The sequence below is a fragment of the Vreelandella salicampi genome, from assembly GCF_013415105.1.
Classification (GTDB): Bacteria; Pseudomonadota; Gammaproteobacteria; order Pseudomonadales; family Halomonadaceae; genus Vreelandella; species Vreelandella salicampi.
Genome location: NZ_JACCDF010000007.1, coordinates 1 through 188,099, shown reverse-complemented (window position 1 = coordinate 188,099; position 188,099 = coordinate 1). Strand labels below are relative to the sequence as shown.

The window sequence follows — 188,099 nt, the reverse complement described above, 5'->3', positions numbered from 1 at the left end:
CAGATCACGTGCACGCGGCTACCGGAACGAGGCCAACTTCATCGCCATGATCTACCTGATCGGTAGCCCAGTCGGGCGCATGCTTGATCAGGCCAAATCCACATGAAACGACGAAGAGCCTGTTATCTACGAGGGTGCCGCGTGAATCTGAGCAGGTGATGGGCTTGGCGCCAAGTTCAAAGAGTTTTTCGATAGTGTAAAGAGCAACATTGCCTGCACCGGAAACCAAGCAGGTTTTGCCTTCAATGCTCTCATTGCGTGCCTCTAGCATGTTTTGGGCAAAGTAAACTGCGCCATAGCCAGTAGCTTCCTTGCGACCAACAGAGCCGCCCCAATCCAAGCCTTTGCCGGTTAGCACGCCTTCGTAGCGTCCTGTTAGTCGCTTGTACTGACCATATAGGTAACCAATTTCTCGTGCGCCAACGCCAATATCTCCTGCGGGCACGTCGCTTGTCGGGCCGATGTGCCGATAAAGCTCTGACATATACGCCTGACAGAAGCGCATGATCTCGTTGTCTGATTTTCCTTTGGGATCGAAGTCGGAGCCGCCTTTGCCGCCGCCAATAGGAAGGCCAGTCAAAGCATTCTTAAAAATTTGTTCAAAGCCCAAAAATTTAATCGTGCCGGAGGTAACGCTCGGGTGAAAGCGCAGTCCGCCTTTGTATGGGCCGAGCGCCGAATTAAACTGTACCCGATACCCTTTGTTGACGCGCACCTTGCCATCATCATCGGTCCAACAGACGCGAAACATGATTTGTCGCTCAGGTTCAACAATGCGCTCAATGATGTTGTGGTCGTGATAGTAGGGGCTGTGCTCGAATAGTGGACGTAAGCACTCCATCACTTCTTCAGCGGCTTGATAGAATTCTGTTTGCGCTGGGCTGCTTTTGCGTAGACGCTCAAGCGTGTCATGGACATAAGGCATAGCTTTACCGTTCTATTATCGTCAAAGGAATTGGCTAACTGAAGCGAGGAGATAGTGGCATTTATTAAACGCGGGTATGCCCATACTGCATACCCCATTCCTTGTATGATGATGAAGAATCAAGACGATAATACGACCAAAGGCTAAGGTTTCATGCGCCAATAAATAACATTCTCAAATGTTAATAATCACTTTTTAAACGGTAGTGTGGATTCCCCCCGGCGTAGGGATACCTGCTGGACGTACGACCAATAAGCTGCGCGGTAAGAGGCCGACGCACTACAGGCGTTGATCGTCAACCGTGATCAAGACATCCGAGCGCTGGGCAGTGCCGTCGCAGGCCGTTTTACTTCAAGGAGATATCCATGTCGCAAGACACGACCGACAACCGCTCGGCACCGAGTGAGAGCATCAAGCAAGAGCGCATCAATAAGGCCGTCTGGAATGCCTGCGACACCTTCCGCGGTACGGTGGACCCGAGCATCTATAAGGATTACGTGCTCACCATGCTGTTCGTGAAGTACCTGTCAGACGTCTGGCAGGATCACTACGACGAATACGCCCGTGAGCATGGCGATGCGCCAGAGCTAATCGAAGCACTGATGCAGAACGAACGCTTCGTGCTCCCCCCGGCGGCTAACTTCTACGCGCTGTATGAGGCACGCCATGAACCCGGCAACGGCGAGCGTACCGACAAGGCACTGCATGCAATCGAAGAGGCCAACACCGGCAAACTGGCCGACGTGTTCCAAGACATCAGCTTCAATTCGACCAAGCTAGGCGACGAGAAGCAGAAAAACGAAATTCTGAAAGCGCTGTTGGAAGACTTCGCTGCGGACGACCTCAATTTGCGGCCGAGTCGCGTGGGCAAGCTGGATATTATCGGCAACGCCTACGAATACCTGATTAAGCAGTTTGCGGCGTCATCAGGCAAGAAAGCCGGCGAGTTCTACACTCCGCCGGAAGTCTCCGAACTGATCGCCGAGCTGGTGGCACCTCAAGAGAATGACGAAATCTGCGACCCAGCCTGTGGCTCGGCATCGCTGCTGTTAAAGTGCGCGAACCAGATTCGTCACGCTTTCGAGGGTTCCAAGCGTTTTGCGTTGTACGGTCAGGAGGCCATCGGCAGCACCTGGGCGCTGGCCAAGATGAACATGTTTCTGCATGGCATCGACAACCACAAGATCGAGTGGGGCGACACGCTGCGCAACCCCAAGCTCCTTGATGGCGAGGGCAAGCTCAAGCACTTTGATGTAGTGGTGGCCAATCCGCCGTTTTCGCTGGAGAAGTGGGGCCATGAAGCGGCGAGCAGCGACCCCTACAGCCGTTTTCGCCGTGGCGTACCGCCCAAGACCAAGGGCGATTACGCCTTTATCCTGCATATGATCGAAACCCTTAAGCCCTCTGGTGCTGGCAAGCAAGGGGGCCGCATGGGCGTGGTGGTGCCCCACGGAGTACTGTTTCGCGGTTCCAGCGAAGGCAAAATCCGCAAAGAGTTGATTGATGAAGGCCTGCTGGATGCCGTAATCGGCTTGCCGGAGAAACTCTTCTACGGCACCGGCATCCCGGCGGCGATCCTGGTGTTCCGCAAGGACCGGCGTGACGACAAGGTACTGTTCATCGATGCCAGCCGAGAGTTCGTGGCGGGCAAAAACCAAAACCAGCTCAGCGATGCGAATGTCGCCAAGGTCGTGCGTACTTACAGCGACCGCGAGACGGTCGACAAGTACAGCTACCTGGCAACGTTGGAGGAGATTCAGGAGAACGACTACAACCTCAACATCCCGCGCTACGTGGATACCTTCGAGGAAGAAGAAGAGATCGACCTGATGGCCGTGCAAGCGGAGCGCAAAGAGATCGAAGCCGAGATGGCCAAGCTGAACCAGCAGATGGACGGCTACCTGAAGGAGTTGGGTTATGGTGTCTGATACCGACAAGACGCCGCAGGCCCGAGACCCCAGCCCCCGGCTGGTGTCGGAGATTCGGGAGCTGATTGCCACTGCTCGCCAGCAAGTCGTACAGACAGTCAACAGCACCATGGTGCAGACCTACTGGCATATCGGTCGTCTGATTGTGGAAGAGGAACAACAAGGCGAATCCCGCGCGACCTACGGCAAGCAGCAGCTGCAACGGCTCTCCGGCGAGCTGACCCGCGAGTTCGGCAAGGGCTTTGATGTCACTAATCTGCGCAATATGCGGCGGTTCTATGAGGTGTTCCCAAAACGAGACGCACTGCGTCCCGAATTGAGCTGGACCCACTACCGCATCTTGCTTCGGATTGAAAACCCTCAGGCACGAGAATGGTACATGGCCGAAGCGGCGAGCCAGCACTGGAGCAGCCGGGCACTGGAGCGGCAGATCAGCACGCTCTATTACGAGCGGTTGCTGAGCAGCCAGGATCGAGCCGCTGTGCAGCAGGAGGCCGAGCACCAGACGCGCCCGTTAGCCGAACACAACGCCCGGCACTACCTGCGTGACCCCTATATTCTGGACTTTCTCGACCTGCCCGCCGCGCGCTATCTGGAAGCCGACCTGGAGCGGGGGCTAATCGATAACCTGCAGGCCTTTCTGCTGGAACTGGGCAAGGGCTTTGCCTTTGTCGCTCGGCAACAGCGCATCAGCACCGACGACCAGGATTTCTATATCGACCTGGTGTTCTACAACTTCAAACTCAAATGCTTTCTGCTGGTGGACCTCAAGCTGGGCAAGCTCACCCATCAGGATGTGGGGCAGATGGACAGCTATATCCGCATCTACGATCAGCACTATAAGGGCGACGACGACAACCCCACCATTGGCCTGATCCTGTGCAGCCAGAAGAGTGAAGCGGTGGTGAAATACTCGGTACTCACCGACAGCGAGCAGATGTTTGCCGCCAAGTACCACCCTTACTTGCCGACAGAAGAAGAGCTGCGCCGAGAGCTGGAACGCGAGCGGAGCCTGGTACAGCAGCAGATTGAACAGGCCAAAACGCTGGGAGAAACAAATGACTGACGCGGTTTCACGTTGGCATGCAACGTCGCGCCCGGCAACAGGGTTCGGGATTGCAAAGCAGAACGAGCAAATGGACGGCGATCTGAAGGAGTTGGGTTATGGTGCCTGAGGGGTGGAAGCGCGCTTCTGGCGAAGATATCGCGGAAAAAATCACAAAAGGCCAATCGCCTAAGTGGCAAGGCTTTGACTATCAGGATCACGGAACTCTTTTCGTTACGAGTGAAAATGTGAGAGAGGGGTATCTCGACATCAGTAAGCCGAAATACCTTCCCATCGCATTTAATAAGAAGCTGAAAGGAAGTCAGCTGCGAAAAGGGGACTTACTGATCAACATTGTTGGTGCCTCTATTGGCAGGAGTTGTATGTTCGATCTCGATGTAGAACATGCCAACATCAATCAGGCCGTCTGCTTGTTTAGAACAAATCCTCAAGTACGTTCTGAGTATATTATTCAGTATCTTCAGCTCCCTACGACTATCGATAAGCTACTAGGTACTCAAACTGAATCAGCCCGGCCGAATCTTTCTTTGGGAGATATGCGGGATTTTTTGTTTTTAGTCCCCCCTCTTTCCGAACAAAAGAAAATCGCTAAGATCCTCTCCACCTGGGATCAGACCATCACCGCCACCGAGCACCTGCTTGAGAACAGCCAGCAGCGCAAGAAAGCCTTGATGCAGCAGTTGCTGACTGGGAAGAAGCGTCTGCCGGGGTTTGAGGGGGAGTGGGAGAACTCAACACTTACACAACACTGCTCCGTCGTTACTGGCAATAAAGATCTACAGAACAAGGTAGAAGACGGCGAATACCCGTTTTTCGTTCGGTCTAGCAATATTGAGAGGATTGATAGTTATTCCTTCGATGGAGAAGCAATTCTAATCCCTGGAGATGGTCGAGTTGGGGAGATTTTTCACTACATTAATGGGAGGTTCGGTTTCCACCAACGTGTTTACAAGCTTAGTGATTTTAAAGGAGCGCTGGGTCTCTTCATCTACTACTACCTCAAGCGATTCTTTAAAGCCGAAGTCATAAAGAACTCAGTGAAAGCAACCGTAGATTCTTTACGCATGCCGGTGTTTACAGGCATGCGTATCAAACTACCGTCTCTGGAAGAACAGCAGTTGATCATTGATGTTTTATCTTGTTCAGACAAAGAGATTCAAGCGATATCCCGACGCCTTAATCTTCTCAGACAGGAAAAGAAGGCCCTGATGCAGCAGCTCCTGACCGGCAAACAACGGGTTAAGGGTGACGCTGTCTCCTCCACCGAGGAAGCCGTATGTTGACACGAATATTGATTGATCACTTCAAAAGCTATCGACGCCAGTCGCTGCCGCTGGCACCGCTCACCCTGCTGATCGGTGCCAACGCCTCGGGTAAAAGTAATGCCATTGAAGCCTTCCGATTCCTATGCTGGCTAGGCCAGGGCCAAAAGCTCTCGGTGCTCAAGCACCGTGTCGATGACTCTGAAGAGATTCTGCGAGGGCAGGTACGCGATCTGGGCTACCTCGGCGCTGAGGCTTTCCGATTAGGATGCCTACGCGACAGTGACACTTGGCAACAGCTGGATATTGAAATTACCCAGCGCGACAGCGAGCTACACATCACTCAGGAAGCCATCTCTGCACCCCATGAAACGTTTCCGCTGTATCAGATTGAGCAGGTATCGCAGGGGCTGGGAACCGATATCCGCGTGGCCTACAACAATTTCGCGCGTGGCGGTCGTAAGCCGCAGGTGACGTGCACTGATCAGATCGCTGTGATGTGCCAGTTGGCCAGCTCGGCGATGTTTCAGGAGGGGCATGACAAGGCGCGCCACGTTATCCCCCCCACAACCCAGGCATTTCAGGATCAGCTGGTCACCACGCTATTTCTCGATCCCGTGCCTTCACTGATGCGCGATGACAGCCATCCTGAACGCACGCTGCGCGGGGATGGGGCCAATCTCTCAGGGGTGCTTTACCAGTTGTGGCAGTCTGAATCGAATCGGCCACGTATCCTGGATTTCATCAAAAGCCTGCCAGAACAAAACGTGACCGATGTGCGCTTTTTCGAAGATCGCAAAGGACGTGTTGCGTTGTCTCTGGTGGAAAGCTTTGGTCATCAAGAGCGGGAATGGTCAGTCGAGGTGTTGTCTGATGGCACCCTGCGGGTGCTGGCCATTGCGGCGGCCATGTTGTCGGCACCAGAGGGGGCTGTTGTCGTGATAGAGGAGGTCGATAACGGCATTCATCCCTCTCGGGCTTACCAGTTGATGGAGACCCTACGCCAGCTGGCCGAACAGCGCCGCTTGCGTTTGCTGCTTTCGACCCATAATCCGGCATTGATGGATGCCTTGCCTGACGCCTCGTTGGGCGATGTGGTGTTCTGCTACCGCGACCCGGAAGAGGGGGATAGTCGCCTGGTGCGCTTGGCCGATCTGGATGACTACCCGGGCCTGGTGGCTCAGGGGCCGCTGGGGGAGCTAGTGACACGCGGCGTTGTGGACCGGTTTGTGAAATCGCCCGTGTCGCCTGAACAGAAGAAGGCCAAAGCGCTGGACTGGCTGGCGCGCATGCAGGGAGGCGAGCCATGAGCTGCGTTTGCCTGATCGATACTGGTGTGCTGCTTAATCTCCTCAATGTCCCCGGTCGCAATCAGCAAGTGCAGGAAGTGACCGCCGACTACTGCCATTACACTGAGCTGGGGGCTACGTTCATTTTGCCCATGGCGACCATTCTTGAAACGGGTAACCATATCGCTCAGAACGGTAATGGTGCCCTCCGACGGGAGACGGCTGTACGTTTCTGCGACATGGTTCGCGCCTCATTCACCGAGAACAATCCGCCTTGGCGACCGAGTGAATTCCCTAGCATCCAGGAGGTGACCCAGTGGCTGGAGCGTTTTCCGGTGTTGGCGGGACAGAACAAGTCGCCGACCCGAATCGGCGAGGGCACCAGTTTCGGTGATCTGAGCATCATCGCTGAATACGAAAAGTGCCAACGGCGCTTTGCCATGTCAGAAGTGTTTATCTGGTCGCTGGATAGCGATCTTGCTAGTTACCACCACCGGCCATAGGGATTGCCATGTCGCCTCACTACTTGCCCAACACCACCGAACTTTATGCCTCGCACATTCCGGCGTTGGCGACGTTGATCAACGCGGGGTGGACCTATCTCTCGCCGACGGCGGTGGCCACGCGGCGGCGCTCCAACCGCGAGGTGGTGCTCAAGCCCTTGCTGGAAGGCTTTCTGCGTGATTACCGTTTTTCGTACCGGGGCGAGCGGTATCCGCTCTCGGCAGACGGGGTTCAGCAGGTGATGCAGGCGGTGACTTCGCTCGGCTTGGGGGAAGGGTTGATGGCGGCCAATCAGCGCCTGCACGAGCGGCTGACGCTGGGGGTGACGGTGACTGAGTTCATGCCTAACGGCCAGAAGTATGCCGTGACGGTGCCGCTGTTGGACTGGGATCACGTCGAGAATAACCATTTTCACGTCGCGGAAGAGTTCGAGGTGCTATCGGCGCATGGCACCCATACCCGTCGCCCTGATGTTGTGGGCTTTCTCAACGGTATTCCGGTGGTGGTCATCGAGGCCAAGCAAGCGGCGTCGGGCAACCCCAACAAGTCGATGATCGACGAGGGCGTCAGCCAAACGCTGCGCAACCAGAAGGTCGATGAGATCCCGCTGCTGTTTGCTTACAGCCAGCTGGTAATGGCGATCAGCCTGACCGAAGGGCGTTACGCCACCACTGGCACGCCGGCCAAGTTTTGGATGCGCTGGGTAGAAGAGCAGCTGCCTGAAGCGACCTTCGACGCCATCAAGAATCAGCCGCTTGCCGATGACGACAAAATCGCCCTGTTCGCCGACAAAGACGCTAGCGTTCGCGAGCACTTTGAGGCGCTGTGGTCACAGCCGGTGCTGCCCACCGAGCAGGACCGCATGCTGATCAGCCTGTTGCGCCCCGACCGGCTACTGAAACTGATCCGTTTCTACGTGCTGTTCAGCAAAGGCACCAAAATCGTGGCGCGGTACCCGCAGTTTTTCGCCATCGAGGCGTTGATTGAGCAGATTACCCAATTTGAGCGGGACGGCAGCCGCCAGGGCGGGGTGGTGTGGCATACCACCGGCTCGGGGAAGTCGTTCACCATGGTGTTCCTGAGCCAGGCATTGATCCTGCATCCGGCGCTCAAAGCATGCCGCGTACTGGTAGTCACCGACCGGGTGGACCTGGAAAAGCAGCTTTCCAATACGTTTGCCGAAGGCGGCGCGCTGGGCCTACAGAGCATTGGTGGCGGCCAGATCGCCAACCGCGCACGCGCCAGTAGCGGCCGCGAGCTGGCCCATGAAATCGGCCAGGGCAATCAGCGGGTGCTGTTCACTCTGATCGACAAGTTCCGCTCCGCGGTGAAGCACCCCGAGTGCTACAACCCCAGCGAGAATTTTCTGGTCTTGGTAGACGAAGGCCACCGTGGCCATGGCGGCGAGAACCATATCCGCATGCGCAACGCTCTCCCCAAGGCGGCGTTTATCGCCTTCACCGGCACGCCGCTGATCAAGGACGACAAGGCGACCACCGAGGAGCGTTTCGGGCCGATTGTGCATGCTTATACCATGCGCATGGCGGTTGAGGATGGCACCGTCACGCCGTTGCTCTATGAGGAGCGCCGCCCCGAGCTTGATGTCAACGAGACCTCTATCGATGCCTGGTTTGAAAAGATCACCCAGGGCCTGAGCGATGAGCAAAAAGCCGACCTCAAAAAGCAATATGCCAAGCGTGGGGCCGTTTACGGCGCGGCCCGGCGTATCAAGCTGATCGCCTGGGATATCTCGCTACACGTCGAGCAGCACATCAAGAAAGACGACAGTGGCCTCAAGGCGCAGCTGGCCTGCGACAGCAAGCTCTCCGCCATTCGCTATAAGCGTGAGCTGGATGAAATCGGCAAGGTGACCTCTCGCGTGGTGATCTCCTCACCGGATACGCGGGAAGGGCACGAGAACATCGACGAAGCCACCTCGCCGGAAGTGCAGCAATGGTGGAAAGCCAACGTCACCGGCGACCCCCAGGCGTACGAACGGCAGGCAATCGAAGACTTCGGCACCGACGGCGCCCCAGACCTTTTGATTGTTGTCGATAAGCTGCTCACAGGGTTCGATGAGCCGCGCAATGCGGTGCTCTATATCGATAAACCGCTCAAGGGCCATAACCTGATTCAGGCTATTGCGCGGGTCAACCGTCTGCACGAACAAAAACCGTTTGGCCTGCTGGTGGATTATCGCGGCATCCTCAAGGCGCTGGATACCGCCATTCAGGACTACCAAGACCTGGAAGACGAAACCCAGGCGGGTTACGACATTGAGGACATCGACGGCCTCTACCACAACATCGACACGGAATATAAACGCCTCCCGGCGCTGCATGAGCGGCTATGGGGATTTTTCCGTGACGTTAAGAATACCGCCGACCAGGAAGCCTTCCGCCGCGTGCTGATGCCGCGCTACCAGCAAGATGATGACGGCCACGATTATGATGCCAACCAGTCTCTGCGCGAGGATTTCTATGCCGCGCTGACGGACTTCGGCATGTGCCTCAAGCTGGCTTTGTCATCGCGAAGCTTCTTTGAAGATGCCTCGTTCTCTGAGGCGACCATCGAGACCTATAAACGCGACCTGCGCTGGTTCGTGAAGCTACGCCAGATCGCCAAGCAGGATGCCCAGGAAACCATTGACTACTCCGCCTATGAAAAACAGATCCGCAAGCTGGTAGATGACGATGTCACGGCGACTCACATCCGTGAAAGCGGCGGCATGTACGTCGTTGATCGGCTGGGCCAGGCCCCGGAAGACGAATGGAGTGACGAGAAAACCCGCAACGAAGCCGACCGCATTCGCACCCGCACCAAGAAAACCATTGAAGAAGAGCTCGGGGATGACCCCTACGCGCAGAAGGTGTTCTCCGAACTGCTCAAAGACGCCATCGCCGCCGCAGACGCCGCCTTTGATTACCCCGGCAAGCAGTACGCCCTGCTCAAGGAAGTCGAAGAGCAGGTACGCGAGCGCAGCGTGCCCGGCATCCCGGCTAAGTTGAAGGATAACCCCCACGCGCGGGCCTACTACGGCGTGTTCCGCCTGCAGCTGGGCGACGCCACCGTGGAGGCGATGCCGGAAGACGCGCATCAAGCGCTGATCAACGACGCCCTGGCCATCGATGCGCTGGTGGATCAGCAGGTGGCCGAGAACACACTGAACCCCCAAGGCGTTGAAGCCGGGATTCGTCAGGCGCTGCTGCCAACGCTCTATAAGCGCTTCGGTATGGAGCAGGCCAATGCCATCATCGATGAAGTCATTCATATTGTGCGGGTAGGACGGAAGCGCCCATGAGCGATATCCAGCCGGAAAGGCCTGCCGCGCAGTACGCCGTGCGCTATGGCGAGCGCACGCTGGCATTCACCTGGACACAAGGCGCCAAGCCCGCCCGTGCCAAGCGTAAAGCGGTTATCCACGTTCACCCCAACGGGGAAGTGGAAGTGCAGACCCCGGAAGGCACGTCGCTGAAAGACGCCAAGCAGGCGCTGCTGAGACGCGCTCGCTGGGTGGCGGGTCACTTACAAGGCATCGAAGAAAGACAGCGACACGTTTTGCCGCGTGACTATGTTAGCGGCGAGACGCTGTTCTACCTTGGGCGCCGCTATGTGCTCAAACGCCTTCACAGCGACAGTGAGCGCCACGTGAAAATGATAAGAGGACAGGTTCAGGTCACGGGGAAGGACCTCGACCGCGAGCGGGTAAAAGCCGACCTGCGCGCCTGGTACCGCACCCGAGCCAAGGAGGTCTTTCAGCGCCGTTTGATTCATGTAGAACAAACACTGCCATGGCTGAAAACCCGCCCAAACTGGCGGCTACTGGAGATGAAAACCCAGTGGGGAAGCTGCTCGCCCAAGGGCGATATTCTGCTCAACCCGCACTTGATCAAAGCGCCCACCGAGTGCATCGACTACGTCATTCTGCATGAACTCTGTCATCTGGAAGAGCACAACCACAGCCCGCGCTTCTATGACCTATTACGCCATGCCATGCCGCATTGGGAAGCCGTAAAGCACCGGCTGGATGGCATGTCGGAGATGCTGCTGAATGAGTGAAGGCAGGGAACGGAACAATGGAGGTTACGGTGATGGCTAGCTACGTGAAAGGCAGATCATACCGCCTAGCGGCGGCTAAAATTGAGAAAGGTATTCCTGACAGCACCGAGGCGTTTCAGCGAGAGACGGCACAAAGTGGTCTAACGTCGCAGGTGACCGGGTTGTAAGGTCGTAGGGAAATGATGAATACTGCTTAAATATCATGAAGCGGGATATGTGGCCGATGAGTGCTAATCAGCTTGCAATCATTGCACTCGATTTTTAGGTCAGCTATCGAGCTAAAGCGGTCATCCGCAGAATAGGAGCCCCTGGCTCACAATGCGTTTTTTCTAGTCAGTTCTGTAACGTGAATGCTTGTATTGCCGGAGGATAATCTTGCAAGTACATATAAAACAATTGCTTATGATCAGGTGTTTTATGCTTATGCGCAATTTTATGAGACTGGTGATAATGTTACCGCGCATGCGCATTTTTCTAACGAGCCTTACGAGGAGAAAATAGTCTTTATCCCTTTTCTATCAGTAGATTAGGAGCCTTTCGGCAAGGTGGGGCTTCCCAGAAAAACGCGCATGCGCATGAATAAAGCTGTTACGTTTCGTCGCTGACAATACATTGAGTATTTGAATGAGTGTAGAAATCATCGGTGATCGTGAATTTATCACCTCTGTTCAGGGGCAGGACGGTGTTTGGGTGCTAATGGCAGGCCAATCACTTTATGCGTTACCAGCAGAGGGTGGCAGGGCTCTTCCTGTTTGGTCGTCAGCAGAAAAAGCAGAAGTGTTCGCCGAGAACTTGAACCAAAGAGGGTTGTCCCCGGTGTTCGTACCGATGAGCAACTTCCTGGGCGCTGACTGGTTGGGTTCGTCGAGCCTGCAAATCGTCGATGTCTTGGCTTCGCCCCGCTACGGGCAAGAGTCTCTCACCTACACAGCTGACGAACTCCGTGCCAAGCTCAAAACGTAACAAGGCGGTCAACCGGACGCCAAAAGCGTGCCGCTTCTGGTTCCCTCCGCTGGCGCTCCGGCGTCGGTTACCTTCGCGTTATGTGAATGCAATGAGGCAATGGACATGATGACATTCGATGGCTATAAGCTACGTATTGCGGACTACGATGCTATTCACGCGGATTGGCCAAATATTTGGCGCCTTGGGGTCGTGGTTTTTACGCGACCGGAGGATGCGATATGTAAAGAAATAATAACGCCAAGCCTAAATTATCTGCACGAGCTAACAGGGGAGAAGGTTCACTTTTATTTCGTCGGCTTCCTGGATAAGGAGGCAATGGATTACAGAAAAGAAGTTGCTTCTGATTTATTCGGCGATGGGAAGCGTTGGTACTTTTCACCTTCTGACTTCGCTAGGGTACAAACCGAGTTTGAAAACTTCTCAAATGGTAGGTGGAATTATTCGGGGGGGACCGATTTGTTGGTGGTTCCCTACAGAATAAGGAAGGGAGTTTTCTACATCGATGCAGATAAAGCATTAGATATAAAGCTTTCAAAAATAGCGAAAAACAGCAAGGACTACCTTCCCGAAGAAATAGTCCAAATAATTGTCCGTGAGTTGAAGTCCGGAAAAGACGTAGACGGCGTCAGTAATTCAAGAATTATGGACGGAATCAAAGAAGGCCTGAAGAGCTCGTTTCTTTCGATATTACCTGGTGGTTTGGGAAAATGTTTTGGAGTCCTAGAGCCCTTTGCGGTAAAGAATCTCACATAACAATGGGCTCCACGGGACGCTCCGCTTCGCTGCGCGCCCGTGAGCCCAGGCGTTATATCAGCACTACCTAAAATAGCGATCCTGGCCGTAAGCAGCCCGTATTTGCCACAGACACAACCGCCAGTGCTTGATGATATCCGACGGGTGCCGTTAGCGGGTTGCAGATGAAGTCGGTGGTATACGAAGTGGTATGTTGTGTTTTTAGTTTCTACGTAAAATATTTTAAAATCATGAGATTACTTTTTTTTGATCCTGCCAGGGACGCCTGTTACATCCGTTAAACCTTACCGCCATTTGTTGGCACATCTATGACCAGACTCGGCTCGAAGCAGGGTGTGTCGAATTCGTCTGGGTATCCGCCAGGGTTGGCAATCACTCGCGTTCCTTTTTCCTCAAGGTCAACCGTTTCATGCACGTGGCCGTGAATCCAGAGGTCGGCGCTTCCCATGAGGTGTGGGAGGTGGGAAGCGAACGCCGGGGAGAGCGTATCGCCTTGATAGCGCGGGGGAATGCAGGCGGCAAGCGGTGCGTGGTGGGTGATGACGACCTTGGGTCCGCTAAAGGGGGCGGCGAGTTCTTGCGCTAACCACGTAGCCGCATCGCTGTGCAGCCGCTGGCTCTCTTCCGGGGAGAAAATGACGCCTTCGGGTTGTTCGACGATGCGAAAATCCGGCATGTGCGAGAGCGCTTTCTTGTAGGTTTGCTCGGTAGTATCAATCGGTTCGTTGGCGTAGAGCGCGAAATCCGTCCAGAGCGTACTGCCAATAAACTTAACGCCGCCTATGACTACGCTGTCGTTATCCAGCAGGTGAATACCAAGACGCTGAGCCTCTGCGCGTAATTGCTTGAGTAGCACGGGCATGCAGTGGTCGTAATATTCGTGATTACCGGGCACATAGATAATCGGCAGGTCGGGGAAGTGTTCAGCCGCCCAGGTGAGACCTTGTGTCCCTTCGTGGATGTCGCCGGCCAAAATCACGGCATCGGCTGGCACATCCGGCAGTTCGCGCCCTTGATCAAAATGCTCGAGATGCAGGTCGGATAAAACTCTCAGTTTCACGGCTCATGTCCTTTTATATTCATCGTCTCTTAGCATGCCACGTGAACGCCGTCTCGCCAAAACGGAAGTACCCGGTGAGGGTCATGGTTGTATTTTCCTTTCACGTCTCCATCTACGTGTATAGGGCACAATGCGAAACAACCTGACATGCCTATACCGAACAGGAGTTCTCAATGAGCAAACGTATTCTCGTGGTACTGACCTCGCACGATCAACTCGGTGACACCGGCAATAAAACGGGCTTCTGGTTGGAAGAGCTCGCGGCGCCTTACTATGTGTTTAAAGACGCCGGGGCGGAACTTACCCTGGCTTCGCCTCAAGGTGGGCAGCCACCGCTAGACCCAACCAGCGATGCAGAAGAGAGCCAAACCGACGATACGCGTCGTTTCAAGAAAGACTCAGAGGCGCAAGCGGCGCTGGCGGCGACCCACCGGTTGGGCGATATGAAGGCCGATGATTTTGACGGGGTTTTTTATCCTGGCGGCCATGGTCCGTTATGGGACTTGGTCGATGACTCGGATTCCATTCGTCTCATTGAAACCTTCATCGCCCAGGGCAAACCCGTAGCAAGCGTTTGCCATGCGCCGATTGTGCTGATTAACGCCAAAGACGCTGCGGGTGAGCCACTCGTCAAAGGGCGTGCCGTGACCGGCTTTACCAACGGCGAAGAAGAGGCGGTAGGTCTCACACAGGTCGTGCCGCATCTGGTAGAAGATGCGCTGCAAAAGTGTGGCGGCAAATACACTAAGGCAGATGATTTTGTCCCTTACGTGCGTGAAGATGGTCAGCTGATTACCGGCCAGAATCCGCCGTCTTCAGCGCCGACGGCGGAAGCACTGATTGCGTGGCTCGAACGCGCTTAGTACGGGTTAACGTTGTCATAACCGCAAAAAGCCCCGTTTTGAACGGGGCTTTTTTGTAGCGGGGGTTTTTGTAGATAGAAGATAAGCAAGTCGCTAATGACTAGCTGTCTTTATCGTCGTCTTTTTCGCTTTCGGGTTTCTCGCTGCCTTGGTGGCTAAGCGGGCTGGCTTGATCGAGGCGTGGGTGGTTATCGAGAAACTCGCGCTTAATATCCGGCAGTTTATCTAGCGATTGGATGGTGTGGGTGAGCGCGTGAATGGCGGCGAGAACGTCTTGTGTGTTGCCGGTTTCCGAGATGGTGTGCATGTTGCGGATCGGGAAGCCGATAGACGTCGCGGCGCTATCCACCGAGGCTAATACGCCCGCCATGCCATCGGTGCCGGTATCCACGCCGACGATATCGCGCTGCATGGGGATGTCGTGTTCTTTTGCGGCTTGGGCGATAACCCGGTTTAACTGTTCGCTGGCGATAGAACCGACGGCCATCGTGAAGCCTTTGCCCATTTCCAGCGGCTGCATACGCTTATCACCGATGCCTGGGGCCGCTACGTAATCGTGGTTCACATCGACGCCAATCAGCGCGTCCGGCTTGAGTTCGCCGGCGAAAACGCGGCTACCAAAGCGGCCAATCTCCTCGTAACTGGCAATCGCAAACATCACGCGTACTTGCTCGGTGCCGCCTGCTTCGGCAATGAGCCGGGCAATCTCGCTGGTAACAAAGCAGCCTAAGCCGTTATCCAGGTAGGCGCCAAAAAAGGTGTTGGGGCTAAAACCGTGGCGAATCGGGCGGTCGAAGATAATCGAATCGCCGGGCTTCACGCCTAGATTCAGCACCTGCTGCTTTTTGTTCTCACCGTGAATTTGTAAATCCAGGTAGATCTGCTCTTTCTTGAGGCCTTTGCTGCCATCGCGCATCGCCGGGTCGGAGAAGTGAATGGCGCCGAGCGCTTCAACGGTGCCGCCTTCAATGCTGCGGTAGCTGCCTGGGGCCTCCGGGTCTTCGCTGAACAGTTTAACCTCGTGGCCGATCAGCACGGTCGGCAAGAAAGAATCGGTGTTGATCCAGATTTTGCCGTCTTCGCCAATCGAGCGTACTTGCATGCGGATCTTGTCCGCGTGGCCGATGATCATCAGCTTGAACATATCGTCGCGGCCGGGGTGGGTGTCGAGCACCACACCGGCGTTGCCGCGGAACTGGTGCAGGTGCCAGCTCTTGGGGGCAAAGCTGTCGAAATGCGGCTTGAGCACGCCATAGGTCATCGCGGCTTCCAAGCCCACGGGGCTGGGGGCGGCCAGAATATCGCGCATCAGTTTGAACTGTGCGTCGGGCATTGGCTGGCTCCAGGGGGTGCTATCGCTCATTAAAGGTGCTCCTTGATGGTGCTGTGATAAAAGTCTGTGTTAACCACTCGCTATAAAAAACCCATGTTAACAGCGAGTGGTTAACAACTTGTACGTTCTTGTACACAGTTTGCCAGAAGCGGAAGGCTTGTGCGTAGGTCGTGTAGTCGCAAGGGGCCAAAACCTCGTAGGATAAAGCGAGACACCATAACGACATAACGAAATACGGTGATGCATAAGGAGCCAAGGGTGACGGGAACAGAGCTGCGCGCAAAGCGCTTTAAGGTCTTGCTCGCTGGCGTGTTCAGCCAACTGCTGTGTATCGGCGTGGCGCGCTTTGCTTATACGCCGCTGTTGCCGGTAATGCAGCAACAAACGGGGCTGGGTGATGCGGACGGTGGATGGCTAGCGGCCCTTAACTACGCAGGCTATATGCTCGGCGCAGTGCTGGCCGCGTCAATTCGCAGTATTTATCTAAAGGATTGGCTCTATCGCATCGGGCTTGTGCTTGCCGTGGTCACCACGGCGGGCATGGCGCTGACCGAGCACTTCTGGCTATGGGCGGGGCTGCGCTTTTTTGCCGGGCTGGCCAGTAGCGCTTCCATGCTGCTGGCGTCGGGGCTGATTTTGCACTGGTTGATTCAGCACCGCCAGCGCGGCGAGCTGGGCATCCATTTTGCCGGTGTCGGCGTCGGTATTCTGCTGGCGGCCGTGGCGGTGGAAGTCATGCTGCGCCTTTCCATGAGTTGGCAGCTTCAGTGGTGGGGCTTCAGTGCGTTGGCGGTGTTGCTGTTGATCCCCGCATGGCGTTGGTTGCCGCGCCCAGTTAAGCCGGTGGCAGGCGGGGCGTCTGCCTCTGCTGAGCAGAATAAGCCGCCGAGTCGTACCTTTATGCGCCTGATGATGGCGGCGTACTTCTGCGCCGGTTACGGCTATGTCATCAGCGCCACCTTTATCGTCACAATTGTCGAACGCGAGCCGCTTTTGGCGGGGGCGGGTAATTGGGCGTTTGCGCTGGTTGGGTTAGCGGCGGCGCCAGCGGTGATGTGGTGGGATTTAATCGCACGGCGTATTGGCTATTTGGGCGCGCTGATTGCCGCGATGCTGCTGCAGGTAGTGGGCATCGTGCTGCCTGCGGTGACCTCTAGCCTGCCTGCGGTGCTCTTTAGCGCGGTGCTTTACGGCGGTACCTTCCTGGGCTGTGTGAGCTTGGTGTTGACCATGGCAGGTCGGCTTTACCCGGCAAGCCCGGCGCGGTTGATGGGGCGGATGACGTTGGCCTACGGGGTAGCGCAGATTATTGCGCCGGCGCTGACGGGAATGCTCGCCGAAATGACCGGCCACTATGGCATTGGGTTGTGGCTCGCGGGCGGTTTTGTCGCACTAGGGGCGGCGCTATTAGCGTGGTTACGCGTAGTGGATCAAACCGCGCAGCGTTTAGACGCCGAAGCGAAAGCAACAACCTACGGCTGAACGACAATTTTTCCCGCTGGGCTTAGGCATTTGCGCCAAAATCGACTAGCATGACGCGTTTTTCCCACAGGAAGAACGAACCATGAACTCTGCCACTCAACCAAGAACTCAGTGGCTTGGCCGCTGGGGCTTTTTGCTGGCCGCCACGGGCTCCGCCGTGGGGCTGGGCAATATCTGGAAATTCCCGTACATCACCGGCGAATTCGGCGGCGGTGCCTTCGTGCTGGTCTATCTGGCCTGTATCTTGGCCGTGGGTGTACCGGTGATGATGACGGAAATCGCCTTTGGTCGCCGCGGGCGCGGTAGCCCCATTGATGCGATTCGTCGTGTGGTTAATGAATCCGGCGGCAGCTCGGCGTGGTCGCTGATCGGCTGGATGGCCATGCTGTGCGGCTTTTTGATTCTGTCGTTTTATGTCGTGGTAGCGGGCTGGTCATTCTCCTATCTGTGGAAGATGCTTAGCGGTGGCTTAAGCGGCGAGAACGTGGATGACATGGTGGCGGTGTTTGTTGCCAATAACGAAAACCCGCTGAATCTGGGTTTTTGGAGCACGCTTGTGACGCTGCTTACCATGTCGATCGTGGGCAGAGGCGTGCAAGAAGGGATCGAAAAAAACGTCAGCTGGATGATGCCGGGGCTGGTGGTTATGCTGCTGGTGCTGATCGTTTACGGCATGTTTTCCGGTGGCTTTGGTGAGGCGGTGACTTTTCTTTTCTCCTTTAACGCGGGGAGTCTCTCAAGCGAGGGGATGCTGGCCGCGTTAGGCCATGCGTTTTTCACCTTGTCGCTGGCGTCTGGGGCCATTCTGACGTACGGCAGCTACCTACCCAAAAAAGCCTCCATTGCCCGTACCACATTGGGGGTGGCGGCGGCTGACACCGTGGTCGCGTTGATGGCAGGGTTGGCGATTTTTCCAGTCATCTTTGCCAACGGGATGGACCCGAGCCAAGGGCCGGGGCTGATTTTTATGAGCCTGCCGCTGGCGTTTGACGCCATGCCGCTAGGCACGCTGTTTGGTATTCTGTTTTTTGCCATGCTCTCCATGGCGGCGCTGACCTCGTCGATCTCGATGGTCGAGGCGACGGTTTCCTGGCTGTGCGATAACAAAGGGCTTTCCCGCCGGGCGGCAGCGTGGGGTACCGGTATCGTGCTGTGGCTGGTTAGCACATTGGCCATGCTGTCGTTCAACCTGGGGGCTGACTGGACGCTAGCGGGGAAAAACGTGTTCGACTGGCTCGATTACCTCACCGCGCGCTGGATGATGCCGCTGGGCGGATTGGGTACAGTGGTGCTGGCCGGTTTTGTGCTCAAATCTGACGCCTTTCGAGAGGAACTGGGGCTGTCGCCGCTACCTTACACGCTGTGGCTGACCATGGTGCGTTATGTAAGCCCGCTGGGCATCCTGGTGGTGTTCACCGATGCCCTCGGGATTTATTCGGTAACCTTCGCGGCCCACTGGCCGTGGTTGCTGGCGATTCTGGTGGTGATGGTTGCCGTGGGTGAGGGGCTGAGCCCGCGCTTGCGCCAGGCACTGGCTACCCCTGCCCGGTCATGACACGCGCTTAAGACATCGGCTCCGGCTTTTACTGGATAGTCGATGCCAGTCTCGCTAGCGGGCAAGCCACATGCCTACCACAACGGCGCTCACAACAGTGATAAAAAAGATCCAGTTACGGGTGCGGGTATCGCGGTGGGGTTTCATGTCGGCCTCTTGTAATCTCAGCGGGAGTAGGAGCCAATATCGCTAGCGATATGACGGATGAAGCGTTGTGATGGTAGCGACTTACGCCTATCGGGTGAAGGAATTGAGATGACAACAGCGTCAAAAACACAAACAGCAGACACTATGCTGCCCGCCGAGCCGCTACGTTTGGCTAACGGGCGCTTGGCGGCGTTGAGCTGGGGGCGACGCGATGCGCCCGTGTGGCTTGCGTTGCACGGTTGGCTGGATAACGCCGCGAGTTTTTCCCGGCTGGCGCCGCGTTTGGTGCAAGCACTGGATATTCGCATTGTGGCGATCGATTTCCGTGGACACGGTGAGTCGCCAGGCGAAGCAGCCACTCAGCACGATTATGCCCTCTGGGATTACTGCCACGATGTGCTCGACGCCATGGATGAATTGGCGCTGTCGCAAACCACCTTGCTGGCGCATTCCATGGGCGCAGCCGTCAGTTGCCTGCTCGCTGCTTCTGTGCCTGAACGGGTAACACAGCTCTTGCTTATCGATGGTCTTGGGGCGATCACCACGGCGCCGGAAGAGACGGCCGCGCAACTGCGCAAGGGGTTGATGGCCCACCGGCGCCCGCGCTCAAACCCACCGCGCTATGTGGATATCGAAAGTGCCGTGGCCGCGCGCGTGGCCGGGGGCGTTACGCCGATTGATGCGGATACGGCGCGGCCGCTGGTGGCACGCAACAGCCGCCCTGATGGCGACGGCCATGTGTTACTGCGCACCGATGGTCGGCTACTCAAACCGTCGCTGGTGCGTTTTACCCCAGAGCAGGTGCTGTCGATGCTGGGCGATATGCGTTGCCCGGTGCTGTTGGTCGAAGGCGAAGGCGGCATTTTAGGCGAGCGTGCGTGGGCAAAAAAAGCCCGCCAGGCAGTGCCGACGCTCACTCGGCAGGTACTGGCTGGAGGGCATCATTTGCATCTGGAACCGGCAGCGGTGGCGTCCGTCGCGGACACCATCATTCAGTACACTTCCATTCAGCAAACAACGGCACGCCATGAACATCAGGGGGTGAGGCATGGATGAACTGACCCAATCAGTGTCGGCGCGTTCGGGCAATAAAGTCGCGTTGGTGCTAGGCAGCGGTGGTGCGCGGGGTTACGCCCATATCGGGGTGATTGACGCGTTAGAGGCACGCGGTTTTGAGATTATCTCCGTTTCCGGCTGCTCAATGGGCGCCGTGGTTGGCGGCGTTTATGCGGCGGGAAAGCTGCCTGAGTACCGCGATTGGGTAAGTCAGCTGGATTATCTTGACGTGGTCAAATTGGTGGATGTGACCTGGAGCCCGATGGGCGCCATGCGCGCCAACAAGGTGATGGAGAAGCTCAAAAGCCTGGTGGGTGACATGCAGATCGAAGACCTGTCGATTCCGGTGACCACCGTGGCGACTGATTTGGTGCGCCAGCGTGAGGTTTGGTTCCAAAAGGGCTCGCTGTTGCGTGCCATCCGCGCGTCCATCGCCGTGCCGGGGGTGATTACCCCGGTACACCAGGGCGATCAAGTGTTGGTCGACGGCGGCCTGCTTAATCCATTGCCGATTTTGCCTGCGGTGGCCGCTCACGAGGCGGATTTGGTTGTGGCGGTCAACGTGACCGCGCACAGCCCGCAGCCGGTGTCGCTGGAGGATATGCTGCCGGCAGCGGAAAACGCCGATAGCATCAGCGATGCCAAACGCGAGCAAGAAGAAAGTATCGGCGGGTGGGTTGTCGACGTACGAAACGCCACCCGCCGGTTATGGGAAGGGTTAGGCAACTTTGCCGGCGACAATGGCAACAACGAAAGCGCCGAGGAGCGCGGTAAGCGCGAATGGAGCAAGCTGGATATGGTGCTGGAGTCGTTCGATATTACCCAAGCGGCGCTTGCCAAATATAAGATCGCTGGCTACCCACCGGACGTGCTGATCGAAGTGCCTAAAACCGTGTGCAGCGCTTACGAATTCCACCGCGCCAACGAGCTGATTCGCTTAGGGCACCACTTAACTAATAAGGCGCTGGATGCATCGCTACCGCCCGCTCTTGCGCAGCAAAACATAGACCGCGCCCGTGCCGCCGTCGATCTCGATGGCGGAGCAAAAAGCTAGCACGCCGGGCCATTCGCGAAGCCACGCGTTGGTGTGGCTTTTTAGCACCGGGTAGTCTGCCGTGGTGCCCCATGCCTTGCCGTGGACGATCAGCACGCAGCGCATGTATTGGGCGGCCGCGTCGCGCAAAAAACTTTCTAGCTGGGCGCGGGCTTCTTCCAAGGTGTAGCCGTGAAGATCCAGCCCCGCTTGCCAAGCGGTTTGGCCGCGCTTGAGTTGGCTGAGCGTGCGCCACGGCAGGTCAGGCACGGAAAATTCCAAATACTCCGACGGACGTACCGCTTCAACACGCCCATCAGAGGTGCGCCCGGTGGTTTGTAGGCTTTGGCTTTCCACGGCGGCTTGACGGCGCACTGCCTGATTGGCGGTATTGCGCTTGGGTTTGCCCGGATCAGCCTGGTTCCTGTCGATACGGCGCACGCCTGCCGCTTCCAATGCTTGGCGAAAGGCGCTGATATCGTCATCGTCGGGCTGATGGGGGCGGCGTGTCATGGCAAACTCGAATGGGCAGACGGTAAACGTGAGTGGAATGATCGCGAAAGCGCACAGTATAGCGGCCTTGCCGCCGCTGTGAACCGGACAATGTGAAAGGTACAATCCTTTCTATACCGTATCGACGGATTTGATGACCGCCTGCTAACCAGGAGCCACCGTGGCCACCACGCTTTCTTCTCAGTCTCAAGCCGCTTCCCAAGCGGTGTCAACGCTCACGTTAAGTGACGCAGACGTCTCTCAGGAGCTTTACACCCTGCGCGACTATCTGCGTTGGGTCGCTAGCGAGTTCCACCTTGCAGGCCTGCATTATGCTCATGGCACCGCTTCGGCGTGGGATGAAGCCGTGGCGCTTTGTTTGGGTGCACTGCATCTACCGTGGGATATCGATCCGGCGGTATTGGAGGCACGTCTTTTGCCCATGGAGCGCGCCCGTATAGTGGCGCTTGTCCGCGCGCGCATCGAAACCCGTCGCCCGCTGCCGTACTTGCTGGGTGAGGCTTTTTTTGCCGGCTTCCCGTTTAACGTCGACGAGCGGGTATTAATTCCACGCTCGCCGATTGCCGAACTCATCGAAGACGGCTTTGCGGCGTGGTTCCCGGATGAGCCGCCCACACGGGTGTTGGATCTTTGCACCGGCTCGGGCTGTATCGGCATTGCCACCGCGCTTTATCTGCCCACCAGCGACGTCATCTTGGCCGATATCAGCCAGGAGGCACTTTCCGTAGCACGAGAGAACATTACCCGCCATGACGTGGGCGAACGCGTGCGCGCGGTTGAGTCCGATGTGTTTGATGGCCTGGCGGGGCAGCGCTTCGATCTGATCGTTTCCAACCCGCCGTATGTCGATACCCGTGATTTAGCCACCATGCCTGCGGAATTTCGTCACGAGCCGTCGCTTGCGCTAGGCGCGGGTAGCGATGGCCTGGACATCGTTCGGCGCATTCTGCGTGAGGCGCGCGGACATTTAAACGATGACGGCTGGCTGGTGGTGGAAGTGGGTAACTCGGATAGCCACGTCGAAGCGGCTTTCCCCGAGGTGCCTTTTATTTGGCTAGAATTCGAGCGTGGTGGCCAGGGCGTGTTTGCCCTTTCCGCCGCTGAACTCGACGCCCATGCGGCGTCTTTTGCGTGAGGAAATAACGCCCATGTCTGGCAATACGTTTGGCAAGCTATTTACCGTTACCACTTTTGGCGAGAGCCACGGCGCTGCTTTGGGCGCCATTGTCGACGGCTGCCCGCCAGGGTTGCCCCTCTCGGAAGAAGACCTGCAGCGCGACTTGGACCGCCGCCGTCCCGGCAGCTCACGCCACACCACGCAGCGCCAAGAGTCTGACCAAGTGCGCATACTTTCTGGCGTGTTTGAAGGCAAAACGACGGGCTGCTCAATCGGCCTTTTGATCGAGAATACCGATCAGCGCTCCAAAGACTACTCCAAAATCAAAGACCAGTTTCGCCCAGCGCATGCCGATTACACCTACCATCACAAATACGGTCATCGCGATTACCGTGGTGGCGGTCGCTCCAGCGCCCGGGAAACCGCCATGCGCGTGGCGGCGGGGGCCATCGCCAAGCAGTTTCTCGCTGCTCAAGGCGTGGTGATTCGCGGTTATATGAGCCAGCTTGGGCCGATCAAAATTGACTTCAAAACCTGGGATTCCGTTGATCAGAACGCATTTTTTAGCCCTGACCCGGATAAAGTGCCCGAGCTTGAGGCGTATATGGACCAACTGCGCCGCGATCAGGACTCCGTGGGCGCAGAAATCACCGTGGTAGCGGAAGGCGTGCCCGTGGGGCTTGGGGAGCCGGTGTTTGACCGTTTGGACGCGGAGCTTGCCCATGGCTTGATGAGCATTAACGCCGTCAAAGGCGTTGAGATCGGCGCCGGGTTTGCCAGTGTGGCCCAACGTGGCAGCGAACACCGCGACGAAATGACGCCAGACGGCTTTCTCTCCAACCACGCGGGGGGCGTACTTGGCGGTATTTCCAGCGGGCAGCCGATTATTGCTCGCTTAGCCCTCAAGCCCACCTCCAGTATCACGACGCCGGGGCGCTCCATTGATGTGCACGGCGAGCCGGTTGAAATAGTAACCAAAGGGCGTCACGACCCATGTGTGGGCATTCGCGCCACCCCTATTGCTGAGGCGATGATGGCGATCACATTGGTAGATCATTGGTTGCGCCATCGGGGCCAAAATGCGGATGTTAGCGTTTCCACCCCGAGGCTGGGTCAGTGCTGAAGGGGGAGCACTAAAGGCTAAAGGCAGTACTAAAGGTGGTGTTAAAAAAATGCGGGAGATAATGCTAAAAAGAGCACTGAAGAGCGTGCGTTAAATGGTGTTAACCGTTCACGGTGAAGGTGCGAAATGACTGCTACACTCAGGGTAGCGCGATGAGGAGAGAGCAATGAAAATAAACGTAGAATTTGACCTTACGCCAGATGAGTTTCGCCGCGCGCTGGGCTTACCGGATGTCGAAGCGTTTCAGCAAAGCCTTTTGGATAACATTCAGCGTCAGATGGAATCTGGGGTCGATGGCTATGACCCTATGAGCCTGATGAAGCCGTATTTGCAGCAGCCCATGATGCAGCAGGGGTTGTCTCAAGGGTTGGCAAACTTTGGCACTTATCAGCAAATGATGATGGATATGCTAAAGCAAGCAGGTAATGCCAGTTATTCGACCGGAAGCCCGGAGGACAGTGATAGCAGCACCTCATCGCAAACGACGAGTGATGCGACCTCGGGCAGGGGAGCATCCAATAGCAGCGCCAGCAAAAGCAGTTCCAGCAGCAGTGGTTCCAGCAACAGTGATAGCCATGCTAGCAGCAGCGGTAGCAAAGCGAAGGCGGCATCTGCCCGTTCACGTACCAAACGCGAGAACAGCTAGCAAGCCAACCGTACTGGCAGTTGTAAACGCACAGTTGCAAAGGCATAGGGGTTTGACTATTCTTTTTGCACTGCAGCAAAGCTGACAGCACGCAACATCGCAAGCACGTAACAATTTAAGCATGTAACGACTCAACCAAGGAGTAGATACCATGCAAGATAAAATGATGGACGCTTTCAACACGCAGACACGCCAACTGTTTGAGCCAATGCGCAAGGTAAATTCGCTGATGCTCAACAACATGGAAAAAATGACCCAGTACCAGCTGGAAGCCATGAAGCGCTACAGCCATATGGGTACTGAGCGCATGCGTAGCGCGAGCGAGATTGAGGATGCGGAAAGCTTGAAAGAATTTGGTGCCAAGCAAGCCGAAATGCTCAACGAGCTCTCGCAGCAAATGCAAGAAGATGCTCGCGCCATGAGCGAGATGAGTGTTGAGTTCAAGTCAGAAATGGAAAAGCTATTCAGCGAAGCTGGCAAGCAGATGAGCGAGCAAGCCAGTGCTGCAGCAAAAGGCCAATCCCAATCAACGGCTAAGGCATCAAGCCAGTCGTCGCGCAGCGGTGGCGCTAACAGCACCAAAAGCTAAGCAGTAGATAAATGAATGCGGCGCCAAAAGGGCGCCGTACTTTTGTTTTATCATTAAGTGAACGTTGTGGGCTTGTTACCAAGCTAAGCCTGAAGCGTGAGGCGCTAAGTGCGCTCGCGCGGGTATTAAGGGAGAGTAAGTATGCAATCAGGGTGGGAAATGCCATCTCAGGTAGATACGGATGCCTGGAACGCTCAGCTGAAAGAGATCGGTGAGCAGTACCAAGCCTTGATGCAGGATCTGCTCGCCCGCATAGCGCCAAGCGAGGCAGCAGACTCCGTTTATAGCGATATGCGCGAAAGTTTCGAAGCCGGGGCCAAGGCACTGGCGGAAAATCCTACGCTGCTGTGGCAGACCCAAGCGCGCTTAGCGCAAGATCAATGGCTGTTATGGCAGCAAGGTGTGCGCTCCATGGCGGGAGAAAACGTCGAACCGTTGATCCAGCCTGCGAAAGGGGATCGTCGTTTTAAAGACGAGGCTTGGACGCAAGAACCTTACTATCTGGCTATCATGCAGCAATACCTGCTGTTCTCTCAGCTAGTGGAAGAGTTGATTGAGAACCTTGATGGCTTGGATGAGACTCGTAAGCAACACTTACAGTTTTATGCGCGTCAAATGGTTAACGCCATGGCGCCGACCAACTTCGTTGCCACCAACCCGGAAGTGATGCGCCAGACGCTGGAAACACGCGGCCAAAACCTCGTCGATGGATTGGCTCGTTTGCGTGAAGATCTGGAAAACTCGGCAGAAGGCATTAACGTGCGTATGACGGATCGCAGCGCTTTTGGCGTGGGCGACAATATTGCCGTTACGCCGGGCTCGGTGGTGTACGAAAACGAGCTGATTCAGCTGATTCAGTACACGCCGACGACGGAGAAGACGTTCAAAACGCCTCTGCTGGTCGTACCACCCTGGATCAATAAGTATTACATTCTGGATCTTCGCCAGGACAACTCGCTTATGAAGTGGCTGGTGGATCAAGGGCATACCGTGTTTTTGATCTCCTGGCGCAACCCTGGTCCTGCACAACGTGATCTCACTTGGGCGGACTACATGCAAATGGGTCCCATCAGTGCGATAGAAGCCATTGAGCAAGCGTGTGGTGAAAAATCCGTCAATCTGATGAGTTACTGCATCGGTGGGACGCTGACCGCCTCGGTGATGGCGTATCTTACGAGCACACGACGCGGCCGCAAGGTGAAGTCTGTCACCTATATGGCCACACTGCAGGACTTCCGTGACCCAGGCGATGTGGGGGTATTCCTCAACGAACAGGTGGTGCAAGGGATTGAGCGAACCGTAGAGGATAAAGGTTATTTAGATGGCCGCTCGATGGCGTATACCTTTAATTTGTTGAAAGAAAATGACCTGTTTTGGTCGTTCTATATTAACAATTACCTGAAAGGTGAAAATCCGCCCGCCTTCGACCTGCTATATTGGAACACCGACGGTACCAATCTGCCGGCGGGGACGCATGTGTGGTACTTGCGCCACATGTACCTGGAAAATCGCCTGGTCGAGCCAAACGGCATTGAGCTGGATGGCGTGAAGATTGATCTACGCAAGGTGTCGACGCCAAGCTATTTCATCTCCACGAAAGAAGACCATATTGCCAAGTGGAACAGCACCTACTATGGCGCACTGCTACCCAAGGGGCCGGTAACGTTTGTGCTAGGCGGTTCGGGCCATATTGCGGGGATTGTCAATCCGCCGCATAAGAACAAGTATGGCTATTGGACTAACAGTGAACTGCCAGACACGCATGAAGCGTGGTTTGAAGGCGCCACCTTTAATGAGGGCTCTTGGTGGCCGCATTGGCAGGCGTGGATGACCGATAACGGCTATGTCGATAAAGAGAAAATGGTACCGGTGCGCCAGCCGGGCGAGGGCGAACTCTCCATTATCGAGCCCGCGCCGGGTCGCTATGTGCGACAGACCATTCCTGAGGTGCTAGGCCAGGCAGCGGCAGATACAATAGAAAGTGTCGCAGCAGCCAACAGCAGTCGCTCCAAAAAACAAGTGTGATGTGCTTGAAGGTCGGGTAGCTTCGACGAGCTTCCAGACAGCAGAAGGGCGCCATTAAGGCGCCCTTCTGCTGTCTGGCTCTTGTGAGCCCTCTATGATTTGTTGCGTACACGCAAGCCCGGCAGGACTAGGAGCCCGGCAAGCAGCCACGTAGGCCAGCTTCCCAAGCGGGTAAACGGCGTTATGCCCTCCATGGCATACACGTCACCGGTAAGCGTTGCAGTGTCAAACTGCGGCGCGCGCGATACCACGTGGCCTTGCGCGTCGATGATGGCGGTTATCCCATTGCTGGTGGCGCGGGCCACATAGCGGCCGTTTTCTAACGCGCGCAGCCGGGCCATTTGCAGGTGTTGATGCGGGCCGATAGAGGCGCCAAACCACGTATCGTTGGAGACCGTCATCAGTACGTCACTCTCTCTCGCACGCTCGGCCACCAGCTGTGGGTAGATGATTTCATAACAAATAGCGTTGCCCAGCGTAACGCCAGCTGCCTGAATGGGCGCTTGATCGCTCTCGCCGGGGGTAAACGTCGACATGGGGAGGTTAAAAAAATTGATTGCTCCGCGCAGCACGCTTTCAAGCGGCAGGTATTCGCCGAAAGGGACGAGGTGTTCTTTGTGGTAGCTCCCTTCAACGTTACCGACGCCAATCACACTATTAAAAAAACGCCCGCTTTCATCGCGTTGAACGATGCCGGTGAGTAGGGCAGTGTCCGTCGCGAGGTTGGCTTGGACACGCTCCAGCACCGGCCGTGCTTGTGTCTCGACCATGGGGAGTGCTGTTTCGGGCCATAAAATCAGGTCAATGTCGTCATCGAGCGCGCGGGTCAGCTCCATATAGGTGTTAGCCGCCTTGCGCTGGCCTTCGGGTGTCCACTTGATGAGCTGGGGCAGGTTGCCCTGTAAAAGTGCCACGCGAGTGGGGGTGTCGCTGGGGGTTGTCCACTGTGTTGGCAAGATGAAAGGTGTCAGCCAGATCGCGGCAAGAGGGGCTAGTGTCCAGATGCGGCGGCTAAAGAGCAGTTCCGCGCCAAGCGCGCCGCTAAAGGCGACAAACAGCGAGAGCAGATAAACGCCGCCAATCGGTGCCCAGGGAGCAAGCGGTGAGTCGACATGACTGGAACCGAGTAACAGCCAAGGAAAGCCGGTAAAGAGGTAAGTGCGCAACACTTCACCCAGCACCCAAGCCCCAGCAAACGTTAATAACGCAAAGCGGGGGGTAGTAAAGCGCCGATAGAGCCAAAAAGTACCGGCAAAAAAGAGAGCGAGGATAACCACAAACAGCACGGTTAAAAACACCGCCAGCGGAACGCCGGTGTAGCCGTAATCGTGAATCGACACGTAAACCCACGAGGTGCCGCTGGCGAAAAGCCCAACGCCGTAACACCACCCTTTTAAGGCCGCTTGCGCGGGCGTTAACGCATGAATACCGAGGTACATCAGGCCCGCTGCCACAGGGCCAAGCCACCAGAGTTCAAAGGGCGAAGCGGTTAGTGTGGTGAAGCCACCGGCCACAAGGGCGGCTATAAGCTGTACGCCAAGCGTGAAAGAGAGTCCCGTCTTCATATCAGCGGATATCCTATCGAAATGAGCTCTAGGCTGGTGGCGTTAGTCGTCGGTCTCTGCGTCGCTATCGTCGTAGTAGACTTCTAACAGACGAATGCGGCGATTGTCGGCATTCATCACGCTAAAGTGCCAGCCGCCCAGCGATGTTTCCTCGCCGCGGCGGGGGAGGTGGCCAAATTGCTGCATCACCAAGCCACCCAGTGTATCGAACTCGTCATCGGAGAAGCGGGTGCCAAAGCGTTCGTTGAAGTCTTCGATAGGCGTAAGGGCACGCACCGCGTAGCGGTCATCGTCCAAGGCGCGGATATCGTCTTCTTCATCGGTGTCATGTTCGTCTTCGATATCGCCGACGATTTGCTCAAGGATGTCTTCAATGGTGATGATGCCGGCGGTGCCGCCGTATTCGTCTACGACAACTGCCATGTGGTTATGGGTGTCGCGAAACTCTTTGAGTAGGCTATTCAAGCGTTTTGATTCAGGGATGAACATCGCAGGACGCAGAATATCGTCCAGTTTGAAGGCGTCGCGCTGGGCTTGGGTTTGCGACAAAAGCGGCAGCAAATCCTTAACCAGTAAAATCCCCTTCACTTCGTCAAGGTTCTCGCCAATCACCGGGTAACGCGAATGCCCGGTTTCTTGGATGAGCGGTAGATAATCGTCGCTAGATTGGTCAAGGGGAATGGCGGCGACTTGAGAACGCGGGATGAGGATTTCTCGTACTTGCTGATCACTGATTTGCAGCGCGCCCTCAATGATCATCATGGCGTCTTGGTCAAGCTTCAAGCGCCCTGCGGTGTGGCGCAAAAACTCCATTAACTCATCGCGGGAGCTAGGCTCGTCGCTATCGCCAGAGAGGGCACCTAAGAGTTTTTCGATCCAGGTTTTTTGATTGGGCGTACTCGATCGGTCTTCGCTCATGCATTTGATCTCTTATTTGCGGACATTAGCCGTCGAATGACGAAGGCAATGCTCAAGATTCGAGGTACGGGTCGGGAATCTCAAGACCGGCTAGGATATCGCGCTCCATCTTCTCCATTACCTCGGCTTCGTCATCTTCTATATGATCGTAGCCCAGCAAATGCAAGGTGCCATGAATCACCATGTGGGCATAATGCTGGGCGAGCGGCTTGTGCTGTTGTTGTGCTTCTTGCGCGACAACCGCGTGGCAGATCACGAGATCCCCCAGTAACGGAATCGGCACCTCGGGCGGTGCCTCAAAGGGAAACGATAGCACATTGGTTGGTGTGTCTTTACCGCGATAATCGCGATTAAGCGCTTGGCTTTCTGACACATCCACCAGCCGCACTGTCACTTCATGGCGCGTTTCCGCAGGATGGTGCGCCAATACACGGTCTATCCAGTCGGCGAGTTCGGCTTCGCTGGGCAGGGTGTTGGCATCGACGGCGACCTGGCGGTCGACCACCGCCAGGTCTCGATTTGCCTGATGCGTCGTTGGCGTACTCACCGGGCATTATCCTCGCGCGCTTGCAAGCGGGCTTCGCGCTCCTGCTGGCGCTTTTCACGCTGCTCGCGTTCTTCGGCTTCCTGCTGCGACTCAAAAGCGTCATACGCCTCAATAATGCGCTGCACCAGTGGGTGTCGGACCACGTCTTTGGCGGCAAAGTGGGTTACGCCAATACCGGGCGTCCCCTTGAGTACTTCCAGTACCTGAATCAGCCCCGAGCGTTGACCGCGCGGCAGGTCTACCTGGGTCACGTCACCGGTGATAACGGCGGTAGAACCGAAACCGATACGGGTAAGGAACATTTTCATCTGCTCTGGCGTGGTGTTTTGGCTCTCATCCAAAATGATGTAGGCGTTATTGAGCGTACGGCCGCGCATGTACGCCAGCGGTGCAATTTCGATCACTTGGCGCTCAATCAATTTGGCGACTTGTTCAAAACCGATCATTTCGTAGAGGGCGTCATACAGCGGACGTAGGTAAGGGTCAATCTTCTGGGCCAAATCGCCGGGCAGAAAGCCCAACTTCTCGCCCGCTTCTACCGCCGGGCGGACCAGCAGAATACGGCGGACTTCTTGTTGATTAAGCGCCTCGACTGCGGCGGCAACGGCTAGGTAGGTTTTGCCGGTACCCGCCGGGCCGATACCAAAGTTGATATCGTGTTCGCGAATGCTGGAGACGTATCGCTGCTGGTTCAAGCCGCGCGGTTTAATCATGGTCCGCGGGGTGCGCATGACGACATCGCCGTTTTCGCTTTCGTCGTTCTCGTCGAGGGCCTCTAGCCCCGATTCTTGCAGAAACAGGTGCACCGTATCGGGCTCAAGTTCACTTGCCGCGGTTTCGCGGTAGAGGTGTTCTAGCACGTTGGCCGCCGCTTTGATGCGGTTGGCTGCGCCTGCGAGCTGAAAAATGTTGCCTCGGTTACGCAGCGTGACATCCAAACGGCTTTCGATCAGTTTTAGATGCTCATCTTGCTGGCCACAAAGGCTCGCAAGCCGCTGAGGATCATTCGGTTCAAGGCTTAACGTAATAATGCGGTTGGCCTGAGAGGATGGCTGGCTCAAGAGAGAAAAACTCGTCGGTTAGTGGATGTATTGCCAAGCTTACTGCCCCGACCGGTGTCGGGGCAATCGTCAGAAACGCTCAGGAGAGGCAAGTTCGCCGCGTAGCGAATTGGGCAGGGCTTCGGTGATGTCGACATCGACAAAGTAACCAATCAGCTCCGTGGGGTTGGCGGCACGAAAGTTCACCACACGGTTGTTCTCCGTACGGCCGGAGAGCTGGCCGGGGTCTTTCGGCGAAAAGCCAGTTACCAGGATGCGCTGCGTCGTGTCCACCATACGGCGGCTGATTTGCATGGTGTGCTGGACAATGCGCTCTTGCAGAATCGCTAGGCGCTGTTTTTTGACGCTCTCTGGTGTTTCGTCCGGCAGTGAGGCCGCGGGCGTACCAGGGCGTGCTGAGAAAACGAAACTGAAGGAGTGATCAAAGCCGATGCGGTGAATCAAATCCATCGTCGCTTCAAAATCTTCCTCGGTCTCGCCGGGAAAGCCAATGATGAAATCCGACGAGAAGCTGATATCCGGGCGATTCGCGCGGATGCGCTCCATCTTTTCGATGTACTCGTCAGCCGTATGGCCGCGTTTCATGGCGCTGAGAATACGGTCTGAACCGGACTGCACGGGGAGGTGGAGATGGCTAACAAGCTCCGGAATATCGGCGTAGGCGTCGACCAGGCTATCGGTGAACTCCACCGGGTGCGAGGTGGTAAAGCGAATCCGGTCGATGCCTTCCACCGCCGCTACGCAGGCAATCAGCTCGGCAAGGTCAATTTCATCGCCGAGCTGGTTTTCGCCCCGGTAAGCATTGACGTTCTGGCCGAGCAAGTTGATCTCGCGCACACCTTGGTCGGCCAAATGAATGACTTCATCCATCACCGCTTCAAACGGACGTGATACCTCTTCGCCGCGGGTGTAGGGGACAACGCAAAAGGTGCAGTATTTAGAGCAGCCTTCCATGATCGAGACAAACGCCGTCGCACCGTCGGAGGTAGGCTTGGGCAGGTGGTCGAATTTCTCAATCTCGGGGAAGGTGACATCCACTGCCGCGATTTGATTATCCTGCCGCGCGTTGAGCATGGACGGCACACGGTGCAGGGTTTGCGGGCCAAACACCATATCCACATGGGACGCACGCTTGCGAATGGCTTCGCCTTCCTGGCTGGCGACACAGCCACCGACACCAATCACCAGATCAGGGTTGGCATCTTTGAGTTTTTTCCAGCGTCCCAGCTGATGAAAAACCTTCTCCTGCGCTTTCTCACGAATGGAGCAGGTGTTTAACAAAATGACATCGGCTTCCTGCTCGTTATCGGTGAGCTCCATCTGGTGCGATTCGCCGAGCAGATCTGCCATGCGCGAGGAGTCGTACTCGTTCATTTGGCAGCCGTGCGTTTTGATGAAGAGTTTCTTCGCCATCGGTACCTGTCATCTATGGGTCGTCGGGGGACGAGGATGAATGGTGGCGCGGCTTGGCTTCGTAGAAAAGAAGGTGCCGCGTGGGTGAATGAACGTATTATACGGACACAAGAAACCCCCGGCTAGCATTGGTCGAAATCGATACTTGACCAGGGCGTTTGTATCCGTATACTACGCTCCGTGTTTCGGTAGTTCCCCGATAGCTCAGTTGGTAGAGCAAATGACTGTTAATCATTGGGTCGCAGGTTCGAGTCCTGCTCGGGGAGCCAAAACACAGCCTAAATATGCAGCTTACAATGTTCCTCGATAGCTCAGTTGGTAGAGCAAATGACTGTTAATCATTGGGTCGCAGGTTCGAGTCCTGCTCGAGGAGCCAAAGCGTAACGGTACCCTTTTTACCTCCGTACTGTTTTTCGTTATATTGTCGGTAGCTGTATCAGTTTCGGTAATTCCCCGATAGCTCAGTTGGTAGAGCAAATGACTGTTAATCATTGGGTCGCAGGTTCGAGTCCTGCTCGGGGAGCCAACCGCAACCGCCTTCTTGTTTGATTTCTCTCCTTGCTTTCGTCAGGTATACTCACGTTCCCCGCTATTTTGCGATTTTTTTTGTGCGTGACTGGGAAAAAACCTGTGAGTACTTCTATACCGCTAACTCCCTTGCAAACGTTTAAATGCCTTAGCGATGAAACGCGTCTTCATTTGGTGCTTTTAATCGCGGAAGAAGGCGAGCTTTGCGTATGTGAAATGACTCATGCGCTGCAGGAGTCGCAGCCGAAAGTGTCGCGTCATCTTGCGCAACTACGCCAGTGTGGTTTGCTCCATGACCAGCGCGAAGGGCAGTGGGTCTATTATCGTATCGCACGTGACTTGCCTGCTTGGGCGCATGCGGCCATTGCCGCCGGCCGAGAAGGGAGTTTCCAGAAAGTGAAGGCGCTCACGCAGCGTTTAGCGGATATGGGCGACCGGCCATATCGACGCGCGATGTTGTGCTGAGAAGCGCAAGCGGGTGAAATAAAAAACCGAGGTCCAAAAGGCCTCGGTTTTTGTTTTTGGTTAAACGCTTAACGCTTAACCATACGCTGTGAATTTTTTAACTGCGCATAGTCGAGTAAAATCTCCGCAGCTTCCAGTACGTGGGCGCGCTCTGGGGCCATGACCTCGTTATCCTCTTCGTCCTGTTCGCCTTGCTCGCTCTCTTCGCGGGCGTCGCTCCACTCTTCCAGTGCCTCCCTTCCGAGTGCTAAGCGGCGCTGGTTCTCCAGCGCTAGCTGTTCGGCTTCCTGTGCCTGCATTTCGCGTTCGCGCTGTTCGCGGTTCAAACTGACACTTACGTGCTGTTCGCGTAGTTGGCGCGCCAGTGTCGACTGCTGCTCTAGGTAGCGAAAGTTAGGGTTGTCATCGGCACGGGACTCATGGCGCGCAGTGAGCGTTTCTAGGTAGTTTTCCGGCTCACCGTAACGGCGATATTGCACATTCTGAACGGTATCCCATTTCAGCGCGTTATCCAGACTGCTTTCGCCAATCCGTTCGGGGTCAATCAGGCTAGGAAAGTGGATGTCGGGCTCGACGCCACGGTTTTGCGTACTATCGCCGGTAATGCGGTAAAACTTGGCGCGCGTGAGCTTGATTTCGCCGTGACTCAAGTCGTTAAGGGTTTGCACGGTGCCTTTACCAAAGGTGGGGGCACCCACAACCAAGCCGCGACCGTAATCCTGAATGGCGCCGGCGAAAATTTCTGATGCTGATGCCGAAAGGCGATTTACTAATACTGTGAGAGGACCGTCGTACAGCGTGCCTGCTTCGCTGTCGCCATAAAGTTGAATGCGGCCTTCAGCATCGCGCACCTGTACCGTGGGGCCGCGGTCGATGAATAGTCCCAGCAACGAATTGGCTTCTTGCAGCGCACCGCCGCCGTTATTGCGTAGGTCTAAGACAATACCTTCAACGCCTGAGTTTTTGAGCTTTTCTACTTCCTTAGCCACATCGCGGGTGGTGCTGCGGTAGTCCTCTTCACCGGCTTGCCAGGCGTCGAAATCCACATAAAACGTGGGTACCGTAATGACGCCGATTTGGCGGGTTTTGCCGTCACGTTCCACCTCAATGATTTCACTCTGCGCGGCTTGATCTTCCAGGTTCACCGTGTCGCGGGTGATCTCAACGGTATGCGAGCGTGTCATGTCCACCGCCTGCGCTGGAATGACGTCCAGGCGTACAACGGAGCCTTTAGGGCCGCGGATAAGATCGACCACATTATCCAGGCGCATGCCGATGACGTTGACCATATCGTCTTCGTCTTCCTGACCGACGCCGATGATCCGGTCGGCAGGCTCCAATACTCCCGCACGGTCCGCAGGGCCGCCGGGGACAAGGCTTGCGACTTTGACGTACTCGCCATCTGCCTGCAGCATGGCGCCGATTCCCTCAAGCGAAAGGCTCATTTGGATATCAAAGGATTCGCCCTGGCGAGGAGAGAGGTAGCCGGTATGAGGGTCGATGGTGCCAGTGGCGGCGGCCATCACCAGACCAAACACATCTTCTGGCTCAGTTTGCTCTATACGCGAAAGCTGGCCTTCGTAGCGCTGGCGCAAATTGGTTTCGATTTGTTCGCTATCTTGATCGCTTAACGCCAAGGTAAGCGCATCGTTTTTAAGTCGCTTCTCCCAAAGTGCATCTAGCTCGCTTTCGTTCCGCGCCCAGGGCGCATCGTCACGCTCGACTTCTAAGCGCTCATTACCATCGAAGTCGAGGTTGAGGCCTTCATCAAGGCGTGCGAGTAACCATTCTAAGCGGGCTTTGCGGCGCTCTTCGGCTTTTTCATGAAGCGCAAAAACAACGGCGAGTTCGCCATCAAATAGCGCGTCAGAAAAGCTATTTTCCAGATGCCGGTAGGGCTCGATATCGCGGTGTAACAGATACGCGCGCTGACCATCGAGGAGGTCTAAATAACGATTAAACGCATTTTCAGACCAGGCGGCATCAAATTCAACGTTAGCGTAATGTCCATAGCGCAGCGAGTCCGCGATTTCTATGGCGGCCTGACGTTGTTCATCAGTCGGCTCAAGGGCGATGACAGATGGGCTAGTGATAACTAGCATCATGGTCAAGGCGATTGCGCGCGAAAGGGTAGCAAACAAGCTCATCAATCAAGCTCTCCCGGATTTGTGTACACTCACATGCATACGGCTCATGCGTACTAGACCTGTTATCAGCGATGGAGTTGCATAAACAGCATTGTGAAAAACAGTGACGTTGACCGAAAGCGCATTGTAGCAGGTCGCTTGCTTGGCTGAGACTACTTCATCGTGATTTCGCGATCTGTCTGTATTTTCATCGCCGTGCTGGTTAGTCACCGTGTCAATTCATGATCACTATATTTCTGATCGCTATACATAGAGGAACGCTATGCCCAACGCTTTTGATACTCACCTATTGGCACGCTTGTGTGATTTTTTACGCGTCTCGCCTACGCCTTGGCACGCGTCGCACAATATGGCGGTGCGCCTGGAGCAGGCAGGCTTTGAACGCTTGGAAGAAACCGCAACGTGGCAGCTGGCGCCGGGGCGGCGTTACTATGTCACCCGCAATGACTCCTCGATTATCGCGTTTAAGCTGCCAAAAGGTCGTGTGGAGACGATGCGCATGATTGGGGCGCATACCGACAGCCCCGGTCTGCGGTTAAAGCCGAATGCCACTCAGCACAGCGCTGGCTGGTTGCAGCTGGGTGTGGAGGTGTATGGCGGTGCGCTATTGGCGCCGTGGTTTGACCGTGATTTGGGCATTGCCGGGCGCGTGCATGTGCGCCACGCCGATGGGCGCTTAGAAGGCGTGCTACTTAACGTCGACCAGCCTGTGGCGATGGTGCCAAGCCTTGCGATTCATCTCGACCGTGAGGCCAATAACGGCCGTGCTATTAACCCGCAAACGCAAATGGCGCCTGTGTTGATGCAAAGTGATAACGTCGAGCTAGCACCATTATTGTCCACATGGCTGCGAGAGCAGCATGGCTTCAGGGATGCCGAAGTCGTGGATTTCGAGCTGAGTTTCTATGATTTGCAAGCGCCGTCGCTCGTTGGAGTCAGTCAAGAATTGTTGGCCAGTGCTCGGTTGGATAACCTGCTTTCGTGCTTTATGGGGTTGGAGGCGTTATTGGCAAGCGATGGTGAGCAGGGAACACTTTTTATCGCCAACGATCATGAAGAAGTCGGTAGTGCCAGTGCTTGCGGTGCTCAAGGGCCGTTTCTGGGCGATGTGCTCAAGCGCATAAATGCGCAGGTGGGCGGCGGCAGCGAAGAGTCGTTGATCCAGCTGATTCAGTCATCGTGCATGATTTCCTGTGATAACGCCCATGCGTTGCACCCTAACTTTTGCGATAAGCACGATGAGCGTCACGGCCCAATGATCAACGCAGGCCCGGTGATCAAGATCAATGCCAATCAGCGTTACGCCACCAACAGTGCAACGAGTGCATTGTTTCGCGATGTGTGCCGTGAGGCTGAGGTGCCCGTGCAAGCGTTCGTGACCCGGGCCGATATGGGCTGCGGCAGCACTATTGGACCCATTACCGCCACGGAGATAGGTGTGCCGACCATTGATGTGGGAGTGCCGCAATGGGCCATGCACTCGATCCGCGAAACAGCGGGCACCCGTGACGTGGGCTATTTGACCGATGCCCTGACGGTGTTTCTTAACCGCAAGGTGCTTTGAACGAAAAAAGCGTTGAACGAAAAAAGCCCGCTGAAAAATCAGCGGGCTTTCTGTATTCGGTGGTGGCTACGCCCTGATTTGAACAGGGGACCCCATCATTATGAGTGATGTGCTCTAACCAGCTGAGCTACGTAGCCATTCAACGGGGGCGAATATTACTCAGCAACACGCCGCCCGTCAAGCGTTTGTTGTGCAAAGACGCGGGCCATCAGCCCTCTTCCAGCGGTAAGAACACCATCGCAGCACTAATCACGTCTTGGTAGTTGCGGATTCGCTGTACGTAGTGCACCGGCTCGTAGCCTCGCGCGTAGCCGTATCGGGTCTGCGGGTAGTAGCGTTTGTCAGCCTTGAGCGGTAGCACCTCTTTCATGTCCTCCCAGGAGTGCGGATCCTTACCCAGCTCGCGGGCCAATTTTTGCGCGTCTAGCACGTGTCCACGGCCAATGTTGTAGCTTGCCAGAGCCAAATAGGTGCGGTCGGGTTCGGGAAGGGTATCGGGCAGGCGCTGATGGCGGTCGGCGAGGTAACGCGCACCGCCGTCGATAGCCGCGGCCGGATTCAGGCGATTATCGACACCGAGGGACTTAGCGGTGTTCTGGGTGAGCATCATGATGCCGCGCACGCCGGTGGGCGAAACGGCCTGGGGGTCCCAGTGCGATTCCTGGTAGGCCAGGGCGGCGAGCAGGTCGGCAGGCATGCCGGTTTCTTCCTCGGCTTCTAGGAACAAGTCGATGAAGTTTGGCAGGCGCTCGTCGATGCGCCGATTGAGTGCGCGCAGGTCGACAAAGTCGAACTCACCGATATAGGCGTAGTAGCGGTCTTGCACCGTCGCGACGTGCTGCTGGCCTTCGGCGCTTGCCATCCACTGCTTGGCCATATCGGCCAGCGTCTGGTGGCCGGCGGGCAGATACCAGCCCAACTTATCGCCACTGGTGAGATTCATGGCGACCTCAAGGTGTGGGAAGTGGCGGCGTATCATCTGCACGATATTGGAGTCGGCTACGGTGCAGTCGATACGTTTTTCGGCCACCTCGGCTAGCAGTATCTCGGTAGTGCGAGGGTCCTCCTCGAAGGTAATGCCGGTTTGCTGATTGACTAAGCTTTGGAGCTTTTCCGCGTAGCTGGAATCCGCCGTGACGCGGATATCGACTCCGGCCATGTCCTCTACTTGGTGTGGCAGGGGCCGCATGTCGCGATGACAGACCAGCTGCTCGACGATATCGGTGTGGGTGGGCCCTTGGGTAAAGTGCTCATCGCGCGAGGGAAGGTGGGTCAGGCCAGCGGCGGCCAAATGAAACTCATCGTCTTTCAGGGCTTGAAGCACCTCGGAAGTGGAATCGAGCAGCGTCCATTCGACTTGCCAGTCGTGGGCATTGGCGAATGACTCGACCAGGTCGTGCTCCGGTCCCGTCGGTGTTTCGTCGCGATCAAGGTAGTAGGTGGTGGCACTATTTCGGGTGGCTACCTTGAGTGTTCCGCCCGGCTGGGGCGGGTCGAGCTGCGTGGTAGGTTCGCTCGGCGGATCGCTCTGTTCGCAGCCCGCAAGCATGAAAAGCGCCAGCAGCAAGGTGGCAATCAGTAAGCGGGATCGGGACTTAGGGTAAACATCCTGATCATGGAGGGGGCTAGAGATAGGCATGACGTCAACCCTAGCAGGCTTTTGCGCTGCCCGGAAGGCAGCGCTTTAAACGGTGCTAGGCATGCCTATAGATATGCTAAAGCATATTCAGAAGATGCCCCGCAGGTTACACATTGAAGCGGAAGTGAATCACATCGCCGTCTTTCACAATGTACTCTTTGCCTTCTAAGCGCCATTTACCTGCGTCTTTGGCGCCTTGCTCGCCGCCGAGTGCCACAAAATCTTCGTAAGCCACCACTTCCGCGCGGATAAAGCCTTTTTGGAAGTCGGTATGAATCACGCCAGCGGCTTCCGGCGCCGTAGCACCTTCTTTCACCGTCCAGGCGCGGACCTCTTTCACGCCTGCGGTGAAGTAGGTTTGCAGGCCAAGTAGCGCATAGCCGGCACGAATCACGCGGTCTAATCCTGGCTCCTCCATGCCCATCTCATCGAGGAACATGGCGCGCTCTTCATCCTCGAGCTCGGCGATTTCCGCTTCGATCTGGTTGCACACTGGCACGACAACGGCCCCTTCTTCTGCGGCGATTTCGTTGACCACATCGAGGTAGGGGTTATTTTCGAACCCGTCTTCGTTGACGTTGGCGATGTACATCGTGGGCTTCAGGGTCAAAAAGCCAAAGCTTTTTACCTGCTGCTTTTCGTCGTCGCTTAGCCCGAAACTGCGCAGTGGTTGCCCCTCGGCTAAGTGCGGCTGAACCTTATCCAGTACGGCCTTGGTGGCGATGGCGTCTTTGTCGCCGCCTTTTACCACGCGCAACAGGCGTTGGCTGGCTTTTTCAACAGTATCGAGATCCGCTAGCGCCAGCTCAAGGTTGATGGTTTCGATATCCGCACGTGGGTCAATCTCATTGGCGACGTGGATGACGTTATCGTTATCGAAGCAGCGCACCACATGCGCAATCGCTTGCGTTTCCCGAATGTTAGCCAGGAACTTATTGCCCAAGCCTTCCCCTTTAGACGCACCGGCCACGAGGCCGGCGATATCGACGAACTCCATGGTGGTCGGCAGGACTTTTTGCGGCTTGACGATCTCTGCAAGCTTATCAAGGCGCGGGTCCGGCATCGGCACGATGCCGACATTGGGCTCGATGGTGCAAAAGGGGAAGTTTTCCGCGTCGATACCCGATTTGGTTAACGCGTTGAACAGAGTGGATTTACCGACGTTGGGAAGGCCGACGATGCCGCAGTTAAAACCCATAAGATCATTCCTAGCCGCTTGGGGTGCAGTGGCGTATGTAGAGCGCCAGCGTTACCCATGGAAAAGTTAATAAAAAGAAGTTTGTAAAGAAAAGTCGTTAAAGAAGAAGCAAGTATACGGTGTAACTATTTTACGCTATGTAGACGGTTCATGGCCTTCGCCCAATCGCCGTCGAGCACCTGTGGCAACGTAGCGAGACACTCATCAAGGGCGTGCTCAATGGCGCTCTGCTCTACTTTGCCAGGGCGAGTTAGCACGTAATGAACCACTTGCTTGGCATTGCCGGGGTGGCCGATACCGATTCGCAAACGATGGAACTGGTTTTGGTTGCCCAGGGCGCTAATGGTATCGCGAAGGCCATTATGCCCGCCGTGACCACCACCGGCTTTATAGCGTGCCTGGCCGGGGGGTAAATCAAGCTCGTCGTGGGCCACCAAAAGCTGCTCTGGCGTGAGCTTAAAAAACTGGCATAGCGCCGCGATAGAGGCACCGCTGCGGTTCATAAAGGTCGTGGGGTTGAGTAAGTGCACCGTATAGCCGGAAACGTTAACTTTGGCGTAAAGGCCAAGAAACTTTTTTTCTGGCCGCAGTTCCACATGGGCGTCTCGGGCAACCGCTTCAACTAACCATGCGCCGGCATTGTGGCGCGTGGTGGCGTATTCAGCGCCGGGATTGCCTAGGCCGATGATCGCTAGCACCTGACTCATTTTATTCCCTCTTTACATGCAGCACGGCAAAAAAAATCAAGCGCCGAGGCGCTTGATCATAGCATTACGAGGGCCATGCGAGCATGGCCCAAGGTGCGCGGCAGTGCTTACTCGGCGCTGGTGTCTTCTTCACCTTCACTGTCGCCTTCGCTTTCACCTTCGCCTTCTTCATCTTCGTCAGTAGCACGAACTTTCATCTTGGTGATGCTGAGGATAGCGTTGTCGTGATCTTCACCGTGAGACAGGTCAACAGACGTGACGCCAGCCGGCAAGTTCAGGTCAGACAGGTGCAGCGTTGTGCCCAGCTCAAGTGCAGAAATGTCGACTTCCAAGAAGTCAGGCAGGTCTTTCGGCAAGCAGCTGATGGCCACTTCGTTGGCCAATACGTGCAGTTCACCGTCTTGGTCTTTAATGCCGACACACTTGTCTTCGCCTACCACGTGCAGCGGCACGTTCATGTTGATTTCGTGCGTGGCATCAACACGCAAAAAGTCAGCGTGCGTCAAAAGTGGCTTGAAAGGGTGGCGTTGCAGGTCACGAACAACGACCTGCTCTTCGCTGCCTTCGATGACGAGCTTTATGACAGAAGAGAAGAACGACTCGTCTTCGATCGCCTTGTAGAAAGCGGTCTTTTCTACGGCGATAGACTGCGGCGCTTTCTCACCACCGTAAATCACGGCGGGGACTTGCTGGTTCGCACGACGCAGGCGGCGGCTCGCACCTTTCCCCAGGTCGTTACGAACGGTGGCGTTAAGGATAAAATCAGACATTAAGGTTGCCTCTTAGTTAAAGTAAGGAAACGCCACCGCCCGCGACCAGGCGACGACGTTCCCAGGAGCTCTTTGCGAGCCGTGTTTGCCAAGCGATTAGTGGAACATCGCGCTGACAGATTCTTCGTTACTCACCCGACGAATGGCTTCTGCTATCAAACCGGCAACGCTTAGCTGGCGAATACGCCCGCTGCGGCGTGCAGCGTCTGAAAGCGGGATGGTGTCGGTCACCACCACTTCATCGAGCACGGAGTTGACGATGTTATCAACCGCCGGGCCAGACAAAATTGGGTGAGTCGCGTAGGCGACCACGCGCTTCGCACCGTGGTCTTTAAGGGCTTCACCTGCTTTACACAAGGTGCCAGCGGTGTCGATCATATCGTCCACCACCACGCAGGTGCGGCCTTCAATTTCGCCAATGATGTGCATAACTTGCGCTTGGTTCGCCTGAGGGCGGCGCTTGTCGATAATCGCCAAATCCGCATTGAGCTGCTTGGCAATGGCGCGGGCGCGAACGACGCCGCCCACATCCGGAGAGACAACGACGAGATCGCTATAGTTCTGGCGCTCGATATCATCGAGCAAGATCGGCGAGCCATAGACGTTGTCGACCGGCACATCAAAGAAGCCTTGGATCTGATCGGCGTGCAAATCCATGGTCATTACGCGGTCAACGCCGCCTTTGACCATCATATCGGCGACAACTTTGGCGGAGATCGGTACCCGGGCTGAGCGCACGCGACGATCTTGTCGCGCATAGCCAAAATAGGGGAGCACCGCCGTAATGCGCGTCGCTGAGGCTCGACGCAGCGCGTCGACCATCAGGATAAGCTCCATCAAGTTGTCGTTGGTCGGTGCACAGGTGGACTGCAGGATAAACACATCCTTGCCGCGCACGTTTTCATTGATTTCGACCGCGATTTCGCCGTCGCTGAATTGACCTACCGTGGCATTACCCATTCGGCTGTCCAAGCTCTCGGCAATCTTATGAGCAAGCTCGGGATTGGCGTTCCCGGCGAAAACCATCAATTTTGACACGCGCAGCCACCTTTGCAGTGTTGGGGATCATGGGAGAAAACGCGGTTTGCCGTTAGTTTGGCTGGGGTACCAGGATTCGAACCTGGGAATGCCGATACCAAAAACCGGTGCCTTACCACTTGGCTATACCCCAGTAACATCCAAAAAATCTAACAGTTGGGGGCGTTTAACCACCCAGAGCATCATGAAGAGGAGAGCGATTAAGGCCTTTCGCTACCCATGTTGGCCAGTGTTGAGAAGCGTCGCGTGCGATTTGCTTTGCCGCTTCATGCGTTTCAAACGCAGCAAAAACACAGGCGCCGGTCCCCGTCAGTTGGCTGGGCGCAAAACAGTTTAGCCAATCAAGCGCAGCCGCAATCGGCGAATAGCGCTTTTTGACCACTGCTTCGCAGTCATTGCGCCATGTCGACGCTCCCCCCTGCAGTGCGCGCGCCATGGTAATGGGCGGGGTGTTGCGTGTCAATTCTGGATCTTGGAAGACCGCCGCTGTGGAGACGCTCACACCGGGGTGGATAATCACAAACCAAGGGGCGTCAAGCGTCACGGAGGTAAGCTTTTCGCCCACGCCTTCCGCCCAAGCGCTGTGGCCTTTGACAAACACCGGGACATCCGCCCCGAGTTGCAAGCCGAGCGCGGCGAGCTGGTCAATGCTTAGGTTCATCTGCCACAAATGATTGAGCCCGAGTAGCACCGTGGCCGCGTTAGAGCTGCCGCCGCCGAGCCCGCCGCCCATGGGAAGCCGCTTCTCTATCGAGAGGCTAACACCGTGGGAATTTTCCGTTGCGGTCTGAAGTAGGCGAGCCGCACGCACCACGAGGTTGTCCTCGTGGGCGACGTCATCAATGCCTTCATTGAGCACGATACGGTTATCATCACGCGGGATGAAGCTGATGGTGTCGCCTATATCCACGAGCTGAAATAGCGTTTGCAGCTCGTGATAGCCGTCATCGCGTCGACGGGTAATATGCAGCAAGCGGTTAAGCTTGGCTGGCGCCGGGAGGTGAAGCGTTTTTGCCATGGTGGCGCCTTACTCCGAACCAGGTTGCCAGCGGTTAACTACTAAGGTGATGCGCATCTTGTCGTATTGCATCACCAGGCGGCGCGGTAACCAAAGCGAGTCGACTTGCTCCCAATCGCGGTAGTCGATTTCCCAGCCATCTTGCTTTAGATGTAGAGGAAAACCGAATTCGTCTGTTTCGAGCTGATAAGAACTTTCGTCATTGGGTAGGCCGCGAACCCAGTCGGGCAGCGCACGAATGGGCAGCGACCAACCCAACTGCTCCTGCATAAGCGCCTCTGGCGTTTCTGCTTCAAAACGACCTTCGCTATTGCTAAGTGAGAAGCGTCCTTCACGGCCTTCAAGCACGGTACGACCACCGCCAAAGGGGCCACTGATCAGCATGCGGAAATAGTGTGGGTATTGGCTCCAGTCAAGGTTGGCGCTGGTAGACTCTTCCGGGGTGCGCAAGCCCGCTTTGCCAGCAAGTGACCAGGTTTGTAGCGCTTCGACATCGTTTTGCTGGGCTTCCCACTGACCTAGCTGGCGACCGCTCTCATCCGTGGGTGTTTGTGTCGCACAGCCGGCGAGCAGCATGAGGGTGAAGGCTGCGACACTTAGGCGTGCCGTAACGCCGCGCTTCAGTGAAAGTCGTGCTATGGAAAGTCGTATGGGTGAAAACATAATGACTCCTTCAATAGGGTCTAAGTGCGCATGTTGCCTAAGAGCATAGTGTCTAAAAACATCGCGACTAAAAACATCGCGACTAAAAACAGAGTGGCTAAGGCTGATAGTCTTGTGGAGCAAGCTCTGGATGACGTTTTAACAGTGCGTCAATAACAGGGTGCTCGCGGTTATAGGTCATTGCTTCCATCAGAATCGCCCGGGCTTGCTCCACGCGCCCCAGTCCGTGCAATACCTCGGCTAAGTGCGCGGCAATTTCTTGATCGGGAATTTGGGCGTAGGCGCGCTCGAGCCACGGTAAAGCGCGTTCAAGTTCGCCTTGGCGATAATACACCCAGCCGAGGCTATCCATGACCGCCGGATTATCGGGATCGAGTTCATGCGCGCGCTCTATCATCTCCTGTGCTTCGTCAAGGCGTCCGGGGACGTTTTCATCGGCAAGCGTATAGCCCAGGGCGTTGAGGGCCATGGCATCGTCGGGGTCATTTTGTAAGATCTGCTTAATGTCGGCTTCCATTTGCGTGAGGTCGCCGTCTCCCCAGGCGCGCATCGCCCGCTGGTATAAAAGGGTATTATCGTCCGGTGTGCGCTCAATCTCGCGATTAAGTAGGGCATCGGCTTCATCCGTTTGGCCCAACTCATCGAGCATTTGGACTTCTAGCATGAGCAGCGCATTGAACTGCTGATCAAAGCGCATTCGCTCAATACGCAAAAAGGCGCGGGCATCCAACAGGCGGTCTTCTGCAACGAGCATGCGGGCGGCGTTAGCGCGGGCGGGGATGAACTCTTCCCCCTCACTTACCTGGCGATAGTAAAGAAGGGCGTTATCCACCTCGCCTTCAGCCTCGGCGATGGCGCCGAGCAGGTAGTAGGCCAAATTGGGGATGTCACCCTGGCCGATCAACGGCTGAAGCAAACGTCTTGCCGGGGCGCTGTGCCCTTCTTCTAAATAGAGTTGAGCGAGCGCGAGACGCAAATCATGGCTGCCGCCATGGCTTGCAAGCAGCGCATCGGTTTGTGCTTCTGCGGCGCTGATATTGTTAAGGCGAATTTCAGCTTGGGCGAGAAGCAAAATAAAGCGTACATCGCCGGGGTTAAGTTCAAGTCCACGTTTGGCCGCTTGACGGGCCTCGGCGTACTCTTCGGTCTCTAATGCCAAGCGCGCCTTGGCGAGCCAAAGGGGTAGGGCATCCGGGCTTAATGCTTGCGCCTTTTCTAAGCGCTGCCGGGCGGCTTGTGTTTCCCCTACGCTTGCCTCGATAAGCGCGGTGGCCATTAGGGCATCGCTGTGATGGGGCAGGGCTTCAGCATTTGGGGTGGCAAGGTGCTCGCGCAGGCGAATGAGCAGCGGCTCAAGTGGAGCACCATCGGCCACGGCAAGCTCAGCAAGGGCAGTCAATTCGCCGTTGTCACCGGCGTGGGTCACCGCTAAACGCTGTTCAAGGCTTTCTGCCCAACGCCCTTGCTGTAGCATGATTGCGGCCAAAAGGCGGCTAGGCGCGGTATCGCTGGGGGCGAGTTCGCGCCAGCGCTCGGCGGCCGCTTGCAGTAGCTCGGGCGATTCGCTAAAGCGGGCGGCAAACGTGGCACGCTCGCCAAGGGCTGAGCTGGGGTAGCGCTGAGAAGCGTCCATGTAGCCTTGCGCGGCGACTTGGTAGTTGCCGCGCTGGCCGGCGAGTTCCGCCGTGAGTAGCGTGCTTAATCCCTTTGCATCTAGCCCACGGGTGATAGGTGGAGCCGACAGCATGGGATCGCTTACGAGCGCGTTGTCAGCGCCACTGCCGCCAAAAGGAGGCGCCAGCTGACAGCCGCTGAGTAAAATTGTCGCGGCCCCAAGCGGTAGTAGGGCGATATTCAAGGCTCTCAAGCGAAGTGGCATGCGTGTCTCGATTCGGTGGCCGGATGCTCAGCATAGCGGCTTGCTCGGTGATGGCAAAGTGGTACGCGTCAGATCAAGGTGGGCTGTGATAGAATATTGGCCCGATTAGCTTGCTGAGCAAGCCGATACCCACACGTTTAAGACTGACACACGAGCGAAGACGCATAACGCATGACGCTTCTTGCCCTGGGAATTAATCATCGTACCGCCACGGTCGCCGTACGTGAGCAGGTGGCTTTTACACCGGCGCAATTAGATTGCGCGCTGGAAGAACTGTGTAGCCTGCCACAAATTAGCGAAGCCGCGGTGCTGTCGACCTGTAACCGCACGGAGCTCTACTGCGTTACCGACGCAGCTGGCGAGCAAATCGTGCTTAACTGGTTGGGGCGTTTTCACAACTTGCGTGTGGACGACTTAGCCCGCTGCGCCTATCACTACCTCGATAACGATGCGGCACGCCACTTGATGCGCGTGGCGGTGGGGCTGGATTCGATGGTGTTGGGTGAGCCGCAAATACTCGGGCAGCTTAAAGACGCCTACCAGCAGGCCCGCCAAGCGCGCGGTTTGGGCGGCGAGCTTGAGCGGCTTTTTCAGCATACTTTCGCTATCGCTAAACAGGTGCGAACCGAAACCGGTATTGGCAAAAATCCGGTGTCTGTGGCGTATGCGGCAGTGAGCATGGCCAGCCGAATCTTCGATGACTTTAGTCGCTCCCGTGCGCTGCTAATTGGCGCTGGCGAAACGATTGAGCTGGTGGCGCGGCATTTACACGAGGCCGGCGTGCGTAAGCTGACGGTTGCCAACCGGACTCGCGCGCGCGCCGAAAATATCTCCGTCGCCCTCGGTGGCGAGGCTATTACCCTGACGGAAATTCCCGAGGCGCTGGCTGAGGCGGATATCGTGATTTCATCAACCGCCTCACCGCTGCCGATCGTAGGGAAAGGGATGATGGAGCGCGCACTGAAAAAGCGCCGCCACCGGCCGGTGTTCATGGTGGATATTGCCGTCCCCCGGGATATCGAACCCGAAGTGGGCGAGCTTGCCGATGTCTTCCTGTATACCGTTGACGATCTGCAAGAAGTTATCGAAGAAAATCGTCGCCATCGCCAGGTCGCCGCCGACCAAGCCGAATCGTTGATCGAACACGGCGTTAGCCATTGGCAGCACGAGCGGCGCATCCGTAACGGTGGCGAGCTGATTCGCGAGTACCGCCGTCACGGCGAAGCGCTGCGGGATCTGTCACGCGAGCAGGCGCTCGAGCGCTTAGCCCGCGGTGAAGACCCCGCCGCCGTGGTGGAGCGCCTGGCTCACCAGCTTGCCAACCGGCTGATGCACCAGCCGACCCAAGCCATTCGCGATGCGTCCTCAAAAGAGGAGCACGCGCTGCTTGAAGCGGTACCGCGCTTACTGATGCCCCCAAAGCCTGCCTTTGAAACCCATTTACCCGCGACCCCACGCCGCCATAAGGATAATACGCCCGCATGAAAGAGACGCTGCGCCAACGCCTAGACAGTTTCGTCGAACGTTTTGAGGAGCTTGCGCTACTGCTAGCGGAGCCTGAAGTGATCACGGATCAGAAGCGTTTTCGCGACTACTCGCGCGAATACGCCGAATTAGACGAACTTGTGGCCGCTTGGCAGCGCTATCGTGGCATCGAAAAAGACATGCAGGGGGCCGAACAGCTGGTGCGCGACAGTGACGCCGAAATGCGCGAGCTGGCGGAAATGGAGCTTGACGACGGACGCGAAAAACTCGAAGCGCTAGAGATCGAACTCAAACGGTTGTTGGTGCCGAAAGACCCTGATGATGGTCGCAGCGTGTTCCTAGAAGTGCGCGCTGGCACCGGTGGCGACGAGGCGGCGCTGTTTGCCGGCGATCTTTTCCGCATGTATTCACGCTATGCCGAAAATCACGGCTGGCGCGTGGAAGTGATCAGCGCCAATCACGGTGAAATGGGCGGCTATAAAGAAATCATCTCGCGGGTGAAAGGTGACAGCGTTTACGCGCGGCTAAAGTTTGAATCCGGCGCGCACCGCGTGCAGCGCGTACCGGCGACGGAATCCCAAGGCCGCATTCACACCTCGGCGTGCACTGTGGCCGTCATGCCCGAAGTCGACGATGTGGGCGATATCGATATCAACCCCTCGGATCTGCGCGTGGATACCTTCCGTTCCAGCGGGGCGGGCGGGCAGCACGTCAACACCACCGATTCTGCCATCCGCATCACCCACTTGCCCAGCGGCGTGGTGGTTGAGTGCCAAGAAGAGCGTAGCCAACACAAAAATCGCGCCAAAGCGATGTCGCTACTGGCCGCGAAGCTCAAACAGAGCGCCGAAGATGCCCAGCGCCAGACGCAAGCAGATGCGCGGCGCTCGCTAGTGGGCTCAGGTGATCGCAGTGAACGGATTCGCACCTATAACTACCCCCAAGGGCGGATTACCGATCACCGCATCAATTTAACCCTTTATAAGCTTAACGAAGTCGTCAGCGGCGAGCAGCTCGATGATGTGATTGACCCGCTGATCCACGAATACCAAGCGGAGCAACTTTCGGCGTTACAGGGCGGCGAATGACGCTGGATGTGCTGCTTGCAGAGGCAACGGCCCGACTAACCCAAACGGGTTCCGCGACGCCTCGCCTCGATGCTGAGGTTCTGCTTTGCCACGTGATTGGCCGCGACCGCACCTGGCTTTATACCTGGGGGGATCGCGATGTCGAGCGTTGGCAACGCGCGCGGTTTGCCGCCCTCGTCGCCGCTCGCGCGCAAGGCGAGCCGGTGGCCTACCTGATTGGCGTGCGCGAGTTCTGGGGGTTGGCGTTGATGACCTCACCGGACACGCTGATTCCCCGCCCCGATACCGAAACTCTCGTCGAAGCTGCGCTCGCGCATGCCAGCACCCCAAGTGGCACATTGCTCGATCTCGGCACCGGCACCGGCGCTATTGCGCTCGCCTTTGCTTCTGAACGGCCCAATTGGCACGTGGTTGGCGTGGATGTTCGGCCTGAGGCGGTAACACTTGCAAAACGCAATGCTCAAGCCCTCCGCATTAGCAACGTGTGCTTTGAGCGGAGTGATTGGTTTAGTGCGTTTGTCTCACAGGTAAACACGCCCACCTTTGATATTATCGTCAGTAACCCTCCCTATATCGCCGCCGATGACCCGCATTTAAAGCTGGGCGACGTGCGCTTTGAGCCACGCTCAGCGCTTGTGGCCGGAAGCGAGGGCATGGCCGATTTGCTCCACTTAGTCGCATCCGCGCGCCAGTTTTTAGCCGTATCGGGCTGGTTGATGTTGGAGCATGGCCACACGCAAGCCAGTGGCGTTCGTGCTGCGCTCAGTCAAGCCGGTTATAACAACGTTGAAAGCCTGCGTGACTTGGCCGGGCACGAACGCGTTACGCTTGGGTGTTCCAATAAGCCGATTTAATGACCGTAATGGATCCCGCCATGAAAGCCAAAAACAGAACGCTGGACCGCATTGATCTTAAAATCCTGCGCTGCTTGCAGGAGAACGCGCGTATTTCTTACGTTGATTTGGCCGCTGAAGTGGGGCTTTCCACTACGCCGTGTTTAGAGCGCGTGAAGCGGCTAGAGCGCACTGGCATTATCCGCGGCTATCAAGCCATTCTTGACCCGCGGGCGCTTAAGGCCAATTTATTAGTGTTCGTTGAAATCAGCCTGGAGACCCAATCACCGGCGGTGTTTGACGAGTTTCGCCGTGCTGTCGAGACACTGCCGCAGATTCAGGAATGCCATTTAGTCTCCGGCCAGTTTGATTACATTTTAAAGTGCCGGATTCCAGAGATGTCCGCCTATCGGCAGTTGCTCGGCGATGTTGTGTTGACCCTGCCCGGGGTGAAAGAGTCAAAAAGTTACGTAGTGATGGAAGAAGTTAAAGAAAGCTTTACCCTGCACGTGCCCGATATTGAAGAACTCGACGACAAGGTATGAAAAACCAAGCTTGAGGATAGCTAAGCGATGATGGACGACCAGGCGCTGCTGCGCTATAGCCGCCAAATTATGCTGCCCGAGGTCGAAATCGACGGGCAAGAGCGTTTACTCAGCGCCCATGCGCTCGTGGTAGGTGCTGGCGGGCTCGGGTCGCCGGTAGCGCTTTATCTTGCCGCTGCCGGTGTCGGTCGTCTTACGATTGCCGATGCCGATGAGGTCGAAATATCCAACCTGCAGCGTCAAATTGCGCATCAGCAGGCAGACTTAGGGCGCAACAAAGCCGACTCGGCTTGTAAAAGTGCCAAGGCGTTAAACCCTGAGTGCGAAGCAGTTGCTATCAGTGAGCACGTGGGTGGCGATGCGCTCACGGCACTGGTGGAAAAGGTGGATGTGGTGCTCGATTGTACGGATCGTTTCTCAAGCCGCTATGCGATTAACGCGGCCTGCCAGGCGGCAGGTGTGCCGTTGGTTTCCGGCGCGGCGATTCGTTTTTCCGGCCAGCTCGCGGTGTTTGACCCACGCGATCCGGCATGCCCTTGTTATGCCTGCCTGTATCCGCCTGATGAGAGCGGCGATGAAGCGCTCTCCTGTGCCGAAAGCGGGGTAATGGCGCCGCTGGTCGGTTTGATAGGCAGCTTTCAAGCGGTTGAAGCCTTCAAGTTGTTAAGTGGCGCCGGATACGCTCACACGGGGTTTTCCACCTTTGACGGTATAAGCGGTCGATGGCGCCACTTCCAAGTGCCCCGTGATCCTGCCTGCCCAGTATGTGCTCACTAACCCAGCTTGCTCCCACTCGCGTCGGTTGGGTTGCTTTCAGCACCGTCAGCGCGAGTGGTGTCTTCTTTTGGGTCTGCTGCATCTGAGCGCTTATGATCACGTGACGGCTTCGTGGTTGTGTTTTTTTGCTGCTGTGATGTGAAAACGCTGGTGAAGATTTCGTTATTGGGATTCATATCAATACTGCCTTGGAAAATGCTGCCATCTTCCAGTACTAGGTTAGGAGTGGTAATGGTGCCAGAGACATCCGCACCTTCATGAATGATAGCTTTATGCAGCGCGACCAAATTGCCTTCGACTTTTCCCGACACGCGCAAGGTATTCGCGTAAACATCTCCGTTTAGGCTGCTATCGCTGCCGAGTGTGACGGTATGCTGCTTACAGGTGACGATACCGATGACTTGGCCTTCGATGGTGAGGTCTTCATCGCTGTTGATATCGCCATGAACCTGGGTGTGGCTGCCAATCACGGATGTGCTTTGACGCGAAATGCTAGGCAGACTTTTCGTCGGCTCGCGTGAGGAAGCTTCCGTGTCGTTGTAGGCCGTGTTTGGCTTGGTGTTAAGAGACTTGGTTTCAGGGGATTTGGTTTTACTGAACATGGGAGATCCTGTTGGTTTGGAGACAGCGCGCCGACGAAGTGGAGTCCTTGGTCGTTGCGCAAGTTTTACTTTACGCTGCGTACCGCTTGATCAAAGTGTCAAGAATACACGACTACTCGCCGCGTATTCTTGACGCTAATCTATCGGCTTGCAGGCTATAACAGACATTGGGCATTCAAAGGCTGGGAGTGTTGCATCTCATGGCGATAGAAACATGGCTTATCGTTATAGGCGTTGCGGTAATGACGATGATTATATTTGACGGTAAACGCAAAAAGAAAAAAAATCAGATGGCGAGAGCTGACACATCCATGCCTCTTGATGCCGTGAATGATGAATTGGCGTCTAACATGACTTCGCCGCCTGATGATGCCTATAACCGTCTTGCCCCTGATGCCAGTTCGGTACTTGGGAGCCAGCAGGATGGCAGTCATTTAGGCGTTGCCACGCAAATCCAAGGCAAGATCATCGCCAATGAGGGCGTGTCGATCAAGGGGCGAGTGGTAGGCGCCGTCATTGCGAGAAATCAGTTTATTCAGCTTGCTTCAAGCAGCGTGGTCAATGCCAGCTTGGAGAGCGCTCATGTCTTCATCGATGGCTATTTAGAAGGCGATATCAACGCCAGCCAGCGAGTCACGTTGATGTCGGACGCTAGGGTGCGAGGGACTATTTCAACTAACAGCTTTGCATGCCATGAAGGTGCAAGCGTCAACGGTAGTATTCTGCCGAGCCAAGGAAAAACTATCGTATTTCCCAAAAAAAGCCCGCTCGATGAGCGGGCTGACGTCAAGGACAACGTCTAGGGGAAAACCTTCAGCGCCAAATGGCTAGTGACGGATGAGATAATCGAAAGCGCCAAGAGAGGCTTTCGCGCCTTCGCCCATGGCGATGACGATCTGCTTGTAGGGCACCGTGGTGACGTCGCCCGCAGCAAATACCCCGGGCACTGATGTCATGCCGTGGGCGTCGACAATAATCTCGCCGCGTGGGGTCATTTCTATCAACGAGCCTTTGAGCCACTCGGTATTGGGTACGAGGCCGATCTGCACAAAAATACCGTCCAGCTCGACGTGTTTGATTTCATCATTGGTGCGGTCTTTGTAGCTTAGGCCGTTAACGCGACTACCGTCGCCAGTGACCTCGGTCGTCTGGGCGTCGAGGATGATGTCGACGTTCGACAGGGTCTTAAGCTTTTTCTGCAGCACGGCGTCAGCGCGCATTTCACCCATGAACTCAATCAGCGTGACGTGGCCGACAATACCCGCTAGATCAATGGCTGCTTCCACGCCGGAATTACCGCCGCCGATAACGGCCACGTGCTTACCTTTGAACAGCGGGCCGTCGCAGTGAGGGCAGTACGCCACGCCTTTGTTGCGATATTCCTGCTCACCGGGGACGTTCATTTCCCGCCAGCGGGCGCCGGTGGCCAGTACCAACGTTTTGCTCTTGAGCGTGGCGCCCGACTCAAAAGTAATCTGATGCAGGCCGCCTTCTTGCTCCGCCGGGGTGAACGTCACTGCGCGTTGCAGGTTCATGACATCGACGTCGTAGTCTTTGACGTGCTCTTCCATGGCAGAAACCAGCTTCGGGCCTTCGGTTTTCGATACCGAAATGAAGTTCTCGATGCCCATGGTATCCGCGACTTGGCCGCCAAAGCGCTCAGCGGCCACACCGGTGTTGATGCCTTTACGCGACGAGTAAATTGCCGCTGCAGCGCCAGCTGGGCCGCCGCCGACAATAAGCGTATCAAACGCGGCTTTTTCGCTCATCGCTTTGGCGTCGCGCTCGGCCGCACCGGTATCAACCTTGGCAAGAATCTGCTCTAAAGTCATGCGACCCTGGTCAAACGGCTTACCGTTCAAGAAGATGCTCGGCACCGACATGACCTCGCGGCTTTCCACTTCGTCTTGGAATAGCGCGCCATCAATGGCGGTGTGACGAATCTTCGGGTTGAAAATCGCCAGCAAGTTAAGCGCTTGCACCACGTCAGGGCAGTTCTGGCACGATAACGAGTAATAGGTTTCAAACTGCATCTCGCTATCGAGGGCTTTAATCTGCTCAAGCGCTTCGTCGGAGACCTTTGGCGGGTGGCCGCCTACCTGCAGCAGGGCCAATACCAGCGAAGTGAATTCGTGCCCCATGGGAATGCCAGCAAACACCACGCCGGTCTCTTCACCCGGGCGGTTAATGGCAAACGATGGCGTGCGCTCGTTTTCACCGTCGGTTGAAAGGGAAATCTTATCGGAAAGGCCGTTGATGTCTTCCAAAAGGCCAAGTAACTCACGCGATTTTTCACCGTCATCGAGGGACGCAACGATCTCGAACGGTTGAGTCACTTTTTCCAGATACGCTTTCAACTGATTTTTTAGTTTAGCGTCCAGCATGACAGTGCTTTCCTCGCAGGTGGCAAAGATAAAAAGGGTGACGTGGGGGTAAAAATCAAATGCTAAGGGAGACACCCGGGAAGCCCCGGGTGTCTAGCAAAGCCGAATAAAAGTGGCTTGCTATCGTGCGGTGAGGCTAGCTGAGGTTTGTGTCACCTTAGATTTTGCCAACCAAATCGAGAGACGGTTCGAGTGTCTCTGCGCCTTCTTCCCACTTAGCTGGGCATACTTCGTTCGGATTGGCGCGAACATACTGTGCGGCTTTCACTTTGCGCAACAGCTCTTCGGCGTTACGGCCGATGTTGCCGGCATTGATTTCGACGATCTGAACTTTGCCATCCGGGTCGACAACGAAAGTGCCGCGCTCGGCCAGGCCGTCGTCTTCGATCAGCACTTCAAAGTTGCGCGAAATCTTAAGCGTAGGGTCCGCAATCATCGGGAACTGAAGCTTACCGATGGTTTCGGAGCTGTCGTGCCATGCTTTATGGGTGAAATGGGTGTCAGTAGACACACTGTAAATTTCAACGCCCATCTTCTTGAACTCTTCGTAATAGTCGGCTAAATCGCCGAGTTCAGTTGGGCAAACAAAGGTAAAATCGGCCGGATAGAAGAAGAAGATTGACCACTGGTCTTTTAGGCTGTCGCTAGTGACATCAACAAATTCGCCATTGTGGTAGGCAGTGGCTTTAAACGGTTTAACTTCAGTATTGATAAGGGACATTCGGTTTATCTCCTAATGATTGAAATACGTTGTGACTTAAAATGTACTTATATCTTAGTCGTAGATGCTGCGCTGCGAAAATTAATAATAGCCATGTAATCGATAGGATATAGCTATGCTAAGCAACGCAAGCAGCATCTTATGCGTTGTGGAGTACTGTAGGTGGGGATAAGCCGAGCGAAATACAACATTTTGTCCGCTTTAACTTGCGATAGTCGACCCCGCGCCGCAAAATTTAACCGACATGGCGAGATGCAAAAACAGTCAACCAGGAGGTGTTTTGATGGGGAATATGCACAAACTTTCCGTGGCCGTTGTGGCCGTCTCATTGGCCACAACGGCGGCGACTGCTCACGCAGAAGAAGTCCGGGTGTATAACTGGTCAGACTATATTGCCCCCGAGACGCTAGATACGTTCACCGAGCGTACCGGCATTGATGTGGTTTACGATGTGTTTGATAGCAACGAAGTGCTCGATGCTGCCCTGCTTTCCGGTCGCTCCGGCTATGATGTCGTGGTGCCCTCCACCTATTACCTGACGCGTCAAATCAAAGCCGGCGTTTATCAGGAGCTGGATCACGACTTACTGCCCAATTTGGACAATTTGGATGATGTCCTGTTGGAAAACCTGGATGTCGTTGACGAGGGTAACCGTTACTCGGTGCCGTATATGTGGGGTACCAACGGGATAGGCTATAACGCCGACCGTGTGAAGGAAATTTTAGGCGATGACGCGCCGGTGGATAGCTGGGCACTTCTGTTTGACCCGGAAATCACCGGAAAGCTAAACGAAGCCGGCTGTGGTCTTTCGATGTTGGATTCCGCGGCTGAGATGATGACGCCTGCTTTGGCTTATCTCGGCTTAGATCCGCACAGTAACGACACCGAAGACCTCCAAGCGGCGGGGGATCTGCTCGCCTCAGTACGCGATGACATGACCTACTTCCACTCATCGCGCTATGTGTCTGACTTGGCCAACGGTGATATGTGTGTAGCGGCCGGTTACTCGGGCGATGTGTTTCAGGCGGCTGACCGTGCTGAAGATGCGGGGCGCGATTTCACCGTGGCGTATACCATTCCCAAAGAAGGCGCTGAGCTTTGGTTTGATATGATGGCGGTGCCAGCAGATGCGCCCAACCCAGAAAACGCTCACGCCTTTATCAATTTTATTCTTGACCCTGAAATTGCCGCTGATATCACCGAATACGTGAACTATGCCAACCCTAACGCAGCGGCGGATAAGTACTTGCCTGATGAAATCTTAAATGATCGTGCTATCTACCCAACCGATGCGGTAATGGAGAATCTGTACGTTGTGGATGAGAAGCCGCAAAACGTACAGCGTATTCGGACACGCATTTGGAACCGGGTAAAATCTGGGCGTTAAGCTTTTTTGCAGCTAATGGCAGCGGGCCTTTAATGTAATGGCCCGCTGTTTGTCTTTTATTTTTCGCATTAGCGAGCCTACCGATGGGAATGCGAATGGCTTCATCTCCTCCTGAGTCTTCAACACCTGGGTCTTCAGAATCTGGGCCATCAAAACCGTTACCGCCCGAATCCTCCTCAGCTTCTCGCGCTTCTGCTGCGATGTCGTCTGCTGCTGCCGATAGGGCGCCAGGGAAGACGCCGCGGTTTGGTGAAGATATTGTGCTGGAAGTGAAGCGTCTGACTAAGCGTTTTGATGATGCCGTTGCGGTAGATGACGTCAACCTTCAGGTCAAACGCGGTGAGATATTTGCTTTGCTAGGCGGATCGGGGTCGGGAAAATCGACACTCCTGCGTATGCTGGCCGGCTTTGAGACGCCCAGCGAAGGGCGCATCGTGCTTGACGGTAGCAATATCACCCAGATGCCGCCGCATAAACGTCCCATCAACATGATGTTTCAATCCTACGCGCTGTTCCCCCACTTGAGCGTGGCGCAAAATATCGCCTTTGGGCTTAAGCAGGATCGTTTGTCAAAGGACGAGATTGAGGCGCGCGTGGCGCACATGCTCAAGCTAGTACATATGCAGCGCTTTGCTAACCGTAAGCCGCATCACCTCTCTGGCGGCCAGCGCCAACGGGTGGCGCTGGCACGTTCGCTGGCTAAACGCCCCAAACTTTTGCTCCTCGATGAGCCCATGGGCGCCCTGGATAAAAAGCTGCGCACCGAGATGCAGCTGGAGGTCGTGGAGATCATCGAGCAGGTAGGCGTGACCTGCATCATGGTGACTCATGATCAGGAAGAGGCCATGACCATGGCGGATCGCGTGGCGATTATGGCCGATGGCTGGATCGAGCAAGTCGGCTCGCCGGTGGATGTCTACGAAAGCCCGGTAAGCCGTATGGTGGCGGAGTTCGTCGGCACAGTGAACTTGTTTGAGGGCGAGGTTACCGAAGATGCCGCGAGTCATTGCCGGATTGAGTCGCCTATGTTGGAGCGACCGATTTATATCGATCATGGTGTTACCACCCAAGCCGATGAGCGCAGGGTGTGGGCGGCAATCCGCCCTGAGAAGGTTTGGCTGACCCGTGAGCAGCCCCAAGGCGAGTTCAATTGGGAGCAGGGTGAGGTCGAGGACATCGCGTATTTAGGTGGCTTTTCGCTTTACTACATTCGTACCTCTCGTGGACAGTTGATCAAAGTCCGCATGGCCAACACTGAGCGCCGAGGCGACCGGCCGACATGGGAGGATGCGGTCTATGTGTACTGGGAAGATCATAGCGCCATCGTGCTCAATCGCTAGGCAAGGGGAGTGGGTATGATGCGACGTCAAGTGACGGCATGGGCCAAGCGCTTGCGGTTAGGCCGTCGAGCGATCATCGCGTTACCGCTGGTGTGGCTTTCGCTGTTCTTTCTGATGCCGTTTGCGTTGGTGCTCAAAATCAGCTTGTCCGAGGCGGCGATTAACGTACCGCCCTACGGCCCGCTAGTGGAGTACGCCAACCAAACACTGCATGTCTTTCTCAACGTGGGCAATTATCTCTTTTTGCTCAGTGATTCGTACTACGTCGCGGCGTATTGGGGCTCCATCAAAATTGCTTTTACGGCCACGCTTGCGTGTCTATTGCTTGGTTACCCAATGGCGTATGCCATGGCACGCGCGCCCAGACGCTGGCAGCTGGTACTGATGTTGTTGGTGATGCTGCCGTCTTGGACCTCGTTTTTGATCCGCATTTACGCCTGGATGGGCATTCTGGGTAATAGCGGTTTGATCAATAATTTGCTGCTGTGGTTGGGGCTGATCGACACACCGCTGCGCATGATGAACACCCCGTTTGCGGTGATCATCGGCATCGTGTATGCCTACCTGCCGTTTATGGTGTTGCCGCTTTACGCGCATTTGTCGCGGCTGGATGACTCGCTGTTAGAAGCGGCGTCAGATCTTGGTTCGCGACGTTTTAATACGTTTATGAAAGTCACGTTGCCGCTGTCGACGGGCGGGATTATCGCCGGTTCAATGCTGGTGTTTATTCCCGCAGTGGGTGAGTTTGTGATCCCCGAGCTCTTGGGCGGGCCAGATACGCTGATGATTGGGAAAGTGTTATGGGACGAGTTTTTCCAAAACCGCGATTGGCCCGTGGCATCGGCGCTGGCAATGGTCATGCTGCTACTGTTGCTGATCCCGATTGTGTGGTTTCACCGCTATCAGTCGAAGGAGATGAAGTCATGATCGCCGGCAGCCGCGTTAATTTTTCCACCGTGATGCTGGTACTAGGGCTGTTGTTTCTCTATCTGCCCATGGCGGTGTTGGTGGTGTATTCGTTTAACGTCTCCGAGCTTGTGACCGTGTGGGCAGGGTTTTCGCCTAAGTGGTACGGCGCGTTGTTTGAAGACGAACAAATTCTAGCCGCGGTGTGGACGAGCGTTCGCGTTGCGTTTTTCTCCGCCAGTATGGCGGTGTGCCTGGGCACGGTCGCGGCCTTTGTGATGACACGCTTTGGTCACTTTCGTGGCAAGACGGCGCTCTCAAGCATGGTGACTGCGCCTCTGGTAATGCCGGAGGTGATAACCGGGTTGTCGCTTTTGCTGCTTTTCGTGCAGATGGCACAGTTAATCGGCTGGCCGACAGACCGAGGCATGACGACGATCTGGATCGCCCACACGACCTTTTGTAGCGCTTATGTTGCGGTGGTGGTTGCCGCGCGGCTGCGCGAGGTGGACCGCTCGATTGAAGAGGCGGCGATGGATTTGGGCTCGCCACCGATAAAAACGTTTTTTTCTGTCACGCTTCCGGTAATTTCCCCGGCGCTGGCGGCGGGTTGGCTTTTGGCCTTTACGTTATCGCTGGACGATCTTGTGATCGCCAGCTTTGTTTCTGGGCCAGGGGCCAACACCTTGCCGATGGTGGTGTTTTCATCGGTGCGCATGGGCGTTTCGCCGAAGATCAATGCGTTAGCCACGCTTATCATTCTCGCCGTCTCGCTGGCTACCTTTATCGCGTGGTATCTGATGCGTCGCAATGAGAACAAGCGCCGCGTAACGCTAGAGGCGGATGCGCAAGATGCTACCTAATGAGGAGCGACAAGAGCTAACCGGGCATCTGAGTAGTGAATCGGTTAGCATAATGCCATTCACCCATAGCCAATAGAGAGAATAACCATGATTGTACGCCCGTTAGCCATTGCGGCTTTTTTCGTTCTGCCGCTGGCCGCCCAGGCTGAAACACCCAACTTAACGCCGGGTGATTGGGAGTTTGTCAGTGTAACGAGCATTGATGCCGATATGGACATTCCCGATCAGACGGACACGGATCGCCAGTGCATTACCCAAGAAGAGCTGGATAGCGCTGATTTCGGCTTCATCGAAGAGGAAGAAGGCTGCGAGCTTCTCAACCAGGATATTAGTGCCGACGGCCTCTCTTACAGCATGGTATGCCGAGCCGACGGCGGCGAGGCGAATATCGAAGGCGAAATGCGCTTTATGGGTGACCGTGTCGAAGGCGACGTGGAAATTTTCACCCAATCGCCGATGGGCGAAATGACCATGAATACGACGATTGAAGGCGAGCGCGTAGACGACTGCTAAGCGCCCGCAACGAGTGAGTCAGCGCGGTTAATGACCTTCCGGGGCGTGTTCTAATTCGCGCTCAAGGCGGGCTTTGACCGCGCCAGGGGAGCCGGTACGGCGGGCGAGCAAATCATACGCCACCGGTACCACAAAGAGTGTGAAAAGCGTCGCCGCCCCAACGCCCGCCATAATTACCGTGCCGATCACCAAGCGTGATTCGGCACCGGGTCCGCTTGAGACCACCAAAGGAATCGCTCCGGCCATGGTGGTCACCGCCGTCATCAAAATCGGGCGTAAGCGCGTGACAGCCGCTTCCACCAGCGCATCGTGAAACGCAAAACCTTGATCGCGCAGCTGATTGGCAAACTCCACGATTAAGATTCCGTTTTTGGCCGCGAGCCCTACCAGCATCACCAGCCCCACTTGGCTGTAGATATTCAGCGATTGCCCGGTGACATAAAGCGCAAGCAGCGCACCGCTTATCGCCAGTGGCACCGTCAGCATGATCACGAACGGATGCACAAAGCTCTCAAACTGAGCAGCAAGTACCAGAAATACCACCAAAATCCCTAATCCTAATAAAAAGGTCGTCGCACCACTGGCTTCTTGATAATCACGAGAGGCGCCTTTTACGTCTGTTTGCGCTTCGGCAGGCAGTATTTGATTCACCGTCGCGTTTAAGTAGGACAGTGCCTCACCCAGCGGGTAGCCGTCGACCAAGTCAGCTTCAATGGTCACCGCGCGCAGGCGGTTAAAGCGGTTGAGGGTGCTGGGGCCGGCAAAGTCGGTCATGGTGACCAAGCTTGCTAACGGAATCAGCTCGTTTGAGCGTGCCGAGCGCACGTGAATGTTCTCCAACGCACGCGGGCTTGGGTGGGCTCCTGATTCCCCTTCTAAAATCACGTCGTACTCTTGGCCATCGTCAACGTAGCGGGTAACGCTGCGTCCCCCGAGTAGGGTTTCCAAGGTACGGCCAATTTCGCTGATGGTGACGCCTAGCGCAGCGGCACGGGTATAGTCGATATCTACCCGTAGCTGGGGCTGGTTCTCTTCAAAGTCACTCTCTAGCCCGGTCAAGCGCGGGTTGTCGTTTTCAATGTGCTCGATGAGCGTATCGCGCCACTCGGCAAGTTGCTCGTAGGTGCCGCCGCCGATCACAAACTGCACGGGCTTTTCAGCGCTGGAGCCAAAGCCTTGGCGCATCACCGGGAAAGAGCGCACCCCGGGGAGATCACTCAAGGTTTGGCGAATGTCATCCATAATCGGCCAGGCACTGCGTCGGCTGTCCCAGTCCGCCAAGTTAATGATGACAAAGCCGCCGTTGAAGTTTTCGATGTTGCCCCAGCCGCGGGGTGCGCGTACCACAACGCGTTCGATTTCACCTTCTTCCACCATTGGCAACAGGCGCGCTTCAATTTCATCCATGTAGTCGAGCATGTAGCTGTAGGTCGCGCCGGGCGGGCCGTTGACGATGATAAAAAAGTTACCGCGATCTTCCTGCGGGGTGTACTCGTTGGGCAGCTCGGCGTTGAGCCATACCATGGCCCCGATCAACGCGAAAAAAAGCACCACCACCAGCAAACGCAGCGCTAAGACGCGCTTTAGTAGCCAACGGTAAGCGTTTTGCGTGGTGGTCAGCACGGCTTTTACCCCGTGGGCGATACGGCCATCGTGCATGTCCACTTTTAGAATTTTCGACGCCATCATCGGGGTGAGCGTCAACGCCAGTAGACTTGATAGCGCCACGGCGGCCGCAAGCGTCAGAGCAAATTCGGAAAACAGGCGGCCAATATCGCCTTGTAGAAAACTCAAGGGGATAAATACGGCAATCAGTACCAGCGTGGTCGCAATGACCGCAAAGGCAATTTGGCGCGAACCGCGAAAGGCGGCGACCAGGGGAGGTTCGCCGTACTCCTGCATGCGTCGATGAATGTTTTCCAACACCACAATGGCGTCATCCACGATCAATCCAATAGCGAGCACCAGCGCGAGTAGGGTCAGTAAATTGATGGTGAACCCCATGGCGGCAAGGGCGGCGAACGCACCAATGAGCGCAATGGGGACCGTAACAGCAGGAATTAGCGTGGTGCGGATATTGCCTAAAAAGAGAAAGATCACCACCACGACCAGGCCCATCGAGACAAATAGCGTGATGAGCACTTCTTTGATCGCGCCGGAAACGAACACCGAAGAATCGAAGTTCATGCTAAGCGTCATGCCATCCGGCAGGGTGTCCTGCAAACGCTGCATTTCGGCCTGCGCGCCTTGTGAGATTTCCAGCACGTTGGCGGTGGACTGCTTCATCAACCCCAGGCCCACCATCGGCACGCCGTTACCGCGGAAAATGGTGCGCTCCTCGACCGCGCCGATTTCCACACGGGCGACGTCATCCAGCCGCATCAGGTAGCCGTTGTCGCTTTGCGACAACACCAAAGAACGAAAGTCCGTAGGCGTGCTGAAGTTGCGCGGCAGGCGCACGATAAACTGGCGCTCGCGGGATTCGATGGCACCACCGGGCAACTCCACGTTTTCTTCGCGCAGTACTTGTTCCACGTCGCCGACGGTGAGATCGCGGGCGGCCAATGCATTCGCATCGAGCCACACACGCATGGCGTATTCACGCCCGCCGCCCACGCGGACTTGGGCAACGCCAGGCAGTACCGAAAGGCTATCCACTAAGTAGCGGTCGGCGTAGTCGGTGAGCTCCGCCATGCTGTAGTTGTCGCCGGAGAGACTTAGCCACAGCACCACATCGGAGCTTGAGTCGGCTTTTTGTACTTCAGGTGGGTCGGCTTCTTCGGGCAGGTTGTCGAGGGAGCCAGAAATACGATCGCGAATATCATTTGCCGCCGCGTCGATGTCCATATCCAAGCTGAATTCGACGTTGATGCTGGAACGGCCATCTTCGCTGCTCGATGAGATCACCTCGATTCCTTCGACGCCGGAAATGCGGTCTTCCAATAACTGCGTAATGCGGGTTTCCACAATGCTTGCCGAGGCGCCAGGGTAGCGCGTATCGATTCCAACGATGGGGGGATCGATCGAGGGATACTCTTGCAGCGGCAAACGCTCCAGGGCGAGTAGGCCAAAGGCGACAATCAACGCGGCCAATACGGTTGCGAGCACTGGGCGCTGAACGGAAATATCCGATAAACGCATCAGCGGCGCTCCTGACGTATTAGCTCAGAGACGCTGGTATCATCGTTTAACACGCCAAGTAGCTCGGGCGTTTGGCCTTCACGCACGCGCTCGGTGCCGTGGGCGACGACCAAATCACCGCGCTCAAGTCCGGCGACAATTTCCACTTCGCCTTCGCGCCGCGAGCCGAGTTTTACTTCGCGCCATGCCACGCGGTTGTTATCCCCGGCGTCCAAGTACCACACATAGTGGTGTTGCCCTTCGGGCACGATGGCGGATTCTGGCAAGACGAGTGTCTCGCGTGGTGTCGGCGCAAGCGTGACCTGCATGAACATGCCAGGACGTAAACGGAGCGATGGATTATCAACTTCAGCACGCACGGTAACACTGCGCGATACAGGATCGACGCGGGTGCCGACGGTAGCGACGTCGCCGTTAAAGGCGTCATCCGGATAGGCAGCGCTGGTGGCGGTAAGCGCAAGCCCTGATGAAAGCTCGCCGAGATAGACTTCCGGTACGCTGAAGTCGAGCTGCATCACATCCAGCTTATCCAGGGTGACTAGCTCCATGCCGGGAGTGACCAGGGTGCCTAGGCTAATATCGCGAAACCCGACTCGGCCGCTAAACGGCGCTTCCAAGCGGTAGTTAGCCAAGCGCGCTTCTAATGCTTCGGCCTCGGCAGTGGCTTGGCGCAGCTGCGCCTGATTGTCCTCAACGTCAGCGCGTGCCGAGAGGTTACGCGCCTGGAGTTGGGTGACGCGGTTAAGCGCATTGCGCCGTTCATCCTCCAGCGCGCGAGCGGCTCGAAGCTGGGCGCGCTCCTCAGTATCATTAAGCTGGATCAGACGCTGCCCAGCGTCAACGAGCTCACCGTCATGAAAATTAATCTCCGCCACCGTGTCGGTGACCGTGGCCGAAAGCGTAACACTCTCATCGGCTCGCAATGTGCCGAGCGCCTCAATGGGGTCTGACCAGCGTTTCAGCTCCGCGCTTGCTGCGATAACCGGCGGCGGTGATTGTGCCCACGCGGTGCTAGCGTTCAATACAGCACCAATGGTTAACGACAGGGTGAGCGCAAGCGTTAATCGCCGAATATAAAGAGAGGGTGTGCGTTCCATGAGCTTCTCAGCGGGTAGCGGTAAAGTCTTAACGTCTGTTTGGTCGATAATTAATTATACAAAAGCTATATGATTTTTTGACACAAGTACACAGGAAGCAAGATAGCCCGTTACGCTGGCGATTCACTCGGCAGCTGGTACCCTAGGCGCTTTATTACAGGGATACCCAACATGACGTTTGATGTGGTAGTAATCGGCGCGGGTGCCGCCGGCCTTATGTGCGCGGCGCAAGCTGGCTATGCCGGGCGCCGCGTGCTATTGCTCGACCATGCGAATAAAGCGGGTAAAAAAATTCTGATGTCCGGCGGTGGTCGCTGTAACTTTACCAATCTCGCTACCACTCCACAGCACTTTTACTCAGAAAATCCTTATTTCAGCATCTCCGCGCTTAAGCGTTATCGCCCTGAGCACTTTGTCGAACTTGTCGAGCGCCACGGCGTTGATTACGTTGAAAAAGCACCCGGGCAGCTGTTTTGTGCTACCTCAGCAAAAGATATCTTGCATGTATTGCTCACCGAATGTGAGTGGGCGGGCGTTGAAGTGCAGCTGAAAACACGGATTGATAGCGTCGAGCGTAATGGCGAGGGTATGCGCCTCACCACCTCCAAAGGGCGCATCGATGCCGGCGTCGTGGTGGTCGCCAGTGGTGGGCTTTCGATCCCGACCATGGGGGCGACGGGGTTTGGCTATGATATCGCCCGCCAATTTGGGCTTGAGGTGCTGCCTACACGCCCGGCGCTGGTGCCGTTTACCCTGAGCGAGCCGTGGAAGTCGCGCTTTGCCGAGCTTGCCGGCGTTAGTGTGGAAGTATCTGTGAGTTGCCGAGAAAAAACGTTTCTCGAACCCATGCTCTTTACCCATCGCGGCATTTCGGGCCCGGCGATGCTGCAGATTTCTAGCGTCTGGCAGCCAGGCGATGCCTTGAGCCTCAATATGTTGCCGCATGAAAACGCTGGTGAGGCATTACGACACGCACGCGAAATAACGCCTAAACGCCAGCTTTCGACGTGGTTGGGGGAGCGTTTTCCTAAGCGGTTGGTTCAAGCGTTAATGAGCTGGTACGTCGATGAGCAGCAGAGCCGACCATTAGCGCAGTACAGCAATGCTGAGCTTGACGCGTGGGCGGCGCGGCTTAATGCCTGGGAGCTCAAGCCTTCAGGCACAGAAGGGTGGCGCACCGCGGAAGTCACGCTTGGAGGCGTGGATACCGCGGTGATTTCCTCAAAAGACTTCAGCGTGAAGGGGTTACCTCAGCTGCGTTTTATCGGCGAAGTGCTCGACGTCACCGGCGAGCTTGGCGGGTTTAACTTTCAATGGGCGTGGGCAAGCGGCGTGGCCTGCGGGCAGGCGTGTTAATGCGTTAGCCGTCTGAGTTTTTTCAACGCCACGTAGCCTGTGAGGGCGCGTTTCCCGATATAAACAAGACGCCCTGGCTGGCGCAAAACTTTCCACACGACAATGCCGCCGAGCAAGGTAAGTGGCGTTTTGAAGCGGGTGACTTGTTGCCAGCTGGCATCCAACGGAGCGCCTGCACGTTGCAGGCGCAAACTCTCCACCATCATGTCAATACGCTGCTGCTCCAAGCGGTTTAACAGCTCACGTTTGCGCTCGGCGCGCGACAAAACCTTGGTGTCAGTGTCTTTCATGGGGCTCGGCATCGTCGTCTAGCTCCATTAGCGCTCGATCCGTGGAGAATTGGTTCAGCGTCTCTTTTAGCAGCGTATGCCGTTTCGCTTGGCGAATAGCGATAATACCTAGCAGTAAGCTGGTAAAAATCAAAACACCGGCACTGACGCTAATAGCTACAATTCGGTAGCTGTCCCAAAAAAGAATAATCACCAGAGCCGTTAATGTTGCTACTCCTAAGAGCAGCAACAAAAGGCTAGCGCCAGCAAGCAGAATCAACGTAAGTAAGCGGGCGCGCTCTTCCTCTAATTCCAGCACTGCTAAACGCAGCCGCGTTTCGCCATTAGCGAGCAGTGTATGGAGCAAGCGTTTAGCAGCGGAAAAGACGCGTTGGCTTGGCCCTAGCGCCATTACTTACGCCCGAGCAGTAATCCTACGACAACGCCAGCCGCCGCACCGATGCCGATACTGGACCACGGATTGTCATGCACATAGCGGTCACAGCAGTCGACTTGTTGGGAGAGTGAATCGCGGGTATCGGTATAGATTTTTTCACCCCGGGCCTCTAGACGCGAGCGGGTGTCTTTTAGACGACGCTCAGCACGCGAGCGCAGATCGCTCATTTCAGTGCTTGCGTCTTTAGCCGTGGCGTTAACCAGCTCCTCGACGGTTTCGCTGAGTTGACGCAGGTCTTCTTTGAGTTGTTCAGACTGTTCGGAATAATGTGAAGGACGTTTAGCCATGAGGTCTTCCTTTGACGGTAAAATTGATATAAATGCCACTATCAGCATAGCAGTCACAGTGAATGAGACAAGAAGGGTTAGGCCACTAGCGGTTTAATCCGCTGGGGGTAAACAGCGGATTAAGGCTAAAACCCATGCTTAACCGGTGCACACGATGGTCATAATCAATCAGGCTCTCACCGTAGCCGTAATAGTACTGCACATGGGCACGCAGGTTATTAAACACAGGCCAGCTGTAGTCAATTTGGGTACCGTAATTGCCATGCTTGGGGTTACCGCGCCACTGCGCGATGACTTCGTGATCGCGATTAAGCCGTTTAGCCAGGCGAATGTCGCCATAGCCCATGTAGTGGTGAATATCGGGGTTATCATCATCGCTTTCCGCTTCGGGAATGCGCCAATGGGGGGAGAGCATAAGCGCCCAATCACCGCGCTGAAAAATGCTTTCGGCATATACTCGATTCCAGCTGCGCGATAGGGGGTCAGAGCGTCCGTTAGACTGATGGTTCAGCGCAATACGGTTACGGGCATTGATCCAACCAAAAATATCCCAGGCGTTATCAAAATCGATAAATAGCTCAGGCTCATAATTAGTTTCACGAAACGGTGAAGAGGCGTCCGTATTGTAGGCTTGCCACCAGCTACGCTGGGTGTATCCAAAGTAAAGATCACCTTGGCCGAGAAGCACCCCGCTTGCGATGCCTACTTTGGTACTGAACTGGAACTTTAACTCCGTCGGGCTAGGCGCCGTGCCGGGTTCGATAGAGCGAAAACTCTCACGGTTTGGGTTGGCGTTGTAGCTAAGGGGCAGCAAATAATTGGTGCGGTGCGTGGTAATTGAAAAAGGGTTGCGGTTAGAAGCCTGTTCGAGTTCGCGCCGCTCGTTGATATCTTCAATGGTGGTAGCCTGACCCTTATTCGCAGTCTGTATATCGGCGTGCTTAAAGAATGCGTGGCGAGCGCCATCTTCTTTACGCTTTTCTATGTCGTCAAGCTCAGCTTGAAGCGCGCTTAACTCACTGTTGAGCGTTTGAATACGCGCTTCAATAGCATCGGCGTCGCGTTTGGGCGATTGCGCGTTGGCGTCGACCGCAACCATTAGCGTTAAGGAAAGAAGCGTCGCTAACCATCGGTACCGGATAACCATGTTATTGACTCGTTTTTTAATGAAAGGGTAAATGCCAATGTTGTTTTATCACGCTCTTGGGGGAAGTCAACGTGTCTTGATTGCTCCGGGCGTAACAAGCGCTGACAATACGCCCAAGCGCTAATTATGAGCGCCTTCATAAGGGGAGTCGAGGGTGACGGAAATGTTTGGTTGGCGGGGTTCAGCCTTTTGGCGCGTGTTCTTGGTCAGTATCTGCTTGTGGGCAAGTGCGGTGTGGGCAGTTAGTGTCGACGATGTACCTCCCCCAGACACGCTGCGTGAGCGCTTAGCGCAGTTAACACAAAGCGAGAGTGAGCTGTCGGCAGAGCAGTCGCGCCATAAGGCTGCCCTTGAGGCATCGCTGCAAGCCTATGAACATTTAGCCTTACTTCAAGAGCGCCATGAGACGCTGGAGCAGCGCGTTGAGCGTGCTCCCAATGAGCTTCGGCGTTTGGAGCGTGAGATAGCTCAGGCGTCGCAAGACGTTGAGCAAGTATCAATGGCACAGCTAAGCGAACAGCCGCTTGACGTCTTGGAGACAGATCAGGCGCAAGCGACGCTGGCGCTACAGCAGCAACAAAATCGGCTCGCAGAAATCAATGCCCAACTGTTGGCGGCGCAAACGCTACCGGAGCGGGCGCAGCAAGCGATTACTTCAGCGATGCAACGCGCGGAACGCTTGCGCCGCGAGTACGACGCCTACGCGTCGCGGTTGGTGGATCGCCAGCTTTCTGAACCAGATGATCCAGAACTGATGCGGTTACGCTTAGCGCGAACGCTGGCAGAACGTGAAATTAGTTTTCATCAGGATGAGTTAAGCACTAATAGCCGCCTGCGTGAGTTAGCACAAGAGCAGCATGAACTCGTTACTCTCAAAATCCGTCAGCAAGAGCAACGCCTTGATCGGCTGCGAAGCGTGATTGAGCGTAAGCGCCGGTTGCTTTCTGAGCAGGCCATTACCGATGCCACTCGGGATGATCCGCTCATTGCGGCGGGACACCCGGTTGTTGCCCGTGCGCAAGAGATCAACCAAACACTGAGTTCAGAGCTGCTGCGGGCGACAGACCGGGCCAACGGCGTGGTACGGGAGAACATTGAGACGCAGCGCCAGCTCGACAATATTCGCCAGCTGCAGCGCACGCTGAATGAGCAAATTGACGCAATCCGGGGGAGTCAGCTGTTATCGCGGATTCTGCGTGAGCAGCGCCAATCTCTACCGAACGTTACATTGCGGCGTGACCTGCAAGAGGAGATTGCCGATTTACGCTTAAAACAGTTCGATTTAATTCGCCAGCGCGATCAGTTGCGCCAAAGCGAGCGCCTCGCCTCGCAGCGCCTGGAAGAGGCTGGCGTTGAGGTGACGACGGGGCTGGTGGACTCGCTGATACGGCTATATCAATCGCGCCGGGAGTTGGTGGAGCAGCTCGAGCAAGTCTATGGTTCGCTGCTGAGCGCGGCCATTGAACTACAGCTCAATCATCAGCAGCTGGTTGCGACCACGCGAGAGTTGCGCGAAACCATTGATGAGCAGCTGTTTTGGGTCGCCAATAGCCGTCCGCTGGATGTGAATTGGTTACGCAATCTCCCCAGGTACCTGCAAAGTGAATGGTCGGAAGGGGAGTGGCGTTCGGTGCTGGCATCGCGCTTCTCGCCTGATGCTTGGGCGGCGCTAAGTGGCGGGCCATTGCTGCTTCTTGCAGCCATATTGGTGACGCTGCGGCGGCGGATTAAAGCACGGTTGGCGGCGTTGCATGCGCAAATAGGCCGTTTGAAAAGCGATACCCAACGGCACACGCCCAAAGCCGTGTCCTTGAATGCGCTTTTAGCGCTGCCGGGAGGTTGCGTGCTGGCAGGGTTAGGGGTTGGCTGGCAAGCACCGGCACTGATTCAGCTCGCGTTTTTGTGGGTCATGGTGGGTTTAGGGCGTCGTTTGCTGGTCCCAGGTGGCGTGGCTGAGTACCACTTTAATTGGCCTGCCACGTATAACGCCCGTTTAAGGCGCTGGTTGGGCGGCTTGGGGATCGCGCTGGCGCCGGTGGTTTCGATCGCGGCGATGACCGAGGTGATTCAAACGCCGTTAGCGATGCGCCCGCTTGCTTTTACATGTTTCTCCTTGGGGCTTCTCGCCATGAGTGTGTTGTTGGCGAAGCTGGTGTTGGCCCATGTGCCGTTTTTTGGCGTGCGCCTCTTTCGCCTTGTGCTGGGGCTAGCAATAGCCGCCGTGCCACTTGTTCTTTTGGGGGTTGTGGCGTGGGGCTATGAATATACGGCGCTTAAGCTAATAGGGCGCTTTGTGGTGACGCTTTATCTTTTGGGCCTGTGGATAGTGGTAGAAGCCACCGTGGTGCGTAGTTTAGCGGTGGCCGCCAGGCGATTGGCCTACCGCCGTGCGTTGGCGCGGCGCCATGTGCAAGTCCAAGAGGGCGCTGAAGGTGGGGCAGACGTGGTGGAAGAGCCACCGCTGGATATGGAGCAGATCAACGCGCAGTCGCTGCGCCTCTCGCGTTTGATTCTACTGATTGCGTTCACTGCGTTGTTGTACGTCGTGTGGTCTGACCTGTTGGGGGTGCTGAGTTACCTGGACCAGATCCTATTGCTAGAGGCGGCCGAGGGTGAGTTGGTCGAGGATGTCCTATCGATTTCTGATCTATTTGCGGCGCTGTTGACTGTCGCCGTGACGTTTATTATGGCGCGTAACTTGCCGGGGCTTTTGGAGGTAATGGTGCTGTCGCGGCTGGCGTTAAAGCAGGGGAGTGCTTACGCCATTAGCTCGCTGCTGTCTTACACCATCGTGGGCACCGGTGTGGTGATGGCACTAGCCACCCTCGGCGTATCTTGGGACAAACTGCAGTGGCTGGTGGCGGCGCTCAGTGTCGGGTTAGGGTTTGGTCTGCAGGAAATTTTCGCTAATTTTATTTCGGGTTTGATTATTCTGTTCGAGCGCCCGATTCGCATTGGTGACACGATCACGCTGGGAAACTTACACGGCACGGTAAACCGGATTCGCATTCGTGCTACCACGGTGACTGACTTTGATCGTAAAGAGATCATTATTCCTAATAAAACTTTTGTGACCGATCAGCTGATCAACTGGTCGCTTTCAGACAGCGTCACGCGGGTGGTGCTGACGTACGGCGTCTCCCATGGCTCTGATTTGCCTAAAGTGCATGAATTGCTGCACCAGGCCGCTCAAGAAAACTCACGCGTGTTAACCGACCCCGAGCCGCAAGTGTTATGCCTAAGTTACGGGCCGCATAGCCTCAACTTCGAGCTGCGCATTTTCGTTAACAACCTGCTTGATCGCCTCTACGCTGCCGATGAAGTGAACTGCCGGGTGGATGCGCTGTTCCGCGAGGCGGGCATACGGGTGGCTTTCGAGCAGATGGACGTGTGGCTGCACGGCGACGAAGCGGCGCCCGTGCGCGTGCAGTCAGCGAAGTGCATCGAAAAGCGTGATTAACGCTTGACGGCGTGAAGAAGAAACTCGCGGTTGCCATCGCCGCCAGTAATCGGGCTCTCCTGCCAGTGGGCGATAGCAAAGCCGCATGCAGCACAGGCGCTGCGTAATTTCTCTTCTACGTCGTGGTAGCGGCGAGCGTCACGCACCACGCCGCGCTTATCCAACGCGGCCGGGTCAAGCTCGAACTGCGGTTTCACTAGCGAAATAAGCTCACCGCCCACCGGCAGCAGCGCGGCGATTTCCGGCAGAATCAACGTTTGCGATATAAACGACACATCCATCACCGACGTGCTGAGCGGATAGGTAGCCAGCACGTGCAAAAGCGCTGGCTGGCCTTGCATGGCGCGGGCGTTGATGCCTTCCAAGCAGGTAACACGTGGGTCTTCCCGCAGTGCCGCCGCGAGCTGGCCATGGCCGACTTCGATACCAATGACATGCCGCGCCCCAAAGCGTAAAGCGCAGTCGCTGAAGCCGCCGGTGGACTGGCCGACGTCAAGCACGACGTGGCCATCAAGGCGCTTATTTAACCTGCTGAGTACGGCTTCAAGCTTTAACCCGGCGCGGGAGACGTAGCGCTCTTCCGGGTCGTCTTCCACCTGCAGCGGCGTGTCATCAGGCAGTTTTTCGCTGGCTTTGGTCAGTGTGGTGTGTGTATCCACACGCGATACGCGCCCATGGCGGATCAGCCGCTGGGCGCGAGTGCGAGAAGTGGCCAGCCCTTGGCTGACCAGTAGTTGGTCGAGACGTGGCATGGCTTATTCTGGAGGTCCGTCCGGCAAAGGACCTTCTTCAGCCTGCAGGTCGGTAGGGGGCAAACGGTCGCGCCCCCAGCTGCGATACAAATATCCTTTCACCTGTTCAATTTCGTCGTCGGGAATGGTGGCTAACTCGCCACTCTCCAATGGGTCAAAGTGGTAGATATAAAGCCGGGAGACAAACTGCTCAAAAAGCAGTGAGGCTTCGCCGAAGCGCTCGCCGTTACCCGCCGTGCTAACGATGACATCGTCACCCCAATCTTGGCCGCTGTCGTTATTGGGGTTGTAGAAGTAAATGCGCATATTGCCTTCCGGGTCGATTGAGGCGCGCAAAATGGTAATCGCGTGCCAGCCGATAAAGCGCCCGGCGCTGTCGGTGACCGCAATGCCCGCGGGTTGCGGGTGTATCAGCGGCTGGTTGCCGTTGTAATAAGGGTGATAACTGACATAGAAATGGCGCAAAAAATCGTCTACATGGATGAGCTTTCCGGTGCCTACGTCTACGTTGATGCGGAAACCACGGCCGGACCACCAGCCGTGAAATTCAGGGTTCACCCAGCGATGCGGGTCGCCTTCGCGGCCGATACAGCGGCGCCCCATTTCGGCATAAATGCGATCAAGATGGGGGACCACAATCAAGGAAACCGGGTCGAGGTCCATGGGCAGTTCCGTGGCGACGCCCGAGAGGCTTGCCATCGAGGAGATTGGCTGACCCTCAAAGTGCATGATGATTTCGTCATCCCGTGCCGCCCAAGCGACCATCTGCAACAGGTAGTCGGGGTCATTATAGGCCCACATCGAGAGCGCTCGCGCGGATTGGCAGGTAGGGTTATTGCCTTGCCCCACGCCCAAAGGCAGCCCAAGCATGCACAGTACGCCTTCGAGTAGCCGCGCTCGCGGTGAGGCCATTTCACCATAGGCGATGTTGAGCCGTGCTTGGGACCACTCAGAGAGCTTTAGCCCTAGCTGGCGCCATATGGCCGGTGCCACTGGGGCTTGGTAGAGGATGCCGCGTTCTAGCAATAGCGCAAGTCCGTACACCGCTTGTGCGGTGGCGGGAAAAACCCCACCGCGGATCAAGGCGTGAACCAACTCGCGATAGCACAGCAAGCAGTCCCGCCCGGTAGAAGAGAGCCCTAGCGCTTCGGAGACCAAATGGTCGCTCGCGTCCAGTAAGTGACGTAATAACACCGGGTGATAAGGCGAGACCAAGCCGGTATCGTGCATGGCGCGGGCAAACCCGGTGGCTTCAGCCTGAAGGGCGGCGTTGTCCATACGCTCTAGGCGTTCGCGGTAGATGTCGACTCCGGGGTCTTCTTGACACGCTTGTGTCGGGCCATAGAGCGAGCTCACTAGGCGCGTCGCGCCTTGTCCGCTGGCGCCCAAGTCAATGTCTGGATTGGTCTGGCACAGCGCGATCTGAGTGATCATCTGCTTGATGGCATCGACCTGAATGGGGCGCTGCTTCAGGATGCGCCAAATCTCGTCAATTAGCCTATCGACGATATACACGTAGCCGATACCTTCGGCCAGGTGTTGAAATAACTGACGCGGAATATTGGCGAGTTTCCCTTGGGTTTCACGCTCGGCTTCCGAAGGGGCGGAAAATAGCAGCCACAGGTTGAGCGCCATTACCTGGGTCAAGTAGTGATGGGCGTGTTCGGCAGAAACGCTATCGTGAACGTAATCGCCTTTTGCCACGGCCAAGAGCCGTAGCTCGCTCATCGCCTCGATCACTACCACAATAGGATCAGGGCTTTTAAGGGCAAATGTGGTGAGCGATGGCACAAGGTATTGCGGAGTTTCCCAGTCGGAGCCCAAAAAAACGCCGGCTTCTTCAAACGTAGCCGCGCGAGCTTCTATTGCCGCGCAACCGCCGGGTTGAAGCAGTACCTGTCGCGCTGTATCCATCACTTGAGGTAGCTTGGCCGCTTTAGACGAAGCGGGCTCCTGCGCAAGCTGGTAAACCGCCTCATCCAACGGCTTTACAATGTCATTCAGCTGATCGTCTCCCTGGGGAGATGTATTGTTTTCCGTCGTCACGGTGACTCCTTAGCCCAACTATTGCGGGAGATTATACATAGAAGTCGATAGCTTCTTGAGGTTTTAGTAAGTCACGAAGGTGTGAGCCTCTTCGCATGAAGTAGGCCAGGCCCCAACGGGTACCGGAAGCAGTACGCCTGGTGACGGTTTCATCCATTGGCATCGTGAGTTCACCTTACAGCTGAGGGGGCTCGGCGGCTATGGCGTCATTATCCGCCCACTCAACGCTTTTGGGTGCTGAAAGCCGAGCTATGGTAGGCTAGCAGGCTTTATCATAGATTATAGAGGACTGGGCCAAGATGGCGGCCAAGCCGATCTACCGCGTAGTGGTGCACCAGCAAGGTGAAGTGTGGGAACTCTATGTTCGCGAAATCTTTCAAAGCGAGCTGTGGGGGTTTATCGAGGTGGAAGAATTTGTCTTTGCCGATGCCAATCGCGTGGTGATTGATCCGGCAAGCGAGAAACTCGAGCGTACTTTTGAAGGCGTTAGCCGCAGCTATTTGCCGATGAATGCCATCGTGCGCATTGATGAAGTTGAGCGAGAAGGCCCGCTTAAAGCGGTAAAAAGTGATGCCCGGGTGGCGGAGTTTCCACGTCCCTTCCCGATGCCACCACGAAATGAGTGAAGCGACGCCTGACGCGGCGCAGCGCTTTGTATAAAGGTCTAAAACGTTTAAGGCACTGTTTATGCGAGTGAAAACTTGTCGTGTACGCGCCGCTGCTATGGCGCTTGGCGTGCTGCTTAGCGCAGTAAGCGCCTCTGCCGTTGCCCAATCGGGAAATACCGCCTGGGTGTCCGATGAACTTAGTACCTACGTGCGTAGCGGCCCGACCGATGGCTATCGCATCGTGGGTACGCTAACCGCCGGAGAGCAGGTACAAGCCCTTGAATCCAGCGGCGATTATACCCGCGTGCGCGATAGCGACGGTGATGTCGTATGGGTGTTGAGCGATGAGCTTCAGGATTCGCCCAGCGCGAGCGAGCAGTTACCCGAACTTGAGGCTCGAGTCGACGAGCTGACTGCCGAGCTTGAAGGCATCAATGAGCAGTGGGAGCAGCGTGTCGCCTCCATGGTCGAAACACTTGAGATGCGTGAAGCGCGCATTGCCGAGCTTGAGAACCGCAATGCGGCGTTAAATAGTGAGTCTGATAAGCTGCGTCAAGAAGTCCGCTCGCTACAGGCACGGCTTGATACCCAAGAAGAAGACCTGCTGTTGCGCTACTTTATGTACGGCGGCGGTGTAGCGGGTGCGGGGTTGGTGGTCGGTTTAATTGTGCCGCACCTGCCACGTCGGCGTAAAAAACGCGACCGTTGGTTTCAATAAAGGGTTTCAATAAGGAGAGCGTTGATGCGCGAGCAGTGGCTAAAGCGCTGGCGTGAAGGGCGCATTGGCTTTCACTTAGCGCAAACCCACCCAGCGCTTGTGCGCCACTGGAAGGCGCTTGAAGTGCCCAGGCGAGCCAAAATACTCGTGCCGCTGTGTGGCAAAAGCCTGGATATGCGCTGGTTGTCTGAACTTGGGCATCCGGTGTTAGGTGTGGAGCTTGCGCCTGAGGCAATTGAGCAGTTTCTTGCCCAGCGCAGCGGTGAAATATCGCGTTACCATCAAGCCGGTTTTGATATTGCTCGCCAAGGCAGCGTTGAACTGTGGCAGGGCGATTTTTTCCACCTGCATATCCGGCAGGTGGATGAAGTCGAAGCCTTTTATGATCGTGCTTCATTGATTGCGCTGCCGCCTGCTACCCGCCAACGTTACGCGCTTCACCTTGCCCAGCTAGTCCCTCCCAGGGCGAAAGGGCTACTGATCAGCCTACAGCATTGCGACGATGACGCCGGACCGCCCTACAGCGTCAGCCAAGAAGAGATTGATGAGCTGTTTATGCCTAACTTCCGGTTGGCAAAGCTGGAAGAGGGCGCGCCCGATGAACGCGGCTTCGTGGAGAGCGTGTGGGCGTTAGAACGACGTGGGCCACTGACATAAGCGGCCTACGCGGATGTTGGATATTACGCTTAAAAGGTTAGTGCATTGCTGTTAGCGTGCCAAAAGCTCTGCGAGTTCAGGGTCGCTAAACGCGCGGTTCAGACCATCGCTTAACAAGTCGTTCAGCATGCGCGTATTGGCCGCTGCACCGGGTTTGACCGCAAAGCTTTGGGTGCGCCGAGACGTGTAGGTGCCAGTGTAGGTCGTGCCCTGGTGGCGGCCAATGGCGCGGAAGACACCTTCAAGCTGTGCTTCATCCAGCGCTAGTTGGCTGCTATCACCGTGAACATACTCAAGGCTTGCCAGCTCCAATATCAGCGTAGGGCGGCCGTCGGCTTCTTCGGTCGTCGGGGAGAAGCCCATATCCCGCACGGCGCGTTCGGCCTCATTTTGTAAGTGAGGAATCAGCTCGTGGCTACTAACGGTGATGGTAGATGTCGACATTCCCGAACTGCTGCGCCGGCCGATCACATCCGAGTCGCGCCCGTCTTGTGCAATCACCGTCACGCTTTGCCCTTGGCCCATCTGCGGTACGTCGGCGCTGCGCGTGGGTGAAAGACTGAGATAGTGGGGGCTCGCGCAGCCCGCTAACCAAACACTGGCAAGCAAGGCTCCTGATAAAGTAAGAAAGCGACGCCGTAACATTGGATTCTCCGCTATGACTAAAGCGTTATTATAACGCGGGTAGCGCGTTGGCGGTATGTTCAGGTGACCGACTTTGTTTGGCTGCTTCAGCGCTGCACTGTTTCGCTTGGTGAAAACACAATAGGCATCGCTATGACGTCTACGGATCTATTTGAAAACGACGATATGAAGTTGATTAATCTGCTTCCACGCGATGGGGTGGTCCACTATCACGGCAAAATCCTGGATGCAGTCACCGCCGATAGGTCTTTGGATAAGTGCATTAGCGAATTACGCTGGGAACATGATCGCGCGTTTATTTACGGGAAAGAGATTGTCACCAAAAGAAAGATGGCGTGGTATGCCGATGCGCCGGTCTCCTATACATACTCTGGATATACCAAGGTGGCGTTGGTTTGGCCGGACTTTTTACGTGAGATCAAACAGTTGGTGGAAAGCCACAGTGGGGACGTATTCAACTCGTGCTTGTGTAATTTTTATAGCGCCGGCGAAGAGGGCATGAGCTGGCACAGTGATGCCGAAAAAGATCTTGTCGAAAATGGCTCAATCGCGGCGTTGAGCCTTGGCGGCGAAAGAAAATTTTCGTTTAAGCATAAACAAACAGGGGAAACGGTGTCGCTTACGTTGGAGCACGGTAGTCTGTTGATTATGAAAGGCACCACACAGAAAAATTGGTTACATAGCCTGCCTAAAACCAAGAAAAATGTTGAACCTCGGGTTAGCCTTACGTTTAGGCAAATGTGTTAGCCATTCTAATACTCATTTACACCCAAAATTCCAGAAAGATCTGGCATACCGCGACTGGTTAGTCGATATGCGGAACTTAATTTAGGCCACTCTCTGCTCACCGACAAAGGGCATCGCACTGCTCGCGCCATTCCCCGGCACATGGAGTTCAACCAATGACTAGACAGATCAACAAGGACACCACCGTCTGTATCTCCCTCGCCGCCAGGCCGAGCAATTTCGGTACCCGCTTTCATAACTTCCTTTATGACAAGTTGGACCTTGATTACCTCTATAAGGCTTTTGCCACTGATGATATTGCGGCGGCCATCGGCGGCGTCCGGGCGCTCGGCATCCGAGGATGCGCCGTCTCCATGCCCTTCAAGGAAGACGTGATTCCACTGGTGGATGCGTTGGATCCGTCTGCTGAGGCGATCCACTCCGTAAACACCATCGTCAACGATGATGGCTTCCTGAGAGCCTACAACACCGACTACATCGCCATCGCCACCTTGCTGGCCCAGTATCGGCTGCCGACTGATCGTGTTTTTGCCCTGCGGGGCAGTGGCGGCATGGCCAAGGCCGTCGCCTGCGCCCTGAAGGATGCCGGGTTTACCCAGTGCTATATCGTTGCCAAAAACAAGCAGACCGGCCCCGCCTTGGCCGAACTGTGCGGCTATGAGTGGACACCGGATATGGAAGGCATTGATGCCGATGTGTTGATCAACGCCACGCCGCTCGGCATGGGCGGTGGCCCGGAGGCAGAGACGTTGGCCTTCACCAAGGAGGAGGTCAACCGCGCCAGCGTAATCTTCGATGTGGTGGCGCTGCCGCCGATCACTCCTTTGACCCGCTATGCCCGCACTCAGGACAAAACCGTGATTGCGGGTAGTGAAGTGTTTGCCATCCAGGCGGTGGAGCAATTCGTGCTTTATACCGGCACCCGCCCCAGTGACGAGTTATTCCAGCAGGCTGCCAGCTATTCGAGAAGCTAACGGACGCCCTTTTTTATCCAGTTAGCAAACCCTAAGCCACATGGCGTTGCTCAGGCGCTTTCGACTCTGCCTCGGGGAAGCGGTGCCACTGGCGGGGGTGAGCATAAAGGCGTAGCCCGCGGCGCAGCGCCAAGCGTTCGAAATCGGCGTGGCGCACGGTGGCAAGCCACGGTTTTGCCAGCCAATCCGCTTCGAGCTCAACCCGCACTTCGGCGCCCACCGGAGAAATCGCCGTAATGGTCACCGGTAAGTGGCTCTCGGCAGAGGGCGCTTCTGCCAGACGCACCTCGTGGGGGCGCAATAACAGCTCCTCGTGGCCGTCGGGAAGGTCAACGTTTAAGTGCGCATCGCCGCAGGTGAGTACGCCGTCGCGCACGCGGCCTTCTAAGTGGTTGACGTCGCCTAAAAACTCAAACACAAAGCGGTTCTTAGGCACGCGATAGAGCGTCTCAGGCGAGTCTATCTGCTCAATGCGTCCGTCACTCATCACCACCACGCGGTCGGAGAGCTCAAGCGCTTCTTCCTGGTCGTGGGTCACAAAAACGCTGGTGAAGTTGAGCTCGTCGTGTAAATGCCTCAGCCAGCGGCGCAGCTCTTGGCGTACCTTGGCATCCAGCGCCCCAAACGGTTCGTCAAGCAGCAGTACATCGGGTTCGACCGCTAGCGCGCGTGCTAGCGAAACCCGCTGTTGTTGCCCGCCGGAAAGTTGGGCCGGGTAGCGATTGGCCAAGTGCTCCAGTTTGACCATTTCCAGCAGCCGGAAGACTCGCGAGCGAATCTCTCCGCTGCTCGGGCGGCGTTTGCGCGGCATTACCGTTAGGCCGAAGGCGACGTTATCGTATACCGTCATGTGGCGAAACAGAGCGTAGTGTTGGAACACAAAGCCGATGCGGCGGTCGCGTACGTGAACGTTGGTGACATCGCGCTCGCCAAATAAAATCTTGCTGGTTTCACGCGAGCGGTCGGCGTTTTCCAGCCCCGCGATAATCCGCAGCAAGGTGGTTTTGCCTGAGCCTGAAGGGCCTAGCAGGCCGACAAGCTCACCCTCGTGGATATCGAGATTAACCGGCTCTAGTGCCCGAGTAGCACCGAAGTGTTTGCCAATATTTTGTAAGTGAATGCTCATGCGAATGCCTCCCGGCGTGATGCACGCCATTCAAGGCCAGCTTTGGCGGCCAGTGTTAGTAGGGCAATGAGGGCCAACAGCGCCGCGCAAGCAAAGGCGCCCACGGTGTTGTAATCCTGATAAAGCTGTTCTAAATGCAGTGGCAGCGTATTGGTTTTGCCGCGAATCGCGCCGGAAACCACCGACACCGCGCCAAACTCGCCCACTGCGCGGGCATTGGTCAGAATCACGCCGTATAACAGCGCCCAGCGGATGTTAGGCAGCGTGACGCGCCGAAACATGGTCCAGCCGCGGGCACCGAGCGTGACCGCCGCTTCCTCTTCCCGTGAGCCTTGTGCCTGCATCAGCGGGATGAGCTCGCGGGCAACAAAGGGGCAGGTGACGAATACGGTCACCATCAAAATCCCTGGCCAAGCGAACATCAACTGAATGTCGTGGCTATCCAGCCACGTTCCCATCCAGCCGTTGCGCCCGTAAAGCAACAGATAGATCAAGCCCGCTACTACCGGTGAGACGGCAAACGGGATATCTATCAGCGTTTGTAAAAGCCGCCGACCGGGAAAGCTAAAGCGCGTCACGAGCCAGGCGAGTGCCACACCAAAAACCAAGCAGATCGGGATGGTCAAAAGCGCCACACCAAGCGTTAGGACAATGGCGTGCAGTGTGTAGGTGTTGCTGACGTTTGCCCAGAAAACCCCCGCCCCTTGGGCAAATGCCTGGGCGAAGATGGCCACTAGCGGCAACAGCAGAAAAAGCGCCGATAGCAGCACTGCCGCGCTAATCAACACGCGGCGCACGGCCGGCGCATCACCGATACGACGCATTAGCCTTTTCCTCCGTGTAAGCGGCGAATGAAGCGGCCTTGCCAAATGTTGATGGCAAGTAGCAGGGTCAGCGAGACAAACAGCACCACCGAGGCAATCGCCGAGGCGCCAGCGTAGTCATACTCTTGGAGTTTGACGAAGATCATCAGTGCGGTGATTTCGGTCTCGTAAGGCGTGTTGCCGGCGATGAAAATGATCGCGCCGAATTCCCCCAGCGAGCGCACAAACGCAAGCCCCGTGCCAGTGACAATGGCGGGCCACAGGTGAGGAAGAATCACACGCCGAAACGCCACACCATCACGCGCCCCGAGCGACATGGCCGCTTCGTCCACTTCATTAGGCATGTCTTCCAGCACCGGCTGCACCGTGCGCACCACAAAGGGAATGCTAGTGAACGCCATCGCTAGCGCAATGCCAACCCAGGTGTAAGCGACCTTAAACCCTAAGGGTTCGAGTATGCCGCCCATCCAGCCGCTGCTGGCGTAGAGGGTGGCGAGCGTGATACCCGCCACCGCCGTGGGCAGTGCGAAGGGTAAGTCCATCAGCGCGTCGAGCAGGCGTTTGCCGGGAAATTCGTAGCGCACCAATACCCAGGCCAACAGCAAGCCAAAGATTGCATTTACCATCGCGGCGACGGCGGCTGCGCCGATGGTGACCATATAGCTCGCCACGACGCGGCCTTCGGTCACAATTGCCCAGTATTCAGCCAAGCTGAGTTTGGCCAGCTGGCCAAACAAGCCCGTCATGGGCAGCAGCAGTACCAGCGAAATAAACAGCACGCTGATGCCCATGGAGAGGCCAAAACCCGGGAGTACCCGCTTTTGACCAGCAGCGATGCGACGAGTGCTAAGCTCAGCCAAGCTCATGAGATACCTCAGCGACGCTGGAGCTGGTCAAGACGACCGCCGCTGCCGAAGTGAGTCTCCATGACGTTATCCCAGCTGCCAAAGACATCGTTGACTTCCAAAAGCTCGGTTTCCGGGAACTGATCGGCGAATTCAGCGACCACATCTTCGTTGTGCACGCGGTAATTGAAGCCCGCGAGCAAACGCTGCATTTCCTCGGTGTAGAGGTATTCCAGATAGCCACGCGCTAGGTCTTCGTTACCGTTGTCCTCGGCATTTTCCTCTACCACGGCCACCGGGAATTCCGCCAGAATGCTCACCGGCGGCACGATGACTTCATAGTCATCGCTGCCGTACTCGCCGCGGATGTTGTTGACTTCCGACTCGAAACTGATCAATACATCGCCCATGCCACGCTCGATAAAGCTGGTGGTTGCGCCGCGGCCGCCGGTATCAAATACCACGACGTTGCGCAGGAATGTACGCATAAAGTCGTGAATCTGTTCTTCGTCACCGTCGAACTGCTGGTCGGCAAATCCCCATGCGGCCAAGTAGGTGTAACGACCGTTGCCCGAGGTTTTCGGATTAGGAAAGACGATATCGACATCTTCACGCGCTAGGTCGTCCCAGCTTTCGATGTCTTTGGGGTTGCCGTCGCGCACCAAAAAGGCGGTGGTGGAGTAGTAGGGCGAGGCGTTGTTATCGAAAGCGTCTTGCCAGTCCTCGGCGACCAGGCCGGCATCGGCGAGTACTTGCACGTCGGTGACCTGGTTGAAGGTCACCACATCCGCGCTCAGGCCTTGCAAAATAGCGCGCGCCTGGGCGGAAGAGCCGCCGTGGGATTGGCTGATGCTCACGTCTTCGCCGTGCTCTTGTTGCCACCATGCCTCAAACTTGGGGTTAATCTCACCAAAAAGCTCGCGCGCGATGTCGTAAGAGGAGTTCAAAAGCTCACGCTCCTCTTGTGCCACCGCCGTGGTGGAAGCACTAGCGGCAATCGCCAGCGCGAGCACGCTGAGGCCTAGGTTCTTACCTACTGCACGTTTCTTACTTAGCGAGAGATTAGTTAATGACATGAAAATACTCCTTCAATAGCGTGTGGCCTGAAACGCTCAGGCGAATAATAGAAAAGGTTAAACCTGCATTTGTGGAATTACAATCATGTTTTATATTCTATTTTAGAATATATGTGTGTGGAGTTCGCTGTATCGTCACCTGTAGAAAAAGCAAACGCAGAACCCCAAGCCCATGCTCTGGTATCATGCGGTTTTTTCGCTAGCCAAGGTTTCACTAATGACGACTTCCCGCGATTTTGTGATTGCGCCTTCGATTCTTTCTGCCAACTTCGCCCGCTTAGGCGAAGAGGTCGATAACGTTCTCGCCTCCGGCGCCGACTGGGTTCACTTCGATGTGATGGATAACCATTATGTGCCCAACCTGACTATCGGCCCGATGGTGTGCCAGGCGCTGCGCGATCACGGCGTGACCGCACCCATCGACGTGCATTTGATGGTCAAGCCGGTGGATCAGCTGATCGGTGATTTCATCGACGCCGGGGCGAGCATGATTACCTTTCACCCGGAAGCGACTGACCATATCGACCGCTCATTGCAGCTGATCCGCGACGGCGGCTGTCAGGCGGGGTTGGTGTTCAATCCGGCCACGCCACTTTCGTACCTGGATTACGTGATGGATAAGGTCGATATCGTGCTGCTGATGAGCGTTAACCCAGGGTTCGGCGGCCAGGCGTTTATTCCTGCCACGCTGGATAAACTGCGCGAGGCGCGGGCCAAAATTGATGCGTCAGGGCGAGAGATTCGTTTGGAAGTCGATGGCGGCGTCAAAGTGGATAATATCGCCGAGGTTGCCGCCGCAGGGGCGGATACGTTCGTGGCGGGGTCGGCGATTTTCAAAGCGTTCGAGGCCAATGATGCCAACGGTTACGATAGCGTGATGAAAAAAATGCGCGCTAAGCTGGCCGATCAAACGCAATAACGGAGGAAAGCGGGTGCACTCAAAGCTGAAGGGCAAGCGGTTGGTGGCGTTCGACCTGGACGGCACGCTGATTGACTCCGTGCCGGATCTCGCCGTGGCGGTGCAAAAAACGCTCGAAGACCAACGCCTGGCGGTACCGCAAGAAGCGCATGTGCGCGATTGGGTCGGTAATGGCGCCCCGGTGCTGGTGGAGCGTGCGCTCACCTGGGCGCTGAATGAATCCCCCTCCGAGGAGATGCAAGCGGGATGCTACCGCGGGTTTTTGGACCACTACGCTAACGCCCCTAACCGGTTAACCCAGCTCTACCCCGGCGCTGCCGAGGTGCTTTCTATGCTTAAAGATGCCGGTTTGACGTTGGTGTTGATTACCAATAAACCCGAAGACTTTATTGCGCCGATTCTTGAGCACTTTGGCCTCGCGTCATACTTTGACCTTTGCCTGGGCGGCGATTCACTGGCGCGTAAAAAGCCCGACCCGCTCCCGCTTCTTCACGCCGCTGAGCACTTTAGTGTTTCTGCTGGCGCATGCGCCATGGTGGGGGATTCCCGCCATGATATCGCTGCCGGAAAGGCGGCGGGTTTCACGACTTTCGGCCTGCCTTATGGCTACAATCATGGTGAGCCAATCAGTGACAGCCACCCAGATGTGCTGCTCGACAGCCTTAATGACCTGATTTCTTCAACGACTGGTTTTTCAACGACAGGGACAGCTTGATGATGACCCCCGAACATTTTGCCGAGCTCGCTGAGGCGGGCTACAACCGCATTCCCGTTTCCCATGATGTGCTGGCGGATTTAGACACGCCGCTTTCCACTTATTTAAAGCTCGCCAACACGCCGTGGACATTTTTGCTGGAGTCGGTGCAGGGCGGCGAAAAGTGGGGGCGCTACTCGATTATTGGGCTGCCGTGTCACGAACGCATTGAAGTGCGCGGGTTTACCGTGTGCCACGTTAAAGATGGCCAAACCCAAGGCGTGACCGAGGTAGAAGACCCGCTGGCGTGGATTGAGCAATTTCAGGCGCGTTTTAAAGTACCCAAACTGGACGATCAGCCGCGTTTTGACGGCGGACTGGTAGGGTATTTTGGTTACGACACCATCCGCTATATCGAGCCGCGCCTGCGCGGGGTCGAAAAGCCCGACCCCATCGGTGTGCCGGATATTTTGCTGATGGTGTGCAACGACTTGGTGGTGTTCGATAACCTCTCGGGGCGCTTGACGCTTTTGACCCATGCTGACCCGGCAGAGCCCGATGCGCTCGAAAGTGCCGAACGTCACTTGACGCATTTGGAAAGCCGCTTGCGCGATGCCTATGTGCGCCCACAAGGCGGAGGATCCGGGCGCTCGGCGGTGGAGGAGAGTGATTTCAATTCCGGTTTTACCCAAGAGGGCTTCAAAGCGGCGGTGGAGAAAATCAAAGAATACGTGCTGGCGGGTGACATCATGCAGTGTGTGCCCTCACAGCGCATGTCGACCCCTTACCAAGCCGCGCCGCTGGATCTTTACCGCGCGCTGAGAAGCCTCAACCCGTCGCCCTATATGTACTATCTCAACCTCGACGATCATCAGGTTGTCGGCTCGTCGCCGGAAATCCTCACCCGGACCGAAGAAGGCGAGGTCACGGTGCGGCCCATCGCCGGCACGCGAAAACGCGGCAAAACCGAAGAGGAAGACAAGGCACTGGAAGCGGAACTGCTGGCCGATCCAAAAGAGCGCGCCGAGCACTTGATGCTGATCGACTTGGGCCGCAACGATGTCGGTCGGATTAGCGAAGTGGGCAGCGTTGACGTCACCGATCAGATGGTGGTGGAGCGCTATTCGCACGTCATGCATATTGTCTCGAACGTCACTGGCAAGCTGAAACCCGGGCTTACGGCGATGGATGCGCTACGCGCGACGTTCCCGGCGGGCACGGTGTCGGGGGCGTCGAAAATTCGCGCGCTCGAGATCATCGATGAAGTCGAGCCGGTCAAACGGGGCATCTACTCCGGTGCGGTGGGCTATCTCTCCTGGCATGGCAACATGGATACCGCGATCGCCATTCGCACCGCCGTAATCAAAGACGGCCAAGTCCACGTGCAGGCTGGCGCCGGCATCGTCGCGGATTCCGTGCCGGAAATGGAGTGGCAAGAAACCCTGAACAAAGGGCGCGCGCTCTTTCGCGCCGTGGCGATGGCCGAGCGTGGGCTGGATAACCTTTAGCCTTATTGGGCTATTGAGCTAGCATTACCCAAGCGAACGGACGAATAAAAAAGCGATGGCGAACAACAACGATAAAAGCCGCCCAGCTGGGCGTAAAACGGCGCTCAAAGGGCGTGAGCTTGCGCCTGTGGCGCTGGCGGCGCTGCGCAGTCAACTCGGTGATGAGCGCCAACACCCCGACCTTCGCCGTCGCGACCGGCTGATTGAGCACCTGCATGCGTTGCAGGATGGCCGGGGTTATCTCGCGCTGGCGGAGCTGCGTGCGCTGGCCGCCTATATGAACCTGCCCATGGCAGCAGTGTACGAGACCGCAACCTTCTACGCTCACTTCGATGTGGTCCACGATGATCAAACGCCGCCGCCTGAGGTAACGGTACGTGTGTGCGATTCGCTCTCTTGTCAGTTGGCGGGTGCAGAGGCGCTTCAAGAAGCATTGAACGCGCGCTTCGACGCCAATCGCGTGCGCGTTATTCGCGCCCCTTGCATGGGCCGTTGTGATAGTGCTCCGGTGGCCGAGGTGGGGCACCATCACGTGCGTTATGCCACCGCCGAAGGCATTGAAGCCGTGGTCGATGTCGGCCACTTTCACCCGGAAGCGATTACCTGGGAGCGCTTGGGCACTTATCGAAAGCGCGGTGGTTTTACATTGCTAAAGAAGTGCCAGCAGGGCGAAGTGGTGTTAGGCACGTTGCTTGAGCTGCTTGAGCAATCAGGGCTACGCGGGCTCGGCGGCGCTGGGTTTCCCACGTTCAAAAAGTGGCGGGCGGTACGCGCCGAGCCCGGCCCTCGTTTTTGCGTGATCAACGCCGACGAGGGCGAGCCCGGTACCTTTAAAGATCGCCACTACTTGGAGACAGCGCCGCATCAATTTTTGGAAGGCGCGTTGGTCAGCGCCTGGGCGGTAGGGGCTGACGCGTTGTATCTCTATTTGCGCGATGAGTATCCCGGGCTTCACCGTGTGTTGCGCGAAGCCATTGCGGAACTCGAACAAGTAGGCCTGGCAACACCGGGGTATATCGTCCTTCGCCGCGGTGCGGGCGCCTATATCTGCGGTGAGGAATCTGCCCTTATCGAGTCGTTGGAGGGTAAACCGGGTAAGCCGCGTCATCGCCCGCCTTTTGTTGCGCAAAAAGGGCTATTTGATCGCCCGACGCTGGTCAACAACGTCGAGACGGTCTATTGGATTCCGCGTCTGTGGGAGAAAGGCGCAACGTGGTTTGCCCAGCAAGGGCGGCATGGACGTTCGGGGCTGCGCAGTTTTTCGGTGTCGGGCCGGGTCAAGCACCCAGGCGTTCATTTAGCGCCTGCGGGGATTACGCTTCAGGAGCTGATTGACGAATACTGCGGCGGCATGGCCGAGGGACACCGTCTTGCGGCGTATCTTCCCGGCGGCGCCTCAGGCGGTATTCTCCCGGCGAGCAGGGCGGATATTCCGCTGGATTTCGACACGCTTCAACCACATGGTGCCTTTATCGGCTCGGGTGCGGTGATTGTGTTGTCCGAGCAAGACGACCTGCGTGCGGTGGCCACTAATTTGCTTGCATTTTTTGCCGATGAATCCTGCGGGCAGTGCACACCCTGCCGGGTAGGTAGCGAAAAAATGCACTCGCTGTTAGCGCGCGATACATGGGACGTGAATGCGCTCACCCGTTTAGCCCAGGTGATGCAGGACGCCTCGATTTGTGGATTAGGCCAAGCCGCGCCCAACCCGGTGCTGGGTCTTTTGCGTGACTTTCGTCCAGCACTGACCCAGCAGGGCATTATCGTGACCGATGCCGCTGACGGAGGGCCGGTATGATGACGTCTCCCTTCATGCTTACGCTCGATGGCCATGAGGTGATCGCGTATCCCGGTGAAACGCTTTGGCAGGTTGCCCAACGCGCCGGAGAGACTATCCCGCACCTGTGTTTTAAAGACGCGCCCGGCTACCGCGCTGACGGTAACTGCCGCACCTGCATGGTGGAAGTTGAGGGTGAGCGCGTACTGGCCGCAAGCTGTATTCGTGAGGCGACGCCGGGCATGGTGATCAAAAGCGCCACCTCCGAGCGTGCTCGCACCGCACGCGAAGGTGTGATGGAGCTGTTAGTTGCCGATCAGCCCGAGCGTGCCGCAAGCCCCGACCGCTCAAGCCACTTTTGGGCCATGGCCGATCAGCTCGACCTAGACGCGGGAGCGGTGAAAGCATGGCTACCGCCACAACGCGAGAATAGCGAGCCGGACACGAGCCACCCAGCGATGCACGTGAATCTCAATGCCTGTATTGAGTGCACGCTTTGTGTGCGCGCCTGCCGTGAGGTTCAGAGTAACGACGTCATCGGCATAGCGCAGCGTGGCGCGGCTTCTAAAATCGTGTTTGATTTCGACGACCCCATGGGGGAGAGCACCTGTGTGGGCTGCGGCGAGTGCGTGCAAGCCTGCCCCACCGGTGCGTTGATGCCCGCCACGCTCATGGATCAGCAGGGCGTGGGAGACTCTCAGGCAGTGGACCGTCAGGTGGATTCGGTCTGCCCCTACTGTGGGGTTGGCTGCCAGCTGACGTATCACCTAAAAGACGACGCCATTGCCTACGTGACGGGGCGCGATGGGCCGTCAAACCAGAACCGCCTGTGTGTGAAGGGGCGTTTTGGGTTTGATTATGTCCGCCATCCTGCCCGCCTGACTATGCCGCTGATACGCCGCCCAGACGCGCCGAAAGGCCTGGATGTGGGGTTCGATCCGGCCAATCCGTTGACCCACTTTCGCCAAGCTAGCTGGAGCGAAGCGCTGGATGCCGCCGCCGGCGGCCTGTTAACGCTTAAACAGCAACACGGCCCCCAGGCGCTGGCGGGGTTTGGCAGCGCCAAATGCACCAACGAAGAGGCCTGGCTGTTTCAGAAGCTCGTACGTACCGGGTTTGGCAACAACAATGTCGATCACTGCACGCGACTTTGTCATGCAAGCTCCGTGGCCGCGTTGATGGAGTGTTTGGGATCCGGTGCCGTCACCGCCTCGTTTATGCAGGCGCTGGAAGCGGATGTGGTGATCCTCACCGGCTGCAACCCGGCGGTGAATCACCCCGTGGCGGCCACCTATTTCAAGCAGGCGGCCAAACAGGGCACCGAGATCATTATTCTCGACCCGCGCGGCCAAGCGCTGGACGCCTATGCGAGCCTAAGCGTGCGCTTCACCCCGGGGGCGGATGTGGCGCTTTTCAACGCCATACTGCACGTGATTGTCGCTGAAAAGCGTTATAACGCGGCGTACATCGACGCTCATACCGAGGGCTTTGAAGCGCTGAAACGCAATGTCGATCAGAGCACACCCGAGGCGATGAGCGAGCTTTGCGGCGTGGCGCCCGAGACGATCCGCGACGTGGCGCGCCGCTACGCTACGGCCGAAAACGCGATGATTTTTTGGGGTATGGGGGTCTCGCAGCACACCCATGGTACCGATAACGCCCGCTGCCTGATTTCGTTGGCGCTCGCCTGCGGCCATACGGGGCGTGCTGGCACCGGGCTGCACCCGCTGCGCGGGCAAAACAACGTGCAGGGCGCCTCAGATGCGGGCTTAATCCCCATGGTGTTGCCAGACTACCAGCCGGTGGGCGATGCTCAGCTGCGCGCTGCTTTTGAAGCGCTTTGGCAAACGCCGCTGCCACAAACGCCGGGGTTAACGGTGGTGGAGGTGATGAACGCGATTCATGCCGGTGAGGTGCGCGGCATGTACATCCTGGGCGAAAACCCCGCGATGTCAGACCCAGATCTCACCCATGCACGGGCTGCGCTTGGCCAGCTTGAGCATCTCGTGGTGCAAGATATCTTTTTCACCGAAACCGCCCAGTTTGCCGATGTGATACTGCCTGCCTCCGCGTGGCCGGAAAAAGAGGGCACGGTCACCAATACCAACCGCCAGGTACAGTTGGGGCGTATGGCGTTACCGCTGCCCGGAGACGCCAAACCGGATGGATGGATTATTGCGCAGATAGCCGAGCGCTTCGGGCTTCGCTGGCACTACCCGCATCCCCGCGATGTTTTTGCTGAAATGCGCCAAGGGATGGCGTCGTTGAATCACATCAGTTGGGAGCGATTGCAGCGTGAGGGGTCTGTCACCTACCCATGCCCTGATGACGACGCGCTCGGCCAAGACGTGGTGTTTAGCGAGGCGTTTCCCCGCGCAGGCGGTCGAGCGAGGTTTTCCCCCGCGTGGCCGCTGCCGCCCGATGAGGCGCTTGATGAGGCCTATCCCACCGTGCTCACCACCGGGCGCCAACTGGAGCATTGGCACACCGGGTCGATGACTCGGCGCAGCCTAGTACTTGATGCACTGGAACCCGCTGCTGTTGCCAGCCTTTCGCCAGGGGAGCTCAAACGCATGGGCGTGTCACCGGGCGACACGGTCACTATTACCACACGGCGCGGTGCGATTACCCTTGCTGCCCGCATGGATACGCAGATGCCCGATGGCATGGTGTTTGTGCCGTTTGCCTATAGGGAGGCCGCTGCGAACCTGCTCACCAACCCCGCGTTGGACCCTTACGGTAAAATCCCCGAGTTTAAATATGCCGCGTGCCGGGTGACGCCAGCGGTGTGAACTCACCTGTTTGCGCGATGTTGTGCACGCGCCCCTGCACGCTAGGCCTGGGTTGCGGTATCATCAATGGCTCATGGTTTCACCAAATAACGGGGTTAGCGGGCCAATGGCGCACGGGCAGGCGGTTCAAGAAAAGGTGGTACAGGAAAAAACAGCGCAACCGAGCGTGAAACGCGTCGTCATGTTGGATAACTATGACAGTTTCACTTTCAACATTGTCCAATACCTGGGCGAGTTAGGCGCTGACGTGCTGACGCACCGCAATGATGAGATCAGTATTGCGGATATTGAAGCCCTTGCGCCCACCCATTTAGTGATTTCCCCCGGGCCTTGCACGCCAAGCGAAGCGGGGCTTTCCATGGAAGTGATTCATCACTTCGCCGGTCGACTTCCCATTTTGGGCGTGTGCTTAGGGCATCAAGCCATTGGACAGGTTTACGGTGGCAAGGTGGTACGCGCGCCGCAGGTCATGCACGGCAAAACCTCCGCTATTGAGCACACCGGCCAGGGCGTTTTTGCCGGGCTTGAAAATCCCTTGGAAGTGACGCGTTACCACTCGCTGATCGTGGAAAAAGAGAGCCTGCCCGAGTGCTTGGAAATCACCGCCTGGACGAGTGACGACGATATCACCCCGGGGCTCATTATGGGGCTGCGCCACCGTAAGCTTGATATTGAAGGCGTTCAGTTCCACCCCGAATCGATTTTGACCCGTCAAGGCCATGAATTATTGGCTAATTTTCTCAAGCGCGCTTGACCGCCCACCCTTAACTAAGAGGCTCACGTTTTCATGCAGATGCGAGACGCTATTCACGCGGTAATGTGCCGCGAAGATCTCTCTTTCGATGCGATGCACGCGCTGATGCGCCAGATCATGACCGGCGAGGCAACCGATGCTCAGATTGGTGGCCTGCTTGTGGGGTTGGCCATGAAGGGTGAAAGCGCTGTGGAAATCAGTGCGGCGGCAAAGGTGATGCGTGAGCTGATGAATCGCGTGGAACTTACCGCCGATAACGTGGTGGATATCGTGGGTACGGGCGGCGATGGGGCCAATCTTTTTAACGTCTCTACGGCCGCCAGCTTCGTCGCCGCTGCTGCCGGTGCGCATGTCGCCAAACACGGCAACCGCAGCGTATCGTCCTCCTCCGGTAGTGCCGACCTTTTTGATATCGCCGGTATCTATCTCGACTTAAAGCCCGAGCAAGTTGCACGCTGTATCGCGCAAGTGGGCGTTGGCTTTATGTTTGCGCCCAACCACCACCCGGCGATGCGCCACGCGATCGGCCCGCGGCGTGAGATGGGGGTGCGCACCCTGTTCAATATTCTCGGCCCACTCACCAATCCGGCTGGCGCGCCGAACCAAGTACTCGGCGTTTACGCCCCTGAGCTTGTGCCGTTAATGGCAGAGGTTATGCAGCACTTGGGTAGCCAGCACGTGATGGTGGTGCATGCCGAAGATGGTTTGGATGAAATTTCGCTGGCCGCACCCACGCAGGTGGCGGAGCTGAAAGACGGCGCGATTCGTCAATACACCATCACGCCCGAAGAACTCGGTATTGCCCGTCAAAGCCTTGCAACGCTAAAAGCGGCTAGCGCAGAAGACAGCCTGCGGTTGGTCAAAGACTCACTAGGCGGTGAAGGCGCGGCGTCGGATATGGTCGCGCTCAATGCCGGGGCCGCGCTTTATTGCGCGGGGGTTGCCGACACGCTGAAAGAGGGTGTAATGATGGCGCAAGATGCTCAAGCCTCCAAACTGCCGTTGGAAAAGCTTAAAGAGCTCGCGCACTTTACTAGCGTTTTCAAACAATAAGCGTGATTCAACAGAAGAGAATTCCATGACACAACAGGCCACGCCCACGATTTTATCCCGCATCTTGTCGCGTAAGGACGAAGAGGTCACTGAGCGCCGCCAAGCGGTTTCCGAAAAGGATCTGCTGGCACTTGCTGAGAAACAGAGCGCCCCGCGCGGCTTTATTCGTGCACTGAATAACCGTATTGAGCGAGGCGATGCGGCGGTGATTGCTGAGGTGAAAAAAGCCTCGCCATCCAAGGGCGTTATTCGCGAGGATTTTGATCCGGCGGAGATCGCCACAAGCTATGCCGAGGGCGGTGCGGCGTGCCTTTCCGTGCTGACGGATGCGGACTTCTTCCAGGGCCATGAAGATTACCTTATGGCCGCGCGCGATGCCTGCGATTTGCCGGTGATCCGCAAAGACTTCATTACTTACAGCTACCAAGTCACCGAGGCGCGCGCCATCGGCGCCGACTGTATTCTGCTGATTGTAGCGGCCTTGGATGATGCCAAGCTTAAAGACCTTAACCAGCAGGCGACTGCGCTGGGGATGGATGTGTTGGTGGAAGTCCACAACGCCGAGGAGCTCGAGCGTGCGCTGGCGCTGGATATTAAGCTGGTGGGGATCAACAATCGTAACTTACACACCTTCGATACCAGCTTGAACACGACGTTGGATTTGCTGCCTCTTATTCCCGATGACGTGACCGTGATTACCGAGTCGGGTATCCATACCCGCGACGATATAGAGCTGATGCGCGATCATAATATCAACGGCTTTTTGGTCGGCGAAGCCTTTATGCGTGATGATGACCCCGGGATCGCCCTCAAGCGGTTGTTTTTTTAACCTGCCGGTTGAGCACCATCACGGTGAGTGCTGGCAGAAATGTCACGGTCACAAAGGCCGTGCCCAGTAAGCCAAAAAGGACGATGGTGCCGACGCCGCGATAGAGCTCGGTACCCTCACCGGGTAAAAAAACCAGCGGCGACAACCCGCACAGCGTGGTGAGGGTCGTCATGGCAATGGGGCGAAGGCGGCTGGCCACGGCGTTGTAGACCGCCTCAGTGACGTTAGACATACCGGCGCGTAAATTGGCACGGGCTTGGTGCACGACCAAAATAGGGTTGTTAACGACGGTTCCCATCAAAATTAAAAAGCCCAGCATCGTAATCATGTCAAACGGTTGGCTAATTGCCTTGATGCCAATCAGCGGTAACCATCCCCCTAGTGTATTCATCAGCCATAACCCCACAATGCCGCCTGCGGCGCCCAATGGGATGGTCGCTAAAATCAGTAGCGGGTAGCCCCAGTGGGCAAAAATGGCTACTAGCAGTAAATATACGATGGCCAGGGCGATGAGCGCGTTGTCCGTCAGTGCTTCTCGCGTTGCGTCTAACTGATTGCCAGCACCGGTGATGGTGACATCGAGTGTTGCCGGCAAGTCTTGGTTATCGCGCAGGTATGTAATGATTTCGCGCTGGGTACGCTCAATGCCGGCTTCTAAGGCGACGCTACGCGGTGGGATAATATTCAGCGTCACGCTGCGCCGCCCGTCGACCCGGCGTAGCGTGGAGGTCCCCACGGTTTCGCGAATCTCTGCCAATGTATTGAGCGGCACGCTAAACCCTTGAGGAGTATGAACGGGCAGCGTGGAGAGTCTATCAAGGTCTATATCGCCGCCGTCAGGGCCATAGCCGTAAAGGTCGATCTTCTCGTCGCTGAGATAAAAATCATCTAGATAAGCGCCATTGGTCAGCACCGCGATAGTGGTGCCGAGGTCGTCGGTGTCGATGCCAAGCTCAGCGGCGCGTGTCCAGTTCGGGGTTATTTCAATTAACGGCTGACCAAGCTCCAACGCGGAAGGGCGCGATTGGATACGCGGATTATCGAATACCTGCTGAGCGCGCTGATAAATTGCATTGGCAGCGGTGTAGAGTTCGTTTAGATTGTTGCCCGCGATATCTAGTGTAATGCTGCGTGTGCCCCCGTCATTACTGGAAATGATCGAGCCGCGGGCAGCAAAAGCACGCATATCGGGGTAAGCCCCAAAGCGTGTTGTCAGGGCCTCCATTAACGCTTCGATGTGCGCGGGGTCGATGGTTTCAGCGATAATACGCAAGCTTTGAGCTTCCGCTTGAATGCCCATGGTACGAATCGGCGGCACATCGGTTTCACCGCGCGTGAAAGCCTCAGGCGATGCCCCGACGTGCGGTTCAAGCTCGCGTTGAAGGGTTTGCGCAATCTCATCCATGGTCGCTAAGTTGTAGCTTGCCGGGGCGTTCATACTGGCAAACGTTTTGGCTTCTTCGCCTTCGGGAAGGTACGCCGCCGGTGGCGTTAGCCCAATGAAAATCGCAAGACCCCCGGCTATTCCTGCACTTACCGCAGCAAAGCGGCGCGGTGCATTTCGCGTCATTTGTTCAACCATCCAGAGGCAAGCGCGCATCCATCGGGGTTGCTTGGTGACGTTGTCATTGCCGCGAAAATCCAGGTGCGCTCCAAGTGATGGAATCACGGTAACCGCGACGATCATCGAGACCAGAATGGCGGTGGAAATCGCCACGGCGATATCCGAATAGAGCTGCCCGGCTTCTTGCTGGATGAAGAAGATCGGTACAAAAACCAAGATGGTGGTGAGCGTCGAGGCCAGTACACGGCGGGCCAGACTTGCCTTACGCCTTCCAATGCAGCATCAAAACGCGAGAGTCCTTTTCGCCGCTGCGACTCGATGTTTTCCAGCACCACGATCGTGTTATCAATGGTCATGCCGATGGCAAAGGCCACCCCGGCTAATGAAATGACGTTCAGCGTCCGGCCAGCGAGCAGCAGCCCAAGAAAGGCGGCGATGGTGCAGATAGGGATGCCGATGACCCCGGCGAGCGTAGCGCGGCCGGAGCGTAAGAACGCAAACATCACCAATGTAGCAAAAAGCGCGCCTAACCCCAGGTTGACCCAAACGTTCGCAATCGAGGCTTCCACATAGCGCACATCGTCGCTTGAGAGGGTCATCTGCATTCCTTGCGCATGCAGTAAGCCTTCGTTGAGTGCGTTTACCTCCTCACGCATGGCACGCTTGATATCGATGACGTTGGCGCCCGCCTCGCGACGCACCTGCACGCTTAGCACCGGCTCACCGGATGCGTTGTAAGCACGAGAGGTCAGCTCAGCGTAGGATTGCTGCACTTTGGCTACGTCACTTAAACGAACCAAAGCGTCGCCGCGGCGAGCCAGAATGAGTGACTCAAGGCTTGCTACGTCGTTAAACCGGCCCACCGTGCGCAGCAAATAGCGGCGTTTTCCGCTTTCTAAGCTGCCGCCCGAGACGTCTTGGTTGTGCGCACGAAGTGCCTGTTGCACATCGCTAATGCTGAGATCGCGGGCGACCAGCGCCTGTGGGTCGATGAGTAGCTGTACTTGGCGTTCAGCACCACCAGAAACCGTGACTTCTGACACGCCATCCACGCTTTCCATGCGCGGACGTACGTTATCTTCGAGGTAGTCGCGCATTGCCGGCATGTCTAGTTGGCGCGGGTTACCTTCGCGGGGGGCAACGTTGTAGTACATAAACGCATTCGCCGAAAACGAGTTGGCGACGATACGAGGCTGGTCAACGTTAGTGGGGTAGGAGGGGACTTGGCTGAGGGCATTATTCACCCGAATTAACGTCTCGGTCAGATCGACGCCGAACGGGAATTCGAGCTCAACTTCCGCGCTGCCGCTGTTCGCGGTCGATTCCATGCGTTGCAGGTTGGGTACGTTGCGCAGGTACTCTTCTTGCTCTATCAAGATGTCTTTTTCGATGTCCTGCGGGGTAGCGCCTGGCCATTGTGTCTCTACGCCGACCACGCGAGTTTCAAGGTCGGGAATCATTTGCACGGGAATACGCCAAATAGCGGCAATACCCAAGATCAGTATGATCAGCGTCACTACGCTGACAAGGATGCCGTGTCGGATAATGGCAGCGAACATGCAGCGAATAACTCCTTACTTGTCGCTTAAGGACACGCGCTGTCCTTCTTCTAAGCGTTCGTTGCCGACCACGATCACGCGGTCATCGATGTTAAGCCCCTCTTCTATGGCGACTTTGCCCGCATGACCGTTGCCAAGCTCGACACGCTGTTCATTTGCACGCCACTCGTTATTCTTTCGTTTCACGAGCCATACGCTTACGCTGCCATCAGGGCGACGAATCAACGCGTCACGCGGGACACTGGGGCCGTTGCCTGCGGTAAGTGTTAAACGTCCCGTTGCCGCCATTCCTGGCAGCATAGGTGAGGATGTATCTAGCGTGGCGCGTAGCAAAAACTGCCGAGAAGGTGCCTCTTGGGGAATCGTGGCGTTCATGGTGGCCGTATGCCACTGCTGATTACCTTCAAGGCGAATCTCAAGTGTTGCTTCTTTTAAGCGGGGGTAGACGGATAACGGGATCGGGAACTCAAGCTTTAAGGAGTCAAGGTCCACTAGCGTCAATAAGGTATCACCGGGGTCGACCCATTCGCCTATTTCGGCGTCGCGTTCAATGACCATGCCGTCAAATGGCGAGTGTACCTGGTGGCGCTCAAGGCGAAGCTTGGCGAGCTCAGCGCGAGCTTGTTGCGCATCAAGGGTCGCTTCTGCGGCGGCAAAGGTACTTTCACGTTGGCGTAGCTCACTAGCAGCGATATTTTGCCGCGCTGACAGCTGGTTAGCCTCATTAAGACGTCGGCGGGCGTCATCGCGCTCGGCGCGGGCTTGCGCGACGTCGGCTTGGATGCGCTGGGCTTCTAAGGTGATTTCCCGCGAATCCAGTGTTAACAGACGTTGTCCCTGGTTAACGCGCTCTCCAAGCGCAATGGATAACGTATCGACCTGCCCGGCTTCCGCGCTGGAGAGTTGCGAAATGCGCTCGGCGGTAACGCTGCCGGTGACTGAAAGCACTTCAAGGCGTTCACTGTCGCGTACCACATAAGTTTCAACGCGTGCGTCTTGCGCCGCCACGAGTGGAGCCGTCGTCAGCAAGCCGGCTAATGTCATGGCAAGGAGGGCGCGAACCCCGTGTTTTTGTCGGGGCCCGCCGGTTAGCTTTAACAAAATCACTCCTCATTCAGGGCGCTGGGCATGATCATGCCAGACATGCGCGCTTAAGCCGCGTTGGATGCCTCAACGCTTGAGCAGTGTAAGCAGCGCCTGCAACGGGTGCGGCAACGTTTGTGCCGAGAAGCGTTTGGCCTGACTGCGACAGGAGTAGCCGGTGGCCAGTAACTTGCCGGTGTTATCCTGCGCTTCCACCTGCGGCTGCCAAGACTGAGCGTAGATCGTCTTTGAGGTTTCTACATTGCGCGTTTCATGACCGTAAGTGCCGGACATGCCGCAGCAGCCAGTGGCAACAAGATCTAATTCTAAACCAAATGCCGCAAACACCTGCTGCCACGCCTTGGGGCTACCCGGCGCGTTGGTTTTTTCGGTGCAGTGCGAGAGCAGTTTAAAGCCGGGGTCTGTGAGTGATAACTTACTCGGTATGAGGCTATTGACGCGAGTCACAAGCCACTCTTGCAGCATCAGTACGTCGGGCACAACGTCAGCCCCGAGCGACTTCACGTACTCTTGGCGGTAAGTCAACGTCATCGCCGGGTCGATGCCCACCAACGGCACTTCAAAGCGTGAAAGAGTGCGCAGTCGCTCGGCTTGCTTCCCGGCGGTGCGCTCAAAAGCGCCCAAAAATCCCTGTACGTGCAGCGGCTTGCCGTTGGCTGAGAAAGGCATCACGAAAACGCGAAGACCCAGGCGGGAAAGTAACTCCACGATGTCGATAACGACTTTGGCCTCAAAGTGAGTGGTAAAGGCATCTTGCACCAGGATCACGCTATTGGCGCGCTGCTGTTCGGTCAGCAGGGAAAGCGCCGTGGGTGTTGCCTCCGCGACGCCCCAAGCGCGCAGCTGTTTTTTAACGCTGGCGCGAGAGAGAGCGGGGGAATCACTGATGCCCAGGCCTTTGGTCATCAGATGATCGACCCACTTCTGGCCTAATAGCGTGTTATACAACGGCGCGATGCGGGCCATGGCCGGTAGCATCCGTTCGGTGCCGCCGACCAAGTAGTCGCGAAGCGGGCGTAGATAGCGACCGTGGTACACCTCTAAAAACTGTGAGCGAAACTGCGGCACGTTGACTTTTACCGGGCACTGCCCCGCGCACGATTTACACGCTAAACATCCTGCCATGGCGTCGTACACCTGGTGGGAATAGTCGTGATGGCGGCGCTTACTCAGGGTGTTCATCGCACGATGCGGGAAGCCTTTTATAAAGCCCCAGCCGCCCTCAGCTTTTTTCTTGCGCGACTCTTCGACCACGTCGATGCCCGCGTCTTGCTGCAGACGCAACCATTCGCGAATCAGACTGGCGCGACCTTTGGGGGAATGAACGCGGTCGCGGGTAGCCTTCCACGACGGGCACATCGGGTCGTCGACATCGTAGTTGTAACAGGCGCCGTTGCCATTGCAGTAGACCGCTGCGTCATATGCCTGCCAGGCACGTTCATCAATGGTGCGGTCAAGCTCTCCGCGGGTGGTAACACCGTCAATGGTTAACAGCGCCGGGTCGCTGTCTTTGGCGATTAACGTTTCGGGGCTTGCTGAAGGCGCCAGCGGCGAGGCGATCTTGCCGGGGTTGAGCTGGTTGTAAGGGTCAAATGCCGCCTTAACACGCTGCAAGCTGGGGTACAGCTCACCAAAGAACTTAGGGCTGTACTCGGAGCGCACGCCCTTGCCGTGTTCGCCCCAGAGTAGGCCGCCGTACTTTTGTGTGAGTGTCACGACTTCATCAGACACCTGGCGAATCAGCGTTGCCTGCTCGGGGTCTTTCATATCGATGGCAGGTCGCACGTGCAAAACGCCGGCGTCCACGTGGCCGAACATGCCGTAGGAGAGCCCGCGGGCATCTAAGGCGGCGCGAAACTCAGCGATGAAATCCGCTAAGTGCTCAGGCGGCACAGCGGTATCCTCGACAAACGGAATGGGGCGCTTTTCTCCCTGCACGTTGCCCAAAAGGCCCACCGAGCGCTTGCGCATACCGTAAACTTTCTGGATCTGCGCGCGGCCTTCGGCCAGGGTAAAGCCGAGCCGCTCAACCGTGTCGTCTTGCTCAAGGTGGTGGGTAAAAGCTTGCACGCGCTCGGCCAGCCGCTCGGGATCGTCGTCGTTAAATTCGATCAGGTTGATGCCGCGAATCGCCGTGGTGCTTTCGGGGAAGAATTCGGCGACGCTGTCCCAGACGAAATCCTCCATCGCGAGCAGTAAAACGGTGTCGTCGACGGTCTCGATCGAAGTGGGGCGCAGTGCCTGCGATTGGGGTGTTGACGCGTTAGAGGCCATCAACGCCTTGGCATCGCGCAGGGCGGCCATAAAGCTTGGGTAGCGCACGTTGACCAGCGTCGAGTGCTTAGGGATCGGCAGCACGTTGAGCACGGCTTCGTTGAGAAACCCAAGCGACCCCTCCGAGCCGCACAGCAAACTATTCAGGTTGAGCTCGCCGTTCTCTTCCCGCAGGTGGGCCAGGTCGTAACCGGTCAGGCAACGATTAAGCGGCGGGAATTTCGCCTCAATCAGCGCACGCTGGTTATCGATAATATCGGCAGCGGTCGCGTGAACGTGCCCAACAATACCCTCGTGCTGACACGCCGCCTGCTCGTCTTGGGTGTTAAGCGGGCGACTTTGCAAGTGCTTGCCACCTAGCAGCACGGTATCGAGCTCCAGCACGTGATGGCGTGTTTTGCCGTATTCGCAGCTACCCTGGCCGCTGGCATCGGTCGAGATCATACCGCCGATGGTGGCGCGATTAGAGGTGGATGTATCCGGAGCAAAGAAAAGCCCGTGGGGCTTTAATGCATCGTTTAACTGATCTTTCACCACGCCGGCCTGAACGCGCACGCGGCGATTGTCGACATCAATGTCCAGAATGCGGTTCATGTGGCGTGAGACATCCACCACGATGCCATCGGTAAGCGACTGCCCATTAGTGCCGGTGCCGCCCCCGCGCGGTGTCAGTGCCACGTTGCGGTGCGGCACTTGCGCGGCGAGTTTGGCTAGGCGGGCTAAATCTTCGGCGTGCTTGGGGAATACGGCCGCCTGGGGCAGGCGCTGATAGATCGAGTTGTCGGTGGCCAATACCGTGCGGTTGGCGTAATCCGGGGCGATTTCGCCGTCAAAACCGCTGGCTTTCAGCGCTTCAAGAAAGCGCACATAGTCGCCGCTCACGCGCTCGAGGGAAACGTGTTGAGAATCCAGGGATGCAATCATAATTGATCAGACCGTCACTGCCGAAAGCGGAAAAAGATAAGGCCGCTACTTTACCGCAGCGACGCCGACGCTGCACCTGGCGGCATTATGCTTCGCCGAGCGCTTCCTTAACCAACGCGGCAGAGGAGTCCGACATAGGCAGCGATAACGCCAACTCGTGGGCGCGCGGTGACATTTTACGCCAGGTTTTTTGCACGATGCGAACCATGTGGCCGTGTTCCACCTTGCGCGAGAAATCGGCAAAATAGTTCTCAAGAAACACTAAGCAGGCGCAGTCTTCCAATGCCTGAACCTCTTGGTCACGTCCGAGGCCTTTTTTGCCGATCATCGCTGCGACACGCTCGGCATCCTCGGTGGCGTAACCGGCTTCCTGCATCAGTTGGGCGGTGGTCTCGCCCGCCCGCTTGCCCTGGTCGCGCCGCCAGGTCAAGTAGCCCACCCGCCCTTTGTCATACTCGTCACGGGGCACCTGCCAGCGCTGCAGGTGTTGCGCACGCACGGCAAGGCACAATAGCTCGCTAGGGGCGTCGTAAACATGCGCCAGCCACCTGCTCATTCGCTGGGCGTAGGCCAGTTCCTGAGGCATCGACGAGCCATCGTCAAGCGTTGTCGAACGCGGGTCCTGAGCGTGTAGTGCATCAATGGCGGCGAGGGTGTGTTCAAAAGCGGTGGTCATAATAATGGTACTCGGCGAAAAATATCTCAGTAGGTTGACGAGAAAAAACGCCAACCTCAACTACTGCATGAAGAAAGGTTTGCTATTAATGCTCAAAGGTACTTTTTTAACCTCGTTATAGGCATTAAATGCGCGCTTATATCGCCAACCAGCGGCGTGCCCCATGGTTCCTCGCCGCGCTTTTGCCTACAATGGGCGCCTTTGATGCGGCTGTTTGCGCCGTATATTTTACTGATTTCAGGCCAAGGGATAACTCATGCTCGATCCGAAACTGCTGCGCGATGATCTTGATGCGGTAGCGCTTAAGCTGGCGCGCCGTGGCTTTGTGCTGGACAAAGAGGAGCTTTCGACGCTTGAGTCGCGCCGCCGAGAGCTGCAAACGCAAACCGAACAGTTACAAAACGAGCGTAACACTCGCTCTAAAGCGATTGGGAAAGCGAAGGCCAACGGGGAAGATATCCAACCGCTACTGGATGAAGTCAGCGATTTGGGCGAGCGTCTTGATGCGGCAAAACGTGAGCTGGCCTCCGTTCAGGATGATTGGGAGGACGTCGTTAGCGGTATTCCCAACCTGCCCCACGAGAGCGTCCCTGATGGCGAGAGTGAAGACGATAACGTCGAGCTGCATCGGGTTGGTGTGCCGCGTGAGTTTGATTTTGAGGTGCTGGATCACGTTGATCTGGGTAAGAAATCGGGCTATCTCGATTTTGATTTGGCAGCGAAGCTAACTGGGGCGCGTTTTGCCGTCATGCGCGGGCCGGTGGCGCGCCTGCACCGGGCGCTGGCGCAGTTTATGTTGGATACCCAAACCCAGCAGCACGGCTATGAAGAGTGCTATGTGCCGTACATGGTCAATCGCGACTCGCTGATGGGGACCGGCCAACTGCCGAAATTCGGCGACGATTTGTTCAAGCTCAACGATGAGCGCGAATACCACCTGATTCCGACCTCCGAGGTGCCGTTGACCAACTTCGTGCGCGATGAAATCGTCGAGCAGGCGGCGCTGCCCATGAAGCTGACCGCCCACACGCCGTGTTTTCGGGCGGAGGCGGGAGCCCACGGACGCGATACCCGCGGCATGATTCGCCAGCACCAGTTCGATAAAGTCGAGATGGTACAAATCGTCGAGCCAGAGAAAAGCTACGACGCACTGGAAGAGATGCGCGGCCATGCGGAGGCGATTTTACAGGCGTTGGAGCTACCGTATCGCGTGGTGACGTTGTGCACCGGCGATATGGGCTTCGGCGCGGCGAAAACCTACGATTTAGAGGTATGGCTGCCAAGTCAGGATACCTATCGCGAGATTTCGTCGATTTCTAACTGCGAAGACTTCCAGGCCCGGCGCATGAAGGCACGCGTGCGGATACCCGACGTTAAAAAGCCGCAGCTTTTGCATACCCTAAACGGCTCGGGCTTGGCCGTGGGGCGCTGCCTGCTGGCGGTGCTGGAAAACCACCAGCAGGCAGATGGCTCGGTGACCATTCCCGCGCCGTTGCAGCCTTATATGGGCGGTGTGCACACCATCGCGCTGTAAGCCTTTTTAAGCGTTACTCTTTAAGCGACCACTCGACGTTAACCCCGGCATCGATGCGAATGGTGCCGGGGCGATATTCGCTCTGGGGGGCTCCTGCGCCGGTGGCGTCGCTGCGCTCTGCGCTCATCGCCATCATCCGTGGCTGAAACGAGGGCGATTGGGTTTCTTCGATACGCATCACGCTACTTAACTGGGTGTCGAGTGTTTTAGCCATTAGGTTGGCCTTATGGCGGGCTTTTTCTAGCGCCTTGACCAAGGCTTCATCGGTTGCGGCGTCGCGGTTTTGCAGGTCAAATTCGACCCCTTCAAGGCGATTAACCCCAGCGGCTACGAGCGCGTCGAGAATCTCGCTGACACGGTCAATATTTTTAAGCTCAACGGTTACCGGGCGCTCTACGCGTGTGCGTTTGAGTGTCTCGCGCTCGCCGTTGTCGCGTGCGTTGTGTACCTGCTGCGGGGTGATATTAAGCGAACCAGCGGTGATCGCATCGCGTGCCACACCGTGCTCTTCTAAGGTGCGAATCAGCTCGCCCGCGCGCTTTTCTAACTGTTGGCGCGCATCACTCAGCGCCGTTGGGTTTTCTTCTTCTAGCTGATTGATTATCGGTGTGTCTTCCCACAAACGGGCGCTTAATGTCGCTTTATCCGGCGCGACGTCTACGTAGGCATCCGCCGTGACGCGAAGGCGCGGCGTTTCGTCCGTTATCGTCTCGTTGGCTTGAGCTGAGTAGGCGAAGGCAAAAAAGGCCAAACTCGTGCCGAGCAGAAGGTGTTGTAGGTGGCGTTTTAGTGCAGTTGAGATCGTCACAGGGCGTTTCCTAGAAGAGTGGATGAATAAGTAAAGCGGCTATATTGAGCGCTATGGGCATAGAAAGTTCTTAGATGAATAACAGGATTTGTGCAAACTCGCCGTTACCGCCATGATAAGTGAACAAAAGTCTAAGGAAGGGGTTATGCCCAAATTGAGCGAAGAGAACGAGCGCTTGGAGAACTATCGAAGCATGCCGCTGAATGCAACGCTGTCGTTGGCGGCGTTAGTGGTGATTGTGGCAGGGATGAAAGCCGGCTCGAGTTTATTGGTGCCGCTATTGTTAGCGTTTTTTATCGCAGTGGTATGTACCTCGCCGGTGCAGTGGCTTCATCGCTGTGGGCTACCCATGCGAGCGGCGGTATTTTTAACCCTACTAGTGCTGCTCGGCTTGGTCTCGCTTTTAGGGCTATTGGTGGTGAATAGCTTTAGTACTTTTGTTAATTCACTGCCGGATATTGAAACGCGCCTTTATGAAGCCTATTGGAGCGTGCTGAATAGACTCTCAGACATGGGGCTTGCGATTGACCCTGATCAGCTTAATTCGCTGTTTGATACGCAAAGCGGTACGACCTGGGTGCCCGCCATCCTTAGCGAGATTGGCAATTTGTTTATGCAAAGCATCATCGTCTCGCTGTTGGTGGTCTTTATGATGTTCGAGACGCTCAATTTTCGCGACAAGGTGTCACTCGCACTGGAGAATCCTGTGCCCAGCTTAAAACGTTTCGCTGAGTTCAGCCGTACTTTTAAACGTTATCTTGCGGTGAAAACCATCATTAGTTTGGCCACGGCCGTTTTGGTTTGGCTTTCTTGCCTGCTGGTTGGCGTCGAATTTCCTCTGCTTTGGGCCGTATTAGCTTTCGCGCTTAATTTTATACCCAATATTGGCTCGGCGATTGCGGCGGTACCGCCGGTGTTGCTGCTGTTGGTGTCGCAGGATGGCGGCGTGTGGCAGGCGTTTTTGCTCTCGCTGGCCTATCTCGGGATCAACTTTGTGTTGGGGAATTTAGTTGAGCCCCGCTTGATGGGGCGGGCGCTTGGGCTTTCCACCTTGGTGGCGTTTGTCTCATTGGTGGTGTGGGGGTGGATTTTTGGTGCTGCGGGGATGCTGTTGTCGGTGCTTTTAACCATGACGCTTAAAATTGCCTTGGACAGTCACCCGCAAACCCGTTGGATGGCGCACCTTTTAGGCCCAGGAACGCGCTTCAGCGAACAGAAAAGTGATCGCTTGCGTGACGCCGATAAGCCCCCGCTCAAGCGTGAGCATTAAGCGCGCAAAAAGGCTTCAATAGGCAATAAAAAGACCGCCAGCGCGGCGGTCTTTCTCAATCAAAGCTAACTCAGCGAGGTTTGCTCAGTACGCGTTCAAGCGTTCTGGTCGATGAACTGCGTTAGTTGAGACTTGGATTGAGCGCCTACCAGTGAAGCGACTTTCGTGCCCGATTTAAAAAGCATAACGGTGGGTACACCGCGCACCCCTTGTTCAGCGGCAATTTCAGGTGCGTCGTCGACGTTGATGCTGACAACTTTTAGGCTGTCATCGCGTTCACTGGCAACTTCATCTACCACCGGAGCCATGACTTTGCAGGGGCCGCACCAAGGGGCCCAGAATTTCAGCAGCACGGGCTGTTCGGCGTTTAGAACTTCTTGCTCAAAATTGGCGTTGGTGACATCAACATTGGACATGGGCTTCTCCTGTTTTACTAAGTGAAAGCGCTCTTGCACCGCGCCAAACCCATCAATGTTAGCGACCATGGCAAGGGCTGGCAAATATGCAGTGGAAAATCGTTACCGACATAGCGCCATGCGCGATAAAATTGGTTATACTATAAAGATATTATAAGCTTGTTTTATATACTATAAGTTTTTATTTTTGGGGCTGGCTACGTTTGGTAGCGACTCAATATCGATGGCTCAAAGGGCGACGCTATGAAGCTACAACAACTACGTTACATCTGGGAAGTTAGCCGTCACAACCTCAATGTGTCGGCGACAGCGCAGAGCTTGTTTACTTCACAACCCGGCATTTCCAAGCAAATTCGCTTATTAGAAGATGAGCTCGGTGTTGAAATCTTTGCCCGCAGTGGCAAGCACCTTACGCGCGTTACCCCTGCTGGGCGGGCAGTTATTGAGCTTGCCGGGCAAGTGCTGCGCTTGACCGATAACATCAAAGAAGTGGCGCAAGAGCATAGCGACGAGCGCCGCGGCAGCTTGGCGATTGCAACCACGCACACGCAAGCACGCTACGCGCTACCGCCGATTATTACCGAGTTTACGCAAAAATACCCCGATGTCGCACTGCACATGCAGCAGGGCACGCCTAAACAAATCGCCCAAATGGTGAGCGAAGGACAGGCAGATTTTGCCATTGCGACGGAGTCGCTGGAGCTTTTCACCGACCTGGTGCTGCTGCCGTGTTATCGCTGGAACCGTTGCGTGCTGGTGCCCAAAGGCCACCCGCTGGCAAATCTCGACGGCCGATTAACGCTAGAGGCGTTGGCTGAGTATTCCTTGGTGACCTATGTGTTTGGTTTTACCGGTCGCTCGCAGCTAGATGATGCTTTTAAAGCCAAGGGCTTAACCCCTAATGTGGTGCTGACCGCCGCCGATGCAGACGTGATCAAAACGTACGTGCGCCTCGGTATGGGCGTGGGAATCGTGGCCCATATGGCGGTTGACCCCGAGCAGGATACTGACCTTGTAGCGCTGGAGGCCGGGCACTTGTTTGAAAGCTCCACCACCAAAATCGGGATTCGCCGGGGTACCTTCATGCGTGGCTATATGTACGATTTCTTAGAGCGGTTTGCGCCGCACCTCACGCGTGATCGTGTTGATTCGGCGTTAACCGCAGGCCCGCGTCACGAGCAGGCGCTGTTTGATGAAGTTGAGCTTCCCGAATATTAATACTTAATCCCTGGCAAAATATATAAAGCCCCGTCCCTGCGTATGGCAGGAGCGGGGCTTATTTATGCGCTAACCCTAGGCAGTTCAGTGTTGCAGATGCAGCCCGCACTCGCGTTTTTCTTCCACCTTAGTGGGGTCGAAGTAGTCAAAGTTGTTGGGTAAACCGTGTGCTTGCAGGTAGTCGTACATATCTTTGGCCCGCCAATGAAGCACCGGCGCGACTTTTAATAAACCGCTCTCGCTTTGGCTGACCGGCTGCATCTTGGCCCGTTCTGCGGTGTCTTCGGCGCGTAGCGCGGTAAACCACACATCAGGCTGCACTTCGCTCAGCGCACGCTCAAACGGCTCAATTTTGACTTCTTGCGTGAAGTCATCGTGGCGCGGGTCGTCAACGCCGGGGAAGGGGCCTTCCAGTGCTTCACGGTGGGCGCGGGTGCGCCGCGGCAGATAGGTGATGATATTGAGGTTGAGCTGTTTAATCACTTCATCGGCAAAGCGGTAGGTCGCCTCGGTATTGTAGCCGCTATCCATCCACACAATGGGGATATTGGGGTTGGCCTGCGTCACCATGTGCAGGATGACGGCTTCAAAAGGGCGAAAATTCGTCGTGCAGATGGGCCGCTGGCCTTGCTGCATGGCCCATTCAACCAATGCTTGCGGCTGGTGGCCCAGCGTTTGGTTGATGTCGTCTAGGTCGAAAGCCGTGGAGGATGGCGTGGGCATTTTGTCTCCTTGGTGTCATGCGAAAAGAGCATAAGGGTTTGTGCCGACAGGCTACCAAAAGCCAATCCCTTCTCCCCAATACCGTTTTGTTTGGGTTTTATATTTCTTTTTGATTTAGATTTTTTGTTTCTTATTCCAAAGAGGATATGAGGTGGCAGATTTTATCCAGCGTCTCGGTGTACTCTGCCCCGCCTTCTGAGTCAGCCACCAGGCCGCCGCCGCCCCATAGATGCAAGGTGCCGCCATCGGCTATCACGGTACGAATCGCAATTGAGGTATCCATGCTGCCGCGCACATCCACATACCCGAGGCTGCCGCAGTAAACGCTGCGTTGGCAGGGCTCTAGTTCGTTGATAATCTGCATCGCGCGAATTTTGGGCGCCCCGGTAATCGAGCCGCCGGGGAAGGCGGCCTTGAGCAGTGCCAGTGGCGAATGCTGGGGTGAGAGCTTCCCTTGTACCACGCTGACCAAGTGGTGAACGTTGGGGTAGCTTTCGAGTTCGCACAGCTGCGGCACGCGAATACTGCCCGGCTGGCATACCCGGCCCAAATCGTTGCGCAGCAAATCCACAATCATCACGTTCTCAGCGCGATCTTTGCGACTCGTTAAAAGTGCCTGGGCAAGGGCTTGGTCTTCAGATGGCGAGCTTCCGCGCGCGCGCGTGCCTTTAATCGGGCGGGTTTCGACCTGGCCGTGGCGTGACTGAATAAACCGTTCGGGCGAAAGTGAAAGAACGGCTTTATCGTCCCAGGCCATAAACCCTGAAAAGGGCGTCGGCGTGGCGTGGCGCAGGCGCAGATACGCCGCCCAGGTCTCCCCGGTAAATCCGGCGGAAAAGCGTTGGGCGAGGTTGATCTGGTAGCAGTCGCCGGCGCGGATATAGTCCTGAACGCGAGCAAAGCGTTCTAGGTAATCCGCCTGTGTTAGCTCGGCCTGAAACGGTGTGGTCAGTGAAAAGGCAGCGCCGCGAGGGGCAGGCTGCGCCAGCCAGCGTTGTACGTGTTCACGTCGAGCGTCGCTTGCGATAAGCCATGCCTGGGCTTTTGCGTGATCGACGATGATGGACCAGTCATAAAGCCCTAGCCGCGCCTGAGGCAGTGTTGTCGATGCTGGGCGGCGGCTCGCTACAGCCTGGGTCTCGCGGCCTAAGTCATAGCTCCAATAACCCATCAGCCCGGCGGTAAACGGTAGCGTGCTCTCCGGCACTTCCACGTCAAGCTGCTCCAGCAGCCAAGCTTGATGGGCAAACGCATCGCCGCCCACATCCTCAGGCGGCGCCAGTGTTTGGCTCTCAATCCTTGAATAGCCTTCTGTATCCACGCTCAGCGTCGCCAGCGGGTCGCTGCTCATAATATCGTAGCGCCCTGTCGCTACCGGCCGGCCGCTATCCAACAGAACGGCGCCAGGCCGTTGCCGCAGTTGCGCGAAAAGCGCTAGCGGATCGGAAGAGTAGGGCAAAGCAGAGATCGAGAGCGCCGTGGTCATGCAAACATCAGCCTGGACATTAAAGAGCGGCATATTTTAGAGGGCGACTCGTCGTTGCACCAGCCACAGCGCTCGACGCAATTTTCACGCAACGCGCCGAAGACGACAAGAGGGCGAAAATCGCTAGATTGTTGACATCAAGGGGTGGCGACAAAACACTCAATACAACGAAAGGTGCATAAAGTCGGCGATATCGTCTTGTTGACGCGGGAAAGTGAGAGAGCTAAAGTTTCCTCAACTTCTGATTGTCGACAATTTGATATGACACTACTTACCACGCATTCCCCGCAGCAACGCTTACAGCCTGAACGCGCCGAACCGAGCAGCGAAGACTCCTCGCCAGAAGTGCGCACGCTCGCCGAGCGGGTGTTTCATCAGCTCCAAGACGCCATTGTGCGCGGCGAAATCGCGCCGGGCAGCAAAATTACCGAGCCGGGCCTTTCGAAAACCTACGGTATTTCCCGCGGGCCGCTGCGCGAGGCGATGCGCCGTTTGGAAGCGCACCGGTTAATCGAGCGCGTACCCCATGTAGGCGCGCGTGTTGTACAGCTTTCCATGAAAGAGCTTTTAGAGCTATTCGACGTACGTGAAGCATTAGAGAGCATGGCGGCGCGCTTAGCGGCTGAAAACATGACCACAGAAGAAATAGCTGGCCTGCGTAACGTGCTGGCCGTGCATGAAAGCCAAGACGATTTAAAGCGCGGCGAAGCCTACTACCAGCGCGAGGGTGATCTGGATTTCCACTACCGCATTGTGCAGGGCAGTCATAACAAGATGCTGATGAACCTGCTTTGCGATGACCTTTATTACTTGGTGCGGCTGTATCGCACCCAGTTTAGCGCCAGCGGCTCGCGCCCGCAGCGTGCCTTTGTTGAACACCATCGCATTGTCGATGCCATTGAAGCCGGCGATGCCGAACTTTCTGAGTTATTGATGCGCCGCCACGTAAGTGCTTCTCGGGCGAACGTCGCCGACCGTTATGCGGCTACGCTGGAACATACGTCTACCTAAACCCAGACATTACTCGAAAAGTAGTTATCCGAAACCGCCACGCTTTAAAAACGTAAAAAACAGGACAGGAGACACCGCATGTCAACGCTAAAAGCGTCATCCCAAACACCGGGCGCGCGTTTTCGCGCCGCCTTAGAGGCTAACCGCCCATTGCCGATTCTCGGCGCCGTCAACGCCTATACCGCCATGATGGCAGAGCGCGTTGGCCACCAAGCGATTTATCTTTCCGGTGGCGGCGTGGCCAACGCCTCTTTCGGTCTGCCGGATTTGGGTATGACAACCATGAATGACGTGGTCGAAGACGCTCACCGCATTTGCGGTGCCACTGACGTGCCGCTGCTAGTCGACATCGATACTGGCTGGGGCGGTGCGTTCAACATCGCGCGCACAGTTAAAGAAATGCAGCGCGCCGGTGTAGCCGCCGTGCATTTAGAAGACCAGATCGCTCAGAAGCGCTGCGGGCATCGCCCCAACAAAGAGATCGTCTCCAAGCAGGAGATGGTCGACCGCATTAAGGCTGCCGCCGATGCGCGCATCGACCCGGATTTTTACCTGATCGCGCGGACTGATGCCTTCCAAAAAGATGGCTTGGATGCCGCCATTGAGCGCTCACAGGCGTGTATCGAAGCAGGTGCTGACGCGATCTTCGCCGAAGCCGTGCACACGCTGGAAGACTACAAAGCGTTCTGCGAGCGCGTCGACGCGCCGATTCTGGCCAATATCACCGAGTTTGGCGCGACACCGCTATTCTCGCAGCAAGAGTTGGGTGACGTTGGCTGCCGCATGGTGCTGTATCCGCTTTCTGCGTTTCGCGCCATGAACGCCGCCGCCCTCAAGGTCTACCAGAGCGTTCTGGATAACGGTCACCAAAAAGATGTGGTCGATATCATGCAGACCCGCGAAGAGCTCTACGACTTTTTGAACTACCACGACTTTGAGCAGAAGTTGGATGCGTTGTTCGCCGAAAAAGGCAGCAACGAATAACCCGATAACTGTTTTAGTAACGGATACGTCACCAACAATAAATCGCATCACGCTTGGCGTGATGAAGAGATACCCTTTTAAGGAGGACGCAGCATGTCAGATAAGAAAATCGGTGGTGCAGGACTACGTGGCCAAAGCGCCGGTGAAACCGCCCTATGTACTGTGGGCCAGACCGGCTCGGGCCTGACCTATCGTGGCTTTGATATCAAAGAGCTAGCGGAAAAAGCCACCTTCGAAGAAGTGGCCTACCTGCTGCTCAAAGGCAAACTGCCCAACCAGGCCGAACTTGACGCCTACATCGCCAAGCTGAAAAGCCTGCGTGGCCTGCCAGCGGCGCTGAAGAGCGTATTGGAGCAGGTCCCGAAAGACGCGCACCCGATGGACGTGATGCGCACTGGCGCCTCCATGTTGGGTAACCTGGAAACCGAGGAGAGCTTTGACGAACAGCAAGATGCCACCGACCGCTTGGTTGCTGTGCTGCCGTCAATCATCTGCTATTGGTACCGCTTCACCCATGAAGGTGTACGCATCGAGACTGAGACCGATGATGACTCCGTCGGCGCGCACTTCCTGCACCTGTTGCGCGGCGAAGCACCGAGCAAGCTGCACGCCGATGTCATGAACGTATCGCTGATTCTCTACGCTGAGCACGAGTTCAACGCTTCCACGTTCACCGCTCGCGTGTGTGCTTCGACGCTTTCCGATATCCACTCTTGCGTTACCGGCGCCATCGGCTCGCTGCGTGGCCCGCTGCATGGCGGTGCTAACGAAGCAGCGATGGAGATGATCGAGGATTGGGCGTCGCCGGAAGAAGCCGAGCGCGAAATGATGGGCAAGCTCGAGCGCAAAGAAAAGATCATGGGCTTTGGTCATGCCATCTACCGCACCTCCGACCCGCGCAACGCGATCATCAAGCATTGGTCGGAAAAACTGGCCAAAGACGTGGGCGACACCGTGCTGTATCCGGTCTCTGTGCGCTGTGAAGAGGTGATGTGGCGCGAGAAAAAGCTGTTCTGTAACGCTGACTTCTTCCACGCCAGCGCTTATCACTTCATGGGCATCCCGACTAAGCTGTTCACGCCGATCTTTGTCTGCTCGCGCGTGACTGGTTGGGCGGCACACGTCTTTGAACAGCGTGCCAACAACCGCATTATTCGCCCGAGTGCCGACTACACTGGCCCTGAGAAGAGCGAATGGGTGCCGATCGAGCAGCGCGACTGATCCGCCGCTGGATTACGTCGCCGCTTGATCCTCCTCCCGGCAGCCGAGCGCTGCCGGGAGCGGGACGAGTTTGAACCTACCCTCTCGCCGTGAGTTTTCCGCTATGAACACCGAATACCGTAAATCCCTACCCGGCACCGACCTGGATTACTTCGACGCGCGTGAGGCCGTCGACGCTATTCAGCCCGGCGCCTATGCCAAGCTCCCCTATACTTCGCGCGTGCTGGCCGAGCAGCTGGTCCGCCGCTGCGACCCGGACATGCTGACCGATTCGCTCAAGCAACTGATCGAGCGCAGGCGCGACCTGGACTTTCCCTGGTACCCGGCGCGCGTGGTCTGCCACGACATTCTGGGCCAGACCGCGCTGGTTGACCTTGCGGGGCTGCGTGATGCCATCGCCGAGAGGGGTGGTGACCCGGCGAAAGTCAACCCGGTGGTGCCGACGCAGCTGATCGTCGATCACTCGTTGGCCGTTGAACACGCCGGTTTCGAGGAGGACGCCTTCGAGAAAAACCGTCAGGTGGAAGATCGTCGTAACGATGACCGCTTCCATTTCATTAATTGGACCAAGACCGCGTTCGAGAACGTCGACGTGATCCCGCCCGGCAACGGCATCATGCACCAGATCAATCTGGAGAAGATGTCGCCGGTGGTGCAAAAGCAAAACGGCGTAGCCTTCCCCGATACCTGTGTGGGTACCGATAGCCACACCCCCATGGTTGATGCGCTAGGCGTTATCTCCGTGGGCGTGGGTGGCCTTGAAGCCGAGAGCGTGATGCTCGGCCGTGCCTCGATGATGCGCCTGCCCGATATCGTCGGCGTCAAGCTCACCGGCAAGCTGCAACCGGGTGTGACCGGTACCGACATGGTGCTGGCGATTACCGAATTCCTACGCGATTCCAAAGTGGTCGGTGCGTACCTAGAGTTCTTCGGTGAAGGCGCTGACAGCCTAACCGTGGGTGATCGCGCTACGATCTCCAACATGACGCCGGAATACGGCGCCACGGCGGCGATGTTCTACATCGATGACCAAACCATCGACTACTTAAAGCTCACCGGCCGCGACGACGAACAGGTCGAACTGGTCGAGAAATACGCCAAGCACACTGGCCTGTGGGCGAGTGACCTGAAAGCCGTCGAGTACGAGCGCGTGTTGGAGTTCGATCTCTCCAGCGTGTCACGCACCTTGGCCGGCCCTTCAAAGCCGCACGCTAAGCTTCCGACCAGCGAGCTTGTTAATCAAGGTATCGCGGTGGGTCTCGATCAGGCGCGCGAAGACGAGAAAAATGGCCTGATGCCCGATGGCGCGGTAATTATCGCGGCAATCACCAGCTGCACCAACACCTCCAACCCGCGCAATATGGTCGCGGCAGGGCTGATTGCGCGCAACGCCAATAAGCTTGGCCTGACGCGCAAGCCGTGGGTGAAGTCGTCGCTGGCGCCGGGGTCGAAAACCGTCAAGATGTACCTGGAAGACGCCGGGCTAATGAACGAGCTGGAAGATCTCGGCTTTGGCGTGGTGGCCTACGCGTGTACGACTTGTAACGGTATGTCTGGGGCGCTAGATCCCAAAATTCAGCAGGAAATCATTGATCGCGATCTTTACTCCACGGCAGTGCTCTCAGGTAACCGTAACTTTGACGGGCGTATTCACCCTCATGCCAAGCAGGCGTTTCTCGCCTCGCCGCCGCTCGTAGTGGCTTACGCGATCGCCGGCACGATCCGCTTTGATATCGAAAAGGATGTACTCGGCCATGATGCCGATGGCAACCCCGTAACGCTGAAAGACATCTGGCCCGCTGACGAAGAGATCGATGCCATCGTCAAAACGGCGGTGAAGCCCGAGCAGTTCCGTCAGACCTACATCCCGATGTTCGATCTGGATAAGAGTGCCGCAACACAAACTAATCCGCTGTATGACTGGCGCGCGCAGAGCACCTACATCCGTCGCCCGCCGTACTGGGAAGGCAAGATGTCGGGCGAGCGTAATTTGAAGGGCATGCGCCCGCTGGCGATTCTGCCTGACAACATCACCACCGATCACCTCTCACCGTCTAACGCGATCATGCTGGACAGCGCTGCAGGTGAGTATCTGGACAAAATGGGCTTGCCGGAGGAGGATTTTAACTCCTACGCGACTCACCGGGGTGATCACTTGACCGCCCAGCGCGCCACCCTCGCTAACCCCAAATTGTTCAACGAAATGGTGCGCGATCAAAACGGCGAGGTGAAGCAAGGGTCGCTGGCGCGCGTCGAGCCGGAAGGTAAGGTTACGCGCATGTGGGAAGCGATTGAGACCTACATGGAGCGTCGCCAGCCGCTGATTATTATCGCCGGTGATGATTACGGTCAGGGCTCTTCGCGCGATTGGGCCGCTAAGGGCGTGGCGTTGGCTGGTGTAGAGGCCATCGTCGCCGAGGGCTTCGAGCGTATCCACCGCACCAACCTGATCGGCATGGGCGTCATGCCGCTGCAGTTCCAATCGGGTACCACGCGCCATACGTTGAACCTGGACGGCACCGAAGTGTTCGACGTGGAAGGCAAAGCCGCACCGCGTTCGGAGCTGACGCTGGTAATTCACCGTAAAAACGGTGACGTCGAGCGCGTGCCGGTGATTTGCCGCTTGGATACCGCCGAAGAACTCACGATCTATACCGCCGGTGGCGTGCTGCAGCGCTTCGCACAGGACTTCTTGGAGTCCTCTGAGGTTACTGCTTAACGGTAGGTGAGCGTTACGTTGCTTTCTCTCACCCGGCACCTTGCGTGCCGGGTGTTTGTTATCTATTCAGCCTTGGAGTTTCTTATGTCTTCCGTTGCGCAAATTAAAATTCCCGCGACTTATATGCGCGGTGGCACCAGTAAAGGCGTTTTTTTCAACCTTACCGACTTGCCGGAAGCAGCACAAAAACCGGGCGAGGCACGCGATAAATTGCTGTTGCGCGTGATTGGCAGCCCCGACCCATACCAAAAGCAGATTGACGGCATGGGCGGGGCGACCTCGAGCACGAGTAAAACCGTGATTCTCTCCAAAAGCGAATCGCCGGGACACGATGTGGATTATCTGTTCGGCCAGGTTTCTATCGATAAGCCGTTCGTCGACTGGAGCGGCAACTGTGGCAATCTCTCCGCCGCTGTTGGCCCTTTTGCCATCAGCAATGGCTTGGTGGACTCGGCGCGCATTCCGGAAAATGGCGTCGTAGAAGTGCGCATCTGGCAGGTCAATATCCAAAAGACCATCGTTGCCAAGGTACCGATCACGAACGGTGAAGTGCAGGAAACTGGTGATTTCGAACTCGACGGTGTGACTTTCCCCGCAGCGGAAGTGCCAGTGGCGTTTATGGACCCGGCCGATGGCGAAGGTGCGATTTTCCCTACCGGTAACTTGGTCGATGATCTGGAAGTGCCGGGCGTTGGCACGTTCAAGGCGACGATGATCAACGCTGGGATCCCCACGGTATTTGTCAACGCGGCGGATGTCGGCTACACCGGCGCCGAGCTTCAGGAGGCGATCAATGGCAACCCCGATGCGTTGACCCGGTTTGAAACCATTCGCGCCTACGGTGCGCTCAAAATGGGGCTGATTAGCGACGTGGCGGAAGCCGCTAATCGTCAGCACACGCCCAAGGTGGCGTTTGTCGCCCCGCCCAAAAGCTACACCGCCTCTAGCGGCAAGGATGTCAACGCCGACGATGTGGACTTGCTGGTACGCGCACTCTCCATGGGCAAGCTGCACCACGCCATGATGGGCACTGCGGCAGTCGCTATCGGCGCGGCGGCGGCAATCGAAGGCACGTTGGTTAACCTAGCCGCAGGTGGCGGCAAGCGTCACACCGTTACGTTCGGCCACCCCTCCGGCAGTTTGCAGGTTGGCGCCGAGGCGAGCTTAATCGATGGCCGCTGGAATATCGATCAGGCGGTCATGAGTCGCAGTGCCCGCGTGCTGATGGAAGGGTTTGTGCGCGTGCCGGGGGATAGTTTTTAACTGCGCTTAATCGCCTTAAAAGCGGGCGGTTATTGGCGTCTCAGGCATTGCGACACCATACTGAAGATGAAAGCGAAAAGCCGTTTCAACCCAACGACAAGGAGCTGTGTAATGACCGCAACGTCCGAGGTGAATGAACGCCCAGAGTACGATGTCGAGCTGCAAAAAATCGCCGACTACGTCCTCAACTTTGATTCGCCATCGCCTGAGGCGCTAGATACCGCCCGCTATTGCCTGATGGATACGCTGGGTTGCGGGCTGCTGGCGCTGCGATTTCCCGAGTGTACAAAACACCTAGGCCCGCTGGTGGAGGGCACGACCGTGCCGCACGGGGCGCATGTGCCGGGCACGCCTTACCGCTTGGACCCCGTGAAAGCCGCCTGGGATATCGGCGCCACTGTGCGTTGGTTGGATTACAACGACACCTGGCTTGCCGCCGAGTGGGGGCATCCCTCCGATAACCTAGGGGCGATTCTTGCCGTCGCCGATCATCTTTCCCAGCAGCGCATTGCCAACGGTGACGCGCCGTTGACCATGAAGGATGTGCTGCATGCGATGGTGATGGCGCACGAAATTCAAGGCGTGCTGGCGTTGGAGAATAGCTTCAACCGGGTGGGGCTTGATCACGTGGTGCTGGTTAAGGTGGCCTCAACCGCGGTGGTGGCAAACATGATGGGCGCTAACCGCGAGCAGCTTCTTTCGGCGCTTTCGCACGCCTTTGTCGATGGCCAAAGCCTGCGCACCTATCGCCATGCCCCCAACGCCGGTTCGCGTAAAAGCTGGGCAGCAGGCGATGCGACGTCACGCGCGGTGCGTCTGGCGGATATCGCCATGCGTGGGGAAATGGGGATTCCCGGTGCGCTGACAGCGCCGCAGTGGGGCTTTTACGACGTGCTGTTTAGCCACAGTAACAAGGATTTGGCGACCAAACCCGAAGAGGAGCGGCGCTTTCGTTTCCAGCGCGAGTTCGGTAGCTACGTGATGGAAAACATTTTGTTCAAGATTTCTTTTCCAGCCGAGTTTCACTCCCAGACAGCTTGCGAGGCGGCGATCACGCTGCACCCTGAGGTCAAAAATCACATCGACGAGATTGACCGGGTGGAAATCACCACGCACGATTCGGCTATTCGGATTATTTCCAAGACCGGTCAACTTGCTAACCCTGCTGATCGCGATCACTGCTTACAATATATGACGGCTGTGCCGCTTATCTTTGGCGCACTGACAGCGGATCACTACGAGGATGGTTTTCACGCCGCACATCCGGAGATTGATCGGCTCAGAGAAAAAATGCAGGTGGTTGAAGATCCGCGATACTCTGAGGAGTACCACGATCCGGAGAAGCGATCAATTGCCAATGCCGTGCAGGTGTTTTTCACTGATGGCAGCGCGACCGATAAAATCGTCGTGGAGTACCCCGTCGGGCATCGCCGTCGTCGCGAAGAGGGGTTGCCGCTACTGGTGGAAAAATTTGCCCAAAATCTCGCCACGCGTTTCCCCAAGCCGCGCTGCGAGGCTATTTTGGCGCAATGCCAAAACGCCGACACCCTGGCCAATATGCCGGTGTCGACGTTTATGCAGCAGTGGATGATCTAAGCGTAAGCGTTAAAACGCTACCTGATCACGGATGCCGTCAACCGTCGCCGGGCCAATGCCGCTAACTCGCTCTAGCTCTTCGGCGCTGGTAAATTCGCCATTAGTATCGCGCTCTTCAATGATGGCCTCCGCCCGGCTGGGGCCAATGCCTGGAAGCTCGGCGAGAAGTTCCGCATCGGCCGTATTAACGTTGATCGGGGCGACTTGCTGGGCTAAAACGCCGCTTGAAAGGCCCAGACTTAAGCTAAGTAGCAGTGCCGCCAATAATCCTTTAATACGCATAAAAAATCCTCAGTGAAAGGTGGTAATCAAGTTGGCTCTATTAATTTAGCGGGATATGGTGAGACTGCTGTACGACATTAGCGATAGGTTATGTAAGACAAGGCTTAATTGTTTGTAATGCGGGGATTACAGCTAGGATGAGGCTGATATACTGCGTCGAAATCGTCATTGCAATGGAGCCTTCGCGTGGCAACTCAAACTCCTCTTTCTCAATCTCCCCTGATTATTGCGCTAGATTACCCCTCACTTGATGCGGCTTTGTGCATGGCGGACCAGCTCGATCCCACTCGCTGCCGTGTGAAAGTGGGTAAAGAGCTATTCACACGCAGCGGCCCCGCAGTGCTGGAAGCGTTACACGGGCGTGGCTTTGAGGTGTTTTTAGATCTTAAATTTCACGATATCCCCAATACCGTGGCGAGTGCTGTACAGGCAGCAGCGGAGCAGGGCGTATGGATGGTCAACGTCCACGCCGGTGGCGGGCGAAAAATGATGCAAGCCGCCGCCGAACGTTTGCAAGCTCAGCGGCTTCAGACGCACCTTATTGCCGTCACGGTACTGACGAGTATGAGCGCCGAGGATCTAGGCGAGGTGGGCGTTGCTTCATCGCTGGCGGAACAGGTCGAGCGCTTGGCGCGCTTGGCACAAGATAGCGGAATGGAGGGTGTGGTGTGCTCCGCGCAAGAAGCTAAAGCGCTAAACGCGTGTTGCGGTAAGGAGTTTTTGAAAGTTACTCCCGGGATTCGTCCAAGCTTTGCCGCCGCGAATGATCAGCAGCGCATCATGACGCCCAGTGCGGCAATGCAAGCAGGGAGCACGTACCTTGTGGTGGGACGCCCCGTGACCGAAGCGCCCGACCCCATGGCGGCTTTAGCCGCTATTGAAACCGAACTCACCGAACACTAGCTGTTTTCTGCTCTCGTTATCACTCACCTTCTACGCCGATGATGGGCTCGATCGTACCCCAGCGGCGACAGCTAGGGCACTGCCAATGCAGCGTCTCGGCACTGAAACCACAGTGTTGGCAGCGGTGGCGTGGGCGATTTTTTAACAGTGCCTGGGTGTGATGTTTGAGCAGTAACAAGCGGCTATCCGGGTGTTCGCGACCACTTAGTTGCTGACTTTCGGTATATAGGTCTATGAGGTGATCTAACCCACCTAAGCTGGGGGCGTGTTGCAAATGCTCACCGGTGACCTCGATAGCACGCTCGACCCCGGCGCGCTGGTGAACGACTTCACTCAGGCTGATAATCACGCTGGTGAGTGGCGCCAGGTCAAGCAGGGCTAACAAGTGTTGTTCGAATCCAGTCGTATCGTCGGAGCGCCAGTAAGCGCGCTTCAACGCAGGGAGCATGGTCGGAATGTGCGCAATTGATTGATGGGGAATGGCGTTAAGCCGCACTATCGCTTGGCGATAGTGGCCGTTATCCATTTCCAACTCGGCGAGTAATAAGTTGGCGCGTACGCACTGATCGTCTAGTTGTAGGGCTTTTTTTAAATGGCGTTTGGCTAGTGCGCGGCTAGCTTGGCCTATCTCTTCTTGTGCAATTTCGCACAGCCAGTGTGCTGCAGGCGTGCGCATTTTAGGCTGCAGCTTTAGCATGGGGAGGGTGGTATCAAGGGCTTCTTGCCACGCTTTTTCACGCTCTAGCAGATCAACCAGTAACCGTTTGGCCGTAATGCGGTGATTATCTTGCTGTGTCTGGTCGATCACCGTTCTGAGTAGGCGTTGGGCGCGATCATGTACGCCAAGCGAAATAAAATCCCGTGCAAGCTCAAGTTGGACTTGCTCGTTTTGCAGTGCCGTTAGCGCGGGGCGGGCAAGTAAATTCTGATGAATACCGACAGCTTTATCCGCTTCGCCGCGGGTGCGAAACAGTTTGCCCAATGCGATGTGGGTATCAATATTCTCGCTGTTAACTTCTAACGCTTGGATAAACGTTTGAATGGCTTCGTCGGGCTGCTCATTAAGCAGGTAATTCAACCCAACGAAGTAGTCGCGCGAAAGCGTAGGGGAGGATGCCGGCGGCGTTGGGTTTGCCCGCTGCTTCGCTTGCCGATAGCCCAATCCGTAACCTATGGCAACGGCTGCCAACAAAACGCCTAGCAGCACGGCATCCATCATTTAGGTCAGTTCCTTAAGCTCCTGGGTGCGAAGGCGATCAAGTTCTTTTTGCTGCTGCTTGCTGTGACGCTGTGCGCGTGCCAGGCGTGCTTTTAAGCGAGTATAAACACCAAGCATCGCGAGCATGCCGACAATAACACCACTGGCGAGGCTTGCGAGCAACCAAACGGAGAGTGAGACGGGGGGCAGCTCAATCCAGATCAGGTTCAAGCCAATGGTTTGCTGGTTGTTAACGGCAAAGAGGATGCCGACCAACAGCACCACAAGCAAAATTACGGCTAAAATAAGCCCTTTGATCCAACGCATGTGAGTTTCCTAGTCTGTGACGTTTGCAAGGTGTCTATTGTGTATGACTCTTGGCTGCGCGTCACCACGCAGAAGGTCAAAGAGCCAGTATTAATACCCAAGCGCACGGCTAGCGTCTACCTGCTCGCGCAGTTCTTTGCCGGGTTTAAAATGCGGCACGTATTTGCCATCTAATGCCACCGCCTCGCCGGTCTTGGGATTTCGGCCTGTGCGTGGCTCGCGAAAATGCAACGAAAAACTGCCAAAACCGCGTATCTCAACGCGCCCACCACTGGAAAGGGTGTCGGTGATATCGTCGAGTATGAGGCGAACGGCGGTTTCAACTTCTTTAGCGGATAGCTCCGGCTGACGCATTGCAATTTGTTCGATTAGTTCGGATTTAGTCATCGGTTAGCTCCATGCGAACATGATTGGCCGTGGCGCGCTTCGCAATCTCATTGTGTCACTCAGCATACTGCGCAGGGCGGCATAAAACAATTCAGGTAAAACAAACAAGCCAGATAAAACAAGGTACTAGAGAAAAGTGTTGTACTACACACAGCATAGGCGAGCAATGCGGCTGGCGCGACTTTCACGCTCAGGTATACTAACCGTACATTTATTTAACGCAGTGGGGCTTAAGTTGAGCGACGATACATCACCCGAAGCGATCTTACGTAAGCGGCTTTATTGGCACTCCCGCCGTGGCATGTGGGAGCTTGACCTGCTGCTGATTCCTTTCCTGCAACAGCGCTACGACAGCCTAAGTGCGGAAGATCAGCTCGCTTTTCAGCAGTTGATCGAAGAAGAAGACCAGGACTTATTTGCTTGGTTAATGCGCCGTGAATGGCCAGGTAATGAAACCCTTAGGCGCATCGTGAAAATGATTGTCGAACATGCCGAGTCCACCGATAATTCTGCCTATCGCACCCTCTAACTGGCAGCGTGCCAGTGACGTTGGCTTGTCGGCGGTTGGTGTTCTGTTAGCCGCATGGCACTTAGAACTTGTCGCGGTGTTAGGTGCGGCAAGCTTGGCGCTAGTTTTTTTGGGTTGGCGAGTGTTTTGTGGCTGGCGGCAGCCGGTGTCGCGTACGCTTTGGGTCGTCGAACGTGGTGGCGGTGTACAAGGTCACTGGGTATATGCCAGTGGAGAAGTGGGGCACACGCAGGAATTGCGCTGCGACTACCTCGGGCCAAGACTTTTGCGACTCAACGTGGGCGGAGAGCGTTTGTGGCTATGGCCGGATAGTGCGCCTTGCGACGCCCAACGACAGCTGCGGCGCCTATTGCTGTATATTCCCCAGCGTTAGGCGGGAAGGGCGCGACGTTTTAGCGTGATGAGGCCAGTCAGGCGAGTAGTGCAGCCCCCGTGATTCATGGCGCTGCTGAGCGGCCAATACCGTCAGTCGTGCGAGCTTTAAGTTATGCCGTAAGCGGCGGCTTTCTGGATGCTCGCTGTCAGGATCTAAGGAGAGTAATTGAGCCTCAAGTGCTGCAAGCTGGTGCGACGCTATTTCCAGTCCCTCAATATGCCGCACAATAGCGACATGCTGACTCATGGTGGCGCGCATCGTTGCGCGCAGCTCAGCTAAAGCCGTGTGGTCGAGAGGGGAGTCGGTACTGAGCCGGGTGACGTTAGGGCTGGCTAATGCGTGCGTGGTGTTATCGGCAGAAGTAGCCAGTAAGGTCTCGGCGCAACTTCGCGCAAAAACCAAACACTCTAACAAAGAGTTGCTAGCCATACGGTTGGCGCCATGAAGCCCTGTGCAGGCCACCTCGCCAATCGCATACAGGCCGGCCACGCTTGTTCTGCCGTACAAATCGGTTTCGACACCGCCACAGCTATAGTGTGCTGCTGGTACGACGGGAATGGGTTCGCGGGTAATATCCATTCCTCTAGACGCGCAGTGAGCGAGGATCGTCGGGAAGTGATGACGAATCGCCGCAGCGCCCAAGTGGCGTATATCCAACCAAACGTGGCCGTGTGAGCCTCGCTGGATTTCGGCGTCAATGGCGCGTGCCACGATATCGCGAGGTGCAAGCTCGGCGCGAGTATCCACGGCAGGCATAAAACGCTCCCCGGCCTCGTTCAAAAGCTGACCGCCTTCGCCTCTTACCGCTTCACTAATAAGAAACGCAGGCCCTTCAGGATCATACAGGCAGGTGGGGTGAAACTGTTGAAACTCAAGGTTCATCAGCGTCGCTCCCAGCGAGGCCGCCATCATCATGCCTTCGCCGCTATTGGGAGCCGGTGTGGTGGTATGTTGATAAAGCCCGCTGGCGCCGCCGGTAGCGAGTGCCGTGTGGCTCGCCAATAGAATGTGCGCTTTGCCACTGGTATCAACGCCGTGGGCACCACAGCAAGCGCCGTTATCATCGGTTAACAGGTCAATGACTGCGACATCATCGCGTTGAGTGATATGAGGATGCGTTGACGCTTGGCTATTCAGCGTTTCGACGACGGCTTTTCCGGTGGCATCATCTGCGTGAATAATGCGCCGCGCGTTGTGACCGCCTTCGCGAGTTAAATGGTAGGCGTAGCGTGCATCGGGGGCGGTATCGGGGGTAAAGGGTACGCCGTTGTCGATCAACCACTGTATCGCCGCAGGGCCGTTCTCTACGGTGAAGCGCACAGCGCGTTCATCGCATAAACCGTCACCGGCAATAAGCGTGTCTTGTACGTGAGCCTCAAGGTTATCGTCTGGCGAAAGTACCGCAGCAATTCCCCCTTGTGCCCAGCGGCTGGCGCCTTGGTCATCTTGGGCGGGGCGAACGAGCACGACGTGGAAGCGATCAGCCAGTGTCAGTGCCAAGGTAAGACCGGCGACGCCGCCACCGATAATTAAAACGTCGGATTGAGACGCGCTCATTAAGCCGCTCCTATTACGCCCAATTAGTGATCATGCACGAGTGTTAAAGAATAAGGCGAGAATACAGCAATGCAAGAAGGAGCTGTGTAGGAGGGGAGATTCGTGGTGCCCGGAGCCGGACTTGAACCGGCACGGGGTTTCCCCCGAGAGATTTTAAGTCTCTTGCGTCTACCAATTTCGCCATCCGGGCGGTGCAGCGAGAGGGTCGTTGCACAGAAAATGGAGGCTGGAGTCGGAATCGAACCGGCGTACACGGAGTTGCAGTCCGCTGCATAACCACTCTGCCATCCAGCCTCAACGTCAATGGAGCGGGAAAGGAGATTCGAACTCCCGACCCTCGCCTTGGCAAGGCGATGCTCTACCGCTGAGCTATTCCCGCTTGACGTGGGAGCGAATTATACGCACTGCGCCTGCCTTGTCAATGACTTAATCGCGTTTCTAGGGCCGTTTGATACCGCCCTTACATTGAGCGACTTAAGTGCGGCCAAGCGGCCCGAAGGTATTGAATCATCGACCAAAGCGTAAGCGCAGCCGCAACAAAGAGCGTGGCTACACCCAGGAAGGCAAACGTATGTCCCGGTGGGAAAGCAATCAAGATCAAGATAGCCACCATTTGCAAGGTGGTTTTGAGTTTGCCTATCCAAGAAACCGCAACCGAGGCGCGTTTACCCATTTCGGCCATCCATTCGCGCAGCGCCGAAATGACAATTTCGCGACCGATGATCACCAGCGCGGGCAGGGTAAGAAACCAGGTATCAAAACGCTCGATCAACAAGGCCAGTGCGATAGCTACCATCAGCTTATCGGCAACCGGGTCGAGAAAAGCGCCAAACGGGGTCGACTGGTTCCAGCGCCTAGCAAGATAGCCATCTAGCCAATCGGTTATTGACGCGAGCGCAAAAAAAACGGCAGCAAGCGGCATACTCCAACTGAAGGGTAGATAAAAAAGCACGACCAGAAGCGGGATGAAGGCGATTCTGATGAGGGTGAGGATATTGGGTATATTCATCGCAGGCTGCGATCCTTGCCGAAGACAAAAAGAAGAGCGGTTCGGGCGCTATTCTATCCCCCTTAAGCAACAGCATCCATGCTCCGCAATATTTTATCCGTGTAGAGCCTGATAAATCGTATCTGCCAAGGCTTCGCTGATCCCAGGTACTCGGGAAAGCTCCGCGCGGCTAGCTTTTTGCACCCCTTGTAAACCGCCAAAAAAGCGCAATAACTCGCGCCGCCGTTTCGGGCCAATACCTTCAATCTCTTGTAGTGTCGACGTGCGCCGTGTCTTATCCCGCTGAGCGCGGTGGCCGGCGATGGCAAAGCGGTGCGATTCATCGCGAATGTGCTGGATTAAGTGCAAGGCAGACGAGGTTGAGTCTAGTGCTAAAGGCTGTTCCGGCGTGGAAAGAAATAGGGTTTCTAGCCCCGCTTTACGTGTGCTGCCCTTGGCAACGCCAAGCAGCGTGATCGTGGGAAGCCCCAGTTGCTCGAGCACGCCACGCGCCATGTTCAGCTGCCCCTTGCCGCCGTCGACGATCAGAATGTCAGGCGGGGTCGTTTCGCCACTTTTTACCCGCTTCAGACGGCGTGTAAGCGCTTGCTCCATCGCGGCATAGTCATCTCCGGCGGCGACGCCTTCAATTTTAAAATGGCGATAATCACTTTTACGCGGGCCGTTGTGGTCAAACACCACGCAAGACGCCACGGTGGCTTCGCCGTGGCTATGGCTAATATCAAAGCATTCAAGACGCTCGGGCATCTGTGCTAACCCGAGCGCTTGTTGGAGCGCTTGGAAGCGCTCGCTCATTTGCTGATGGCTGGCAAGCATGGACGCTAACTGTTGTTCGGCGTTGGTGATGGCCAGTTGTTGCCACTGAGCACGGTGACCGCGCACCTGATGAGTGACGCGAACGCGCTTGCCCGCTTGCTGAGAAAGAACATCGGCAAGCAGTTCGCTATCATCCAACGCCAAGCTCGTGATGACCTCGGCCGGTACTTCGTGGGGCTGGCCGAGGTAGTATTGGCTGACCACGTCGGTTAACAGCGTCGACGGGGCGAAGTCCAAGTCGTTTTTGGGGGTGTGATGGCGAGCGCCAAGCATGCGGCCATCGCGCACGCTAAGAATCGAAATGGCCAGCCCGCCAGGGCGTTGAGCCAGGGCGAAAATATCGGCCTCGCCCCGCTCGTTATCCACGAACTGGCGCTGCTGCAGCTGGCGAAGGTGCTGGACTTGATCGCGAAGGCGCGCCGCTTCCTCAAAATCCAGCGCTTGGCTGGCGGCTTCCATGGCATCATTTAATGCTTGGGTGACGTGTTCGCTTTTGCCTTCTAAGCACATGATAGCGTGCTCGACGTCGCGGCGATATTCTTGCTCGGATATATACCCGACGCAGGGCGCGCTACAGCGCTCGATTTGGTACTGCAGGCAAGGCCGCGAGCGGTGGGCAAAGACGCTATCCTCACAATTGCGGATGCGAAAGATTTTCTGCATCAGCGCCAAGCTTTCGCGCACGGCGCCGCTACTCGGATAAGGTCCTAAATAGCGGCCGTCGTTACGGCGTTGGCGGACGCGCTTGTACTCCAGCGCGGGAAACGGGTGGCGGTCGCTGACAAAAACGAACGGGTAGGATTTATCGTCGCGCAGCAGAATGTTGTAGGGAGGGCGGAGTTCTTTGATCAGTGTTTGTTCGAGCAGCAGCGCCTCGGTTTCACTGCGCGTGACGGTAAGCTGAATATCCGCAATGCGGCTTACCATGGCCTGCGTTTTGGCGTTTAAACTGCCACGAAAATAGCTTGAAAGGCGAGCGTTTAAGCGCTTCGCCTTGCCCACGTAGAGGGTGTTGCCGCTCGCGTCGAGCATACGGTAAACGCCGGGGGAGGCGCTTACCGTGGTTAAAAACTGTTTGGCATTGAAGCTCATGTATCGCCCGTTCCTACTGTCTAGGTGTGTCACCTCGGCAGTAGTTTAACAGGTTTTATGGTGACGCTTCGGCGGTCTCGAAGCCTTCGACCAGCCCGTGGCGCAGGGCGAGATGCGTCAGTTCCACATCGGTGCCGACCCTGAGCTTATCGAACAGGCGATAGCGGTAGGTGTTGACCGTTTTGGGGCTTAGGTGCAGGCGGTCGGAAATTTCTTGGACGCGCTGGCAGTTAACAATCATTAGCGCGATTTGCAGTTCGCGGTGCGAAAGCGGTGCGAAAGGATTGTCTTTATGGGCAAAATTCGACAGAGCGAGGCGCTGCGCGATCTCCTGGCTAATATAGCGGTTGCCGAGAAATACCTGACGGATGGCGTCGATCATTTCGGCAGGCTCGGCGCCTTTGCTTAAAAAGCCAGTGGCGCCCGCTTCGAGCATTTTGCGCGCGACGTTGTCCTCCATGTGGGCGGTCAATATCAGTACGCGGATGTCTTCCATGCCGCGGTGAAGCCGTCGTGTGGCTTCTAAGCCGCCAATGCCAGGCATGCGAATATCCATCAGTACCACATCAGGCCTTAACTGCCGGCTTTGGGCGACAGCACTTTCGCCATCGTCAGCTTCGCCAACAATACGGATGTCGCCCTCTTGATTTAGCAGGTGAGCAATACTGGCTCTGACCAGGTGGTGATCATCGGCGATTAGAACGTTGATCAAGGGCGACTCCTACGTTTGGCTTAGGCGGTAACGTCCTAAAATAGTGCCATAGGGTTAAGTAAAGGGGAATTAGTGTTAAGGCCAGAAAGCAAAAAACTTGACCGTGCTCAATTGCCGACGTATTATTTCGCCGCTGCTCCAGGCAGCAGCTTTTATTAGGGGCCTTAGCTCAGCTGGGAGAGCGCGACACTGGCAGTGTCGAGGTCAGCGGTTCGATCCCGCTAGGCTCCACCAAATACCAAAGTCGCCCGATTTCTTTTGTGAAGTCGGGCGGCTTTTTTGTTAACTAACCTAACGCTTTCGCTTTTAGCTGACTTTTCCGAGCAGTAGAAACTCAATCAGCGCTTTCTGGGCGTGCAGACGGTTGCCAGCTTCTTGCCAGACCACTGCGCGCGGGTCTTCAAGCAGCGTCGCGCTGATCTCTTCACCGCGGTGGGCGGGTAGGCAGTGGAGAAACAGGACATCCTCTTTGGCCTGGTCGAGCATTGCCTCAGTGACTTGAAGGCCGGCAAAATCAGCTTCTCGTTTCGCTTGTTCTTCCTCTTGTCCCATCGATGCCCACACGTCAGTGGTAATCAGGTCGACGCCTTCCACCGCTTCTTGCGGGTCGTGTGTCAGCGTTACCCCGTTGCCTGCGGTGGCCATGATATCGGCGTTGGGTTCATAGCCTTTCGGGCAGCAAATACGCAGGTTGAAATCGAACTGGCGGGCCGCATTTATCCATGAATGGCACATGTTGTTGCCATCACCGATCCACACCGCCGTGCGACCTTTGACGCTACCGCGCTGCTCAGTCCAGGTCATCACATCGGCGAGTAATTGGCAGGGGTGGTAATCGTCGGTGAGCGCATTGATAACCGGCACATGGCTTGCGGCGGCGAATTCTTCTAACCCCGCGTGAGAGAAGGTGCGAACCATTACCGCGTCAACCATTTCCGAAAGCACGCGAGCGGTGTCGCCAATCGGCTCGCCACGGCCTAGCTGGGTATCGCGCGGGGAAAGAAACAGCGCATGGCCGCCAAAGTGCGCCATGGCCGTTTCAAATGACACCCGTGTGCGCGTGGAGGATTTCTCAAAAATCATCGCCAGCGTGCGGTTAGGGAGCGGTGTATAGTTTGGCCCTTGCGCCTTGAGGTTGCTTTTGATGGTGATGGCCCGCTGAATGAGGTAGTTCAGCTCGTCGGGGGTTAGATCCAACAGGGTCAGGAAATGGCGTGTCGCCATGGTCACTCTCCGCGCAAAAACTCTATCCTAGCGAGGCGGCAGGGGATGCGCAACGCGCATGGCATGCGTAGAATGGCCTTCACGGCTAAAGCCTAGTAACGTAGTCAAGTATTAGGCTGTCAGTAACATACCCGTCAGAAAACGAGGAGTTGGTATGAGCACCACGGTAGAGAACATTCAGCAGCAGATCAGCGAAAACCCGATTTTGATCTACATGAAAGGCACGCCGCAGCTGCCTCAGTGCGGCTTCTCGGCACAGACCGTTCAAGCGCTGATGAACTGCGGCGAGCGCTTTGCGTTCGTCAACGTATTGGATAACCCCGATATTCGCGCGGAGCTGCCGAAAGTGGCTAACTGGCCGACCTTTCCGCAGCTATGGGTGGAAGGCGAGCTGGTCGGCGGCTGCGATATCGTGATTGAAATGCACGAAAACGGCGAGCTGGAAAAACTCGTTAAAGCCGCGGGCGAGCGGGCGAACAGTGCCGAAAATAGCGATAACGCGTAATTAGGTATAAGCCTTCCGCGTCTGCGGTTGGCGGGCTGGCGCGCAGCCGCTAGAATGGCGGCTTTTATGCAGTTGCTATTAGGCACTTCAGCCCGCCAAAGGATATTTGCTCAATGAGCTATCAGGTTCTGGCCCGTAAGTGGCGGCCACGCACATTCCACGAGCTTGTGGGCCAGGCCCATGTACAACGTGCCTTGGTCAATGCCCTTGACCAAGGGCGCTTGCACCATGCCTACCTCTTCACCGGCACCCGCGGCGTAGGCAAGACTACCCTCGCGCGGATTCTGGCTAAGTGTCTAAACTGCACGGCGAACGGCCGTGGTGACGAAGGTGTGACCTCGGTCCCTTGCGGCGAATGCGATAGTTGCCGGGCCATTGACGAGGGGCGCTTTGTTGACCTGATTGAGGTCGACGCGGCTTCGCGCACTAAAGTCGAAGACACTCGCGAGCTTCTGGACAACGTTCAGTACGCGCCGACTCAGGGGCGCTATAAGGTGTACCTCATTGATGAGGTGCACATGCTCTCGACCAGCAGCTTTAACGCGTTGCTGAAGACCCTCGAAGAGCCGCCGCCGCACGTCAAGTTCCTGCTGGCCACGACCGATCCGCACAAACTTCCCCCGACAGTGCTGTCGCGCTGCTTACAGTTCACGCTGAAACACATGCCGCCGGAGCGAGTGGTAGAGCACTTGCAGCACGTGCTTACGGCGGAAGGCGTTGCGTTTGAAGAAAGCGCTCTGTGGCTGCTTGGTAAGGCCGCAGAAGGCTCCATGCGTGATGCCATGAGCCTGACCGATCAGGCTATTGCCTTTGGCCAGGGCGAAGTTCGCCACGGCGATGTGGCGGCCATGCTGGGTACGCTCGATCATCGCCATCTACTGGCGCTGGTCGACGCGCTGGCGGAAGTAGACGTGGCGCGGTTGTTGAGTGAGGTCGCGCAACTGGCCGAGCAGGGGCCGGATTTTGCCGCCGTGTTGGATGACGTCACGGCGATTTTGCACCGACTCGCGGTGGCGCAAATGGTGCCAGACGCGGTAGATAACAGCCGCGGTGATCGCGAGACGGTGCTCGCATTGGCTTCACGCTTTACGGCTGAAGACGTACAGCTCTATTACCAAATCGGTATTCAAGGCCGCGGTGATATGGTGCACGCCCCTGACTTGCGTAGCGCTTTAGAGATGACACTGCTGCGTATGCTGGCGTTTCGCCCCCAAGGCGTGCCCAAGCCCCCGCAAACGCCGCTGCCATTAAAACCGCAGCCGCAGGTAACATCGTCGCCCCAACAAGCAGTACCCGAAAGCTCAGCCTCCGCACCGGCCTCTACAGAAGCACCAACGCCGGCGCCATCTTCGGCAAGCGAGCCGCCAAGTGCTCCCGAGCCGCCGCCCTGGGCTGATGAGGCTTCGGCGCCACCCGAGCCCGAACCGTCGTTACCTGAACCCGAGCCAGCACCGGAGCTCCAAGCGGGGCCTCAGCCAGTACCCGCGCCTCAGCCCGAGCCGGAACCTGACGTTCAGCCTGATCCGACGCTTGTCGCGCCGAGCGCTGCCCATGAGCCTGTCGAACCAGCGCAGGAAGGCGAGCCTGGGCGGTTGACTCATGCCAAGTGGCTAGCCATGTTTGACGCCCTAGGCTTAGGTGGGTTAACGCGCAACCTTGCTGCTAACTGTCAGTGTGAAAGCGACGATGGCAAGACGTTAGCGCTGCGCTTGGCGCCGAGCCAAGCCGCGATGCAGGCTGAGATTCACCAAACCCGCATCGCCAAAGCATTAAGCGCACAGGGTATTGAACGCCAGGTAACGTTTTACGTCGAAGAGCTAGACCCGTCGCAAGAAACGCCCCATCAACGCGAAGAGCGGCAAGCCCAAGAACGCCACGCCCACGCGGTTGATACCTTAAGCCGTGACCCCCATATTCAGAAATTGCAGCAGGCGTTCGGGGCAAAGCTGATAGAATCAAGCGTTAAACCCTCGCACTCGGCGCGTTGACCCTGCGCTCGGTGCTCAAGTTGAACTGTATTGCTGGTATAACTGACCGATAGACCGTGCAGATGGAGATAACACCATGATGAAAGGTGGAATGGGCAACCTGATGAAACAGGCCCAAGAGATGCAAGAGAAAATGCAGCGTGCCCAAGAAGAAGTGGCCAATGCTGAAGTGTTGGGCGAAGCGGGCGCCGGTATGGTGAAGGTGACCATGAACGGGCGTCACGATGTGATTAATGTCGACATTGATGCAAGCGTCATGGAAGAAGACAAGGAACTGCTTGAAGACCTTCTTGCTGCGGCGGTAAATGATGCGGTGCGTAAAGTCGAAGTGAGTTCCAAGCAGAAAATGGAAGAAGCCACCTCGGGGCTTGATTTGCCGCCGGGTTTCAAAATGCCGTTTTAAGTGATGCGTTTTTCCCCCCTTGTTGATCAGCTTATGGAAGCGTTTCGCGTGCTTCCAGGCGTTGGGCCGAAAACGGCTCAGCGCATGGCTATGCACCTGCTAGAGCGCGAGCGTGACGGCGGCAAACGGCTAGCGGCGACCATTGAGCAGGCAATCGATGAGGTTGGCTACTGCCAGCGCTGCCGTACATTAACCGAAGCCGAGCTCTGCGTTCTATGCGAAAGCCCGCGTCGCGATGATGCGCTGTTGTGTGTGGTGGAATCGCCTGCCGACCAGCTGGCCATTGAAGAGGCGGGCGGTTTTCTCGGGCGCTATTTCGTTCTTCATGGGCACCTCTCGCCCATCGACGGCGTCGGACCCGAAGCCATCGGCTTAGAGCAATTGGAAGCCCTGGTAGCGCAAGGGGTGATTCAAGAAATCGTGCTGGCGACCAACCCTACCGTAGAAGGGGAAGCCACCGCGCATTATATCGCCACACAGCTTAACGATTACGGCGTGCGTTTCTCGCGTTTAGCCTATGGCGTCCCCATGGGCGGCGAGCTTGAATACGTCGATGGCGGCACGTTAAGTCGCGCTTTCAATGGCCGGCTGCCTTTTTCCAGCGAATAAAAGCTTCTCGCACTCGATGCGTGCCTGTCAGCACAACCACTTGGAACTCTCTTTTGTCTATTGCCTCTCCCTCCTACCACTGGATTGATACGCCGCAAGCGTTGGATGATGCCTGCGAAAAAATGACGGGTGCCAGCGTAATCGCGTTGGATACCGAGTTTTTTCGCGAGAACTCTTTCTACCCGGTACCGGCGCTGATTCAGTTTGCCTGCGATGAAACGGCCTACCTTATCGATCCGCTCGCCACCGACTGCACGCCGGCGTTTAAAGCGATGCTGGAAAATGGCCCCACCAAACTGCTTCACGCGAGTAGCGAAGATTTGGATGTCTTTCAGCGTTGGGCCGGGGTATTGCCGACGCCGTTGATCGATACGCAAGTCGCCCAGGGGTTTCTTTCTGAAAATCCGGGGATGGGCTATCAGAAGCTAGTGGAGTTTTGGACGGGCGAAACATTGCCCAAAGAAGAGACGCGCTCCGATTGGCTAGAGCGCCCCTTGAGTGAAGCCCAGTGCTGCTATGCCGCGCTGGATGTGATCTACTTGCTTGAGGTTTGGTCGCAGCAAGCGGACAAACTTCACACATTCGGTCGTCTGCGCTGGGTCGAGCAGGAATGCCAGGCGATAGTGAGCCAAGCCCAAGTGGATAGTGCGGATCAGTGGTTTACCCGACAGCGCCAGCTATGGCGCTTGACCCCGCGCCAGATAGAGGCCTACCGCCAGATGACGACATGGCGCGAAGGCGAAACCCGTCAGCGAAATTTACCCCGCAACTGGTTGGTGAGCGATAAGGTACTGTTTGCTATTGCCGAAGCGATGCCCAAAAATCGTTTCGAACTGGCCAAGGTCGAAGGCGTTAAACCGCCGCTGGTGAAAAAAGAGGGCGATGCGCTCTTAGCGTTGGTCAAACAGGCACATGCTTGCCCTGATGACGCGCTACCAGCTGCCTGGCCCGACCCGGCGCGGCCACCGTTTAAGCCGCTTTTTAAAGCATTGAAAAAGGCCATTACCGCGCAAGCGAATGAGCTGGGTGTGGCGCCCGAAATGCTGATGCGCCGTCGCGATATTGAGCAGCTGGTGATGCAATCGCTGGCGCATGAGCCGCTGACGCTGCCCGTTGGTTGGCGCGGCGAATGCCTTAATCCGTCGCTTACCCACGTTTTGCAGGAAGAGTCAAAATGACCGACAACGCGCCTGATCGTCTCATCTGCGAAGTATTCAAAAGCGCTCGCAAAGAAGAGATGTACCTGTATGTTGAAAAGCGCAACGGTGTTGCCGATGTGCCCGACGCACTAATGGAACGTTTTGGTAAGCCGGTACCGGTGATGACGATATTGCTGACACCTGATCAGCCGCTTTCGCGTGCCAAAGCGGTCGACGTCATGGCGGCGATTCGCGAGCAGGGCTTCTATTTTCAAATGCCGCCCGCCAAAGAAGACTACCTACTCGATCTTTACCGGGCGCCGACTGAGGCGCGCTATTAATTATCCTGCCGAAAGTGCGTGGGAGAGGGTCGTAGGAGAGAGCCAGTGGGAGACAACATGAGAGAGCGGTTCTGGGAGCGCTATTCGCTCGAGGAGCTGACAGCTGAAGAGTGGGAAGCGCTATGCGATGGCTGCGGCCAGTGCTGCCTTCTTAAGCTGCACGACGAAGATACGCAGGAACTTGCCGTTCTGAACGTTGCTTGCCGCTTGCTCGATACCCAAAGTTGCCAATGCAGTGACTATGAAAACCGCTTTGATAGCGTACCCGACTGCACGCAGCTGACACCGGCGCTGGTGAAAGAGTTTACTTGGTTGCCACAAAGCTGTGCGTATCGGCGCGTGGCGGAAGGACGCAAATTAGCCGGGTGGCATCCACTGCTGAGTAACGATGCCGAGCGCGTTCACCGCAGAGGCATTAGCGTGCGCGGTTTTGCAGTGTCGCAAGACACCGTGCCGGAAGATAAGCTTGAAGAGCATATTATTGCCATCCTGCCGATGTAGCGATCTCTCTATCCCACAGTGCTTATCCCCCAGAGCTACCTAACGCCTTCGCTTAGGGGTTCATACTAGAAGGCTAGCATCTTAAGAATTAGTACCATAAGGCGAGTACTATAAGATAAGGTAGCCCCGGTACTGAGTAGCCGAGTATTGGGGCTGCTAGTTATATGTCGCTAGCATCCAGCGTCAGGGGAAACACTTCAGCGTGAGCATCACAGATAGCCATCAAGTGCCGCATGTGAGCTGTCACTTTTGCGGGCAGCGGACGTTTTGTTTTCCGTCAGCTTTGCCACGTCAGGCGCTAGAGTCGTTTGATCAATTAATCGAGCGGCCACTACCGTTTGAACACGATAGTGTGATTGTGCAAGCGGGAGAGCCTTTTCGCACGTTGTTGATGGCGCGGTCCGGTCTTATTAAAGAGATAGCATGTGCCGAGTCGGGGCGACCCCATCAGCTTTTGGATATCTACTTGCCTGGCGAGGTGGTCGGCCTTGAGGCAATTGGTGACACTCATGTGGCCAACTCCTTAGTGGCGGCGGATAAAACCTTCATTTGTCGCATTCCATACGGCAAGCTAACGTTATTCGGGCTGCGCCATCATAGTGTGCAAAAAGCCTTGCTGTTGAAAACGGCGCGTCAGCTGCGTCAGCGTCAGCGTCGTTTTGAGTTAATCTACGGGCGCTGCGCCGCCAATAAAATCGCAAGCTTTCTGCTCGATTTATCGACGCGACTGAAAGGGCGTGGCAAGGCCGCCGACAGCTTTGCTTTGCCATTATCGCAAATTGAGATCGCAAGCTATCTTGATCTTGCCCCTGAAACCGTCAACCGCCACCTTCGCCGGTTGAAAACAGACCGCATCGCGACATTTGCTAACCGCGAAGTGGTCATTCATTCGTTTTCGGGGCTGTTGGCTGACGCACAGCGCTAAGCCATTTCACTTACATTGGCTAGGCGCTTGTCTTCTCTTCATTTCCGGGGAGAGGGCGCTTGGCAGCACCACGAAACGTTTTCTTTTATGTTGTTTAAAACTCGGTCCATTCATCTTCGGGAGCGTCTCGGCCTAAACGGTGGGATTTAGGAGCTTCCCGTGGCAAGTGGTTGGTTGGGGTTGGCACATTAGATTGCTGCTGAGACGACTTACCGCGCGGAAGCGCTACCTTTGCATCGGCGCTAGGTAGTGCTTGGTTGAATGCATGGCGTTCTCGATCGCTGAGAAACGCCATGGCACTATGCGAGAGTCCACGGATCTGTTCGGCAAGCTCGTTGGTGGCATCTTTGTAGGTGCTCATGCTAGCAGCGCTGGATTGAGTGCTTTGGTCAATGTCGTTAATGGCGCTACTGATCTGGCTAATGCCTTGACTCTGCTCGTGAGTGGCCGCAGTAATTTCCCCCATAAGATCATTAACCCGGTGGCTCGCCGAGCGGATTTTTTCCATGGCGTCGGTGGCTTCATGCGCTTGTGCCTGGCCGCCATGAATGCTCTTGCGCGCCTGATCAATCAACTCCTGCACTTGCTTCGCCGCATTGGCAGATTGGCTGGCAAGTTTGCGCACTTCATCTGCGACCACCGCAAAGCCGCGCCCGTGCTCGCCGGCGCGGGCCGCCTCGACCGAGGCATTGAGTGCCAGGATATTGGTTTGAAACGCAATCGTGTCGATAGTGCTGACAATGCCAGCCATATTATTGGCGTGCTGAGTTATCTCCTCCATCGCGTTAGCAAGTTTGCCCATCACTTGGCTGGTATGGTCGACTTCATTAACGTTGCCAACAGAGGCGTTGCTGGCCAGGGTCGCGTTGTCGGCACTTTGCGCCACCGTAGAGGAGATTTCTTCTGCGCTTGCCGCCGTTTGCTGCACTGCCGTTGCTTGCTGCTCTAGGCGGGCGGCCATGTCATCGTTGCCCTTTGAGATGCTGGCAACGGCAGGGCGGACAAGATCAACGCGAGTATTTAGGTCGCCAATCAGCGCTTCAAGCGAGCGGCGCATAAAGTTCATGGTGCCTAAGGCGTTATCCATCTCCCTTTTACCCATGTGGGGTACAGTGGCTTCTAAATTGCCAGCTGCTAGCTGTAGCGCAAAGTCGTTGGATTTGTACATGAAACGCCGGTTGCGCAAGCCGCTAAACAATTGCCATGCCCCAATGCCTACTCCACCCACCAAACTAAGCGCAAGGAACGTCATACTTGCGCTGCTTTGTGGTGCGAGTTGGGATAGCGTGATAGAAGCGGCAATGCCTAACCCGCTGAAAAGGCCGAACCCGAAAATGGCGGCGAAAGCGGACTTGACGCGCATGCTCTTAAAGTTGATCGGCATTAATCGGCGTAGAGAGCGGCGATATGCGACGCCGTGTTTAACTTCGTAGCGCCCGCCTTGCTCGCGAATATCGCGGTATACCTCTTCGGCATGCGCCACTTCTTGGCTGTTCGGTTTAACACGAATGGAGCAAAAGCCGGTCACCTTGTTGCCTTCGCGGATGGGGACCACATTGGCTCGCACCCAATAGTGGTCGCCGTTTTTACGTCGGTTTTTGACTAAACCTGTCCAGTATTTGCCCGCCTGCAAGTCTTGCCACATATCCTTAAAAACCACTTCCGGCATGTCTGGGTGGCGGACGATATTGTGCGGCGAGTAATAAAGCTCATCATAGCTGAACCCGCTGACATTAATAAACGTTTGATTAGCGTAAAGAATATGGCTTTGGCTATCGGTTTTTGAAATTAGAACGTCGCCGTCGTCCAGGACATACTCCCGTTGAGTTACCGGTCCGTTATCGCGCATTCTAATCTCCTATCTTGTACATTTTTTAGGGAGGATGATGTCGTTGTCCAACTAATTGTATTACTTGCCTGATACAAAAGGCAATCTTTATTATTAATAAATTACACGATAATTGAGGTAGATAAAGGTTATGTAAGATCGGCGAAAAGTGGCTTGCGTGATTTAAGCCAATCGACTACGGCGGTAAAAGGCATCGGGCGGGCGAGTAGGTAGCCTTGAAATACATCGCAATCGAGAGCGGCGAGTGCTTGGTGTTGCTCCTGTGTTTCAATGCCTTCCGCCACTACGGTGAGTTCAAGGTGATGGGCAAGGTCAATTATGCCGCTAACGACGGCAGTGTCTTTGCGGTTTTCGGGGAGGTGCGTAATAAAGCTGCGATCAATTTTCAGCGTATCGACGGGTAGATGGCGCAGGTAGCTAAGGCTTGAAAAGCCGGTACCGAAATCGTCGATGGCCACACGAACGCCCATCTTGCGCAGCGCATGTAGCCGTGTTATCGCGCCCTCAGTGTCGTTCATCAGCACGCCTTCGGTGAGTTCGAGCTCCAAGCGCGAGGCGGGAAGGCCAGTGGCTGCCAGCGTGTCGGCGAGTACTTGCAGAAAGTTGGCGCGATGAAACTGTAGCGGCGAAAGGTTAATCGATATAAGGCAGTCACTGGGGAGTAACGCCGAAAGCGCGAGCAAGTCTCGAGCAGCTTGCTCCATCACCCACTGGCCAAGGGCGATAATTAGCCCGGTCTGTTCAGCGATTGGAATAAAACGGCCCGGTGATATAAAGCCTTTGGCCGGATGCTGCCAACGCAGCAGCGCCTCAAAGCCTTTTATTGTGCCGTCGTGCTTAATAAGGGGTTGATAGTGGAGGCTAAACTGCTCTTGCTTGATCGCGTCTTGAAGGTCATTGCGCAGCATTAGCCGTTGCGTCAGCTTGGCGTTGATATCGTGGGTGAACGTTTGTATGGCATTACGCCCCTGCTTTTTCGCTTTGTACATCGCCATATCAGCGTGTTGGATGAGTTCGCTAGGGTTTTGTAGGTGCTCATCATTTAAGGCAATGCCGATGCTTGCCGATAGATGCAGCTCATGTTCGTCAATACAGAAGGGCTGTTCAAGGGCATTGATCACGCGTTCGGCGATCGCTTCGGCTTGTTTGAGGTCGACTAAATCGGGCAACAACAGTACAAACTCATCGCCGCCAAAACGGCACAGGGTATCCGACGGGCGAATAGTGGCTTCAAGGCGTTTTGCCACGTTGATCAACACGCGGTCACCCACTGTGTGACCGAGTGTATCGTTAATCGGTTTGAATTCGTCTAAGTCGATAAACAGCACGGCAATTTGCTGTTGGTGGCGTTTGGCGAGTTCAACATCGTGGTGAAGATGGTCTTCAAATAGGGCGCGGTTACCTAACCCCGTCAGCGCATCATGCGTGGCATGAAACGCGAGCTGGTTTTCGTGGTTTTTGCGCTCGGAGATGTCATTCAAAATGCCGACAAAGTGGGTGATTTGCCCAATGCTTGATCGTACGGGGGAAATAAATACATGGTTCCAGAAGGGACGGCCATCTTTGCGGTAGTTGCGCACGGTCAGGTTGATATCGCGCCCTTCGTTCAGCGCTTGGCGCATCTGTTGGATTTGCGATGGGTGGGTATCGGGCCCTTGTAAAAAACGGCAATTTCGGCCTTTTACCTCATCCATGCTGTAGCCGGTCATCTGCGTAAACGCTGGGTTAGCGTACAAAATGGGCATATCCGCTTGATTTGCTTCAGCGATTAAAACGCCGTTGCTGCTAGCCTCTAGACTGCGCTCAAAAATATGTAGCTGTGCTTCGCTTTGATGGCGCTCCAGCGCGAGCCGCGTAAGACGCGACGCGTTAGCGATGGTTAGCTGCTGCGCTTCTGATGGCTCTCCCGGTGTTGGGCATAGGAGGAGTAACGCGCCGAGTTCATCTGGGCGAGCGGCATCAAGCGGGACCGCGTAGGCGGATTGATACCCGTGCCGGTAAAGTGTTTGGCAGAGCGGTTGAGAAAGCGGCGTTTCAGAGTCTATATCAGCTAAGCAAGTAGCCTTGAACACCGGGTAAAACGGATCAATCCCGCGCTGGGCGAGGGTTTTTACCTGCGCCCGGAAATCAGCGCTTTGAAGTAGCGCTTTGGTGGCGTTTAGCGTGATGAGCTCACCGCTTGTATCGCCTGTGCGTGAACTCCAGATAATGACGTGCACATCGGGAATTTGCTGCTCAAGGAACTGGCATATTTGCTCCAGGATGGTGCGATAAGGCGCGCCTCGGACAATCAACGCCTGCAGGCGGTTTTGATTTTCTAGCTGGCGTTTGGCAAGGGATAGCTCACGAGTGTGCGTGCTATGTTTTGTCATGATCATGGCCAACCCCATGCCGCCAAGGAGAACCCATGCCGCGCTTAATGTCATGCTGCCCATCAGGCCAACGCCGCCAACCATCATGCCTGCAACGCTGCTAAGGGCTAGCGTAATAACGACCGCCACGAGTAGGACGATTTGACGGATATTGGCTTTCATCAAAGTTAAATCACTTGGTAAGTCGGAAGATATCGGTTGTAACATAAGTAGGAGCTAACTTACGAAGCCATAAGCTACGACTATCGAACGCTAATACCCAGCGCTACGCTACGTTGAATTGCCGTGTGACAATAGTGTTAAAAATTTCTAATGATGTAACAAAAAACGTTGATAATGGTGCACATAATTTCTACATTCCTAGCCCGGAATATACCTGCACCGATATGGCCATCTGTGCGTCATCGGCCGTGAAGGCTATTTGTTTTTGAGGAACCTTATGCCAAACGCTCTTTTTTCACGTCACACGGCTAAGACCGACCGGCTGATGTGGCTGCCTATAGGGGGAATTTTTGCCCTGTGCGTGGTAGTTGGATTTTTTACCCAAACGCTGTGGTTGGCGGTGCTCTATGGGGCAGTGACATGCTTGCTAGCGTATGCAGTGCAATACCGTTTCCCAGGGCATATCGTTAATGGCTTTATTAAAGCGGCCGTCATGATGGGCTGGTCGGCGGTGTTGATCGAGCAAAGTGGTGGTTTGATTGAGGCTCACTTTGGTATTTTTATCCTGCTATCAGCGCTGATTCTGTATAGCGATTGGCGCGTTATTCTTGTTGGTGGTGGGGTGATTGCACTGCATCACGCGCTGTTTACTTGGTTGCAGCACTTAGGTTATGTCGACCTATATAGCAGCATGATGGGCATGGGCACGGATGTTCACGGTGTAGCGGAGCTTGTGGCATGTTTGCTGATGCATGGAGGTGCAGTGGTAGTACAAGTGGTGATATTGGGCTACTTAGCCAAAGTACTGGCCCAAATGGTGGCGGAAGGGCTCCACGTTAGCCGTTTTGCCCATGAAGCAGGTAGCGGCAAATTGGATATGGCGTTCTCGGCGGCTGAACAGCGCCTACCGGCGGTGGCCGCAGTGGCGACGATGCGTGACCAGGTGGCTCAGAGCCTGCGAGATACGCAAACTGCTGCCGACGATGTCACTGGCTTTAGCCAGCAGCTTTTTCGCTCCCAAGAGCAGCTACGCGAGCAAACAGCGCGGAATAATAGTCAGATTGAGCGAATTTCTGCGAGCGCAACCGAGCTTGCCGCGACCACCCGTGAAACAGCAGAAGAATCGCAAAGTGTGCGTCATCTCGCCAATGAGGCCGAGCAAGTCGCTCGTGAGAGTGGTGAGCAGGTGGCGGCTATGCGCGAAATGATGCAGTCGCTTAATGAGCAAGCGAGCCAAATCGCCGATATGCTGGGCGAAATTGATAACATCACGTTCCAAACCAACTTACTGGCCCTGAATGCCTCGGTTGAGGCGGCACGTGCCGGCGAGCACGGGCGTGGTTTTGCCGTAGTGGCGACGGAAGTGCGTAAGCTCGCTGGCAACACCCAAGAAACCGCTGCGCGTATCCGTACCACCATTAATGCCACCACCGACCAAGTGAAACAGGGCGTAGCGCAAACCGCCAAAGTGGGTGAAACGAATCAGTCACTGGTGAAAGGCTTCGAGCAAGTCGCCGAGCGGTTGAGCAGTATGGATAACGCCGTGCAGCAGCAACACCAAGGCATAGAAGAGTTGGAACAAAGTGTGACCGAAATTCATAACGCGCTGGATCTCTCGCGTGAAGCAGTGAATGAAGCCCATCAGATGGCGGAACAGCTCTCCGTTACCGCCAATACCCTGGTGCGTGCGGTCAGCGGATTCACTCTGCCCTCGGGTTCGTCGCCTAATCGACTCTTGCCATCTTCCTAGCGGATATTTCAACTTAGCTCATTAAGTATGCTGTGTCATACGCCCGCCTTCGTGCGGGCGTATGCGATTGGAGTGTCTGCAAACGTGTCTTATGGTGCAAAGCCTAGGTAAACTGCCCTGCTAATATAGCTAATGAAAAATCAGTGGCCGCTGGGCTGCGTTAACTACCTCAAGGATTGCTGATGAGTGTTTCGGTGCCGCCTATCGTGGTGGGAGTAGGGGCCTCCGCCGGGGGACTAGAAGCGATTACCCAACTGATACGCCCCCTCGACCCTGAACTGCCGATTGCCTACGTTGTGCTACAGCACGTTTCACCGGCGCATAAAAGCATGCTGGTGGATATTTTAAGTCGTGAAACGCGTTTAAAAGTGAAGCGCTTCACCCACCAGGAAGCACCCGAGGCGGGGGTGATTTACGTGGTGCCAGCCGATACCAACGCCACGATGAAAGACGGCATGTTGCACACCGCGCCGGCTAATCCCGACGTGATGCCGAAACCCTCGATTAACGATTTTTTTATCTCGCTGGCTGCTGATGCCAAAGAGGCCGCTGTAGGGATTGTGCTCTCCGGAACCGGCTCAGACGGCACCGCCGGCTTACGGGAGATTTTAGCCGCCGGCGGGGTCGCCTTTGTGCAGACACCCGACTCGGCTAAGTATACCGGTATGCCACAGTCCGCTCTGGATGCCGGCATAGGGGATTCCGTGCTGGCGCCTGGTGACATCGCCCTACGCTTAACTGAATTGGTGCGCGTGGAACAGACAAGCCTTGAGGGCAACCCGCCGGAGGTGCCCGAACGGCTGCTAGAGCTATTGAAGGAGCACCTTCAGTGGGATTTTTCCGGCTATAAACCGGGAACCCTTAACCGACGTATTCGACGCCGTTTGGTAGCCACTCAACAAGTGGATATGACGGAATACCTTAATCTAGTGGAAAACGACCCTGTTGAACTTAATCTTTTAGCACGCGATATCTTGATCTCTGTGACGGCGTTTTTCCGCGATAAGGAGGCGTTTGAGGCGCTAGAAAAAGCCATCTACGCGATTGTCAAAGAAGCCGACGGTAATGCCATTCGCGTTTGGGTGGCTGGCTGTGCCACGGGGGAAGAGGCGTACTCGATCGCTATTTTGTTGGTCGAGGCAAAGCGCCAACAAAAAAGCCCTAGCATCGTGCAGGTGTTTGCCACCGATATTGACGACAATGTGCTAGAGATCGCGCGGCGTGGTTATTATGTAGGCCCTGCGCTTGAAGCGTTGCCGCAGGCATTAATTGAACGCTACTTTACGGCCAATGAGACAGGCTTTGAGGTGGGAAAAACGCTGCGAGATATGGTTGTGTTCGCCAAGCACAATCTGGTGAGCGACCCGCCGTTTCTACGCTTAAATTTGGTCACCTGCCGTAACGTTTTAATTTATTTTGATAGCGAGCTGCAGGCCAAAGTGTTGCAGCGTTTTCACTTTGGCCTGCTCCCTAATGGGGTGCTGTTTTTAGGCCGCTCAGAAAGCATTAGCCAGGCCGAGTCGCTTTTCACGCCGCTAAATCGACGCGAGCGTATTTTTCGCAAGCAAGGCGATAGCCACGAACTCGTCCAGAAAAGCCAATCGCCCACCCCAACGACGCGGCGGGTTAGACGCGAGAAAGATAGCCAACAGCCCGAGCGAGAGCCGCCCGCGCTTGAAAGGGGTGTTGAGCCGTTAGTCGAACCACCAAGTCTCGCTGCGGGCGCCAGTGTAGAAGATGAGCTAGCCGCCACCCGCGAGCATCTGCAATCGGTGATTCAGGAGCTCGCGACGGCTAACCAAGAGATGCAGTCGTTAAATGAAGAAGCGCAAGCTTCAAACGAAGAGCTCCAGGCTACCAATGAAGAGATGGAAGCCGCCAATGAAGAGCTGCAGGCGAGCAATGAAGAGTTAATCAGTCTCAACGATGAATTAAGTGTTAAATCTGCCGAGCTCTCGGCGCTCAATGAAGAGTACGTTTATCTTTACGACTCGTTAGAGTTTCCCCTGCTGGTGTTTGATACCAATTGTTGCTTAAAGCGCTATAACGCCCCTGCCGCTCGCTACTTTAATTTTCGCCCGACGGCGCTAAATCGGCATGTAAGCGGATTGAGGTTGCCTGACGCCCTAGGCGATATCGGCACGATTTTATCGCGTGTCATGAGCCAAGGCATGCCCGAAGAGCAAGCCGTCGATTTTGACGGTCGCTTGCTGCAGCGGGTCGTCACCCCGGGGATTAGCCGCGAGGGCAGCGTGGAACTCTTAGTCGTCACGCTGATGGACATCACGGATTTAAGCCAAACCCAGGCCAAGCTCAAACAGTTTGAAGCGCAGCTACACGCGCTGATGGAAAACACCACCATTATGCTCGCGCTAAAAGACCTAAATGGGTGTTATACGTTTGCCAACCCGACGTTTCTCAAAGCGTTCGGGTTAAAAGAGGAGGATCTTATCGGAAAGAACCCTTTCGAGGTGTTCCCCGAAGATTACGCCGGCTCGGTATGGACGCGGGACTTAGAAGCGCTGCGCTATCAAAAAACGGTGGAAGCCGAACACGCCCTCATCGATGAGCGCGGCGAGCAGCAAATCTTTTCGACGACGCATCAGTTGCTGCGCGATGCCCAAGGCCTCCCTCAACTGATTTTGACCGAAGCGGAAGATATCACCAAGCGTAAGCTTGCCGAGCGGGAAATGCAGGTGGCCGCCAAAGTCTATGAGCAAGCGGGCGAAGCGATCATGGTCATTAATTCCCGCGGGCAGGTGCAATCGGTCAATGCGGCTTTCTCGCGGATTACCGGCTTTTCTGCAGAAGATGTGATGGAAAAACCCGCCGCTACGTTTTTATACGCTGAACCTAATAGCACGGTGCAGGGGGAGTCAGTTAGTGACGTTCACGCGACGGATATGACTAGACGCCAGCGTCGCGATATAAATCGTCATGGTGACGGTCTTCAGGATGAAAGCGCTGACGATGAAACGAGTTGTGATGTCATCTGGGACGTGGTGAACAAGCATGGCTTTTGGCAAGGGGAGGTGTTGAATCAACGACGCGACGGTGAGTTTTTCTCCCAATGGCTAACGCTTAACGGTATTGCGCCCGATCGCTACGATGAGAAGCTCTACGTGGCGGTGTTTTCGGATATTACCCACATCAAAGAGTCGCAGCGTTACGCCGAGTACCTGGCGACACACGATGCGCTCACCGATTTACCTAACCGCACGCTGTTTCAAGACCGCTTGCAGCTGGCGATTGCCAATGCCCGGCGCTCCCAGCAGCCGAGTGCGCTGATGTTTTTGGATTTAGATAACTTCAAGACCATCAACGATACCCTCGGTCACGACGTGGGCGATGAGCTGTTGATACAGGTGGCGGCGCGGTTGCGCGAGTTAGTGCGGGAGCTGGATACCGTCGCTCGTCTCGGCGGCGATGAGTTTACCGTTATTCTGGTCGATACCACTATTGAGGGTGCCGAGCAGGTAGCCAAACGTATTGTTGAGTCGCTGGCTCGCCCGTTCGAGGTGCGTCGGCATTCGCTGTTTGTGACCGCGAGCATCGGTTTGGCGTTCTGCCCAGTGGATAGTGACAACGCCGCTGGCTTGACCAAAGCCGCGGATACCGCCATGTACCGCGCCAAAGAAAACGGCCGCGACCGGTTTGAGCTATTCAAACCGGAGCTGCAAGAACAGCTAATGCGTGACGTGGCAATCGAACAGGGGCTGCGCCAAGGCATGGAGCAGGAGCGGCTGGCGCTGGTGTATCAGCCGAAGTTTGAAAGCGCTAACCCGAGCAAGCTCGTGGGCGCTGAAGCGCTATTGCGTTGGGAAGACCCTGACCTTGGCAAGGTAAGTCCGGCAGATTTTATCCCCGTCGCGGAAGCCACCGGTTTGATTTTAGAGCTGGATCGCTACGTGGCGCTGATGTTGATACGCCAGCTTGCCGAATGGATTACCCAAGGGTTGAAGCCATCGCCTGTTGCCATGAACGTCTCCGCACGCAGCTTTCAGGAGGAGCGTTTTGTCGCGCATTTGTTTAGTATCTTAAAGCAGTACCGCGTGCCGCATAGGTTAATTCAAGTCGAAATTACCGAAAGCACGCTGGTGGACCGCTCAAGCTCGGCCCTGGGGAATATTGAGAAGCTGCGCGAAGCCGGGATCAAACTGGCGGTTGATGATTTTGGCACCGGCTACTCATCGCTTGCCTATTTAAAGCGAATGCCACTGGCGGAGTTAAAAATCGATAAAAGCTTTGTGGATGGCCTCGGTGGCGATGATGAGAGCGATCAAGCGATTGCGATGGCGATTCTGGGGATGGCAAAAGCGCTCAAAATTCGCACCGTGGGCGAGGGCGTGGAAACCCCGGCACAGCTTGCGTGGTTAGCTCACAATGGCTGCGATTATGTCCAAGGCTATCTGCTATCTCGCCCGCTCACCTTGGACGATTACACGCAATTAATGTCAAGCCGTTGTGGTAACAGTTAAAGACGAGCGGCTAACGGCAACCGGGTAGGGGTGCAACACAACGGAGTGTTATTGATGGTTTATAGTCCTGGCTTTATTGCGCAATGCGAGCAAGAGAAGTTGCACCTCTCCGGTGCCATCCAGCCCCATGGCGTGCTGTTGGTGTGTGATCGCCAAGGGCTTGTTTCCCACGTGTCTGCCAATGTCGCGGATTGGTTGGGCGAAAATGCCACGCCGGCGTTTTTACTTGGGCAGGCGCTGCCGCATTTCTTGCATGAGGTTGACGCCAGTGCGGCGAGCCTTAACCGTGGTGAGCGCTATGTTGGTCAGTGCCATTTGGCCGAACAAGAGTTTGATGTCGTCGTCAGCGACAACGGCGAGCAGCGTCTCTTTGAGCTTTACCCGGTCACAGCGCACGCACGCCCGCTGATGGCGCCGGTAACGTCGCAGCCGCTACCCGAAGACAAAGCCGAGCTTGCCAAACAGTGCGAACAGCTACTGCAGACGCTACAAGAGATGAGCGGCTTTGATCGTGTGCTTTACTACCGCTTTCTGCCCGAGGGTGATGGTGAAGTAACGGCCGAAGTGGGGCGTGAGGCGGGCATGGGGTGCTACTTGGGGTTACGCTTTCCGGCGAGTGACATTCCGCAAATCGCGCGCGAGCTTTACCTACAAAACCCGTGGCGCACCATTCCCCACGGCAAGGCAGAACCGGTGGCGATTGTCAGCCGCGAAGAGGGTGCTGTACCTAATCTCTCATGGGTAGATTTACGCAGCGCCTCGCCGATTCACGTGGAGTACATGACCAATATGGGCGTAAGCGCGGCCGTATCACTGCCGATTGTTCTGGGAGGCGAACTCGACGCGCTGATTTCGTGTCACGCAGCAACGCCGCGCCAGTTGACTGTTAGCCAACTGAGCGCCATGCACGCCGAAGTTAACGCCTTTAATCTGCGTCTACGCGATTACAAAGCGCGCCGGCGTTTGCAGGTGTTTGATGGTTTGCAGCACCGTTTTGGACAGGCGCAGGCCGTGATGATGCGCCATGGCTCCCTGGAAGCTGCTTGGCCGGAACTAAGCCAGTGGTTGTTGTATACCTTTCAAGCCGACGGTGCAGTGCTGACAATCGGCGACACGCACTACACTCAAGGCAGTGTGCTGTCGATGGAGGCTCTTGCCGCGCTAAAGGCGCAGGTCGGCCAGGATGACCGCTCTGTATGGATAAGCGAGCAACTCGCCCACGATTGCCCTGGCCTCCCTCTAACGGCCGTCGCCGGTGTGGCTGTGGTACGCGATCTTGCCCTTGACCCGCACCACACCGCCGAGCTTTACCTGTGCCGCGAAGAGACGCTTTACCAAGTGACCTGGGGCGGCAGCCCGGATAAGCCGGTGGATTATCGTCAAGATGGGCGGGGCATTGCGCCAAGGCGCTCCTTTGAGGCCTGGGTAGAGCAGCGCTTTGGACATAGTCGTCCCTGGTCGCCTAGCGCTCGGCTTTACCTCCTTAAGCTGCGCGCCCTGCTACAGAAAGCCAAAACCCTACCCGAAGAGAAGACTGCCAGTGGAAGCAGATGAACTTGCGCGTTTTCTCAAACGTTACACGCGCCAAGCGCACCATCGCGTTGATCAGCACCCAAGGCTCAAGCCGTTGATGCAGGCCGAGCTTGATCTTGCCGACTATGGTCGTGCGTTAGCCGCGCTTTACCCGGCGGTGAACTGGCTTGAACATTGGGTAGCAAAAGCGCTTGAAGCCTTTGAGCTAGCTTACCCGCTGGTACCACGAGGCCCGTTATTAGCGGCGGATCTCATTGCCCTTGGGCTTGCCCCTGCCCCTACGCCGCCACCCCAAGCGGAAGCAATGCCAGCGTCGAAAGCGTGTGCCTTGGGCGCGCTGTACGTCCTTGAAGGTTCGCGTTTAGGCGGCGATATGATCGCCCACCATGTCCATCAGCGCTTGGGTAACGACGCGCCGATGGGGTTCTTTACGGCGCCGCACCCGTTAGGCGATGGCTTCTGGCAGGCGTTTTGGCGCTTTGCCGCTGCCGAATGCCCACCTCGCGAGTGGGCTTCAATGGGCAATGCCGCGCAGCAAACCTTCGAAACCTTCAACGCGATGTTATCCCTAGCGCCCAGAGGATAAATGCATCCTGACGTGCGGCATCGCGCCACGCTTTAAACCGGCCTGAAGCACCGCCGTGGCCGCTGTCCATATCGGTATGCAGCAAAATAGGGGCGTCGCCTTGCTGGCATTGGCTCACGCGGGCGTAAAATTTTGCCGGCTCCCAGTAGCCGACCCGCGTATCAAACCAGTTTCCTTCGATCCAAAGTGCGGGGTAGGTTTGCGCGGTGACGTTATCCAGCGGCGAGTAGGCAGCCATGCGCGTGGCGACGTCGGGGTCTTCCGGGTTGCCCCATTCGCTGTACTCGGCCGTCGTGAGCGGCAGATCCGGGTTCTGCATGGTGCGCAGCACGTCGAGAAACGGCACGTCTAACACCGCCGCGCAAAAGGCGTTCGGGGCGCGGTTGATACAGGTGCCAATCAGCATGCCGCCGGCGCTAGCCCCTACTGCGACGATGCGGCGTGCATCACTGATACCACGTTCAACTAGGGCATCGCGGGCGGCGAGAAAGTCGTGAAAGCTATTCTCTTTATGCGCCATTTTGCCGTTTAAATACCACGGTTCGCCACGTTCACCGCCGCCGCGCACGTGCGCTACAGCAAAGGCGACACCGCGGGCGAGAAGTTCCAGCCGTGCAATCGAAAACCACGGGTCGAGTGGCTCGCCGTAAGCCCCATAGCCATAAAGCAGCGTCGGCAGTGGCTGCCCATTTTCGACCCGGTTGGCGAGGTCCGCGCGCATGACGATAGATACCGGTACCTGCTCGCCGTCGGCGCTTTGTGCCCAAATTTGCCGGCTTACAAGCTGTTCGGGCTGAAGATCGCCGTAAAGCGGCTGCGTTTTGACCACACGGCGCTCGCCAGTGGGTAAATCCAACTCCACCCAGCGAGGTGGCTGAGTAAACGACTCTTCGCGCAGGCGAAGCGTCGTGGTGGCAAAATGAGGGGCGTCCTCAAGAAGCTGCGAGCAGGGTGTTTCGGGGAGTGCCAAGTGCTCATCCAGCGTAATCAGGGGCGTTTCACTCGGCGCGTCATGCAGAACGAGCCGGCGCAAGTACACCTGCGCGTCTTGGTGGTCACGTTCGGCAACGACTAACCCCCAGGCGAACGCATCGACGCCTTCCAACGTCGCATCTTGGCGGTGGGCGAGCAGCGTTTGCCAAGCGTTGTGGGCGTCGGCGCGACCCGCCAATGCGTGCGCTTCACTGATAGCATCAAGCTGAAAATGCGGCCCAGCTTGATTATGCAAGCGGTAGAAAGCGCCAGGACGATGCTCGATGCTTGCCTCGACACCGGGATTTCGCGGGTGTAGGCACTCAAGTGTTGCCTCCGGCGCCTGGGCCGGGAGCGCGTGAATCTCGCTGGTGTCTTTGGAGGCGGATTCGATCAATAGCCACGCCTTTGATCGCGTTTTACCAATGCCCACCCAGAACTCAGCATCCGACTCCAAAAACATGCGTGCCGGCGTGTCAGAAGAAATGGTGCCATCGCGCCAGGAAAGCGGCAGCCGCCAAATGCTATCCGGGCGCTGGGTCGCATCAAAACGGGTGAAAAGTAGCGTGGCGCCGTGCGCGGTTTGATCCTCTGCCCAGCACAAGCTCGGGCCGATATCGTCGAGCAGGCGCTGCGGCTCCCCGTCGGGCAGGCGTTTGAGCCACAGGGCAAAACGCTCATCGCCTTGGGTGTCTTCCGTCCAGGCGAGCCACTGCTCATCGGGGGGCAGCGCCATATCGCCAATGTCGAAAAAATCATGCCCCGCGGCGCGCTTGGGCAGATCAAAAAAGCACTCACGCTGGGTCGGTTGGCCGTTGGGGTAGCGCCACCAGCGGGGGTAGTCATCGGCAGCGCCGGTTTCGCTGTAGAACGTAAAGTGGTCAAGCGCGGTCTCAAGACCGGTGATGGCAAGCTCTCGGCGCGCCAGATGGCCGTCATAGAGAGAGTTGGCTAGCGGCTCAAGCGGCGTAAACCACGCCGCGTGCTGCGCGTTGGCCGCCTCTAGAAACGCACGTACTTCGGGCGCGTCGGCGTCTTCTAGCCAGTGCCAGTGCGGATCATTGGCACGAAAATAGCGTGTGACAGGCGAATGGCTTGCGTTGCTTGGCTGTGCTTTGCTCAATTGATAGGTACCATTAACAAAATGAGTGTCGGGCCTGTTGGCCCGCGTGAAACGTATCGTGTGAGGGTATTATGCTGTTTGCTGATTCAATGTCACTGCTTTGGTTGACCTATTATGGCGTTTCGCTGTTGGTGTTAGTGGCCGTTTACTTCGCGTTGGCGCTATTGCCGCGCTTACCGCGCTTAGTGTTGACCTGGGGAATCGCCGGCGCTATGTGGGCGCCGGCGCGTTTTCGTTTGCCGCTAGTGGAAGAGGGCGAGTTTTACACCGGTTGGGCGCCGTCGGCGATGGTCGCGGCCGTCGGCGTTATGGAAAGCAACGCCAGCGCGCTTCGCGCAGGCTTAATGTGGCTTGTACTCGGCGTGGTGCTCGGCGCGTTAGTCGGCGTGGCGCTTTGGTGGTGGCGTCGCCCGGCGGCAAGCGTGCGTGAGGAGACAGACAATCAAGGCGCACCTGATGAGCCTCAAGCGACGCCGCGCCGGGCAACGCCGCGTCGCGAACCGATGCTCTAACGCGCCAAAGGAGTGGCAGGATGTGTGAACTTTTGGGCATGAGCGCCAATGTGCCGACTGATATTTGCTTTAGTTTTGCCGGTTTTTTGCACCGCGGTGGCGGCACCGGCCCGCACCGCGATGGCTGGGGCATTGCATTTTATGAAGAGGGCGGCTATCGCGAATTTCGCGATCCGCACCCCTCGGTGGATTCTCCCATCGCCCGGCTGATTTGCGACTACCCAATTAAATCCAACGTGGTGATCAGCCACATTCGCCAAGCCAATGTGGGCGGTGTGCGCTTGGCCAATACACACCCGTTTACCCGTGAGATGTGGGGCCGCCCTTGGTGCTATGCCCACAACGGCCAGCTTAACGACTGGGAAGGCTTGCCGCTGGGGACTTACACGCCGGTGGGTTCCACCGATAGCGAGCATGCGTTTTGCTTTTTAATGGGCGAGCTACGCCGCGCATTCCCCGAGCCGCCGTCAAATGCCGCGCGTTTGTGGCAGCATCTTCATGTCTTGTGTGAACGTCTACGCGGGCTGGGTGTCTTTAATTTACTCCTCTCCGATGGCGTGTATTTATACACCTACTGCTCGACGAAACTGGCGCACATCACCCGCCGTGCACCCTTTGGCGAGGCGGAGCTCTCTGATGCGGAGCTCACGGTGAATTTTGTTGAACACACCACCCCCAACGATATCGTCTCGGTGATTGCGACTGAACCGCTCACGCACAATGAAACCTGGCAACACATGGCGCCCGGCGAGCTTTTAGTGTGGAAGGAGGGCGAAATTCAAGCCCGTTTTAGCGCTGAATAAAGGATAAGAATAAAACAAAAGTTTCAATCGATCGTTTTACTCTATTGATAGAGTCGTATATCGTTTATCGCCAGTGTTGATGAAAAACAATAAGGTCGGTGCCAGTATCGACCCCAATAGCGGAGATTGCTGATGAGCGAGCACGCCAATACACCCGTTAACCAAGAGGGCGTTCTTCACGGGCCGCCACTTGAAGGGCTAGCGCATTACGACTCAGTGACGGATGTGTTTCACGCCGCCGTGGAACGTTTTTCCTCCAAGCCGGCTTTTACCTGCATGGGGCAGACGCTAAGTTTTGCCGATCTTGACCGCCTATCAGGGGATTTTGCCGCTTGGCTTCAACACGAAACTGACCTTGAGCCAGGGGATCGTATCGCCATCCAGCTGCCTAACGTGTTGCAGTTCCCGGTGGCGGTATTTGGCGCGCTGCGTGCCGGCCTTGTCGTGGTGAACACCAACCCGCTTTACACCGAGCGGGAAATGGCGCACCAGTTCAAAGATTCCAATGCCAAAGCGATTGTGATTCTGGCCAACATGGCCGACAAACTAGAGCACGTACTGGATAAAACCGACATTAAACACGTGTTGGTCACCGAGCTTGGCGATCTTCACCGCGCACCCAAACGCTGGCTGGTGAATGCCGTGGTGAAGCACGTGAAGAAAATGGTGCCGTCGTACTCGCTGCCTAGCGCGCTGGGTTTTCGTGAGGCGCTAAAAAAAGGCGCATCGCTTGAGCATCAAGATGTCCATCGCGACCAGGAGGATCTCGTCGCCCTGCAGTACACCGGCGGGACCACCGGTATGCCCAAAGGCGCGATGCTGACGCACCGCAACCTTGTAGCGAACATGCTGCAGGCGCGTGCGGCGATTGGTGGTAATTTAACCGACGGCGAGGAGCTGGTCGTTGCACCGCTGCCGGTTTATCACATCTATACCTTTACAGTTAACTGCCTGTTTTTAATGGAAACCGGCAACCACTCGCTGCTAATTACCAATCCGCGTGATTTAGATAGCTTTGTTAAAGAGCTGAAAAATCTGCCGTTTACCGGGTTTATCGGCTTAAACACGCTGTTTAACGCACTGTGCAACCGCGAAGATTTCAAGCAGTTGAATTTCTCCAAGCTGCACCTCACGATTTCGGGTGGCATGGCGCTGACCAAAACCGCAGCCAAACGCTGGGAAGAGGTAACAGGCTGCCCCGTGGCGGAAGGTTACGGCCTGACCGAAACCTCGCCAATTGTGAGCTTCAACCCCAGTGATGGCATCCAGCTGGGTAGCATCGGCAAGCCAGTGGCGGGCACTGAAGTGAAGGCGGTAGACGTTGACGGTAACGACTTACCCCTCGGTGAGTCGGGTGAGTTGTGCGTGAAAGGCCCGCAGGTGATGAAAGGCTATTGGCAGCGCGAAGAAGAAACCCGCCACGCGATTGACGCCGATGGCTGGTTCCACACCGGCGACATCGCCGTGTTGCAAGAAGATGGCTATATCCGCATTGTTGATCGCAAGAAGGATATGATTCTGGTCTCGGGCTTTAACGTCTACCCCAACGAGGTCGAAGATGTCGTCGCGGCGCACCCGGATGTCTTGGAGAGCGCGGCCGTCGGCATTGCAGATGAAACCAGCGGAGAGGCGATTAAACTCTACGTAGTGGCCAAAAATGACCAGCTCGATACGAAAATGCTGCGTGACTGGTGCAAAAAAGAGCTGACGGGCTATAAAGTGCCGAAATACGTTGAATTTCGCGATGAATTGCCCAAAACCAACGTGGGCAAGGTGCTGCGTCGTCAGCTGCGCGATGAAGATAGCGCATCACGCTAGGTTAGCCGCGAACCAAGCGAAAGCGTTACACTATGATGGCCCGCTCAAATGAGCGGGCTGTGTTGTTTATGAGACCGGATAGGAATCAACGCCGATTGTGACCACTGACACGCCTTTACCCCAGAGCGATGACAAGCGCCTTGAGCGTTTGTATCAAGCGACTTCCACGTTAATGCACCGCGATGCCGAAGCGCTGAATAAGCGCTTAGCCGGGCTTAAACGCCGCCTGCGTGAGCAAAAGCCTATTGATCGCGGGCTGAATAACGTCGAGCAGGAAGTGGCGCGGGCGCAAGGCGTGATCGAGCAGCGTAAGCATCAGCGCGTCACGCTCAACTACCCCGCTGAACTGCCCGTGGTGGAGCGCCGCGAGGATATCCTTGATGCCCTGCGTGATCACCAAGTCGTGGTTGTGGCTGGCGAAACCGGCTCGGGGAAAACCACGCAGCTGCCGAAAATTTGTTTGGAGCTGGGCCGTGGTCGGCGCGGGCTGATTGGCCACACCCAACCACGGCGGCTGGCCGCGCGCAGCGTCGCCACTCGTCTCGCCGAAGAGCTTGAAGTGCCGCTGGGTGAGCAGGTGGGGTATCAGGTGCGCTTCACTGACCAGAGCAGCCAATCCACTCTGGTCAAGCTGATGACCGACGGTATTCTGCTGGCCGAAACCCAGCACGACCCGCTGCTGCTGCGCTATGATACGATCATTATCGACGAGGCGCACGAACGTAGCCTCAATATTGATTTTCTGCTCGGTTATCTCAAACGCTTGCTGCCCAAGCGGCCCGATCTCAAAATTATCATTACCTCGGCGACTATCGACGTGGATCGCTTTGCTGCCCACTTTGGCACGGCGAAAACGCCCGCCCCGGTGGTGGAAGTCACCGGGCGCACTTACCCCGTCGAGGTGCACTACCGGCCGCTGGTGCGCGAAGGCGAGGATGAAGAAGACCGCACGCTGCAGGAAGGGATCCTCCACGCGGTGGAGGAAATCGAGCAGATTGAGCGCGTCAAAGGTTGGCTGCACGGCCCGCGCGATGTGCTTATCTTTTTGCCCGGCGAACGGGAAATTCGCGAAACCGCCGATACGCTGCGTCGCGCTGACCTCAAAGGCACCGAGATTTTACCGTTGTACGCGCGGCTTTCCAACGCCGAGCAAAACCGCGTTTTCGCCCCGCACAAAGGCCGTCGTATCGTGCTGGCCACCAACGTGGCGGAAACCTCGCTCACCGTGCCCGGTATTCGTTACGTTATTGACCCCGGCTTGGTGCGCATCAGCCGTTACAGCTACCGGGCCAAGATTCAGCGTTTGCCCGTTGAGCCGGTCAGCCAGGCGAGCGCCAACCAACGTAAGGGCCGTTGCGGGCGTATCGCGGAAGGGGTGTGCATTCGCCTCTATGACGAAGACGATTTTCTCTCGCGACCTGAGTTTACCGACCCGGAAATTCAGCGCACCAATTTGGCCTCGGTGATTCTTTCGATGCTGGCGCTTAAGCTAGGTGAAATCGAGGACTTCCCGTTCGTTGACCCGCCGGATAGCCGCTTCGTCAAAGATGGCTTTCGCTTGCTGTTCGAGCTTGGCGCGGTGAGCGAAGCGCAGCGGCTGACCAAACTTGGGCGCAAATTAGCGCGGCTACCCATCGACCCGCGGCTCGCGCGCATGGTGCTTGAAGGCGCCGAGCGTGGCAGCTTACGTGATGTGCTAGTAGTGGTCTCGGCGCTGGCGATTCAGGACCCCCGTGATCGCCCGGCGGATAAGCGTCAGGCGGCGGATCAAGCGCACCAGCGCTGGCACGACCCGGATTCCGATTTCGTCGCGCTTTTGAACCTCTGGCACGGCGTCGAAAACGCCCGCGAAGCATTATCCAACAACCAGCTGCGGCGCTGGTGCCGCGAACACTATATTAACTACCTGCGCGTGCGCGAATGGCACGATACCTTCCGCCAGCTGCGCCAGTTGTTGCGCGATATGGATATCGACGTACCGGCGCCGCTGCCGAGTGACCCCGAGCAGAGCGAAGAGCAAGCGCGCCAGGTGCGGCGCAAAACCTCGGGCAAGCTGCACCAGTCATTGTTATCCGGGCTTTTATCGAATTTAGGGCTGTTGACCGAAAACCGCGAATATCTCGGCGCGCGCAACCGCAAGTTTATGATTCACCCTGGCTCCGGGCTTGCCAAGAAGTCGCCTAAATGGGTGATGGCCTTTGAGCTGGTTGAAACCTCGCGGCTTTTTGCCCGTACCGTGGCCAAGATCGACCCGACCTGGATCGAGCCGCAGGCCCAGCATTTGGTCAAGCGCAGCTATTCTGACCCGCACTGGGAAATGAAGCGCGCCCAGGTCGTCGCTAAAGAGCAAGTGACACTTTTTGGCTTGCCTATTGTGACCGGACGCCGGGTGCACTACGGCCCTATCGACCCCGAGGAGTCCCGCGAGCTATTTATTCGTCGTGCGTTGGTCGAAGGAGAATTTCGCACTCAGGGCGAGTTCTTCGCCCATAACCGCGCCCTGATCGATGAAGTGACCGACTTGGAAGATCGCGCACGTAAGCGCGACATTTTGATCGATGAAGAAACGCTTTTTGCCTTTTATGACGAGCGCATCCCGACCGATATCGTCAACGGTAAAGGCTTTGAACATTGGCGCAAACAGGTCGAGCGTGATGACCCCAATGCGCTCAAGCTCGACTTGGAAACGCTGAAAGCCCGCGATGCGAAAGAAATCACCAAAACGCAGTACCCCGATCACTTAACGCTGGGTGGCGTTAGCTATCCGCTAAGCTATCATTTTGCCCCCGGGGCGGAAGACGACGGTGTGACCATCACGGTACCGGCGGCAATGCTGCCTCAGTTGCCTGTTCATGCGCTTGAATGGTTGGTGCCGGGGCTGTTGCGTGAGAAGTGCATTGCGCTGATGAAATCGTTGCCCAAGTCGATCCGCCGCCAGGTGGTACCGATCCCCGATTGGGTCGATGCGGCATTAGAGACACTGGTACCCGATGAGCGGCCACTGACCGAAGCGTTAGGCGAGTTTATTCGCCGCCGCACGGGTATTCGAGTGCACCCCGATGATTGGCGCGTGGATCAGTTAGAACCGCATTTGATCATGAACGTGCGAGTGGTCAATCACGCGGGTGAGGTATTAGGGCAAGGCCGCGATGCGCGCGCATTGGAAAAACGCTTTGAAGAGGCGGCAAGCGCCGGTGCCCAGGCGCTCGCCGCGCAGGCAAGTACGGCGCCCCCCGTGGCCGAGCTACCCGATAAGCCGCTGCCCGAATCGAAAGTCACCGAGCAGGCGGGTATTCGCGTGGAAGCCTACCCGGCGCTGGTGAGTGAAAACGATCAATTCAACGTAGCGCTATTTGATCATCCCGCTAAGGCGGAGGCGGCCCACCGTGATGGCGTAGCGCGCCTGGCGATGGCGAAATGCCCCGATCAAGTGAAAGCCATCAAGCGCCTACGTGGGGTGGAAACCTGTGCGCTGTTGTTTGCCAAGGTGGGCAGCAAGCAGGCGCTGATCGACGATTTGGTGCGGGCGACGTTTACCCAAGTGGTCGCAGTCGACCCGCTGCCGCGCGCCTCGGCTGAGCTTTCATCGCGCCTTGAAGACTGCCGTGATGGGTTGGTCCCGCATGCCGAGGTGCTACTGGCCCAAGCGGATGCTGCGTTAAAAGCACACCTAGACGTCAGCAAACAGCTAAAAGGCGAGCTAAACTTTGCCTTGGCGTTGACGTATAGCGATATCAAAGCGCAGATGCAGCGATTGGTTTACCCCGGCTTTATACGTGATGCCGGTGAGTGGCTGGCGGAGTATCCGCGCTATATGCAGGCAGCGCTGATTCGGTTAGAAAAAGCCCCTCGCGAGCGTGGGCGCGATCAGCTGTTGATGAGCGAGGTCCAGGCGTTAGAAGCGCGGTGGGATGCTCGCCGCGAGTCTCAACGGCGGGGGAATGTTGAAGACCCGGCGCTTGTCGCCTTTGGCTGGTGGCTACAAGAACTACGTGTTTCGCTATTTGCCCAACAGTTAGGTACCAAAATGCCGGTCTCGGTTAAGCGTTTGGAAAAACACTGGCAGGCGATTACGGACGCGTAGTGAGGCTTACGGGTAGATGTAGAGGAAAGCGCTAGCCAAACCGCCGCGAAAAGCACACAGTAACGCTATCGGCGCTGCTGGCAACGCAACATGAGCCCGCTTAGTGGGAAAAGGCGGCTCTCGCCGAGAGGAGATAGGCATGACAGATGTGGTGATTACCGGTACAGGGCTTTTTACGCCGGAACACGCCATTGATAACGACGCGCTGGTCGCGGCGTTCAATACATGGGTAGAACAAGAGAACGCACGCAACGCCGAGGCGATTGCCGCTGGCGAATGCGAGCCGTTAGCCTACTCAAGCAGTGAATTTATTGAGAAAGCCTCCGGCATCAAAAGCCGCTACGTGCTAGATGCCGAAGGGATTCTTGATCCCCAGCGGATGCGCCCTAAGCTTTCCCAGTGCAGTGATGATGCGCCTTCGGTCCAGTGTGACATGGCGCTCAAGGCGGCGACGCAAGCGCTTCAAACCGCTGGGGTGGACGCGCAGGATATCGAGCTTGTCATTGTGGGTTGCTCCAATTTAGAGCGTGCCTATCCGGCGGTTGCCGTGGAAGTGCAAGATGCGCTGGGCGCGCAGGGGTATGGATTTGACATGAACGTGGCCTGTAGCTCGGCGACGTTTGCGATTGAAACCGCCGCTAACGCAATTATATCCGGGAGCGTCAAACGGGCGTTGGTGGTCAATCCAGAAATCTGCTCGGCACATTTAAACTTTCGAGACCGTGACAGCCACTTTATTTTCGGCGATGCTTGTACGGCCGTGGTACTAGAAAGTAAGCACGTGGCGACGGCATCAGAGCAGTACGAAGTATTAGGCACCAAGCTAGTCACGCGCTTTTCAAACGCTATCCGCAATAACGCGGGCTTTTTGAACCGCGTAACGGACAGTGACCCGTTGGCTTCCGATAAGCTGTTTGTGCAAGAAGGTCGACGCGTGTTCAAAGAGGTTTGCCCGTTGGTGGCAAAACTGATCACCCAGCACCTATTTTCGCTAGAGCTTAACAGTGCTGATCTCAAGCGTATGTGGTTGCACCAAGCCAACCGCCACATGAATGACTTGATTGCACGCAAAGTGCTGGGTGTTGACCCCGATGAAATACAAGCGCCGATTATTCTGGATCGCTACGCCAATACCAGCTCGGCAGGTTCGATTATCGCGTTTCACCTGCACCGAGAGGGGCTTGCCAGCGGTGATATCGGCGTGATTTGCTCGTTCGGTGCGGGTTACAGTGCCGGAAGCATCATACTGCAGCGCGTTTAATCTGTTTGAGAGGACATTTTAGAGAGAAATGCTCATGTCGACGTTTTCCCATTCGCGCGCGAAGGAATGCCTGCAACGCGCCAAGTGGTTCCCCCTTACGCTGGGCTTAACGGTGTTTTTAGCCGGCTGTGCCAGCTCACAAACCGCCGGAGCGCCGCATCCTGAAGACCCGTGGGAAGGCTTCAATCGGCGTGTTTTTATTTTCAATGATGTGCTTGACCGCTACGCATTAAAACCGGTGGCGCGTGGTTATCGCTTCGTCACCCCCGACCCGGTAGAAACCAGTGTGGGTAACTTTTTTTCTAACCTGGGTGAGGTACGCACGGTGGTTAATAGCCTGTTGCAGGGAAAGGGAAGAAACGCCAGCCTTTCCACCTCGCGCTTAATCATCAACTCCACGGTGGGAGTCGGTGGGCTCTTTGATGTTGCCACCAAGATGGAAATTACCGGTGATGAGGAAGATTTTGGGCAGACGCTTGCTGTTTGGGGCTGGGAAGATTCGCGTTATTTAGTGCTACCGCTGTTAGGTCCGAGTACGCTACGCGATACGACAGGCTTGCCTGCAGATCGTGCCGCCGACCCCGTGATGTATTTAAATGACGAGACAGCGGAAATTGCCCTGACGGTGTTAGACGTAGTGGATACGCGCGCCGGGTTGCTTGATCGTGAAGCGATGATTCAAGGCGACCGCTACCGCTTTATTCGTGATGCCTACCTGCAAAGCCGCCAGTTTGAAATCAACGATGGCGAATTGGGTGATGACCCCTTTGCCGCAGACGACTTTGAATTTGATGATGCAGATTTCGATGACGCCGACTTCGATGAAAATGGCGCTGACTGAGGTTTTTCATGCGGCGTTCTAAGCAGCTGATTGCAGTCATTGACGAGCCTGGCGACGAGCGCGATGCCCTTGCTGAGGCGATTACCTGCAAAGACATGGGCGTATATGCCGCCGATAGCATCGACAACCTGCCGGTTGAAACGGCGCTGATCGTCGCGCATGCGCGTGCGGTGCCGCGTCAGCAGTGGTCGCAGCTAACACGCTGCTTACCGACGCTGGTGGTAAGCGATTCTCGCCAAGACGCCGATCTGATTAAAGCGATCGACGTTGGATTGGTGGACTACATTGTTCACCCACTCCGACACGCGGAACTGTTGCGCCGTATGATTCGTAAAGCCATTGAGCTTAACACTCTAGCGCTTGAGCGCGAACGCGACCGTGAGCGGTTGGCAGAGCTGAACGAAAGCCTGGAAACGCATCTCGCGTTGCTGCGAATGGATCAGCAAAGCGGCGGGCATATTCAACGTCGGCTGCTACCGGTGCACCCGAAAGTCATCAACGGCGTCTATTACGACTACTGGTTTGCGCCGTCGCTCTACTTATCGGGTGATTTTCTCGACTACCAGCGCTACAACGAGCGCTACAGTGCCTTTTACTTCGCCGATGTTTCGGGCCATGGGGCGTCTTCCGCCTTTGTGACCGTGTTGTTGAAGTATTTGTGCAACCGCTGGCTGAGTGAGTGGGACGGAAAGTACCCAGAGCGTTTACCCGCTGATTGGTTGGCGGCCCTTAATCGCGAGCTTCAAGGGACTGATATCGGCAAACATGCCACACTTTTTGTCGGCGTGATTGACCATCAAGCCCAGACGCTGCACTATTCTCTCGGTGCGCAATTGCCTATGCCGTTGCTGCGCGCCAACGGACAACTTATACGCTTGGAAGGGGAGGGAATGCCGGTTGGGCTTTTTCCTGATATTGACTACCCCTCGCTGAGTTGTGAGCTACCGCCTCAATTTACTCTCTGGCTATGTTCAGACGGCGTTTTGGAATGCTTGCCGGGTGATACACTCGACTCGCGGCTCAAGGAACTAGAGCATTTAGTAAGTGAGAGTGCCACGCTTGAGCAACTGCACGATCGGCTAGCCGTCACTAGCGCCCACATCTCATCTGAGGAGGCGTTAAATGACAGCGATAGCCGCGACCGCAATGCTCTGCCCGACGATCTGACAATCATGATGGTGAGCGGATTTGGTCATGCTGATTGAAGAAGGCCGCATCAAAGCGGCGTTCGAATCCGGTGTTTTTGTTTTAAAACTCAGCGGTGATGTGCGTTTGACGCTATGTGCAACGCTTGATAGCCAAGCACAGCAACTAGCGCAAACGCCAGGGCTGAAGGCGCTAATGATTGATCTGCGCGAGGCCACGAATGTGGACTCCACGGCGCTGGGTTTTTTGGCCAAAGTGGCGATGGCGGTTAAAGGCCGTTTGGAACAGTCACCCACCATCATCGTGGATAACCCCGATGTACGCCAAATGCTTGATGTAATGGGCTTCGCGCGCTTTTTTACATTGATGCAAGAGCCCCTAGCGGAAAACCTACCAACTGCCGAGGAAGAGCTTCCTGAAGTGCCGGCTGATGAAGAAGGCTTGCGCAATCGCATTCTGGAAGCGCATCGCATTTTAATGCATATCAACGATCACAATCGTGAGCAGTTTCAGCCGCTTGTCGAAATGCTAGAGTCGCAAGATCCAGACTCACAACCGCCAAAATAAGTGGCGTTGCCAAGGCTAAGTTGCCAAAGGCTAGAAGGCAGGTTGCCTGCCTTCTAGCCTTTGGATCTGGTTCTTATGCTTTTTGGCGCAACTTGCCGAGTAACGTTTCGAGCTGGTGCTGATCGGCCATAAACTTGCGAATCCCCTCCGCCAGTTTGTCACTGGCCATTTCGTCTTCGTTCATCGCCCAGCGAAAGCTTGCTTGATCAAGCGGCTCACCCGGTTTGCGGTCGGCATCTAGCGGGCGCAGTTTTCTAGAAAGCTCACCTTGCTGTTGGTCGAGTTCGTCTAACAGTTTGGGCGAGATCGTTAACCGGTCGCAGCCCGCCAGCGCTTGAATCTCCCCAATATTGCGAAAGCTAGCGCCCATCACGATGGTGGAGTAACCGTGCTCTTTATAGTGCTCGTAAATGCGCTGGACCGACTGCACGCCGGGGTCATTGGCGCCGCTAAAGTCAGCATCCGGGTGGCGTGATTTATGCCAATCGAGGATACGCCCGACAAACGGAGAGATCAGGGTAGCTCCGGCATCGGCGCAGGCTTGTGCCTGGGTAAAGCCAAATAACAGCGTCAGGTTGGTGCGAATGCCATCGCGTTCCAGTTCTTGTGCTGCCTGAATGCCTTCCCACGTGGACGCGACTTTAATCAAAATACGCTCAGCGCCGACCCCTTCGCGTTGGTAGCGCTCAATCAGCGAGTGAGCGCGTTTAATCGTTGCCTCACGATCAAACGAGAGACGTGCGCTGACTTCCGTTGATACATAACCGGGTACCAGCGCGCTAATTTCGCTGCCGATATCGACGGCAACGCGATCAACCGCATCATCAATATCAGTGCTTTCTTGGGCAATGCGTGCTAACCGTTCACGGCGATCTTCTTGCTGCGCGGCTTGCAAAATCAGCGACGGATTGGTCGTGGCATCCTGCGGGGTAAAACGGCGGATAGTCTCGAGGTCGCCCGTATCAGCCACCACGGTGGTCATCGTTTTTAATTGTGAGAGAAGGCTCGTCGCCATGTCATGCTCCTTAAAGGTGGTTACCGTTACTTTAACAAGGTGTATAGGCATCGAACAGACGCCGACAGCGAGCGTTTAAGCCGATATACTTAGCACTCTATCTAATTACCCTTATTCATTGACTATCAAATGGAAAACGTCATGCAGCTTAACCCACGTCGTGTCGCGCTGTTGGTAGCGGCCAACACGGCGCTTGCGCCTTTTGCCATCGATGCGTACTTGCCGGCGATGTCGTCACTGGCGGATAGCGTTAAAGCGAGTATTCATCATACGGAACTTTCGATCAGCGTGTTTTTATTCGGTTTTGCGCTGGGGCAGCTCTTATTTGGCCCCTTATCAGACCGAGTCGGGCGCAAGCCGGTATTAATGGGGGGGCTGGTGGTCTTTGCGCTGGCAAGCTTAATGATCACGCAGGTAGAAAGCTTGCCGACGTTACTGGCATGGCGTTTTGTTCAAGCGCTAGGTGGCGGTGCTTGCGTGGTTAACTCCGCGGCCATTGTGCGGGATTGCTTTCAAGGACGTGAAGCGGCACGGGTTATGTCCACGATGGCGATGATCATGATGTTAGCGCCACTTGTCGCACCGGCGGTGGGGAGTTTATTGCTCTACGTGGCGGGTTGGTGGCTTATTTTTGTATTTTTGGCCGCTTACGCCGGGTTTTTGTTGTGGTTATTAAGCACACATTTGCCCGAAACGCGGGATATGACATTGCCCGCGGCCTCTCCGCGCCAAGTGCTGAGAAATTACGCCAGCGTGCTAACCCATAAAGAGGGCATGGGCTATATCTGCGCCGTCGCGGCATCGTTTGCGGGCTTGTTTGCCTTTGTAACCGCGTCACCGTTTCTTTATCTGGAGTATTTCTCGCTTTCACCCGCCCTGTACCCCTTTGTTTTCGGTGTGAATGTTGTCGTGATTGCGCTCTCCAACCGGGTCAATATTTACCTGTTGAAAAATCGCACCCCCCAGCAGAATTTGCGCTTAGGCCTTGCGGTTCAGTTCTTTGCCGCCAGCGCTTTGGTATTAATGACACTTTTGGGCGTGGCGAGCTTACCGCTAGTGGTGGTGTTAGTGATGATGTTTACCGGCATGATCGGCCTGATTACGCCGAATGCGATTTCATCACTTCTTGATCACTTTGGCCATATCAGCGCCACGGCAACGGCGCTGCTTGGCGGCATTCAGTTTAGCTCTGGGGCGCTGGCCGGCGTAATGGTGGGATTATTTGAAGTCGAACACCTGTGGCCGATGGTGCTTACCATGTTGGCCGCATCACTGGTGGGCAATATCGGGGTACGCCGTTTGACCCCAAAGCAATGAGAGAAAAGAACGGTCAAAATCTCCAGATGAAGATTTTATGATAGCGGTGTCTGTCATTAAGCTGTCACAAAAAGCGTGCATGGTGTGTCTTGCGAAGGCCAGATCCCTTACATGAACAGGAGTTTTTCGCATGAACCGTATTCTAAAGACCACCGTTATCGCTGCCGCTGTAATGAGCGTTGCCGGTGTTGCCCAAGCCCGCGATCAAATCCGTATCGTTGGCTCCAGTACCGTTTATCCGTTTGCCAGCTACGTGACGGAAGAGTTCGGTGCGACTACTAACTACCCGACACCTGTTATCGAATCAACCGGTTCGGGCGGTGGTTTGCGTCTGTTCTGTAACGGTGTCGGCGAAGGCACACCCGATATCACCAACGCCTCACGCCGCATGAAAGTCGTTGAGTTCGAGCGTTGTGCAGAAAACGGCGTTACCGATATCACCGAAGCCAAAATCGGCTCTGACGGTATCGTATTGGGTCAGTCCAATACTAACGACGTCGTTGCGTTGACTCGTGAAGATATTTTCAAGGCAGTAGCCGCTATGGTGCCGGTTGACGGCGAACTGGTGGAAAACCCCTACACCAACTGGAGCGAGATTGATTCTTCGCTTCCAGACCGTGAAATCTCCATCTATGGCCCGCCGACTACCTCCGGTACCCGCGATGCGTTCGAAGAGCTGGTCATGGAAAGCGCATCTGAAGAAATGGACGCCTACGAAGAAGCCTATACCGATATCCGTTCTGACGGCGTTTACATCGATGCCGGTGAGAACGACAACCTGATCGTTCAGCGCCTGCAGGAAGACACCGGTGCCTTTGGTATCTTCGGTTATTCCTTCCTTGAAGAGAACCTAAATACGCTGAACGCTGCCACCATCGACGGCGTAGAGCCTGAAGCTGAAGCCATTAGCTCTGGTGATTACCCGGTAGCACGTTCGTTGTGGTTCTACGTGAAGAACCAGCACGCTGACGACGTGCCACCGATGTACGACTATGTCGATATGTTCATGAGTGAAATGATGATTGGTAGTGACGGCTACCTGCGTGATATCGGCTTGATCGTACTGCCAGAAGGCGAGCGCGAAGAATGGCGCGAGAAAGTAGCAGACCGCACTAAAATGACGGTCGACGTCCTTAAGTAGGTGGTTTGAATAGACGTAAAAGTGGCCGGCAGCGCAAGCTGTCGGCCCGTTATTTTGGATAGAAATTTCTTAACCGGTGACGACGTGAGAGAGATACGATGCAGACCAACCAGCTTCTTTTGATTTTTTGCGGTGCATTATTGCTGCTGGGGCTGCTGGCTTTTTTTGCTGGCCGTTCAAAAGCCACCCGTATACGTAGTGCGGGTACGGCTATGTATGCCCAGCCTGATCAATACGCGTGGTTTACCGTGCTCTCTACCGCCGGTCCAGCGGTGCTTGTGAGTGCGCTGGGCGCTTTTGTATTGCTTCTAATGGGCGCGAAGATTCCTACGCTTTACTTGCTAGCGGCGAGTTTAGTCATGGCCGCCATAGGGCTGATGGTAAGCCTTAACCAAGTAAAACCCGATTTTCATGCCCGCCAAGCCATGGAGCTGGTAATCCGCATGATTCTGGCTAGTGCGGCGTTAATCTCCATATTTACGACATTTGGCATTCTGTTTTCGATTATTTCCGAGGCGCTGCGCTTTTTCCAAATGCATAGCTTCTGGGAGTTTATTACCGGCACCACATGGAGTCCGGGAGCCAGCTTTTTAGCGTCCGCGGGTCGTGGGGATGGTAGCGGCGCGGAGTTTGGCTCGGTACCGCTATTTGCTGGCACCTTTATGATCACGGCCATAGCCATGTTGGTAGCCGTGCCGGTTGGTTTGCTGTCGGCGATATATATGTCGGAGTATGCGCCGAGTCAGGTGCGCACCATTGCCAAGCCGGTGCTTGAAGTGTTGGCAGGCATCCCGACAGTGGTTTATGGCTTTTTTGCCGCCATTACCGTGGCACCGATTATCGTCACTTTGGCCGGTTTTCTGGGTCTCGATGCTTCTTATAACAATGCGCTGGCACCCGGCATTGTGATGGGCATTATGATCATTCCGTTTATCTCATCGCTATCGGATGACGTGATCAACTCGGTACCCGACACCATGCGTCAAGGGTCGCTGGCACTGGGCATGACCAAAGGGGAGACCATTCGTGACGTAGTGGTTCCTGCCGCACTGCCAGGGATTATTTCCGCCACGCTCTTAGGCGTATCTCGGGCGATGGGGGAAACCATGATTGTGGTCATGGCGGCGGGTATGCGCCCCAACTTAACCGCTAACCCGCTGGAAGATATGACCACGGTGACTGTGCGTATCGTGGCGGCGCTCACCGGCGACCAAGAGTTTGAAAGTGCCGAAACGCTTTCCGCTTTCGCGCTCGGGCTGATGCTGTTTATTGTCACGCTTGTGCTTAACTTGGTGTCGGTTCTGATGATCCGTCGTTTCCGCGAAAAATACCGCGTGAATAACCTGTAACGCTGAGGAACAGTTTCGATGAGCAATACCTTTGACGACATCAGCCAACAGCTAAAGCGGCGCCACCGCAAGTCTACCCGGCTTAAATGGATAACCATGGGGTCGTTAGGCCTGGCGGGGTTGTTCCTGGTGCTGTTTTTTGCCGACATGCTCAATAAAGGCCTGCCCGCTTTTCAGCAGGCGTATATACAAGTCGAGATCAACTATAACGAAGAAGCCGAAACCGACGGACGCCAGGCATTTGAAGAAGAGTTTTTGCCGGTTATCAGCCGCACTGTGGTGCGTACAATCCCGTTAGAGTTACGCAATAATCCTGACATGGTCGGTGCCAGCACGAACGAGTGGGTGCTGGTGGATAGCGAGGTGGATCAATACCTCAAAGGCAATCGCAGTAGTTTGGACCCTGAGCAGGAGGCCGCCATTGATGCGTTGGTAGAATCGGGTAAGGTGGAAATGCGTTTTAATACCACCTTCTTTACTAACGGTGACTCAAAAATTGCCGAGTACGCCGGTATTCTATCGGCCGTGGTGGGTACGGTGATGACCATGATCGTCACCCTGGCGATCTCATTCCCTATCGGCGTGATGACAGCGGTGTATTTGGAAGAGTTCGCCCCGGATAACCGCTTTACCCAGATCATTGAGATCAATATCAACAACCTGGCTGCCATTCCCTCGATTCTGTTTGGTCTGCTGGGCCTGGCGATCTTTATTAACTTCTTTGGCGTGCCGCGTTCTTCCCCAATCGCGGGTGGTATGACCTTGGCGTTGATGACGCTGCCGGTCATCATTATTTCGACTCGGGCGGCGCTGCGTAGCGTGCCGGAATCCATCCGTCATGCGGGCTTTGGGGTTGGTTGTTCGCGTTGGCAAGTGGTGCGTGACCACGTTTTACCCTTGGCGATGCCGGGGATTATGACCGGCTCGATTATCGGCTTAGCGCAAGCGATGGGGGAAACGGCACCGCTGATTATTGTCGGCATGGTGGCGTTTATTCCCGATGCGAGTGTTTCATTTACCGACGCGGCGACGGTGATGCCGGCACAAATATTCACTTGGTCAGGGGAGCCTGAGCAGGCATTTGTGGAAAAAACCGCCGGCGGTATCTTGGTGCTACTCGCCATACTCATTTCACTCAACGCCTCCGCCGTTGTATTACGTAAGAAATTTGAGCGTCGCTGGTAGGCCAGCGCGATAGAGGACATGACTATGAATAGCCAAGCACCCGTAATGAATGAGCAGCAAGAACCTGCGGTCGGCCAGCCCTACACGCGCAATGATAAGGCGAGCCACGACCTGAGCTTTAGCGTGCGTGACTTAAACCTCTGGTACGGTAAAAACCAAGCGCTGAAGAACCTGAATATCGATTTGTTTCAGAAGAACGTCACGGCCCTTATCGGGCCTTCTGGCTGCGGTAAATCGACCTTTTTGCGCTGCCTGAACCGTATGAACGATCTGATTCCCAGTGTACGTACGGAAGGCTTGGTGGAAATGGACGGCCGCGATGTCAACGCGGCCAAGATGGATGTGGTTGCGCTACGCCGTCGCGTGGGTATGGTATTTCAGAAACCCAACCCGTTCCCGAAGTCGATCTATGAAAACGTTGCCTACGCACCGCGCATGCACGACTTAGTTAGCCGTAAAGCCGACCAGGATGAGTTGGTGGAAAAAGCACTACGTGATGCGGGCCTGTGGGAAGAAGCAAAAGATAAGCTCCAGGAGCCAGGTACATCGTTGTCGGGTGGCCAGCAGCAGCGCTTGTGTATCGCCCGTGCGATTGCGGTTCAGCCGGATGTAATTCTGATGGACGAGCCCACTTCAGCGCTTGACCCGATTTCAACGGCAACAATTGAAGATTTGATGGATCGTCTGAAGCAGCAGTTCACGATCATCACGGTAACTCACAACATGCAACAGGCTGCGCGCGTGGCAGATTACACGGCGTTTTTCCACTTGGGTGAAATCATCGAGTACAACGACACTAAAGTGATGTTCTCGACGCCAGCAAAGAAAAAGACAGAAGATTATATTTCCGGCCGCTATGGTTAATGTTTGCAGTGCGGTAAGGGCGTGTTTTCACGACCGTGCCGCACTTTTTTTGCGGTTTTTATATATGGGAAAATATATATTGTTTGTTAGGTTACGCTAACTACGGCAAGAGGAATTCACATGGCACTGAAAGTCGGTATCAACGGTTTTGGCCGCATGGGCCGTTTGACACTGCGCAGCCTTTGGCAAGAGGTGGCATTGGGCAACGTTGAGCTTATTCGCATCAATGACCCGGGCGGTGATGCGGTAACTTTTGCTCATTTACTGGAGTTTGATTCCGTTCATGGTCACTGGTCGCCGGGCCAGGGTATCACTGCAGACGCATCTCATATCATCCTCGATGCCAAGGCAGTCGCTTTCAGCGCCAATAGCGCCATCGCTGACAGTGACTGGTCGGATTGTGATGTGGTGATTGAGTGTTCGGGTAAAAACAAAACGCACGACAAACTTCGCGCCTATTTGGATCAAGGCGTTAAGCGCGTCGTCGTTAGTGCGCCGGTGAAAGAGCCACAAGTGCTCAACGTGGTGATGGGCGTTAATGACCATCATTATGACCCAGAGACGCACCGTATTGTCACCGCGGCCAGTTGTACGACCAACTGCTTGGCGCCTGTCGTTAAGGTGCTTCAAGAGACCTACGGCATTCGCCATGGCTCGATGACCACCGTTCACGATATTACCAATACCCAAACGATTCTTGATGCCCCGCATAAGGACCTGCGTCGCGCGCGTGCCTGCGGTATGAGCTTGATACCCACCACCACGGGTTCGGCGAAAGCGATTATCGAGATATTCCCTGAGCTTGACGGCAAGATAAACGGCCATGCCATTCGTGTGCCGCTGGCCAATGCCTCGATCACCGACATGGTCTTTGAGCTTGAGCGTGAGGTCACCGCCGAAGAGGTTAATGCAGCGCTAAAAGCCGCCGCAGAGGGCGAGCTTGCCGGTATTTTGGGCTATGAAGAGCGTCCGTTGGTATCGATTGATTACCGCACCGACCCCAGAAGCTCCATCATCGATGCGCTTTCCACCATGGTGATTAATAGCACACAGCTTAAACTTTACGCGTGGTACGACAACGAGTGGGGCTATGCCAATCGTACCGCTGAGCTAGCCCTGATGGTAGGTGGGCAGGTAGACGGTGAGCAGGTGGAACGTGGCTGAATCAATGCTTGCGCGGGTAAAGGCGCTACCTTTCGAGGTGCGCCAATACATGCTGATAACAGGCAATTACTGGGCGTTCACGATTACCGATGGCGCGTTGCGCATGCTGGTGGTGATGTACTTTCACCAGCTGGGTTACTCGCCGCTGGAAATCGCCATGCTGTTTCTGTTCTACGAGGCGTTTGGCGTGGTGACCAACCTGGTAGGCGGCTGGTTGGGTGCGCGGTTGGGTCTTAACCGCACCATGAACGTGGGGCTTGGGCTGCAAATTATCGCGCTTGCTATGCTGATGGTGCCCGCAGGGATGTTAACGGTTGCTTGGGTCATGTCCGCCCAGGCGCTGTCGGGCATTGCCAAAGACCTTAATAAGATGAGCGCTAAAAGCGCCGTTAAAATACTGGTGCCCAAAGACAGCGCTGACGCCAACAGCTCGCTCTACCATTGGGTGGCGGTGCTGACCGGTTCTAAAAACGCCCTCAAAGGGCTGGGCTTTTTTGTCGGCGGGCTGCTACTGACGTTGATTGGCTTTCAGGCCGCTGTATTCGTCATGGCGGTAATGCTAGGCGGCGTGTTGCTACTTTCATTATGGCGCTTGAAGGCGGATTTAGGCCGCCAGAAAGCCAAGCCTAAATTCTCCGAAATCTTTTCAAAATCACGCGCTATTAACGTGCTCTCTGCGGCGCGCTTTTGCCTGTTTGCCTCGCGCGATGTGTGGTTTGTGGTGGCGCTGCCGGTGTTTCTTTACGACCAACACGGCTGGTCATATTGGACCGTGGGTGGGCTGTTAGCGATATGGGTAATCGGCTACGGTGGTGTACAAACCCAGGCGCCCAAGCTAACACGGTTAATTAAGGGCGATGCTCGGTTTCTCACGGCGGGGTGGGCCGCGGCGCTGGCGGTACTGGCGATTCTGTTGGCGTTACTGCCACTGGCCCAGGTTGAATGGCTAGTCATCGGGCTTCTGGCCTTTGGCGTGCTGTTCGCGATTAATTCTAGCTGGCACAGCTACTTAATCGTTCACTATGCCCGCGCTGATGGCGTCTCAATGGATGTCGGCTTTTACTATATGGCCAATGCGATGGGGCGGTTGATTGGTACACTGCTTTCTGGCTGGTTGTATATGGCTTATGGCCTAAGTGCTTGCTTGTGGTTTGCGGCTGCCTTGGTCGCGGCCAGCGCCTTAATGGCCTTGGCGTTGCCGCAAGATTCTCAAACCTCTGGCGATACTACTAAAACGTAGCAGTAGGCTATAAGCAGTAGTACGTTATAAGGAGCGGTCTTGCTTCTAATCAAGGTTTAAATGCTGGCACGCCATATACTCAGGTCATACTCGCCAAGTAAGACGTGAACAGAGTTAGAGGAATTCATGGAGAAGGCCGCCCCAGCACCTGGAAATGAAGGTGCCGCCGATTTGCTGGCAACGGCAACCAACGGCATCATCATCGCCGACATCAACGGCATCATTGTGCAGGCCAACCAGGCCGCAGAGGGGATCTTTCAGTATGCCTCAGGCTCCCTTGGCGGTCGCCCTATTACCGACTTGATGCCAAACTCTGAGCGTCGTCGCCATCCGGGTTATGTCACTAATTACCGCGAGCATGGCGCCCGTTTTATGGTGGGGGCGACGCGAGAAGTCGAAGGCCTTGACCGCCATGGTAACAGTTTGCCGCTGCTGATCTCGGTTAGCCTCTTCAAGGAAAATGGAGAGCCCCGTTTTGCTGCCATTCTGCATGATCTCAGCGAGCGCAAGCGTTTGGAACGGATGCTGGCAGCGGTTAATAGCGAACTCGAGAAGCGGGTAAGCGAGCGCACCGCGCAGCTGGAGGAGGAGGCTAAGCGCCACCGAGAGACCATCAACCGTCTTGAACTTGTCAATAAGGTGGTGGAGCGCGCCTCCCATGCCGTGGCCATCACCGATGCGGATAATCGTATTCTCTACGTGAACCCGGCTTACGAGACATTAACCGGTTTTAAGCAGGATAAGGTGATCGGCAGAAAGCCCACCGTAGCCAAATCTGGTCACCACGGCCCCGATTTTTACCGGCGTATGTGGGACGCCCTTGATCGAGACCAGCATTGGGAAGGCGAGATATGGGATCGTCGTGCGAACGGCGAGGCCTTTCCCAAATTTTTGAGCATCGACCGGCTGGCAGATGACGAGGGCAATACACGAAACTACGTGGCTGTGTTCCACGATCTGACCGAGCAAAAGGCCTCGGAAGAGGAAATCGAGCGGCTGCAGTACTACGATTCTCTGACCACGCTGCCCAATCGCTCGCTCTTTCGTCACCGCCTACAACACGAATTTGAGGTCTCTCGCCGTCAGGGCGCGCGCGTTGGGGTGATGCTGCTTAACCTCGACCGCTTCAAGCAGATCAACGACACCTTCGGCTTCCCCGCTGGGGACAAACTTCTGGTTGAGGTGGCTGAGCGCCTGGGAACCGCCGTACGCCGTACCGATATGATCGCGCGTCAGGAAAGTCGCCGCGAGCGCGATCCTGATCTTGTCTCGCGTGTGGGCGGTGACGATTTTGCGGTCATTCTTAACGATCTCAAAGCGCCTGAGAATGCCGCCGTGGTGGCCAAACGCATGCTGGAAGCCATGAACACGCCCTTCAATATGGAAGACGAGTCGGGGCAAATCGATGAGGTGTTTCTGCAGGCCAGTATCGGTATTGCTATTTTTCCTGATAATGCCGCCGATGTTGATGAACTTGTGCGGGTGGCCGAGACGGCTTTGATACAGGCCAAAGAGCTCGGGCGCGGGGAGTTTCGCTTTTTCTCCGACAACATGAACAAAAACAGTGCCGCGCGTGTGCGTCTGGAAAGCGATCTGCGCCGAGCCGTAGCCGAGGAAGGCTTTGTGCTGCATTATCAGCCTAAGCTGGACCTGGAAACAGGCCGCTTTTCAAGCATGGAAGCGTTAATCCGCTGGCCCCACGCCGATGGAATGGTCTCGCCAGCCGACTTTATTCCCCTGGCCGAGGAAACAACACTGATTGTGCCGCTGGGGGCCTGGATACTGCGCCGTGCTTGCCTTGATGCCGTCGCCCTTGGCGAACGCCTTGGCCAGGTGCCGGGCGTGGCGATCAATCTTTCGGCTCGCCAGTTCCGCCAGTCGGGCCTGATCGATAGCGTACGCACTGCCCTCGAAGAGAGTGCCATTCTGCCCGAGAAAGTCGAGCTGGAAATCACCGAAAGCATGGTAATGGACGATGTCGAGGCGGCCATCGATACCATGCAGGCCCTGCGTGCTCTAGGCGTGCGCCTGGCCATCGATGATTTCGGTACCGGTTACTCGTCGCTTAGCTATCTCAAACGCTTTCCGGTCAACACGTTGAAGATTGATCGTACGTTCATTCGTGATCTGACGCGGGACTCGGAGGATGCCGCTATCATTCAGGCCGTTATTGCGTTGGCTCGCGCCCTGAACCTGCATGTGGTGGCCGAGGGCGTGGAAACACAGGGTCAACTCGTCTTTCTCGGCGAGCATCGCTGCGCCAGTGTGCAGGGGTTTCTCCTCGCTCGGCCGGGCCCTATTGAGAGCATGCCCGCGCTCTTCTCTAAAGGCTTTACCTGAAAAGAGGGCTTATTGATACGTTAAGCCGATCCACGGCGCGGTGATTTTATCGCCGCGCCGTCAACGTAAAGCCGTCGCAGCTTCCAAAAGCCTTCCACGTCAACACGTAACCCTTCTCCCTCAAGCTCCGGTGCGATGTAAAGCGTGATGCCATCGTGTTCGCAGCGGGTGAAATGTGACGGCGTGCCTGGTGGGCGCGCTTCCGCTACGGCAAGGTTTGCTATGCCCCCACAACAGCCATGGCGTGGTGAAAGCCTGACGGTTAGCACACCGCCTTTTTCATGAATAAAAGCGGCCGCATCGGGGGAAATGTCGATGGTGTCTGTCGTCATGAATAAGCTGGCGCCCCTATCAGATAGAACGTTGGTTTACCCGGGCAGAAAGCTCGGCTGCTGATTCCTTGCGTTCGGAGTAGCGGTCGGTCAGGACATGGGTGCGTTCACGTACCAGTAGCGTGAATTTGACCAACTCTTCCATCACATCAACGATACGGTCGTAGTAAGTGGAAGGTTTCATACGCCCATTGTCGTCAAACTCCATAAATGCCTTGGGAATCGAAGACTGATTGGGGATCGTGACCATGCGCATCCAACGGCCTAGCACACGCAGCTGATTAACCGTATTAAACGACTGCGAGCCGCCGCATACTTGCATAACCGCGAGTGTTTTCCCTTGCGTTGGACGCACGGCGCCTAGAGCTAATGGAATCCAGTCGATTTGGGCTTTCATGATAGCGGTCATCGCGCCATGCCGTTCAGGCGAGCACCACACCATGCCTTCAGACCACTTTGCCAATTCACGTAGCTCGTTTACTTTCGGATGTGTTGCTTCTTCCGCATCGGGTAATGGCAAGTCGCGGGGATTAAAAATACGTGTTTCGGCACCCATGGCGCGTAACAACCGAGCTGCTTCCTCCACGGCGAAGCGGCTGAAAGAGCGTTCACGTAGAGATCCATATAACAGCAAAATACGCGGCGCATGCGTCACATCGGCTGGCATGTCTAAAGACTCAGCGGAAGGCGCCGAGAAAAGCTCGCGGTCAATATTGGGAAGGTCATCGCATCGTGTATTGGTCGTCATGCTGAATTATTGTCCTAAGAAAATGCTGATGTATGGCGTTAAGTTGTGTCTTAAGTTCCGCAGGCGATAGCGCATCCAGGGGTAGCGTTGCCATCTCTTTGATACCCTGATGGAGGGCGTTGAACGTCGCAGAAAACGCTGATTCGTTTTCATCGGCATTAGAACCCTCGGTATGAGAAGGGTCAGGAACGCCCCAGTGCACGCGGAGTGCTTTACCTAAATAAAGGGGGCAGACTTCACCAGCAGCATCATCGCAAACGGTAATGACTACATCCGGTGTGATAGCGATGTCATCCCAGGATTTACTCGTAAGTCCTTGGATTGAAATGCCTTCTTGCTCTAGCCAATCCAGTGTTTGTGGATTGAGTTCGCCGGTGGGGTGGCTGCCAGCACTGTAAGCATGGTGGTGTGGTTGAGCATAATGGTTGAAGACGGCTTCTGCATAAATGGAGCGGCAAGAATTACCCGCGCATAAAAACAGGATGTTCATGGCGTCTCCTTAGAAACAGAAACAGAGACAGAGGGTGAGCGAGAGCGTTTGGTGACGAGCCTCGATAATATATGGATGATCGAATGTCATCAATGCCATAGTGGACGATACGCCAAGCATGAAGATGTTCCCCCATGGTTAAGTAATGGTGGGGGAACAGCCGCGCCGTTAGTCTTGGAGCATGGTCTCGATTTTGCGGCGATCCGGTACGCTGCCGCTATGCGCGAGTTTACCGTCGATTGCCACGGCCGGCGTCGACATCACTTGGTAGCTCATGATGACGCCCGGGTCGGTGACTTTTTCAACCGAGGCTTCGATGCCGAGCTCTTTGGCGACGGCACCAATGTGCTCGGCAGTGGTGGTGCACTTTTTGCAGCCGGTGCCTAAAACTTCAATCTTTTTCATCGTGATTCTCCTTTCAGTGCGTTACAACATGCCGTTGAACAGCCAAGGGCTCAGCAGGTTAATCACCCAGCCGACAATCATGAAATTGACCAGCAAGATGACGAAGATAATTGCCAGCAGACGCCACTGCATGACCTGTTTGAGCATAATAAACTCGGGGACGCTCGCCGCGACGGTGCTCATGCAAAAGGCGAGTGTTGTACCCACAGGCAAGCCTTTAAGGATCAAGCTCTCCATCACCGGAATGACTCCGGTCGCATTGGAATAAAGCGGCAAACCGGCAAAGACGGCAACAGGTACGTTCCACCACTGGCCACTGCCGAGGTTTTCTGCAAACCAACCATCAGGAACAAAGCCGTGAAGGGCGGCGCCTAAGCCAACGCCGATAATCACCCATTGCCAGATGCGGCCAACGATCTCTTTTAACTCATCTCGGGCGAATTCGTGCCGGTCTTTAAGGGATAGCGAAGGTTTTTCCGGTACAGGTTGGTCGGTAGCAGGGCGTTCCGCTGCTTGCGAATAAGCTTTGGCTGCAAAATCTTTTAGCCAGCGCTCACCTCGCAAGGTATCCAAAATCATACCGCCGCCGATACCAACGATCATACCAATCGCGATATATACCAGCGTGAATTCCCAGCCGAGAAGGCTCCACAGCATGATGACCGCAACTTCATTAATGATGGGCGAGGTAAACAAAAACGCCATGGTGATACCGAGAGGAATCCCCGCACTGGTAAAACCGAGGAACAGCGGAATGCTAGAGCAGGAGCAAAACGGTGTGATGGCACCAAACCCGGCCCCTAAGCCGTAACCCGCAAAGCGATTTTTTTGCTGGATGTAGTGACGAACGCGTTCAAGGTTAAGAGAAGCGCGAAGAAGGGCGATGATATAAATCATCACGACGAGCAGGGCGAAGATTTTGGTCGTGTCTTCCACAAAAAAGTGTAGCGAACTGGCTAGCTTGCTATCGGGCTCAAGCCCGCCCAGTCCATAGACTAGCCAGTCGGCTAGCCAAGTAAAAACCTCCAACATGGTTTTCTCCCTTATTTGAGAATGCGTTACCAAGAAGACGCACTAAGGGAGAAAAGGATGCCGAGAAACGTAAAATTTTTATTTCGCCCCAGGGAGCGCGCGATGGCAGCAAACGCGCCCTTGTTCGTCAAAGGTAATGGCACTGCTCCACCAATCGTTCGCGTAGGCGCATTCGCGCGCGGCGTAGCCGGGCTTTGGTAGCGGCTAGCGTTAAGCCATTGTGCTGAGCATAGTCGGTTTGTTTGACGCCATTTAAGTCGCACTCAAAGAGAATGTCGGCATCTTCGCGAGGGCAGTGAGGTAAGGCCCTGGCAATGCAGTCAGCTAAGCTATCAATAGCGGACGGCGAAGGGGTTTCAGCGGGTAGCTCTAGATCATCGGCATTGACCCATGTTTTGGCGCGGCGCTTTTCGTCGATCCATTGGTGTTTGGTGACTTTGAAAAGCCACGCTTTGGGCGTAGCGAGTTGGCAGAAGTTTGCTCTGTCCGCCAGTGCTTTGGCATAAACACGCTGTAGCAGCTCGTCAGCTGCATCGCGGTCACCACAGTATTTGAGCAAAAAGCGACATAGCTCTTGATGGTGTGCCTGCCAGGCGTCTTCGATGCAGGGGGCTTTTGTGGTATGAGCCAAAATACTTTCTCACGCGTCTATTTCGGTCGCAGAAGAAGCCTAACACGTTACCCAATTTGGCGCCGGTCGCGGTTCAAGACAAAATGTCGTTGATGGTCGGGCCGATCTGCGGGAAGCGAAACTGAAATCCTTCGGCCTGCAGTCGGTCGGGATATACGCGCTGACCGTCAAGAATGACTGTCGCACCGTCGCCAAGTAACTGCTGAATCACTCTTCCGGGCACTGGCACGCGGATGAAACTGCGCGACACGCGAGCGAAGGCGTCGGTCACCTGAGACATGGGCACGGGAAAGGGGGAGGTGGCGTTGTAAGCTCCCTGCATTGCGGGGGTGTTTAGCGCGCGCAACAGGATATCGACCGCATCCTCGTGGTGGATCCAGCTAACCCATTGCCGCCCCGACCCGATGCGCCCACCCAGAAACGGGCGTATACGTTTGAGTACGGCGCGCCCGTTTTCGGTAACTGCTAACACAATGCCAAATCGCAGGATCACCACCCGCAGACCGAACGCGGCGGCGCGCTGCGCCTCGGCTTCCCACCGGTGCGTGGTATCGGTCAATAAATCACCGCCCGGGCCAGGGGGGCTGTCTTCGACAAAGCGCCTGCTGCTGCTAACGCCGTAATAGCGACACGCCGACGCTGAAATCAGCGTAGTCGGTCGGTGAGACATTCCAGCGATGGCAGTGACAAGGGCACGAGTACCGGCTTCACGACTCTGGCGGATGGCAGTGCGTACCTCGGGTGTCCAGCGGGCCGCGATAGGCTCGCCCGCCAGGTGCACCACGGCGAATGCGTCAGCCAGCGCCGATGAGATCGTCGCGGGGTCGAGGGGTGCGTAGCCTTTTACGGTGACCAGTGGGAAACGCGCTGGAGAGAACCGGGTTGCCGCCGCCTTAGGCCGGCGGCTCAGTACCGTCACGGGCGTACCCCGGGCCGCCAGCTTTTCCACTAGGCGGCTGCCAATTAACCCTGTTGCCCCAGTGATTGCCACTCTATTTTGGGTCATATGCCATCCATTTTAGCCTTTAAGAACGTTGTTGCGCGGCTGTCAACTGACGATCTCGCCATAGGCAGGTGAACATCCACAGGAATGCCGGTACGTTCATCAATAGACCATAAAGAAGTGGCACCAAGCCCATGCCCGGCTGTTGCAGAAGCGTGAAAGCGACCATCATCGCCACACCGGCGTTTTGCACGCCGACCTCAACGGTGATGGCGCGTACACTGGTATTGGGTAGGCGAAAACGGCGTGCCACTTGATACCCCAACGTCATGCTCAACATGCACATCAACAGCACCGCCAACGTTTCAATGCTGAACAGTGAAGGCAGACGCTGCGCATGGCTAACGAACAATGCCGTTACCACGCTAATCATCGCCACGCCCGTCAATACCTTTATCTTTGGCAATAGCCATTCGAGTATTGCCGGCGTAAGCATACGGCGCAGCAACATACCGGTGAGCACGGGGACTAAGGTGACAAGCAGTAGCTGACCGACGGTATGCCAGTAGGGCAAACGCAGGCCTGTGCTGCTCAATCCCAGCACGTCCAGATTCCAACTCATGACCAACGGTAAGGTGAAGGGTGCCAGCACCGCAGCGATGGCGGTCAAGCTGACGGATAACGCCAGATCCCCTTGTACTAGGTAGCTGAACATGTTCGAGGTCGCTCCCCCCGGCACCAGCGAGACCAGAAGCAACCCGGCGGCAGCGAGCGGCGAAAGCGGTAGTAACATCACAAGCCCCCAGGCCAGCAACGGCAATGCTAGAATCTGAAGGCTCGCGCCAAGCAATAGGCGATGTGGGTGGCGCCAGGGACGGGCGAAGTCGCTTTTCGTTAGGCTAAGACCCATGGCCATCATCACACTGGCCAACACCCAGGGAAGGAGAACCTGCGATAACCATTCGGGGGACATTCCGGCTCCTTGAAAGCTGTAGGCAGAACGGTAGACACAAATAGTAGGTAAAATAAGTTGCTAACGTAAGTAAGTAAAAAAACTAAGTAATATTAAGTAGAGAGTTGATGACGCGTATCAAGTATTTCCAAACGGACCTTGGCATGAACAAGGTGGCTATCTGGATGCAAGCTCTGCGTCCACGTACCTTACCGGCGGCGGTGGGGCCAATCGTGCTGGGACAGACATTGGTCGCGCCGGACCATTTCTCCTGGCTAACCGCTATTTTGTGTCTGATTTGTGCATTGGCGTTGCAACTGGCGGTGAACCTGGCCAATGATCTTTTTGATGGGTTAGCGGGGGTGGATGAGCATGATCGCCTGGGGCCAACGCGTGCGCTTCAAGCCGGGTTGTTGAGTGCCGGTGAATTGCGAGTGGGACTGATGCTGATGCTGGGAATCGCCGTCGCGACCGGGCTGTGGCTGGTTATCTTCGGGCATTGGCTGCTTTGGGTGTTGGGCGGATTGGCTTTGCTGGGGGTGCTCGGTTACAGCGGTGGGCGACGGCCCTATGCCAATCTAGGGCTAGGGGAAGTGGCAGTCTGGCTATTTTTTGGCCCGGTGGCGGTGTTGGGTAGCTTATTGGCCCAGCAGACTCCGGTTTATAGCGAGGCGATATTTGCTGCTTCGCTGGTGGGGTTACCGGTAGCCGCCATCTTGGTGGTCAACAACTTGCGTGACCGTCACACAGATGCTCGCGCGGGCAAGCTGACCCTGGCGGTGCGCCTGGGTCCGCGAGCGACTCGATGGCTGTTCAGCATTTTGACGTTGGGGCCGTGGCTGGTGTCACTGCCTATTGGTCTTGCGCCCTGGACCTGGTTGGCGTGGGGATGTATCGGCTTGGCGGCGTTGGGTTTGAACGTGAAATTGTGGCGACACGACGGTTCGGCGCTCAACCCGGTATTGGGGCAGACGGCGCTCTACTCTCTGGCCATGGCCCTTTGGCTGGGCCTGGGCGTTGGTAATTGAAACCGCCTACCTGAATACGTCTAGCCGCTATCTGGCGTGTTTCGCCGAAAGTATCCCGCTTCATCCTGCGCGTCTTGCGCCTTAGGTACATGTACCATTAACGCGTATTTTAGCCCTTACGATGCTGCCGGAAAGTGGTGCCGCGTTTTATTGGCGATGCGTACCAAGGCAAGCATTAAGGGCACTTCAACCAACACGCCCACCACGGTCGCGAGGGCGGCGCCCGACTGCATATCAAACAGGGCGATGGCCGCGGCAACGGCGAGTTCGAAGAAGTTGCTAGCGCCAATCATCGCGCCTGGTGCGGCAACGTTATGCGGCACTTTCCATGCTTTCGCCCAGCCGTAGGCGATAAAGAAGATCAGGAAGGTTTGCAAAATCAGCGGAATCGCAATCAACACAATGTGCAGCGGATTTTGCAGAATGACTTCGCCCTGAAAAGCAAACAGCAGAATCAGCGTGACGATTAGACCCATCGGGGTAATCGGCCCGACGCGTTTCATAAAAACATTGTCGTACCACTCACTGCCGTGTTTTTTGATCAGCGTTTGCCGGGTAATATAGCCGGCGGCCAGCGGTATCACGATATACAACACAACGGAGAGAGCGACGGTGTTCCAGGGCACCTGGATGTCGGAGACCCCGAGTAAGAAAACCACGATGGGAGCAAAGGCCACAAGCATAATAAGGTCGTTAAGCGACACCTGAACCAGGGTATAAGCGGCGTCGCCACGAGTGAGGTAACTCCACACAAACACCATCGCGGTGCAAGGTGCCGCGCCCAGCAAGATAGCGCCCGCCAAGTATTGATTCGCCAAATCTGGGGCAATAAAAGGTTGGAACAGCACGGTTAAGAAAAACCAGGCAATGGCGAACATGGTAAAGGGTTTGATCAGCCAGTTGACCGTTGTCGTGATAATCAGCCCCTTGGGCTGGCGGCGAACGCCCAGAATAGACGTGAAGTCGATTTGCGCCATCATCGGAAAAATCATGGCCCAGATGAGTATTGCGACGGGGATAGACACTTGCGCGTACTCAAAGCGCGAAAGCGTCTCTGGTATGGCGGGCGCAAACTGGCCTAATGCAATGCCTGCGATAATCGCTAACGCGACCCATAGAGAAAGAAAACGCTCGAAAAGCCCCATACCTTCAGCTGTGCTGGGCTCGTCGTTGGTGTGTTGCGATGTCATAAGATTCCCTTATCGGCATAGCTAAAAAATTTTCAGCCACTATATACGATATTTCGTATGTGAGTAAGGCGTTGCAACATTGCCGTCACGATTGCCGTGTATGTTAGCCATTACACATTAAAGAAAAGAGTTTTTAGCTATGTCAAAACGTCGAGTGCTGTTTTTGTGCAACGCCAATTCTGCTCGTTCGCTCATGGGGGAAGTGCTACTTCGCCACATGGCAGGTGACGAGTTCGAGACGTTTAGCGCGGGCTCCGAGCCGGATGAGCCGAATGCGTATACGCTTGAAGCCCTGCAAAAGCAGGGGCTATCGACTTCAGGACTAGAAAGTAAGTCCCTAGAACGTTTTAAGGGAGAGCATTTCGATTTTGTGATTGTGCTGTGTGATAAGGAGAAGCAGGCTTGTTATGAGTGGGAAGGTGAAGCGACGGAAACCTTCTATTGGGACATTCGTGACCCTCGCTTGATCGCTAAACCGGATGCGTACGAGCAAGCGTTGCAAGAAATACGCCGGCGTTTACAGTTATGGCTGCCGCTACACACGTCTTGATTCATGCCAATGGGACACGGTTTTTTTACTGTGCTAAGGAGCATCGTCGAGATGAAAATCATCGATAATTTAAGCATTAAGGCGAGCTGGACGTTGGTGCTGATCGCATTTAGCGGCTTGATTTTGTTAATTGGCGCGCTGGGGATTTTTGCCAATCATTTTGGCCGTGATGCGTTCAGTACCATTAATCAGCGGGATATGGCGCAAGTGCGCGAGCTAAACGATGCTTACAACCGGCTGATGCGTTCACGTATTCAGATGAACCGTGCGGCAGAGCTGATTCGCACGCCTTCATTTGACCGCTCTGAGCCGTTAATGGAAGAAGCCGAAACGCTGCTTCAAGAAGCGAAAGCGTCGTTTGAACACTTTCAAAACGATCCCATGACACAAAATCAACAAGCGTTGGCAGAGCAACTATCACGCGACTTTCAATCGTTGGTTAACAACAATTTGAACTTGCAGATGATGATGCTCGAAGAGCGTGACGTGCGCGGCTTTTTATCAGGTGAGTCCCGAGTGGATGATAGTAGCCGCCAATTTGTTGGAAGCGCTGACGCTTTTTTTGACAGTGTTCAGCGCAACGGCAGTGAGCTACAGGCACGTTTCGAGCAAGTGTCCGCATGGCTTTTTCAAGGCGTGCTGGCCGCTTTGCTTATTTCAGCTTTGATGGTGGCGATTGTGGTGTGGGGAGTGCGCAAAAATGTGATTAAGCCGCTTAAGCAAATGACGGAGCATTTTAAACGCATAGCCAGTGGTGATCTTTCCACGCCGGTGAGCGTTAAAGGGCGTAATGAAATTGGTGCGCTTTTCCATGAATTGGACAATATGCAAGGGTCGCTCGCCACCACGGTGGAGCGCTTAAGTCATAGTAGCGAACGTGTCTACAGCAGCAGTCACGATATGACCGCGCACAACAATACGCTCTCGTCACACACAGATGAGCAAATGAGTGCGCTACAGCAAATGGCGGCCAGTCTTGAGCAGTTAACCGCGACGGTGACGCAAAACGTGGAGAGTGCCGAACACGTTAATCGGTCAACAGCAGAAACCGCTGCAAAAGCCCAGGCAGGTGAGCGAGTGATCTCTCAGTTTGTCGATACGATGGCTTCTATTAATCAAGATTCTGAAGCGATTCAGAGCATTATTGACGTTATCGATAGCATCGCGTTTCAAACCAATATTCTGGCGTTGAACGCTTCTGTTGAAGCGGCGAGGGCAGGTGAGCACGGGCGTGGATTTGCGGTAGTCGCTAATGAAGTGAGGAATTTGGCTTCGCGTAGTGCCCGTGCGGCGAGCGATATTCGTCACCGCCTCCAGGCTTCCCGGGAAAGTGTGCTGCAGGGGAACCGGCTCTCAAAAGAAGCAGGCGAACATACGCACGCGATTATTACCGCGGCTGAGGAAGTCAATCAGTCAATGGGGCAGATGACACAAGCCTATGAAGAGCAGCGTCGCGGCATCGAAGAAGTCAATATCGCCGTCTCACAAATTGAGAGTACCACGCAGGAAACAATGCAGATTGTGCAACGCGCTTCTGACTGCGCGCACACGCTCGCCGGGGAAGCCGATGATATGCGTGAATATGCACACCAGTTCACGTTGCATGAGACGTCTGGGACGTCTATGAAACAGGAAGACGAGACTCAATTGGTAAACGTGTCTTCGCAAGGGAAGGAGACAGAAAGCGACGATGTCTCTTGGCCGCAGTGGCTATCGGTGGAACATACGCCGAAGAACGTTCATAAAAGACGTGCCGATGGGCAAGGGGTAGCTGCCTAGCGTGAGTGTCGTTTCTCCGGCACTACTAGCTGGTAGCTGGCGCCGGGCAGTCCAGGCTTTCAAGCAATGTTAGAAGCAGCACCTGGCACTCATGCCAGGTGCTAACTTAACGCTTAATCGATGAGCTCTACGGCGACCGCCGTGGCTTCACCACCGCCAATGCAAAGGCTGGCAATACCGCGCTTGCCGCCTTTAGTGCGTAGCGCGTGAATTAGTGTTGCGATGATACGCGAGCCGGTCGAGCCAATAGGGTGGCCTTGCGCGCAGGCGCCACCGTAAACGTTCACCTTATCGTGCGGCAGACCCAAGTCATCCATCGCCATTAGTGTAACGACCGCGAAGGCCTCGTTAATTTCAAACAAATCGACATCGCTAACATCCCAGTTCAGCTTTTTCAGGAGTTTTTCGATAGCGCCAACTGGGGCGATGGTAAATTCACTGGGGTGGCGTGAGTGGGTGCTATGCCCGAGCATGCGCGCTAACGGTTTGATCCCGTGTTTATCAGCGGCCGCTTGGCTGGAGAGAATCAACGCTGAGGCGCCGTCTGAGATAGAGCTTGAATTAGCGGCAGTTATCGTGCCGTCTCTGGCGAAAGCAGGACGTAGTTCGCGGATCTTATCCAATCTGGCTTGGAAGGGCTGCTCATCGTGCTCGACCAGGGTATCGCCTTTTCGGCTCGAAACCGTAACAGGGGCCATTTCCGCACTGAGGTGGCCCGCATTGGTGGCTTCCATGGCCCGCTCAAGCGAGGCGATAGCAAAATCATCCAAGCGCTCGCGGGTATAGCCGCGCTCAGACGCCACATCTTGCGCGAAAACTCCCATCAGTTTGCCGGTTTCTGCGTCTTCAAGGCCGTCTAGGAACATGTGGTCTTTGAGTTCACCGTGGCCAAGACGGTAGCCTCCGCGCGCTTTCGTGAGCAAGTGGGGCGCGTTGGACATGGATTCCATGCCACCGGCAAGCAAAATTTCCCCGCTACCCGCCTTGATAATGTCGTGGACAAGCATGGTCGCCTTCATTCCCGAGCCACATAGCTTATTGATCGTAGTGGCGCCGTTGGCATCGGGAATGCCCGCCTGACGCATGGCTTGTCGTGCTGGGCCTTGTTTAACGCCAGCGGGAAGAACGCAGCCCATAATGCCTTCTTCGATATCAGCAGGGTTAAGGCCTGAGCGCTCAGTAGCCGCCTTAATCGCTACAGCGGCTAACTCTGGCGCTGGTACGCTCGAAAGGCTACCCATCATGGCACCCATTGGGGTGCGTGCTGCCGATAGAAAAACGACGTCGTTGTTACTCATGATTTATCTCCAAATCTTGGTGTTGTTGTGGTTGTCAAAGGGCTCGTAGCGTTGACCCGTTGCGTACGCTGTGGTTTTCTCCTGAGTAACCAAGCAAGCGCTAGTGTAAGAGATATGAATGTAATGAATGCATCACCTCGCCGCAAGGAACTAACGCGTCTCGCCGCGCAGCTTTTTGTCCAAGAAGGCTTCGACAAGACGACGGTACGTATGCTCGCTCAGGAAATGGGGATTAAATCGGGCAGCCTATTTCATCATTTTAAAGATAAGCAAGAGATATTGGCGGCTGTGATTGAAGAGGGGACGCACAATGCCCTGAGAATTGCGCGCCGTGCGTTAGAGTCTAGCCCCGCTGATCCTGAGGCGCGCCTCAGAACCATGGCAAGAGCGCATTTGGAAACGCTCTTCACCGACCGTAATGCTCATGTCGTGGCATTATTTGAATGGCGCCGACTAGACGACGAAGCGAAAGCGCATTTAAGCCACCTTCGAGATGCCTATGAAGCCCTTTGGGTTGACGTAATCGACGCTGCGTTGGAGGCAGGGCTGATTCATGGAGATCGTTTTTTGGTCTCACGTTTTGTGCTCGGCGCCCTCAACTGGACGGTACGCTGGTACGACCCGGCTGGGCCGAGAACCCCTGATGATCTTGCCGATGAGCTGGTCGCGATGATCATTCCCATGAAGCGGTAGAGCGGTCTTTGACTATTGTCTAATTACCTTGCCTTGGGTAAGGCTTGCTCTCTGTTAGGAATGGTTTTAGCGTTGGTGTATAACAAAGTTTCCGTTAACGTAAACGGATGAATGTCTGCCAGCGCCAAGTCAGGCCTAATAATCACAATCACGTGTTTTTAGCGCATCGGCGATATGCCTGCATGGCGATACAGCTCACAACCACAACACAAGAGAGCGATCATGACTGCAACATCACTTCCCGATTATCGTGAGTATCTTGAAAACTTCTCAGTCGATAGCGTTATTGCGCGCTTGGATGACCACCAAGACGGCCATTTTAATGCGTATGAAGCCAGCTGTGGCCGCCATATTCGTGATGGACGCGGTGATGTGCTGGCCCTCGTTCAGGAGGACACGCAAGGCAATACGCATAAGTTGACGTATGCGGAACTTGATCAAGCCAGCGCTAAGCTTGCGGGATGGTTTCAATCTCAAGGCCTGGGAGTCGGGGATCGGATTGCCTGCATGCTTCCGCGCACGCCAGCATTATTAGTGGCGGTGGTGGCTACGTGGCGTATTGGCGCGGTTTATCAGCCGCTATTCACTGCCTTTGGTCCTGATTCGGTGGATTACCGCCTTGGCCGGGCTGATACCAAGTTGGTGATCACCGATCATGCTAACCGCTATAAGTTTGATGGTTTAACTCAGTGCCCTCCCGTACTGGCTGTTGGCGGAGCGACGAGTGAACATGCTGACGATTTGGATTGGCAAGCGGCTACGTCGCATGCGCCTTCCACCGAGAAGCCTCCACGACTAACGCCAGATCAACCGTTTTTGCAGATGTTTACCTCCGGCACGGTGGGCAAACCCAAAGGCGTTGCGGTGCCGCTTGCCGGCATGACTGCATTCGCTATTTATATGGAGTTAGCCATAGACCTGCGGGAAGATGATCGTTTCTGGAATATGGCGGACCCGGGTTGGGCATACGGCCTTTACTATGCCATTGCAGGGCCGTTGCTATTAGGCGTTACCACTCACTTTTGTGAGGTTGGGTTTAGTGCTGAAGGTGCCCTCGCTTTCATGAAGCGCCATCGTATTACCAACTTTGCGGCAGCCCCCACGGCTTACCGTTTGATGAAAGCTTCTGGGCTGTTTGACGATGCACATCAAACGTTGGAGCTTCGAGCGGCCAGTTCAGCGGGTGAACCGCTCAATACAGAGGTCGTCACCTGGGTGGAAAAAGCGCTTGGCTGCCCGGTGATGGACCACTATGGACAAACCGAAACCGGCATGACGTGTAATAACCATCACGCGCTGGATCATCCGAAACACGTCGGCGCTATGGGTGTGCCGATGCCGGGCTACCGCTTAGCGATTCTGGATGCGGAATATAATGAGTTACCCCCAGGTGAACCGGGTGTGCTTGCCGTCGATATCAAAAACTCGCCCGCCCACTTTTTCCAAGGGTATACCTGGCAAGAGAAGCATCCGTTTGCAGAGGGGTACTATTTGACTGGGGATGTGGTGTTTCGCAACGACGATGGTTCGTTCCAATTTGCCGGTCGAGATGACGATATCATTACGACCGCGGGCTATCGCGTTGGGCCGACCGATGTCGAAAATAGTGTGATGACGCACCCAGCGGTCGCTGAATCAGCGGCGGTAGGGCAGCCCGATGAGATTCGTGGCGAAGTGATCAAGTCTTACATCGTGCTGCGAGAAGGGTTTGAAGCCAACGATGACCTTGCCGATGAGATTCGTCAGCAGGTACGCGAGCGTCTCTCTACCCATGCGTTTCCCCGTGTGATTGAGTTTGTCGAGGAGCTGCCAAAAACGCCGAGCGGCAAAATTCAACGTTTTAAGCTGCGTGCCGAAGCGGCTGAGCAAGCCGATTCAAACGGATAAGCTGCATTAAAAGGAAGCGACGATGGATGTTCAGGGTAACACATTTTTGATTACTGGCGCCGCCTCCGGTTTAGGAGCGGCGACAGCTGAACGGTTAGTGGCAGGCGGGGGAAATGTCGTCCTCTGCGATATGCAAGAAGGTGTGAAGGCTCAAGCCGAATCGCTTGGTGCATCGGCGGTCGCGTGTGTGGGAGATATTACCTCCGACGCCGATATGCAGAAAGCCGTAGCGCTGGCGGTTGAGCAAAGCGACGGGCGAGGGCTGGCAGGCGTGATTCACTGCGCTGGGGTGGTCAGTGTCGGCAAGCTCGTTGACCGGGAAGGCAATCCCGCTAGCCTTGAAGCCTACAGTAAAACGGTCAATATCAATTTGATTGGAACGTTCAATATTATGCGGTTGGCGTCCGCAGCGATGACGAAAAATACCCCAAGCGATGATGGTGAGCGCGGCGTTCTCATTAACACGGCATCTATTGCAGCATTTGATGGCCAAGTTGGTCAGTGTGCTTACAGTGCTTCTAAAGCGGGTGTTGTGGGCATGAGTCTACCGGCTGCCCGCGAGTTGTCACGTCATGGTATTCGCGTTATGGCGATTGCCCCCGGCGTTTTTGAAACGCCGATGATGAGCGAAATCCCCGATGAGGCAGCGCAGGCACTCGCTGCCGCTGTCCCCTTCCCGAAACGCTTAGGAAAACCCGTTGAGTTTGCCAAAATGGCGGAGCAGATCATTACCAACGTCATGCTAAACGGCGATGTTGTTCGCTTGGATGGCGGTATCCGTATGCAGTAACGCTGGCATAGCCGATTCCTAACTACAGACTGTTGTACAGCTCCACGACCGGGGGTTGGCTTCCATGCCAGCCTCCGGTTTTTTTGACGAAAGTCGAGCTGAATGTAAGCGGTAAATGGCAAGCGCTTGCTTGACTCTCTTGCATGATACGGTTAGATTTCAAACATACGTTTGAAAGTTGCGCTGAGCACTTTCATCATTCGTCAGGAGAAGTGTTATGCCTACCTATCAAGCACCGCTACGCGATTTCCGTTTTGTCATGGATGAGATGTTGGATTTTCCTTCTCATTACGCACGTTTACCCTCAGGTGACGATGCATCCCCAGACGTGGTTAGCGCCATCCTTGAAGAGGGGGCGCGTTTCTCGCGTGATGTGCTGCTGCCGTTAAATCAGTCTGGAGATCGAGAGGGGTGTTTGCTTGAAGGGGGCGAAGTCAAAGCACCTAAGGGGTTTAAAGAGGCGTATCAGGAGTATGTAGAAGGTGGGTGGCCTAGCCTGGCCGCTGAGCCTGAGCATGGGGGGCAGGGGCTTCCGCACTCACTTTCCATGGTGCTGTCTGAGATGATCTGTGCGACCAACTTGGCTTGGGGCATGTACCCAGGGCTTTCCCATGGCGCGGCAGATGCATTGAGACACCACGGTACAGATGAACAAAAAGCGACATACTTGACCAAGCTTGTTGAGGGCGTTTGGACAGGCACCATGTGCTTAACCGAGGCGCACTGTGGCACCGATCTTGGGCTGATCAAAACGCGTGCCGTTCCGAGCGGTGGTGATGCCTATACCGTTACCGGCACTAAGATATTTATTTCCGCTGGCGAGCATAATCTGGCAGAAAATATTATCCATTTAGTGCTGGCGAAACTGCCCGATGCACCGGAAGGTTCTAAAGGGATTTCGCTTTTTGTGGTACCGAAATTTTTGCCGGATGCAGAAGGAAATCCCGGTGAGCGCAATGGTGTCACCTGTGGCTCCCTTGAGCACAAGATGGGGATTCACGGTAACGCCACCTGTGTGATGAATTTTGACGGCGCAACAGGTTATTTAGTGGGTCAGTCTAATAAAGGCTTGGCGTGCATGTTCACCATGATGAATGCCGCACGTTTGGGTGTTGGTATCCAAGGGCTTGGGTTAATTGAGGCAAGCTTTCAAAACTCGCTCAGCTATGCCCGTGATCGTTTGCAAATGCGGGGTTTGTCGGGCAAACAGGCACCAGAAAAGCCGGCTGACCCGATCATCGTTCACCCCGATGTGCGGCGTATGCTGCTAACGCAAAAAGCCTTCGCTGAAGGTGGGCGCATGTTGGTGTTGTATACCGCTCAAATGCTTGATGTTGTGGAGCATGGCCAATCCGGTGAAGAGCAGGAGCGTGCGGAAACTCTGCTTGGCCTTTTGACACCCATCGTCAAAGCCTTCCTGACGGAAGTCGGCTTTGAAAGCACTAATGAAGGGGTGCAAATCTACGGCGGCCATGGCTTTATCCAAGAATGGGGTATGGAGCAGCTAGTGCGCGATGCGCGCATTACACGCCTCTACGAAGGTACGACCGGCATTCAAGCCCTTGATCTGCTCGGCCGCAAAGTTTTGATGAGTCAGGGGGAGGCGCTTAAAGTCTTCACCAAAGAAATTCACCAGTTCTGTAAAGCTGAAGCCGACAATCCGGCTCTTAAAGAATTCGTTGAGCCCCTGGCGAAGCTTAACGCTGAGTGGGGTGAGCTCACGATGGGCGTAGGTATGAAAGCGATGCAAGACCGCGAAGAGGTAGGGGCGGCTAGTGTTGATTACCTTATGTACTCCGGTTATGTCACGCTGGCTTACTTGTTTGCACGCGCTGCTAAGCAGGCGTCTGCCTCTCTAGAAGGCGATGATAAGGCGTTTTATGCCGCTAAGCTCAATACCGCATGCTTTTACTACCAGCGGCTACTGCCACGCACAAAAGCGCACGCGCAAATGATTCAGTCAGGCGCAGAAACTCTAATGGCGACTTCAAGCGATGATTTGGGTCTTGGCTTTGAAATTTGATTAATGGCTGGCGCGGTGTTGGGCCGCTACTGAGCACTCTCTGGTCAGGTATTCTGATCGATGGTTTGCGACAGAAGGGCAACCTTCTGTCGTTTTTTTTGTACTCATTTCTTCTTTTACTTGCTATCTTGTTAGTGAGGCCTTAAAGTACGCATCCGCTGCCGGGGACGCCGAGCGTTACCAGCGGTGAATGAGGTGTAAAAACCTTGGTTTGTCAGAAGGTTAGGGGTTTGATCGCTGAGTCAGTTGGCATCGATCACCCGGGTA

Annotated in this window: 160 protein-coding genes, 9 tRNA genes and 1 pseudogene; 99 read left to right on the top strand and 71 right to left on the bottom strand. The window is 55.9% G+C overall.

The window, feature by feature from the left end; genetic code table 11:
• Window positions 1–124: 124 nt before the first annotated feature.
• A pseudogene (locus HZS81_RS09845) lies at window positions 125–925 on the bottom strand (Glu/Leu/Phe/Val dehydrogenase dimerization domain-containing protein); the annotation flags it as partial.
• Between the two features lie 365 nt (window positions 926–1,290).
• Between HZS81_RS09845 and HZS81_RS09840 the strand changes: the two are divergent.
• The 10 genes from HZS81_RS09840 to HZS81_RS09800 all read left to right on the top strand — a co-directional run bounded on the left by HZS81_RS09840 (window position 1,291) and on the right by HZS81_RS09800 (window position 12,752).
• Entirely contained in the window at window positions 1,291–2,853 is a 1,563-nt protein-coding gene (locus HZS81_RS09840; protein WP_179930373.1) for a type I restriction-modification system subunit M, read from the top strand.
• A complete protein-coding gene (locus HZS81_RS09835; RefSeq protein ID WP_179930372.1) occupies window positions 2,843–3,919 on the top strand; it encodes a PDDEXK nuclease domain-containing protein in 1,077 nt (358 codons plus the stop codon). The genes HZS81_RS09840 and HZS81_RS09835 overlap by 11 nt, the downstream gene beginning before the upstream one ends.
• A 98-nt stretch (window positions 3,920–4,017) precedes the next feature.
• The gene (locus HZS81_RS09830; protein ID WP_179930371.1) at window positions 4,018–5,202 is read left to right on the top strand and encodes a restriction endonuclease subunit S; all 1,185 of its coding nucleotides are present in this window, start codon (window positions 4,018–4,020) and stop codon (window positions 5,200–5,202) included.
• Complete coding sequence (locus tag HZS81_RS09825) at window positions 5,196–6,491, top strand: AAA family ATPase (RefSeq protein ID WP_179930370.1); 1,296 nt, start codon at window positions 5,196–5,198, stop codon at window positions 6,489–6,491. The genes HZS81_RS09830 and HZS81_RS09825 overlap by 7 nt, the downstream gene beginning before the upstream one ends.
• Window positions 6,488–6,973 carry a hypothetical protein gene (locus tag HZS81_RS09820; RefSeq protein WP_179930369.1) on the top strand — a complete coding sequence of 162 codons (486 nt, stop codon included), beginning with the start codon at window positions 6,488–6,490 and terminating at the stop codon, window positions 6,971–6,973. Before HZS81_RS09825 ends, HZS81_RS09820 begins: the two co-directional genes overlap by 4 nt.
• Before the next feature lie 8 nt (window positions 6,974–6,981).
• Window positions 6,982–10,275 carry a type I restriction endonuclease subunit R gene (locus tag HZS81_RS09815; protein WP_179930368.1) on the top strand — a complete coding sequence of 1,098 codons (3,294 nt, stop codon included), beginning with the start codon at window positions 6,982–6,984 and terminating at the stop codon, window positions 10,273–10,275.
• On the top strand, window positions 10,272–11,033 hold the full coding sequence (locus tag HZS81_RS09810) for a M48 family metallopeptidase (RefSeq protein ID WP_179930367.1): 762 nt from the start codon (window positions 10,272–10,274) through the stop codon (window positions 11,031–11,033). Before HZS81_RS09815 ends, HZS81_RS09810 begins: the two co-directional genes overlap by 4 nt.
• Before the next feature lie 32 nt (window positions 11,034–11,065).
• Entirely contained in the window at window positions 11,066–11,200 is a 135-nt protein-coding gene (locus tag HZS81_RS18165) for a hypothetical protein (RefSeq protein ID WP_277814987.1), read from the top strand.
• A 457-nt stretch (window positions 11,201–11,657) separates the two neighbouring features.
• A complete protein-coding gene (locus HZS81_RS09805) occupies window positions 11,658–11,996 on the top strand; it encodes a DUF2750 domain-containing protein (protein ID WP_179930366.1) in 339 nt (112 codons plus the stop codon).
• Window positions 11,997–12,101: 105 nt separating this feature from the next.
• Window positions 12,102–12,752 carry a hypothetical protein gene (locus HZS81_RS09800; protein ID WP_179930365.1) on the top strand — a complete coding sequence of 217 codons (651 nt, stop codon included), beginning with the start codon at window positions 12,102–12,104 and terminating at the stop codon, window positions 12,750–12,752.
• A 277-nt stretch (window positions 12,753–13,029) separates the two neighbouring features.
• On the opposite strand, the gene HZS81_RS09795 is transcribed toward HZS81_RS09800, so the two are convergent.
• On the bottom strand, window positions 13,030–13,812 hold the full coding sequence (locus tag HZS81_RS09795; protein WP_179930364.1) for a metallophosphoesterase: 783 nt from the start codon (window positions 13,810–13,812) through the stop codon (window positions 13,030–13,032).
• Between the two features lie 173 nt (window positions 13,813–13,985).
• Here HZS81_RS09795 and HZS81_RS09790 point away from each other — a divergent pair, with 173 nt between their 5' ends.
• On the top strand, window positions 13,986–14,675 hold the full coding sequence (locus HZS81_RS09790) for a type 1 glutamine amidotransferase domain-containing protein (RefSeq protein ID WP_179930363.1): 690 nt from the start codon (window positions 13,986–13,988) through the stop codon (window positions 14,673–14,675).
• 100 nt (window positions 14,676–14,775) lie between these two features.
• On the opposite strand, the gene HZS81_RS09785 is transcribed toward HZS81_RS09790, so the two are convergent.
• Window positions 14,776–16,038: a M20/M25/M40 family metallo-hydrolase gene (locus HZS81_RS09785; protein WP_179930362.1), complete on the bottom strand. Its 1,263-nt coding sequence runs from the start codon at window positions 16,036–16,038 to the stop codon at window positions 14,776–14,778.
• 228 nt (window positions 16,039–16,266) lie between these two features.
• Here HZS81_RS09785 and HZS81_RS09780 point away from each other — a divergent pair, with 228 nt between their 5' ends.
• The 4 genes from HZS81_RS09780 to HZS81_RS09765 all read left to right on the top strand — a co-directional run bounded on the left by HZS81_RS09780 (window position 16,267) and on the right by HZS81_RS09765 (window position 21,302).
• A complete protein-coding gene (locus tag HZS81_RS09780; protein WP_338401843.1) occupies window positions 16,267–17,490 on the top strand; it encodes a YbfB/YjiJ family MFS transporter in 1,224 nt (407 codons plus the stop codon).
• An 82-nt stretch (window positions 17,491–17,572) separates the two neighbouring features.
• Window positions 17,573–19,045: a sodium-dependent transporter gene (locus HZS81_RS09775; RefSeq protein WP_179930360.1), complete on the top strand. Its 1,473-nt coding sequence runs from the start codon at window positions 17,573–17,575 to the stop codon at window positions 19,043–19,045.
• A 255-nt stretch (window positions 19,046–19,300) separates the two neighbouring features.
• Window positions 19,301–20,248 carry an alpha/beta fold hydrolase gene (locus HZS81_RS09770; RefSeq protein ID WP_241697445.1) on the top strand — a complete coding sequence of 316 codons (948 nt, stop codon included), beginning with the start codon at window positions 19,301–19,303 and terminating at the stop codon, window positions 20,246–20,248.
• Window positions 20,241–21,302, top strand: coding sequence for a patatin-like phospholipase family protein (locus HZS81_RS09765; RefSeq protein WP_179930359.1), 1,062 nt, complete (start codon window positions 20,241–20,243; stop codon window positions 21,300–21,302). Before HZS81_RS09770 ends, HZS81_RS09765 begins: the two co-directional genes overlap by 8 nt.
• Here the strand turns inward: HZS81_RS09765 and HZS81_RS09760 are convergent.
• Entirely contained in the window at window positions 21,225–21,794 is a 570-nt protein-coding gene (locus HZS81_RS09760; RefSeq protein ID WP_179930358.1) for a Smr/MutS family protein, read from the bottom strand. The genes HZS81_RS09765 and HZS81_RS09760 overlap by 78 nt on opposite strands.
• Window positions 21,795–21,954: 160 nt before the next feature.
• Here HZS81_RS09760 and prmB point away from each other — a divergent pair, with 160 nt between their 5' ends.
• The 5 genes from prmB to phaC all read left to right on the top strand — a co-directional run bounded on the left by prmB (window position 21,955) and on the right by phaC (window position 27,294).
• Window positions 21,955–22,929 carry a 50S ribosomal protein L3 N(5)-glutamine methyltransferase gene (gene prmB, locus HZS81_RS09755; protein WP_179930357.1) on the top strand — a complete coding sequence of 325 codons (975 nt, stop codon included), beginning with the start codon at window positions 21,955–21,957 and terminating at the stop codon, window positions 22,927–22,929.
• Window positions 22,930–22,942: 13 nt separating this feature from the next.
• On the top strand, window positions 22,943–24,034 hold the full coding sequence (gene aroC / locus HZS81_RS09750; RefSeq protein WP_179930356.1) for a chorismate synthase: 1,092 nt from the start codon (window positions 22,943–22,945) through the stop codon (window positions 24,032–24,034).
• Between the two features lie 166 nt (window positions 24,035–24,200).
• Complete coding sequence (locus HZS81_RS09745; RefSeq protein ID WP_179930355.1) at window positions 24,201–24,680, top strand: hypothetical protein; 480 nt, start codon at window positions 24,201–24,203, stop codon at window positions 24,678–24,680.
• A 151-nt stretch (window positions 24,681–24,831) separates the two neighbouring features.
• Window positions 24,832–25,269 carry a phasin family protein gene (locus HZS81_RS09740; protein ID WP_179930354.1) on the top strand — a complete coding sequence of 146 codons (438 nt, stop codon included), beginning with the start codon at window positions 24,832–24,834 and terminating at the stop codon, window positions 25,267–25,269.
• A gap of 141 nt (window positions 25,270–25,410) precedes the next feature.
• Window positions 25,411–27,294 carry a class I poly(R)-hydroxyalkanoic acid synthase gene (gene phaC / locus HZS81_RS09735; RefSeq protein WP_179930353.1) on the top strand — a complete coding sequence of 628 codons (1,884 nt, stop codon included), beginning with the start codon at window positions 25,411–25,413 and terminating at the stop codon, window positions 27,292–27,294.
• A 92-nt stretch (window positions 27,295–27,386) separates the two neighbouring features.
• Here phaC and lnt read toward each other — a convergent pair whose 3' ends face one another.
• From lnt to miaB, 5 genes are all read right to left on the bottom strand, one after another.
• Window positions 27,387–28,859, bottom strand: coding sequence for an apolipoprotein N-acyltransferase (gene lnt, locus HZS81_RS09730; protein ID WP_179930352.1), 1,473 nt, complete (start codon window positions 28,857–28,859; stop codon window positions 27,387–27,389).
• A gap of 42 nt (window positions 28,860–28,901) precedes the next feature.
• The gene (locus HZS81_RS09725; RefSeq protein WP_179930351.1) at window positions 28,902–29,777 is read right to left on the bottom strand and encodes an HlyC/CorC family transporter; all 876 of its coding nucleotides are present in this window, start codon (window positions 29,775–29,777) and stop codon (window positions 28,902–28,904) included.
• Window positions 29,778–29,829: 52 nt separating this feature from the next.
• Window positions 29,830–30,324 (bottom strand): rRNA maturation RNase YbeY, encoded by a 495-nt coding sequence (gene ybeY, locus HZS81_RS09720; RefSeq protein WP_338401842.1) that lies wholly within the window; start codon window positions 30,322–30,324, stop codon window positions 29,830–29,832.
• The gene (locus HZS81_RS09715; protein WP_179930350.1) at window positions 30,321–31,385 is read right to left on the bottom strand and encodes a PhoH family protein; all 1,065 of its coding nucleotides are present in this window, start codon (window positions 31,383–31,385) and stop codon (window positions 30,321–30,323) included. The genes ybeY and HZS81_RS09715 overlap by 4 nt, the downstream gene beginning before the upstream one ends.
• A gap of 69 nt (window positions 31,386–31,454) precedes the next feature.
• On the bottom strand, window positions 31,455–32,798 hold the full coding sequence (gene miaB, locus HZS81_RS09710) for a tRNA (N6-isopentenyl adenosine(37)-C2)-methylthiotransferase MiaB (protein ID WP_179930349.1): 1,344 nt from the start codon (window positions 32,796–32,798) through the stop codon (window positions 31,455–31,457).
• A gap of 193 nt (window positions 32,799–32,991) precedes the next feature.
• On the opposite strand from miaB, the gene HZS81_RS09705 reads away from it, so the two are divergent.
• The 4 genes from HZS81_RS09705 to HZS81_RS09690 all read left to right on the top strand — a co-directional run bounded on the left by HZS81_RS09705 (window position 32,992) and on the right by HZS81_RS09690 (window position 33,791).
• Window positions 32,992–33,067 (top strand) — tRNA-Asn (locus tag HZS81_RS09705).
• 31 nt (window positions 33,068–33,098) lie between these two features.
• A tRNA-Asn gene (locus HZS81_RS09700) sits at window positions 33,099–33,174 on the top strand.
• Window positions 33,175–33,248: 74 nt separating this feature from the next.
• Window positions 33,249–33,324 (top strand) — tRNA-Asn (locus HZS81_RS09695).
• A 104-nt stretch (window positions 33,325–33,428) separates the two neighbouring features.
• The gene (locus HZS81_RS09690) at window positions 33,429–33,791 is read left to right on the top strand and encodes a metalloregulator ArsR/SmtB family transcription factor (RefSeq protein ID WP_338401841.1); all 363 of its coding nucleotides are present in this window, start codon (window positions 33,429–33,431) and stop codon (window positions 33,789–33,791) included.
• Window positions 33,792–33,859: 68 nt separating this feature from the next.
• Here the strand turns inward: HZS81_RS09690 and HZS81_RS09685 are convergent, their stop codons facing one another.
• Window positions 33,860–35,938: a carboxy terminal-processing peptidase gene (locus HZS81_RS09685; protein WP_179930348.1), complete on the bottom strand. Its 2,079-nt coding sequence runs from the start codon at window positions 35,936–35,938 to the stop codon at window positions 33,860–33,862.
• A 262-nt stretch (window positions 35,939–36,200) separates the two neighbouring features.
• Between HZS81_RS09685 and HZS81_RS09680 the strand changes: the two genes are divergently transcribed.
• The gene (locus HZS81_RS09680) at window positions 36,201–37,502 is read left to right on the top strand and encodes a M18 family aminopeptidase (protein ID WP_179930347.1); all 1,302 of its coding nucleotides are present in this window, start codon (window positions 36,201–36,203) and stop codon (window positions 37,500–37,502) included.
• A 60-nt stretch (window positions 37,503–37,562) separates the two neighbouring features.
• Here the strand turns inward: HZS81_RS09680 and HZS81_RS09675 are convergent.
• The 10 genes from HZS81_RS09675 to HZS81_RS09630 form a co-directional block, all read right to left on the bottom strand.
• A tRNA-Met gene (locus HZS81_RS09675) sits at window positions 37,563–37,639 on the bottom strand.
• A 71-nt stretch (window positions 37,640–37,710) separates the two neighbouring features.
• Complete coding sequence (gene mltF / locus HZS81_RS09670) at window positions 37,711–39,141, bottom strand: membrane-bound lytic murein transglycosylase MltF (protein WP_179930346.1); 1,431 nt, start codon at window positions 39,139–39,141, stop codon at window positions 37,711–37,713.
• 106 nt (window positions 39,142–39,247) lie between these two features.
• Window positions 39,248–40,339, bottom strand: a complete 1,092-nt coding sequence (gene ychF, locus HZS81_RS09665) for a redox-regulated ATPase YchF (protein WP_179930345.1) — start codon at window positions 40,337–40,339, stop codon at window positions 39,248–39,250.
• Between the two features lie 125 nt (window positions 40,340–40,464).
• Window positions 40,465–41,046 (bottom strand): aminoacyl-tRNA hydrolase, encoded by a 582-nt coding sequence (gene pth / locus HZS81_RS09660; protein ID WP_179930344.1) that lies wholly within the window; start codon window positions 41,044–41,046, stop codon window positions 40,465–40,467.
• Window positions 41,047–41,153: 107 nt separating this feature from the next.
• Window positions 41,154–41,816, bottom strand: a complete 663-nt coding sequence (locus HZS81_RS09655) for a 50S ribosomal protein L25/general stress protein Ctc (RefSeq protein ID WP_179930343.1) — start codon at window positions 41,814–41,816, stop codon at window positions 41,154–41,156.
• Between the two features lie 96 nt (window positions 41,817–41,912).
• The gene (locus tag HZS81_RS09650; protein WP_179930342.1) at window positions 41,913–42,854 is read right to left on the bottom strand and encodes a ribose-phosphate diphosphokinase; all 942 of its coding nucleotides are present in this window, start codon (window positions 42,852–42,854) and stop codon (window positions 41,913–41,915) included.
• A 58-nt stretch (window positions 42,855–42,912) separates the two neighbouring features.
• A tRNA-Gln gene (locus HZS81_RS09645) sits at window positions 42,913–42,987 on the bottom strand.
• 33 nt (window positions 42,988–43,020) lie between these two features.
• Window positions 43,021–43,872, bottom strand: coding sequence for a 4-(cytidine 5'-diphospho)-2-C-methyl-D-erythritol kinase (ispE, locus tag HZS81_RS09640; RefSeq protein ID WP_179930341.1), 852 nt, complete (start codon window positions 43,870–43,872; stop codon window positions 43,021–43,023).
• A 9-nt stretch (window positions 43,873–43,881) separates the two neighbouring features.
• Window positions 43,882–44,535 carry a lipoprotein insertase outer membrane protein LolB gene (gene lolB / locus HZS81_RS09635; protein WP_179930340.1) on the bottom strand — a complete coding sequence of 218 codons (654 nt, stop codon included), beginning with the start codon at window positions 44,533–44,535 and terminating at the stop codon, window positions 43,882–43,884.
• Between the two features lie 97 nt (window positions 44,536–44,632).
• Entirely contained in the window at window positions 44,633–46,414 is a 1,782-nt protein-coding gene (locus tag HZS81_RS09630) for a tetratricopeptide repeat protein (RefSeq protein ID WP_179930339.1), read from the bottom strand.
• Between the two features lie 171 nt (window positions 46,415–46,585).
• On the opposite strand from HZS81_RS09630, the gene hemA reads away from it, so the two are divergent.
• Genes hemA through HZS81_RS09605 form a run of 5 tightly spaced genes read left to right on the top strand, consistent with a single transcriptional unit; the run spans window position 46,586 to window position 51,142 of the window.
• Entirely contained in the window at window positions 46,586–47,899 is a 1,314-nt protein-coding gene (gene hemA, locus HZS81_RS09625) for a glutamyl-tRNA reductase (protein WP_179930338.1), read from the top strand.
• Entirely contained in the window at window positions 47,896–48,987 is a 1,092-nt protein-coding gene (prfA, locus tag HZS81_RS09620; RefSeq protein ID WP_179930337.1) for a peptide chain release factor 1, read from the top strand. Before hemA ends, prfA begins: the two co-directional genes overlap by 4 nt.
• The gene (gene prmC, locus HZS81_RS09615) at window positions 48,984–49,841 is read left to right on the top strand and encodes a peptide chain release factor N(5)-glutamine methyltransferase (protein ID WP_179930336.1); all 858 of its coding nucleotides are present in this window, start codon (window positions 48,984–48,986) and stop codon (window positions 49,839–49,841) included. Before prfA ends, prmC begins: the two co-directional genes overlap by 4 nt.
• Before the next feature lie 20 nt (window positions 49,842–49,861).
• A complete protein-coding gene (locus HZS81_RS09610) occupies window positions 49,862–50,365 on the top strand; it encodes an Lrp/AsnC ligand binding domain-containing protein (protein WP_179930335.1) in 504 nt (167 codons plus the stop codon).
• A 27-nt stretch (window positions 50,366–50,392) separates the two neighbouring features.
• Complete coding sequence (locus tag HZS81_RS09605) at window positions 50,393–51,142, top strand: HesA/MoeB/ThiF family protein (RefSeq protein ID WP_179930334.1); 750 nt, start codon at window positions 50,393–50,395, stop codon at window positions 51,140–51,142.
• Here the strand turns inward: HZS81_RS09605 and HZS81_RS09600 are convergent.
• The gene (locus HZS81_RS09600) at window positions 51,139–51,744 is read right to left on the bottom strand and encodes a bactofilin family protein (RefSeq protein ID WP_179930333.1); all 606 of its coding nucleotides are present in this window, start codon (window positions 51,742–51,744) and stop codon (window positions 51,139–51,141) included. The genes HZS81_RS09605 and HZS81_RS09600 overlap by 4 nt on opposite strands.
• A gap of 200 nt (window positions 51,745–51,944) precedes the next feature.
• Here HZS81_RS09600 and HZS81_RS09595 point away from each other — a divergent pair, with 200 nt between their 5' ends.
• Window positions 51,945–52,547 (top strand): bactofilin family protein, encoded by a 603-nt coding sequence (locus HZS81_RS09595; protein WP_179930332.1) that lies wholly within the window; start codon window positions 51,945–51,947, stop codon window positions 52,545–52,547.
• Window positions 52,548–52,571: 24 nt separating this feature from the next.
• On the opposite strand, the gene ahpF is transcribed toward HZS81_RS09595, so the two are convergent.
• Window positions 52,572–54,128 (bottom strand): alkyl hydroperoxide reductase subunit F, encoded by a 1,557-nt coding sequence (gene ahpF / locus HZS81_RS09590; RefSeq protein WP_179930331.1) that lies wholly within the window; start codon window positions 54,126–54,128, stop codon window positions 52,572–52,574.
• 157 nt (window positions 54,129–54,285) lie between these two features.
• Window positions 54,286–54,849: an alkyl hydroperoxide reductase subunit C gene (gene ahpC, locus HZS81_RS09585; RefSeq protein ID WP_179930330.1), complete on the bottom strand. Its 564-nt coding sequence runs from the start codon at window positions 54,847–54,849 to the stop codon at window positions 54,286–54,288.
• Between the two features lie 283 nt (window positions 54,850–55,132).
• On the opposite strand from ahpC, the gene HZS81_RS09580 reads away from it, so the two are divergent.
• The 5 genes from HZS81_RS09580 to HZS81_RS09560 all read left to right on the top strand — a co-directional run bounded on the left by HZS81_RS09580 (window position 55,133) and on the right by HZS81_RS09560 (window position 59,858).
• The gene (locus tag HZS81_RS09580) at window positions 55,133–56,236 is read left to right on the top strand and encodes a polyamine ABC transporter substrate-binding protein (protein WP_179930329.1); all 1,104 of its coding nucleotides are present in this window, start codon (window positions 55,133–55,135) and stop codon (window positions 56,234–56,236) included.
• A gap of 200 nt (window positions 56,237–56,436) precedes the next feature.
• Window positions 56,437–57,576: an ABC transporter ATP-binding protein gene (locus HZS81_RS09575; RefSeq protein WP_179930388.1), complete on the top strand. Its 1,140-nt coding sequence runs from the start codon at window positions 56,437–56,439 to the stop codon at window positions 57,574–57,576.
• Between the two features lie 15 nt (window positions 57,577–57,591).
• A complete protein-coding gene (locus tag HZS81_RS09570; protein WP_179930328.1) occupies window positions 57,592–58,503 on the top strand; it encodes an ABC transporter permease subunit in 912 nt (303 codons plus the stop codon).
• Window positions 58,500–59,345 (top strand): ABC transporter permease subunit, encoded by an 846-nt coding sequence (locus HZS81_RS09565; RefSeq protein WP_338401840.1) that lies wholly within the window; start codon window positions 58,500–58,502, stop codon window positions 59,343–59,345. Before HZS81_RS09570 ends, HZS81_RS09565 begins: the two co-directional genes overlap by 4 nt.
• Before the next feature lie 87 nt (window positions 59,346–59,432).
• On the top strand, window positions 59,433–59,858 hold the full coding sequence (locus tag HZS81_RS09560) for a DUF3617 domain-containing protein (protein WP_179930327.1): 426 nt from the start codon (window positions 59,433–59,435) through the stop codon (window positions 59,856–59,858).
• A gap of 27 nt (window positions 59,859–59,885) precedes the next feature.
• Here HZS81_RS09560 and HZS81_RS09555 read toward each other — a convergent pair whose 3' ends face one another.
• Complete coding sequence (locus HZS81_RS09555) at window positions 59,886–62,999, bottom strand: efflux RND transporter permease subunit (RefSeq protein ID WP_179930326.1); 3,114 nt, start codon at window positions 62,997–62,999, stop codon at window positions 59,886–59,888.
• Window positions 62,999–64,096 (bottom strand): efflux RND transporter periplasmic adaptor subunit, encoded by a 1,098-nt coding sequence (locus tag HZS81_RS09550; RefSeq protein WP_179930325.1) that lies wholly within the window; start codon window positions 64,094–64,096, stop codon window positions 62,999–63,001. Before HZS81_RS09550 ends, HZS81_RS09555 begins: the two co-directional genes overlap by 1 nt.
• Window positions 64,097–64,267: 171 nt before the next feature.
• Between HZS81_RS09550 and HZS81_RS09545 the strand changes: the two genes are divergently transcribed.
• On the top strand, window positions 64,268–65,452 hold the full coding sequence (locus tag HZS81_RS09545; protein WP_179930324.1) for a BaiN/RdsA family NAD(P)/FAD-dependent oxidoreductase: 1,185 nt from the start codon (window positions 64,268–64,270) through the stop codon (window positions 65,450–65,452).
• On the opposite strand, the gene HZS81_RS09540 is transcribed toward HZS81_RS09545, so the two are convergent.
• The 4 genes from HZS81_RS09540 to HZS81_RS09525 form a co-directional block, all read right to left on the bottom strand.
• Window positions 65,449–65,754, bottom strand: a complete 306-nt coding sequence (locus HZS81_RS09540) for a YqjK family protein (RefSeq protein ID WP_179930323.1) — start codon at window positions 65,752–65,754, stop codon at window positions 65,449–65,451. The genes HZS81_RS09545 and HZS81_RS09540 overlap by 4 nt on opposite strands.
• A complete protein-coding gene (locus HZS81_RS09535; RefSeq protein WP_179930322.1) occupies window positions 65,729–66,133 on the bottom strand; it encodes a phage holin family protein in 405 nt (134 codons plus the stop codon). Before HZS81_RS09535 ends, HZS81_RS09540 begins: the two co-directional genes overlap by 26 nt.
• Window positions 66,133–66,465, bottom strand: a complete 333-nt coding sequence (locus tag HZS81_RS09530) for an ElaB/YgaM/YqjD family protein (protein WP_179930321.1) — start codon at window positions 66,463–66,465, stop codon at window positions 66,133–66,135. Before HZS81_RS09530 ends, HZS81_RS09535 begins: the two co-directional genes overlap by 1 nt.
• An 85-nt stretch (window positions 66,466–66,550) precedes the next feature.
• Complete coding sequence (locus HZS81_RS09525; protein ID WP_179930320.1) at window positions 66,551–67,612, bottom strand: phospholipase A; 1,062 nt, start codon at window positions 67,610–67,612, stop codon at window positions 66,551–66,553.
• A gap of 163 nt (window positions 67,613–67,775) precedes the next feature.
• Between HZS81_RS09525 and mscK the strand changes: the two genes are divergently transcribed.
• Window positions 67,776–71,072, top strand: coding sequence for a mechanosensitive channel MscK (gene mscK / locus HZS81_RS09520; RefSeq protein ID WP_179930386.1), 3,297 nt, complete (start codon window positions 67,776–67,778; stop codon window positions 71,070–71,072).
• On the opposite strand, the gene HZS81_RS09515 is transcribed toward mscK, so the two are convergent.
• Complete coding sequence (locus HZS81_RS09515; protein WP_179930319.1) at window positions 71,069–71,824, bottom strand: TlyA family RNA methyltransferase; 756 nt, start codon at window positions 71,822–71,824, stop codon at window positions 71,069–71,071. The two genes, mscK and HZS81_RS09515, sit on opposite strands and share 4 nt — an antisense overlap.
• Before the next feature lie 3 nt (window positions 71,825–71,827).
• Window positions 71,828–73,828 carry a hypothetical protein gene (locus HZS81_RS09510; RefSeq protein WP_194249341.1) on the bottom strand — a complete coding sequence of 667 codons (2,001 nt, stop codon included), beginning with the start codon at window positions 73,826–73,828 and terminating at the stop codon, window positions 71,828–71,830.
• Window positions 73,829–74,169: 341 nt separating this feature from the next.
• Between HZS81_RS09510 and HZS81_RS09505 the strand changes: the two genes are divergently transcribed.
• The 3 genes from HZS81_RS09505 to HZS81_RS09495 all read left to right on the top strand — a co-directional run bounded on the left by HZS81_RS09505 (window position 74,170) and on the right by HZS81_RS09495 (window position 75,853).
• A complete protein-coding gene (locus HZS81_RS09505) occupies window positions 74,170–74,496 on the top strand; it encodes a DUF1820 family protein (RefSeq protein ID WP_179930317.1) in 327 nt (108 codons plus the stop codon).
• Window positions 74,497–74,557: 61 nt separating this feature from the next.
• A complete protein-coding gene (locus tag HZS81_RS09500) occupies window positions 74,558–75,196 on the top strand; it encodes a TIGR04211 family SH3 domain-containing protein (protein WP_179930316.1) in 639 nt (212 codons plus the stop codon).
• Window positions 75,197–75,220: 24 nt separating this feature from the next.
• Window positions 75,221–75,853: a class I SAM-dependent methyltransferase gene (locus HZS81_RS09495; RefSeq protein ID WP_179930315.1), complete on the top strand. Its 633-nt coding sequence runs from the start codon at window positions 75,221–75,223 to the stop codon at window positions 75,851–75,853.
• A 51-nt stretch (window positions 75,854–75,904) separates the two neighbouring features.
• Here the strand turns inward: HZS81_RS09495 and HZS81_RS09490 are convergent, their stop codons facing one another.
• Window positions 75,905–76,498 (bottom strand): YajG family lipoprotein, encoded by a 594-nt coding sequence (locus HZS81_RS09490; protein WP_179930314.1) that lies wholly within the window; start codon window positions 76,496–76,498, stop codon window positions 75,905–75,907.
• Between the two features lie 63 nt (window positions 76,499–76,561).
• Here HZS81_RS09490 and HZS81_RS09485 point away from each other — a divergent pair, with 63 nt between their 5' ends.
• Together HZS81_RS09485 and HZS81_RS09480 are read left to right on the top strand one after the other, a co-directional pair.
• A complete protein-coding gene (locus tag HZS81_RS09485) occupies window positions 76,562–77,245 on the top strand; it encodes an alpha-ketoglutarate-dependent dioxygenase AlkB family protein (protein ID WP_338401839.1) in 684 nt (227 codons plus the stop codon).
• Between the two features lie 155 nt (window positions 77,246–77,400).
• Window positions 77,401–78,219: a shikimate 5-dehydrogenase gene (locus HZS81_RS09480; protein WP_179930313.1), complete on the top strand. Its 819-nt coding sequence runs from the start codon at window positions 77,401–77,403 to the stop codon at window positions 78,217–78,219.
• Between the two features lie 31 nt (window positions 78,220–78,250).
• On the opposite strand, the gene HZS81_RS09475 is transcribed toward HZS81_RS09480, so the two are convergent.
• Genes HZS81_RS09475 through cysP form a run of 4 tightly spaced genes read right to left on the bottom strand, consistent with a single transcriptional unit; the run spans window position 78,251 to window position 82,090 of the window.
• On the bottom strand, window positions 78,251–79,345 hold the full coding sequence (locus HZS81_RS09475) for a sulfate/molybdate ABC transporter ATP-binding protein (protein WP_179930312.1): 1,095 nt from the start codon (window positions 79,343–79,345) through the stop codon (window positions 78,251–78,253).
• The gene (gene cysW, locus HZS81_RS09470; RefSeq protein ID WP_179930311.1) at window positions 79,342–80,169 is read right to left on the bottom strand and encodes a sulfate ABC transporter permease subunit CysW; all 828 of its coding nucleotides are present in this window, start codon (window positions 80,167–80,169) and stop codon (window positions 79,342–79,344) included. The genes HZS81_RS09475 and cysW overlap by 4 nt, the downstream gene beginning before the upstream one ends.
• The gene (gene cysT, locus HZS81_RS09465; RefSeq protein ID WP_422141583.1) at window positions 80,169–81,035 is read right to left on the bottom strand and encodes a sulfate ABC transporter permease subunit CysT; all 867 of its coding nucleotides are present in this window, start codon (window positions 81,033–81,035) and stop codon (window positions 80,169–80,171) included. Before cysT ends, cysW begins: the two co-directional genes overlap by 1 nt.
• Before the next feature lie 8 nt (window positions 81,036–81,043).
• The gene (gene cysP / locus HZS81_RS09460; RefSeq protein WP_179930310.1) at window positions 81,044–82,090 is read right to left on the bottom strand and encodes a thiosulfate ABC transporter substrate-binding protein CysP; all 1,047 of its coding nucleotides are present in this window, start codon (window positions 82,088–82,090) and stop codon (window positions 81,044–81,046) included.
• 217 nt (window positions 82,091–82,307) lie between these two features.
• On the opposite strand from cysP, the gene rpe reads away from it, so the two are divergent.
• The 8 genes from rpe to trpC all read left to right on the top strand — a co-directional run bounded on the left by rpe (window position 82,308) and on the right by trpC (window position 92,416).
• Window positions 82,308–83,009 (top strand): ribulose-phosphate 3-epimerase, encoded by a 702-nt coding sequence (gene rpe / locus HZS81_RS09455; protein ID WP_179930309.1) that lies wholly within the window; start codon window positions 82,308–82,310, stop codon window positions 83,007–83,009.
• A 13-nt stretch (window positions 83,010–83,022) separates the two neighbouring features.
• Window positions 83,023–83,724 (top strand): phosphoglycolate phosphatase, encoded by a 702-nt coding sequence (locus tag HZS81_RS09450; protein ID WP_179930308.1) that lies wholly within the window; start codon window positions 83,023–83,025, stop codon window positions 83,722–83,724.
• A gap of 2 nt (window positions 83,725–83,726) precedes the next feature.
• Entirely contained in the window at window positions 83,727–85,211 is a 1,485-nt protein-coding gene (gene trpE / locus HZS81_RS09445; protein ID WP_179930383.1) for an anthranilate synthase component I, read from the top strand.
• Between the two features lie 55 nt (window positions 85,212–85,266).
• A complete protein-coding gene (locus tag HZS81_RS09440) occupies window positions 85,267–87,009 on the top strand; it encodes an NAD(P)H-dependent oxidoreductase subunit E (RefSeq protein ID WP_179930307.1) in 1,743 nt (580 codons plus the stop codon).
• A complete protein-coding gene (gene fdhF / locus HZS81_RS09435; RefSeq protein ID WP_241697444.1) occupies window positions 87,006–89,780 on the top strand; it encodes a formate dehydrogenase subunit alpha in 2,775 nt (924 codons plus the stop codon). The genes HZS81_RS09440 and fdhF overlap by 4 nt, the downstream gene beginning before the upstream one ends.
• A gap of 181 nt (window positions 89,781–89,961) precedes the next feature.
• Window positions 89,962–90,534, top strand: coding sequence for an anthranilate synthase component II (locus HZS81_RS09430; protein WP_241697443.1), 573 nt, complete (start codon window positions 89,962–89,964; stop codon window positions 90,532–90,534).
• 33 nt (window positions 90,535–90,567) lie between these two features.
• Window positions 90,568–91,587 carry an anthranilate phosphoribosyltransferase gene (trpD, locus tag HZS81_RS09425; RefSeq protein ID WP_179930305.1) on the top strand — a complete coding sequence of 340 codons (1,020 nt, stop codon included), beginning with the start codon at window positions 90,568–90,570 and terminating at the stop codon, window positions 91,585–91,587.
• A gap of 25 nt (window positions 91,588–91,612) precedes the next feature.
• The gene (trpC, locus tag HZS81_RS09420) at window positions 91,613–92,416 is read left to right on the top strand and encodes an indole-3-glycerol phosphate synthase TrpC (protein ID WP_179930381.1); all 804 of its coding nucleotides are present in this window, start codon (window positions 91,613–91,615) and stop codon (window positions 92,414–92,416) included.
• Here trpC and HZS81_RS18225 read toward each other — a convergent pair.
• The 5 genes from HZS81_RS18225 to HZS81_RS09400 form a co-directional block, all read right to left on the bottom strand.
• A complete protein-coding gene (locus HZS81_RS18225; RefSeq protein WP_338401838.1) occupies window positions 92,397–94,196 on the bottom strand; it encodes an efflux RND transporter permease subunit in 1,800 nt (599 codons plus the stop codon). The two genes, trpC and HZS81_RS18225, sit on opposite strands and share 20 nt — an antisense overlap.
• The gene (locus HZS81_RS18220; protein ID WP_338401837.1) at window positions 94,100–95,539 is read right to left on the bottom strand and encodes an efflux RND transporter permease subunit; all 1,440 of its coding nucleotides are present in this window, start codon (window positions 95,537–95,539) and stop codon (window positions 94,100–94,102) included. The genes HZS81_RS18225 and HZS81_RS18220 overlap by 97 nt, the downstream gene beginning before the upstream one ends.
• Window positions 95,540–95,554: 15 nt before the next feature.
• On the bottom strand, window positions 95,555–96,640 hold the full coding sequence (locus tag HZS81_RS09410) for an efflux RND transporter periplasmic adaptor subunit (RefSeq protein ID WP_241697442.1): 1,086 nt from the start codon (window positions 96,638–96,640) through the stop codon (window positions 95,555–95,557).
• Window positions 96,641–96,709: 69 nt separating this feature from the next.
• A complete protein-coding gene (gene ydiJ / locus HZS81_RS09405) occupies window positions 96,710–99,841 on the bottom strand; it encodes a D-2-hydroxyglutarate dehydrogenase YdiJ (RefSeq protein WP_179930304.1) in 3,132 nt (1,043 codons plus the stop codon).
• An 85-nt stretch (window positions 99,842–99,926) separates the two neighbouring features.
• A complete protein-coding gene (locus HZS81_RS09400) occupies window positions 99,927–100,517 on the bottom strand; it encodes a DUF4202 domain-containing protein (RefSeq protein WP_179930303.1) in 591 nt (196 codons plus the stop codon).
• Between the two features lie 256 nt (window positions 100,518–100,773).
• Between HZS81_RS09400 and serS the strand changes: the two genes are divergently transcribed.
• The gene (gene serS, locus HZS81_RS09395) at window positions 100,774–102,051 is read left to right on the top strand and encodes a serine--tRNA ligase (protein WP_179930302.1); all 1,278 of its coding nucleotides are present in this window, start codon (window positions 100,774–100,776) and stop codon (window positions 102,049–102,051) included.
• A gap of 13 nt (window positions 102,052–102,064) precedes the next feature.
• Here the strand turns inward: serS and HZS81_RS09390 are convergent, their stop codons facing one another.
• Window positions 102,065–102,859 (bottom strand): SIMPL domain-containing protein, encoded by a 795-nt coding sequence (locus HZS81_RS09390; RefSeq protein WP_338401836.1) that lies wholly within the window; start codon window positions 102,857–102,859, stop codon window positions 102,065–102,067.
• Window positions 102,860–103,004: 145 nt separating this feature from the next.
• Between HZS81_RS09390 and HZS81_RS09385 the strand changes: the two genes are divergently transcribed.
• Window positions 103,005–104,129 (top strand): AI-2E family transporter, encoded by a 1,125-nt coding sequence (locus tag HZS81_RS09385; protein WP_179930301.1) that lies wholly within the window; start codon window positions 103,005–103,007, stop codon window positions 104,127–104,129.
• A gap of 95 nt (window positions 104,130–104,224) precedes the next feature.
• On the opposite strand, the gene trxA is transcribed toward HZS81_RS09385, so the two are convergent.
• Entirely contained in the window at window positions 104,225–104,545 is a 321-nt protein-coding gene (trxA, locus tag HZS81_RS09380) for a thioredoxin (protein ID WP_179930300.1), read from the bottom strand.
• 243 nt (window positions 104,546–104,788) lie between these two features.
• On the opposite strand from trxA, the gene cysB reads away from it, so the two are divergent.
• Complete coding sequence (cysB, locus tag HZS81_RS09375) at window positions 104,789–105,763, top strand: HTH-type transcriptional regulator CysB (protein WP_179930299.1); 975 nt, start codon at window positions 104,789–104,791, stop codon at window positions 105,761–105,763.
• Between the two features lie 84 nt (window positions 105,764–105,847).
• Here the strand turns inward: cysB and HZS81_RS09370 are convergent, their stop codons facing one another.
• Window positions 105,848–106,486 (bottom strand): phosphoadenosine phosphosulfate reductase domain-containing protein, encoded by a 639-nt coding sequence (locus tag HZS81_RS09370; RefSeq protein WP_179930298.1) that lies wholly within the window; start codon window positions 106,484–106,486, stop codon window positions 105,848–105,850.
• A gap of 130 nt (window positions 106,487–106,616) precedes the next feature.
• Complete coding sequence (gene pabB / locus HZS81_RS09365) at window positions 106,617–107,972, bottom strand: aminodeoxychorismate synthase component I (protein ID WP_179930297.1); 1,356 nt, start codon at window positions 107,970–107,972, stop codon at window positions 106,617–106,619.
• Between the two features lie 261 nt (window positions 107,973–108,233).
• Here pabB and HZS81_RS09360 point away from each other — a divergent pair, with 261 nt between their 5' ends.
• The 6 genes from HZS81_RS09360 to HZS81_RS09335 all read left to right on the top strand — a co-directional run bounded on the left by HZS81_RS09360 (window position 108,234) and on the right by HZS81_RS09335 (window position 116,766).
• A complete protein-coding gene (locus HZS81_RS09360) occupies window positions 108,234–108,983 on the top strand; it encodes a GntR family transcriptional regulator (RefSeq protein WP_179930296.1) in 750 nt (249 codons plus the stop codon).
• Window positions 108,984–109,061: 78 nt separating this feature from the next.
• Window positions 109,062–109,967 (top strand): methylisocitrate lyase, encoded by a 906-nt coding sequence (gene prpB / locus HZS81_RS09355; RefSeq protein ID WP_179930295.1) that lies wholly within the window; start codon window positions 109,062–109,064, stop codon window positions 109,965–109,967.
• Window positions 109,968–110,060: 93 nt separating this feature from the next.
• Window positions 110,061–111,188 carry a bifunctional 2-methylcitrate synthase/citrate synthase gene (gene prpC / locus HZS81_RS09350; RefSeq protein WP_179930294.1) on the top strand — a complete coding sequence of 376 codons (1,128 nt, stop codon included), beginning with the start codon at window positions 110,061–110,063 and terminating at the stop codon, window positions 111,186–111,188.
• A 103-nt stretch (window positions 111,189–111,291) separates the two neighbouring features.
• Entirely contained in the window at window positions 111,292–113,907 is a 2,616-nt protein-coding gene (gene acnD / locus HZS81_RS09345) for a Fe/S-dependent 2-methylisocitrate dehydratase AcnD (protein WP_179930378.1), read from the top strand.
• 84 nt (window positions 113,908–113,991) lie between these two features.
• Window positions 113,992–115,170, top strand: a complete 1,179-nt coding sequence (prpF, locus tag HZS81_RS09340; RefSeq protein WP_179930293.1) for a 2-methylaconitate cis-trans isomerase PrpF — start codon at window positions 113,992–113,994, stop codon at window positions 115,168–115,170.
• Window positions 115,171–115,281: 111 nt separating this feature from the next.
• Window positions 115,282–116,766 (top strand): bifunctional 2-methylcitrate dehydratase/aconitate hydratase, encoded by a 1,485-nt coding sequence (locus HZS81_RS09335; RefSeq protein ID WP_179930292.1) that lies wholly within the window; start codon window positions 115,282–115,284, stop codon window positions 116,764–116,766.
• A 9-nt stretch (window positions 116,767–116,775) separates the two neighbouring features.
• Here the strand turns inward: HZS81_RS09335 and HZS81_RS09330 are convergent, their stop codons facing one another.
• Window positions 116,776–117,048, bottom strand: coding sequence for a ComEA family DNA-binding protein (locus HZS81_RS09330; RefSeq protein WP_179930291.1), 273 nt, complete (start codon window positions 117,046–117,048; stop codon window positions 116,776–116,778).
• A 186-nt stretch (window positions 117,049–117,234) separates the two neighbouring features.
• Here HZS81_RS09330 and pyrF point away from each other — a divergent pair, with 186 nt between their 5' ends.
• Window positions 117,235–117,951 (top strand): orotidine-5'-phosphate decarboxylase, encoded by a 717-nt coding sequence (pyrF, locus tag HZS81_RS09325; protein ID WP_179930290.1) that lies wholly within the window; start codon window positions 117,235–117,237, stop codon window positions 117,949–117,951.
• Window positions 117,952–117,970: 19 nt separating this feature from the next.
• On the opposite strand, the gene lapB is transcribed toward pyrF, so the two are convergent.
• The 3 genes from lapB to HZS81_RS09310 form a co-directional block, all read right to left on the bottom strand.
• Entirely contained in the window at window positions 117,971–119,170 is a 1,200-nt protein-coding gene (lapB, locus tag HZS81_RS09320) for a lipopolysaccharide assembly protein LapB (RefSeq protein WP_179930289.1), read from the bottom strand.
• Window positions 119,171–119,476, bottom strand: a complete 306-nt coding sequence (locus tag HZS81_RS09315; protein ID WP_179930288.1) for a lipopolysaccharide assembly protein LapA domain-containing protein — start codon at window positions 119,474–119,476, stop codon at window positions 119,171–119,173.
• Window positions 119,477–119,566: 90 nt separating this feature from the next.
• Window positions 119,567–119,863, bottom strand: coding sequence for an integration host factor subunit beta (locus tag HZS81_RS09310; protein WP_179930287.1), 297 nt, complete (start codon window positions 119,861–119,863; stop codon window positions 119,567–119,569).
• A gap of 235 nt (window positions 119,864–120,098) precedes the next feature.
• Between HZS81_RS09310 and HZS81_RS09305 the strand changes: the two genes are divergently transcribed.
• The gene (locus HZS81_RS09305; protein WP_179930286.1) at window positions 120,099–120,392 is read left to right on the top strand and encodes an FAD assembly factor SdhE; all 294 of its coding nucleotides are present in this window, start codon (window positions 120,099–120,101) and stop codon (window positions 120,390–120,392) included.
• Window positions 120,352–120,765 carry a hypothetical protein gene (locus tag HZS81_RS09300; RefSeq protein ID WP_241697441.1) on the top strand — a complete coding sequence of 138 codons (414 nt, stop codon included), beginning with the start codon at window positions 120,352–120,354 and terminating at the stop codon, window positions 120,763–120,765. The genes HZS81_RS09305 and HZS81_RS09300 overlap by 41 nt, the downstream gene beginning before the upstream one ends.
• On the opposite strand, the gene nadB is transcribed toward HZS81_RS09300, so the two are convergent.
• The 7 genes from nadB to uvrY form a co-directional block, all read right to left on the bottom strand.
• Window positions 120,739–122,325 (bottom strand): L-aspartate oxidase, encoded by a 1,587-nt coding sequence (gene nadB / locus HZS81_RS09295; RefSeq protein WP_179930285.1) that lies wholly within the window; start codon window positions 122,323–122,325, stop codon window positions 120,739–120,741. The genes HZS81_RS09300 and nadB overlap by 27 nt on opposite strands.
• Before the next feature lie 103 nt (window positions 122,326–122,428).
• Window positions 122,429–122,515, bottom strand: a tRNA-Leu gene (locus HZS81_RS09290).
• Between the two features lie 30 nt (window positions 122,516–122,545).
• A tRNA-Cys gene (locus HZS81_RS09285) sits at window positions 122,546–122,619 on the bottom strand.
• 10 nt (window positions 122,620–122,629) lie between these two features.
• Window positions 122,630–122,704: transfer RNA gene (locus tag HZS81_RS09280), tRNA-Gly, on the bottom strand.
• 81 nt (window positions 122,705–122,785) lie between these two features.
• On the bottom strand, window positions 122,786–123,334 hold the full coding sequence (gene pgsA / locus HZS81_RS09275; RefSeq protein WP_179930284.1) for a CDP-diacylglycerol--glycerol-3-phosphate 3-phosphatidyltransferase: 549 nt from the start codon (window positions 123,332–123,334) through the stop codon (window positions 122,786–122,788).
• 93 nt (window positions 123,335–123,427) lie between these two features.
• Window positions 123,428–125,242 (bottom strand): excinuclease ABC subunit UvrC, encoded by a 1,815-nt coding sequence (gene uvrC / locus HZS81_RS09270; protein WP_179930283.1) that lies wholly within the window; start codon window positions 125,240–125,242, stop codon window positions 123,428–123,430.
• Window positions 125,243–125,297: 55 nt separating this feature from the next.
• Window positions 125,298–125,954, bottom strand: coding sequence for a UvrY/SirA/GacA family response regulator transcription factor (gene uvrY / locus HZS81_RS09265; RefSeq protein WP_179930282.1), 657 nt, complete (start codon window positions 125,952–125,954; stop codon window positions 125,298–125,300).
• 158 nt (window positions 125,955–126,112) lie between these two features.
• On the opposite strand from uvrY, the gene HZS81_RS09260 reads away from it, so the two are divergent.
• A tRNA-Ala gene (locus HZS81_RS09260) sits at window positions 126,113–126,188 on the top strand.
• 72 nt (window positions 126,189–126,260) lie between these two features.
• On the opposite strand, the gene argF is transcribed toward HZS81_RS09260, so the two are convergent.
• On the bottom strand, window positions 126,261–127,178 hold the full coding sequence (gene argF / locus HZS81_RS09255; protein WP_179930281.1) for an ornithine carbamoyltransferase: 918 nt from the start codon (window positions 127,176–127,178) through the stop codon (window positions 126,261–126,263).
• 154 nt (window positions 127,179–127,332) lie between these two features.
• Between argF and grxD the strand changes: the two genes are divergently transcribed.
• The 8 genes from grxD to HZS81_RS09215 all read left to right on the top strand — a co-directional run bounded on the left by grxD (window position 127,333) and on the right by HZS81_RS09215 (window position 133,589).
• On the top strand, window positions 127,333–127,683 hold the full coding sequence (gene grxD / locus HZS81_RS09250) for a Grx4 family monothiol glutaredoxin (protein WP_179930280.1): 351 nt from the start codon (window positions 127,333–127,335) through the stop codon (window positions 127,681–127,683).
• A 113-nt stretch (window positions 127,684–127,796) separates the two neighbouring features.
• Window positions 127,797–129,671: a DNA polymerase III subunit gamma/tau gene (gene dnaX, locus HZS81_RS09245; protein ID WP_179930279.1), complete on the top strand. Its 1,875-nt coding sequence runs from the start codon at window positions 127,797–127,799 to the stop codon at window positions 129,669–129,671.
• Window positions 129,672–129,747: 76 nt separating this feature from the next.
• Window positions 129,748–130,074, top strand: coding sequence for a YbaB/EbfC family nucleoid-associated protein (locus HZS81_RS09240; protein ID WP_179930278.1), 327 nt, complete (start codon window positions 129,748–129,750; stop codon window positions 130,072–130,074).
• 3 nt (window positions 130,075–130,077) lie between these two features.
• Window positions 130,078–130,683, top strand: coding sequence for a recombination mediator RecR (gene recR / locus HZS81_RS09235; RefSeq protein ID WP_179930277.1), 606 nt, complete (start codon window positions 130,078–130,080; stop codon window positions 130,681–130,683).
• Between the two features lie 53 nt (window positions 130,684–130,736).
• The gene (gene rnd / locus HZS81_RS09230) at window positions 130,737–131,861 is read left to right on the top strand and encodes a ribonuclease D (protein WP_194249335.1); all 1,125 of its coding nucleotides are present in this window, start codon (window positions 130,737–130,739) and stop codon (window positions 131,859–131,861) included.
• Window positions 131,858–132,163: a YcgL domain-containing protein gene (locus HZS81_RS09225; protein WP_179930275.1), complete on the top strand. Its 306-nt coding sequence runs from the start codon at window positions 131,858–131,860 to the stop codon at window positions 132,161–132,163. Before rnd ends, HZS81_RS09225 begins: the two co-directional genes overlap by 4 nt.
• A 57-nt stretch (window positions 132,164–132,220) precedes the next feature.
• Window positions 132,221–132,664 carry a YcgN family cysteine cluster protein gene (locus HZS81_RS09220; protein ID WP_179930274.1) on the top strand — a complete coding sequence of 148 codons (444 nt, stop codon included), beginning with the start codon at window positions 132,221–132,223 and terminating at the stop codon, window positions 132,662–132,664.
• 202 nt (window positions 132,665–132,866) lie between these two features.
• On the top strand, window positions 132,867–133,589 hold the full coding sequence (locus HZS81_RS09215) for a helix-turn-helix domain-containing protein (RefSeq protein WP_179930273.1): 723 nt from the start codon (window positions 132,867–132,869) through the stop codon (window positions 133,587–133,589).
• A 94-nt stretch (window positions 133,590–133,683) separates the two neighbouring features.
• On the opposite strand, the gene HZS81_RS09210 is transcribed toward HZS81_RS09215, so the two are convergent.
• Both HZS81_RS09210 and HZS81_RS09205 read right to left on the bottom strand, forming a co-directional pair.
• A complete protein-coding gene (locus HZS81_RS09210) occupies window positions 133,684–135,438 on the bottom strand; it encodes a methyl-accepting chemotaxis protein (protein WP_179930272.1) in 1,755 nt (584 codons plus the stop codon).
• 128 nt (window positions 135,439–135,566) lie between these two features.
• Complete coding sequence (locus HZS81_RS09205) at window positions 135,567–137,972, bottom strand: putative bifunctional diguanylate cyclase/phosphodiesterase (RefSeq protein WP_179930271.1); 2,406 nt, start codon at window positions 137,970–137,972, stop codon at window positions 135,567–135,569.
• Between the two features lie 277 nt (window positions 137,973–138,249).
• Here HZS81_RS09205 and HZS81_RS09200 point away from each other — a divergent pair, with 277 nt between their 5' ends.
• The 4 genes from HZS81_RS09200 to HZS81_RS09185 all read left to right on the top strand — a co-directional run bounded on the left by HZS81_RS09200 (window position 138,250) and on the right by HZS81_RS09185 (window position 146,319).
• Window positions 138,250–139,722: a methyl-accepting chemotaxis protein gene (locus HZS81_RS09200; RefSeq protein WP_179930270.1), complete on the top strand. Its 1,473-nt coding sequence runs from the start codon at window positions 138,250–138,252 to the stop codon at window positions 139,720–139,722.
• Window positions 139,723–139,904: 182 nt separating this feature from the next.
• Complete coding sequence (locus tag HZS81_RS09195; RefSeq protein WP_179930269.1) at window positions 139,905–144,200, top strand: EAL domain-containing protein; 4,296 nt, start codon at window positions 139,905–139,907, stop codon at window positions 144,198–144,200.
• A gap of 54 nt (window positions 144,201–144,254) precedes the next feature.
• A complete protein-coding gene (locus HZS81_RS09190; RefSeq protein ID WP_179930268.1) occupies window positions 144,255–145,754 on the top strand; it encodes a GAF domain-containing protein in 1,500 nt (499 codons plus the stop codon).
• Window positions 145,741–146,319, top strand: coding sequence for a biliverdin-producing heme oxygenase (locus HZS81_RS09185; RefSeq protein WP_179930267.1), 579 nt, complete (start codon window positions 145,741–145,743; stop codon window positions 146,317–146,319). Before HZS81_RS09190 ends, HZS81_RS09185 begins: the two co-directional genes overlap by 14 nt.
• Here HZS81_RS09185 and HZS81_RS09180 read toward each other — a convergent pair.
• On the bottom strand, window positions 146,285–148,414 hold the full coding sequence (locus HZS81_RS09180) for a S9 family peptidase (RefSeq protein WP_179930266.1): 2,130 nt from the start codon (window positions 148,412–148,414) through the stop codon (window positions 146,285–146,287). The genes HZS81_RS09185 and HZS81_RS09180 overlap by 35 nt on opposite strands.
• Before the next feature lie 71 nt (window positions 148,415–148,485).
• On the opposite strand from HZS81_RS09180, the gene HZS81_RS09175 reads away from it, so the two are divergent.
• From HZS81_RS09175 to HZS81_RS09140, 8 genes are all read left to right on the top strand, one after another.
• Window positions 148,486–148,926, top strand: coding sequence for a hypothetical protein (locus HZS81_RS09175; RefSeq protein WP_179930265.1), 441 nt, complete (start codon window positions 148,486–148,488; stop codon window positions 148,924–148,926).
• Between the two features lie 20 nt (window positions 148,927–148,946).
• Window positions 148,947–149,729, top strand: coding sequence for a class II glutamine amidotransferase (locus HZS81_RS09170; RefSeq protein ID WP_179930264.1), 783 nt, complete (start codon window positions 148,947–148,949; stop codon window positions 149,727–149,729).
• A gap of 132 nt (window positions 149,730–149,861) precedes the next feature.
• The gene (locus HZS81_RS09165) at window positions 149,862–151,547 is read left to right on the top strand and encodes an AMP-binding protein (protein ID WP_179930263.1); all 1,686 of its coding nucleotides are present in this window, start codon (window positions 149,862–149,864) and stop codon (window positions 151,545–151,547) included.
• Window positions 151,548–151,644: 97 nt separating this feature from the next.
• Window positions 151,645–155,631: an ATP-dependent RNA helicase HrpA gene (gene hrpA, locus HZS81_RS09160; protein ID WP_179930262.1), complete on the top strand. Its 3,987-nt coding sequence runs from the start codon at window positions 151,645–151,647 to the stop codon at window positions 155,629–155,631.
• 139 nt (window positions 155,632–155,770) lie between these two features.
• Complete coding sequence (locus HZS81_RS09155) at window positions 155,771–156,892, top strand: beta-ketoacyl-ACP synthase III (protein WP_179930261.1); 1,122 nt, start codon at window positions 155,771–155,773, stop codon at window positions 156,890–156,892.
• 34 nt (window positions 156,893–156,926) lie between these two features.
• Window positions 156,927–157,733 carry an MlaA family lipoprotein gene (locus HZS81_RS09150; protein ID WP_179930260.1) on the top strand — a complete coding sequence of 269 codons (807 nt, stop codon included), beginning with the start codon at window positions 156,927–156,929 and terminating at the stop codon, window positions 157,731–157,733.
• Between the two features lie 8 nt (window positions 157,734–157,741).
• Window positions 157,742–158,938, top strand: coding sequence for a PP2C family protein-serine/threonine phosphatase (locus HZS81_RS09145; protein WP_179930259.1), 1,197 nt, complete (start codon window positions 157,742–157,744; stop codon window positions 158,936–158,938).
• Entirely contained in the window at window positions 158,928–159,446 is a 519-nt protein-coding gene (locus HZS81_RS09140; RefSeq protein ID WP_179930258.1) for an STAS domain-containing protein, read from the top strand. Before HZS81_RS09145 ends, HZS81_RS09140 begins: the two co-directional genes overlap by 11 nt.
• Window positions 159,447–159,519: 73 nt before the next feature.
• On the opposite strand, the gene tal is transcribed toward HZS81_RS09140, so the two are convergent.
• Complete coding sequence (gene tal / locus HZS81_RS09135) at window positions 159,520–160,461, bottom strand: transaldolase (protein WP_179930257.1); 942 nt, start codon at window positions 160,459–160,461, stop codon at window positions 159,520–159,522.
• Between the two features lie 141 nt (window positions 160,462–160,602).
• Here tal and HZS81_RS09130 point away from each other — a divergent pair, with 141 nt between their 5' ends.
• The 8 genes from HZS81_RS09130 to HZS81_RS09095 all read left to right on the top strand — a co-directional run bounded on the left by HZS81_RS09130 (window position 160,603) and on the right by HZS81_RS09095 (window position 171,061).
• Window positions 160,603–161,778, top strand: a complete 1,176-nt coding sequence (locus HZS81_RS09130) for a multidrug effflux MFS transporter (RefSeq protein WP_179930256.1) — start codon at window positions 160,603–160,605, stop codon at window positions 161,776–161,778.
• 130 nt (window positions 161,779–161,908) lie between these two features.
• Entirely contained in the window at window positions 161,909–162,919 is a 1,011-nt protein-coding gene (locus HZS81_RS09125) for a substrate-binding domain-containing protein (RefSeq protein ID WP_179930255.1), read from the top strand.
• A 98-nt stretch (window positions 162,920–163,017) separates the two neighbouring features.
• Window positions 163,018–164,268, top strand: coding sequence for a phosphate ABC transporter permease subunit PstC (gene pstC, locus HZS81_RS09120; protein ID WP_179930254.1), 1,251 nt, complete (start codon window positions 163,018–163,020; stop codon window positions 164,266–164,268).
• 18 nt (window positions 164,269–164,286) lie between these two features.
• Window positions 164,287–165,453 carry a phosphate ABC transporter permease PstA gene (pstA, locus tag HZS81_RS09115; protein WP_179930253.1) on the top strand — a complete coding sequence of 389 codons (1,167 nt, stop codon included), beginning with the start codon at window positions 164,287–164,289 and terminating at the stop codon, window positions 165,451–165,453.
• Window positions 165,454–165,477: 24 nt separating this feature from the next.
• Window positions 165,478–166,317 (top strand): phosphate ABC transporter ATP-binding protein PstB, encoded by an 840-nt coding sequence (pstB, locus tag HZS81_RS09110; protein WP_179930252.1) that lies wholly within the window; start codon window positions 165,478–165,480, stop codon window positions 166,315–166,317.
• A 120-nt stretch (window positions 166,318–166,437) separates the two neighbouring features.
• On the top strand, window positions 166,438–167,481 hold the full coding sequence (locus tag HZS81_RS09105) for an ArsJ-associated glyceraldehyde-3-phosphate dehydrogenase (protein WP_179930251.1): 1,044 nt from the start codon (window positions 166,438–166,440) through the stop codon (window positions 167,479–167,481).
• 4 nt (window positions 167,482–167,485) lie between these two features.
• A complete protein-coding gene (arsJ, locus tag HZS81_RS09100) occupies window positions 167,486–168,721 on the top strand; it encodes an organoarsenical effux MFS transporter ArsJ (protein WP_179930376.1) in 1,236 nt (411 codons plus the stop codon).
• Between the two features lie 126 nt (window positions 168,722–168,847).
• On the top strand, window positions 168,848–171,061 hold the full coding sequence (locus HZS81_RS09095) for a sensor domain-containing protein (protein ID WP_179930250.1): 2,214 nt from the start codon (window positions 168,848–168,850) through the stop codon (window positions 171,059–171,061).
• A gap of 20 nt (window positions 171,062–171,081) precedes the next feature.
• Here HZS81_RS09095 and HZS81_RS09090 read toward each other — a convergent pair whose 3' ends face one another.
• The 8 genes from HZS81_RS09090 to HZS81_RS09055 all read right to left on the bottom strand — a co-directional run bounded on the left by HZS81_RS09090 (window position 171,082) and on the right by HZS81_RS09055 (window position 176,657).
• Complete coding sequence (locus tag HZS81_RS09090) at window positions 171,082–171,393, bottom strand: CC/Se motif family (seleno)protein (RefSeq protein ID WP_179930249.1); 312 nt, start codon at window positions 171,391–171,393, stop codon at window positions 171,082–171,084.
• Between the two features lie 19 nt (window positions 171,394–171,412).
• Window positions 171,413–172,141: an arsenical resistance protein ArsH gene (arsH, locus tag HZS81_RS09085; RefSeq protein ID WP_179930248.1), complete on the bottom strand. Its 729-nt coding sequence runs from the start codon at window positions 172,139–172,141 to the stop codon at window positions 171,413–171,415.
• Window positions 172,116–172,631, bottom strand: a complete 516-nt coding sequence (locus HZS81_RS09080; protein ID WP_179930247.1) for an arsenate reductase ArsC — start codon at window positions 172,629–172,631, stop codon at window positions 172,116–172,118. Before HZS81_RS09080 ends, arsH begins: the two co-directional genes overlap by 26 nt.
• Before the next feature lie 168 nt (window positions 172,632–172,799).
• Window positions 172,800–173,036 carry a thioredoxin family protein gene (locus tag HZS81_RS09075; protein WP_179930246.1) on the bottom strand — a complete coding sequence of 79 codons (237 nt, stop codon included), beginning with the start codon at window positions 173,034–173,036 and terminating at the stop codon, window positions 172,800–172,802.
• 21 nt (window positions 173,037–173,057) lie between these two features.
• Window positions 173,058–174,068: a permease gene (locus HZS81_RS09070; protein ID WP_179930245.1), complete on the bottom strand. Its 1,011-nt coding sequence runs from the start codon at window positions 174,066–174,068 to the stop codon at window positions 173,058–173,060.
• A gap of 127 nt (window positions 174,069–174,195) precedes the next feature.
• Complete coding sequence (locus HZS81_RS09065; protein WP_179930244.1) at window positions 174,196–174,699, bottom strand: RNA polymerase sigma factor; 504 nt, start codon at window positions 174,697–174,699, stop codon at window positions 174,196–174,198.
• 73 nt (window positions 174,700–174,772) lie between these two features.
• Window positions 174,773–175,705, bottom strand: coding sequence for a TIGR01777 family oxidoreductase (locus HZS81_RS09060; RefSeq protein WP_179930243.1), 933 nt, complete (start codon window positions 175,703–175,705; stop codon window positions 174,773–174,775).
• A 19-nt stretch (window positions 175,706–175,724) separates the two neighbouring features.
• Window positions 175,725–176,657, bottom strand: coding sequence for a bile acid:sodium symporter family protein (locus HZS81_RS09055; RefSeq protein ID WP_338401844.1), 933 nt, complete (start codon window positions 176,655–176,657; stop codon window positions 175,725–175,727).
• A 65-nt stretch (window positions 176,658–176,722) separates the two neighbouring features.
• Here HZS81_RS09055 and menA point away from each other — a divergent pair, with 65 nt between their 5' ends.
• Window positions 176,723–177,622 (top strand): 1,4-dihydroxy-2-naphthoate octaprenyltransferase, encoded by a 900-nt coding sequence (gene menA, locus HZS81_RS09050; protein WP_206679547.1) that lies wholly within the window; start codon window positions 176,723–176,725, stop codon window positions 177,620–177,622.
• 116 nt (window positions 177,623–177,738) lie between these two features.
• Here menA and arsB read toward each other — a convergent pair whose 3' ends face one another.
• Window positions 177,739–178,812 carry an ACR3 family arsenite efflux transporter gene (gene arsB, locus HZS81_RS09045; protein ID WP_241697440.1) on the bottom strand — a complete coding sequence of 358 codons (1,074 nt, stop codon included), beginning with the start codon at window positions 178,810–178,812 and terminating at the stop codon, window positions 177,739–177,741.
• Between the two features lie 139 nt (window positions 178,813–178,951).
• On the opposite strand from arsB, the gene HZS81_RS09040 reads away from it, so the two are divergent.
• Together HZS81_RS09040 and HZS81_RS09035 are read left to right on the top strand one after the other, a co-directional pair.
• Window positions 178,952–179,362 (top strand): arsenate reductase ArsC, encoded by a 411-nt coding sequence (locus tag HZS81_RS09040; protein ID WP_179930241.1) that lies wholly within the window; start codon window positions 178,952–178,954, stop codon window positions 179,360–179,362.
• A 51-nt stretch (window positions 179,363–179,413) separates the two neighbouring features.
• Window positions 179,414–181,141 (top strand): methyl-accepting chemotaxis protein, encoded by a 1,728-nt coding sequence (locus HZS81_RS09035; protein WP_179930240.1) that lies wholly within the window; start codon window positions 179,414–179,416, stop codon window positions 181,139–181,141.
• Window positions 181,142–181,254: 113 nt separating this feature from the next.
• On the opposite strand, the gene HZS81_RS09030 is transcribed toward HZS81_RS09035, so the two are convergent.
• Window positions 181,255–182,439: an acetyl-CoA C-acyltransferase gene (locus HZS81_RS09030; RefSeq protein WP_179930239.1), complete on the bottom strand. Its 1,185-nt coding sequence runs from the start codon at window positions 182,437–182,439 to the stop codon at window positions 181,255–181,257.
• 123 nt (window positions 182,440–182,562) lie between these two features.
• Here HZS81_RS09030 and HZS81_RS09025 point away from each other — a divergent pair, with 123 nt between their 5' ends.
• The 4 genes from HZS81_RS09025 (at window position 182,563) to HZS81_RS09010 (ending at window position 187,832) form a co-directional block, all read left to right on the top strand.
• Entirely contained in the window at window positions 182,563–183,132 is a 570-nt protein-coding gene (locus HZS81_RS09025; protein ID WP_179930238.1) for a TetR/AcrR family transcriptional regulator, read from the top strand.
• Window positions 183,133–183,354: 222 nt separating this feature from the next.
• Window positions 183,355–185,019 (top strand): AMP-binding protein, encoded by a 1,665-nt coding sequence (locus HZS81_RS09020; protein ID WP_179930237.1) that lies wholly within the window; start codon window positions 183,355–183,357, stop codon window positions 185,017–185,019.
• A gap of 22 nt (window positions 185,020–185,041) precedes the next feature.
• Complete coding sequence (locus HZS81_RS09015) at window positions 185,042–185,809, top strand: SDR family NAD(P)-dependent oxidoreductase (RefSeq protein ID WP_179930236.1); 768 nt, start codon at window positions 185,042–185,044, stop codon at window positions 185,807–185,809.
• 217 nt (window positions 185,810–186,026) lie between these two features.
• Window positions 186,027–187,832, top strand: coding sequence for an acyl-CoA dehydrogenase C-terminal domain-containing protein (locus tag HZS81_RS09010; RefSeq protein WP_179930235.1), 1,806 nt, complete (start codon window positions 186,027–186,029; stop codon window positions 187,830–187,832).
• Window positions 187,833–188,099: the final 267 nt, after the last annotated feature.

Coding starts and splice junctions, on each gene's coding strand:
- HZS81_RS09840 (WP_179930373.1), top strand. CDS start 1,291: ATGTCGCAAGACACGACCGACAACCGCTCGGCACCGAGTGAGAGCATC.
- HZS81_RS09835 (WP_179930372.1), top strand. CDS start 2,843: ATGGTGTCTGATACCGACAAGACGCCGCAGGCCCGAGACCCCAGCCCC.
- HZS81_RS09830 (WP_179930371.1), top strand. CDS start 4,018: ATGGTGCCTGAGGGGTGGAAGCGCGCTTCTGGCGAAGATATCGCGGAA.
- HZS81_RS09825 (WP_179930370.1), top strand. CDS start 5,196: ATGTTGACACGAATATTGATTGATCACTTCAAAAGCTATCGACGCCAG.
- HZS81_RS09820 (WP_179930369.1), top strand. CDS start 6,488: ATGAGCTGCGTTTGCCTGATCGATACTGGTGTGCTGCTTAATCTCCTC.
- HZS81_RS09815 (WP_179930368.1), top strand. CDS start 6,982: ATGTCGCCTCACTACTTGCCCAACACCACCGAACTTTATGCCTCGCAC.
- HZS81_RS09810 (WP_179930367.1), top strand. CDS start 10,272: ATGAGCGATATCCAGCCGGAAAGGCCTGCCGCGCAGTACGCCGTGCGC.
- HZS81_RS18165 (WP_277814987.1), top strand. CDS start 11,066: ATGGCTAGCTACGTGAAAGGCAGATCATACCGCCTAGCGGCGGCTAAA.
- HZS81_RS09805 (WP_179930366.1), top strand. CDS start 11,658: ATGAGTGTAGAAATCATCGGTGATCGTGAATTTATCACCTCTGTTCAG.
- HZS81_RS09800 (WP_179930365.1), top strand. CDS start 12,102: ATGATGACATTCGATGGCTATAAGCTACGTATTGCGGACTACGATGCT.
- HZS81_RS09790 (WP_179930363.1), top strand. CDS start 13,986: ATGAGCAAACGTATTCTCGTGGTACTGACCTCGCACGATCAACTCGGT.
- HZS81_RS09785 (WP_179930362.1), bottom strand. CDS start 16,038: ATGAGCGATAGCACCCCCTGGAGCCAGCCAATGCCCGACGCACAGTTC.
- HZS81_RS09775 (WP_179930360.1), top strand. CDS start 17,573: ATGAACTCTGCCACTCAACCAAGAACTCAGTGGCTTGGCCGCTGGGGC.
- HZS81_RS09770 (WP_241697445.1), top strand. CDS start 19,301: ATGACAACAGCGTCAAAAACACAAACAGCAGACACTATGCTGCCCGCC.
- HZS81_RS09765 (WP_179930359.1), top strand. CDS start 20,241: ATGGATGAACTGACCCAATCAGTGTCGGCGCGTTCGGGCAATAAAGTC.
- HZS81_RS09760 (WP_179930358.1), bottom strand. CDS start 21,794: ATGACACGCCGCCCCCATCAGCCCGACGATGACGATATCAGCGCCTTT.
- aroC (WP_179930356.1), top strand. CDS start 22,943: ATGTCTGGCAATACGTTTGGCAAGCTATTTACCGTTACCACTTTTGGC.
- HZS81_RS09745 (WP_179930355.1), top strand. CDS start 24,201: ATGAAAATAAACGTAGAATTTGACCTTACGCCAGATGAGTTTCGCCGC.
- HZS81_RS09740 (WP_179930354.1), top strand. CDS start 24,832: ATGCAAGATAAAATGATGGACGCTTTCAACACGCAGACACGCCAACTG.
- phaC (WP_179930353.1), top strand. CDS start 25,411: ATGCAATCAGGGTGGGAAATGCCATCTCAGGTAGATACGGATGCCTGG.
- lnt (WP_179930352.1), bottom strand. CDS start 28,859: ATGAAGACGGGACTCTCTTTCACGCTTGGCGTACAGCTTATAGCCGCC.
- HZS81_RS09725 (WP_179930351.1), bottom strand. CDS start 29,777: ATGAGCGAAGACCGATCGAGTACGCCCAATCAAAAAACCTGGATCGAA.
- miaB (WP_179930349.1), bottom strand. CDS start 32,798: ATGGCGAAGAAACTCTTCATCAAAACGCACGGCTGCCAAATGAACGAG.
- HZS81_RS09685 (WP_179930348.1), bottom strand. CDS start 35,938: ATGAGCTTGTTTGCTACCCTTTCGCGCGCAATCGCCTTGACCATGATG.
- HZS81_RS09680 (WP_179930347.1), top strand. CDS start 36,201: ATGCCCAACGCTTTTGATACTCACCTATTGGCACGCTTGTGTGATTTT.
- mltF (WP_179930346.1), bottom strand. CDS start 39,141: ATGCCTATCTCTAGCCCCCTCCATGATCAGGATGTTTACCCTAAGTCC.
- ychF (WP_179930345.1), bottom strand. CDS start 40,339: ATGGGTTTTAACTGCGGCATCGTCGGCCTTCCCAACGTCGGTAAATCC.
- pth (WP_179930344.1), bottom strand. CDS start 41,046: ATGAGTCAGGTGCTAGCGATCATCGGCCTAGGCAATCCCGGCGCTGAA.
- HZS81_RS09655 (WP_179930343.1), bottom strand. CDS start 41,816: ATGTCTGATTTTATCCTTAACGCCACCGTTCGTAACGACCTGGGGAAA.
- ispE (WP_179930341.1), bottom strand. CDS start 43,872: ATGGCAAAAACGCTTCACCTCCCGGCGCCAGCCAAGCTTAACCGCTTG.
- lolB (WP_179930340.1), bottom strand. CDS start 44,535: ATGTTTTCACCCATACGACTTTCCATAGCACGACTTTCACTGAAGCGC.
- HZS81_RS09630 (WP_179930339.1), bottom strand. CDS start 46,414: ATGCCACTTCGCTTGAGAGCCTTGAATATCGCCCTACTACCGCTTGGG.
- hemA (WP_179930338.1), top strand. CDS start 46,586: ATGACGCTTCTTGCCCTGGGAATTAATCATCGTACCGCCACGGTCGCC.
- prfA (WP_179930337.1), top strand. CDS start 47,896: ATGAAAGAGACGCTGCGCCAACGCCTAGACAGTTTCGTCGAACGTTTT.
- prmC (WP_179930336.1), top strand. CDS start 48,984: ATGACGCTGGATGTGCTGCTTGCAGAGGCAACGGCCCGACTAACCCAA.
- HZS81_RS09610 (WP_179930335.1), top strand. CDS start 49,862: ATGAAAGCCAAAAACAGAACGCTGGACCGCATTGATCTTAAAATCCTG.
- HZS81_RS09605 (WP_179930334.1), top strand. CDS start 50,393: ATGATGGACGACCAGGCGCTGCTGCGCTATAGCCGCCAAATTATGCTG.
- HZS81_RS09600 (WP_179930333.1), bottom strand. CDS start 51,744: ATGTTCAGTAAAACCAAATCCCCTGAAACCAAGTCTCTTAACACCAAG.
- HZS81_RS09595 (WP_179930332.1), top strand. CDS start 51,945: ATGGCGATAGAAACATGGCTTATCGTTATAGGCGTTGCGGTAATGACG.
- ahpF (WP_179930331.1), bottom strand. CDS start 54,128: ATGCTGGACGCTAAACTAAAAAATCAGTTGAAAGCGTATCTGGAAAAA.
- ahpC (WP_179930330.1), bottom strand. CDS start 54,849: ATGTCCCTTATCAATACTGAAGTTAAACCGTTTAAAGCCACTGCCTAC.
- HZS81_RS09580 (WP_179930329.1), top strand. CDS start 55,133: ATGGGGAATATGCACAAACTTTCCGTGGCCGTTGTGGCCGTCTCATTG.
- HZS81_RS09575 (WP_179930388.1), top strand. CDS start 56,437: ATGTCGTCTGCTGCTGCCGATAGGGCGCCAGGGAAGACGCCGCGGTTT.
- HZS81_RS09570 (WP_179930328.1), top strand. CDS start 57,592: ATGATGCGACGTCAAGTGACGGCATGGGCCAAGCGCTTGCGGTTAGGC.
- HZS81_RS09565 (WP_338401840.1), top strand. CDS start 58,500: ATGATCGCCGGCAGCCGCGTTAATTTTTCCACCGTGATGCTGGTACTA.
- HZS81_RS09560 (WP_179930327.1), top strand. CDS start 59,433: ATGATTGTACGCCCGTTAGCCATTGCGGCTTTTTTCGTTCTGCCGCTG.
- HZS81_RS09555 (WP_179930326.1), bottom strand. CDS start 62,999: ATGCGTTTATCGGATATTTCCGTTCAGCGCCCAGTGCTCGCAACCGTA.
- HZS81_RS09550 (WP_179930325.1), bottom strand. CDS start 64,096: ATGGAACGCACACCCTCTCTTTATATTCGGCGATTAACGCTTGCGCTC.
- HZS81_RS09545 (WP_179930324.1), top strand. CDS start 64,268: ATGACGTTTGATGTGGTAGTAATCGGCGCGGGTGCCGCCGGCCTTATG.
- HZS81_RS09540 (WP_179930323.1), bottom strand. CDS start 65,754: ATGCCGAGCCCCATGAAAGACACTGACACCAAGGTTTTGTCGCGCGCC.
- HZS81_RS09535 (WP_179930322.1), bottom strand. CDS start 66,133: ATGGCGCTAGGGCCAAGCCAACGCGTCTTTTCCGCTGCTAAACGCTTG.
- HZS81_RS09530 (WP_179930321.1), bottom strand. CDS start 66,465: ATGGCTAAACGTCCTTCACATTATTCCGAACAGTCTGAACAACTCAAA.
- HZS81_RS09525 (WP_179930320.1), bottom strand. CDS start 67,612: ATGGTTATCCGGTACCGATGGTTAGCGACGCTTCTTTCCTTAACGCTA.
- mscK (WP_179930386.1), top strand. CDS start 67,776: ATGTTTGGTTGGCGGGGTTCAGCCTTTTGGCGCGTGTTCTTGGTCAGT.
- HZS81_RS09515 (WP_179930319.1), bottom strand. CDS start 71,824: ATGCCACGTCTCGACCAACTACTGGTCAGCCAAGGGCTGGCCACTTCT.
- HZS81_RS09505 (WP_179930317.1), top strand. CDS start 74,170: ATGGCGGCCAAGCCGATCTACCGCGTAGTGGTGCACCAGCAAGGTGAA.
- HZS81_RS09500 (WP_179930316.1), top strand. CDS start 74,558: ATGCGAGTGAAAACTTGTCGTGTACGCGCCGCTGCTATGGCGCTTGGC.
- HZS81_RS09495 (WP_179930315.1), top strand. CDS start 75,221: ATGCGCGAGCAGTGGCTAAAGCGCTGGCGTGAAGGGCGCATTGGCTTT.
- HZS81_RS09490 (WP_179930314.1), bottom strand. CDS start 76,498: ATGTTACGGCGTCGCTTTCTTACTTTATCAGGAGCCTTGCTTGCCAGT.
- HZS81_RS09480 (WP_179930313.1), top strand. CDS start 77,401: ATGACTAGACAGATCAACAAGGACACCACCGTCTGTATCTCCCTCGCC.
- HZS81_RS09475 (WP_179930312.1), bottom strand. CDS start 79,345: ATGAGCATTCACTTACAAAATATTGGCAAACACTTCGGTGCTACTCGG.
- cysW (WP_179930311.1), bottom strand. CDS start 80,169: ATGCGTCGTATCGGTGATGCGCCGGCCGTGCGCCGCGTGTTGATTAGC.
- cysT (WP_422141583.1), bottom strand. CDS start 81,035: ATGAGCTTGGCTGAGCTTAGCACTCGTCGCATCGCTGCTGGTCAAAAG.
- cysP (WP_179930310.1), bottom strand. CDS start 82,090: ATGTCATTAACTAATCTCTCGCTAAGTAAGAAACGTGCAGTAGGTAAG.
- rpe (WP_179930309.1), top strand. CDS start 82,308: ATGACGACTTCCCGCGATTTTGTGATTGCGCCTTCGATTCTTTCTGCC.
- trpE (WP_179930383.1), top strand. CDS start 83,727: ATGACCCCCGAACATTTTGCCGAGCTCGCTGAGGCGGGCTACAACCGC.
- HZS81_RS09440 (WP_179930307.1), top strand. CDS start 85,267: ATGGCGAACAACAACGATAAAAGCCGCCCAGCTGGGCGTAAAACGGCG.
- fdhF (WP_241697444.1), top strand. CDS start 87,006: ATGATGACGTCTCCCTTCATGCTTACGCTCGATGGCCATGAGGTGATC.
- HZS81_RS09430 (WP_241697443.1), top strand. CDS start 89,962: ATGTTGGATAACTATGACAGTTTCACTTTCAACATTGTCCAATACCTG.
- trpD (WP_179930305.1), top strand. CDS start 90,568: ATGCAGATGCGAGACGCTATTCACGCGGTAATGTGCCGCGAAGATCTC.
- trpC (WP_179930381.1), top strand. CDS start 91,613: ATGACACAACAGGCCACGCCCACGATTTTATCCCGCATCTTGTCGCGT.
- HZS81_RS18220 (WP_338401837.1), bottom strand. CDS start 95,539: ATGTTCGCTGCCATTATCCGACACGGCATCCTTGTCAGCGTAGTGACG.
- ydiJ (WP_179930304.1), bottom strand. CDS start 99,841: ATGATTGCATCCCTGGATTCTCAACACGTTTCCCTCGAGCGCGTGAGC.
- HZS81_RS09400 (WP_179930303.1), bottom strand. CDS start 100,517: ATGACCACCGCTTTTGAACACACCCTCGCCGCCATTGATGCACTACAC.
- serS (WP_179930302.1), top strand. CDS start 100,774: ATGCTCGATCCGAAACTGCTGCGCGATGATCTTGATGCGGTAGCGCTT.
- HZS81_RS09385 (WP_179930301.1), top strand. CDS start 103,005: ATGCCCAAATTGAGCGAAGAGAACGAGCGCTTGGAGAACTATCGAAGC.
- trxA (WP_179930300.1), bottom strand. CDS start 104,545: ATGTCCAATGTTGATGTCACCAACGCCAATTTTGAGCAAGAAGTTCTA.
- cysB (WP_179930299.1), top strand. CDS start 104,789: ATGAAGCTACAACAACTACGTTACATCTGGGAAGTTAGCCGTCACAAC.
- HZS81_RS09370 (WP_179930298.1), bottom strand. CDS start 106,486: ATGCCCACGCCATCCTCCACGGCTTTCGACCTAGACGACATCAACCAA.
- pabB (WP_179930297.1), bottom strand. CDS start 107,972: ATGACCACGGCGCTCTCGATCTCTGCTTTGCCCTACTCTTCCGATCCG.
- HZS81_RS09360 (WP_179930296.1), top strand. CDS start 108,234: ATGACACTACTTACCACGCATTCCCCGCAGCAACGCTTACAGCCTGAA.
- prpB (WP_179930295.1), top strand. CDS start 109,062: ATGTCAACGCTAAAAGCGTCATCCCAAACACCGGGCGCGCGTTTTCGC.
- prpC (WP_179930294.1), top strand. CDS start 110,061: ATGTCAGATAAGAAAATCGGTGGTGCAGGACTACGTGGCCAAAGCGCC.
- acnD (WP_179930378.1), top strand. CDS start 111,292: ATGAACACCGAATACCGTAAATCCCTACCCGGCACCGACCTGGATTAC.
- prpF (WP_179930293.1), top strand. CDS start 113,992: ATGTCTTCCGTTGCGCAAATTAAAATTCCCGCGACTTATATGCGCGGT.
- HZS81_RS09335 (WP_179930292.1), top strand. CDS start 115,282: ATGACCGCAACGTCCGAGGTGAATGAACGCCCAGAGTACGATGTCGAG.
- HZS81_RS09330 (WP_179930291.1), bottom strand. CDS start 117,048: ATGCGTATTAAAGGATTATTGGCGGCACTGCTACTTAGCTTAAGTCTG.
- lapB (WP_179930289.1), bottom strand. CDS start 119,170: ATGATGGATGCCGTGCTGCTAGGCGTTTTGTTGGCAGCCGTTGCCATA.
- HZS81_RS09315 (WP_179930288.1), bottom strand. CDS start 119,476: ATGCGTTGGATCAAAGGGCTTATTTTAGCCGTAATTTTGCTTGTGGTG.
- HZS81_RS09310 (WP_179930287.1), bottom strand. CDS start 119,863: ATGACTAAATCCGAACTAATCGAACAAATTGCAATGCGTCAGCCGGAG.
- HZS81_RS09300 (WP_241697441.1), top strand. CDS start 120,352: ATGCCGAGTCCACCGATAATTCTGCCTATCGCACCCTCTAACTGGCAG.
- nadB (WP_179930285.1), bottom strand. CDS start 122,325: ATGAGCGCGTCTCAATCCGACGTTTTAATTATCGGTGGCGGCGTCGCC.
- pgsA (WP_179930284.1), bottom strand. CDS start 123,334: ATGAATATACCCAATATCCTCACCCTCATCAGAATCGCCTTCATCCCG.
- uvrC (WP_179930283.1), bottom strand. CDS start 125,242: ATGAGCTTCAATGCCAAACAGTTTTTAACCACGGTAAGCGCCTCCCCC.
- argF (WP_179930281.1), bottom strand. CDS start 127,178: ATGGCGACACGCCATTTCCTGACCCTGTTGGATCTAACCCCCGACGAG.
- grxD (WP_179930280.1), top strand. CDS start 127,333: ATGAGCACCACGGTAGAGAACATTCAGCAGCAGATCAGCGAAAACCCG.
- dnaX (WP_179930279.1), top strand. CDS start 127,797: ATGAGCTATCAGGTTCTGGCCCGTAAGTGGCGGCCACGCACATTCCAC.
- HZS81_RS09240 (WP_179930278.1), top strand. CDS start 129,748: ATGATGAAAGGTGGAATGGGCAACCTGATGAAACAGGCCCAAGAGATG.
- recR (WP_179930277.1), top strand. CDS start 130,078: ATGCGTTTTTCCCCCCTTGTTGATCAGCTTATGGAAGCGTTTCGCGTG.
- HZS81_RS09225 (WP_179930275.1), top strand. CDS start 131,858: ATGACCGACAACGCGCCTGATCGTCTCATCTGCGAAGTATTCAAAAGC.
- HZS81_RS09220 (WP_179930274.1), top strand. CDS start 132,221: ATGAGAGAGCGGTTCTGGGAGCGCTATTCGCTCGAGGAGCTGACAGCT.
- HZS81_RS09210 (WP_179930272.1), bottom strand. CDS start 135,438: ATGCGCGATAACGGACCGGTAACTCAACGGGAGTATGTCCTGGACGAC.
- HZS81_RS09205 (WP_179930271.1), bottom strand. CDS start 137,972: ATGAAAGCCAATATCCGTCAAATCGTCCTACTCGTGGCGGTCGTTATT.
- HZS81_RS09200 (WP_179930270.1), top strand. CDS start 138,250: ATGCCAAACGCTCTTTTTTCACGTCACACGGCTAAGACCGACCGGCTG.
- HZS81_RS09195 (WP_179930269.1), top strand. CDS start 139,905: ATGAGTGTTTCGGTGCCGCCTATCGTGGTGGGAGTAGGGGCCTCCGCC.
- HZS81_RS09190 (WP_179930268.1), top strand. CDS start 144,255: ATGGTTTATAGTCCTGGCTTTATTGCGCAATGCGAGCAAGAGAAGTTG.
- HZS81_RS09175 (WP_179930265.1), top strand. CDS start 148,486: ATGCTGTTTGCTGATTCAATGTCACTGCTTTGGTTGACCTATTATGGC.
- HZS81_RS09170 (WP_179930264.1), top strand. CDS start 148,947: ATGTGTGAACTTTTGGGCATGAGCGCCAATGTGCCGACTGATATTTGC.
- HZS81_RS09165 (WP_179930263.1), top strand. CDS start 149,862: ATGAGCGAGCACGCCAATACACCCGTTAACCAAGAGGGCGTTCTTCAC.
- HZS81_RS09155 (WP_179930261.1), top strand. CDS start 155,771: ATGACAGATGTGGTGATTACCGGTACAGGGCTTTTTACGCCGGAACAC.
- HZS81_RS09150 (WP_179930260.1), top strand. CDS start 156,927: ATGTCGACGTTTTCCCATTCGCGCGCGAAGGAATGCCTGCAACGCGCC.
- HZS81_RS09145 (WP_179930259.1), top strand. CDS start 157,742: ATGCGGCGTTCTAAGCAGCTGATTGCAGTCATTGACGAGCCTGGCGAC.
- HZS81_RS09140 (WP_179930258.1), top strand. CDS start 158,928: ATGCTGATTGAAGAAGGCCGCATCAAAGCGGCGTTCGAATCCGGTGTT.
- tal (WP_179930257.1), bottom strand. CDS start 160,461: ATGGCGACGAGCCTTCTCTCACAATTAAAAACGATGACCACCGTGGTG.
- HZS81_RS09130 (WP_179930256.1), top strand. CDS start 160,603: ATGCAGCTTAACCCACGTCGTGTCGCGCTGTTGGTAGCGGCCAACACG.
- HZS81_RS09125 (WP_179930255.1), top strand. CDS start 161,909: ATGAACCGTATTCTAAAGACCACCGTTATCGCTGCCGCTGTAATGAGC.
- pstC (WP_179930254.1), top strand. CDS start 163,018: ATGCAGACCAACCAGCTTCTTTTGATTTTTTGCGGTGCATTATTGCTG.
- pstA (WP_179930253.1), top strand. CDS start 164,287: ATGAGCAATACCTTTGACGACATCAGCCAACAGCTAAAGCGGCGCCAC.
- pstB (WP_179930252.1), top strand. CDS start 165,478: ATGAATAGCCAAGCACCCGTAATGAATGAGCAGCAAGAACCTGCGGTC.
- HZS81_RS09105 (WP_179930251.1), top strand. CDS start 166,438: ATGGCACTGAAAGTCGGTATCAACGGTTTTGGCCGCATGGGCCGTTTG.
- arsJ (WP_179930376.1), top strand. CDS start 167,486: ATGCTTGCGCGGGTAAAGGCGCTACCTTTCGAGGTGCGCCAATACATG.
- HZS81_RS09095 (WP_179930250.1), top strand. CDS start 168,848: ATGGAGAAGGCCGCCCCAGCACCTGGAAATGAAGGTGCCGCCGATTTG.
- HZS81_RS09090 (WP_179930249.1), bottom strand. CDS start 171,393: ATGACGACAGACACCATCGACATTTCCCCCGATGCGGCCGCTTTTATT.
- arsH (WP_179930248.1), bottom strand. CDS start 172,141: ATGACGACCAATACACGATGCGATGACCTTCCCAATATTGACCGCGAG.
- HZS81_RS09080 (WP_179930247.1), bottom strand. CDS start 172,631: ATGAACATCCTGTTTTTATGCGCGGGTAATTCTTGCCGCTCCATTTAT.
- HZS81_RS09075 (WP_179930246.1), bottom strand. CDS start 173,036: ATGAAAAAGATTGAAGTTTTAGGCACCGGCTGCAAAAAGTGCACCACC.
- HZS81_RS09070 (WP_179930245.1), bottom strand. CDS start 174,068: ATGTTGGAGGTTTTTACTTGGCTAGCCGACTGGCTAGTCTATGGACTG.
- HZS81_RS09060 (WP_179930243.1), bottom strand. CDS start 175,705: ATGACCCAAAATAGAGTGGCAATCACTGGGGCAACAGGGTTAATTGGC.
- menA (WP_206679547.1), top strand. CDS start 176,723: ATGACGCGTATCAAGTATTTCCAAACGGACCTTGGCATGAACAAGGTG.
- arsB (WP_241697440.1), bottom strand. CDS start 178,812: ATGACATCGCAACACACCAACGACGAGCCCAGCACAGCTGAAGGTATG.
- HZS81_RS09040 (WP_179930241.1), top strand. CDS start 178,952: ATGTCAAAACGTCGAGTGCTGTTTTTGTGCAACGCCAATTCTGCTCGT.
- HZS81_RS09035 (WP_179930240.1), top strand. CDS start 179,414: ATGAAAATCATCGATAATTTAAGCATTAAGGCGAGCTGGACGTTGGTG.
- HZS81_RS09030 (WP_179930239.1), bottom strand. CDS start 182,439: ATGAGTAACAACGACGTCGTTTTTCTATCGGCAGCACGCACCCCAATG.
- HZS81_RS09025 (WP_179930238.1), top strand. CDS start 182,563: ATGAATGCATCACCTCGCCGCAAGGAACTAACGCGTCTCGCCGCGCAG.
- HZS81_RS09020 (WP_179930237.1), top strand. CDS start 183,355: ATGACTGCAACATCACTTCCCGATTATCGTGAGTATCTTGAAAACTTC.
- HZS81_RS09015 (WP_179930236.1), top strand. CDS start 185,042: ATGGATGTTCAGGGTAACACATTTTTGATTACTGGCGCCGCCTCCGGT.
- HZS81_RS09010 (WP_179930235.1), top strand. CDS start 186,027: ATGCCTACCTATCAAGCACCGCTACGCGATTTCCGTTTTGTCATGGAT.